Source organism: Marinobacter subterrani (assembly GCF_001045555.1).
GTDB lineage: Bacteria > Pseudomonadota > Gammaproteobacteria > Pseudomonadales > Oleiphilaceae > Marinobacter > Marinobacter subterrani.
Genome location: NZ_LFBU01000002.1, coordinates 173,015 through 402,053 on the forward strand (window position 1 = coordinate 173,015; position 229,039 = coordinate 402,053).

General features: G+C 60.4%; 209 protein-coding genes, 2 pseudogenes and 1 riboswitch (1 of these 212 only partly in view). Of the genes and pseudogenes, 123 read left to right on the forward strand and 88 right to left on the reverse strand.

Annotation, left to right across the window (positions count from 1 at the left end; genetic code table 11):
• Nucleotides 1–37: 37 nt before the first annotated feature.
• The gene (locus msub_RS16675) at nt 38–781 is read right to left on the reverse strand and encodes a spermidine synthase (RefSeq protein ID WP_048497284.1); all 744 of its coding nucleotides are present in this window, start codon (nt 779–781) and stop codon (nt 38–40) included.
• A gap of 166 nt (nt 782–947) precedes the next feature.
• Here msub_RS16675 and msub_RS16680 point away from each other — a divergent pair, with 166 nt between their 5' ends.
• Both msub_RS16680 and msub_RS16685 read left to right on the forward strand, forming a co-directional pair.
• Nucleotides 948–1,577, forward strand: a complete 630-nt coding sequence (locus tag msub_RS16680; RefSeq protein WP_048497285.1) for a YbhB/YbcL family Raf kinase inhibitor-like protein — start codon at nt 948–950, stop codon at nt 1,575–1,577.
• 327 nt (nt 1,578–1,904) lie between these two features.
• Nucleotides 1,905–3,569: an OFA family MFS transporter gene (locus msub_RS16685; protein WP_048497286.1), complete on the forward strand. Its 1,665-nt coding sequence runs from the start codon at nt 1,905–1,907 to the stop codon at nt 3,567–3,569.
• 20 nt (nt 3,570–3,589) lie between these two features.
• Here msub_RS16685 and msub_RS16690 read toward each other — a convergent pair whose 3' ends face one another.
• A complete protein-coding gene (locus tag msub_RS16690; RefSeq protein ID WP_048497287.1) occupies nt 3,590–4,666 on the reverse strand; it encodes a substrate-binding domain-containing protein in 1,077 nt (358 codons plus the stop codon).
• A 94-nt stretch (nt 4,667–4,760) separates the two neighbouring features.
• Here msub_RS16690 and msub_RS16695 point away from each other — a divergent pair, with 94 nt between their 5' ends.
• The 7 genes from msub_RS16695 to msub_RS21665 all read left to right on the forward strand — a co-directional run bounded on the left by msub_RS16695 (nt 4,761) and on the right by msub_RS21665 (nt 12,070).
• Nucleotides 4,761–5,297: a formate dehydrogenase subunit gamma gene (locus msub_RS16695; RefSeq protein ID WP_053077981.1), complete on the forward strand. Its 537-nt coding sequence runs from the start codon at nt 4,761–4,763 to the stop codon at nt 5,295–5,297.
• Between the two features lie 17 nt (nt 5,298–5,314).
• Complete coding sequence (locus msub_RS16700) at nt 5,315–6,853, forward strand: formate dehydrogenase beta subunit (RefSeq protein ID WP_048497288.1); 1,539 nt, start codon at nt 5,315–5,317, stop codon at nt 6,851–6,853.
• 24 nt (nt 6,854–6,877) lie between these two features.
• Entirely contained in the window at nt 6,878–9,778 is a 2,901-nt protein-coding gene (gene fdhF / locus msub_RS16705; protein ID WP_048497289.1) for a formate dehydrogenase subunit alpha, read from the forward strand.
• Entirely contained in the window at nt 9,759–10,643 is an 885-nt protein-coding gene (fdhD, locus tag msub_RS16710; RefSeq protein WP_082146573.1) for a formate dehydrogenase accessory sulfurtransferase FdhD, read from the forward strand. The genes fdhF and fdhD overlap by 20 nt, the downstream gene beginning before the upstream one ends.
• On the forward strand, nt 10,640–10,873 hold the full coding sequence (locus msub_RS16715; RefSeq protein WP_048497291.1) for a formate dehydrogenase subunit delta: 234 nt from the start codon (nt 10,640–10,642) through the stop codon (nt 10,871–10,873). Before fdhD ends, msub_RS16715 begins: the two co-directional genes overlap by 4 nt.
• 95 nt (nt 10,874–10,968) lie before the next feature.
• The gene (locus msub_RS16720; protein WP_048497292.1) at nt 10,969–11,820 is read left to right on the forward strand and encodes a UDP-2,3-diacylglucosamine diphosphatase; all 852 of its coding nucleotides are present in this window, start codon (nt 10,969–10,971) and stop codon (nt 11,818–11,820) included.
• A gap of 16 nt (nt 11,821–11,836) precedes the next feature.
• On the forward strand, nt 11,837–12,070 hold the full coding sequence (locus msub_RS21665) for a hypothetical protein (RefSeq protein WP_156182831.1): 234 nt from the start codon (nt 11,837–11,839) through the stop codon (nt 12,068–12,070).
• A 32-nt stretch (nt 12,071–12,102) separates the two neighbouring features.
• Here msub_RS21665 and msub_RS16725 read toward each other — a convergent pair whose 3' ends face one another.
• The 4 genes from msub_RS16725 to msub_RS22255 form a co-directional block, all read right to left on the reverse strand.
• Nucleotides 12,103–12,849: an amino acid ABC transporter ATP-binding protein gene (locus msub_RS16725; RefSeq protein ID WP_048497293.1), complete on the reverse strand. Its 747-nt coding sequence runs from the start codon at nt 12,847–12,849 to the stop codon at nt 12,103–12,105.
• Nucleotides 12,846–13,520 (reverse strand): amino acid ABC transporter permease, encoded by a 675-nt coding sequence (locus msub_RS16730; protein ID WP_048497294.1) that lies wholly within the window; start codon nt 13,518–13,520, stop codon nt 12,846–12,848. The genes msub_RS16725 and msub_RS16730 overlap by 4 nt, the downstream gene beginning before the upstream one ends.
• Before the next feature lie 25 nt (nt 13,521–13,545).
• Entirely contained in the window at nt 13,546–14,301 is a 756-nt protein-coding gene (locus msub_RS16735; protein WP_048497295.1) for an amino acid ABC transporter substrate-binding protein, read from the reverse strand.
• Nucleotides 14,302–14,400: 99 nt separating this feature from the next.
• The gene (locus msub_RS22255) at nt 14,401–14,655 is read right to left on the reverse strand and encodes a hypothetical protein (RefSeq protein WP_048497296.1); all 255 of its coding nucleotides are present in this window, start codon (nt 14,653–14,655) and stop codon (nt 14,401–14,403) included.
• On the opposite strand from msub_RS22255, the gene msub_RS22585 reads away from it, so the two are divergent.
• The 8 genes from msub_RS22585 (at nt 14,560) to msub_RS16775 (ending at nt 21,251) form a co-directional block, all read left to right on the forward strand.
• Entirely contained in the window at nt 14,560–14,802 is a 243-nt protein-coding gene (locus msub_RS22585; RefSeq protein WP_406564711.1) for a TetR/AcrR family transcriptional regulator, read from the forward strand. The two genes, msub_RS22255 and msub_RS22585, sit on opposite strands and share 96 nt — an antisense overlap.
• The gene (locus tag msub_RS16745) at nt 14,753–14,956 is read left to right on the forward strand and encodes a hypothetical protein (RefSeq protein WP_048497297.1); all 204 of its coding nucleotides are present in this window, start codon (nt 14,753–14,755) and stop codon (nt 14,954–14,956) included. Before msub_RS22585 ends, msub_RS16745 begins: the two co-directional genes overlap by 50 nt.
• Entirely contained in the window at nt 14,953–15,930 is a 978-nt protein-coding gene (locus msub_RS16750) for an HlyD family secretion protein (protein WP_048497298.1), read from the forward strand. The genes msub_RS16745 and msub_RS16750 overlap by 4 nt, the downstream gene beginning before the upstream one ends.
• Entirely contained in the window at nt 15,923–16,876 is a 954-nt protein-coding gene (locus msub_RS16755) for an ABC transporter ATP-binding protein (protein ID WP_197083898.1), read from the forward strand. The genes msub_RS16750 and msub_RS16755 overlap by 8 nt, the downstream gene beginning before the upstream one ends.
• Nucleotides 16,869–17,945: an ABC transporter permease gene (locus tag msub_RS16760; protein WP_197083899.1), complete on the forward strand. Its 1,077-nt coding sequence runs from the start codon at nt 16,869–16,871 to the stop codon at nt 17,943–17,945. Before msub_RS16755 ends, msub_RS16760 begins: the two co-directional genes overlap by 8 nt.
• Nucleotides 17,946–18,517: 572 nt before the next feature.
• A complete protein-coding gene (locus msub_RS16765; RefSeq protein ID WP_053077982.1) occupies nt 18,518–18,958 on the forward strand; it encodes a COG4315 family predicted lipoprotein in 441 nt (146 codons plus the stop codon).
• 39 nt (nt 18,959–18,997) lie between these two features.
• On the forward strand, nt 18,998–19,672 hold the full coding sequence (locus msub_RS16770; RefSeq protein ID WP_048497300.1) for an FAD-binding oxidoreductase: 675 nt from the start codon (nt 18,998–19,000) through the stop codon (nt 19,670–19,672).
• Between the two features lie 343 nt (nt 19,673–20,015).
• Entirely contained in the window at nt 20,016–21,251 is a 1,236-nt protein-coding gene (locus msub_RS16775) for an MFS transporter (protein WP_048497301.1), read from the forward strand.
• A gap of 134 nt (nt 21,252–21,385) precedes the next feature.
• Here the strand turns inward: msub_RS16775 and msub_RS16780 are convergent, their stop codons facing one another.
• A complete protein-coding gene (locus msub_RS16780) occupies nt 21,386–21,736 on the reverse strand; it encodes a DUF3147 family protein (protein ID WP_048497302.1) in 351 nt (116 codons plus the stop codon).
• 300 nt (nt 21,737–22,036) lie between these two features.
• Between msub_RS16780 and msub_RS16785 the strand changes: the two genes are divergently transcribed.
• The 8 genes from msub_RS16785 to msub_RS16820 all read left to right on the forward strand — a co-directional run bounded on the left by msub_RS16785 (nt 22,037) and on the right by msub_RS16820 (nt 32,758).
• Entirely contained in the window at nt 22,037–24,226 is a 2,190-nt protein-coding gene (locus tag msub_RS16785; RefSeq protein ID WP_048497303.1) for an FAD-dependent oxidoreductase, read from the forward strand.
• Nucleotides 24,213–25,184, forward strand: a complete 972-nt coding sequence (locus msub_RS16790; protein WP_048497993.1) for a radical SAM protein — start codon at nt 24,213–24,215, stop codon at nt 25,182–25,184. Before msub_RS16785 ends, msub_RS16790 begins: the two co-directional genes overlap by 14 nt.
• 446 nt (nt 25,185–25,630) lie before the next feature.
• The gene (locus msub_RS16795) at nt 25,631–27,034 is read left to right on the forward strand and encodes a sodium:solute symporter family transporter (RefSeq protein ID WP_048497304.1); all 1,404 of its coding nucleotides are present in this window, start codon (nt 25,631–25,633) and stop codon (nt 27,032–27,034) included.
• A 4-nt stretch (nt 27,035–27,038) separates the two neighbouring features.
• Nucleotides 27,039–27,989 carry a metallophosphoesterase family protein gene (locus msub_RS16800; RefSeq protein ID WP_048497305.1) on the forward strand — a complete coding sequence of 317 codons (951 nt, stop codon included), beginning with the start codon at nt 27,039–27,041 and terminating at the stop codon, nt 27,987–27,989.
• Nucleotides 27,990–28,137: 148 nt separating this feature from the next.
• Nucleotides 28,138–28,653 carry a diaminobutyrate acetyltransferase gene (gene ectA / locus msub_RS16805; RefSeq protein ID WP_048497306.1) on the forward strand — a complete coding sequence of 172 codons (516 nt, stop codon included), beginning with the start codon at nt 28,138–28,140 and terminating at the stop codon, nt 28,651–28,653.
• Nucleotides 28,654–28,863: 210 nt separating this feature from the next.
• A complete protein-coding gene (gene ectB / locus msub_RS16810) occupies nt 28,864–30,132 on the forward strand; it encodes a diaminobutyrate--2-oxoglutarate transaminase (RefSeq protein ID WP_048497307.1) in 1,269 nt (422 codons plus the stop codon).
• Between the two features lie 50 nt (nt 30,133–30,182).
• A complete protein-coding gene (locus tag msub_RS16815) occupies nt 30,183–31,625 on the forward strand; it encodes an aspartate kinase (RefSeq protein WP_048497994.1) in 1,443 nt (480 codons plus the stop codon).
• A gap of 134 nt (nt 31,626–31,759) precedes the next feature.
• A complete protein-coding gene (locus msub_RS16820; protein ID WP_048497308.1) occupies nt 31,760–32,758 on the forward strand; it encodes a sigma-70 family RNA polymerase sigma factor in 999 nt (332 codons plus the stop codon).
• Nucleotides 32,759–32,797: 39 nt separating this feature from the next.
• Here the strand turns inward: msub_RS16820 and msub_RS16825 are convergent, their stop codons facing one another.
• The 5 genes and pseudogenes from msub_RS16825 to pdxH all read right to left on the reverse strand — a co-directional run bounded on the left by msub_RS16825 (nt 32,798) and on the right by pdxH (nt 35,590).
• Nucleotides 32,798–33,253 (reverse strand): DUF3429 domain-containing protein, encoded by a 456-nt coding sequence (locus msub_RS16825; protein ID WP_048497309.1) that lies wholly within the window; start codon nt 33,251–33,253, stop codon nt 32,798–32,800.
• On the reverse strand, nt 33,250–33,555 hold the full coding sequence (locus msub_RS16830) for a DUF6482 family protein (RefSeq protein ID WP_048497310.1): 306 nt from the start codon (nt 33,553–33,555) through the stop codon (nt 33,250–33,252). The genes msub_RS16825 and msub_RS16830 overlap by 4 nt, the downstream gene beginning before the upstream one ends.
• Nucleotides 33,556–33,612: 57 nt before the next feature.
• Nucleotides 33,613–34,194, reverse strand: a pseudogene (locus msub_RS16835) (DNA-3-methyladenine glycosylase I).
• 36 nt (nt 34,195–34,230) lie between these two features.
• Entirely contained in the window at nt 34,231–34,986 is a 756-nt protein-coding gene (locus msub_RS16840; protein ID WP_048497311.1) for a 4'-phosphopantetheinyl transferase family protein, read from the reverse strand.
• Nucleotides 34,955–35,590 carry a pyridoxamine 5'-phosphate oxidase gene (gene pdxH, locus msub_RS16845; RefSeq protein WP_048497312.1) on the reverse strand — a complete coding sequence of 212 codons (636 nt, stop codon included), beginning with the start codon at nt 35,588–35,590 and terminating at the stop codon, nt 34,955–34,957. The genes msub_RS16840 and pdxH overlap by 32 nt, the downstream gene beginning before the upstream one ends.
• A 233-nt stretch (nt 35,591–35,823) precedes the next feature.
• Here pdxH and msub_RS16850 point away from each other — a divergent pair, with 233 nt between their 5' ends.
• Both msub_RS16850 and msub_RS16855 read left to right on the forward strand, forming a co-directional pair.
• On the forward strand, nt 35,824–37,110 hold the full coding sequence (locus tag msub_RS16850; protein ID WP_048497313.1) for an MHYT domain-containing protein: 1,287 nt from the start codon (nt 35,824–35,826) through the stop codon (nt 37,108–37,110).
• A gap of 79 nt (nt 37,111–37,189) precedes the next feature.
• Nucleotides 37,190–40,009: a DUF748 domain-containing protein gene (locus msub_RS16855; RefSeq protein ID WP_048497995.1), complete on the forward strand. Its 2,820-nt coding sequence runs from the start codon at nt 37,190–37,192 to the stop codon at nt 40,007–40,009.
• Between the two features lie 26 nt (nt 40,010–40,035).
• Here msub_RS16855 and msub_RS16860 read toward each other — a convergent pair whose 3' ends face one another.
• Entirely contained in the window at nt 40,036–40,860 is an 825-nt protein-coding gene (locus tag msub_RS16860; RefSeq protein ID WP_227506834.1) for a substrate-binding periplasmic protein, read from the reverse strand.
• Between the two features lie 106 nt (nt 40,861–40,966).
• Between msub_RS16860 and yfbR the strand changes: the two genes are divergently transcribed.
• On the forward strand, nt 40,967–41,560 hold the full coding sequence (gene yfbR, locus msub_RS16865) for a 5'-deoxynucleotidase (RefSeq protein ID WP_048497314.1): 594 nt from the start codon (nt 40,967–40,969) through the stop codon (nt 41,558–41,560).
• A gap of 16 nt (nt 41,561–41,576) precedes the next feature.
• Here yfbR and msub_RS16870 read toward each other — a convergent pair whose 3' ends face one another.
• Nucleotides 41,577–42,611 (reverse strand): SPFH domain-containing protein, encoded by a 1,035-nt coding sequence (locus tag msub_RS16870; protein ID WP_048497315.1) that lies wholly within the window; start codon nt 42,609–42,611, stop codon nt 41,577–41,579.
• Between the two features lie 2 nt (nt 42,612–42,613).
• Entirely contained in the window at nt 42,614–43,072 is a 459-nt protein-coding gene (locus msub_RS16875) for an NfeD family protein (RefSeq protein WP_048497316.1), read from the reverse strand.
• Between the two features lie 206 nt (nt 43,073–43,278).
• Here msub_RS16875 and msub_RS16880 point away from each other — a divergent pair, with 206 nt between their 5' ends.
• The 3 genes from msub_RS16880 (at nt 43,279) to msub_RS16890 (ending at nt 46,130) form a co-directional block, all read left to right on the forward strand.
• The gene (locus msub_RS16880) at nt 43,279–44,094 is read left to right on the forward strand and encodes an SDR family NAD(P)-dependent oxidoreductase (protein ID WP_048497317.1); all 816 of its coding nucleotides are present in this window, start codon (nt 43,279–43,281) and stop codon (nt 44,092–44,094) included.
• 104 nt (nt 44,095–44,198) lie between these two features.
• Nucleotides 44,199–45,299: a GGDEF domain-containing protein gene (locus msub_RS16885; protein ID WP_048497318.1), complete on the forward strand. Its 1,101-nt coding sequence runs from the start codon at nt 44,199–44,201 to the stop codon at nt 45,297–45,299.
• A gap of 45 nt (nt 45,300–45,344) precedes the next feature.
• A complete protein-coding gene (locus msub_RS16890) occupies nt 45,345–46,130 on the forward strand; it encodes a class II glutamine amidotransferase (RefSeq protein ID WP_048497319.1) in 786 nt (261 codons plus the stop codon).
• Nucleotides 46,131–46,262: 132 nt separating this feature from the next.
• Here msub_RS16890 and msub_RS16895 read toward each other — a convergent pair whose 3' ends face one another.
• A complete protein-coding gene (locus tag msub_RS16895; protein WP_048497320.1) occupies nt 46,263–47,168 on the reverse strand; it encodes a metal-dependent hydrolase in 906 nt (301 codons plus the stop codon).
• Nucleotides 47,169–47,394: 226 nt separating this feature from the next.
• On the opposite strand from msub_RS16895, the gene msub_RS16900 reads away from it, so the two are divergent.
• A complete protein-coding gene (locus msub_RS16900) occupies nt 47,395–48,501 on the forward strand; it encodes a helix-turn-helix domain-containing protein (protein ID WP_048497321.1) in 1,107 nt (368 codons plus the stop codon).
• A gap of 382 nt (nt 48,502–48,883) precedes the next feature.
• Nucleotides 48,884–49,291, forward strand: a complete 408-nt coding sequence (locus msub_RS16905) for an NINE protein (RefSeq protein WP_048497322.1) — start codon at nt 48,884–48,886, stop codon at nt 49,289–49,291.
• A gap of 29 nt (nt 49,292–49,320) precedes the next feature.
• Here msub_RS16905 and msub_RS16910 read toward each other — a convergent pair whose 3' ends face one another.
• From msub_RS16910 to msub_RS16925, 4 genes are all read right to left on the reverse strand, one after another.
• On the reverse strand, nt 49,321–50,688 hold the full coding sequence (locus msub_RS16910) for a WS/DGAT/MGAT family O-acyltransferase (RefSeq protein WP_048497323.1): 1,368 nt from the start codon (nt 50,686–50,688) through the stop codon (nt 49,321–49,323).
• 62 nt (nt 50,689–50,750) lie between these two features.
• The gene (gene nirD, locus msub_RS16915; RefSeq protein ID WP_048497324.1) at nt 50,751–51,119 is read right to left on the reverse strand and encodes a nitrite reductase small subunit NirD; all 369 of its coding nucleotides are present in this window, start codon (nt 51,117–51,119) and stop codon (nt 50,751–50,753) included.
• 225 nt (nt 51,120–51,344) lie between these two features.
• Entirely contained in the window at nt 51,345–53,852 is a 2,508-nt protein-coding gene (gene nirB / locus msub_RS16920) for a nitrite reductase large subunit NirB (protein WP_048497325.1), read from the reverse strand.
• Nucleotides 53,853–53,898: 46 nt separating this feature from the next.
• On the reverse strand, nt 53,899–55,131 hold the full coding sequence (locus msub_RS16925; protein WP_048497326.1) for an NAD(P)/FAD-dependent oxidoreductase: 1,233 nt from the start codon (nt 55,129–55,131) through the stop codon (nt 53,899–53,901).
• Between the two features lie 382 nt (nt 55,132–55,513).
• On the opposite strand from msub_RS16925, the gene msub_RS16930 reads away from it, so the two are divergent.
• Nucleotides 55,514–56,809 carry a nitrate- and nitrite sensing domain-containing protein gene (locus msub_RS16930; protein WP_048497327.1) on the forward strand — a complete coding sequence of 432 codons (1,296 nt, stop codon included), beginning with the start codon at nt 55,514–55,516 and terminating at the stop codon, nt 56,807–56,809.
• A gap of 10 nt (nt 56,810–56,819) precedes the next feature.
• On the opposite strand, the gene msub_RS16935 is transcribed toward msub_RS16930, so the two are convergent.
• The 3 genes from msub_RS16935 to msub_RS16945 form a co-directional block, all read right to left on the reverse strand.
• Nucleotides 56,820–57,650, reverse strand: coding sequence for an ABC transporter ATP-binding protein (locus msub_RS16935; RefSeq protein WP_227506881.1), 831 nt, complete (start codon nt 57,648–57,650; stop codon nt 56,820–56,822).
• Between the two features lie 189 nt (nt 57,651–57,839).
• The gene (locus msub_RS16940) at nt 57,840–58,847 is read right to left on the reverse strand and encodes an ABC transporter permease (RefSeq protein ID WP_082146575.1); all 1,008 of its coding nucleotides are present in this window, start codon (nt 58,845–58,847) and stop codon (nt 57,840–57,842) included.
• A 25-nt stretch (nt 58,848–58,872) separates the two neighbouring features.
• The gene (locus tag msub_RS16945; protein ID WP_048497329.1) at nt 58,873–60,255 is read right to left on the reverse strand and encodes a CmpA/NrtA family ABC transporter substrate-binding protein; all 1,383 of its coding nucleotides are present in this window, start codon (nt 60,253–60,255) and stop codon (nt 58,873–58,875) included.
• 496 nt (nt 60,256–60,751) lie between these two features.
• Between msub_RS16945 and msub_RS16950 the strand changes: the two genes are divergently transcribed.
• On the forward strand, nt 60,752–63,394 hold the full coding sequence (locus tag msub_RS16950; RefSeq protein ID WP_048497330.1) for a nitrate reductase: 2,643 nt from the start codon (nt 60,752–60,754) through the stop codon (nt 63,392–63,394).
• Here msub_RS16950 and msub_RS16955 read toward each other — a convergent pair.
• Nucleotides 63,378–64,043, reverse strand: coding sequence for a hypothetical protein (locus msub_RS16955; protein WP_048497998.1), 666 nt, complete (start codon nt 64,041–64,043; stop codon nt 63,378–63,380). The genes msub_RS16950 and msub_RS16955 overlap by 17 nt on opposite strands.
• Before the next feature lie 199 nt (nt 64,044–64,242).
• Between msub_RS16955 and msub_RS21670 the strand changes: the two genes are divergently transcribed.
• The 5 genes and pseudogenes from msub_RS21670 to msub_RS22405 all read left to right on the forward strand — a co-directional run bounded on the left by msub_RS21670 (nt 64,243) and on the right by msub_RS22405 (nt 69,280).
• A complete protein-coding gene (locus tag msub_RS21670; RefSeq protein ID WP_156182832.1) occupies nt 64,243–64,392 on the forward strand; it encodes a hypothetical protein in 150 nt (49 codons plus the stop codon).
• Between the two features lie 54 nt (nt 64,393–64,446).
• Nucleotides 64,447–65,067, forward strand: a complete 621-nt coding sequence (locus msub_RS16960) for a type IV toxin-antitoxin system AbiEi family antitoxin domain-containing protein (protein WP_048497331.1) — start codon at nt 64,447–64,449, stop codon at nt 65,065–65,067.
• A 48-nt stretch (nt 65,068–65,115) separates the two neighbouring features.
• A complete protein-coding gene (locus tag msub_RS16965) occupies nt 65,116–66,021 on the forward strand; it encodes a nucleotidyl transferase AbiEii/AbiGii toxin family protein (RefSeq protein WP_048497332.1) in 906 nt (301 codons plus the stop codon).
• A gap of 134 nt (nt 66,022–66,155) precedes the next feature.
• A pseudogene (locus msub_RS22400) lies at nt 66,156–68,215 on the forward strand (type I restriction endonuclease subunit R); the annotation flags it as partial.
• Entirely contained in the window at nt 68,198–69,280 is a 1,083-nt protein-coding gene (locus tag msub_RS22405; RefSeq protein WP_264750704.1) for a DUF3387 domain-containing protein, read from the forward strand. The pseudogene msub_RS22400 and the gene msub_RS22405, both read left to right, overlap by 18 nt.
• A gap of 54 nt (nt 69,281–69,334) precedes the next feature.
• Here the strand turns inward: msub_RS22405 and msub_RS16975 are convergent, their stop codons facing one another.
• The 9 genes from msub_RS16975 to msub_RS17015 form a co-directional block, all read right to left on the reverse strand.
• Nucleotides 69,335–69,781, reverse strand: coding sequence for a hypothetical protein (locus tag msub_RS16975; protein ID WP_048497333.1), 447 nt, complete (start codon nt 69,779–69,781; stop codon nt 69,335–69,337).
• A 15-nt stretch (nt 69,782–69,796) separates the two neighbouring features.
• Complete coding sequence (locus msub_RS16980; RefSeq protein ID WP_048497334.1) at nt 69,797–70,144, reverse strand: hypothetical protein; 348 nt, start codon at nt 70,142–70,144, stop codon at nt 69,797–69,799.
• Between the two features lie 85 nt (nt 70,145–70,229).
• On the reverse strand, nt 70,230–70,748 hold the full coding sequence (locus msub_RS16985) for an Hcp family type VI secretion system effector (protein ID WP_012138318.1): 519 nt from the start codon (nt 70,746–70,748) through the stop codon (nt 70,230–70,232).
• Between the two features lie 209 nt (nt 70,749–70,957).
• Nucleotides 70,958–72,697 carry a bifunctional protein-serine/threonine kinase/phosphatase gene (locus tag msub_RS16990; protein WP_048497335.1) on the reverse strand — a complete coding sequence of 580 codons (1,740 nt, stop codon included), beginning with the start codon at nt 72,695–72,697 and terminating at the stop codon, nt 70,958–70,960.
• Between the two features lie 65 nt (nt 72,698–72,762).
• On the reverse strand, nt 72,763–73,611 hold the full coding sequence (locus msub_RS16995) for a formate/nitrite transporter family protein (protein ID WP_048497336.1): 849 nt from the start codon (nt 73,609–73,611) through the stop codon (nt 72,763–72,765).
• Between the two features lie 341 nt (nt 73,612–73,952).
• Nucleotides 73,953–74,696, reverse strand: coding sequence for an energy transducer TonB (locus msub_RS17000; RefSeq protein WP_048497337.1), 744 nt, complete (start codon nt 74,694–74,696; stop codon nt 73,953–73,955).
• Entirely contained in the window at nt 74,693–75,058 is a 366-nt protein-coding gene (locus msub_RS17005; RefSeq protein WP_227506837.1) for an ExbD/TolR family protein, read from the reverse strand. Before msub_RS17005 ends, msub_RS17000 begins: the two co-directional genes overlap by 4 nt.
• Before the next feature lie 41 nt (nt 75,059–75,099).
• Nucleotides 75,100–75,495 carry an ExbD/TolR family protein gene (locus msub_RS17010; RefSeq protein WP_048497339.1) on the reverse strand — a complete coding sequence of 132 codons (396 nt, stop codon included), beginning with the start codon at nt 75,493–75,495 and terminating at the stop codon, nt 75,100–75,102.
• A complete protein-coding gene (locus tag msub_RS17015; RefSeq protein ID WP_048497340.1) occupies nt 75,482–76,225 on the reverse strand; it encodes a MotA/TolQ/ExbB proton channel family protein in 744 nt (247 codons plus the stop codon). Before msub_RS17015 ends, msub_RS17010 begins: the two co-directional genes overlap by 14 nt.
• A 185-nt stretch (nt 76,226–76,410) precedes the next feature.
• Here msub_RS17015 and msub_RS17020 point away from each other — a divergent pair, with 185 nt between their 5' ends.
• Complete coding sequence (locus tag msub_RS17020; RefSeq protein ID WP_082146604.1) at nt 76,411–78,759, forward strand: diguanylate cyclase domain-containing protein; 2,349 nt, start codon at nt 76,411–76,413, stop codon at nt 78,757–78,759.
• On the opposite strand, the gene msub_RS17025 is transcribed toward msub_RS17020, so the two are convergent.
• Complete coding sequence (locus msub_RS17025; RefSeq protein WP_048497341.1) at nt 78,742–79,521, reverse strand: sulfite exporter TauE/SafE family protein; 780 nt, start codon at nt 79,519–79,521, stop codon at nt 78,742–78,744. The two genes, msub_RS17020 and msub_RS17025, sit on opposite strands and share 18 nt — an antisense overlap.
• Nucleotides 79,512–80,636 (reverse strand): lysozyme family protein, encoded by a 1,125-nt coding sequence (locus msub_RS17030; protein ID WP_048497342.1) that lies wholly within the window; start codon nt 80,634–80,636, stop codon nt 79,512–79,514. Before msub_RS17030 ends, msub_RS17025 begins: the two co-directional genes overlap by 10 nt.
• A 52-nt stretch (nt 80,637–80,688) precedes the next feature.
• Here msub_RS17030 and msub_RS17035 point away from each other — a divergent pair, with 52 nt between their 5' ends.
• Nucleotides 80,689–82,176 (forward strand): amidase, encoded by a 1,488-nt coding sequence (locus msub_RS17035; protein WP_227506838.1) that lies wholly within the window; start codon nt 80,689–80,691, stop codon nt 82,174–82,176.
• A gap of 129 nt (nt 82,177–82,305) precedes the next feature.
• Nucleotides 82,306–82,923: a hypothetical protein gene (locus msub_RS17040; RefSeq protein WP_048497344.1), complete on the forward strand. Its 618-nt coding sequence runs from the start codon at nt 82,306–82,308 to the stop codon at nt 82,921–82,923.
• A 27-nt stretch (nt 82,924–82,950) separates the two neighbouring features.
• Here msub_RS17040 and msub_RS17045 read toward each other — a convergent pair whose 3' ends face one another.
• From msub_RS17045 to msub_RS17060, 4 genes are all read right to left on the reverse strand, one after another.
• Complete coding sequence (locus tag msub_RS17045; protein WP_048497345.1) at nt 82,951–84,081, reverse strand: HupE/UreJ family protein; 1,131 nt, start codon at nt 84,079–84,081, stop codon at nt 82,951–82,953.
• Nucleotides 84,081–85,196: a tetratricopeptide repeat protein gene (locus msub_RS17050; protein WP_048497346.1), complete on the reverse strand. Its 1,116-nt coding sequence runs from the start codon at nt 85,194–85,196 to the stop codon at nt 84,081–84,083. Before msub_RS17050 ends, msub_RS17045 begins: the two co-directional genes overlap by 1 nt.
• Nucleotides 85,197–85,281: 85 nt before the next feature.
• The gene (locus msub_RS17055; protein ID WP_048497347.1) at nt 85,282–85,518 is read right to left on the reverse strand and encodes a hypothetical protein; all 237 of its coding nucleotides are present in this window, start codon (nt 85,516–85,518) and stop codon (nt 85,282–85,284) included.
• Between the two features lie 12 nt (nt 85,519–85,530).
• Nucleotides 85,531–87,015: a DUF4331 domain-containing protein gene (locus msub_RS17060; protein WP_048497348.1), complete on the reverse strand. Its 1,485-nt coding sequence runs from the start codon at nt 87,013–87,015 to the stop codon at nt 85,531–85,533.
• A gap of 234 nt (nt 87,016–87,249) precedes the next feature.
• On the opposite strand from msub_RS17060, the gene msub_RS17065 reads away from it, so the two are divergent.
• Both msub_RS17065 and msub_RS17070 read left to right on the forward strand, forming a co-directional pair.
• Nucleotides 87,250–87,807 (forward strand): sigma-70 family RNA polymerase sigma factor, encoded by a 558-nt coding sequence (locus msub_RS17065; protein ID WP_048497349.1) that lies wholly within the window; start codon nt 87,250–87,252, stop codon nt 87,805–87,807.
• Nucleotides 87,804–88,508, forward strand: a complete 705-nt coding sequence (locus msub_RS17070; RefSeq protein ID WP_048497350.1) for an anti-sigma factor — start codon at nt 87,804–87,806, stop codon at nt 88,506–88,508. The genes msub_RS17065 and msub_RS17070 overlap by 4 nt, the downstream gene beginning before the upstream one ends.
• A gap of 8 nt (nt 88,509–88,516) precedes the next feature.
• Here msub_RS17070 and msub_RS17075 read toward each other — a convergent pair whose 3' ends face one another.
• Nucleotides 88,517–89,905, reverse strand: coding sequence for an HDOD domain-containing protein (locus msub_RS17075; RefSeq protein WP_048497351.1), 1,389 nt, complete (start codon nt 89,903–89,905; stop codon nt 88,517–88,519).
• A 246-nt stretch (nt 89,906–90,151) separates the two neighbouring features.
• Here msub_RS17075 and msub_RS17080 point away from each other — a divergent pair, with 246 nt between their 5' ends.
• The 3 genes from msub_RS17080 (at nt 90,152) to msub_RS17090 (ending at nt 92,790) form a co-directional block, all read left to right on the forward strand.
• A complete protein-coding gene (locus msub_RS17080; RefSeq protein WP_048497352.1) occupies nt 90,152–91,159 on the forward strand; it encodes a methionine ABC transporter ATP-binding protein in 1,008 nt (335 codons plus the stop codon).
• A complete protein-coding gene (locus msub_RS17085) occupies nt 91,159–91,824 on the forward strand; it encodes a methionine ABC transporter permease (RefSeq protein ID WP_048497353.1) in 666 nt (221 codons plus the stop codon). The genes msub_RS17080 and msub_RS17085 overlap by 1 nt, the downstream gene beginning before the upstream one ends.
• A gap of 183 nt (nt 91,825–92,007) precedes the next feature.
• Nucleotides 92,008–92,790 carry a MetQ/NlpA family ABC transporter substrate-binding protein gene (locus msub_RS17090; protein WP_048497354.1) on the forward strand — a complete coding sequence of 261 codons (783 nt, stop codon included), beginning with the start codon at nt 92,008–92,010 and terminating at the stop codon, nt 92,788–92,790.
• 125 nt (nt 92,791–92,915) lie between these two features.
• Here the strand turns inward: msub_RS17090 and msub_RS17095 are convergent, their stop codons facing one another.
• Complete coding sequence (locus msub_RS17095) at nt 92,916–93,569, reverse strand: peroxiredoxin (RefSeq protein WP_048497355.1); 654 nt, start codon at nt 93,567–93,569, stop codon at nt 92,916–92,918.
• A gap of 125 nt (nt 93,570–93,694) precedes the next feature.
• Nucleotides 93,695–95,053: an alanine/glycine:cation symporter family protein gene (locus tag msub_RS17100; RefSeq protein WP_048497356.1), complete on the reverse strand. Its 1,359-nt coding sequence runs from the start codon at nt 95,051–95,053 to the stop codon at nt 93,695–93,697.
• Between the two features lie 182 nt (nt 95,054–95,235).
• On the opposite strand from msub_RS17100, the gene msub_RS17105 reads away from it, so the two are divergent.
• Entirely contained in the window at nt 95,236–95,667 is a 432-nt protein-coding gene (locus msub_RS17105) for a CBS domain-containing protein (RefSeq protein ID WP_048497357.1), read from the forward strand.
• A 30-nt stretch (nt 95,668–95,697) separates the two neighbouring features.
• On the forward strand, nt 95,698–96,540 hold the full coding sequence (gene fghA / locus msub_RS17110) for an S-formylglutathione hydrolase (protein WP_048497358.1): 843 nt from the start codon (nt 95,698–95,700) through the stop codon (nt 96,538–96,540).
• A 16-nt stretch (nt 96,541–96,556) separates the two neighbouring features.
• Here fghA and msub_RS17115 read toward each other — a convergent pair whose 3' ends face one another.
• Nucleotides 96,557–97,681: an HD-GYP domain-containing protein gene (locus msub_RS17115; RefSeq protein ID WP_048497359.1), complete on the reverse strand. Its 1,125-nt coding sequence runs from the start codon at nt 97,679–97,681 to the stop codon at nt 96,557–96,559.
• Between the two features lie 277 nt (nt 97,682–97,958).
• Here msub_RS17115 and msub_RS17120 point away from each other — a divergent pair, with 277 nt between their 5' ends.
• On the forward strand, nt 97,959–98,987 hold the full coding sequence (locus tag msub_RS17120; protein ID WP_048498000.1) for a GGDEF domain-containing protein: 1,029 nt from the start codon (nt 97,959–97,961) through the stop codon (nt 98,985–98,987).
• Here the strand turns inward: msub_RS17120 and msub_RS17125 are convergent.
• A complete protein-coding gene (locus msub_RS17125) occupies nt 98,933–100,354 on the reverse strand; it encodes an MATE family efflux transporter (protein WP_048497360.1) in 1,422 nt (473 codons plus the stop codon). The two genes, msub_RS17120 and msub_RS17125, sit on opposite strands and share 55 nt — an antisense overlap.
• Nucleotides 100,355–100,504: 150 nt before the next feature.
• Here msub_RS17125 and msub_RS17130 point away from each other — a divergent pair, with 150 nt between their 5' ends.
• The 3 genes from msub_RS17130 to msub_RS17140 all read left to right on the forward strand — a co-directional run bounded on the left by msub_RS17130 (nt 100,505) and on the right by msub_RS17140 (nt 104,668).
• Nucleotides 100,505–101,377: a carboxylate/amino acid/amine transporter gene (locus msub_RS17130; protein ID WP_048497361.1), complete on the forward strand. Its 873-nt coding sequence runs from the start codon at nt 100,505–100,507 to the stop codon at nt 101,375–101,377.
• Nucleotides 101,378–101,527: 150 nt separating this feature from the next.
• Nucleotides 101,528–103,102 (forward strand): methyl-accepting chemotaxis protein, encoded by a 1,575-nt coding sequence (locus msub_RS17135; protein WP_048497362.1) that lies wholly within the window; start codon nt 101,528–101,530, stop codon nt 103,100–103,102.
• Between the two features lie 168 nt (nt 103,103–103,270).
• Nucleotides 103,271–104,668 carry a sodium-dependent transporter gene (locus tag msub_RS17140; protein WP_048497363.1) on the forward strand — a complete coding sequence of 466 codons (1,398 nt, stop codon included), beginning with the start codon at nt 103,271–103,273 and terminating at the stop codon, nt 104,666–104,668.
• Between the two features lie 54 nt (nt 104,669–104,722).
• On the opposite strand, the gene msub_RS17145 is transcribed toward msub_RS17140, so the two are convergent.
• Nucleotides 104,723–106,573 (reverse strand): HAMP domain-containing methyl-accepting chemotaxis protein, encoded by a 1,851-nt coding sequence (locus msub_RS17145; protein WP_048498001.1) that lies wholly within the window; start codon nt 106,571–106,573, stop codon nt 104,723–104,725.
• 341 nt (nt 106,574–106,914) lie between these two features.
• Nucleotides 106,915–107,319, reverse strand: coding sequence for a helix-turn-helix domain-containing protein (locus msub_RS17150; protein ID WP_082146576.1), 405 nt, complete (start codon nt 107,317–107,319; stop codon nt 106,915–106,917).
• A gap of 583 nt (nt 107,320–107,902) precedes the next feature.
• Here msub_RS17150 and istA point away from each other — a divergent pair.
• From istA to msub_RS17165, 3 genes are read left to right on the forward strand one after another with little or no spacing between them, the layout of a single operon-like run.
• The gene (gene istA / locus msub_RS17155; RefSeq protein WP_197083768.1) at nt 107,903–109,447 is read left to right on the forward strand and encodes an IS21 family transposase; all 1,545 of its coding nucleotides are present in this window, start codon (nt 107,903–107,905) and stop codon (nt 109,445–109,447) included.
• A 14-nt stretch (nt 109,448–109,461) separates the two neighbouring features.
• A complete protein-coding gene (istB, locus tag msub_RS17160; RefSeq protein ID WP_036202190.1) occupies nt 109,462–110,217 on the forward strand; it encodes an IS21-like element helper ATPase IstB in 756 nt (251 codons plus the stop codon).
• Nucleotides 110,218–110,256: 39 nt separating this feature from the next.
• The gene (locus msub_RS17165) at nt 110,257–110,868 is read left to right on the forward strand and encodes an EAL domain-containing protein (protein WP_048497364.1); all 612 of its coding nucleotides are present in this window, start codon (nt 110,257–110,259) and stop codon (nt 110,866–110,868) included.
• Here msub_RS17165 and msub_RS17170 read toward each other — a convergent pair.
• Nucleotides 110,865–113,177, reverse strand: a complete 2,313-nt coding sequence (locus msub_RS17170; RefSeq protein ID WP_197083900.1) for a bifunctional diguanylate cyclase/phosphodiesterase — start codon at nt 113,175–113,177, stop codon at nt 110,865–110,867. The genes msub_RS17165 and msub_RS17170 overlap by 4 nt on opposite strands.
• The gene (locus msub_RS17175) at nt 113,170–114,633 is read right to left on the reverse strand and encodes an ATPase domain-containing protein (protein WP_048497366.1); all 1,464 of its coding nucleotides are present in this window, start codon (nt 114,631–114,633) and stop codon (nt 113,170–113,172) included. Before msub_RS17175 ends, msub_RS17170 begins: the two co-directional genes overlap by 8 nt.
• Before the next feature lie 652 nt (nt 114,634–115,285).
• Here msub_RS17175 and msub_RS17180 point away from each other — a divergent pair.
• On the forward strand, nt 115,286–116,557 hold the full coding sequence (locus tag msub_RS17180; RefSeq protein WP_048497367.1) for a sensor domain-containing phosphodiesterase: 1,272 nt from the start codon (nt 115,286–115,288) through the stop codon (nt 116,555–116,557).
• A gap of 79 nt (nt 116,558–116,636) precedes the next feature.
• Here the strand turns inward: msub_RS17180 and msub_RS17185 are convergent, their stop codons facing one another.
• From msub_RS17185 to msub_RS17200, 4 genes are all read right to left on the reverse strand, one after another.
• A complete protein-coding gene (locus tag msub_RS17185; protein ID WP_048497368.1) occupies nt 116,637–117,947 on the reverse strand; it encodes a TRAP transporter large permease in 1,311 nt (436 codons plus the stop codon).
• The gene (locus tag msub_RS17190) at nt 117,944–118,489 is read right to left on the reverse strand and encodes a TRAP transporter small permease subunit (protein ID WP_048497369.1); all 546 of its coding nucleotides are present in this window, start codon (nt 118,487–118,489) and stop codon (nt 117,944–117,946) included. The genes msub_RS17185 and msub_RS17190 overlap by 4 nt, the downstream gene beginning before the upstream one ends.
• 81 nt (nt 118,490–118,570) lie before the next feature.
• Nucleotides 118,571–119,617 (reverse strand): TRAP transporter substrate-binding protein DctP, encoded by a 1,047-nt coding sequence (gene dctP / locus msub_RS17195; RefSeq protein ID WP_048497370.1) that lies wholly within the window; start codon nt 119,615–119,617, stop codon nt 118,571–118,573.
• A gap of 228 nt (nt 119,618–119,845) precedes the next feature.
• A complete protein-coding gene (locus tag msub_RS17200; protein ID WP_227506839.1) occupies nt 119,846–121,429 on the reverse strand; it encodes a class I adenylate-forming enzyme family protein in 1,584 nt (527 codons plus the stop codon).
• Nucleotides 121,430–121,624: 195 nt separating this feature from the next.
• On the opposite strand from msub_RS17200, the gene msub_RS17205 reads away from it, so the two are divergent.
• From msub_RS17205 to msub_RS17230, 6 genes are all read left to right on the forward strand, one after another.
• Nucleotides 121,625–122,065 carry a PaaI family thioesterase gene (locus msub_RS17205; protein ID WP_048497372.1) on the forward strand — a complete coding sequence of 147 codons (441 nt, stop codon included), beginning with the start codon at nt 121,625–121,627 and terminating at the stop codon, nt 122,063–122,065.
• Nucleotides 122,066–122,112: 47 nt separating this feature from the next.
• On the forward strand, nt 122,113–123,315 hold the full coding sequence (locus tag msub_RS17210) for an acyl-CoA dehydrogenase family protein (protein WP_048497373.1): 1,203 nt from the start codon (nt 122,113–122,115) through the stop codon (nt 123,313–123,315).
• Between the two features lie 163 nt (nt 123,316–123,478).
• Nucleotides 123,479–124,246, forward strand: a complete 768-nt coding sequence (locus msub_RS17215) for an SDR family NAD(P)-dependent oxidoreductase (RefSeq protein WP_048497374.1) — start codon at nt 123,479–123,481, stop codon at nt 124,244–124,246.
• A gap of 172 nt (nt 124,247–124,418) precedes the next feature.
• Nucleotides 124,419–125,483: a phosphotransferase gene (locus tag msub_RS17220; RefSeq protein ID WP_048497375.1), complete on the forward strand. Its 1,065-nt coding sequence runs from the start codon at nt 124,419–124,421 to the stop codon at nt 125,481–125,483.
• Complete coding sequence (gene surE, locus msub_RS17225; RefSeq protein ID WP_048497376.1) at nt 125,480–126,259, forward strand: 5'/3'-nucleotidase SurE; 780 nt, start codon at nt 125,480–125,482, stop codon at nt 126,257–126,259. Before msub_RS17220 ends, surE begins: the two co-directional genes overlap by 4 nt.
• A 22-nt stretch (nt 126,260–126,281) precedes the next feature.
• Entirely contained in the window at nt 126,282–127,949 is a 1,668-nt protein-coding gene (locus msub_RS17230) for a long-chain fatty acid--CoA ligase (RefSeq protein WP_048497377.1), read from the forward strand.
• A 6-nt stretch (nt 127,950–127,955) separates the two neighbouring features.
• Here the strand turns inward: msub_RS17230 and msub_RS17235 are convergent, their stop codons facing one another.
• From msub_RS17235 to msub_RS17260, 7 genes are all read right to left on the reverse strand, one after another.
• Nucleotides 127,956–128,384: a helix-turn-helix domain-containing protein gene (locus msub_RS17235; protein ID WP_048497378.1), complete on the reverse strand. Its 429-nt coding sequence runs from the start codon at nt 128,382–128,384 to the stop codon at nt 127,956–127,958.
• A gap of 16 nt (nt 128,385–128,400) precedes the next feature.
• Nucleotides 128,401–128,556 carry an EAL domain-containing protein gene (locus msub_RS21310; protein ID WP_082146605.1) on the reverse strand — a complete coding sequence of 52 codons (156 nt, stop codon included), beginning with the start codon at nt 128,554–128,556 and terminating at the stop codon, nt 128,401–128,403.
• A gap of 177 nt (nt 128,557–128,733) precedes the next feature.
• A complete protein-coding gene (locus tag msub_RS17240; RefSeq protein WP_227506841.1) occupies nt 128,734–130,668 on the reverse strand; it encodes a methyl-accepting chemotaxis protein in 1,935 nt (644 codons plus the stop codon).
• 483 nt (nt 130,669–131,151) lie between these two features.
• Complete coding sequence (locus msub_RS17245) at nt 131,152–131,607, reverse strand: MaoC family dehydratase (protein WP_048497380.1); 456 nt, start codon at nt 131,605–131,607, stop codon at nt 131,152–131,154.
• A 22-nt stretch (nt 131,608–131,629) separates the two neighbouring features.
• Nucleotides 131,630–132,388: a class II aldolase/adducin family protein gene (locus tag msub_RS17250; protein ID WP_048497381.1), complete on the reverse strand. Its 759-nt coding sequence runs from the start codon at nt 132,386–132,388 to the stop codon at nt 131,630–131,632.
• Nucleotides 132,389–132,427: 39 nt separating this feature from the next.
• A complete protein-coding gene (locus msub_RS17255; protein ID WP_048497382.1) occupies nt 132,428–133,564 on the reverse strand; it encodes an acyl-CoA dehydrogenase family protein in 1,137 nt (378 codons plus the stop codon).
• Nucleotides 133,565–133,574: 10 nt separating this feature from the next.
• Nucleotides 133,575–134,771, reverse strand: coding sequence for an acyl-CoA dehydrogenase family protein (locus msub_RS17260; protein ID WP_048497383.1), 1,197 nt, complete (start codon nt 134,769–134,771; stop codon nt 133,575–133,577).
• Between the two features lie 384 nt (nt 134,772–135,155).
• Between msub_RS17260 and msub_RS17265 the strand changes: the two genes are divergently transcribed.
• The 5 genes from msub_RS17265 to oadA all read left to right on the forward strand — a co-directional run bounded on the left by msub_RS17265 (nt 135,156) and on the right by oadA (nt 139,938).
• Entirely contained in the window at nt 135,156–135,482 is a 327-nt protein-coding gene (locus msub_RS17265) for a hypothetical protein (protein ID WP_048497384.1), read from the forward strand.
• A gap of 83 nt (nt 135,483–135,565) precedes the next feature.
• Nucleotides 135,566–136,165 (forward strand): CBS domain-containing protein, encoded by a 600-nt coding sequence (locus msub_RS17270; protein ID WP_048497385.1) that lies wholly within the window; start codon nt 135,566–135,568, stop codon nt 136,163–136,165.
• Nucleotides 136,166–136,306: 141 nt separating this feature from the next.
• Nucleotides 136,307–136,618, forward strand: a complete 312-nt coding sequence (locus msub_RS17275) for a hypothetical protein (protein WP_048497386.1) — start codon at nt 136,307–136,309, stop codon at nt 136,616–136,618.
• Nucleotides 136,619–136,696: 78 nt separating this feature from the next.
• Entirely contained in the window at nt 136,697–138,118 is a 1,422-nt protein-coding gene (locus tag msub_RS17280) for an acetyl-CoA carboxylase biotin carboxylase subunit (protein WP_048497387.1), read from the forward strand.
• Nucleotides 138,119–138,138: 20 nt separating this feature from the next.
• Nucleotides 138,139–139,938 carry a sodium-extruding oxaloacetate decarboxylase subunit alpha gene (gene oadA, locus msub_RS17285; RefSeq protein WP_048497388.1) on the forward strand — a complete coding sequence of 600 codons (1,800 nt, stop codon included), beginning with the start codon at nt 138,139–138,141 and terminating at the stop codon, nt 139,936–139,938.
• Between the two features lie 76 nt (nt 139,939–140,014).
• Here the strand turns inward: oadA and msub_RS17290 are convergent, their stop codons facing one another.
• Nucleotides 140,015–141,184, reverse strand: coding sequence for an acyl-CoA dehydrogenase (locus tag msub_RS17290; protein ID WP_048497389.1), 1,170 nt, complete (start codon nt 141,182–141,184; stop codon nt 140,015–140,017).
• 183 nt (nt 141,185–141,367) lie between these two features.
• Between msub_RS17290 and msub_RS17295 the strand changes: the two genes are divergently transcribed.
• Nucleotides 141,368–142,729 carry a hypothetical protein gene (locus tag msub_RS17295; protein ID WP_048497390.1) on the forward strand — a complete coding sequence of 454 codons (1,362 nt, stop codon included), beginning with the start codon at nt 141,368–141,370 and terminating at the stop codon, nt 142,727–142,729.
• A 51-nt stretch (nt 142,730–142,780) separates the two neighbouring features.
• Here msub_RS17295 and msub_RS17300 read toward each other — a convergent pair whose 3' ends face one another.
• Complete coding sequence (locus tag msub_RS17300; protein WP_048497391.1) at nt 142,781–143,710, reverse strand: 2-hydroxyacid dehydrogenase; 930 nt, start codon at nt 143,708–143,710, stop codon at nt 142,781–142,783.
• A 274-nt stretch (nt 143,711–143,984) separates the two neighbouring features.
• Here msub_RS17300 and msub_RS17305 point away from each other — a divergent pair, with 274 nt between their 5' ends.
• The 5 genes from msub_RS17305 to msub_RS17325 all read left to right on the forward strand — a co-directional run bounded on the left by msub_RS17305 (nt 143,985) and on the right by msub_RS17325 (nt 151,355).
• On the forward strand, nt 143,985–144,809 hold the full coding sequence (locus tag msub_RS17305; protein ID WP_048497392.1) for an IclR family transcriptional regulator: 825 nt from the start codon (nt 143,985–143,987) through the stop codon (nt 144,807–144,809).
• A 307-nt stretch (nt 144,810–145,116) separates the two neighbouring features.
• Complete coding sequence (locus tag msub_RS17310) at nt 145,117–147,210, forward strand: 3-hydroxyacyl-CoA dehydrogenase NAD-binding domain-containing protein (protein WP_048497393.1); 2,094 nt, start codon at nt 145,117–145,119, stop codon at nt 147,208–147,210.
• A gap of 267 nt (nt 147,211–147,477) precedes the next feature.
• The gene (locus msub_RS17315; protein ID WP_048497394.1) at nt 147,478–148,662 is read left to right on the forward strand and encodes an acetyl-CoA C-acyltransferase; all 1,185 of its coding nucleotides are present in this window, start codon (nt 147,478–147,480) and stop codon (nt 148,660–148,662) included.
• Between the two features lie 135 nt (nt 148,663–148,797).
• On the forward strand, nt 148,798–149,916 hold the full coding sequence (locus msub_RS17320; protein ID WP_048497395.1) for a zinc-binding dehydrogenase: 1,119 nt from the start codon (nt 148,798–148,800) through the stop codon (nt 149,914–149,916).
• Between the two features lie 23 nt (nt 149,917–149,939).
• Complete coding sequence (locus tag msub_RS17325; protein ID WP_048497396.1) at nt 149,940–151,355, forward strand: aldehyde dehydrogenase family protein; 1,416 nt, start codon at nt 149,940–149,942, stop codon at nt 151,353–151,355.
• A 257-nt stretch (nt 151,356–151,612) separates the two neighbouring features.
• On the opposite strand, the gene msub_RS17330 is transcribed toward msub_RS17325, so the two are convergent.
• The gene (locus msub_RS17330) at nt 151,613–152,194 is read right to left on the reverse strand and encodes a QsdR family transcriptional regulator (protein WP_048498003.1); all 582 of its coding nucleotides are present in this window, start codon (nt 152,192–152,194) and stop codon (nt 151,613–151,615) included.
• A 191-nt stretch (nt 152,195–152,385) separates the two neighbouring features.
• On the opposite strand from msub_RS17330, the gene msub_RS17335 reads away from it, so the two are divergent.
• The 3 genes from msub_RS17335 (at nt 152,386) to msrB (ending at nt 155,838) form a co-directional block, all read left to right on the forward strand.
• A complete protein-coding gene (locus tag msub_RS17335; protein WP_048497397.1) occupies nt 152,386–153,087 on the forward strand; it encodes a response regulator transcription factor in 702 nt (233 codons plus the stop codon).
• A 2-nt stretch (nt 153,088–153,089) separates the two neighbouring features.
• The gene (locus msub_RS17340; RefSeq protein ID WP_048497398.1) at nt 153,090–154,589 is read left to right on the forward strand and encodes a sensor histidine kinase; all 1,500 of its coding nucleotides are present in this window, start codon (nt 153,090–153,092) and stop codon (nt 154,587–154,589) included.
• Nucleotides 154,590–154,668: 79 nt separating this feature from the next.
• Entirely contained in the window at nt 154,669–155,838 is a 1,170-nt protein-coding gene (gene msrB, locus msub_RS17345) for a peptide-methionine (R)-S-oxide reductase MsrB (protein ID WP_048497399.1), read from the forward strand.
• A 33-nt stretch (nt 155,839–155,871) separates the two neighbouring features.
• Here the strand turns inward: msrB and msub_RS17350 are convergent, their stop codons facing one another.
• Entirely contained in the window at nt 155,872–156,600 is a 729-nt protein-coding gene (locus tag msub_RS17350; RefSeq protein WP_048497400.1) for a 3'-5' exonuclease, read from the reverse strand.
• The gene (locus msub_RS17355; protein WP_048497401.1) at nt 156,593–158,467 is read right to left on the reverse strand and encodes a putative nucleotidyltransferase substrate binding domain-containing protein; all 1,875 of its coding nucleotides are present in this window, start codon (nt 158,465–158,467) and stop codon (nt 156,593–156,595) included. The genes msub_RS17350 and msub_RS17355 overlap by 8 nt, the downstream gene beginning before the upstream one ends.
• 121 nt (nt 158,468–158,588) lie before the next feature.
• Nucleotides 158,589–158,813, forward strand: a riboswitch (cobalamin riboswitch).
• Nucleotides 158,814–158,949: 136 nt separating this feature from the next.
• Here msub_RS17355 and msub_RS17360 point away from each other — a divergent pair.
• From msub_RS17360 to msub_RS17375, 4 genes are read left to right on the forward strand one after another with little or no spacing between them, the layout of a single operon-like run.
• A complete protein-coding gene (locus msub_RS17360; RefSeq protein WP_048497402.1) occupies nt 158,950–160,791 on the forward strand; it encodes a TonB-dependent receptor plug domain-containing protein in 1,842 nt (613 codons plus the stop codon).
• Nucleotides 160,792–160,820: 29 nt separating this feature from the next.
• Nucleotides 160,821–161,705, forward strand: a complete 885-nt coding sequence (locus msub_RS17365) for a cobalamin-binding protein (protein WP_048497403.1) — start codon at nt 160,821–160,823, stop codon at nt 161,703–161,705.
• A 31-nt stretch (nt 161,706–161,736) separates the two neighbouring features.
• The gene (locus msub_RS17370; RefSeq protein ID WP_048497404.1) at nt 161,737–162,684 is read left to right on the forward strand and encodes a FecCD family ABC transporter permease; all 948 of its coding nucleotides are present in this window, start codon (nt 161,737–161,739) and stop codon (nt 162,682–162,684) included.
• On the forward strand, nt 162,684–163,448 hold the full coding sequence (locus msub_RS17375; protein ID WP_048497405.1) for an ABC transporter ATP-binding protein: 765 nt from the start codon (nt 162,684–162,686) through the stop codon (nt 163,446–163,448). Before msub_RS17370 ends, msub_RS17375 begins: the two co-directional genes overlap by 1 nt.
• Nucleotides 163,449–163,462: 14 nt before the next feature.
• Here the strand turns inward: msub_RS17375 and msub_RS22265 are convergent, their stop codons facing one another.
• Nucleotides 163,463–163,633 carry a tyrosine-type recombinase/integrase gene (locus msub_RS22265; RefSeq protein WP_082146578.1) on the reverse strand — a complete coding sequence of 57 codons (171 nt, stop codon included), beginning with the start codon at nt 163,631–163,633 and terminating at the stop codon, nt 163,463–163,465.
• 140 nt (nt 163,634–163,773) lie between these two features.
• Here msub_RS22265 and msub_RS17380 point away from each other — a divergent pair, with 140 nt between their 5' ends.
• The 11 genes from msub_RS17380 (at nt 163,774) to msub_RS21890 (ending at nt 169,184) form a co-directional block, all read left to right on the forward strand.
• Nucleotides 163,774–164,037 carry a BrnT family toxin gene (locus msub_RS17380; RefSeq protein WP_048497406.1) on the forward strand — a complete coding sequence of 88 codons (264 nt, stop codon included), beginning with the start codon at nt 163,774–163,776 and terminating at the stop codon, nt 164,035–164,037.
• Nucleotides 164,027–164,296, forward strand: a complete 270-nt coding sequence (brnA, locus tag msub_RS17385; protein WP_048497407.1) for a type II toxin-antitoxin system BrnA family antitoxin — start codon at nt 164,027–164,029, stop codon at nt 164,294–164,296. The genes msub_RS17380 and brnA overlap by 11 nt, the downstream gene beginning before the upstream one ends.
• A gap of 8 nt (nt 164,297–164,304) precedes the next feature.
• Nucleotides 164,305–164,553, forward strand: a complete 249-nt coding sequence (locus tag msub_RS17390) for a hypothetical protein (RefSeq protein ID WP_156182833.1) — start codon at nt 164,305–164,307, stop codon at nt 164,551–164,553.
• A 37-nt stretch (nt 164,554–164,590) separates the two neighbouring features.
• Entirely contained in the window at nt 164,591–164,902 is a 312-nt protein-coding gene (locus msub_RS17395) for a transcriptional regulator (protein ID WP_048497409.1), read from the forward strand.
• On the forward strand, nt 164,895–165,221 hold the full coding sequence (locus tag msub_RS17400) for a helix-turn-helix domain-containing protein (RefSeq protein ID WP_048497410.1): 327 nt from the start codon (nt 164,895–164,897) through the stop codon (nt 165,219–165,221). The genes msub_RS17395 and msub_RS17400 overlap by 8 nt, the downstream gene beginning before the upstream one ends.
• Before the next feature lie 327 nt (nt 165,222–165,548).
• The gene (locus msub_RS17405; protein WP_048497411.1) at nt 165,549–165,821 is read left to right on the forward strand and encodes a BrnT family toxin; all 273 of its coding nucleotides are present in this window, start codon (nt 165,549–165,551) and stop codon (nt 165,819–165,821) included.
• Nucleotide 165,822: 1 nt separating this feature from the next.
• Nucleotides 165,823–166,125 carry a CopG family antitoxin gene (locus msub_RS17410; RefSeq protein WP_048497412.1) on the forward strand — a complete coding sequence of 101 codons (303 nt, stop codon included), beginning with the start codon at nt 165,823–165,825 and terminating at the stop codon, nt 166,123–166,125.
• 515 nt (nt 166,126–166,640) lie between these two features.
• Nucleotides 166,641–166,943, forward strand: a complete 303-nt coding sequence (locus tag msub_RS17420; protein ID WP_048497414.1) for a type II toxin-antitoxin system HigB family toxin — start codon at nt 166,641–166,643, stop codon at nt 166,941–166,943.
• A gap of 8 nt (nt 166,944–166,951) precedes the next feature.
• Nucleotides 166,952–167,332 carry a helix-turn-helix domain-containing protein gene (locus msub_RS17425; protein ID WP_048497415.1) on the forward strand — a complete coding sequence of 127 codons (381 nt, stop codon included), beginning with the start codon at nt 166,952–166,954 and terminating at the stop codon, nt 167,330–167,332.
• Nucleotides 167,333–167,532: 200 nt separating this feature from the next.
• Nucleotides 167,533–168,663, forward strand: coding sequence for an alcohol dehydrogenase family protein (locus msub_RS17430; RefSeq protein WP_048497416.1), 1,131 nt, complete (start codon nt 167,533–167,535; stop codon nt 168,661–168,663).
• 359 nt (nt 168,664–169,022) lie between these two features.
• Nucleotides 169,023–169,184 (forward strand): hypothetical protein, encoded by a 162-nt coding sequence (locus msub_RS21890; protein WP_197083901.1) that lies wholly within the window; start codon nt 169,023–169,025, stop codon nt 169,182–169,184.
• A 33-nt stretch (nt 169,185–169,217) separates the two neighbouring features.
• Here the strand turns inward: msub_RS21890 and msub_RS17435 are convergent, their stop codons facing one another.
• Together msub_RS17435 and msub_RS17440 are read right to left on the reverse strand one after the other, a co-directional pair.
• The gene (locus tag msub_RS17435) at nt 169,218–169,742 is read right to left on the reverse strand and encodes a cytochrome b (protein WP_048497417.1); all 525 of its coding nucleotides are present in this window, start codon (nt 169,740–169,742) and stop codon (nt 169,218–169,220) included.
• Between the two features lie 63 nt (nt 169,743–169,805).
• A complete protein-coding gene (locus tag msub_RS17440; RefSeq protein ID WP_048497418.1) occupies nt 169,806–170,150 on the reverse strand; it encodes a hypothetical protein in 345 nt (114 codons plus the stop codon).
• Between the two features lie 218 nt (nt 170,151–170,368).
• Between msub_RS17440 and msub_RS17445 the strand changes: the two genes are divergently transcribed.
• Both msub_RS17445 and msub_RS17450 read left to right on the forward strand, forming a co-directional pair.
• Nucleotides 170,369–171,094 (forward strand): response regulator, encoded by a 726-nt coding sequence (locus msub_RS17445; protein ID WP_048497419.1) that lies wholly within the window; start codon nt 170,369–170,371, stop codon nt 171,092–171,094.
• Nucleotides 171,091–172,530: a sensor histidine kinase gene (locus msub_RS17450; RefSeq protein ID WP_048497420.1), complete on the forward strand. Its 1,440-nt coding sequence runs from the start codon at nt 171,091–171,093 to the stop codon at nt 172,528–172,530. The genes msub_RS17445 and msub_RS17450 overlap by 4 nt, the downstream gene beginning before the upstream one ends.
• A gap of 26 nt (nt 172,531–172,556) precedes the next feature.
• Here the strand turns inward: msub_RS17450 and msub_RS17455 are convergent, their stop codons facing one another.
• Genes msub_RS17455 through msub_RS17480 form a run of 6 tightly spaced genes read right to left on the reverse strand, consistent with a single transcriptional unit; the run spans nt 172,557 to nt 178,325 of the window.
• Nucleotides 172,557–173,249, reverse strand: coding sequence for a VIT1/CCC1 transporter family protein (locus tag msub_RS17455; RefSeq protein WP_048497421.1), 693 nt, complete (start codon nt 173,247–173,249; stop codon nt 172,557–172,559).
• A 36-nt stretch (nt 173,250–173,285) separates the two neighbouring features.
• Nucleotides 173,286–174,698, reverse strand: coding sequence for an ATP-binding protein (locus tag msub_RS17460; protein ID WP_048497422.1), 1,413 nt, complete (start codon nt 174,696–174,698; stop codon nt 173,286–173,288).
• The gene (locus msub_RS17465) at nt 174,695–175,384 is read right to left on the reverse strand and encodes a response regulator transcription factor (RefSeq protein ID WP_048497423.1); all 690 of its coding nucleotides are present in this window, start codon (nt 175,382–175,384) and stop codon (nt 174,695–174,697) included. The genes msub_RS17460 and msub_RS17465 overlap by 4 nt, the downstream gene beginning before the upstream one ends.
• A 50-nt stretch (nt 175,385–175,434) precedes the next feature.
• Nucleotides 175,435–176,949 carry an ArnT family glycosyltransferase gene (locus msub_RS17470; protein ID WP_048497424.1) on the reverse strand — a complete coding sequence of 505 codons (1,515 nt, stop codon included), beginning with the start codon at nt 176,947–176,949 and terminating at the stop codon, nt 175,435–175,437.
• The gene (locus tag msub_RS17475) at nt 176,933–177,925 is read right to left on the reverse strand and encodes a glycosyltransferase family 2 protein (protein WP_048497425.1); all 993 of its coding nucleotides are present in this window, start codon (nt 177,923–177,925) and stop codon (nt 176,933–176,935) included. The genes msub_RS17470 and msub_RS17475 overlap by 17 nt, the downstream gene beginning before the upstream one ends.
• Nucleotides 177,912–178,325 carry a GtrA family protein gene (locus msub_RS17480; protein WP_048497426.1) on the reverse strand — a complete coding sequence of 138 codons (414 nt, stop codon included), beginning with the start codon at nt 178,323–178,325 and terminating at the stop codon, nt 177,912–177,914. The genes msub_RS17475 and msub_RS17480 overlap by 14 nt, the downstream gene beginning before the upstream one ends.
• 238 nt (nt 178,326–178,563) lie before the next feature.
• On the opposite strand from msub_RS17480, the gene msub_RS17485 reads away from it, so the two are divergent.
• The 7 genes from msub_RS17485 (at nt 178,564) to msub_RS17515 (ending at nt 186,317) form a co-directional block, all read left to right on the forward strand.
• Nucleotides 178,564–179,274, forward strand: a complete 711-nt coding sequence (locus tag msub_RS17485; RefSeq protein ID WP_197083902.1) for a thermostable hemolysin — start codon at nt 178,564–178,566, stop codon at nt 179,272–179,274.
• Nucleotides 179,258–181,429: an AMP-binding protein gene (locus msub_RS17490; protein ID WP_048497427.1), complete on the forward strand. Its 2,172-nt coding sequence runs from the start codon at nt 179,258–179,260 to the stop codon at nt 181,427–181,429. The genes msub_RS17485 and msub_RS17490 overlap by 17 nt, the downstream gene beginning before the upstream one ends.
• Complete coding sequence (locus tag msub_RS17495; protein WP_048497428.1) at nt 181,416–182,198, forward strand: SDR family oxidoreductase; 783 nt, start codon at nt 181,416–181,418, stop codon at nt 182,196–182,198. The genes msub_RS17490 and msub_RS17495 overlap by 14 nt, the downstream gene beginning before the upstream one ends.
• A 5-nt stretch (nt 182,199–182,203) precedes the next feature.
• Nucleotides 182,204–182,815: a tetratricopeptide repeat protein gene (locus msub_RS17500; RefSeq protein WP_406564712.1), complete on the forward strand. Its 612-nt coding sequence runs from the start codon at nt 182,204–182,206 to the stop codon at nt 182,813–182,815.
• Nucleotides 182,816–182,967: 152 nt separating this feature from the next.
• Entirely contained in the window at nt 182,968–183,834 is an 867-nt protein-coding gene (locus msub_RS17505; protein ID WP_048497430.1) for an MBL fold metallo-hydrolase, read from the forward strand.
• A gap of 8 nt (nt 183,835–183,842) precedes the next feature.
• The gene (locus msub_RS17510; protein WP_048497431.1) at nt 183,843–185,564 is read left to right on the forward strand and encodes a SulP family inorganic anion transporter; all 1,722 of its coding nucleotides are present in this window, start codon (nt 183,843–183,845) and stop codon (nt 185,562–185,564) included.
• Nucleotides 185,565–185,657: 93 nt separating this feature from the next.
• Nucleotides 185,658–186,317, forward strand: a complete 660-nt coding sequence (locus msub_RS17515) for an energy-coupling factor ABC transporter permease (RefSeq protein WP_048497432.1) — start codon at nt 185,658–185,660, stop codon at nt 186,315–186,317.
• A gap of 11 nt (nt 186,318–186,328) precedes the next feature.
• On the opposite strand, the gene msub_RS17520 is transcribed toward msub_RS17515, so the two are convergent.
• The 3 genes from msub_RS17520 to msub_RS17530 all read right to left on the reverse strand — a co-directional run bounded on the left by msub_RS17520 (nt 186,329) and on the right by msub_RS17530 (nt 190,514).
• On the reverse strand, nt 186,329–188,461 hold the full coding sequence (locus tag msub_RS17520; RefSeq protein ID WP_048497433.1) for a putative bifunctional diguanylate cyclase/phosphodiesterase: 2,133 nt from the start codon (nt 188,459–188,461) through the stop codon (nt 186,329–186,331).
• A gap of 251 nt (nt 188,462–188,712) precedes the next feature.
• Nucleotides 188,713–189,246: a response regulator transcription factor gene (locus msub_RS17525; protein ID WP_048497434.1), complete on the reverse strand. Its 534-nt coding sequence runs from the start codon at nt 189,244–189,246 to the stop codon at nt 188,713–188,715.
• Complete coding sequence (locus tag msub_RS17530) at nt 189,243–190,514, reverse strand: sensor histidine kinase (RefSeq protein ID WP_048497435.1); 1,272 nt, start codon at nt 190,512–190,514, stop codon at nt 189,243–189,245. Before msub_RS17530 ends, msub_RS17525 begins: the two co-directional genes overlap by 4 nt.
• 147 nt (nt 190,515–190,661) lie before the next feature.
• Between msub_RS17530 and msub_RS17535 the strand changes: the two genes are divergently transcribed.
• The 16 genes from msub_RS17535 to msub_RS17610 all read left to right on the forward strand — a co-directional run bounded on the left by msub_RS17535 (nt 190,662) and on the right by msub_RS17610 (nt 208,517).
• Nucleotides 190,662–192,674 carry a TonB-dependent receptor domain-containing protein gene (locus tag msub_RS17535; protein ID WP_082146580.1) on the forward strand — a complete coding sequence of 671 codons (2,013 nt, stop codon included), beginning with the start codon at nt 190,662–190,664 and terminating at the stop codon, nt 192,672–192,674.
• A gap of 261 nt (nt 192,675–192,935) precedes the next feature.
• On the forward strand, nt 192,936–194,402 hold the full coding sequence (locus msub_RS17540) for a YfcC family protein (protein WP_048497436.1): 1,467 nt from the start codon (nt 192,936–192,938) through the stop codon (nt 194,400–194,402).
• Between the two features lie 24 nt (nt 194,403–194,426).
• Complete coding sequence (locus tag msub_RS17545; protein WP_048497437.1) at nt 194,427–195,656, forward strand: arginine deiminase; 1,230 nt, start codon at nt 194,427–194,429, stop codon at nt 195,654–195,656.
• 18 nt (nt 195,657–195,674) lie between these two features.
• Nucleotides 195,675–196,676, forward strand: a complete 1,002-nt coding sequence (locus msub_RS17550) for an ornithine carbamoyltransferase (protein ID WP_048497438.1) — start codon at nt 195,675–195,677, stop codon at nt 196,674–196,676.
• 1 nt (nt 196,677) lies between these two features.
• Entirely contained in the window at nt 196,678–197,586 is a 909-nt protein-coding gene (arcC, locus tag msub_RS17555) for a carbamate kinase (RefSeq protein WP_048497439.1), read from the forward strand.
• Between the two features lie 11 nt (nt 197,587–197,597).
• On the forward strand, nt 197,598–198,986 hold the full coding sequence (gene atpD, locus msub_RS17560; protein ID WP_048497440.1) for a F0F1 ATP synthase subunit beta: 1,389 nt from the start codon (nt 197,598–197,600) through the stop codon (nt 198,984–198,986).
• Nucleotides 198,983–199,393 carry an ATPase gene (locus msub_RS17565; protein ID WP_048497441.1) on the forward strand — a complete coding sequence of 137 codons (411 nt, stop codon included), beginning with the start codon at nt 198,983–198,985 and terminating at the stop codon, nt 199,391–199,393. Before atpD ends, msub_RS17565 begins: the two co-directional genes overlap by 4 nt.
• Nucleotides 199,390–199,698, forward strand: coding sequence for an AtpZ/AtpI family protein (locus msub_RS17570; RefSeq protein ID WP_048497442.1), 309 nt, complete (start codon nt 199,390–199,392; stop codon nt 199,696–199,698). Before msub_RS17565 ends, msub_RS17570 begins: the two co-directional genes overlap by 4 nt.
• Nucleotides 199,685–199,981 carry an ATP synthase subunit I gene (locus msub_RS17575; RefSeq protein ID WP_227506843.1) on the forward strand — a complete coding sequence of 99 codons (297 nt, stop codon included), beginning with the start codon at nt 199,685–199,687 and terminating at the stop codon, nt 199,979–199,981. The genes msub_RS17570 and msub_RS17575 overlap by 14 nt, the downstream gene beginning before the upstream one ends.
• Nucleotides 199,981–200,676: a F0F1 ATP synthase subunit A gene (locus msub_RS17580; protein WP_048497443.1), complete on the forward strand. Its 696-nt coding sequence runs from the start codon at nt 199,981–199,983 to the stop codon at nt 200,674–200,676. The genes msub_RS17575 and msub_RS17580 overlap by 1 nt, the downstream gene beginning before the upstream one ends.
• Entirely contained in the window at nt 200,673–200,960 is a 288-nt protein-coding gene (locus tag msub_RS17585) for a F0F1 ATP synthase subunit C (protein ID WP_048497444.1), read from the forward strand. The genes msub_RS17580 and msub_RS17585 overlap by 4 nt, the downstream gene beginning before the upstream one ends.
• A gap of 3 nt (nt 200,961–200,963) precedes the next feature.
• Complete coding sequence (locus tag msub_RS17590; protein WP_048497445.1) at nt 200,964–201,731, forward strand: F0F1 ATP synthase subunit B family protein; 768 nt, start codon at nt 200,964–200,966, stop codon at nt 201,729–201,731.
• The gene (locus tag msub_RS17595; protein WP_048497446.1) at nt 201,724–203,259 is read left to right on the forward strand and encodes a F0F1 ATP synthase subunit alpha; all 1,536 of its coding nucleotides are present in this window, start codon (nt 201,724–201,726) and stop codon (nt 203,257–203,259) included. Before msub_RS17590 ends, msub_RS17595 begins: the two co-directional genes overlap by 8 nt.
• Complete coding sequence (locus msub_RS17600) at nt 203,243–204,127, forward strand: F0F1 ATP synthase subunit gamma (protein WP_048497447.1); 885 nt, start codon at nt 203,243–203,245, stop codon at nt 204,125–204,127. The genes msub_RS17595 and msub_RS17600 overlap by 17 nt, the downstream gene beginning before the upstream one ends.
• Before the next feature lie 89 nt (nt 204,128–204,216).
• Nucleotides 204,217–205,290: an efflux RND transporter periplasmic adaptor subunit gene (locus msub_RS17605; RefSeq protein ID WP_048497448.1), complete on the forward strand. Its 1,074-nt coding sequence runs from the start codon at nt 204,217–204,219 to the stop codon at nt 205,288–205,290.
• On the forward strand, nt 205,287–208,517 hold the full coding sequence (locus tag msub_RS17610) for an efflux RND transporter permease subunit (RefSeq protein WP_048497449.1): 3,231 nt from the start codon (nt 205,287–205,289) through the stop codon (nt 208,515–208,517). The genes msub_RS17605 and msub_RS17610 overlap by 4 nt, the downstream gene beginning before the upstream one ends.
• Nucleotides 208,518–208,529: 12 nt before the next feature.
• On the opposite strand, the gene msub_RS17615 is transcribed toward msub_RS17610, so the two are convergent.
• Both msub_RS17615 and msub_RS17620 read right to left on the reverse strand, forming a co-directional pair.
• On the reverse strand, nt 208,530–209,585 hold the full coding sequence (locus tag msub_RS17615; RefSeq protein ID WP_048497450.1) for a GGDEF domain-containing protein: 1,056 nt from the start codon (nt 209,583–209,585) through the stop codon (nt 208,530–208,532).
• Nucleotides 209,586–209,706: 121 nt separating this feature from the next.
• Nucleotides 209,707–210,132 carry a potassium channel family protein gene (locus tag msub_RS17620; RefSeq protein ID WP_048498007.1) on the reverse strand — a complete coding sequence of 142 codons (426 nt, stop codon included), beginning with the start codon at nt 210,130–210,132 and terminating at the stop codon, nt 209,707–209,709.
• A 181-nt stretch (nt 210,133–210,313) separates the two neighbouring features.
• Here msub_RS17620 and msub_RS17625 point away from each other — a divergent pair, with 181 nt between their 5' ends.
• Genes msub_RS17625 through msub_RS17645 form a run of 5 tightly spaced genes read left to right on the forward strand, consistent with a single transcriptional unit; the run spans nt 210,314 to nt 218,778 of the window.
• Nucleotides 210,314–211,552 (forward strand): efflux RND transporter periplasmic adaptor subunit, encoded by a 1,239-nt coding sequence (locus msub_RS17625; RefSeq protein WP_048497451.1) that lies wholly within the window; start codon nt 210,314–210,316, stop codon nt 211,550–211,552.
• A complete protein-coding gene (locus msub_RS17630) occupies nt 211,549–214,716 on the forward strand; it encodes an efflux RND transporter permease subunit (RefSeq protein WP_048497452.1) in 3,168 nt (1,055 codons plus the stop codon). The genes msub_RS17625 and msub_RS17630 overlap by 4 nt, the downstream gene beginning before the upstream one ends.
• A gap of 15 nt (nt 214,717–214,731) precedes the next feature.
• Complete coding sequence (locus tag msub_RS17635; protein ID WP_048498008.1) at nt 214,732–215,415, forward strand: ABC transporter ATP-binding protein; 684 nt, start codon at nt 214,732–214,734, stop codon at nt 215,413–215,415.
• Nucleotides 215,416–215,422: 7 nt separating this feature from the next.
• Complete coding sequence (locus msub_RS17640; protein WP_048497453.1) at nt 215,423–217,702, forward strand: FtsX-like permease family protein; 2,280 nt, start codon at nt 215,423–215,425, stop codon at nt 217,700–217,702.
• Complete coding sequence (locus tag msub_RS17645; protein WP_048497454.1) at nt 217,699–218,778, forward strand: lipocalin-like domain-containing protein; 1,080 nt, start codon at nt 217,699–217,701, stop codon at nt 218,776–218,778. Before msub_RS17640 ends, msub_RS17645 begins: the two co-directional genes overlap by 4 nt.
• Here the strand turns inward: msub_RS17645 and msub_RS17650 are convergent.
• From msub_RS17650 to msub_RS17695, 10 genes are all read right to left on the reverse strand, one after another.
• Entirely contained in the window at nt 218,775–219,506 is a 732-nt protein-coding gene (locus tag msub_RS17650) for a proteasome-type protease (protein WP_048497455.1), read from the reverse strand. The genes msub_RS17645 and msub_RS17650 overlap by 4 nt on opposite strands.
• A gap of 93 nt (nt 219,507–219,599) precedes the next feature.
• Nucleotides 219,600–220,385, reverse strand: a complete 786-nt coding sequence (locus tag msub_RS17655; RefSeq protein ID WP_048497456.1) for a transglutaminase family protein — start codon at nt 220,383–220,385, stop codon at nt 219,600–219,602.
• Nucleotides 220,382–221,320: an alpha-E domain-containing protein gene (locus msub_RS17660; protein WP_048497457.1), complete on the reverse strand. Its 939-nt coding sequence runs from the start codon at nt 221,318–221,320 to the stop codon at nt 220,382–220,384. The genes msub_RS17655 and msub_RS17660 overlap by 4 nt, the downstream gene beginning before the upstream one ends.
• Nucleotides 221,314–222,747 (reverse strand): circularly permuted type 2 ATP-grasp protein, encoded by a 1,434-nt coding sequence (locus tag msub_RS17665; protein WP_048497458.1) that lies wholly within the window; start codon nt 222,745–222,747, stop codon nt 221,314–221,316. The genes msub_RS17660 and msub_RS17665 overlap by 7 nt, the downstream gene beginning before the upstream one ends.
• A gap of 85 nt (nt 222,748–222,832) precedes the next feature.
• Complete coding sequence (locus msub_RS17670; RefSeq protein ID WP_048497459.1) at nt 222,833–224,041, reverse strand: ammonium transporter; 1,209 nt, start codon at nt 224,039–224,041, stop codon at nt 222,833–222,835.
• A 226-nt stretch (nt 224,042–224,267) separates the two neighbouring features.
• Nucleotides 224,268–225,185 carry a flagellar motor protein MotB gene (locus tag msub_RS17675; RefSeq protein WP_048497460.1) on the reverse strand — a complete coding sequence of 306 codons (918 nt, stop codon included), beginning with the start codon at nt 225,183–225,185 and terminating at the stop codon, nt 224,268–224,270.
• 2 nt (nt 225,186–225,187) lie between these two features.
• Nucleotides 225,188–225,958: a MotA/TolQ/ExbB proton channel family protein gene (locus tag msub_RS17680; protein ID WP_048497461.1), complete on the reverse strand. Its 771-nt coding sequence runs from the start codon at nt 225,956–225,958 to the stop codon at nt 225,188–225,190.
• A gap of 69 nt (nt 225,959–226,027) precedes the next feature.
• Nucleotides 226,028–226,447, reverse strand: coding sequence for a YkvA family protein (locus msub_RS17685; protein ID WP_048497462.1), 420 nt, complete (start codon nt 226,445–226,447; stop codon nt 226,028–226,030).
• Between the two features lie 233 nt (nt 226,448–226,680).
• Nucleotides 226,681–227,319: an Npun_F0296 family exosortase-dependent surface protein gene (locus msub_RS17690; RefSeq protein WP_048497463.1), complete on the reverse strand. Its 639-nt coding sequence runs from the start codon at nt 227,317–227,319 to the stop codon at nt 226,681–226,683.
• A 211-nt stretch (nt 227,320–227,530) separates the two neighbouring features.
• A protein-coding gene (locus tag msub_RS17695) for a phytoene desaturase family protein (RefSeq protein ID WP_048497464.1) crosses the window boundary here: on the reverse strand, nt 227,531–229,039 show its 3' portion. It continues 153 nt past the right edge of the window; 1,509 of the gene's 1,662 nt are visible here — the last part of the coding sequence; its start codon lies off the right edge, out of view — the gene reads right to left on this strand; its stop codon occupies nt 227,531–227,533.

A 229,039-nucleotide genomic window follows, 5' to 3' on the forward strand; every position in this document is an offset into this window, starting at 1 on the left:
GTCCGGGTGACCTCGCTCAGCACTGGTAGCTTTCCGCTCACTCCAGGCGGCGGACTTTCGTCATCAGTCGCCGCCAGTCAATGGGCAACCGGGTTTCCAGCTCCGCCAGAACCGGGTCCTTCGAGTGCACCGACTGGAAGTGCTGTTTACTGGCGTAAATGACCGTGTTGTTGCTCTTGCTGCGGAACATCAGTAGCACGGCAAAGTGTTTCCTGAGCTGCCTGAAGTACGGCCCCTCGACATCTGGGGTGCGGTGGTAATTCAGTACCAACCAGCCATCGTTGCCTAATGCCCGGGCGCACTCATCCACAAAGTGCCTTTGGGCCTGGGCCGGACTCATGCGGTCCGCGTTGTAGAGGTCGGCCAGGATCATGTCGGTGCTGGCCTGCGGCATCGCCTCCAGTGCCTGCCGGGCATCGGCGATGGTGACTGTCAGTCGTTCGCTGTCTGGCAGATCGAAAAATTCCCGCGCAGTTTCCAGCACCGCCTGTCGGAGTTCCACCGCGTGGATCCGGCATTCCGGGTGCAGGTGGTGTACGGCGCTGGCCATAACACCCCCGCCCAGGCCGAGAATGGTGACATGGCAGGGGTTGGCCAACGCCGCCGGTAACAGCATGGCCCGGTTGTACTCGTGCACCGGGACATGGGGCTGGCGCCGGTCGATCTTGCTCTGTTCAAACACCGAGTTGAAGGTGAGTACCCGGTGCTTGCGGTAATCAATCACCAGGATGCTGCCAAGGGCATCCCGGGTGTGATGAATGATCTCGCCCTTGTTGAACATCCGGATTACTGGCTGGAAGGCTGTTGCGGCTGGCCGGGTTTCTGTTGGCTCATCAGGGCTCCGTGGTCAGTTCAATCGGTTTTGTGTTAAAACCGTATTATCACAGAATGCGACTGTCCCAGACACAGTCAATGAGCCAAAGGCCAAAACGACAGGAGGCAACGCCGTGAAACTACAGGTTCAAGGCATAAAAGAAGGCCAGTCGATTCCCGAGAAATTCGCGTTCGGGGTCTACAGCGAAGATGATCACATGAGTTTCGGGCCCAACCGGAATCCCGAGATTGTCTGGGAGGGGGCGCCCGAAGGTACCCGGAGCTTCGTGGTGATGATGTTTGATCCGGACGTGCCCAGCGTTGCAGACGATGTGAATCAGGAAGGCAAAACCGTCTCGAAGGACATTCCGCGGGTCGATTTTTTTCACTGGCTTCTGGTGGATGTACCGGCCGGTACCGGCCGTATCCCGGAAGGCGAGGACAGCGACGGCGTGATTCCCAAAGGCAAGGACCCTGGCCCCGGCCCCATCGGCATTCGTGGCGTCAACAATTACACCCAGTTCCTCGCCGGCAATCCGGACATGAACGGCACCTACGCCGGCTACGACGGCCCCTGCCCGCCCTGGAACGATGAAATCATGCACCACTACCACTTCGAGGTTCATGCGCTGGATGTCGACAGCCTGAACCTGGAAGGGGAGTTTGATGGTAACGATGTCCGGGAGGCGATGGCCGGCCATGTGCTGGCCAGTGCCCGGGTGACCGGCACCTACACGCTGAATCCGGATCTGCGCCAGGGCTAGTTGCCTGTCCATAGCGGTTTTCTATCCACGTTATTGCCGGAATACGGGGTAACCCGATTCCGGCATTTTCTTTTCCCGGTTGCCGTCGCTTCGCCAGCCATGGCATGGCTTTCCGGCGATTTTCCCGGCGCCTTTTCTCGCCGCTCACCCTATGCATAGGGATGCATAATACCTTCCGCTAGTTGTTACTGAATCGCCAATTGACTCCAATCATCACGCGACAAAGCTGTGTCTTGATCTATATCAAATATGACTGCAAATGCATATCTGATCAATCCGGCGCGTGCTTAAAACAAAAAAATCCATAAAAACAAAAGAGGTACAAATATGGATGGGGTGACGGGAGATCGTGTGTACGACGGAGAGGTCTCTGGCAGCAAGCCGGGGTTCTTTGACCGTGAGAACACCATTGCCGGACCGAACTTCAATCGCTGGCTGGTGCCCACCGCCGCACTGGCGATTCACTTGTGTATTGGCATGGCCTACGGGTTCTCGGTGTTCTGGCTGCCAATGGCCAATCTGATTCCTGCCTCCGAGGTTGCCGCAAGCTGCGGCGATATTGGCCTGCTGCAGGCACTGACCACCACCTCCTGTAACTGGGCGGTGAGTCACGTGACTTACACCTTTGGAATATTCATCGCGGTGCTGGGTATTTCGGCTGCTCTGTGGGGCTCCTGGCTGGAACATGCCGGGCCACGCAAGGCCGGTGCCATTGCCGCGCTGTGCTGGGGCGGCGGCATGGTGGTTGGCGGCCTCGGTGTGATGACCCACCAACTGTGGCTGCTGTACCTGGGTGCAGGCGTGCTGGGCGGCATTGGCCAGGGCCTGGGCTACATCACGCCGGTATCTACCCTGATCAAGTGGTTCCCGGACCGCCGTGGCATGGCCACCGGCTTTGCCATCATGGGTTACGGTGGTGGTGCCATGGTGGGCGCGCCGCTGGCGGTTTGGCTGATGGGCAGCTACTCGGCCGATGGCGGCAAGGGCGTTGCCGCTACCCTGATTACCATGGGCGTTATCTACTTTTTCGTGATGATGGCCGGGGCCCTTGGTTTCCGGGTTCCGCCCAATGGCTGGAAGCCGGAAGGCTGGCAGCCCTCAGGTTCGCCTTCAGCCAACTCGATGATCACCCATGGCCACGTTCATCTGAACAAAGCCTGGAAGACCAGGCAATTCTGGCTGATCTGGGGCGTGTTGTTCCTGAATGTAACCGCCGGTATTGCGGTGATATCCATGGCCAGTCCGATGCTCCAGGACGTCTTCGGCGGAGCCCTAGTGGGTCTTGAGGAGGGCGGAAGCCTTACGGCTGCCCAGAAAGCTGCCGTGGTTGCTGCCGCTGCCGGCCTGGTGGGTCTGATCAGCCTGTTCAACAGTGTCGGCCGCCTGTTCTGGGCCTCGCTGTCGGACAAGATCGGCCGCAAAAACACCTACTTCACCTTCTTTGTGCTCGGCATCATCGTTTACTGCCTGCTGCCCACCTGGGGCCATATGGGCATGGCTGGCATGTTCGTGATTTCCATCTGCGTGATCCTGAGCATGTACGGGGGTGGTTTTGCCACGGTGCCGGCTTACCTTGCCGACATCTTCGGCACCCAGATGGTCGGTGCGATTCATGGCCGCCTGTTGACCGCCTGGACGGCAGCCGGTCTGGTCGGGCCGGTCATTATTGCCCTGATCCGCGAAGCACAGCTTGATGCGGGTATTGATCCGGCGCTGGTATACGACCGCACCCTGTACATTATGGCGGGTCTGTTGTTCCTGGGCCTGATCTGCAACAGCCTGATCAAGCCGGTGGATCATTCCCTGCACATGACCGAAGAAGAGCTGGCGTACGAGCGCGCCCTGCAGCACGACACCGGTGTGGCGGTGGATGCCCAGAAAGCGGCCCGTGGTGCCTTCGGTATGACCGGTGTGCTGGCCTGGCTGGCGGTGGGTGTGCCCTTCCTCATCGGGCTGTACATTGCGATCGCCAAGGCGGCTGCCCTGTTCTGACCGGCCCCGGACGCCCCGGTTCAGTCGACTCCTGCGAGCAACTGCTCAAAGGTGGTGACGGTTCCGGGAGCGTCCGGCTCATAGCCGGGGAGATGGTGAATGCGGTCGATGAACGGCTGCGAGCGCATGAGGTTGAGCAGGTGGTTCAGGTTGCTCTGGTCCATGCGATCTTTATGGCAAAGCAGCAGGTAATGCTCACGGGCCATTTCCACGAAGTCGAGATTGAACTGGCTGGCGGCCGCTTCCACGCCGAAGCCCACGTCAGCCATGCCGGCGGCCACAAACGCGGCCACGGCAGTATGGGTAAATTCCTGTTGGGGCGACCGGTTGATGCTGTCTTCAGCCAGGCCGGCCTGGCGCAACAGCAGGTTGAACAGAACGCGGGTGCCGGAATGCCGGTCCCTGCCAATGAATCTCAGTCCGGAGCTGGCCAGTTCAGGCAGGCTGCTAACTTTAACCGGCGCATCCTTGCGCATCATCAGGCCCTCGCGGCGGGTGACGAAACGGATCAGCCGGAACTGATCGCCCACCAGTTGGTGGCGGTAATAGTGAAGAATTTCCCGGGCCCGCTCGGGACAGGTGGGAAAGTGGAAGCTGGCCAGGTCGCATTCACCCCGGTTGAGCGCGGTCAGGGCTTCCTCCGGGTTTCGGTACTGCAGGTTGATTTCAACCTGGTCAGAAAACTCCGGCAGCAGTGCCACCGCATAACCGTGGCTGGCGTGCAGGCGGAGTACCGGGTGCTGGCCGGCCAGCAGTTGCTGGATCTGGTCGTTGAACTCGGAGGCCATGCTGTCGATCTGTGGCCCCAGCCGGGCTTTTACCCGCTGGTCGGCCCAGAGCAGTTTCTCGCCGAGGGGCGACAGCTGCGTGCCGTGGCCCTTGCGCATCAGCACCATCGGCAGGCCGAAGGTGTCGGCGCCCCGGTTGAGGAGGTTCCAGGCGTGCCGGTAGGAAATGCCGGCCGCAGCGGCGGCCGATGTGAGCTTGCCGCTTTCACGGATGTTCTCGAGCAGGCGGAAGAGTACCGGTTCGAACAGGTCGCCCTCGTCAGTCCGGAAGATCCAGGCGGGGGCGATGGAGAGTTTCTTTTTATGCATGCGGATTCATATTCCGTTGGCCGTGGTGGGGTGCTAGCGTAGCGGCAATTGCGCATAAGTACTGTACCAGGAATAAAAACAGGTAGGAACAGATATGCATATGGCAGAACAGATCAACCAACCACCGGTTGCCTCCCGTGGGGCCGCGACCGGAGACTGGACCCCTGACATGATCCGGGAAGAGGTGGTCGCCCTGAAGCACAAGCCGGGTGCCTTGCTCCCGATCCTCCATGCCGTACAGAACCGGGTGGGGTATATCCCCGAGGGCGCGGTGGCCATTATCGCCGAGGCGTTGCAGCAGACCCGGGCCGAAGTGCACGGGGTGATCAGCTTCTATCACCATTTCCGCACCCACCCGGTGGGCAGCAAGGTTATCCACGTGTGCCGGGCAGAAGCCTGCCAGGCCATGGGTGGCCGGGATCTGGAAGCCCACATCAAGTCGCGCCTGGGCGTGGACTACCACGGCACCACGGCGGATAACGAATTCACCCTGGAGCCGGTGTATTGCCTGGGTAACTGTGCCTGTGCGCCGTCGATCCGCGTGAACGACAACATTCACGGCCGGATGACCCCACAGAAGTTTGACCGCCTGGCGGACAAGCTCACCACCGCCACCCTGGAAATCCGGTAATCACAGGAGCATTGATCATGGCAACGAAAATCTACGTGCCCTGCGATACCACCGCGCTTTCCATGGGCGCGGATGAGGTGGCAAGGCTGATCGAGTACCACGCCGGGCAAAAGGGTGTGGAGATAGAAATCGTCCGCAACGGCTCCCGTGGCCTGTTCTGGCTGGAGCCGTTGGTGGAAATTGAAACCGCCACCGGCCGGATCGGTTATGGCCCGGTTGAGCCGGACGAGGTTCCGGGGCTGGTGGCGGCGGGCCTGTTTGATGCCAGATCAGACCATCCGCTGTATCTCGGTTCGGTGGCGGACATTCCTTACCTCAAGCGCCAGCAGCGCCTGACCTTTGCCCGCATCGGCATCACCGACCCGCTGTCCATTGCCGATTACCGCGCCCTTGGTGGCTTCGAAGGCCTGGGCAAGGCCCTGGCGATGACACCCCAGGCGATTGTCGATGAGGTCAAGACCTCCGGCCTGCGGGGCCGTGGCGGCGCTGCTTTTCCCACCGGCATCAAGTGGCAGACCGTGTACGACGAGCCCGGGCAGCAGCAGAAATACATCGTCTGCAACGCCGATGAGGGCGATTCCGGTACCTTTGCTGACCGGCTGGCCATGGAGTGCGACCCCTACATGCTGATTGAGGGGATGGCCATTGCCGGGCTGGCAGTGGGTGCCACCCAGGGCTTCATCTACCTGCGCTCTGAATACCCGGTGGCACACTCGATTCTGGAGGAAGCGATCAGCCGGGCCGAAAGCGAGGGTTTTCTGGGTGCCAATATCCGGGGCAGCGGCCAGGCCTTCCACCTGGAAGTCCGGCTGGCGGCGGGTGCCTATATCTGTGGTGAGGAAACCTCACTGCTGGAGAGCCTGGAAGGCAAGCGGGGCCTGGTGCGGGCCAAGCCGCCCCTGCCGGCCATCAAGGGGCTGTTTGGCCAGCCCACGGTGGTGAATAACGTGCTGTCGTTTGCAGCGGTGCCGTTCATTCTCGACCAGGGTGGCCAGGCCTACGCCGACTACGGCATGGGCAAATCCCGGGGCACCCTGGCCATCCAGCTGGCGGGCAACATCCGCCAGGGCGGGCTGATCGAACTGGCGTTCGGTGTCAGCCTGAAGGAAATTCTCGAAGACTTTGGCGGCGGGACCTTCACCGGCCGACCCATGAAAGCCGTGCAGGTGGGCGGGCCCCTGATGGCCTACATGCCGCACAGCCAGTGGGACACGCCGATGGATTACGAGGCCTTCGCCAAACTCGGTGCGGGCATTGGCCACGGTGGTGTGGTGGTGTTTGACGACACTGTCGATATGGGGGCCCAGGCCCGCTTCGCCATGGAATTCTGCACCGTTGAATCCTGCGGCAAGTGCACGCCCTGCCGGATCGGTTCGGTCCGGGGTGTGGAGGTGATTGACCGCATCCGCGCCGGTGAGAACCCGGACGCCAACCTGGTTCTGCTGGAAGAGCTGTGCGAGACCATGGTGGATGGCTCGCTTTGTGCCATGGGCGGGATGACTCCGTTCCCGGTGCAGAGTGTGATGAAACATTTCCCGGAAGACCTGACGGCCTGACCGAAGCATGTGGAGGCAATAACAATGTTGCAATATTTCGATCCCGGCACGAGCGGCCTGAACCCGAACATCGACTACGGCACGCCGCCCAGCACATCCGAAACCCTGGTCAGCCTGTCCATCGACGGCACCGACATCAGTGTCCCCGAAGGCACCTCGGTGCTGCGGGCCGCCGCCCTGGCGGGCATCAATATTCCCAAGCTGTGTGCTTCGGACAACCTGGAAGCCTTCGGCTCCTGCCGGATGTGTGCGGTGGAGATCGAAGGCCGCCGGGGCTATCCCGCGTCCTGTACCACGCCGGTGACCGAGGGCATGGAAGTCACCACCCAGAACGGCAAACTGGCCAGGCTCCGCCGCAATATCATGGAGCTGTATATTTCCGACCACCCGCTGGACTGCCTCACCTGCCCGGCCAACGGCAACTGCGAGCTGCAGGATGTCGCCGGCGCGGTCGGCCTGCGGGAAGTGCGCTATGGCTTTGAGGGTGAGAACCACCTGGACGCCGAAGTCGACGACTCCAACCCCTATTTCAGCTTCGACCCCAGCAAGTGCATTGTCTGCTCCCGTTGCGTACGTGCCTGTGAGGAAGTGCAGGGCACCTTTGCGCTGACCATTGACGGCCGCGGCTTCGATTCCAAGGTCTCTGCGGGCCAGAACGATCCGTTCATGGATTCCGAGTGTGTGTCCTGCGGTGCCTGCGTGCAGGCCTGTCCCACCTCCACCCTGATGGAAAAGAGCGTGATCGACGCCGGCCAGCCGGAGCACAGTGTGGTCACCACCTGTGCCTATTGCGGCGTGGGCTGCTCCTTCAAGGCGGAAATGAAGGGGGATCAGCTGGTGCGCATGGTGCCCTACAAGGGCGGTGAAGCCAACCAGGGCCACTCCTGTGTCAAGGGCCGGTTCGCCTTCGGCTACGCCACCCACAAGGATCGCATCAAAGAGCCAATGATCCGGGAGTCGATCAACGATCCCTGGCAGGTGGTGTCCTGGGACGAGGCCATCGCGTTTTCGGCGAAAAAGCTCAAGGACACCCAGGCCAGGTACGGCCGGGAAAGTATTGGCGGCATCACGTCCTCACGCTGCACCAACGAGGAAACCTACCTGGTGCAGAAGCTGATCCGCGCCGCGTTCGGTAACAACAACACCGACACCTGCGCCCGGGTCTGCCACTCACCGACCGGGTTTGGCCTGAAAACCACCCTCGGCGAATCCGCCGGCACCCAGACTTTCGACTCGGTGATGAAGGCCGACACCATTGTGGTGATCGGGGCCAATCCCACCGATGCCCATCCGGTGTTCGGTTCCCAGATGCGCCGGCGCCTGCGCCAGGGTGCCAGGCTGATCGTGATCGATCCTCGCCGTATCGACCTGCTGAAAACCCCCAACGGCACGGAAGGCATTCACCTGCCGCTGCGCCCAGGCACCAACGTGGCCATGATCAACGCCCTGGCCCACGTTATCGTGACCGAGGGCCTGGAAGACAAGGCCTTTATCGAAAGCCGGTGCGAGCCGAAGCAGTACAATGACTGGCGGGAATTCATTGCCGAGCAACGCAATTCGCCCGAAGCCATGGAGGCCGTCACCGGCGTGTCCGCCGATCTGGTGCGCCAGGCTGCCCGGGAATACGCCAATGCCGGCAACGGTGCCATCTACTATGGCCTGGGCGTGACCGAACACAGTCAGGGTTCCACCATGGTAATGGGCATTGCCAACCTGGCCATGGCCACCGGCAACATCGGCCGTGAAGGCGTCGGAGTGAATCCGCTGCGCGGCCAGAACAATGTTCAGGGTTCCTGTGACATGGGCTCCTTCCCCCACGAGCTGCCGGGCTACCAGCATGTCGGCGACCCGGCCGTGCGGGCCAAGTTCCAGGCGGACTGGGGCGTAGCCATCGATGACGAGCCCGGCCTGCGGATTCCGAACATGTTTGACGCCGCCATCGCCGGCAGCTTCAGGGCCCTCTATGTGCAGGGCGAAGACATTGCCCAGTCCGACCCCAATACCCAGCATGTCGAGGCGGCACTCAGCGCCCTGGATTGTCTGATCGTGCAGGATATCTTCCTGAACGAGACGGCCAAGTTCGCCCACGTGTTGCTGCCGGGCTCCACCTTCCTTGAGAAGAACGGCACCTTTACCAATGCCGAGCGTCGCATCAACCGGGTGCGCAAGGTGATGGCGCCGGTGGCCGGCATGGAAGACTGGGAAGTGACCATGGCGCTCTCGAATGCCCTGGGGTATCCGATGAACTACCAGCATCCGTCTGAAATCATGGACGAGATCGCCCGGCTGACCCCCACGTTCACCGGTGTCAGCTACGACAAGCTGGAAAAGCTGGGCAGCATCCAGTGGCCCTGCAACGAGGAGCATCCGGATGGCACGCCCACCATGCACACGCTGGACTTCCCCATCGGCAAGGGCAAGTTCGCGGTAACGGAGTACATCGCCAGCGAGGAGAAATCCAACCGCCGGTTCCCGCTGCTGCTGACCACCGGCCGGATCCTGAGCCAGTACAATGTGGGCGCCCAGACCCGCCGTACCGAAAACAGCCGGTGGCATAACGAGGATGTGCTGGAGATCCATCCCAGTGATGCCGAACTGCGGGGCGTACGCGACGGCGACTGGCTGGGTATTTCCAGCCGCGTTGGCCAGACCGTTCTGCGGGCGCGGATCAGTGACCGCATGCTGCCGGGTGTGGTGTATACCACCTTCCATCATCCCGGAAGTGGCGCCAACGTGATCACCACCGACAGCTCTGACTGGGCCACCAACTGCCCGGAATACAAGGTCACGGCCGTGCAGGTGGAGAAAGTGTCCCAGCCGTCGGACTGGCAGCGCCATTTCGAGCAGTTCGACAAGCGCCAGCAGCAGTTGCTGGAACCGGCCGCGAGCCACATGGAGCAGGCCGATGCGCAGGCACTCAAATAGTCAGGGCGGCGCGGCCATGAAGGCGCCCCACCCACAAGCGCAACCACTTCCGCCGGACGGCTGTGAGGTCCCGGTGGAAGTGCGGGGCGGCATTGCGGGCGCGCCCGGCCGCGACGTTGTGGCCGAGGAGGTGCCGGTGGCCATGGTGTACAACGGCATTTCCCATGCCGTGATGATGGCCTCGCCGTCGGACCTTGCTGACTTTGCCCTGGGCTTCAGTCTCACCGAAGGTATTCTGGACCGCCCGGACCAGCTCTTTGGTCTGGAGGTTCAGGCGGTTGAGGAGGGCATTTCGATAGACATGCACATTGCCGGTGACTGCTTTGCCCGGCTGCGGGAGCAGCGCCGGAACATGACCGGGCGGACCGGTTGCGGGCTGTGCGGCACGGATTCGCTGGCCCATGCCATCCGGCCCATCCAGCGGGTTCCGGTGCAACCGGTGCCGCCGGCCGACAAGGTCCAGCGTGCCCTGGCCAGCCTCCGCAAGCACCAGCCCCTTCAGGCGCAGACCGGTGCCACCCATGGCGCTGCCTGGTGCGACGCCGATGGCCGGCTACTGCAGGCCCTGGAGGATGTCGGGCGCCATAATGCCCTGGACAAGCTGATCGGAGCCCGCATACGGCATCACGGTGTCGCAGCGTTTGATAACGGCTTCGCGCTGATTTCCAGCCGGGCCAGTTTCGAGATGGTGCAGAAATGCGCCAGCGTGGGTATCCGGTGTCTGGTGGCTGTTTCCGCACCCACGGCCCTGGCGATCCGGGAAGCCCGTGCCGCGGGCATGACCCTGATCGGCTTTGCCCGCCCGGGTCGCCACGTGATCTATGCCCGGGGCGATGACCAATTTTCTGAGGAGACGCCTGAATGAGCGACCAGCAACTCCAGAACCTGATCAAGATGATCAACCAGATCAGCATCAACAACCTGCACCACGGCGATGAAGACCAGGCCGCCGAGGTGGTGACGACGCACATCAGGAAATTCTGGGCCCGCAGCATGAAACAGCAGATCATTGCCTACGCCGAGTCTGACGGCCTCGAGCTGTCATCGGTGTCCCGGCTGGCGGTCAAGCGCCTGGCGGAGCCCCAGACCGCCTGAACCCGGTCATTAAACTGTCGCCTGCCTGTCACCTGTCCGTCACCGCGTTTTGCCAAGGTGGCATCATCCGGAATGGTTGAACGGCGGGGGACGGCATGCGGAGTTACCGGAGCGTATTCATATCCGATGTACACCTGGGCACGGCAGATTGTCAGGCGGATTATCTGCTGGACTTTCTAACCCGGGTGCGCTGCGAAACCCTCTATCTGGTGGGTGACATTATCGACCTGATCGCGATGCAGCGGCGGGTTCACTTCCCGGCCGCCCACCAGGCCGTCATCCACAAATTCATCGAGCTGGCCGCCAGCGGAACCCGCGTAGTCTATGTGCCTGGTAATCACGACGATTTCCTGCGCCGATTCTGTGGCCAGACCATTGCCGGCATCGAGCTTCACGACAAAATCGTGCACCGCACCGCCGATGGTCGCCGATTCATGGTCTGCCACGGCGACCAGTTTGATCAGGTGGTGCGCTGCAGCCCCCTCATGCTGCTGGTTGGTGACCGCGCCCATGGCCTCCTGTTGCGCCTGAACCGATGGTTCAACGCCTGGCGCCGGCTCAAGGGCAAACCCTACTGGTCGCTGGCAGCCTGGGTGAAAAGCCGCATTGGCAAGGCCAGGACATTCATCCGCCGGTTCGAACTGGCGGCGCTGACCGTCGCGGAAAAGGGTAATTACGACGGCTTTATCTGCGGCCACATCCACTCTGCCGGATTCCTGCGCAGTGAAGAAGGGCTTTACTGTAACGACGGCGACTGGGTGGAGCACTGCACCGCCCTGGTGGAGCAGGACAATGGCAAGCTGGAACTGCTGCACTGGTCCGAAACCCCGGCCGTGCTGGCGGTAGAACCAGACGCACCGCATCCGGACGTGTGCGGGGATGCCCGGCCGGTGCTCGACAGCCTGCCGACCGGATTTGTGGAGCAGGTCAACCGCCTGGCCAGTTGAGTGATCGGCTGTCCCGATGGCTGCATCTGTCTGGCAGGGTGTGAGTCTGGTCTTTGATTATCAACGTCTGTTCTCTCCGCTGTTACCTCCCGATCCTCAAGAAGCACGGGTGACGATCACCAGCCAAGCTTGTAGATGCTGGTATGAAACGAACCATGGATTCTCTTTGAAGGAGCCATTCTATGAGCAGACTGTGCGCAGTGAAGACTACTTGCTGGATCTGGAGGCATCGATTGCAGGCGCCCATTGAAAGCCAACTGGGGCTCTGCTGTTTACGCACTCTTACACCGGGTTCGTGGCCAGAATTTTCTTCAGAAAGTCTTTCGTTCGGGGATCTTTCGGGTTGTAAAAAATTTCGCCGGGCGGTCCCTGTTCCACAATTCTGCCGCCGTCGATGAAGATCACCCGGTCGGCGACATCCCGTGCGAAGGACATTTCATGGGTAACTACCATCATGGTTTGTCGCTCGGAAGCGAGCTGCTTCATTAAACCTAGCACTTCCTCCACCCATTCGGGATCAAGGGACGAGGTGGGCTCGTCGAACAGGATAACCTCGGCTCCCGTGGCCATGGCGCGACCAATACCCACACGCTGCTGCTGGCCGCCGGACATGGCCGCCGGGTAGGCATCCGCCTTATCGGCCAGGCCGATCTGCTGCAGGATCTCGCGAGCTCTCTTGTAGGCTTTTTCCTTCGGCCATTTGTCCACCACCAGCAGACGCTCGGCGATGTTCTGTAGCGCGGTCTTGTTGGCAAACAGGGCATAGTTCTGGAACACGAAGGCGGTTCGCCGCCGCATGGAAAGGATTTCTGCCCGGCTGGCGTGGTTCACATCCACGGTCAGATCGCCGACGGTCATGGTGCCGGCAGTGGGCTGTTCCAGAAAGTTGATGCAGCGCAGCAGGGTGGATTTTCCGGTGCCCGAGGGCCCGATGATTACCACGATCTCGCCTTTCTCGATGGTCAGATCGATGCCGTCGAGAACGACGGTTTTGCCGAATTGCTTGCTCAGTGAGTCCAGTCTGATCATCGGCTATAGGCCCTGTTCAGGCGGATTTCCAGGTAGCTCTGAAGCTTGGACAGCATCTCCACCACGATCCAGTAGATAACGGCGGCGACGATGAAAGCTTCGAAATACAGAAAGCTGCCGGCGGCTTCTTTCTGGGTGGCACCCATAAGTTCGGTCACGCCAAGGGTAAAGGCGAGTGACGTTGCCTTGATCATGTCGATGAAGTAGTTCATCAGGGTGGGCAGCGCCACCCGGGTGGCCTGGGGAAGCACGATCCGGCGCATCATCTGGCCGTTGGTCATGCCGATGGACAGGGCCGCTTCGGTCTGGCTGCGATCAACGCCCACGATGGCGGCCCGGATCGATTCCGCCATATAGGCGGAAAAGTGCATGGTCAGGCCCATGATGGTGGCGGTAACACCGTCGATGACGGTCAGCACGCTGAACAACTGAGGCAGACCATAGTAGAAGAGGAACAGCTGCACCAGCAGTGGCGTACCCCTGAAAAAGGAGATGAACACGATTGTCAGCTGGTTGAGTACCGGTATGCGGAGCACCCGGACCACAGCAAACAGGCAGGCAAGGATCAGTGCAAGCACCATCCCCGTTCCTGCCAGCTGAAGAGTGAGGGGTAGATAGCCGAGCAGAACGGGTACCAGCCCCACCATGTATTCGACGTTTAGCACGTCCATAGGCAGTCAGGCCTCGTTTGGGCCCTCAGGGCCGGGTGATGTCGGTGCCGAACCACTTCTCGGAGATGGCTTTCAGCTCGCCTTTTTCCCGCAGATCGGCCAGTGCCTTGTTCACCTGGTCCCGCAGCGCACGGCCCGCCTCTGTCTCCCGGAACGGGTAGGCGTTGGTGATCTGTGAGAAGGTGGGGCCGGCCAGCTCAAGGGGCAAAGGCTTTTCCTTGATAATCTGGCTGGCGCTGACCCGATCCATGACAAAGGCGTCCACGCGGCCCAGCGCGGTGTCATGCTCCAGATTACTCTCATAGGTTTTGATGTTGATCTGATCCGAGTAGGGCAGCTCCCGCAACAGGTCGGCGAAATTGGAACCCAGGTTTACTGCAACGGTTTTGCCCTTCAGATCTTCCACGCCCTGTATCTCGGTGTTGCCTTTTTTGGTCACCACCTGGGCGCCGTCATAGACGTAGGGTTCGCTGAAAATATAGGCCTTCTTGCGTTCTTCGGTGATGGTGATCTGGTTGGCCACGGTGTCGATCCGTCCCGATGCCAGCATGCCCATCAGGCCGGAGAAGTTGGCGGTTTCGAACTGGATTTCACGGCCCAATTCTTTGCCGATGGCGTTCATGACGTCCACTTCAAAGCCCTTGAGTGTGTCCTGCTCCACAAAAGTGAATGGGTAATACTGGCCGGACATGCCTACTCGCAGGGGGATCTCCTGGGCCTGCAGAGCGCTGCCTGCCAGCAAGGAAATAATCATAAGCGTCGTGGCTAAAAACGTTTTCATGAAGCCTCCTTCTCATAACACGTCGAACGTTCAGCATAGACCGGGTCGGCCCTCGGGGGAAATCACCGCCTGCCTTGCACCAATTAATTAAAGGGTTTATTAATATTGGTCATGAGCCAGCGAAAACGACAACGCCAAACCACAGGTCCGCATCAGCCGCGCAGCCCTGGCCGGCCCAGCGACGACCCCGCCATCCGCGAACGAATGATTGAAGTCGCGCTGAGTGAGTTCTCCGCGCACGGCTTTCGCGGTGTGTCGGTGACTGCCATTGCGAAGCAGTCCGGTGCCACACCGGCGATGATCCACTACTACTTCGGCAACAAGCAGGGTCTGTATGAGGCAGTGCTGCAGCATGCGTTGGGCCCGATCCTGAGCCGGTTACAGTCCGCGACAGAATACACGCCAGACGGCGAGGACCCGCTGCCGCGGTGGTCGCGGGCTGCGGGATCTCGTGAAGGGCGCCCAGAAGCTCGGCACCCTGCGCTCCGATCTCAATCCTGAGCTGACCGCGCTGTCACTGCTGAGCATGGCTGTCTTCCCCTTCATCGGCCGGCCGGTGGCCGGGCAGGTACTGGACTACAGCATCGAACCCGGACGTATCGACACACTGGCTGATCACACCCTGCAACTCTTCTACCACGGAGCCGGCACATGACTCCTTCTGTTTCCGGAACCTGTGTCCTGCTGGTGCTGATTGCGCTGACCGGGTGCAATGAGGTGGAGGAATACCCCGTGGTGGGCACGCTTGAGCGCGACCGCATCGCCCTGACCGCCGAGCGGGCCGAACCGGTCACCGCCATTCATGTGCGTGAAGGCCAGCCGGTTGCGGCTGGTACACTGCTGGTTGAGCAGGATCCCCGGCGCCTCGAAGCCGATCTGGCGCGACTGGAAGCCGCCGCCGATCGCACCCGCAGACGGCTGGATGAGCTGCTGCGCGGCCCCCGGCAGGAAGTCATCAACGAGGCCCGCGCCCGACTGATGGCCGCCGGGGCGGCCCTGGAAAAGGCCCGCAACGAGCTGCAGCGCATCGCACCTCTTCAGGCCCGCAACCTCGCCAGCGTCAGTCAGCTTGACGCCGCGCGCAATGCCCGCGATCAGGCCCGGGGTGAGGTGGAGGCCGCCAGCGCCGCATTGGCGGCGCTGCTTGAGGGTACCACCACCGAGGAACTGGATCAGGCCCGGGCCGCCGTGCGCGAAGCCGAAGCCGTTGTCGAAGGGCAGCGATTGACGCTGGACCGGCTCAACATTGTCGCCCCGCGTGCCGCCCTGGTCGAATCGTTACCTTTTGAGCAGGGTGAAACGCCCCGTCCGGGCGAAGCCCTGGCCCTGTTGCGCGCCACCGACCAGCCGCCGTATGCCCGCGTCTACGTACCTGCTGCGCTGCATCACCAGTTCCAGCCGGGCGACACCGTACAGGTGAGCATCGACGGCCACGGCCGCCGGGCAGGCCAGGTACGCTACATTGCCAGTGAAGCGGCTTATACGCCCTATTTCGCTCTGACCGAACACGACGCCGGTCGACTCAGCTATCTGGTGGAGATAGATCTTAAAAATGCGGAAGAGCTGCCCAGCGGCATTCCGGTGCGCGTGGTCGTGCCCGGACCCCCGGCAGGAGGCGGCGATGAGTGATTCCATCGCCATCGACGCCAAAGGCCTGACCAAACGCTTCGGCTCACTGACGGCGGTTCAGGATGTCAATCTGCAGATTCCCGAGGCCGCAATCTATGGTTTCCTGGGCCCTAACGGATCCGGCAAATCCACTACCATCCGCATGCTTTGCGGCCTGCTTACGCCCAGCGCCGGAGAAGTGCAGGTGCTGGGCTTCCGTGTGCCGGGGCAGGCCGAGGAAATAAAACGGCACATCGGCTACATGACCCAGAAATTCTCGCTGTATGAGGACCTTACCGTGGAGGAGAATTTGCGCTTTCTGGCCGCTGTTTATGGTTTGCCGAGGCGCGATCTGAAGCAACGCATTGATCGGGCGCTGGAGGAATACTGGCTGACCGAACAGCGCAAGCAATTTGCCGGCACCATGAGCGGCGGACAGAAGCAGCGTCTGGCCCTGGCGGGCGCTACCCTGCACCGTCCGCGCCTGCTGATCCTGGACGAACCCACGTCGGCAGTCGATCCGCAGAGCCGCCGCGACTTCTGGGACATCCTGTTCGCGCTGGTGGAACAGGGCACCACGGTGCTGGTCTCCTCCCACTACATGGATGAGGCCGAGCGCTGCCACAACCTGGCCATCCTGGACCGCGGTCGTCTGGTGGCTGAGGGCCGCCCACGTGACCTGATCCGCGACATCAATGCCGGTGTGGTGGAGATCGAGACGGCCACACCCCGGGCGGCGCGCGACTGCCTGGAAGCCACCGACGGCGTGCAGAGCGTCGCTCAGCTGGGCACCCGCCTGCACGCGCTCACCGACAAAGCGGTCGAAGATCCCGCCGGTCTTATCCGCCGGGCCCTGAAGCAGGCTGATATCGACAGTGAGGTCGAATCCGTCACCGCCAATCTGGAGGATGTCTTCGTGGCCGCCACGCGCCTGAACCGCCATGGAGGCAGCGCGGCCCATGCGTAGACTGCTCGCCATCGCCGGCAAGGAAGTTCGCCAGCTCAAGCGCGACCGGCTCACCTTCGGCATGATCGTCGGCGTGCCGCTGCTGCAGATCCTGCTGTTCGGTTACGCCATCGACCTGGACGTTCGCAATATCAGCGCGGCTGTCGCGGATCATGCCAACACCAGCCTTTCCCGACAGTTGGTAGCGTCTGCCGAGGCCAGCCAGATTGTGCGGATTACCCGCTCAGCCTCGGGCCCCGAGGAGCTGGAAGCGATGCTCGATGCCGGTGAGATTGATGTTGGCATCTACATCCCGCACGACTTCGAGCGGCGTGTGATGGACCCCACTCGCCCTGTCGGTCAACTGCTGATCAATGGTTCGGACCCGACGGTGGAAAGTATCGCCCGGCGACTCACGCAGATGCCCCTGCCGGGCCGGGCGCAGCCGCCACCCCTGTTCGAGGCCCGCACCTATTACAATCCCGAACATCGCTCGCCGGTCAACATCGTCCCCGCCCTGATCGGCGTTATCCTGCATCTGACCATGGTGTTGTTCACGTCTATCGCCATTGTGCGTGAGCGAGAGCGCGGCAATCTGGAATTGCTGATCACCACGCCGGTGAAATCGTGGGAGCTGATGCTGGGCAAGATCATCCCCTACGTCATTATCGGCCTGATTCAGGTCACCCTTATCCTCTGGGTCAGTCAGTGGCTGTTCGATGTGCCGGTACGGGGCCAAGTGCTCGATCTCTACCTGGCTTCGGTCTTTTTTATTCTGGCCGCGCTGGCACTGGGCCTGACGGTGTCGACCCTGGCGAAGACCCAGTTCCAGGCTATCCAGCTCACGGTGTTCACCTTCCTGCCCTCGATCCTGTTGTCCGGCTTCATGTTTCCGTTCGAAGGGATGCCGCGGGTTGCGCAGTGGCTCGGGGAAGTCATTCCGCTGACCCATTTTGTAAGACTGTCGCGGGGGATACTGGTGAGAGGTGCAGAGCTCTCAGAGCTGCACGCGGAAATCTGGCCGCTGCTGGCGTTCTTCGCGGCTTTCATGGTGATCGCGACTCTGCGGTTCAGTAAGCGGTTGGATTGAGATGTCTGCCGTTGCCCTGCCAGGGCCTCATCACAATGAGCCCCCGGGAGGCTTTTCAATGCGTCGGGTAATCCTTGTGTTCCTGACGTTTCCCACGTCCTGTTAACCAGTATTTCGATGTTCCGGTAGAGGGCGGGGGCATCACTGACCCGGGCCAGCCAGCTCAGTGGTATGCCCCGTTCGCCGCCCACACCATGCACAGCCGCCATTGCCGGTCCGATAATCCACGCCCGCCAGTGCAGACTCAGGCTCGCTGCGTCCGCGACCCAACCGCCAGCAAGGGCGGCGATCATTGCAGGATCTCTGTGGTCGGAGAGGTGGTCGGTCATTCGGGGCTCCTTCTTTGTCGGTGCGCCAGATCTCCTTCAGTTGACGTCCGGCCAGACCAGTTGGCCATTGTCATTCCATCGTAGGGCTTTTCCTGCACCGTCACCACCGTCCGTTCATCTTGCACAATGGGCAGCGGGCGGCAGCACGTTGACGGGCTGGCAGGCGAGCTCTACCTTTAAAAGACGAGTTTCCGTAGTAATCGTTGATCACCACGAATATCACGGATAAAGAGGAGGCATCCCATGAACATGCCAATGAACGCACTGCTCTTCGTGATGACCCTGGCAACCGGACTGCCTGCCGCCAATGCGGCGGACCCTGCCAAGATCACCGTCGCCGAACAATCCCCCTTCGGCGCCTACCTGGCCGATAGTGAAGGCCGAAGCCTCTACCTCTTTGAGGCCGACGAAGCCGGCAAAAGCACTTGTTACGATGCCTGCGCCAACGCCTGGCCACCGTTCACCACCAACGGCAAGCCCCGGGCAGGCAAGGGTATCGATGCCGACGCCCTGAGTACCCTTGAGCGCGCGGATGGCACGATGCAGGTGACCTATCACGGGTGGCCGCTTTACTACTTCATTAAGGATCAGGCGCCGGGCGATACCAAGGGGCAGGATGTCGAAGGTTTTGGCGCGGAATGGTATCTGGTCACGCCGGGTGGCGAAGAAGTGCACGCCGAGTGACGGCGTAATCCGGCCCAAACCGAAAGCATAAGGGGAACTATGAGTCATACACTGGAAATTCAGGATATTCAAAACGTCACCCACGACGTCAGGCAGATTCGGCTTGAAAAGCCCGAGGGCTTCACGTTCGCGCCCGGGCAGGCCACTGAGGTAGCCGTTGATCGCGAAGGCTGGAGGGATGAGAAACGGCCGTTCACTTTCACATCGCTCAGCACTGATCCCTATCTGGAGTTCGTCATCAAGATTTATCCGGATCACGAGGGTGTGACCGATCAGATCGGACGGCTCAGCGCGGGTGATAAGCTGATCATCGGCGACCCGTGGGGCACCATTCAATACAAGGAGGAGGGCGTGTTCCTGGCCGGCGGCGCGGGTGTGACACCCTTTATAGCCATTCTGCGCGATCTGTATCGCAAAGGCGAGATTCGCAATAACCAGTTACTTTTTTCCAACAAGACCGAGCGGGACATTATCCTGAAGGAGGAGTTCGAGACAATCCTGGGTGACCAGTTTATTAACGTGATCACCCGGGAGAAACCGACGGGTGATCATATCTTTCTGGATGGGGTTATCGACAAGGCTTTTTTGAAGTCACAAATCAGGGATTTCGGCCAGGCGTTCTACGTGTGCGGCCCCGGCCCGTTCAACAAGGGCATCATGGCGGCACTTGAGGAATTGGGCGCCAGCCCGGACGCCTTGGTCTTCGAGAAGTAGGTTATCTCGCAAAATGTCTGGATTTCAAAGTAACAGAGGTTGCGTCATTTTGTTACGAAACTGGAAGTAAATCGTGGCCTCCATCCTGCCTCACCTGCTTCGCCGGTTGTTGAACGCCACAACTCCTCGAACACGCTAGGGGCGGTCGACAGTGCTTCAGGAGTCTTTTCGGGACGGCGCACGGCTTCCCTGAGTCATTCGCCACGGCATGGGTCGCACGTTCAATCGTCGGTCTGAACCTGCCGTGCAACCTCTCTTTGCCCGCCCGATGCGCTATACTCTTGCGTCCCGTCGAAACCAATGTCAGGACCTGCTTCTAACCGTTCTTCGTTGATGCACCTCCATGCCAGTTGACTACGCGCCCGAAACAGACGACTTGCCGCCTCCGAAGGCGTTTCAGGATCTGCTGGTTGTCACCGTCGCCCTGAGCCTGGCCATGCTGGCCAACGCCATGTTGCTGCTGACGGTGCCGTTGAAGGCACTTGCTCTTGAGATCAGCCCGTCGATGATCGGGCTGGTGGTCTCCGCACCTTACATTCTGCCGCTTATCCTGGCCATTCCGGTCGGCGGGTATATCGGGCGCATTGGCGCCAGGACCGTGATCATTGGCGGCGCCGTCGGCATGGCCACCGGGCCGGTTTTCTCGCTGCTGTTTCCCACGCTTGCCGGCCTTCTGGTGACCCAGCTGATTGCCGGCATGTCCAATATGCTGTTGATCATTGCCGCCCAGGCGCTGATTTCAGGCCTGGCCAGGGGTAAAACCCTGGAGCAATACTTTGGCTGGTACACCATGGGCATGTCAGGCGGCCAGTTGCTCGGGCCTTTGCTGGCGGGCTATCTGATCGATCAGCATTCCATCAATCATGCGTTTGTCGCCATTGCGCTGGTACCGGTGTTATCGGCCCTGATGGCCCTGCTGCTGTCACCGCACGCCAGCCGCGGCACCCCTGCGCCAAAATCAGCCGCGGGCTATGGCGCGCAATGGCAGCTGTTTCGCACCAACCGGGGCCTGCAGTTGTCCATGGCCATGGCCAGCGTCTCGCTGTTTATCATGAGTGTCCACTCGGGATTCATGCCGGTTTACCTGGAAGGCCTGTCGATCAGTGCTGCGACCGTGGGTGTGCTGATCAGTCTCAGAGCCCTGACTTCCATGCTGGTGCGGCTGGTGATGTCACCCATGATCGGCTGGCTGGGCGGGCGCACCCGCAGTATCCAGATCGGCGTGCTGTGCGTCACCCTGTCGCTGATGCTTACCGGCCTGGCGGGTGATCGGGTGGTATGGCTGGCGTTACTGGCCGTTGGCATCGGGATAGCCGGCGGTCTGTCCCAGCCGCTGTCGATGGTGATTCTGTCGGAGAGTGTCAGCAAGGCGCAGCGTGGGCCGAGCCTGGCCTTACGTTTGATGGGCAACCGCCTGGCCCAGGCCATTGCCCCGCTGATGGTGGGCCTGATCGCCGACCTCTGGGGCTTTCCGGTGGCCTTCGCCGCCTCGTCCGGGGCTCTGCTTCTGCTGTTCGGGCTGTGGGCAAAATGGGCGGGGCTGGGCCGGGAGCTCCGTGCGGAGCGCTCCGATGATTAGCGTTCGCCGAAGCCAGGCCTGTTACAGACACAAGGGACGGTCACTACTATCCGGCTAGAGTCCATGCGGCGGGCACCGGTCCACCATGGCCTCTTCTGGGCGCTTACGCCGTCTCACACTCCCTCCGTCACGCACTACAGCAGGTCAATGCCAAACCGGCGAACGACCAGGGCAAAGACGCCGAAGCAGGTCATTGTGATGACCGCGCTGGATAACAGCGAGAGCCAGAATCCGAGCCTGGGAAGCAGAAAGGGGAACAGCAGAAACATCGGTAGTGTCGGAAGCACGTACCAGAAGGTATACCAGGCGTGGTTGCTGATCTTTTCCGACGGCTGATGTTCCACGTACAACCAGATCATGGCCAGGACCGTAACCGTGGGCAGTGCCGCAATAAGCGCGCCCAGTTTGTCACTGCGTTTTGCCACTTCGGAGATCAGAACGATCAGGGCTGCAGTAATGGCGTATTTGGTGATTATCCAGGTCATTAAAAGGAGTCCAGTTGAGCAGAGAAATAGGGAACTTGGTGATCGTTTGTTCATTATTCCTTTTCGGGGAGGTTTTTGCGATGGCGGTTGCCTGAGTATCCCCCGCTGGGCGTGACCAAATTGTTAGATATTCATGAGCAATCGTTGACACAATACCGGTCCGAATCACGTACAACCTTTATAAAGCGGCAAAAGCAGCAAAAACGGACGGGTACGATGTAACACTTCCGCGAATGCTGTGTCTGCTCAGTATCGGGTTAGTCTCTGCAGTACCGGGTCAAGGGTAACAAGGATTATTTCATGACATCGAAAAAATGGATTCTGCTGGCGTTGATTGTGGCGGTGGTCATCGGCTTTATCGCCAGCGGTGGCAATGACCTGCTGACCTTGCAGAATCTGCAGGATAATCAGCAGCTTCTGGAAGACTGGATCGGCCGGAACCTGGTGCTGGCGGTGCTCGGTTTTGTGGCGATCTATGTGGTGGTCACCGCGCTGTCACTGCCCGGCGCGACCATCATGACCCTCGCCGGCGGGGCTTTTTTCGGCAATCTTTATGGCCTGGCGGCGGTGTCGGTTGCCTCCACCCTCGGTGCCTCCCTGGCGTTTCTGGTGGCCCGGTTCCTGATGCGCGATACCCTGCGCCGGCGCTATGCCGGGGCGGTGGCGAAAATGGACCGGGGCATTGAAAAAGACGGCGCGTTCTACCTTGCAACCCTGCGCCTGGTGCCGATCTTTCCCTTCTTCGTGATCAACCTGGCCATGGGCCTGACGTCAATGAAGTTGCGCACCTATGCGCTGGTGAGCTGGGTGGCCATGCTGCCCGGAACTTTTGTGTACGTGAATGCGGGCACCCAGCTCGGGCAGATCCAGTCCACCGGTGACATTGTCTCTGCCGATCTGCTGCTTTCCCTCGCCTTGCTGGGCCTGTTCCCGCTTATTGCCAGGTTCGTGGTCGGTTTTATCCGTCGCCGCAAAGTGTATGCCGGCTGGCAGAAGCCGGAGCACTTTGACTACAACCTGCTGGTGATCGGCGGTGGCTCAGCCGGTCTGGTCTCGGCCTATATTGCCGCCGCCGTGAAAGCCAAGGTAGCGCTGATCGAAAAGCACAAGATGGGTGGCGATTGCCTGAACACCGGCTGCGTGCCCTCCAAGGCGCTGATCCGCAGTGCCAAAGCCGCGGATACTCTGCGCCATGCCAACCGTTACGGGCTGGAGTCGGTGCCGGTCAGAGGTTCGTTCAAAACTATCATGGATCGGGTCAGGGCTGTCATTGCGAAAGTGGAGCCCCACGATTCCCCGGAGCGTTACTGCAAACTGGGTGTGGACTGCATTGCCGGCGAAGCCAGCTTCGTTTCGCCCTGGGAACTTGAGGTCAGACATAATGATGGCCGCATCGAACGCCTCACCGCCCGCAGCATCGTTGTTGCCACCGGCGGCAAACCGGCGGTACCCCCGATTCCCGGCCTGAAAGACATGCAACCGCTGACGTCCGATAACCTGTGGGAGCTGCGGGAGCAGCCGGAGCGTCTGCTGGTGCTGGGCGGCGGCCCGATCGGTTCCGAGCTCGCCCATGCCTTCGCCCGGCTGGGCAGCAAGGTCACCCAGGTGGAAATGGGCGAGCGCCTGCTGGCCAAGGAGGATGTCGATGTCTCCGAGCTGGTACTCAAGCAGTTCCAGGCCGATGGCGTGGATGTCCGGTTGAGCCATTCTGCGGTGGAGTTCCGTATGGAGGAAGGTGAGAAGGTTGCCTACTGCGACCATCAGGGCGAACGGGCGCGTATTGCCTTCGATCAGGTCCTGGTGGCCGTCGGGCGGGTGGCAAACACCGCCGGCCTGAACCTGGAGCGGATTGGTCTGGAGACCCTGCCCAACGGTACGGTCGCGGTCAATGAGGACATGAGCCTGCGCTACCCGAACCTGTTTGCCTGTGGCGATGTGGCGGGGCCGTACCAGTTTACCCACGCGGCCTCCCATCAGGCCTGGTACGCGGCGGTAAACGGCCTGTTCGGGCAGTTCAAACGCTTCAAGGTGGATTACCGGGTAATGCCCTGGGTGACCTTCACGTCACCGGAAGTGGCCCGGGTCGGGCTCAGTGAAGCTGAAGCGAGAGAGCAGGGCGTCGCCTACGAGCTCACCCGGTATGGTCTGGATGACCTGGACCGGGCGATTGCTGACAGCGAGGACCAGGGTTTTATCAAGGTACTCACGCCGCCGGGCAAGGACAAGATCCTTGGGGCGGTTGTGGTTGGTTCGCATGCAGCGGACATCCTCGCGGAATTCACCCTGGCGATGAAGCATGGCCTGGGCCTGAACAAGATTCTGGGTACCATCCACCCGTACCCGACCTGGAACGAGTCCGCCAAATACGCTGCCGGCGAATGGAAACGCGCCCATGCCCCCCAGGGCATCCTGAAGTTGCTGGAGAAGCTGCACGGCTGGCGCCGCGGCAAAGACACGAAAACACCAAGGAGCCTCTATGCCCCTGACTGAAACCCCGACCGCCCGAAAAAAGCGCATTCCGGCCGTGGAAGTCCTGGAACCCCGGGCGTTCGACAGCTGGACCCACACCCGCAATGGTGCTCCCCGGGGTTACATCGATGCGGACAAGCTGAAAGAGCTGTGGATCCATACCGGCACCGCCTGCAACCTCGCCTGCCCCTTCTGCCTGGAAGGCTCGCACCCCGGCGATGGCCGCATTCCAGGCATGAAGCTCAGCGACGTAAAGCCGTTCCTCCACGAAGCCATCGACATGGGCGTGGAACAGTTTTCCTTCACCGGCGGCGAGCCGTTTGTGATCCGGGATTTCGTCAACATCCTGGATTACGCCAGCCAGCACCGGCCCTGTTTTGTGCTCACCAACGCCACCGAGCCGCTGCACAAGCGCCAGCATCAGGTGCTGCCGTTGCTGGACAACCCCTACCCGATCCATTTCCGGGTCAGCCTGGATTTCCCCGATCGGGCGCGGCATGACAAGGAACGCGGTGAAGGCAGCTTCGATGAGGCTTTGCAGGGCATTCGCTGGCTGATCGAACAGGGCTTCAAGGTGTCCATTGCCCGGCAGACCGATCCCGAGGAAATCCCTGCCGATGTGGAGGCGGCCTTCCGTGACATCTTCCGGGCGTGGAGCATTCCGGAGAACCTGGCGTTTACGGCTTTCCCGGATCTGGGCACACCCGGGTCGGAAGATGGCAGCCCGGAGATTACCGAGACCTGTATGGAGAAGTATCCGACCAAGGAGGCGCGTTCTCACTTTATGTGTACGTATACCCGGATGCTGGTGAAGAAGGGCGACCGGGTTCGGGTGTATGCCTGCACGCTGGTGGATGATGATCCGCAGTATGACTTGGGCGGGACGCTGGCCGAGAGTATGGATGAGCGCATTATGTTGCGGCACCATCGGTGTTTTTCCTGTTACCGGTTTGGGGCTAGTTGTTCGGCGCCTGCTTAACTTTGGTGTTGGGTCGCTCAGGACTGGTGGCTGGTCATTGGCGGCCTGGGTGGTGAGGTTATTTCCCCTTGGGAAAAACAACTCGCTTCGCTCAGACATCTTTTTCCTGGCGGGAAAATAACCTCACCACCCAGACCGCGGATGTGACTTTGCTATTCGGTTGCTGAGTGGGAAGGAAATACAGAATCAGAAAAGTGATTAAGCGAGGCAAGGGGATGGCTGATGGCTAACTCCTTCGCCGGGGAAGCCAGAACGGAAGTTGAACAAGGGGCAGGCCGGTAGGGCGTTCAAAAAATGTGGAGCGCCAAGGACGGCGCGACCAAGCCCCCCATGGATGGGTTCACGGGCGTTTTTTTGGACGCCCTACCGGCCTGCCCCGAAAAGCACTAAATCAGAAACCCCGGGAAAAGCCCCGGAATAAAGCACAAAGAACAAGGTACGAGAACATGAACTTCACAGAGGCCTCCCTGTTTTGGGGATTTCTGCTGGTCTACGGCGTGGTGATGTACGTGCTGTCGCCGAAGAGCAAGAACGCGAATTCGTTCTATAAGGGCGCGGATGATCAGGGTAACCCGGTGGGCCAGTGGTCGCTGACGGCGAGTATTTTTATCAGCTGGATCTTTGCCAAGTCGGTGACCAATGCGGCCAATCTGGGTGCCGCATATGGCGTCACCGGCGGGTTGGCTTACGCCAGTTACTGGCTGTCGATTCCTGTGGCTGGCTATATCATCTATCTGATCCGGACCCAGACTGGCGCCCGGAGTCTGCAGGATTTTCTGACCTCCCGGTTCGGGCGGTTTGCAGCGCTGGCGTTTGCGGCAGCGATTCTGATCCGGCTCTATAATGAAGTCTGGAGCAACACCGCGGTGGTCGGTGGCTATTTCGGCTTGCCGGGCCAGTGGCAGTATTACACGGCGGCGATGGTATTTACGGTGTTTACCCTGGCATACAGTCTGAAGGGCGGGTTGCGGTCATCGATTTTTACCGACGTGATTCAGGCGTTTGTGTTCGTGTTCTTCGTCGGAGCCGTGCTGTTCCTGATTATTCCGGCCAACGACTCCAGTGCGCTGCTGAGCAACGGCGAGTTCCGGCTCGATGCCGGTTTTGACCTGCTGCTGGTGGCCTTGCTGCAGATGTTCAGCTACCCGTTTCATGATCCGGTGCTGACCGACCGGGGTTTTGTGAACAAGGAAAAGACCATGCTGAAGAGTTTTGTAGTGGCCGGGCTGTTGGGCTTTGTGGCGGTGTTTATCTTCAGCCTGGTGGGGGTTCATGCCCGGCTGAACGGCATTGACGCCATGGGCAATGCCCCGGCGGCCGTGGGCCAGTCCCTGGGGCTGGCGGCCTTGTTCTTTATGAGTGTAGTGATGATGACATCGGCAGGTTCCACCCTGGATTCCACCTTTACCTCCCTGGCGAAATCCCTGGCGGTGGATCTGCCCCGGCTGGCCCGGCGTGCGTCGGACAAGCTGCCAAGCATGCGGGTGGGGGCGGTGGTGATGGTCATCTTTGCCTTTGCCGGTAACCTGCCTATGTTTGCCGGCACCGATATTCTCAAGGCCACCACCATTTCCGGCACCATGGTGATGGGGCTGGCGCCGGTGTTCCTGTTTTACGGTTTCACCAAATGGTCGCCCTGGAGTTTTCACCTGAGTTTCTGGACCGGCCTGGGGCTGGGGGTTCTGCTGGCGGTGGGGCTGATCCCGGCCAGTTGGGCCATTGGCGATGGCAAGTACGCCATGCTGCTGGGCGTGAATGCCTATGGCTTTCTTGTCTGCACGGCCGGATTCTTCGTTCCGTTGGTGCTTCGGCGCCTGAAGCGGCGTTCTCTGGCGGCGGGTGAGGCCTGAGGTCATGACCGAAGGACGCAGTTGCCCGCTGGCGTATCGATACTCCCCCGCTGTACTGTGTGAGGAGCCCCGCCAGGTCTCCGAGGATGTGCTCTATATCATCGGCGGGCTGTACGGGAACCCCTGGGCGCTGGATGAAATCGAGCAGATGGCGCTGGCGGAGGAGCGCCAGGGGCACCGGGTAAGGCTGGTGTTCAATGGCGACTTCAACTGGTTCAACGCCAGTGACAGCCTGTTCCGGAGCATCAACAACCGGGTTCTGGATCATACCGTCAGTCTGGGCAATGTGGATTTCGAGTTGGCCAACCCAAGCCCGGGTGCCGGTTGTGGTTGCGCCTATCCGGACTTCGTGGATCACGGTGTGGTGGCGCGTTCCAATCGCATCATGGAGCGGCTGCAGGCCATTGCCGGCGACCACCCGGATATCCAGAAGCGGTTGTCCCTGCTGCCGAGGTATCGCTGCCTTATGTTTGGAGGCCTAAAGGTTTTGGTGCTGCATGGCGATCCGGAGTCCCTGGCTGGCTGGGGCCTGGCCTACGAATCGTTCAGCGGGGGCAACGACGACAGGCTCTCGGAATGGTTCCTGGCGTCCGGTGCCGATGTGATCGCCTCGACCCATACCTGCCTGCCAGTGCTCTGGTCGGGGCTGGTGGATGGAAAACGCCGGGTGGTGGCCAATAACGGATCGGCCGGCATGGCGAACCTGCAATCCGATCCCCGGGGCCTGATCACCCGGATCGCGCTTTCCAGCCCGGTGGCTGAGCCGGTTGCCGGCCTTGAGCGCCAGGGCCTGCATGTGTCCCTGCTGCCGGTGGACTACTCACTGGAGGCCTGGTTGCCCGAGTTTGACCGGCTCTGGCCGGCGGGCTCGCCGGCGGCAGTGTCCTACCGGCACCGGATGCTACACGGCACGTCTCTTCGGGCCGAAGACGTGATTTTCCCTCCCGCATCTTAACCAATTTGTCACTGGCGAATGATTCGATCCGGTCTATTCTGAAAGGGTAAGCCGGAGCCGGGCATCGGACAGTTTTTGACCCGCGCTTGAAATATATTTTGTGGTCTATATAATTCAACACTAACTTTTGCGACGAATTGATCACGTTATGACCTCAGAAGGATCGAATACTACCGCCATCACGCTTCGCACACCGGTGAAGGATGATGGCTTCAGGCTCCACCAGCTGGTGGCTGAATGCCCGCCACTGGACCCCAACTCGATCTACTGCAACCTGTTGCAGTGCAGCCACTTTGCCGAAACCGGTGTGGCCGCGGAGAAGGAAGGCGATCTGGTCGGCTTTATCTCCGGATACATCCCTCCCCAACAGCCCGAGACCGTGTTTGTCTGGCAGGTGGCGGTTCACGAGAAAGGTCGTGGCCAGGGCCTTGCCAAGCGGATGCTGAAAGAAATCGTTGGCCGTGATGCATGCAGTAAGGTCACCCACATGGAGACCACCATCACGGAAGACAACGAAGCTTCCTGGGCACTGTTCCGTTCCTTCGCCCGTGATATGGGAGCCGAGCTCACCTACCACGAGCACTTCGAGAAAGAGACCCACTTTGGCGGGCAGCACGATTCCGAGTTTCTGCTGCGCATCGGGCCCTTCACGAAGCCAGCCTGAGCGTCCCGTTTCATGATCGGCCCTGTCACGGGCCAATGGAGCTGGGAACGACTGTAAAGCTGTGATCTGGATTAGCCGGTGGACCACTGAGGTAGGTCCGCCATCAGGCTTTAACCAACGCACGGCGGGCCTATCGCAACGACACCTGCATCCGTTTGATAAAGCCCCCCGCGCATCTACCTCGAACCTGACATGCTAAGAGGCAAGACGATGGAAATTTTCAAGTCGACTGAATCCGAAGTACGTGTATACAGCCGTGCGTTTCCGGTCATCTTCAACCGCGCCAAGAACGCGCACCTGTACACCGAAGATGGTAAGGAATACCTGGATTTCCTGGCGGGTGCCGGTTCCCTGAATTACGGCCACAACAACGACATCCTGAAAGAAGCTCTGCTTGAGTACATTCAGGCCGATGGCGTAAGCCAGGGCCTGGATATGTTTACCACGGCCAAGCACGACTTTATGGAGTCCTACAAGAAGTACATCCTCGACCCGCGTGGTCTGGACTACAAAATGCAGTTTACCGGCCCCACCGGCACTAACTGCGTGGAAGCGGCCCTGAAGCTGGCCCGCAAGGTGAAAGGCCGCAGCGGCATCATCTCGTTCACCAACGGTTTCCACGGCGTTACCATGGGTGCGGTTGCCACCACCGGTAACAAGCACCACCGGGGCGGTGTCGGAACGCCGCTGGGCAATGTCGACTTCATGTTCTACGACGGCTACCTGGGTGACGATGTAGACAGCCTGGCCATCATGGACAAGCTGCTCAGCGATGGTTCTTCCGGCTTTGAACTGCCGGCGGCGGTGATCGTGGAGGCGGTCCAGGGCGAAGGCGGCCTGAATGCCTGCCGCGCGGAATGGCTAAAGGGGTTGTCCGAGCTGTGCAAAAAACACGATATCCTGCTGATCCTGGACGATATCCAGGCCGGTAACGGTCGCACCGGTGAGTTCTTCAGCTTCGAATTTGCCGGCATCAAGCCGGACATCGTGACTGTTTCCAAGTCCCTCAGTGGCTACGGCCTGCCCATGGCCCTGGTGCTGTTCAGGCCGGAGCTGGATGTCTGGGATCCGGGCGAGCACAACGGGACTTTCCGTGGTAACAACATGGCGTTTATCACCGCCCGCACCGCCGTGGAGACCTACTGGAAAGATGACGCGTTCGCCAACGACGTGAAGGCCAAGACCAAGGTCCTGGGCGATGCCCTGCAGGCGATTTGCGACAAGTACCCCGGTGAGTTCAAAATGAAGGGGCGCGGTTTGATGCGTGGAATCGAAGCAACCCACGCGGATGTGACAGGCCCGATTACCAAGCGTGCTTTCGAGCACGGCCTGATCATCGAGACCAGTGGTCCGAATGATGAAGTCATCAAGTGCCTGATGCCGCTGACCACCAGCGAGGACGACCTGAAGAAAGGGGCAGCCCTGCTGGCGAAGAGTGTGGACGAAATCATGCAGGAAGGGCTCAGCGAGGCGTCGTAAGGCGCCCGCACCTCCGGACATTCATGCTGCAGGATAGCGAAGGCAAAATTATGACCAGCCAACTACATACCGTTGAAAAGATCGGCGGTACGTCAATGAGTAACTACGAGGCCGTCCGCGATAACATTATTATCGGGAATCGTAGCAAGGACGAGCTGTACCAGCGCATTTACGTGGTGTCTGCCTATGGCGGCGTGACCAACGAGCTGCTGGAACACAAGAAAACCGGCGAGCCGGGTGTCTACGCCCTGTTCGCGGATTCCGAATCGGACTGGGCCTGGGGTGACGATCTCACCAAGCTGGTGAAGTTTCTGACCGACATCAACGGCGAGTTGTTCGAGGATCCGATGCTCAAGCAGCAGGCGGACCAGTTCATCACCGACCGTGTGGAAGGCGTTCGGGGCTGCCTGATCGACCTGCAGCGTCTGTGCTCGTACGGCCAGTTCCAGTTGGAAGAGCATCTGCTCACGGTGCGGGAAATGCTGGCCGGCATTGGTGAGGCCCACAGTGCGTTCAATACCGCCCTGAAGCTTCAGCAGGAAGGCATCAACGCCCGCTTCGTGGACTTGACCGGCTGGCGTGATCACGAGCTGCTGCCGCTGGATGAGAAGCTCAAGCAGGCCTTCGATGCCGTGGATCTGAGCCGTGAACTACCGATCGTGACCGGTTACGCCCAGTGCAAGGAAGGCCTGATGCGCACCTTCGACCGCGGCTACAGCGAGATGACCTTCAGCCGGGTGGCGGTGATCACCGAGGCGCGGGAAGCGATCATTCATAAGGAATATCACTTGAGCTCCGCCGATCCCAACATTGTGGGCGCGGAAAAGGTGGTCCCCCTGGGCCGCACCAATTACGACGTGGCCGATCAGTTGGCCAACCTGGGCATGGAGGCGATCCACCCCCGTGCCGGCAAGGGCCTGCGCCAGAACGAAATCCCGCTGCGGGTGATGAACACCTTCGAGCCGGAGCACACCGGTACCCTGATTACCGGCGACTATGTCAGCGAGAAGCCTCAGGTTGAGATCATTGCCGGTGCCAAGGGCGTCTTTGCCATTGAAGTGTTCGATCAGGACATGCAGGGCGAGCCGGGGTCGGACCGTCGGATACTGGACGTACTGAGCCGGTTCAAGGTGCGTTTCATGTCCAAGGACACCAACGCCAACACCATCACCCATTACGTGGGCAGCACGCTGAAGCACGTCAAGCGGGTGGTCAAGGCACTGAAGGACGAATTCCCCAACGCCGAGATCAACACCCGCAAGGTCGCGGTGGTGTCGGCCATTGGCAGCGACATGAAAGTGCCGGGCATTCTGGCCCGTTCGGTGAAGTCGCTGGCCGATGAGGAAATCAGCGTTCTGGCCCTGCACCAGTGCATGCGCCAGGTGGACATCCAGTTTGTGGTGGATGAGGACGATTACGAGAAGGCCATCGTGGCCCTGCACGGTGTTCTGATCGAGCCCCATAACCACGAGTACGCCATTGTTGCCGCCTGACCGGCGATAGCCAAGGCTGCAGTCCCCACGGGCGAGACGGTTGCGTCGCCTGTGGGTTTCCCCTACCTGTCCCCGGTGAATCCATCGGCTTTCCGATGTCGTATTCTCTTTAAATTCTGACCGGTACCCGAGCCATGCGTAAAACCGACAGGCTGGGACCGTCTCCGACAACGCCCAACGATGGTGAAAGGGATTCCCTGGTCGGGCTGTACTTCAGGGATGCGTCCCGGTATGAACTTCTGACGGACGGGGCGGAACGCCGCCTCTCCCGTAAACTGGCACTGTGCTACCGAATCATCAGTACCGAGCTGGCATTGCCGGGGGCGACTCCGCAAACCTTCCGGGAAGTGATCGGCAGCCTGGGGGATGCCTGTGCCTTTTCTTCCCGGTGTCGACGGGCGTTCCACCTGGCCACGGCGTGTCGCCGCAAGCTGATCCAGAGCAATCTCCGGCTGGCAGTGCACATTGCGCGCCGGTACGGCCAGCATGGCATTGCCATGTCCGATCTCATCCAGGATGCCAACGTCGGCCTGATCAAGGCCGCGGAGCGGTTTGATCCGACCAAAGGCTTTCGGTTTTCAACCTACGCCTACTGGTGGATCAGTGAGGAAGTGAAACGCTGTCTGCAACGCGGGACTCGCCTGGTGCACACACCAGAGAATGTGGTGGACGAAATCCGCCAGCTTCACAAGGTGTCTTTGAGGATGCATCAGAATCTGGGGCGAACCCCCTCTCAATCCGAACTGGCCCGTGAGATGGAAGCCAGTCCGTCGAGGATCGGCGAGCTCAGGGCTATGGCGGCAAGAGAGCTGTCTACCGATGTGCCTCTGGTAGAGGACGGTTCGATAACCCTTGGAGACAGCCTTGGGGCGGCGAACCAGATGGAGCCGGACCATCCGATGTTCGACCGGGACCGTGTCCGGGCCTTGAAATCCATGCTCGGTGAGCTGACCGACCGGGAAAAGGACATACTGTCCCGGCGCTACGGTCTCGGGCTTCCGGAGCCGGAAACCCTGCAGGTGATTTCCGACGATCTGGGCATCAGCCGGGAGCGAGTGCGGCAGATTGAGAAGACAGCGTTGCGGAAATTGCAGACCCGGTTCGAGACCCGGGAGGACGCCTTCGGAGCCTGATCGTTGATCAGGCCCTGGCCGGCCGGCGTACGCCGGTTGTCAAGGCGCCGGGAGAAGGAAGAACCAGGCCGCCGCCGACAGCTGGCACACCAGCACCACCGAGGTCAGCAGCAACCGCAGCCGCAGATACCACACCGGCCAGTACACCCGCATCCACCGTGCATCCACCAGGTACAGTGCCAGATAAGCCAGGGTATAGAGCAGGATCTGCCCGGACGTCGGCAGCAACAGGCCGATTCCGGCAGCCACGAAGAACACCTGGCTCAGCAGCATGGTGATCAGCGGGGATACCGGGTAGCAGCAGTTATCCAGTTGCATGGCAATGGGCCAGTACACCCCTGCCATGAACGCCAGGATGCCGGCGCTGTAGAGATAGAAGTAACTGATCAGCGCAACGCTGTGCTGTGGCATGACAAACAGCCCGGTGATCAGCGCGATAAAGGGGATGAGGCCGGCAACGCCAACCAGTATGGCCAGTCGTGCAACCGCAATCACGTTTTCTGCCTCTGAACCCGGATCCGCAAAGGCTCGATCTGTGCCGGCGCCATGCCCACCATTTCGTGATAGGCCGAGGCGTGCACCACCTGGGTTTCCCGGATGGCAAAGGCAGCAAGGGTGTCCTGAATCTGCCAGGCGCTGCGGAACAGGCTGGTGCTTCCGCTCTTGTCGGACAGCAGAAACAATTGGCCATCGATGCTCAGGCGGGCCATGTAGTGCTGGCCTTCAAGGGACAGGATCTCAAGCAGATCAATGACAGCATCCTGCGTGCGTCTGAGTTCGTCGAGGGTGATTCTCACGGTGAAGCTCCGGGGTTTGAAACACCCCAGAACTTACGACCTCTCAGGCTATTAAGATCATTGGCTCAGTAAATAGCACTGCCGGTGCTGGGGGCACTGCACCAGGTGGTCATTCACCATGCCGGTGGCCTGCATGAAGGCGTAGACAATGGTCGGGCCGACAAAAGTAAAGCCGGAACGCTTCAGGGCCCGGGACATGGCCTCGGATTCCGGCGTGGCGGTGGGCACCTCCGCCAGGGCGCGCCAGCGATTCTGCTTCGGCTGGTTTTCGACAAAAGATCAGAGAAAATCGCTGAAGCCGATGCCTTTATCCTGCAACTCCAGGTAAGCGCGGGCATTCTTGATAATGGACCGCACCTTCAGGCGGTTGCGGATAATACCCGGGTCTGCCAGCAATTGTTTCACCCGGGCGTCATCGTAGTGCACGATCTTTTCCGGATCGAAGTGATCGTAGGCCGCCCGGTAACTCTCCTGCTTGCGCAGGATGGTGATCCAGCTCAGCCCGGCCTGCTGGCCGTCCAGGCAGAGCTTTTCGAACAGGGCGAGGGTGTCGTATTCGGGGCGGCCCCACACGGTGTCGTGATAGTGCACATAGAGCGGGTCGTTGCCGCACCAGGGGCAGCGTTCGGGGGTTTCCATGGTAGTGGCCTTTCCTGCTTTCCCGTGTTCGAAGTATCAGGCTTTCGGGCGAATGGTACGCTGGAACAGTGGCTCCCAGGAAGCCTCCATCGACACCGCATCCACCAGGGTGAAATCCCCGGGCGGTGGCTCCAGCAGGGTAATTTCCGGCCACTGCGGCCGGCTTCCGCGAAACACCACCGTTACCAGGTAGCCTTCGATGTAGCAGCAGGCCGCCTGCCAGTCGGCTTCGGGCCGGTCACCGTAGATTTCGAAATTCTTGCGCACTTCCAGAGTCTGCAGGTTGCCGGCAATGCCCCGACCGGTGGCTTTCAGCCAGGCTTCTTTCAGGGTCCAGACCTTCAGGAAGGTGTTGGTGTCGCCTTCCCGGAACAGCCATTCCTGTTCCACGGGAGAGAACCATCGGCGGGCCACTTTTTCCCACTGCGGATGCCGCTGGCAGGGCTCCAGATCCAGGCCAAGGGGGGAGCCGGCCCGGGTGCCGCAGGCGGACAGGCCGTGGCTGTGGCTGAGCGACAGCATGAAGCCGTCGGGGTGATGGGACGCGACCGGGCGGCCATTCACCGGGCGGCACTGATCCGGCGGCAGGCCGGAGGATTTGCCAATAGCCTGGCGAATCAGCCAGCGGCTGGCCAGGTATTCCCGCTCACGGGGGCCACTGAATTTGCCGACGGTCTGCCGCTCGTAGTCCGTCAGCCAGCCGGGCGGCGTTACCTCGGGGCCAACAGTCTGGTGGCACAGCCAGACTTCCGGTCGAGGGTCAGGGTTGGAGCCGTTGGATGTGCCAGCCATCGCCTTCCCTTACATATTCGAAGCGGTCGTGAAGCCGGCTTGGCCGGCCCTGCCAGAATTCAATGCGCTCGGGAACCACCCGGTAGCCGCCCCAGAAGCTGGGCAGGGGCACGTCACCATCGCTGAACTTGCGCTTGATCTCGGCTACTTTCTGTTCGAGCAGGCCCCGGGAGGTGATGGCCTTGCTCTGTTCGGACACCCAGGCGCCAATCTGGCTGCCCCTGGGCCGGGACGCGAAGTAGCGCAGCGACTCCGCCTTGCTGACCTTTTCCACCGTACCCTGGATCCTGACCTGGCGGTTCAGGCCGAGCCAGGGAAACAGCAGGGCGGCCCTGGGGTTTTCTTCCATCTCCCGGGCCTTTCGGCTGCCGTAGTTGGTATAGAACACGAAGCCATGCTGATCGAAATACTTCAGCAACACCGTCCGCAGGTCGGGCATGCCATCGCGGCCGGTTGTCGCCAGGGACATGGCGTTGGGCTCCAGAATGCCGGCCTCCCGGGCATCCTCGAACCAGGTCTGGAACTGCCTGACCGGGTTGTCATCCAGTGCATCGCGATCGAGGCCTTCGCTCTCGAAATCACGACGCATATCACCGATGTCCATAAACCATCCTCTCGCTCGCGCATTGATGCCACGGGATAAATACGACTGCTGAGCATATCGGGTTCAGGGGCGGCTGTCAGCGCTCTTTGTGTCGTACCCGTTTACATAAATCCAACAATAAACTGAGACCCGGTTCACAGCCGGCTCGTATCAACTTCTGCTTTACCAATGGGCAGCCGTTCGAAGGTTGCCTGGCTTGCTGTTTCACCCCCACAAAAAAAGAGTTGAGTAAGATGATGACCGAATACGATCTGCCCCTCGTGATTGCGTCGTTTCTCGTTGCCGTTCTGGCTGCCTACGCTGCTCTGTACTTCGGAGCCCGGCTGACCAGCACCGCGGGCGCTGAGCGACAGCGCTGGCTGGTGGCTGGTGGCCTGCTGATGGGAACCGGTGTCTGGACCATGCACTTCGTGGGTATGCGGGCCATGCCCATGGCTGTACCCATGACCTTCGACACCCTGATGACGGCGGCGTCCTGGCTTGCCGCCGTTACCGCCTCGGGCCTGGCGCTGCACATCATTGGCCGGCCGCAGCTCGGCAAGGGCCTTTTCGTCAGCGCGACGCTCGCGATGGCCGGCGGCATCGTAGTGATGCACTATCTGGGCATGTACGCCATGCGGATGTCCGCGCCGCCGGAATTCAACCTCGGGCTGCTGGCACTTTCGGTCGGCATTGCCGTGGCTGCCTCCGGCTCGGCTCTGGCGCTGTGCCGGAAGCTTCAGAAAATGGAAGGCGCCAGCGCCCTGGCCGTCCAGTTTGTCGCGGCGATGGCCATGGCCGCCGCGATCTGTGGCATGCACTACACCGGGATGTTGGCAATGACCTTCCCCGAGAGCGCGGTGCCCGCGGCGGACAACGGTCTGCGTGGTGAGTGGATGGGCATTCCGCTGGCGGTGTTCTGTATTGCCTTGCTTGCCGTTGCCCTGGTGGTGACTGTGCTGGATATCGGGCACAGGCGCGAGCTGGCGGAGCGCCGGACTCAGGAAGACCGGCGCGTTGCCGAGCTGGCGTTCGTGGATGCTGTAACCGGCCTGCCCAACCGCTCTGCCCTCGAGCAGCGACTGCTGGAGGTACTGGCCCGCGAGGGTGCCCGCCAGCACCCGTTTGCGCTGATCTACCTGGACGTCGCCAATTTCCGGGAGCTCTCAACCAGCATGGGCACCGAGTCGCTCAATGCTGTCGTCAACGAGATCAGCCAGTCGCTCAGGGACCATCTGTCCGAGGGCGTTTTTCTGTCCCGCTACTCAGCCAGTGGTTTCTTTGCCCTGGTGCCGGACCATAAGGATGCGCGCCACGCCTTCATGTACAAACGCCTGCGCCAGATCGACCAACGAATCGGTACCGAGGCCATGCCGGTAACCTGGCGTGCCGGCCAGTCCGCTTTCCCGGTGTCGGGGAACTCGACGCGCAAGCTGATTCGGGCGGCCATGGTGCCTGCGGACCTCAATGAGATAGGCCGGTTCGCTGGTATGACGGTGAGTCCGGAGCTGGTATTGCCCGGCCAGACCCTCGGGAGCTGACAAACCGGCCCCGGGCCGACTATCCTTGTCAGCAGGCAGGTGGGCAAGATTGCCCCTGGATTCCGCCGCTTATGAGGAGATGTCCGTGGCCCAGAGCCGTCAACGCAGTCGTATTTCCAGGAATCTGCTGGTCGGATTCCTGGTTCTTCTGGTTCTCTACGCCCTTGCAGGTTTTCTGCTCTTGCCCTGGTGGCTGGAGCGTGAGGTGCCGGAACAGCTGAAGCAGCGCCTGGGCTGGCAGGCACAGGTAACGGACATCAGTGCCAACCCATTCGCCCTGAGCATCGAGGCCCTCGGGCTCTCAGCCGAGGACAGCAGCGGTGAGCCTGTTGTCGGTTTCGATCGCCTGCTGGTAAATATGAATTTCTTCCAGCTGATCCGGGGCATTGCCGGTTTTGAAACCATTCGGCTGGAAGACCCCTTTATCCGGGTTGATCTGCTGGAGAATTACAGCGTCAATTTCGCCCGGGACTGGCAGAAGGCCAACCCCGCGCCGGCCCAGCCAGAGGCGGCGACCTCCGAAAACAACGCGGAACTGCCCCGGCTCTATTTCGGCCAGATCGCGGTCACCGGCGGCGAGTTGCTGTTCCGGGACTTCAGCACACCGGAGATGGCGGAGTTCCGGTTTACGCCGCTGAACCTGACCCTGAATGATCTCGCCACCTGGCGCCGGGAAGGCCAGAACAGTGACTACGTCCTCAGTGCCTCCCTGGGCGGCGAGGCCAGCATTGAGTGGCAGGGCGACCTGAGCGTGACGCCGTTCTATTCCAATGGTTCGCTGAAAATTTCCTCGGTGGGCTATGAAACCCTCGGCCATTTCCTGGCGCCCTACTTCCCCTACGACCTGCGCGGCGGCAGCATCACGGTCAGTTCGGATTACGAAATGCAGGCCGGCGAGGCCTTCTATCTGGAAACCCGCAATGGCGAGGTGGTTCTGCAAGACCTCGCCGTTGCCCTGGACCAGCAGAGTGAGCAGGCCCGGTTGACGAGTGGCACCCTGTCCGTTGATGCGATCGGGTTCGACCTGAATACGCGGGAAATCCGTGTGGGCCAGGTCTCGCTGGCGAATCTGGATCTGGCCCTGGCGCGCAGTGAAACCGGGCAGATTGACTGGCTGGCACCGTTCGCCGCCGACCCGGGGAAGAAGGAGCCCGATTCTGGGTCGGCAGGCTCCGGTCAGCCGTTCCGTTGGTCGGTGGCCGGTGTGACTCTGACCGACGGTCGGGTGCTCTGGCAGGATCGGCAGCCGGAGACCGCAGTGGAAATTGCCCTCGAACAGTTGTCGGTCTCAACAGGCAGGCTCAGTCACCAGTTGGATGAGCCGGTCAGCTACGAAATCTCCGGTACCCTGGCCAGCGGCGGCACCCTGTCCCTGACCGGCCAGGCAACGCCGGCACCGTTTACACTGGAGGCGGCCATTTCCGGTTCCGGGGTGAAGCTGGCGGCCTTTGAGCCCTACCTGCAGGAGGGTGCCAACCTTGCCATCACCGGCGGCAGCCTCGGTGTCGACGGCAATCTTGATCTGGATGGGCAGAAGGAACCGCTGACCGGCACCTTTAGCGGCACGGCGGAAGTGGCCGGGCTTGATGTCGGGCTGCCGGGCAGTTCTGAACCGCTGGTTTCCTGGCAAACGCTGCGTCTGGCCCCCATCGAATACAACGTCTACCCGGCCCGCCTGGAGATTGGCACGGTGACGCTTACCGATCCGATGGTCAACGTGATTCGCTATGCCAACAGTGTCCACAACCTGGAGCGGATTGTCCGGGACTCGGCTGGTGGCCAGGCTTCGGCGGACAACGCCTCGCAGCAGGGCGGTGATGCCGCTCCCGAGTTTATTTTCAGGATCGGCCAGTTGATCATTGAGGATGGCAAGCTGGCTTACACCGACAGAACCATGGAACCGGCCTTCACCACCTCGGTCGACCGGCTCAGGGGCAGCGTCACCGGCCTCAGCAATATTTCGCCCCAGGAAGGCAAGGTTGCCCTTCAGGGTCGGGTAGACGGCGTGGCTGACATGGATTTTGAGGGCACCATCGGCGCCCTCGGCACCGAGGATGTCAGTAATCTTCGGCTGATGATGGAAGGGCTTTCCCTGCCGGCGCTGTCGCCCTATTTCGGGCGGTACCTGGGGTATGGCGTGGACAGCGGCAAGCTGAGGCTGAATCTCGACTACAAAATTGCCGGCACCCGCATCGATGCCTCCAACCGGGTGGTGATGGACCGGCTGGAACTGGGATCGGCCGTGCCAAGTGATCAGGCGGTTAATGCACCGGTCAAGCTTGGGCTGGCCCTGCTGCGGGACCGGGGCGGTGTTATTGAGGTCAATCTGCCGATCAGTGGCAACCTGGCCAACCCGGATTTCAGTGTCGGTCAGGTTGTGATGCGGGCATTCGTGAACCTCTTGGTCAAAGCGGCCGCATCGCCGTTCACCATGCTGGGGTCCATTGCGGAGCTGGCCGGCCTCAGTGGTGAGGAGCTGGGCAAAGTGAGCTTTGTGCCCGGCAGTGTAAAGCTGGCCCAGGGCGAAGCTGAAAAACTCGCGGCACTGGCGGACGGGCTGCGGGAGCGTCCCAATCTGCTGCTGAACATTCGGGGCAGTGTCGATCCTCAGACCGACGGCCTGGCGCTGCTGCGGGACGAAATGACCGCGGGAGGCCAGAAGACGCTGTCGGAAGACGCCTGGCAGGAAGCCCGGAAAGCGTACCTTTCCGGTGAGCGCAAGCTGGCCCCTGAAGCGCTGGGCAACCTGGCGGCGGCACGGGGGGTGGCCATCCGCAATCTGTTGCAATCCACCCATAAGGTGCCCGAGGATCAGTTATTCCTGCTGGACCCCGCCCGTAATGCGCAAGTCAGCGGCGAGGGCAATGTGGTGACGGCCTTTACCCTGGATGTGCGGTAGCGCCCGCCTGATGCGCCGGCGGGATGCTAGGGGATGTCGAAGTGAGTCAGAAAACCGGGAGGCAGGCGCAGCCCCCACTTTTCAACGAGCAGTCGGTAGCGGCCGTTTTCAACCAGCGGCGCCAGCAACTGCATCATCGCTTTGGCGCTAATGGCGTCATCCTGCCGGCCAATGATGCTGAGCTGGTAGCGCTGGTCCGGTTTGTCTGAGATCAACAGCTTGTTCCAGTCTTCCGGGTGCGTGGCCAGGTGCATCTGCAGGTAGGAATGGCTGACGATCGCCACTTCGGCAACCGACGGCCGGTCGGCCTTGATCAGTTCCAGATTGCGGCTGTGGCTGTCGGAAAACTCGATGTCGAATTTTTTCTGCAAGGTCTCGTTGTCGGTTTCATACCCGGCAAAACCGTAATGGTAGCCGGACATGGCAATGATCGAGCGCTTTTGGATATCGTCGAAGAACGAGAGATCCCGGCCCGGCTTGTTGAGCGCCACGTAAAGATCTTCATCGGCAAGAATGGGGCGGCTGATACTGACGTCCTTGTTTTCCCAGCCCCACTTCGGGCTCTCGAAGAAAATAACATCGTACAGGCCGGCATCGAAATCCAGGTACCGGCGTTTGGGCGAGGTGTGGAATACCGGGAATGACACGCCTTCGTGAGTCTGTTCCAGTTCCGCCAGCAGATCGCCGAGAAGACCGGTGGCTTTGCCGTCGGGGCCGACACCGGCGATGGGAGGAAAGTTGTAGACGCCCACTGTGATTTCCCTTTCGGCGGCATGGACCTGCGCCAACGCGAACACGGTGGCGGCAACGATAATGACCACAAGGTTTCGGAACGGCGCTTGAACGGGCACGGTGCTCCCCGGCTATGTAACAATTGAATACTCGTTCAGAATAGCACTGTTGATCCGGCGCCTGAAGAAAAAGATCATTAACTTATGCAAAATGGATCTATAACTAATGAGTGCAATAATCAGCCATTTCTTTGCTTATGTTTCCCGCCTGCGCTGGATCAAACGCTGGGGGCTGATGCGCAACGCCATCGAGGAAAACGTCGCGACCCATTCCTGGGAGGTGGCCACCCTGGCCCATGCCCTGGCCATTATCCGCAACCGGCATTTCGGTGGTGGCGTGAACGCCGACCGGATTGCCGCCGCAGCGCTTTACCATGACGCAACGGAAGTGATTACCGGTGATATGCCCACGCCGGTGAAGTATCACTCCCGGGTTATGCGGGAAGCTTTCGGGGATATCGAGCACAAGGCCGAGGCGGAATTGCTGGCGCTGCTGCCGGAGGACCTGCGGGAGGACTTCTCGCCCTATATCCGGGAATCCCGGCTGCCGGCGGAGGATAAAGAACTGATCAAGGCGGCCGACCGGCTGTCGGCATGGCTCAAGTGCCGGGCTGAGATCCGGGCCGGCAATAAGGAGTTTGAGCCAGCCGCCCGCCAGATTCGCCAGCGGCTGGATGAGGACGGGCTGCCAGAGGTTGCCTATTTCCTGAAGGTGTTTGCCCCCAGTTATGAGCAACCTCTGGATAACCTCTTGGGCTGAGTGCCCGCCGGGCCGGTCAGCTGTTACCGGCGGAGCCGACCAGCCCACCGCGCAAACCGTCGCGCTGGAGATGCTGGCGAACCGTTTCTTCGGGGCTGCCCGCGAGCTCACGGAACATGCCCATGGAGCCCAGCAGGGCTGAGGATTCATAGGGCACGAACACCCGCTCCCCGTCCTTCGCCATGTTGGGCAGCACCTTGATGTAGCTCTGACCCAGCAGGTATCCGATTACGGTCTGTTTGTTGTCTTCGGAATCGCCGATGGCGTTGAGTACCAGCTTGATAGACTCCTGCTCGCCCTGGGCACGGAGGATGGCGGATTCCTTGTCGCCCTGGGCATTGAGGATCGCCGATTCGCGCTGGCCCTGGGCCTTGGCAATGGCCGCTGATTTTTCACCTTCGGCTTCGGTGACCGTGGCCCGGCGCTTGCGTTCTGCCGCCATCTGCAGGCGCATGGCCTCTTCCACTTCCTCCGGCATGCTGATGTCCTGCACTTCCACCCGGGTGAGCTTTACGCCCCACTTCGAGGCCGCCTCTTCCATTTCGGCCTGGATGGCGTTGTTAACCTCACTGCGGGATTCAAACAGCTTGTCCAGCTCCATCTTGCCCACCACCGACCGCAGGGTGGTCTTGGCGAGGACTTCCACCGCCTGGCTCATGTTGGCGACTTCGTAAACAGCCCGGCGAGGATCAATGATCTGGTAATAGAGCGCCCCATTGATCTTGACGGTGACGTTGTCTGTGGTCACCACCGGCTGGCCGGGGAAGTCCATGACGGTTTCCCGCCGGTCGATACGGGTCTCATCGCTCATCACCGGATGATAGTCCTCTCCCATACGCACGTATCGAAGCATGCTGATGGGTCGGGGCCGCTCAATGAAAGGAATAATGATGTTAACGCCGCTCTCGAGGATACGGTTAAACGAACCGAGGCGCTCAATGACCATCACCTCGGACTGGCGCACGATTACCAGGCCTTTGGCGATGATGAAAATACCGATAACAACAACAATCAGGCTGATGATCAGACTGGGTGAAAGAAACGATTCCATGCTTACTGCTCCTTGTGTGTGATCGTTTGAACGACGGCCGTGGTGCCGTCGAACTGTCTGAAAATGACCTCGGTTCCCTCCGGGAGGTCGGTGGCTCCTGTGTCGCTGACACGCAAACGGTAAAAATCACCATTCACCTTGATGCCGGAGGCTCCGTCGAAATCCCGCTTCAGGGTCCGGTAGTGGCGATCCTGCTCCACGCCGGTTCCGGTGGTGCCGTAGGCCACGCCCCGGGGCGAGAAACGTGGGCGGATCCAGCGAATGGCAACCGGCACCAGAATGCCAGAGAAAATGCCCATGCCGGCGAGCTGCCACTCGAACGGCACGCCCAGGAATGCCAGCAGTGCGGTCAGCGCCGCCGCGATACCCAGGGCAAGAAGCAGCAGAACGCCGGATGCCAGCTCGGCCAGGCTTAACACCAGAGCCAGGATCAGCCAGAAATGCGTAAGACTCCATTCCATACAGAAAATCCACAGATTCGGGGAAAGGTGGGCGGGTTGATGCCATGCACCAACCAACGGCACTGGATTGTACCGGAAACCGGGTGCCGCGTCAGAGGGTGGCCGGAACGCCTTGTGGCCTGGTTCACTAAAGCCATAGCCCTCAGGTAATCAATTGTTAGAGTATCTGCTTTAATTTATGAGCCTACAACAAGAGGTCTGTGACCATGAAAAATCTGAAGAACAAAGTTGCCGTTGTTACCGGTGCCGGCTCGGGTATCGGGCGCGCGCTCGCCAAATCGCTGGCGGATCGGGGCTGCCGGCTGGCGTTGTCGGACGTCAATGAGGCAGGCCTCGCGGAAACCGCGGAAGCGCTGAAAAGCGCGGATGTGAAGACCTACAGGCTGGATGTGTCGGACCGCGATGCCATCTTCGACCACGCTGAGGAGGTTGTGAAAGACTTCGGCCAGGTCAATCTGGTGATCAATAATGCTGGTGTTGCGCTCTCTGCCTCGGTGCGGGAGATGAGCGATGAAGACTTCAAATGGGTCATGGATATTGATTTCTGGGGCGTTGCCCACGGAACCCGCGCGTTTCTGCCACACCTGATTGCCTCCGGAGACGGCCATGTCGTGAACATCTCAAGCGTGTTTGGTCTGATTGGCGTGCCCAAGCAAAGTGCCTACAACGCTGCCAAATTTGCCGTGCGCGGTTTTACCGAAGCCCTGCGCCAGGAAATGAAACTGGAAAAGCAGCCGGTGGCGGTCAGTTGTGTGCATCCCGGAGGCATAAAAACCAACATTGCCAACTCCGCCCGGATGGGTAGATCGGAAAACGCCGCGGCCCAGCGCCAGGGCTTCGACAAGCTGGCCATGACCACGCCGGAGAAGGCCGCCGAGACGATTGTCAAAGGCATACTGAAGAACGAATCCCGTATTCTTGTGGGCCCGGACGCCTGGGGCATCGAGGCCATCAACCGGCTGCTTGGTGCGGCCTATCAGCCGCTGGTGGAGCGTTTCTCGCGCAAGAACCTCTATATATGATGAACGGGTGAGCGGCCAGTGGGCGCGATAAATCGGGCTCACTGTACATTTTACAAACAGGTTTTCAGGGCTATACTCGAAGGCTGATCCAAGGAAGAGTCAGCATGAATACGCCCCATCACCCGGACCTGGGAGCCACTCTGGAACAGAGTCGCTCCGGTCTTCGTGACAACCATCGCCGCTCACTGATGCGGCTGCTTTTTCTCATCACCGGCTCGGCGCTGGTGGTTTTTGCGTGCCTGCAGTTCCTCAATGGCTACTCGTGGGTGGGTGTTGGTGAGCTTTGTGCCAGCGCTTTGCTGTATTTCGGAGTCTGGCGATTGAACTCGACGCCCTATTTGCAGCAGTGGGTTTACGCTTATCTGGTGCCCCTGTTCGCGTTCTTTCTGGTGATCATGCTGTTACCGGAAGCATCAGTGGCCGCTTTCGTGTGGGTGCTGATGATGCCGGTTCTTGCCTACCTTTTGCTGGGCAAAAAAGAGGGCATGATCCTCAGTGCGCCCTTCATGATCGTTGGCGGGGCCATCTACTACATTTATCTGGGGCAGGTCGGGACCCCCCACGCGATGATCGATCTGCTCAACATGGTGTTGTGCGGTGCACTGATGCTGGCGTTCATTCACCTGTATGAGGGGCGCCGCGAAGAAGCCGAGCAGCGCCTCGTGGCCATGGCCCAGACCGATGCACTGACCCGCCTGGCCAATCGCAGCAATTTCCAGGAAACACTGAATCGCACCATTGCCGAATGCGAGCGCAGCGGGGCGGGTTTTGCCCTGGTGTTAATGGATATCGACCACTTCAAGGTTGTCAACGACACTCTCGGCCACGATGCCGGTGACCTCGTTCTGAGGAACATCGGCCGGTGCCTGCTTGAACGACTGCGAAGTACCGATTTTGTGGGTCGCCTGGGCGGAGAAGAGTTTGGCCTCATTCTGCGGGACGTGAAACCGGCAGATGCCTTTGAGCTGATGGACGAGCTGCGCCAACGCATAGCCGAGCGGGAACTGCCCTATGGTGAAGCCCGCATTCGGGTAACCGCCTCCTTTGGCATTGCTCAATGGCCCGACCACGGCCGCCAGGCCGAAAGCCTGTTCCGGGTGGCGGACCGCTGCCTGTACAGTGGCAAACGGGCGGGGCGAAACCGGGTTGCCGGTGCCGGCTACAATCCCCGTCAACTGGAGATTCTGTCTGGCGAAGCCAGTTAATTCCGGTATTCTTGGGAGATGACCTCAACGGAATGATGTAGCCCCATGTGCGAATTGCTGGCCATGAGTGCCAATACGCCCACCGACCTCTGTTTCAGCTTCACCGGCCTGACCCGCCGGGGCGGTGACACAGGGCCTCACAAGGACGGTTGGGGTGTCGCATTCTATGAAGGCAAAGGCGTCCGAGCTTTCCACGATGCCGAATCCAGCGCCAATTCCCGAATCGCCGAAGTGGTCCAGACCCACCCGATCAAAAGCGAAGTGGCCATCTGCCACATCCGCCAGGCCAATGTCGGCGAGATCTGCCTGGCCAACACCCACCCCTTCATGCGCGAACTCTGGGGCCGTTACTGGGTGTTCGCCCACAATGGCCAGCTCTCTGCGTTCCAGTCGTCGCCAGGGTTCTATGAGCCCGTCGGCACCACGGACAGCGAAGCCCTGTTCTGCGATATCCTCAACCATCTACGAACGCACTGTGACCGCAATACCGGAACCGACGATGTCGTCGACCGCCTGGTCCGGCTTTCCAGCGCCTACGCCAGTCAGGGTGTCTTCAATCTCCTGCTGAGCAATGGCGATTGGCTGTTCACCTATTGCACCACCAAAATGGCCAGCATTACCAGAAGGGCGCCGTTTGGTCCCGCTCGTCTCAAAGACGCGGATGTCGCCGTGGATTTCGAATCGGAAACCACTCCTGACGACATTGTCAGCGTGATTGTCACGGAACCGCTGACCACTGATGAAAAGTGGGATGTTTATCATCCAGGTGAATGGCGGCTTTGGCGCAAGGGGGAGGTCGTTCGCTCTGGTGTTGCTGAGCCTAATGCCTGACCTGGGAGTGGGGAATCGGGTGGGGAGGTCTTTCTTCCGGGAAAAGGCAACTCGCTGCGCTCAGACATCATTTTCCCTGCACAAAGACCTCCCCACCCGCTTCCCTTCAGGGCTGGGAGTTGCTTCCGTGATTTACTGAAGCGTCCTGCGATTCCCTTTCTGGTACTGCGGCGCAATATGCGCCTGGATTTCCTCTTTGAAACGGGCAATCAGGTCGCTGTTGTCGTGATCCCAGGGGTGGAAACCGGGTTTGAAGTACTCCAGCCAGGTGGGAATGAGGCTTGAGAAGGTGCCGTTCACACCCCAAAGGCGCCATAGACTGGTGGCGGTGTCTTTCAAAGAGAAATTCCTGCGGTCATTGAGCATCATCCGGGTGGTGAAATAGGTGCTCATGACACCCAGGGCCGCTGTGCTGAACGCCAGATAAAAGGTTCTTTCGGCGTAGGTGCCGCCCGCCGCCTGGAACACATCGTAGGCAACCGCCTTGTGCTCGGTTTCTTCAATCGCGTGCCAGACCCAAAGCGGACGCATGGATTCATCCATGTCCTGGCGCACATCGTCACGGGCCAACAGCATGTCGGCCATCATGGCGGTGAGGTGCTCCAGGGCACAGGTGATGGCCAGCTGGTGGCGTTTGGGCAGTTTTTTGGTAATGCCAAGAACCACTTCCAGGTGTTTCTCGAGCTCTTCCACCGGCATGCCCTGGTCACGAACGTGCTGGTTCATGGCAATGTGCTCCAGGGAGTGCATGGCCTCCTGGCCAATGAATCCCCGTATCTCTTCTTTCAGTTTGGGATCGGAGATCTGGTCCCGGAACGCTCTTACCGAATCCACGAAGAACTGCTCGCCCTGCGGAAACAGTACCGAGAGCGCGTTCATGATGTGGCTGATGGTGTAACTGTTGTCGACCCAGTAACGGGGCACCTGCTCACCGAACTCGAAACCCATGCGCTGGGCTGTGATGGTGACGTTGTCGGGTGTGTTGGAGGCTCTGTTGACCGGAGCCATCTTCTTTTCGGCGGTTTTGCTGCTCAGCATCTGTGTACTCCTCACTCTGGCTGATGTCATGTCGTTCAGTGTGGGGCTGTCAACGTCAGGCAGGAATGCGCAAAGGGGACGGCGGTCGATCAGGATGGGACAGTGAGCGGAAATTGATTGGCTAAGTTGACGGCAAGCAGGGTGTGCCTGGCCCCACTGTCGCGGCGGAAGGCATCTGATAGAGTCAGCTGAAGTGCTTCAGCCAACCCAACCATAAGGAATGCCAATGAGCGCAACCGGTCCGGACAAAGAACGGCAGATGCTGGGATTGTTCCTGGTGCCGGGCGCTTACCTGCGGGTTCTGGCCGAGACGGTCCGCCAACTGGGCTATAACGACCGGTTACTCTATGAAGGCCTGGACTTCAGCCCGGACGATCTCAAGTCCAACGACAGCCGGGTGTTTGTCACCGATGCCATCATCATGGCCAAGCGGGCTGTGAGCATGGCCGGCAACGACGGTCTAAGCTTCATGCTGGCCCGGGAGTTGCGGCTGACGATTCACGGTACCCTGGGCTTCGCGGCCCTCACCAGCCCCACCTTCGCCGATGCCCTGGATTCCGTGCGCCGATATCTGCATCTGAGGGTGCCGTTCCTCAGTATGAACCAGTCCGAAGCGGACGATCAGGTGCTGGTAAAGCTCTGCGCCGAATTCGAAGTGCCCGGCCTCTATCCTTTTCTGGCGGAGACCGTGAGCGCCACCCTGATCCTGCTGACCGAACAGCTATTGGATCGCGAAGACGCCGTCAAACGCGGCTTCGCCCTGGAAGACGGCAAATTAACGGGTGTCACGGTTCGCCTGAGCGCGCCGGAGCCATCCTGGTACCGGCAGTTTGCCGACCAGTTGCCGGTACGATTCGAATATGGCCAGCCAGACGAGATGATGGTGTTCCCCCGGGAGCTTCTCAATGTGCGTATGCGCCTGGCCGACGCCGAAGCCTCCCGAATGGCCCGTGACCAGTGCGAGTTCGAGCTGCAGAAGGCCCTGAAGGAACAGGGCGACATCGTCCTGGCGATCCGGAACATGCTCCGGATGATGCCGGGACCGTTGCCGTCACTGGAAGCCATGGCCGAACGCTTCTGCGTCTCGTCCCGAACCCTTAAGCGCCGGCTGGCGGACCGGGATACCAACTACCGCGAAATCGTCGAATCGGTGCTGAAAGACCGGGCAATCCAGTTGCTCCGTTACACCAACCAGTCGGTCAGCGAGATTGCCTATGAGTTGGGGTACGCCGATCTCTCGAACTTCAGCCGCGCGTTCCGGAAATGGACCGGCAAGTCGGCCAGCGAGTTTCGCGAAGGGGGGCCGGATCCGGCGCCTGAGGTTGGTCCATGAGGTTTGGCTTGCGTGGTTAGGTCGCTCGGGCCGCTTGGTTTGGAGCGTGGTCGCAGGGTGGGGCATTATTTTTTCGGGTAAAAAGCAACTCGCTGCGCTCAGACATCTTTTTCCCCGAAAAAATAATGCCCCACCCCACGCCCTTTGGGCAAAGGTGAGGGCCGTCCGGGAAATTCATTGAAGTGTTTTAATTTGTTTTTATTTCCTATGCCACAATGGTTTAACGGACGGGGGGAAGGAATATTTTCCCGCCAGGAAAAAGATGTCTGAGCGAAGCGAGTTGCTTTTTCCCAAGGGAAAATATTCCTTCCCCCCGGCCAGCCCCCAAACTGGTCAGGCTGGGGACCAAGGCCGAATAGACCCAAAACAGGACCCGGACACCATGACAGATCGCCCAAACACCCATAGTAAGCTGATCGGCTACCTGCTCTGGATCTTCGGATTCCTGGGCTCGCACCGTTTCTACTATGGCAAGCCCATCACCGGAACCATCTGGTTCTTCACCCTGGGGCTGTTTTTTATTGGCTGGATTATCGATCTCTTCCTGATTCCGGCCATGGACCGGGAGGCAGACCGGCGTTTCCGCAGTGGCGAAGTCGATTACAGCATCGGCTGGCTGCTGCTGACCTTTCTTGGCGTGTTCGGGCTCCACCGGATGTACATGGGCAAGTGGATCACCGGCATCATCTACCTGCTCACCGGCGGGCTGTTCCTGATCGGTGTGCTTTATGACTTCTGGACGTTGAACGACCAGATCTCTGAGCGTAACCGGGAGCACCGTTTCGGCTGACCGATCGCTGAGACCAGCGACCGGCCTGCTCAAAGGCCGGCTGCGGATTCCAGTTCGGCCAGCGCATCCTCCAGATAGTCGAGCATGCGCTGCAGGCTTGGCAGGGTGCGGCGGCAGCCGATCAGGCCGAATTCCACCTGGTCGCCGTAGCTGGTCAGGGTCATGTTCAGAGCCAGGCGGTCCATGGCGATGGACACCGGGTACATGCCATCGAGCCTCGCGCCGTTCCAGTAACAGGTTTCCCGCGGGCCGGGGATGTTGGAAATCACCACGTTGAAGGTCTGCCAGTTGGGGGCCATGCCGGTGAGCAGGTGGAAGGCCGCGGGCGCCAGGGTCAGCGCGGTGTAGTTGACGATCTCCTCTGCGGACATGTGGGCGTAGCGATCCTTGGCGGCTTTTACATCCTGGTGGATCTGAATCAGCCGGGTTGCCGGGCTGCTCACATCGGTGTGCAATGAGGCCAGGATTACCCCCACCTGGTTGCCGCCGGAGCTGTCATCCTTGCGCAGGGACACCGGCACCATGGCAACCAGGGGCTTCGCAGGCAGGGCATCCTGATTCATCAGGTAGGTGCGCAGGGCGCCGGCGCACATGGCCATGACCACGTCATTGACCGTGGTTCCGTAGGCCTTGCACACGCCCTTGATGCGATCCAGGTTGTAGGACTCCGCCGCAAAACGTCGTGAGCCGGTGATCTTCTGGTTCAGGATGCTGCGAGGGGCGTGGAAGATGGACGAGTAGGCCGGGTCCTTCCGGGCGTCGTTGATCGTTTTGAGCAGTTCCCTGGCCACCGTCGGCACCGTGCCCAGCTGTTTGCCGGATTCTCCCAGCAGATGGCCAACGCTCCGCCACAGGGAAGGCCCACTACCATCCGCCTCCCGCGCCGGGCGGGGCGCCATGGCCCAGATCGGCGGCATCTCCCTTTGCCCGGTCTCCTGGCACAACATCCGCTGCGCCATGCGCATGGCAGACACACCGTCCATCAGGGCATGATGCACCTTGATGTAAACCGCGAACTGCCGTTCGCCTAACCCCTCAATCAGGTGAAACTCCCACAGCGGCCGTTCCCGATCCATCAGGTGGGAATGCTCCGCCGAGACAAACGACAGCAGCTCCCTTACCCGTCCCGGAGTCGGCAGCGCCTCGAACCGGAAGTGATGCTCCAGATCCAGATGCTCGTCCTCCACCCAGACCGGCTGGCCGAACCGATAGTCCAGGCGCTGGTTGAATGGCGGGGTAACCCGGGTATGCTGCCGCAGGCGATCAGCCAGCTGGGCCACATAGTCGTCAGGTGCCCCCTCGGGAAAGGAAAACAACTGCAAACCACCCACATGCATCGGCTGTTGCCGTTTTTCCAGCCAGAGGAACAGTTGGTCAGTTGGGCTGAGGGGTTTCACGGAAGCGTCCTTGTTATCAGTGTTTCCGCTGATCTTACCTCAGCTTTGCCGGTAAGTTCAGATTATGCGGCGATGGATTCCCGTTGTGTGACCGGTACCTCCAGACGGATCTGCTCGCCGTCCAGCAGAACCGGATAGGTTTTCACCCGCACCGAGTCATCCTCCAGGCAAAAACCGGTACGCAAACTGAAATGCTGCTTGTACAACGGCGACGCCACCACAGGCTCCCCCTTCAGATCCCCGGTTATCCCCCGGGCCAACACATTGGCGCCGCTGAACGGGTCTGTGTGACTGATGGCAAACAGCGCCGGCAGCCGATGCGGCAGATAAAACACCGCCACCGGCCCGTCCTCGGTCCATACTGCGACGCCGGATTCCGGCACCAGGTCGTCTACTGTGCAAACTGCTTCCCAACGAGTGCGTGGTTTCATGTGTTCCTCCAATGTCGCTATTGCAATCAATCGAATCGTTTTTAGCTGTTCACGCCGATTCGTCTTAAAAAATTCTGGTCTGTTGTCCCTAAGCGTTAACTGTTGGCCCGGTGAGCGTGGGGGTAGGTATCTTTACCCGACAGGAAAAAGGTGTCTGAGCGCAGCGAGTTCTTTTTCCCAAGGGGAAAGATACCTACCCCCACGCTCCGCCCCTCAACCAACAGGCTAAGCAGACTCCAGAACAGGCCGCCGCTGCCCCCGCTCAACCGTCCACTCCTGAACCGGATCGTTCTGCGAAGGCGCATTAACAAACTCCCGGAAGCGCTTCCGCTTTTCCGGATCCTCAACAGCTGTCTTCCACTCGCACTGGTATGTACTCACAATGCCCTCCATGTGCTCCTCCAGCTCTGCGCCTATCCCCAGGCTGTCCTCCAGCACCACCTGCTTCAGGTACTCCAGACCACCCTCCAGGTTCTCCATCCAGACACTGGTGCGCTGCAGCCGGTCAGCCGTGCGCACATAGAACATCACCACCCGGTCAATGGTGCGGATCAGCTCCTCATCGGACAAATCGGTGGCAAACAGGTCGCCGTGGCGGGGCCGCATGCCGCCGTTGCCGCAGACATACAGGTTCCAGCCCTTCTCCGTGGCAATCACGCCAAAGTCCTTGCTCTGGGCCTCTGCGCACTCCCGGGTGCAGCCCGACACGGCCATTTTCACCTTGTGGGGCGCCCGCAGGCCCTTGTAGCGGTCCTCCAGGCGAATCGCCATGCCCACGCTGTCCTGCACGCCGTAGCGACACCAGGTATTGCCAACGCAGGACTTCACGGTACGCAGTGACTTGCCATAGGCATGGCCAGTCTCGAACCCGGCGGCAATCAGCTTTTCCCAGATCTCCGGCAACTGGCTCAGGGTAGCGCCGAACAGATCCACCCGCTGGCCACCGGTGATCTTGGTGTACAGGTCGTATTCCTTGGCCACCTGGCCCAGCACAATCAGCTTGTCCGGTGTGATCTCCCCGCCCGGGATGCGCGGCACGATGGAATAGGTGCCGTTTTTCTGCATATTGGCCATGAAGGTGTCGTTGGTGTCCTGCAGCGGTACATGGTCGGTGGCCAGGATGTGCTCGTTCCAGCAGGTGGCCAGGATGGAGGCCACCGCCGGTTTGCAGATATCGCAGCCATGGCCCCTGCCATGCTGGCTGATCAGGGTGCGGAAGGTGCGGATGCCGTTCACCTTCACCAGGTGGAACAGCTCCTGGCGGCTGTACGGGAAGTGCTCGCACAAGTCCTTGCTGACTTCCACGCCGCGCTTCTCCAGCTCATTGTCGACCACGTTCTTGAGCAGGGCGGTGCAGCCGCCGCAGCCTGTGCTGGCTTTGGTTTCGGCCTTGACGCTGCCAAGGTCCGAGCAGCCGGCATCAATGGCGCCGCAGATATCACCCTTGGTCACGTTGTGGCAGGAGCAGATGGAGGCGGTTTCCGGCAGGGAATCGGGGCCCAGGGCCGGTGCGCCGCCCTGGCTTTCCGGCAGGATCAGGGTTTCCGGATTCTCCGGCAGGGTGATGCCATTGAGGGCGTATTGCAGCAGGGTATCGTAGTGGCTGTTGTCGCCCACAAGAATGGCCCCCAGCAGAATCTTGCCGTCTTCACTGATCACCATGCGCCGGTAGTGGCCGGCCTGTTCATCGTTAAAACGGATATTGCGCGCGCCCGGGGTCTGGGCGTGGGCATCGCCGATGGAGCCTACATCCACCCCCAGCAGCTTCAGCTTGGTGCTCATGTCAGCACCGGTAAAGGCGGCTTCCTGGTCGCTGTTGAGGGCGGCGGAGAGGGTCCGGGCCATGGTGTAGCCGGGCGCCACCAGGCCGAAGATTTTTTGTTCCCAAAGCGCGCACTCGCCAATGGCGTGCACATGCGGGTCCGAGGTGGTGCAGTGGTTGTTGATCACAATGCCGCCGCGCTCGCCGATGTCCAGGCCGCTGGCCCGGGCCAGGGCATCCTGGGGGCGAATGCCGGCGGAGAATACAATCAGGTCCGTCTCCAGGAAGGAGTCATCGCTGAAGTTCATACGCAGCCGGGCGTCCTGGCCTTCGGTGATGGCCTTGGTTGCCTTTTCGGTGTGCACCTGAACACCCAGCTCCTCAATCTTGTGGCGTAACAGGGCGCCACCGTCGGCGTCGAGCTGCACCGGCATCAGCCGGGGGGCAAACTCCACCACATGGGCTGCCAGCCCAAGGCTCTTGAGGGCATTGGCCGCTTCAAGACCCAGCAGGCCACCGCCAACCACCACGCCCGTGCGGGCGCCTTCCGAGCTGGCGCGAATGGCATCCAGGTCATCCAGGGTTCGGTATACCAGGCAGTGCGGCCGGTCGTTGCCCTCAATCGGCGGAACGAACGGGTAGGAGCCGGTGGCCAGCACCAGTTCGTCGTACCGGTAACTGCCCCGGGGCGTTTCCAGGGTGCGGTTCTCCCGGTCGATGCCGGTCACCTGTTCATTCAGATGCAGTTGAATGCCCTGCTCGGTGTACCACTCCAGGGTACCCATGGCCAGATCGGCGTGGGTCGAGCCACCGAAATACTCCGACAGGTGAACCCGGTCGTAGGCCAGTTGCTTCTCCTCGCCGAACACGATGATCTCGAACCCGGCAGCGGCCGGGCTGGCGCAGAATTGTTCCAGGAAGTGGTGGCCGACCATGCCGTTGCCGACGACTATCAGGGTTTTCTTGCTCATGGGTCTGTCCTCTTTCCGGGCGACTGGCTTTCAATGAACCAAGGGCTCAAGCCGCCGCCTCGCAGTAGTTCTTGCCGAATGCAATGTGGTCCCGGTACCGGGAAATGTCGTCCTGTTGCCGGATGCGCTGGCTGTACCAGGGGCCGTCCCGGGTATCGCCGAGCAATACCGCGCCGGTCAGGCGCTGGTTGCGGATCAGCAGCCGGCAGTAATGGTTGTGTTCGTGGTCCTGCCAGACCACGGATTCTGTGTCCGGGCCGGGGCTGACCTGGCCACAGGAAAAAATCGGGATACCGCTGATTTTCAGCCGGGTCGGTGTCTCCATCGGCCGGTATTCCACCTTCGGTGCGCCGCCAACGAGCACGTTCGCAAGCACCTCGGCCTGCTGGTACCCCGGTTCTACCAGGCCGAAGGTGGTGTCGCCGAGCTGACAGCATTCGCCCAGGGCGGAGATTGCCGGGTCACTGGTGCGCAGTTGACTGTTCACCAGAATGCCCCGGCCGCAATCCAGGCCTGCCTTCCGGGCAAGCCGGGTGACCGGCGTGATGCCGGTGGCGAACACCACCAGATCGGTGCTGATCAGGGTCTCGTCGTCGAGCTGCACGGCCCGGAGCAGAGAGCGGCCCAGGAGGGCTGTCGGAGACGTGCCGGTGCGAACCTTCACACCCCGGTGTTCCATGTGTTGTTGCAGGAGCTGACCGCCGACCGTATCCAGTTGCCGATTCAGCAGGTGCGCACTGCGGTGCAGCAGGGTGACCGCCATACCGCGTTGCGAGAGGCCATCGGCGGCCTCCAGGCCGAGAAAGCCGCCGCCGACCACCACTGCGCGGCGGTGGCGCCGGGTGGTTTCGATCAGGGTCCGGGTATCGTCCAGATCACGGAACGTCATGACGCCCGGAAGATCCTCGCCCGGCACTCCCGGTTTTGCCGGCCGTGAACCGATGGCCAGAACAAGATGCGTGTAGGACTGCAGGCGCCCGGTGGCGGTGGTGACCGTCCGGTCCTGCCGGTTGATGGCGACAACCGCTTCGCCGTTAAACACCTCAATGCCGTTGTCCCGGAACCAGTCGCCGGGCTGCAATGCCAGGGATGACTCGGCGGTGTCGCCGGCCAGCAGCGCCGAGAGCTGCATCCGGTTATAGGCAGGCGCGGTTTCACCATTGAACACAACAATGCGGGTAAACGGTTTGCAGCGATTCCGGCAAAGTGCCTCCAGCAGGCGCTGGGCCACCATCCCGTGCCCACAGATCACCAGTGTCGATTCGCTCTGTACCTTCATCGTGTTCAATCCCGTACTTTTTTGGTCAACAAAAAAAGCCGGAGCATCTATTCCCGAGGGAAGTCGATGGTCCGGCGCCAATGCCAACAACAATGATCTGATGGTCCGGCCTGATCCTTGGCCGGGACGTTCGTCCTTGGAATAGACAAAGCGATCTTCGTGCCAGTTTTTAAAATCCTTTTGATTCAATAGTCTGGAGTTTTTGCTTCGGCTTGGGCAGGGATTCGGCGCGGAATCCTGCCCCGTGGCGGGGCGGTTTGCACGGGTTTGGGGCCCGGCAGGGTGGCGCAGTAATTGCTCCCTGAACAGCGAGGGCGCCCTCCAGGAGCGACGCCCCGTTACTGTTCGATGTATTTGAAGCGATCGCTTCCGGAGTTGTGCCATGAATGCAAAACGTGCCCCCGCCCCCAAAATACCCAGCTCGGGCGATTACCTGATTGCCTCAAAAAGCTGTGAGTTGATGAACCTCCAGTATTTCCTGCAGATGGGCAAACTGGTCCAGTGCATCAGCAACCTGGTGCACGCGCTGCAGTGCGAGCGGGGGGCATCCAATGTCTTCCTGGGGTCCTCCGGTGAGAAATTCGCCCGTGAGCGCCAAGCCATGGTCGAGGCATCCGATCGGCTGCGGGGTGACTTTGATCAGGCCCTGGCCGAGATTCACCAGGAACTGACGGCACACCCGGTCAGTAGCCGCCTGCTGAATCAGCTGGCCAGCGCGCTTCATGGCCTGGAGGGGCTGCCGGAACTGCGGCGCTGTGTCGCCAGCCGGACAATAACGGCGGCCTCGGCGACCGAAGATTACAGCGGCCTGATTCACAGCCTGATTGCCGTGGTCTTCGAGGCCGCCGACACCGCCGTGGATCCCACCATCGCCGGCTTGCTGGTGGCCATGGTGCACCTGATGAACGGCAAGGAGTTCTGCGGCCAGGAGCGAGCGGTAGGGTCCGCCGGCTTTTCCAGCGGCCAGTTTGATCGCGCACTGTCTCAGCGCATGATGCACCTGATTGAGGCGCAGGAACGCTGCTTCGAGGTGTTTACCAGCTTTGCGGATGAACAGTCGCTGGTCCTTTGGCAAACGCTTCGAAGTCATGCCCGGGAGGCGGAAATCGAAAAGCTGCGACAGTTGGGCGCCTCCATCGGGCGATACAAGCCCCTGGACCCATCGCTGGCGGATAGCTGGTTTGGTCTGATGTCCGAGCGCATGGACGAACTGAAAAACATCGAGGATTCGGTGGAGGGCTGTTTTCACGCCCGCTGCATCGAACGGTTCGCGGACGCCCGCAATTCCCTGGCCCACCAGGAAACCCTGATCGCCTCCCTGGATGGTCCCGAGCCCTCATCCCAGTCGATGCTGGTTCTCTGTGAATCGGCGAACGAGACCAGGGCGGGGGAAACCTGGGCCAGTGAGGGCGTGGGCCAGCAGTTCGGCCGTTCCATTTTTGACCTGGTGCAGGAACAGGCCCGGCGCCTGCAGCAGATGACCGATGAGCTGCAGAGTGCCCGGGAAGCCCTGGAAGACCGAAAAACCCAGGAAAAAGCGGTGTTGCTGCTGATGGATCACCGCAAGATCAGCAACGACGAAGCCCACCGAGTGTTACGGAAACTGGCCATGGACCAGGGCCGGAAATTGCCAGAAGTGGCCCGGGCCCTGGTATCCATGGCCGATGTCCTGAAGTGACCGGGCCGGCTCAGGCCCGGGCCACCCTGGAGGTCGATTGCTCGGCCCCGGAAGCCTCGGATTTTCCGGAACGACGGTTTGAGATGTGCTCCAGCTTGCGCTGTTTCTCATACAGGAACCTCAACACCTCCTGCCGGTAATGCACATACTCCGGATTATCCGCCAGGGTCACCCGGTTCCGGGGCCGCGGCAGATCAATAGCCAGGTCCTCACCCACGGTTGCGGCCGGCCCGTTGGTCATCATGATGATCCGGTCTGACAACAACACCGCCTCGTCCACATCGTGGGTAATCATGATCACGGTATTATTCAGTTCCTGCTGAATCTCCATCAGCGAATCCTGCAGATGTGCCCGGGTCAGCGCATCCAGAGCGCCGAAGGGTTCGTCCATCAGCAACACACTGGGCTTCATGGCCAGGGCCCGGGCAATCCCCACCCGCTGGGCCATGCCCCCGGATACCTCGCCCGGTCGCTTGTCGGCGGCATGGGCCATATTCACCAGCTCCAGATTGTGATGAATCCAGTCGCGCCGCTCCTGCTTGCTCATGGCGCGGCGAAACACCTGCTGCACCGCCAGTTCCACGTTCTCGTACACCGTCAGCCAGGGCATCAGCGCATGGTTCTGAAACACCACCGCCCGCTCCGGCCCCGGAGAATTCACCTCATGGCCATCGAGCACACAGCCGCCCCTGGTAGCCTGAAGCAGACCCGCCACGATGTTCAGAACCGTGGACTTGCCGCACCCGGAGTGCCCGATAAGCGAAACAAACTCGCCCTTGCGGATTTTCAGGTTGATGTTGTCCAGGGCCACGAAAGGCCCTTTTGCTGTCTCGAACGCCATCTCGACGCCGGTTAATTCAAGATGTGACTTGGTCATGGAAAGCACCTCTTTGGTAAGCGGAGCGCCGGGTGGGTCACGCCTCCCGAAACCCTCAAAAACATGGATGTTTTTGCGGAGCGTACAGGGATGTACTCGCCGCGTGTTTCGGGAGGCGTGACCCACCCGGTGCGGCATGCTCAAGAAGATGGCTCATTCGTTCCAGGCAACCCGGCGCTGAATCAACAGCATCACCCGGTCCAGAACAAACCCGATGAACCCGATGGCCAGCACCGCCACCATGATCCGGCTCAGGGACTCACTGCTGCCGTTCTGGAATTCATCCCAAACGAACTTGCCCAGCCCCGGGCTCTGGGCCAGCATCTCGGCTGCGATCAGCACCATCCAGGCAATCCCCAGCGATACCCGCAACCCGGTGAAAATCATCGGCACCGAGGACGGCAAAACCACCTTGCGGACATGGGTCCAGAACGACAGCCGCAACACCCGGGAGACATTGACCAGATCGGGGTGAACCGCCTTCACACCCACGCTGGTGTTGATCAGCGTCGGCCAGAGGCTGCACAAGGTGACCGTGATCATCGAGGTCAGGAACGACTTCTCGAACATCGGATCGTCGCTCACGTAGGTGGCGGACACTACCATGGTGACCAGAGGCAGCCAGGCCAGCGGCGATACCGGCTTGAAGATCTGGATGAGCGGATTCACCGCCGCCTGGAAGTGCTGGTTCAGGCCCACCACAATGCCCAACGGCACCGCGATCACCGTCGCCAGCACAAAGCCGGCGACCACGGTGAGCAGGCTGGTCAGCACCTGGTCGGGAAAGGTCGGCGCACCGGGATAGTCCCGGATCTTCACCTCGGCATCCGGGTTTTCCGACAGAATGCGGACATTGCGCTCCTCCTGCATGGCAACGAACTTGTCCGCCCGCTCCCGCTGGTTAACATGTTCCTGCCAGAGCTGGCCGGATTGCTCCCAGACCTGGGCCGGGCCGGGAAAGGTGCCCAGGGACGTATCTACCCGGGGCGCCGCCAGGTGCCAGAAACCGACAAACACCAGAATGCCCAGTACTGGCAGTAGCAGTTGCCGGGCCGCGGCCGCCAATTGGTCGGGTGCCAGAGCACCGCCCAAGGCGCTAATCTGCCTCGCCAGCCAGCGCGCTGGCGGAGGATTGCGGTTGGTTGAAGTAATCGTTGTCATCAAAAAAACCTCCCTGCGTCCCCGGTTACGGGGTCTGCGTGCCTTTCAGGCCGATGTCGAAGCTGTCGATATAGGCATTGGGTGTCCGGGGCGTGAAGGCGATGCCGTCGATCAGCTCACCCTGGTGTGGGCGCTGGAAATTCTCGGCGTCAAAATCCGGAAAGTCCGAGGCTTTCAGGGTGCCGTCCGCGATCAGCGATCTTGCCGCCTGCTCATAGATATCCGCGCGGTAGACCCGGGCCGCGGTCTTCATATACCAGTCGTCCGGTTTGGCCTCGGGAATCTGGCCCCAGCGACGCATCTGGGTGAGGTACCAGATGGCATCGGACGGGTACGGGTAGGTGGCGTGGTAGCGGAAGAAGACATTGAAATCCGGCACCTGACGGACATCGCCTTTCTCGTACTCGAAGGTGTCGGTCATGGAGTTGGCGATCACCGCCTCGTCGGCTCCCACGTAGTTGGGCCGTGCCAGGAGCGTGACGGCTTCCTCACGGTTGGCGTTGTTGTTTTCATCCAGCCAGTGGGCCGCCCGGATCAGCGCACGCAGCAGGTGAAGGTGGGTGTTGGGGTAGTCTTCCGCCCATTGACGCGTTACCCCGAACACCTTCTCCGGGTTGTTGGGCCAGATCTCATAGTCGGTGATCACCGGCACGCCGATGCCCATGAACACCGCCTGCTGGTTCCAGGGCTCACCGACGCAGTAGCCCTGGATGGTGCCGGCTTCCATGGTGGCCGGCATCTGCGGTGGCGGGGTGACTGAAAGATGCACGTCGGCCGTCAGGGTGCCGCTGGTGTCGCCGCGCTGTGGGGCATAGTAGCCGGGGTTCAGGCCGCCAGCCGCCAGCCAGTACCGCAGCTCGTAGTTGTGGGTGGAGACAGGGAACACCATGCCCATGCGGAACCGCTCGCCCCGGGCCCGGGAGGCTTCCACCACCGGTTTCAGGGCGCTGGCGCTGATCGGATGGACCGGCTTGCCATCGGCGTTGTCCGGAATATGCTGGCTCATGGTCTCCCAGATATCGTTGGAGACGGTAATGCCGTTGCCGTTCAGGTCCATGCTGAAGGCGGTAATGATGTCGGCCCGGGTGCCATAGCCGATGGAGGCGCCCAGGGGCTGGCCTGCCAGCATGTGGGCGCCGTCCAGTTCACCGGTAATCACCCGGTCCAGCAGCACCTTCCAGTTGGCTTGTGCCTCCAGTTCCACGAACAGGCCTTCATCCATGAAGAAGCCCTGTTCCCAGGCAACGGCCAGGGGAGCCATATCGGTCAGTTTGATAAAGCCGAGTTTGAGGTCCGGCTTTTCGGCGGGGCCTATGTCGGCCTGAGTCAGTGTACTGGTGGCCCAGAAGGTCGCCAGTATCACCAGCCGGGTGAGCCATCGGGTGGTGTGTTTGGTCAGCGTTTGCATTGGAGTACCTCATCCTGTTTGGCCCAGACAAAAAAACGCCTGCTTCCCGTTGCCGGAAAGCAGGCGCCTGTGCCTGAGGGTCGGTTTTCTGTGGAGTCGTAAACGCGCGTTTCTCTGGTCTGACCACCTGCACACTGCATGCCAGTTGTTTAATTCCTGCTAAAACAGATGCTTAGTTTCCATGTTTGCAATCGTGACCGAAAAGACTGGCGCGCCGGCGGGAGGTTTTAGTGCGCCCTTGTGTGGTTTTGCACCAATTTGATACTCACATCGCCGCTGCGGGCAGTATCGCTGTTTGGCTGACCAGCTCGCGGATGCCGTGCCTGGGTATGTCCGGCACGCCGGGTGGTATCGCCACCAGAGTGGCCCTGTTATTGCAGCGGATACCCTACCTGTTTTCGACAGATCACATTCCCCAGGCAATGAAGCCCGTCCCGGATCGCCCAAGCGGTATCCGGCTGGCGGGTTTTTTGTTTCTGACGCAAGAGGACGCACTGTGACCGGTGACAACAACCCAACGGTTCTGACTACCTGCCCATACTGCGGCGTCGGCTGTGGCGTGGCAGCCACCGCCTGCGACACCCGTGGCGACCAGGCCCACCCTGCCAATCTCGGGCGCCTGTGCGTCAAGGGTGCTGCCCTGCATGAGACACTGGGCGCCGAAGGCCGGCTGCTGGCGCCCTTCGTGAACGGCCAGGAAGCGAGTTGGCCGCAGGCGGTCACGGCGGTGGCGCGGGCCATCCGGGAATCGGTGGCACGTCACGGGCCCGGGTCGGTGGCCTTCTATCTCTCCGGCCAGTTGCTGACCGAGGATTACTATGTGGCCAACAAGCTGGCCAAGGGGTTTATCCGCACGCCGCACGTCGATACCAACTCCCGGCTGTGCATGTCCTCTGCTGTTGCGGCTCACAAGCGGGCGTTCGGTGGGGATCTGGTGCCCGGCTGTTACGAGGATCTTGAGCTGGCAAATCTGTTGGTTCTGGCCGGCAGCAATGCTGCCTGGGCCCACCCGGTGCTTTACCAGAGAATGCAGGCGTCGGCCCGGCCCGGCCGCCGGGTGGTGGTGATTGATCCAAGAAAGACCGCCACCAGTGACCTGGCCGATCTGCACCTGGCGTTACGGCCGGGCACCGACACACTGCTGTTTAATGGCTTGCTGTGCTGGCTGGTTGATAACGACGCTGTTGACCTGGACTACCTGGCCGACCACTGCCAGGGCTTTGACCAGTCCCTGGCTGCGGCGCGGGCCGAGGCGGCGGATCTTGCCTCGGTGGCCCGGGGCTGTGATCTTCCGGTTGACGATGTGGCCACCTTCTATCAATGGTTTGCGCAGGAGCCGCGCGCGGTGACCGCCTTCTCCCAGGGAATCAACCAGTCCTCCGCCGGCACTGACAAGGGCAATGCGATCATCAACTGCCACCTGGCCACCGGCCGGGTCGGCAAACCCGGCGCCAGTCCTTTCTCCCTGACCGGTCAGCCCAATGCCATGGGTGGCCGGGAAGTGGGCGGTCTTGCCAACACCCTGGCGGCGCATATGGATTATGACAGCCCGGGTGCCCGGGAGCGGGTGGCCAGGTTCTGGGGCACCGACGCCGTGGCATCGGGGCCGGGAATGAAAGCGGTTGACCTGTTTGACGCGGTCGGGCGGGGCGAAATCAAGGTCCTGTGGATCATGGCCACCAACCCGGCGGTCAGCCTGCCGGAAACCGGGCGCATCCGCGAGGCCCTGGCCCGGTGCCCGACCGTGATCGTCTCCGACTGTATCCGCCATACCGATACCGCCCGCTACGCCGACATTCTGTTGCCGGCCGCCGGCTGGGGTGAGAAGGACGGCACGGTCACCAACTCCGAACGCTGCATTTCCCGCCAGCGCCGCTTCCTGCCGCTGGCCGGTGAGGCCCGGCCTGACTGGTGGATTATCAGCCAGGTGGCCAGGGCCCTGGGGCATGACGCCGGCTTTGATTATCCGGGGCCGGCGGACATTTTCCGGGAACATGCCCGGCTGTCAGGGTTCGAGAATGCCGGTGAACGCTTCTTTGATATTTCCGGGCTAGCCGGGCTCAGCGAAGAGCAGTATGACGCGTTCGAGCCCCGGCAGTGGCCAATAACCCGGGTGTTGGCAAGGGATTCCCGCCGACTGTTCACCGATGGCCGTTTCGCCACCGCCGATGGCCGTGGTCGGCTGGTTCCGGTGGTTTCCCGGTTGCCCGCGAGGGCGCTGAGCGGGGATTTCCCGTTGATCGTGAATACCGGGCGCATCCGCGACCAGTGGCACACCATGACCCGCACTGCCCGCTCCAGCCGCTTGCTGGCGCATCGGCCAGAGCCATTTATCGAGGCGCATCCCGAGGATATCCGGACGCGTTCCCTGGTGCCCGGCGCGTTGGCGACGTTGACCAGTGCCCACGGACGTTTTGTCGGCCGGGTTCGGGCAACACCGGATCAGCGGCCTGGTGAGGTGTTCGTGCCCATTCACTGGAACGATGAGTTTACCGGCCAGGGCCTGGCCACCGCACTGACCGACAGCCTGGTGGACCCGTTGTCCGGGCAGCCGGACGCCAAGCAGGGTCACGCCACCCTGACCCATTGGCCTGCCGCCTGGCATGGTCGCATGCTGGTGCGGCGGGATCGTCCGAAGCGCTGGACGGCAGACTACTGGGCCCGCCAGACCCTGGCGGATTGCGATAGCTGGATTGTGGCGGGACGGTCACCGGCAGATTGGCGAACGGCAGTGACCGACTGGTTGGGTGGGCCGCCCCAGCTTGTCATGGAAGATGTCCGCGCGGGCCGTTTCCGGGCGGCCCGGCTACGTAATGGCCAACTGGAGGCGGTGCTGATGGTAGACCCTGAGCCAGACGCGCTGCCCTCCATGGACTGGCTGGCCAGTTGCTTCAGCCACCCGGAGCTGGACGACAACACCCGTCGTGGCCTGTTGGCGGCAAAAGCAGTGGACGGGGACGATGCCGGCAATCTGATCTGCAGTTGTTTCCAGGTCGGTGACCGGCAGATACAAAAGGCCATTGGGCGGGGTGCCGACAGTGTGGCGGCTCTGGGCCGGGAACTGCAGTGTGGCACCAACTGCGGCTCGTGTGTGCCCGAGATCCGGAATCTGCTGCTGGCGGCTACCGAGGCGGTGTAAGCGGGCTCAGCATCTGCACCGGCACCCGGTAACGCACCCCTTTCGAGGGACCGATGCCGTCGACGGTGCAGGTCTTGCGGTTGACCCGGATAATTTGGCCGTGAAGCTCCCGGCGGCCGGTACCGAAGCGAACTGTATCGCCCACCTGCCACTGGGCCAGCTGCCGGCGGGTGTCCACGGGGGCAAAGGTCGTGTCCGGTAGCGGCAGACCACGCTTTCCGGCCAGCTCCGCCAGGGCTCCCCGGGTAGACTGGGCTGCGCCGGTGTCGTGCAGCTCATCCAGGATGCGATAAAAATGCCGGTTGTGCACCGAGCCCCGGTACCGCTGCCCCGCGCTCTGCTGCAGCAGATGGGCAAACTCATGGCAGCAGGTATGGGCCAGCAGGTTGAGGGTGCTCAGCTCACCGCCAAAGTAGCCCCGTTTCCGGATCTCCCGGGCGGACAGCCAGCCACTGGCCGTCTCCGGCTGGTGCTTGGCGGCAATCATGCGAATTCCATAGGTAATCAGATGCTGCCGATCCCGGGGATCGTAACGATGGTAGGTGGCCTGCCCTGAACCCACCCGGCAATGCAGGACGCTGCCCGGGGTGCGCGCCCGCACCCATTGCTCGGCCGGTTGCCAGAGGCAGTCGTGGGTAACGGCGCACATGAGCTCGCCCAGGCTGATGACGGTCTGGGCTGTTAGGGGCGTTTTCTGCAAGCTTGGGTACCTGGTCACGTTCACGGGTGCTTCGGACCAGACAAGCTTAACGTTCGAATTCTCGGTTTGCTATGGTCTGGTTTCCCAATGTTGTTTAGAGTCTCTCCACATTTTGTGTAGTGGTAGTTTCAGGAGACGCCTTTCCATCATGAATGCCGAACAGCTCAAACAGCTTGAAGACGACCTCTGGTCTGCCGCTGATAACCTGCGGGCCAACTCCGTGGAAAACCTGGATATCCAGTTCCCGCTCTCCATGCAGAGGTGTCGGTCAGACAGCACCGGCGAAGTCGCCGCTTGAACCCTCAATGGTAATCAGACAAACTGTCACCAGATATGAATAAGTGGTGATGGTTTGTCTGATTCCGACTCTGCCCGATCTTCCCGGGAACAACTTCAAACCCTGTTTCGACAGCACGGTGGCCAGCTCCGCCTGAGCGAGGCGCTGGCCCGGGGCTATAGTCGGTATCAGTTCTATCAGCTTCGGGACGAAGGGGTGATTGAGCCGGTCAGCCGCGGCCTGTACCGGCTGGCGGATCTGCCGCCCATCGAAAACCCGGACCTGGTGGCAGCCGCTACTCGGTTCCCTAGTGCGGTGCTTTGCCTGATTTCCGCGCTGGACTGGCACGGCATAACCACACAGATTCCCCACCAGGTGCATCTGGCGGTGGATCGGGATGCCCGCCTGCCAGTGCTGGACTATCCGCCGGTGGCCGGGTATCGGTTCTCCGGGAAGGCCTTTAGCGAAGGCATTGAGCAGGTGGATGTGGATGGCATTACCCTGAGCGTCTATAGCCCGGAGAAAACCCTGGCGGACTGCTTCAAGTTCCGCAACCGCATCGGTATGGACGTGGTGCTGGAGGCGCTGGAGCTTTATCGCACCCGTAAAACCTTTCTGCCCGGAAAGCTGATGGAATACGCCAGAGTCTGCCGGGTCGCCAATGTGATGGCGCCTTACGTGGAAGCCAAACTCTGAGTGAATAGCACCCAGTCTGTGGAATAACCGACGTGAAAGGAGATCACGATGGCCAAAAACACCGCCGCATCTGTTCGCCAGAAACTGCTGAACAAAGCCCGGGAAGAAAAACGCCCCTTTCAGGAGCTGTTGCAGTATTACGCTATGGAGCGGTTTCTTTACCGCCTCAGTCAATCGCCCCACAGCGGCTGCTTTACGCTCAAGGGTGCGCTGATGCTCTGGGCCATGCAGGGGCCGACCAGCCGACCGACCCGGGATATCGATATGCTGGGCCAGACCAGCAATGAACCTGAGGCGATCCTGGACCAGGTACAAGATATCATTGCCGCTGAAGTGATGGATGACGGGTTGCATTTCGAACCGGATACCCTGAAGGCAGAAACCATCACCGAAGATGCTGGCTACCAGGGGCTGAGGGTGACCTTCACTGGTTTTCTCGACAACGCCAGAATTTCGATGCAACTGGATATTGGCTTTGGCGATCCCGTATTTCCGTTTCCCTCTTGGCTGGAGTTTCCAACCCTACTGGATTTTCCCGCTGCACGGATCAAGTGTTACACCCCGGAATCGTCCATTGCCGAGAAGTTCCAGGCGATGGTAAACCTTGGCGAATTGAATAGCCGGATGAAGGATTTCTACGATATCTGGCTGCTCTCGCGCCAGCACGAATTCCGGTTGGAAAACCTGAAGGGTGCTGTTGACGGCACCTTCCAGAAACGCGGAACCGAAATCCCTGAAACAAATCCCTTTTCTGCCGCTTTTATGGACAGCAACCAGCCACAATGGCAGGCTTTCCGTAAACGCCTTGGCCAGGGTCATGTGCCAGAGGCATTTTCGGAAGTTGTAGAGGCGATGGTTGAGTTCCTCAGTCCTGTGATGGCGCGCAGCGCCGAGGATGCCCCAAGGGAAATCTGGCACCCGCCCGGTCCATGGAGTCGGCAGGCTGATGGCTAGTTTTATTTCGGAAAACAATATCGAGCAGGCGCTGTTGCAGCGGCTCCAGCATATTCATGGTTTCAATGTGCTGGACTGCTATACCGCAAAGCCGGAAGAACTGAACGATGGCTCTCACCGTGCCGATAAACGCGATGTTGTTTTTCCGGTTGAGAAAAAAAGCCTGCTCCGATCTGAATCCAGACATCCCCGAAAGTAAGATCGATGAAGCCATTGAGCGGATCATGGAACGGCGAGCGGCCATGTCTCCGATTGCCGCGAACCGCGAACTGTATGACCTGATCCGGGATGGCGTGCCCGTACAGTTTGATGATGAGCGGGGCATCAAACAGCACGAGAAAGTCCGGCTGGTCCATTTTGATGACCCGAAAAAAACCGCTGGCTGGCGGTCTCCCAGCTTTGGATCAAGTCGGTGGGCCAGGCTCCCAAAGCTGCCTACCGTCGCCCGGATGTCATCCTGTACCTTAACGGGCTGCCTCTGGTCTTCATCGAACTGAAAAACTCCAACGTGCGGCTGCGCAATGCCTTCGAGGATAACCTTCGCAGTTACCGGCACGACATTCCTCAATTGTTCCATTGCAATGCCTTCTGTGTGCTGTCCAACGCGCTGGAAACCCGGGTGGGCAGCTTCACGGCTGGCTGGGAACACTTCTTTAACTGGTTCCGGGTGGAGAGCGAGAAGGAGGCGGTAAACCGCAAGGAAATTACCGAGCAGGCCACCAGCCTGGAACATGCTGCCGATGGCCTGTGCGAAAAGTCCCGCCTGCTGGACTACGTCGAGAACTTCATCCTCTTCCATAAGGGCGAAACCAAGATCATTGCCCAGAATCACCAGTTCCTGGGGGTGAACAACGCCTATAAGCGTTTCCTGAATCGTCGGGAACACGATGGCAAACTGGGAGTGTTCTGGCACACCCAGGGATCGGGCAAGAGCTTTTCAATGATTTTCTACGCCCGCAAGATTTTCCGGAAAGCCACGGGCAACTTCAGTTTTGTGGTGGTGACTGATCGTCAGGATCTGGACGGTCAGATCTACCGGAATTTCCTCAATATGGAAACGGTTCTTAAAGAGGATGCTGCCCAGCCGGCCAACGCCGAGGAAATGCGCAAGTTCCTGGGTCAGAACAAGAAGGTGGTGTTCACCCTGATCCAGAAGTTCCGGTACGACAAGGGGCGCAAGTACCCGCGCCTGTTTGACCCGGACAAGGAAAACCGGGAAATCATCGTCATGGTGGATGAGGCTCACCGCACCCAGTACAAGAACCTTGCCGAGAACATGCGGGCAGGCCTGGAAGGTGCCCACTTCCTCGCTTTCACCGGTACGCCGCTGCTGGGTCGTGATCGCAAGACCAACAGCTGGTTTGGCGATTACGTGTCCGAGTACAACTTCCAGCAGGCGATGGAAGATAACGCCACCGTGCCGCTGTTTTATGAGAAACGGGTGCCAAAGGTATTGATCCAGAACGACGATCTGGGGGATGAGTTCTACGAACTGCTGGAAGACGAAAATCTGGACGAAGCCCAGCAGGAAAAGCTGGAGAAAAAGTACGCCCGTGAACTGGAAGTGATCAAGCGGGACGACCGCCTGGATACCATTGCTCGCGACATCGTGTACCACTTTCCCCGCCGCGGTTACTTGGGCAAGGGCATGGTCATCACGCTGGACAAGTTCACCGCTGTGCGCATGTACGACAAGGTGCAGCAGCACTGGAAGGATGAACAGAAGCGCCTGCTGAAGCTGATCAAAGAGTCGAGCAACGACGTTGAAAAGGCCCGCTTCAAAAAGATCCGGGATTACATGAAAACGGTCGAGATGGCCGTGGTCATCAGTGATCCGAAGGCTGATGAGGAAAAGTTCGAGAAGCAGGGCCTGGATATCAAGCCCCATATCAAGCGCCTGGAGCAGCTTGATGAGCGCATGCACGACGTGGAGTACAACTTCAAAGATCCGGAGCACCCTCTGCAACTGGTGTTTGTGTGCGCCATGTGGCTAACCGGGTTTGATGCGCCCACCGTATCAACGCTTTACCTGGACAAGCCCATGAAGGGCCACACCCTGATGCAGACCATTGCCCGTGCCAACCGGGTAGCTTCATACCGAATCAAGGGGCACAGCGGTGATTTGGTAGAGAAGAAGAACGGCGAAATCGTCGATTACTACAATGTGTTCCGCAATATGCGCAAAGCACTGAAAGACTATGCGCAGGGCGCGGATGGTGAGGAGCAGCCCGTTCAGGAGAAGTCTGAGCTTTTTGAATTACTCGATGATGCTATTGCCCAAACACTCGAGTTTTGCCGGGAGCGGGATATCGAGATGAATACGGTGTTTGAGAAGCAGGATACCTTCAAGAATATCGGCTTCTTTAACCAGGCAGCCGATACCCTCCTGAGCAACGATGACTGGCGCAAGCAGTTTAACGGGTATGAGAACACGGTGACGGCGCTGTATGAGGCCTGTAAGCCGGAGATCTTCCGGCAACATGACAATCAGCGGATTGCGGCGATCCAGTACCTCCGAGGCGTAGTGGATGCACTGGTGGAGCAAGCTGATATTGATGAAGTCAGTCAGAAGATTTCGGAGCTGCTGGACGAGAGCGTGGTGGTCGATAACGCCGAGGCTTTTAACATCAAGGAGCACCGGGCGGAATATGAGATTGTCCAGAAAGGCCAAGGCTGGGATCTGAGCAAGATCAACTACGACAAGCTCCGGGAAGATTTCAAAAAAGCCGAGTACAAACACATTGAAATCGCAGAGCTTCGTGCCTTTATCGAAGACAAACTGCAACAGCTTCTGGAACAGAACCACACCCGCACCGACTTTGCTCAACGGTTGCAGGAGATCATCGACAAGTACAATTCCGGAAGCTCCTCTGCAGATGCGTACTATGAAGATCTGGTTCAGTACGTTGGCAACATTCGTGAAGAATCAGAACGGCATATTCGTGAGGGGCTCAGCGAGGATGAGCTGGAAATCTTTGACCTGTTGAAAAGGGACAAACTCACCAAGGCCGAGGAGCAGCGAGTAAAGCTGGCGGCAAAGGACTTGATCATTCGGTTGTTGGAAGGCCATCCCAAAGTGTTGGTTCAGGATTGGTGGAAGGATGGTCAGACTCAGCGTGCGGTGAAGGCTGCCATTGAGGAAGTTCTGGATAAAGACCTGCCGGAGAGCTACGACCGTGTGGCATTCAAGGAGAAGTGCGACAACGTTTTCGAACTGGTCGTGGAGTTCGCGGCTAGTGGTCGGAAGTGGGTTGCGTAAGTTTTAGATCACTTTTGGCATCCCGAATGCCGAAATCGGCTGTCTTCGCTGCCTCTAGTTGACCGTTAAAGTGGATAAAACGTCGTCAAAAATGTTCTCATCAGTACTGATAGTGATCCATGCAGACGGGTGTGTCGATGTGGCGATAAATGCAGTGGTGTAGCTGTTTATAGTCGCGGAAAACCCATAGACTCCTTCGCCCAAATCCAGTTCCCTCACGACACCAGAGGATTTCTGCGCTTCCCGATAGCCCTGTCGAACCTCTCCCATTGCTGTTGAGAACTCTGGGTTGGTTTCTACCGTTATTACAGAGCCAACCAATTTTGATTCTCGCCACAGCTGTGTCTCAAGAGGTTGGATATCGACTGTGTCAAACTGTCTGCTGTTGAGTTTGAAAATTATGCCATTGGAAGTGCGAAACTCGGTGGGTTGTTGATAAAGAGCAGCACAACCTGAGATCAGGCTGATCAAAAAAATCCCGCACGCCATGAGCGCTTTCATGAAACACATCCCTGTTTAATTTAAAGAGTCGATTATAGCTGGTTTGAATTGCGCAGCGCGGAACCGCTTGCACATTATGTTAATGCGCACGTTGCCGGTGAGAAAGGGCTCTCCGGACTTTCTGATGATTCGCAGACCCCACTTTCTTAGTTTATTGGCGGGCATAAGCAAATCCTGCGGGCTGGGAACTGCGTCAATCCAAGTGCTGCAGTCTTCCGTTTCTGCCAATAACTCTACTACTTTGACAATAGTTTCATCTGTAATCGTGGATGATGTAAACAGACGGGCATTGCCTTGCCCATAGAATGACCGGATGATTGCTTGAATGATATCAACATCATTCTCAGTAATTGAGTCGCTCATGCTCTTCGTTCCTTGAAGCTCTGAAGCTGATGCTCCGAAGACCCTTTGGTCTCCGGAGCGTCTATTCCGCTCACTGCGGATCGACTTACGCCTCGATCGGCGAACGCCAGTCGTCGGCACCGGAGGTACCGGCAACGGCGTGCTCCCAGGTCACCTTGCGGTAAGACAGGGAAGCCGTGACCAGTTGGGTGAAGTCGGCGCTGGCTGCGTCCTGGCAGTGCGGCATGTTGCACTGGATGTCGATGATGGTGGCATCTTCGAGGATGGTGGAGAAGAAGTGCTCCTGTTTGCCCTCAACGGAGGTGCGGTACCACTTCAGTTCCACCTTCGGCAGCATTTCGCCGGACGCCAGGGCGTTGTACATCAGTGGCGTGGCCTTGTTCAGGGCGGAAGTGAACTTGAACGGCTTGTGGACACGCTGTCCGGAAGGCTGCCCGGACTGGGGGTCGGTGGGTACGGTAACAACGTGGCTGAATTCCTGGACCAGCACTTCGTCTTCGTGACCTTCAACGTAGATGTTGCCTACGGAATCGGATGTGAACGCGCCGGCAGTGATGTTGCCCTGGGTCTGGCCTTCGATGCTGATATAACAAGGAGTTGGCATAGTCTGCTCCATGACTTGTGAATGAATGATGTCCCCGGGGTGTTCCCTGGACGGCTGTGATGGTTACAAAGCCCGTGCCAGGTTAAAGAACTTGAGTGAAAACAGAGGGTTGATTCTTTTTCGGCGGTCGCCGCACTGCCGGCAGGCAATTCCGGGCCCGGGCACCGGGCGAAGGATTGCTGGTGGAGCAAGAAATTGCCCGAGTGGTCTCAATTCCAGGTGAAGGCGAGCGAGGCCAGCAGGGCCAGTAACAGCAGGCCGGACAGGCCCTGCCAGAAGGCGAGTGGGTGGCGCTCGATCAGTGGCGGCCGGCTGCGAAGGTGCCAGTCTTTACCGGGATGGCGTAGGTCGTACAGATACTCTGAAAGGGCCGGGTAGCGTTTGTGAGCCAGGGGATGAACCGCTTTCTCGATGGCGTCATCAACCCAGCCGGGCACGTCTTCACGAAACAGCCTGACGGATTGATAGGCAAGACGTCGAAGCTGGCCCGGACCATGCAACTTCGGAACCTCCGCGCCATAGGGCAGGCGACCGGTCAGCAACTGATAGGTGATCACCCCGAGCGAGAACTGGTCGGATTCGGGCCTGCCGGGCTCCCCCAGGAACGTCTCCGGAGCGCTGTACAGAGCAGCGCCCCTTGGCCCTGGTTGGTCATCCGCGATGTCGGATTCCTGGAGGCCGGCCACCCGGGTGGCGCCAAAATCGATCAGGGTAACCGTGCCGTGGGCATCCACCAGCACGTTCTCGGGTTTCAGGTCCTGATGCACCATTTCGAGCCGGTGGAAGGCCCGCAGTCCCCTGGCAATCTGTTCCACCAGTTTGCGCACGGTCTCGAGTTCCGGGGCCGGATTGTCCAGCATCCATTGCCGCAGCGTGCAGCCATCGGCGAATTCCGTGGCCAGATACAGAAACCCGGGTTTCCGGCCCGGCGCAAAGGGGCGCACCACATGGGGATTGTTGAGCCGCCGGGCAATCCACTGCTCGGTGAAAAACTGCTCCAGGTAGACCGGGTCATGCCGCTGCTCCATGGAGGGCAGCTTCAGGACCACGGCCTGCCCGCTGGCTTCATCCTCGGCCAGGTAAACGTGGCTGCGGCTGCTGGCGTGTATCTGTCGCAGAATCCGGTAGCCGTCCAGACTCTGCCCGGCTTGAAGCTCCGGTGCGAACGGAAGTCCGGCGAGATGCTGGAACAACTCATTGCTTTCAGGCTCCTCGGCCACCGAGTCAATACGGATTACCTGGGCGGTCAGGTTGTCACTGCTGCCCTGTGCCAGTGCGGTGGCGGACAAACGGCGGGCCGCGGCGTCCAGATCATTGCCGGCTTCCCGGATGATCGCGGCCATGGTGCGGTCGTCAAGGTGTTCATGAATACCGTCCGTCGTCAGCAGGAAGGTATCACCCGGCTGGATTGGCAGAGTCTGGTAGTCAATGTCCAACCGGTCCCCGAGCCCCATGGCACGGGTCAGGCAGCTGTCTTCCGGAGAAAATGACAGCCGGTGATCGTTGGTCAGGAGCTCCAGTTGCCTGGAATGAACCCGGTAGATGCGGGCATCACCGACGTGAAAAATGTGAGCGGTTGCGGATTTCAGCACCATCACACTCAGGGTGCACACGTAACCCCGGTCCCGGTCGTAGCGATACTGGCTTTGCCGGGTCTGGGCATAGAGCCAGGCGTTGGTTGCGCGTAACACACGCTGGACAGACTGTTTGACGGACCAACTGTCGGGCGTGGAAAAGTAATCGCTGAGGAAACCGGCAACGGCGGATTCACTGGCAATCTGGCTGACATTGCTGGAGCTCACGCCATCGGCGATGGCCACCGCGATGCCCTTGGTCAACAGTTGATGGTTATCCGGTATCAGCAGGCCGTGAAAGTCCTGGTTCACCGGTTTTTTACCGGCTGCTGAATGCTGGCCGGCTGAGATGGAAAGCGCGTTTGCCGTTGTCACACGGGGTGTCCGTCCGGAAGAAAAAGGCACCGCCGGCGGGTGCCGGAGGTGCCGAACTGCCTGGCTCAGTTGGAGCGGGCCAGGGCTGCATCGTTGAAGCCGCCCGGAACCTTGCGCTTCGGCGCAGTCCGCACGTGGGTGGTGTACAGGGTCAGACCGGTGAACGCAATGCCGCCGACCAGGTTGCCAAGCACCGTCGGAATCTCATTCCACCAGAGGTAGTCCATCACCGAGAACTCACCGCCCATGATGATCGCGGAGGGGAACAGGAACATGTTGACGATGGAGTGCTCAAAGCCCATGAAAAAGAACAGCATGATCGGCATCCACATCGCCAGAATCTTACCGGTGACGTTGGTGGAGATCATGGCGCCAACCACGCCCATGGACACCATCCAGTTACAGAGCATGCCGCGGATGAAAATGGTGGCCCAGCCGGCCGCACCGTATTCGGCGTAACCCAGGGTACGGGCTTCACCAATGCTGGCGATCTTGGCGCCAACTGCGCCCGGGTCGGTGCTGAATCCGTAGGTGAAGATAAACGCCATCATCAGGGCAACGGTCAGCGCGCCACCAAGGTTGCCAAGAAACACCCAGCCCCAGTTGCGGAGGATCGCGGCGGGTGTCACGCCCGGACGCTTGTCCAGCAGTGCCAGGGGCGTGAGCATGAAGACGCCCGTCAGCAGATCAAATCCCATCAGGTACAGCATGCAGAACCCGATGGGGAAGAGCACGGCGCCGATCAGGAATACGCCGGTCTGGACGGCGACCGTGATGGCAAAAGCCGCTGCCAGGGCCAGGATCGCCCCGGCCATGAAAGCCCGGATAAGCGTGTCCCGGGTAGACATGTAGATTTTAGATTCGCCTGCGTCAACCATTTTGGTGACGAACTCTGAAGGCACAATGTAAGACATAGTGTGTTCCTCTGACCTAAGCCTGATAACCAACCCGGTGGACTGGCCACAAAAAAACGGCGCTGCCTGCACCCTGCAATCTGCAGGTGCAACCAGACGCCGTCGTCTGAATGAATCGTTTGCTGTGAACAGAACCGACATTGGTCCCGTTGATTCTGGTAATAGCAGAGACCGTGCCAGGGTCGTTTTTATTCCGAAAAGGGTCGTAAATTCAATAAGTTTAAAAAACCGTCGGGGCTGTCGACGCTGCCGGAATCGTACAGCTGGAAGCGCCTGCGCACCTGATCAGTGCGTACCGGGCAGGCCGTGCTGCTCCTTGGCGCAGTGCTGCTTCGGCGTTGTCAGCGCAGGCTGAAGCGGACGGGAAGAACATACCGGAAGCGCGTTCCGGTCATCTCCCGGGGCACCTCGGGCAGGGGCGCCGCCTGTCGAAGCATGGCCAGCGCGGCTTCGTCGAGCAGTTCATGGCCCGAACCGATTTTCAGGCGGTCGGCGACCAGGGTGCCGTCACGCCGGAACTCAAAGGCGATGACCGGAGTGCCTTCCTGACCCAGCCGTCTGGCCCGGTGCGGGTACTGATAGAAGCGCGCAAGGTGGCGGCTGAGCCGGCTCAGGTAGCTATCGACCCCGGAGCGCTGGCCGGCGTTCTGCAGTGCTACGGTGGCCTGGGGCTCGGCTGGGGCGAGGTCCGTTTCCGCAACTGTCGGCGTGGCCGCTTTCGGCTCTGTGGCAGGCTGGCGGGTTTCCTGCGGCGAGGGGGGTGGCGTCGGCTCGGGTGTTGCCGCCACGCTTTCTGGCTCTGGCTCTGGCTCTGGCTCTGGCTCTGGCTCTGGCTCTGGCTCTGGCCTGAGCTCTTGCCGGGGTTCGGGCGTGGTTTTCGCAACGGGCTTTGCTGCGCGCGGTGGCCCGGCTGCCGTTGTGCCGGCGAGCCGGATGCGGATGGCCGGTTGGGTGTTGATGGCGGCGTCTCCAGGCGTATTGAGCGTCACCGTCCTGTCGGGTGCCGCCAGCACAAGGCTTCCCAGCGTGAGCACGCTGGCCAGAACTAACAGGGCTGATTTGGAAATCCGGTGGCCTGTAATCATTCGCCAGGCTCCGTCAGCAGCAAGACCTCTGAGTAGCCGCCCTGCTCCAGCACTTTCATCAGAACTTCCAGCTCTGCCATGGCGATGCCCCGGTCAACGGCGATTTTCAGTGGTTTCTGCGTCTGCGGTGGGGGTAGCCGATCAAGCAGGCCAGCTTTGCCTAGCGCTGCTCCTGCAACCAGCCAGTTGCCCCTGGCGTCCACCACCAGGTCTGCCTGAGGCGCCTGCCGTTCCGGAGCTCTGGTGGTCGCCGGCAACTCGGGTAGCGGCTCGTCCGCCAGTTCTCCGGCAACAATAAAGAACATCAGCAGCAGGAACACCAGGTTGATCAGTGGCAGAAGGGCGTCTTCAACCCGCGCCATCAGCGATTTTCCCGAGGTGAAAGGTGGAGGAGCCAGATGGTTCATGGTGACGTGCCGGCCGGTCGTTGCCAGTGGACTTCAATGCCGCTTTCCGTCAGGGCACTGAGCGTTCGCGTGAAGGCACCGAGGGTCGCGTTCGGCACTGTCGCAAGGTTGGCCTCGGTAATGCCGGACCCGGCCAGTTCTGACGTCAGTTGGTGCACCGTCAGCGCCTTGCCCTGCCACTGTATCCGGCCGTCGGCTGTCACTGTGAGCAGAGGCAGGGGGTTGCCGGCCACCTGGCGGCTTGCCGACGTGTTGTTGGCCAGCTCCAGATAGTCCACCGGCAGCAACCGGCTGGTGAGCATGAAGAACACCAACAGGATAAACACCACATCGATCAGTGGCGTTATCCGAATCGGAATCGGCCGCTGGGGCCGGGGCTCAACCAGTTGCATGGGCAAACCGGGGGCGACTGGCATGGTTGGTTGAGTGCTGGGTGTCGGCCTCGGCGGCGGTCTGCCGCTCGGCTGCCACGCTGAAAATCGAAACCAGCGTGCTGTTGATGGTCTGGTGGATGCGGCGCAGTCGGAATTCCACCCAGGCCGCCAGGGCGGCGAAGGGGATGGCAACAACCAGGCCGGCGGCGGTAGTGGCCAGAGCCTCATAGATACCGCCGCTGAGCTGGCTTGCGTTAGCGCGTCCTTCGGCGGCGGCCATGGCGCTGAAGGCCTCCATCATGCCCAGTACGGTTCCCAGCAGGCCCAGCAAGGGTGCCAGGGCGGCGATCACTTCAATGACTTTCAGCGGTGCCTCGAAGGGTTCAAGGGCCTGCTGGGCATCCCGGGTGGCGGTTTCGCGAATCTTGCCGGAGTCCTGTCGGGCCCTGAGCGCCGTCATGGTGTTGCTGACCAGGTGCAGCAACGGATTCAGCCGGCCCCAGCGGCCCGCCCGCTCAATCATGGCGGCCGGGGACACCGCCTCGGGGTCCTGTTGCCAGCGGATTACGATTTTTTTAAGTGTGCCGTTCAGCCGGGGTGCGTAGAGTGTCCCCAGAAGCATCAGGTATACAAAGGCGATGAGCCCGAACAGCGCAATCACCAGAAGCACCACCATGACCGGGCCACCCATTTCCATGAGTTGTGCCAGTAAGGCGTTGTTTGTCAGGTTGGGCGCAATGTCGGTCATGGCATGCTCTTGATTGGGAGTTTGTTGGATCTAAATAATAACGATTCGCATTGGAATTTCAAGTGGGTAACCTGACATCACCACAGGCTTTGTTAGAATTAAGTCAGTTTTAAGAAGTGAAACGGCATACTGCAGGAGGGGGAAGTCATCACGGGTTATCGGGCTCAGCCGGGGGTGTGGTTGTTGTGCTGATCAAGCGCTGGTTTCGCAGCCTGGTTAACCGGGCGGTTGCCCTGGTGGTCGGCGGAATCATTATTTCCGCACTGCTCGTAACAGTTGCCGGTTCCCAGCTCAGCCGTTCGGAGCTTGAGCAGCAGGCCCGCAATCAGGTGGAGACCATCGCCGACCTGGTGGCCGGCGAGCTTGATAGCAAGCTGGCCCTGCGCCTTGAGACCCTCAATCACGTTGCCGGCAGTTTCACCATGTCGGCCCAGGCTCTGGATTCCCGCGCCCGGTTGTTGGTTCGCCGGCAAATCGCCTTGCGACACATGTTTGACGGTGTTTACCTGATGGACGAGAAAGGCCGGGTCCTGGCGGAGTCTCCGGAAGCCTTTCACCAAACCGGCCTGGATATCAGTGGCCGGGAGTACTTCAAGCAGGTTTCCTCGACACTGGCGCCGGTCATCAGTGAACCCTACAGATCAAACTATCAGGACAAACCCGCCATCATGCTGGCGGCACCGGTGTTCGACCATCACCAGCACTTTATCGGAATGATCGGCGGCGCCATCCTGCTGGATGGCGATAACTTCATGGCGGAATTCATCAATCTGAAGATCGGTAAGACCGGTAACCTGAGGCTGATTACCCGGACCGGGGTCACGGTGGCCCACGGTGGCCGCGGTGAGGTCATGACCCCGGTTCGGGTGGCCAATCCGGTTCTGCTGGACGCCATGCAGGGTTTCGAAGGCACCGTGCAAACCAGCAACCGAGCCGGCGAACCGGTGATCATGTCAGTGCAGCAACTGAGCCAGGCCCCCTGGTTCGTGGCAGCGGCCTGGCCGGCGCGGGAAGCCTATGCCCCGATCACCCGAACCATTGATGCGTTCATCTGGATGCTCCTTGCGGTTATCCTGCTGATCGGCCCGCTCGCCTTCTGGCGCTTCCGGCGACTGATGGCACCGCTTAGGGTGCTGGGCGACCAGATTCGTGAGCGTCACCTCGGAATGCGCTCGGAGCCGGTCGATGTGTCCGGCGGAACCGAGATCCGCCAGGTGGCGGAAATCTTCAATACCGTCATGGATGAACGGGAGGAAGTACTTATCTCGCTGGCTGAGCGGGAAGCCTTCTTCCGCTCGCTGACCCAGAGTGCACCCATAGGGATTGTCCAGACCGACGTTCTCGGACGGATCGAGTTTGCCAATCCGGCCTTTGAGGCCATTATCGGAATCCCCTCCGAGGAACTCACCCAGACCTATCTGGCCAGCCGGGTGCAGGAGGCAGACCGGGAGACGGCGGTGGCCGGATGGAAAGAGGCCATTCGGAAGGAAAGTATCTTCCGGAGCAGGATACGGCTGGCGACCCGGGATTCCGGGCGACTGGTCTGGGCCGATGTGATGACCGCGGCGATCCAGACGCCGGAAAAAGCCCTGGGTACCATTACTGTTGTCCGGGACATCTCGCACGAGCTGGAAGTGGAAGAGGCCCTGCGGGATGAGCAGCAGCGGGCGGATACCATTCTTGGCGTGCTCCAGGAGGGGGTCCTGATGGTCGATACCAGTGGCGTCATCCGGTATGCCAATGACGCCGCCGGCCGGTTCCTCGGCACCGAAGGCGAATGCATACTGCGCAACTTTTTCCAGCTGATCACCATTGAGACCAAAGACGGTGCGTTGACCCGGGAGCATTTTCTCGCCGGCGAGGATCTGGACAACCTTTATGTCACGCTCCGGAATCATGGTGGGGAATGCTTCGATATCGATCTGACCATGCTGCACATTCGCAGGGGGCGCGAGGATGAGCGGCTGGTCTTTGTCCTGCGGGATGATAGCGACCGGCGCCGGGAAGAAGAGCGGCTGTCCTGGGAAGCCACCCACGACAGCCTGACCCAGCTTCTCAACCGCCGTGCGTTCAATGCCTCCCTGATTCAGTGCCTGGGGGATTCCGCACGCCAGACGGTAAGCTCTGTGCTGATGTTGATTGATCTGGACCACTTCAAGCCGGTCAACGATGCCGGCGGGCATCTGCTGGGCGACGACCTGTTGCGCCGGCTCGCGGAGCTGTTCAGGGACTCGGTTCGCCAGTCCGATACCGTTGCCAGGCTCGGGGGTGATGAGTTTGGCATCATCCTGCCCGCTTGCGGGCTTGCGCGCGCAGAATCGCTTGCGGAGAAAATCCGGGCTGCGGTCGAGGCATTGAGAATAGAGCAGGATGGCCGGTCGTTCGGTGTCACTACCTGCATCGGCCTGACTGAGCTGTCGCCGGAAGACAAGGGGCCCCGGGAGGCCATGGCCCGGGCAGACGAGGGCTGCTACATCGCCAAGTCCCAGGGCCGCAACGCCGTTGTCGTGGTACCGTCACCACCAGCCCGCTGAGACGCTGGCCTGCCACAGCAGGCGAATGGCCAGGGCAGTGAGCACCAGGTTGAAGGTCAGGCTGAACCAGCGGTTACTCAGCGACTTCAGCACATGCAGACCGAGCAAGGTGCCGACAAATCCGCAGGCAATCATGGCGAGTATGAACGGCAACCATTCCAGGAAGACAAACCCGGCCAGGCCGAACACCAGTGCCTTGGGGGCATGCTGCAGCGTCATGGCGGTGGCAAAGGTTGCCACGGTTCGGAATCGATCCACATGAATCTGTTTGATAAAGGCCGCCACCAGGGGCCCGGTGGCACCGACGAACAGGCTCACAAAGCTGGTCAGTGCCGAGGCCAGAAACACGCCGGGCGGGCCGAAGGCGCCTTTGGGCAGCGCCGGCCCCCAGCAGAGATAGAGCACGAACAGGGCGATGGTCAGTTGCCAGACGTGCGCCGGGAGGTTAACCAGCAGCCAGGCGCCGAGGGCGGCGCCGACAATAACCCCGGGCAGAAATGCCGCGATCACCCGCCAGTCCACGTGCCGCCAGGTCAGCGCGGCGCGACCGACGTTGGAGCCCAACTGGATCATTCCGTGAACCGGAATGATCGCGGCCGGTGGCATCCATGTCGCCATCAGCACCAGTAACAATACCCCGCCGCCGGCACCTAGGCTGGCTGTAATCAGGGAGGTGATTGTAGAGCTGGCCAGCAGGAAAAGTGCAACAGAAAGGCTCAGGCTTTCCGGGATCAGGTGGCTCGGAGCCAGGGCTATTTCCATTCACAGAAGTCCGTTGATTCAAGGCGTGCGATGTTGCAGAGCTTTTCGGCGGCCAACTGCACATCGGCCACGTAGTACAGTGAGGCAAGCCCCAGCCTGTCACGCCCCAGGTTGTGGAAGATCAGGCCGAAGGCAATATCGCCGGCGGTAAATCGTTCGTGGTTCTCGGCGAAGTACTGTGCCGGCTCCGACAGAATCGGGTCTTCCAGCAGCGCCTGAACCCGTCCGACGCCGCCATGATACGCCTGAATCAGCAACAGGGTGAATAGCCGGTTCCGTTTGTCCTCAGGCAGGTGGCCGAAACGCTGGTCAAATGCCGGCTCAAGATTGCGGGCGTTCTGGTCCATCAGGCGCAGGGCGCAGTCGATCTGCACCAGTCGGTGCCAGAAATTGTCCGGCGCGATCTGGCAGTCGCCCAGGGCCGCCGGCGACAGCTGCAATATGCCCCGGGCGTTTGCGGTGGAGTGAGCCCTGGCCTGGGCGCCGCTTTCGATCAGGATCTGGCCGGCCAGATACCGGGGCAGCCCCTCGGGCAAGGACAAACGGTTCTGATTGTTGCGGTGGCGGACGACATACAGCAGTGCCTCGTGGAGCGCCCCCGGCTGTTCCGGGGTGGCGAACGACAGGTCATCCCAGGCGCCCCAGATCCGGTCGGCAGGCCGGGTGCCCAGATAGCGGGCCACTGCTTCATCGAGGTTGACGTGGGGTTGATCACAGGACAGGGCAAACGGGTAGCCGGTTTCGCCGGCCTCGCCAGCCAGCCAGGTGTCCACCTTGCCCTTTTTATGCAGTGCTTGCCGGGTTTCATTGAGCAGGCGCTGTGTGGCCTCCCGGTCATCACCATCACTGATCCAGGCCAGAAACCGGCCGCGCATGTCGAACAGGATGTGCCGGTCCGGAGTGCTGCAGTAGCCGGATTCGTTCAGCACCCAGCGCCGGATGGTCAGAATGTTCTGGAATACGCCCTGGCTGACCCAGTAGGGCGACGCCCGCACAATGCCGGTCCAGTCGCGGGCCGCCGGCGCGTTAGCAGAGTCCTGGGCCACCACGGTTGCCGGTACTGTCAGGATGAAAAGACAGGCCAGCTGGCGTAAGCTCTTGAGAATTCTGACCATAAGCGTTATATCCGTGAATTGTCCGAGCACACAATAACAAATGGAACCCGCCATGAAGCAATCCGAGTATCTCCGTTACGACGCCACTGCGCTCGCTGATCTTGTCCGACGGGGCGAGGTAAGCGCAAGGGAAGTATGCGAGGCAGCCGTGGAACGGGCAACCCGCGTGAACGGAAAGCTCAATGCCATCTGTTACCCGCAGTTTTCCGAAGCCCTTGGTCAAAGTTTTCCCGGGCAGTCGGTGTTTGCCGGCGTGCCTCTGCTGCTCAAGGATCTTGCTCAGGAGCAGGCGGGCCATCCGTGTACCTATGGCAGCCGGGGGCTGAAAAAGAACGTAGCGCCCGTGGATTCCGAGTTTGTTCGCCGGGCCAGGCAGGGCGGGCTGGTTATTCTGGGGCGAACCGCAACCCCCGAGTTCGGTCTGAAAGCGATCACAGAATCCGAGCTCTGGGGAGCAACCCGCAACCCCTGGAACACCGGGCTCACCCCCGGAGGCTCAAGTGGCGGCTCCGGCGCAGCGGTGGCAGCTGGCATCGTACCCATGGCCGGTGCCAACGATGGTGGCGGCTCGATCCGGATTCCGGCGGCCTACAATGGCCTGTTTGGTTTGAAGCCTTCCCGGGGGCGTATCTCCTCCGGACCCTTTATGGGCGAAGCCTGGACCGGCGCATCAACCGATCACGTGGTCAGCCGCACCGTGAGAGACAGCGCCGCCATGCTGGATGTGCTCAGCGGCCCGGCTGCTGGCGACCCGTTCCGGATTTCGGCGCCGGAAGCGGCCTATGCCGATCTGATGCAGAAGTCACCGGGCAGTTTGCGCATCGGCGTTTTCACGGCCTCGCCCTATAACACCGAAGTGGCGCCCGAGTGTGTGGCGGCAGTGGAGGAAACCGCCCGGGTGCTGGAGAACCTGGGCCACAAGGTGGAGTATGCGGCCCCGGAGCTTGACGGCATGGCCCTGGCCCGCTGCTACCTGGGTCTGTACTTCGGTGAGGTGTCGGCGTTGATGGCCAAAGCCAGGGAACAGTTTGGCGCCACCGACAGTGATTTCGAGCTGGATACCCGGTTGATCGGCATGCTGGGAGAGTCCATGCCGCTCTCGGACTACGTCCGTCGGCGCCAGCAGTGGAACGAGTTTGCCCGTGCCCTGGGGAACTTTTTCGGGCGCTTTGATCTCTACCTGAGCCCGACCACCGCGCAGTTGCCGGCCGCCATCGGGGCGCTGGAGACGCCACCCCATCTGAAACTCGCCGCCCGGTTGATGCTCAGGCTTAGCGCCGGCAAGCTGGTGCATCGTTCAGGCCAGGTGGACCAGATGGCCATGGAAAGCCTGGCCCGCACGCCCTTTACCCAACTGGCCAACCTCACCGGAACCCCGGCGATGTCGATGCCCACGCACTGGTCCGACAGCGGTTTGCCTGTCGGTGTACAGTTCGGTGCCCCCCATGGTGGCGAAGCCGTATTGCTCCAGTTGGCGGCGCAACTGGAAGAGGCCAGCCCCTGGTTCAGCAACTACGAACGGCTTGAGGAAGCATTCTGAATTGCCGGGGTTGTGATCTGAGCTGGCAAACTCCACGTTTATCTTTGTAGGCGGAACAGGCTATGCTGTCAGACAGGAAGACCCTTTCTTCCTGAAAGACCCTGATGGCATCGAGGAGGCGAGCGTATTATGAACCAACCGATGGCAATCGACGAACTGGTATCAGTAGCACAGGCCGAGGCCATGGGGGAGCTTGATGCCCCGATGATGGCCATTGTCCTGTCCAGCGAACAAAGCTACGACTTGCCCATCAATTCCCTTGAAACCGATGCCGACAAGGCCCGCTGGGGTTTGATCCTCCGCGCTGCCCGCGAGCATGTGGAAGCGGATGCCGTGGCCGTGCTCTATCCCGCCTGGACCACCATTCGCCACAAGAAACCCCAGCCGGACGTCGAGGCAGCCCCTGAAGCCGCCCTGGACGAATCCGACAGCGCTGACGACTCCGACGGCCCGATCGACACCCTGTTTGTGCAGTTGCACACCCGGGATCATGTCTATTGGCGGGGGTTTGAACAGATTCGCGATCCCAAGCACCAGCGCATCATCGGCTTCCGCCGCATCAAGGCGCTGTCCACCGACTACAAGCGTGATGAAGCGCCTTCGGTTACCTCATGGTTGAGCACACTGTTTGAGCCGCTGCCGGAAGAAGGCGCGGAAACCGATGTGGATCTCGAGCTGGCAGACCTGCTGGAAGAGCCGGAAGTGAGCGCTGCACTCTATCCCCGGCAACTGCGCGCGTTGCACTGAGCGGAACTGGGTTGAACCAGCAGGCGCTCAGAGCACGGGCGCCCGCTGGATTACCCAGTAAAGACTGACAGCGGCCACTACAACTAAAGCCAGCGGGACCAGACCCCGCTGGTAGAGTGGGTACTGCCCCAACAGATACAGAACCGGAAATCCGAGGACCAGCAGCCCCAATTGGCCAAGCTCCACACCGATGTTGAAACCGGCCAGTGCCACGGCCAGGCCGGACACCCCACCCGTCAGGTCGCCCAGAACACTGGCAAACCCGACCCCGTGCACCAGCCCGAATCCGAACGCCAGCTTCCAGGTCTTCCGACCCAGCACCGGCCAGACGACATTTACGGCTGCCACGGCAACCGACAACGCAATCGCAGTTTCCACCCAGGCGATGGGTAGACTTATCATCTCCAGTGCCGCCAGCGCCAGGGTAATCGAGTGGGCCAGAGTGAAAGCAGTGACAATGCCCGCAAGCTCCAGCAACCTGGCCCGAAACGGTTGGTCTGTCTGCCCTCCGGCTTGACCAACGCGCGCAGGGAGAGTGGCGGGAATAACCAGTACCAGCAGGAACAGGAGGTGATCGAGCCCCATCAGCAAATGCGCGATACCTTCTTGGATGAAGTCCATGAACACGCTGAAACTGCCCGGTCCATCGGCCAGCGACAGATCGAGCCGCCGTGAGTCCGGGCCCAAAACTGCCAGCCTGGCCTGTTCGCCGGTACCGATGCGGACCAGGCCCCGATGGAGAGCGTCGCGGTCAAACAACAGGGTGTACTCCAGTGTCGCCGGTGGCTTGCCATCCGCACACTCGATGCGGTAGCGGGCGGCGGCATAGGTGCCATCGCTGTGGCTGCTGATGCCCCAGCGCTCACCTGTCAGTGTGCAGTGACCACTGGTATTGGCCAGTACAAGGGCGGACTCGACGACGCGGGTGATGGCCGGCCGTGCCTGGCGCAGTTCGTGCCCGGAAACCTTGCGATCTTCGTTGCGGTCCAGTGGCACCAGCAGTGCCAGGTCCCGGAGAGCCACATCAAGCCGCAGCTCGGTAGGCCCGTTGTCCAGGTACAGAAAACTGTCGCTGGCCTTGTGCGCCATGGCAACGCTGGAAACCAGGGCCAGGGCAACTGTCACGAGAGCATGGCCAAGCATCTTTAAACCTGCCATTACCTGATCTCCGGATAACGGGCGTCCACCTGGCCATGTCGAGTGAGCCAGTCCAGCACCTGTGTCAGTTTCCGGGTATTGTTCGCTGCAAGAGCGGCTCTGAGCACCAGACGGGTGTCCAGGGGTTCTCGCTGGCTTTGCCAGTTCTCCAGGGCAATATCCAGGGCCACTTTGGGCCGGCGTTCAACATCCAACTGGAACCGCGCGAAATCCCGTTTGTGCAGCATTGCTCCGCGCCACCGGGCTTCCGCGAATCTCTGTCGCAGACGCCGGTTCAGCTCATCGGCCTCGGTATGGCCCAGTTCCGTCATGGCAATCGCCTGGATTACCGCCAGGCTATCAACAGCCTCGTAGCCCCGGGTGAGCACCAACACCGCATCAAAATCACCCTGGCCCAGGTACCAGTCCGCGAGTTGGGCACGGATATACAGGTCATCCGGGTTGATAGAAAGGACGGCTTGCCAATGCCTCGGAGCGCTCCGCAGGCCTGCCTGGGCGGCCATATCGCCCAGAGTACCTTCGGCCCAGAGTCGGCTTGTCCGGTCGGCGGCGCCGGTGTTGGTTGCCGCGTGTACCTGCCGCTTCAGGGTCAGGTAGGCCTGTTCCGCGCTGCCGGTTCTGGCGGCTACCTGGGCGAGGCAGCTCTGCGCGATCAGCCCGGGATACACGGCCCGCAATGCCTGGCATTGTTGCCGGGCTTCCGGGTAACGGCCCTGAACCAGCTCCAGGTTGGCGAGGGTGAGACGGGCCTGAATACGCTGACGGATGTCGGTAGCGCGAGACAGAACCCGGGCAAGATCCGCCCGGGCGGCGGCAAACTGGTGGAGACTCTGCCTCAGCGTTGCCCTTAACACCAGGAGCTGGTCAGTCAGTTGCTGGTCGGGCCACCGACCGATGAGCGTCTCGGCGTAACCGAGGTATCGGGGGTCACCCGTGCTTCGGGCCTTTGAAATCAGTGTCTTCAGTGTCTCGGCAGCTTGCTGTGCGGTTGCCCGCCCGGTTATCACCGGAGGTACGGACGCCGGCAGTTCCGCGAGCACGCGATCGTCGAGGAAATCGGTCTGGATGGGCTCCGGGGCGGCGCTGAGCGGAACCGGCACAACCAGTACCAGCATGGCACTGAACCAAAAAGCCCTGCCACGGAGGGCAGGGGTGGAAGACGCCGGCCCTGGACAACGGCAGGGCCGGCTTTCACGCCTCTTACTGAAGCAGGTCATCGAACGCCTGCGGGTTGTTCTGGTCATTGAAGCTCAGGTCCACGTTGTTGACGCTGGCCGGCTCGGCGGTGGCGCTGGTCCGTGCGAACTGGGCTTTCACGAAGGCGGTAAAATCGACCGCGGGATCCGGGCTGTTGCCCGAATTGTCCGAGTCGTTAAAACAGCCCGTGAGAAGCAATGCAGCAGCACCCAGCATTGCGATTTTTGCGGTGGCGGACATGGCCGTTTCCTCTTAGTCGTTGGGTGAGCCGGGAATGGGTGTGGCCAGGTACGGAAACGCCTCGTAATCCGCCGGCAAGGTAGCTGGATCAGCGGCTAGCTGAACCCCGTCGGTGTAGGCCAGGCTGCCATCGGGTGCGTCTGCAGGATCTGCCAATACGCCCATGGCAACCCGCAGGGCGATATCGACGGTGTCGTCATAGGGACGGCGGCCGTTGGGGAAGCCCGCATTGTCGCCGCCGAGTACACCTAGGTCCGACTGGTTGTCGAGCGGGGTTGGCGCAACGGCCGGGGTCAGGCGCAGCATTTCGGCCTCAGTCACCTCTTCGGGCATGTTGACGCCGGGGATGCCTGTCAGGAAGGCAGTGACCAGGTCATTACGCGGGAAGTTGTTGGGCGCAGTCACGCCAAACAGCACTTCGAGCAGTTCCGGCAGTGTCGGGTGGGTGACATAGGTGGCAAACTGACCGTCGTCCTTCGGCTCGCTGGCATTGAACCGGTCTTTGTCCTTCAGGCCAATCACCACCTCGTTCACCAGAGGCATGCCCAGGCGGGATACTTGCGTGAAGGCTCCGCCTTCGACGGTGGCGCCTTTGCCATTGGCGCTGGGCGCGGGATTGATGATTCTTGCCTGGCGGACACTGGCAGTGGTCCAGGCGCCGATAACCGGCTGGCCATTGGAGTTCATGGCGGTGCCGGTCAGGCATCCGGTGGGCACTTCCAGGGCAAAGGAGGTCACGTTCTTATCGGCCAGGTCTCCCGGCCCTTCGGCATTGCGGGCGCCCAGCGGATTGGTGTTCACCAGGTCAAAAATCTCGCCAAGGTTCACCGCGAAGGCTTCCTTGCGTTGGCCCACAAACACCCGGCCGTTGGTACCACAGCCCGGAATCGCAATTTCAAACACGTGCTGGCTGGCGTAGCTGGCATAGTCGGTGAACGACTTGCTACCGATGTTGTCCAGGGGCTTTTCGAAGGTCTCGGTGCCTGTCGTCGCGTTGGTGGCAATCTGGACGGTGCCGTCTCGGCGATCACCCCGAATTACTTCAACGGTATAAGTCTGCTGCAACTGCACGTTGCCATCGACGGTGGCGTCGCCGATATTCTTCAGGGGAACCGACACCATTTGCTTGTTGCCATCGGGGCCGACGGGCAACTGGATGTCGTTGAGCCTGTCCTCGAACTGGAACCGAAAGGTCAGGTCTTCCAATGCATCGCCGGTATTGTCTACGTGAATCTCGTAGACGGCGTCGTCATCCAGGTCGAAGTAGTTGGGTCCGCCATAGGCGTCCTGCAGTGGCAGATAGTTGGCAATCAGCGTGGTGAAACCGCCACGGCCCGTTTCATAACTGCGGAACATGTAGAAATCGGTGCCGTCGACTTTCGGCATTTTGGTGATAAAAGGCGCTTCCCGGTGACTCGAGGCATGGCCCAGGCCGGCGGAGAGGCAGACACTGGCGACCGCAACTGCGAGGCCGGAGCGTTTCAGGATGGTATTCATTCCGTTTTCCTCTTCTTGTGTGGGTGTTACCAAGGAGGTAACGCGCCGTTCGTGGGAAAAGATGCAGTTGGGCGAAAAATTCCCATACCACCGACCGTGACAGGCCAACTCCACCTTCCGGAAACGACTGGCAGCCTGAGCGCAAATCCGGAGACAACCGCCGTAGTTGCATCTTTGGCGGTCAATGCTTCGTACAACTGTGGGTAAGAGATGAACACAACAACGGGAAGCGCTATGACGTCCAGCGATGTGAACCAGGATCAATTGATGCGCCTTCTGGTGTCAGTTGCCCGGCAGGACCGGCAGGCATTTCAGGAGCTGTACGGGCAGATTGCTGCACGCATGTTTGGCTTGTGCCTGAAGCTGGCGGGCCAGCGGGAACTGGCGGAGGAGGCGTTGCAGGAAGCCTTCATTCAGATCTGGCATAACGCCGGTGAATACCACCGTGACCGGGGCACACCCCTGGGCTGGATGATGACCATAGCCCGCTATCGCACGCTGGATCTTATGCGCGCCAGAAAGGCCCGGCAAACGGCCGGCGATGATTGTCTGGAGCACTTGGAGGATCAGCGTGCGGGCCCCCTCGACCAATCCTTGCGCCATGCCGGCTCAGCGCAATTGACGGGGTGCCTGGAGGAGTTAAGTGATGCGCAACGGGATAGCATCCTGCTTTCCTATTACCGGGGGTTTACCCATGACGAACTGGCGGAGGCCTTGAGCTCACCGATCGGTACGGTGAAAAGCTGGGTGCGCCGGGGCCTGATGGCATTGAAGCGGTGCCTTGAACGATGAAAAAGACATCTGAGCGAGTGGAAGTACTGGCCGCGGAGTACGTCCTGGGTTCCCTGAAAGGACCGGCCCGGCGTCGTTTTGAACGTTGGATGATGGAGTCAGGCCGGGTTCGGCAGGAAGTCTGGTACTGGGAGGAAAGGCTCGGCCAGCTGTCGGAAGAAGTGCCGCCTGAAACCCCGCCGATGTCGGCCTGGTCTGCGATTGAACGTCGCCTTTGGCCGGTGCCGCCACGACCGGAAGCCGTCGCCGGGAAGAATGGGCTCCGCTGGCTCTGGCCTGGCTGGAGCCTGGCGGCAACGGGCGCTGCCATCCTGTTTGCCGTCCTGCTGGTTCAGCAGCCGGCTTCCCGACTGGAGGAAGCTCAGCTATCGGGAGCCATCGTGCAGGCTAATGTCGACGACCCGCTCTGGCTGGTCAGCGAGTCCGGTAGCCACAACCTGCTGAAACTTCGTTCTGTTGCCGCGGATGCCGCGGCAACGGGTAAGGATTATGAGCTTTGGATCGTGCCCGAGAGTGGACCGCCCCTGTCATTAGGCGTGATCCCGGCAGGGGGCGTGCATCAGGTGACCCTCTCGGATGCAGCCCGGGCCGCGCTGGCCCGCAGTCGCACTCTGGCGATCAGCCTGGAGCCCCGTGGCGGCTCACCCACCGGCGCACCCACTGGCCCGATTCTGCACGTCGCCCGGCTCTACGAGTTGTAGCGCCAGCCTCAGTGGGTGGCAATCAGGGTCAGGCACAGTTGGGCATTCTGGATAAAGTGCCCGAACGCCCGAAGTTGCTGCTCAGACGGCACATAGGCACCGGCTGCGTTATCCGCATAGAACAGCCCGACCAGACGACCGTTCGCCTTGAGGGGGCCGATCAGGGCTGGTACCCGACCGAGCCAGCGGTCAAAGTCAACGCCGTCCCCGGTGGTGCCGGGACGGTAGATAGCACAACTGCTGTGGGGTAGCAGGGAGCCAAGGGGGCCGGTGCCATCTTTGCGGATGACGAAATGATTTCGCCACTCCTCCGTGCCCCGGCCGCCGAGTTTGCGCGGTATCAGGGTCTGGCCGGTGCGGTCGCTCATCAGCAAGGCTACGCGCTGCATGCCGATCGCCCTGTGGATGCCTTCGATCACCAGCTGACAGACTTCATTGATGTCGGGCTTCTCGGCCAGGCACTGGCTCAGCTCACGCAGAATTTCCAGTTGCAGTTCCGCGTCCATGGCCGGAGCTTTGGCGGCCATGTCACCGGAATTACGCTCGGCGCCGGGCATCATCGCGGTGACCTGCGGGATGCCGAGGGAAACGGCAACGCGCGTGGCCTCGGATGCGTTCACCTTGAGCTGGTCGCGGATTACCGCCGGGCTTTCGCCAATGTCCTTGCCGAGCTGCTCAAGCACCGCGTCCATCTCGGGACCGCTCCAGCCCTGCTCGGACAGCCTTGCCATCTCTACGGAGTGGCGCACCAGGCTGGAAGCCATGGAGTTGGCCTGGCCGGGTGAAACCACATCCCGTATAAACGGCCCCAGCGACCAGGCCTCCACCAGGCCCCGGGTGATTTCGGTAAAGGTCGTGTGCAAGACCGCCTTCTGCGCCTCGGTCGGGGGCTCCTCCAGCCGAAGCCGCTGCTCCAGTTCTGTGGCCTGCTCGGTCTCGCAGGACCAGAACGCCAGCTCACCGATGTTCATCAGCAGCGCCCCGATAAAGACTTCCTCAAGGGCTGTTTCATTGCGTTTGGGCATCAGGCACCGGGCCTGGACGGCTGCATGGATCGCCCGGGCGAGACAGCGCAGCAGGTGTGGGCGGTCGTTGCGCTGCAGGAGGGTGTCCACGATCAGTGAGGAAATGGCCATGGATTTCACGGCGTCAAAACCGATCAGGGTGATGGCCCGGCTGACGGTGCTCACCTGGGTCCGGGTCTGGTTGTAGAACACGGTGTTGGACAGGCGCAGAACCTGGGAGGTGAGCTGGGCGTCGTTGAGGATGACGTTGGCCAGTTCATTGACGGTGCTGTTGCGGCTGTCCGCCAGTTCGTCGATGCGGCGCAGGGTATTTGCCAGGACCGGAAGTTCCACTTTGCTGAGATAGGTGACCCAGGCCTGGGTTGAGTTCATGCGGGATGGTACTTCGGAGTTTTTGGTCACTATCGATGGTCTCTCGGGAATTTCTGGCCAGATCGTATGGGGGCGCGCCGATAACGTTCTTTTGAGATTCAAGTTTAGTTCACCGGCATGGCCAGTGTCAGGTAACCGTTTGTGTAGGGATATCTACACACAGTGAGAATCATTCCGGAATTCGGGTTTGCTCCCGGTTTGGGCTATAATCGCCGGTTTTAACGCTGCACCCACAAGGCGCTGACCGTGATTCTATTTGACCAGGTACAGAAATCGTATCAGGTAGGCGGCCGGGCGATCCCCGCGCTACACCCCACCGATATGACCATAGAAACCGGCGAGGTATTCGGCATCGTTGGCCACTCCGGCGCCGGCAAATCGACGCTGGTACGTCTGATCAACCTGCTGGAGCCACCGACCGGCGGCCGCATCCTGATCGACGATGAGAACATCACCGACTATAACGCGGCTGAACTGAGAGCCTTCCGGCGCAAGGTCGGTATGATCTTCCAGCATTTCAACCTGCTGTCCTCGAAAACCGTGGCCGACAACATCGCCTTCCCCATGAAGCTCGCGGGTATCTACTCGAAAACCGAGATCCGGGATCGGGTGCAGGAGTTGCTGGCGCGGGTGAGCCTGGCCGACCAGGCCAACAAATACCCGTCACAGTTGTCCGGTGGCCAGAAACAGCGGGTGGGTATTGCCCGGGCACTGGCCTGCCGCCCCACCATCCTGCTCTGCGACGAGGCCACCAGCGCGCTGGATCCCCAGACCACCCAGTCGGTCCTGAAGCTGCTGGCGGATATCAACCGGGAATTGGGCCTGACCATTGTGCTGATCACCCATGAAATGGACGTGGTACGCCGGGTCTGTGACCGGGTGGCCGTGATGGACGCAGGCCGGGTGGTGGAAATGGGGCCGGTCAGTGACGTATTTCTGCACCCGAAACATCCGACCACCCGGGATTTCGTATTCGAGAGCGAGAGTATCGACAGCCGGGAGTTGCAGGAAGACCTGCAGAAAGCCAATGGCCGGATACTGCGCCTCACCTTCAAGGGTGATTCCACCTACAAGCCCCTGTTGGGCGGTGTGGCCCGGGAATCCGGCGTCGATTTCAGCATCCTCTCCGGGCGCATCGACCACATCAAGGATACGCCCTACGGCCAGCTGACCCTGTCCCTGGTGGGCGGCAACCTGGATATTGCCATGCAGGCCTTCGAGGCGGCCGATGTTCATGTGGAGGTGGTACGCTGATGGAAGCCCTGTTAAGCAATGTAGACTGGAGCGAGATCGGCTGGGCAAGCTGGGATACCCTGGTAATGGTGGGTCTGTCCCTGCTGTTCAGCGTGCTGATCGGCCTGCCCGTGGGCGTGCTGCTGTTCCTGTTTGGCAAGCGCCAGCTGCTGGAACAGCCAGTGGCTTACGCGGTGCTGTCGTTTGTGGTGAACGTACTGCGTTCCGTGCCCTTTATCATCCTGCTGATCGTGATGATCCCGTTCACCGTCATGCTGATCGGCACCTCCCTCGGTGTCGCCGGTGCCATCCCGCCGCTGGTGGCCGGTGGTGCCCCGTTCTTTGCCCGCCTGGTGGAAACCTCCCTGCGTGAGGTGGACCGGGGCATCATCGAAGCCACCCAGGCCATGGGTGCCAGTGTGAGGCAGATCATCCTGGGTGCCTTGTTACCCGAGGCACTTCCCGGCATCATCGCCGGCATCACGGTGACCGCCATTACGCTGGTGTCCTATGCGGCCATGTCCGGCGTTATCGGTGGCGGGGGTCTCGGTGACCTGGCCATCCGCTTCGGTTATCAACGATTCCAGACCGATGTAATGGTCATTACAGTCGCGTTACTGGTCATTTTCGTGCAGGTATTGCAGATGGTCGGCGACCGTCTTGTTCTGTATTTCAGCCGCAAATAGGCTTGCCTTGGTGCAAGCCCCTGGCGGGAAAGCCCTTCCGAAAAACGCCCGTAAATACGTCCATGTAGGGCTCGGTCGCGCCATCCCTGGCGCTCCACGTTTTCGGAAGGGCTTTCCCGCCAGCGGCCCAGATCTTTCAGGTAAGCCTTCATGCTTATTAACTGCAAACAGGAGAATCGATTTATGAATCTGAAAAAAACATTCGCAGCCTTGGCTGCTGCAGCCACTTTCTCGGGTGCCGTCGCCGCTGAAGAGCTGTCCGTTGCTGCTACGCCCGTGCCCCACGCGGAGATCCTGGAATTCGTGAAGCCACAGCTGGCGGAACAGGGCGTGGAACTGGACGTTAAGGTATTCACCGACTACATCCAGCCCAACATTCAGGTTGCCCAGAAGCGGATGGATGCCAACTTCTTCCAGCACAAGCCGTACCTGGAGTCGTTCAACGAAGGTCGTGGAACCAACCTGGTGCCGGTTACCGGTGTGCACGTTGAGCCGTTTGGCGCTTACTCCACGCGGATCGATTCCCTGGATGAGCTGGAAGACGGAGCCGTGGTCGCTATTCCGAACGACCCCACCAACGGCGGCCGCGCGCTTCTGCTGCTCCAGAAGCATGGCCTGATCAAGCTTGAAGACCCGAGCAAGATCACCTCCACCGCCAGTGACATCGTGGAAAACCCTAAGAACCTGGAGTTCAAGGAGCTGGAAGCAGCAACCCTGCCGCGCATTCTGAACCAGGTGGATCTGGCGCTGATCAATACCAACTACGCGCTCGAAGCGGGCCTGAACCCGACCGAAGATGCACTGGTCATCGAGGGCTCTGATTCACCCTATGTGAACATCCTGGTTGCGCGCCCGGACAACAAGGACAGCGAAGCCATGCAGAAGCTGGCCGATGCGCTGACTTCCGAGGAGGTGAGGAAGTTCATTCTGGAAAACTATGAAGGTGCCGTGGTTCCGGCATTCTGAGAGCAAATCGGGGCCAGATGAACGCTTCTGCCCCCGTACATCTGGGGTCAGATGAAAGCTTTCATCTGACCCCGTCTTCACAAAAAAAGGCCGGGCAGCCAAAGCTGCCCGGCCTTTTTTCACTCTTAGTTGCCACTCCAGTTCGCTTTCGGGTCCGGCGTCATCCTCAGGTAGGATTTCACCGCCTTATAGCCTTGCGGGAAGCGTTGCTTGATCTCGTCTTCATCCTGCAGTGACGGAACGATTACCACATCGCCGCCCTGCTCCCAGTTGCCGGGCGTTGCAACCTTGTGCTCGTCGGTCAGCTGTAGCGAGTCGATCACCCGAAGCACTTCGTTGAAGTTACGGCCGGTGCTGGCCGGGTAGGTGATGATCAGCCGTACCTTCTTGTTCGGGTCAATCACGAACAGGGAGCGAACGGTCAGGCTGCTGTCGGCATTGGGGTGGATCATGTCATACAGCTCGGACACCTTGCGGTCCTGGTCGGCGATGATGGGGAAGTTCACCGCGCAGCCCTGGGTTTCGTTGATGTCCTTGATCCACTCGTGATGGGAATCCACCGGATCCACGCTCAGGGCGATCGCCTTGACGTTGCGCTTGGCGAATTGGTCCTTGAGTTTGGCCGTCAGGCCCAGCTCGGTGGTGCAGACCGGCGTGAAGTCAGCGGGATGCGAGAACAGAACCCCCCAGCTGTCGCCCAGCCAGTCGTGAAACGAAATCTTTCCTTCACTGGAATCCTGCTCGAAATCGGGTGCGGTATCTCCAAGACGTAAACTCATGGGTGCTCTCCTCTGATCATGGTTTTGGCAGTTACGTGGGCGAATCCGGCCCTAAATTTGTCGGGTCTGAAACCTGAGTGTATACGACAGAACCTTGTGCCGGATGAGGCAATTGCAAGGGGGGCTCAGACCCCCAGCTTGCGCTCCTTGTCAAAGTACTCCCGGGTCAGTCTGAACACCACCGGGCTGAGCAACAACAGGGCGATCAGGTTGGGCAGCGCCATCATGGCATTCAGGGTATCTGCCACCAACCAGATGAACCCCAGTTTCACGGTGGCGCCCACCGGAATCGCCAGAATCCACAGTACCCGATAGGGCACGATGGCCTTCACGCCGAACAGGAACTCAATGCAACGCTCGCCATAGAACGACCAGCCAATAATGGTAGTAAAGGCGAAGATTGCCAGGGCGATGGCCACCAGATAGTTCCCGAAGCCCGGCAGGCCCTGTTCAAACGCCAGAGACGTGAGCGCCGCGCCGGTTTCACCGGAGGTCCAGACCCCGGAGGTGATAATCACCAGGCCGGTGATGCTGCACACGATGATTGTGTCGATAAAGGTGCCGAGCATGGCCACCATGCCCTGCTTGACCGGTACCTTGGTCTGGGCGGCGGCGTGGGCGATGGGCGCAGAGCCCAGGCCGGCCTCGTTGGAGAAGATGCCCCGGGCGACGCCGAAACGGATGGCGGCCCAGACTGCCGCACCGGCGAAACCACCCTGGGCGGCGATTGGGCTGAAGGCATGGGTGAAAATCACACGGAATGCTTCCGGGATGGCACTGGCATTAATGGCCAGCACGACCAGGCCCACGAGCACGTAAGACACCGCCATCAGCGGTACCAGGGCACTGGCAACATGGCCGATGCGGCGGATGCCACCAATCAGCACCAGGCCAACGAGCACCATCAGGATGACGCCGGTTACCCAGTGGGGCAGGCCGAAGTTGGCTTCCAGTACATCCGCAACGGAGTTTGCCTGCACGGTATTGCCGATGCCGAAGGCCGCAACAGAGGCGAATATCGCAAACAGGATGCCGAGCCAGGCCCACTTGCTGCCGAGCCCGTTACGGATGTAGTACATGGGGCCGCCGACGTGGTCACCGCGTTCGTCCACCTCGCGGAAACGTACCGCCAGTACCGCCTCGGAATACTTGGTGGCCATGCCGACCAGGGCGGTGAGCCACATCCAGAACAGGGCACCGGGGCCGCCCAGGAATACTGCGGTGGCCACGCCGGCGATATTGCCGGTACCAACGGTTGCCGAGAGCGCGGTCATCAAAGCCTGGAACGGAGGGATCTCGCCGTCGGAGTCATCGCCCCGGGCCCGGCCGCTCCACATCAGGCGAAAGCCGGCGCCAAGTTTCAGGATCGGCATCAGCTTCAGGCCGATGCTCAGGAACAGGCCCACGCCCAGGATCATCACCAGCATGGGCGGGCCCCATACCAGCCCGTTTATCTGTCCGATGAAGTCAGAAATAGCTTCCATGGGATCTCCTTTTTTGTGCCATGGATTGGTTTCAATAGTTGACCCTTGAAGGGTATAACCGATTGAGTTTAGTCAGTTATTTTTCCTTGTAAACTCGCGGGCCGGTAAAAGTGGTCGATTCGGGTGTGATTGCCTATGCTCATAGCAAAGGCGTCCACCCACCAACGAGAGGGACTGAGCTCATGCGCTCGCTTAAAGTGTCAGATGTCATGTGGAACCACATCGAGCCGATCCGGTGTGGAGCGCCGCTCACCCATGTAGTGAAAACCCTGCTGCACAACCACGTGACCGGTCTTCCGGTGGTTGATGAGCACCGCCATGTTCTCGGCTTCATTTCCGAGCAGGACTGCATTCATGCGCTGTTGGTGAGCAGCTATCACGGCGAAGGCGACCCGACCGTGGACGATGTGATGTTTCGCAAGCCGTTGACGATTTCGCCGGAGATGTCGGTGGTGGATCTTGCCCAGAACCTCGGCGCGGGCAAGCCGAAGGTGTACCCTGTTGTGGATCACGACAAACTGATTGGCATTGTCACGCGTACAGCCATTCTGGCTGAATTGGCGCGCACCGGTTACGGGCTTGAGCTGCCCAGGTACGCCAATGTCGAAGACTGATCCACTTCCCTGTAAAAAATTGAGGCCACTATGGAACTCCTGTCCACGAACGTCAGTTTCGAAGGCGAGCATCGTCGTTACCGGCACACCTCGGCGACCCTGGAATGCGATATGGAATTCGCGGTGTACCTGCCGCCGGCGGCCATTGGTGCAACTCCGAAAAAGGTCCCGGTGCTCTACTGGCTCTCGGGGCTGACCTGTACCGACCAGAACTTCATGCAGAAGGCCGGTGCCCAGAAACGGGCCGCGAAGCTGGGCATGGCCATCGTCTGCCCGGACACCAGCCCCCGCGGCGTGAACCTGCCCGGCGAAGATGACAGCTACGATTTCGGCTCCGGGGCGGGTTTTTATATCAACGCCACCCAGCAGCCCTGGGCGCCGCACTACCGGATGTACGATTACGTGGTGAAGGAATTGCCCCAACTGATCGAGAACGAGTTGCCGGTTACCGACAAGCGCGCCATCAGTGGCCATTCCATGGGCGGCCACGGCGCTTTGATCGCTGCCCTGAAAAACCCCGGCCGCTATGCCTCGGTATCGGCGTTTGCACCCATCGCCAACCCCACCGAGTGCCCCTGGGGCCAGAAAGCGTTTAAAGGTTACCTCGGTGACGATGAGCGGAGCTGGGAGGAGTGGGATGCGACACTGCTGATACCCACGGCCCGGGAGCGCCTGCCGTTACTGGTGGATCAGGGTACCGCGGATGAGTTTCTCGACAGCCAGTTGAACCCGGATGCACTGGCCGATGCCTGTGAGAAGTTCCATCACCGCGTCAACCTGCGCATGCACCGGGGCTACGACCACAGCTATTTCTTCATTGCCTCGTTTATTGATGACCATCTGGACCATCATGCCGAGGCTATGGGCTTGTGAGCGGGTTGTGAGAGGCCTATGAACGGAAGCCCCAGACCAGGCTGAAGTCCATGGAGGGCATGATTTCGGGCTCTTCCAGGGCCCGGATGTTGAATTCCAGCAAGCTGGTGTCGCGCTCGAAGGTGCCGCTGTAGCGATTGCCCCGGGGGCCGAAAATGGCCTTCACAAACGGCCCGCGGGCCCTGACCGGGCGCCGGGTAACCACGCCGACTTCGTTGTTCTGCAGGCGTACCAGAATGCCCGGCGGGTAGTCGCCCAGAACCTGCAATAACGCCCTGGGTATGGCCGGGCGGAAGTTGCCATCGGCCAGGTTGCCGATCAGTTTGCGGGCATCGGTAATGTTCATGCGCTTGCGGTAGGCCCGCTTGGTGATCATCGCCACGTAGCGCTCGGCCAGCGCCAGAATCTCCGCTTCCGGCCGGATTTCGGTACCACTGAGGCCCTTCGGGTAGCCGCTGCCGTTGGCTTGTTCGTGGTGCTGGGCAATGATGGTCAGCAGCAGTTTATTGTTGACGCCGGCAGCCCGGAGTGCCTGAATGCTGCGCTCGGGATGCTTGCGAATCACCTCCCGCTGTTCGTCGTTCAGAATGGTATTCGAGGCGTTCAGCTTGTCGGCAATCGGCACCAGTGCCAGGTTTGCCGTGAGCGCGGCGGCGGTGAGTACCGCAATCCGTTTTTCCTCCAGGCCAAATTGCCGGGCGATGAACTGGCAGAGGATGGCGTAGAACAGGATCTGTTCGTGGATCACTGGCCCGACGGAGTAGAGGTGAACCAGCGCCAGGCTCGCCTCGGGTGCTTCCGTGCAGGTGCGCTCCATCATCCGGGCGAGGCCGAGCAGGCGCTTCTGGGCGGACGGATCGGCTTCGGTGACCGCCTTTAACGTGGCTTCGAGGGTGTGAATCAGATCCGGGTAATCGGCAAACGGATTGCGTTCCCGGTTATCCTCGAACACTTCCTCCTGGGGCCGCTCAATCTTCCGGGGCTTGAACCGGCCTCGCTCGAACAGCTGCTCCAGCTGGGAGTTGGTCTGAATTACATAGCCCTGGCGCAGGAGCACATTGCCGTCGGAATCATAGACATTCCAGGGCAGGGGCCGGCCAATGGTCAGCGCGCCGGGGGCGATTCGGACGAGTTCGGTCAAATCAGGTGTCTCGGGTATAAGCCAATGTTCCGGCAAGTGTAACCTCGAAAGCCCGCTTGCCTCCACTGGACCGGCATAGTTGTGAACGTTTAATGTATTTCTTTTACCGGATTTTACAGGTTAAGGCTTTCTTGATTTCAAAACTTGAGTGATCATTCACACTCTGTTCAGCGGAACCGGGAAAACTGTTAAGAAACGTTGCATTCTGGCGACCTGTCGGATTGCTTCAGTTATTCTGAAGCTGGCTATCATTCGTTTACACAGCGAACCACATTCCATGTTCCATCGCCTCAAGACCGATTTCCGGTTATCGATCATTGCGCTGTTGGCTGCTTGCGCCGTTCTTGGCATCACGCCGTTTGCGGTCATGCGTTACCTCCAGGGTAACCTGCCGGCGGGACTGGTCGACACGTCAATCCTTCTGGGGATCTGTTCAGCGTTGGTGTATGCCTGGGTAACCGGTGATACCCGCAGAAGCGGCCTGGCGGTGGCGGTCATTATCTGCAGTGGCGCGGTGGTGGTGGGAGTCGTGGTTGGCGAGCCCGGGCTGTTCTGGTTGTATCCGTGCCTGGTAACCACCTTCTTCCTCACCAACGCCCGCATTGCGGTTGTCTTGAATATCGCTTCCGTGGTGGCCCTGATGGTTCACGGTGGGGCCTTCCGGTCTGACATCCAGATGTGGTCCTTCTCCGCCACGGCGCTGGTCGTCAGTGCCTGCGCCTATGTGTTTGCCCACAGGAACCATGACCAGCGGGAGCGCCTGGAGCATCTGGCTACCATTGATCCGCTGACCGGCATCAAGAATCGCCGCTCGATGGATCAGGAGCTGGATCTGGCAGCGGCCAATGCCGAGCGAACGGGGCTGCCCTATGCTCTGGTGTTGCTGGATATCGATCATTTCAAGAAGATCAACGACGAGCATGGCCATGGAGTCGGTGACGACGTGCTCATTGAGATGGTTGAACTGCTGCGGCAGAACACGCGCAAGTCAGACCAGTTATTCCGCTTCGGCGGCGAGGAATTCGTGCTGCTGTTGCCGGGGGTTGACGGTATCGGCCTGAAGGCGGTGATGAACAATCTCCAGCAGGTGCTGCGCAAGTACATGAAGCATCCCGGTGGCTCGGTTACGGCCTCGTTTGGCGTTGCCCTGCTCAAGCACGGCGAGAGCGTTGCAAGCTGGCTGGACCGGGCGGATGCCGCGCTTTACGAGGCCAAGGAAACCGGCCGTGACCGGATCGTGTTCGCGGACGCTCAGCGCACGATGGACCGGGCAGGGGGTTCCGCCGAACCCCTGTCCGGGGCATAAAGAAACAGCCGCCAGCCAAGCAGAATGCTGGCCGATACCAGCCCGCCCGTGAGCCCCACCCAGAAGCCTGCCGCGCCCATGGGGGGCACCAGCCAGTCCGTAAAAGTCAGCGCATAGCCCAGGGGCAGGCCCACGCCCCAGAATGAAAACAGCATGATGAACATCGGGATGCGGGTGTCCTTGTAGCCCCGCAAGGCGCTGATGCAGGTGACCTGGATAACATCGGCAATCTGGAAGATTGCCGCGAACATCAATAGGCGCACGGTAACGGCTTGTACCTCGGTGTCGCTGGTATAAAGTGCGGCAATTTCACGGGAAAATACCAGTAGCAGAACCGCGAACACGAGGGCCGTGGCGGCTGCCAGGATCAGTGAGCTGCGGGCAATCAGCCGTGCGGTATCCGGTGCCCGGGCGCCCATCAGGAAGCTGACCCGCAGGGTCAGGGCCATGCCGATACTCAACGGCAGCATGAACAGCAGCGATACCACATTCAGGGCAATCTGATGGCCCGCCACCACCACCGGGCCCAGCGGTGCCAGGAACAGGGCAATAACCGAAAACAGGCTGGCCTCGACAAAAATGGTGAAGCCAATGGGCACGCCAATGCCGAGAATGTAACGGATGCCTGCCATGTCCGGTTTGACCCAGTCGGCCACCAGGTGGAACTGCCAGTACACCCGGCTGCGGTTCAGGTAAACCAGCAGGGCAATGGCAGCAACACCATTGGAAATCGAGGTGGCCCAGCCACAGCCGATGCCACCCATGGCCGGAAGGCCCAGCTTGCCGTAGATGAAGATGTAGTTCATCGGCAGGTTGATCAGGGTGCTGAGCACGGAAAAGGCCATGATCACCCGAGTATGGCCCAGGCCATCGGTGAGCCCCCGAAGCGCCGTGATCAGAAGCAATGCCGGCACGCCCCAGGCAAAGGCATCCAGATAGCCCTGGGTGATGCGCGCCGTATTGGTTTCCAGGTTCAGCAGCGCCAGCACCGGGTGCACATGGGTGAGCAGCAGAATCATGATCACCGCCCCCAGCCCGGCCAGATACAGGCCCTGCCAGGTGGCCGGCATGATTTTCTCCACTGCCCGGGCGCCGTTGTAGCCGGAAATTATCGGCTGCAGTGCGCCCAGCATGCCCATGAAAAACAGGAACAGCGGCATCCACAGGCTGCTGCCAATACCAACGCCCGCCAGGTCCTCGGCACTGGCGTGGCCGGCCATAACGGTATCAATCACGCCGTTAGCCATTTGGGCCACCTGGGCGATCAGGATCGGGCCGCCGAGAATGGCCAGGGTGCGCCATTCGGTCAGCGTTCGGGTGACCAGAGGCTGGCGGGCTTCCGGTAATGGCTGGTGGATTTCATCCATGGGGTGACGAGTCTCTGTTTCGACGCAGGCCGGGCATGGTAACCGATTGGTCGAGGTAGGGGCATCTGGGTTTGCCCTGCTTTCCGGCGCTGCATGTTTCTCCCAAAACCGTTAAAGTACGCGCTTTCTTCACAACAGATGGCAGTGGCAATGAGACTTCTGGTTTTTGTTACGGTTCTGTGGGCGTTTTCCTTCAGTCTGATCGGTGAATTTCTGGCTGGGCAGGTTGACAGCGACTTTGCGGTGCTCACCCGGGTTCTGCTCGGTGCCCTGGTGTTTCTGCCGTTTACCCGCTGGCGAGGCGTGCCTTCGGGACTCAAGCTCGGCATTCTGGCCACCGGCATGTTGCAGTTCGGTATCACGTATCTTTGCCTTTACCGTTCCTTCAGCTACCTCACCGTCCCGGAAGTATTGCTGTTCACCATCTTCACGCCGCTTTACGTGACCCTGCTTGATGACGCCCTGTTCCGACGTTTTTCTCCGGTCGCCCTGCTGGCGGCGGCCATTGCCACTGTGGGTGCGGGCATCATCCGTTATGACCGACTGAGTGAGGACTTCATCACCGGCTTCCTGCTGCTTCAGGTGGCCAACTTCACCTTTGCTGCCGGCCAGGTTGGCTACAAGCATGTCATGCAGCACTTCCCTGTAGCCATGCCGGCCTATCGCACCTTTGGTTATTTCTTTATCGGCGCCCTGATCATTGCCTTGCCGTCCTTCCTGATTTTCGGCAACGCCGACAAACTGCCAACGACACCGGTGCAGTGGGGCATTCTGACCTGGCTCGGACTGGCTGCTTCCGGCCTGGGCCTGTTCTTGTGGAACCGCGGTGCCTGTGTGGTTGATGCCGGCACCCTCGCCATCATGAACAATGCGCTGGTTCCTGCGGGCCTGATCGTGAATCTGCTGATCTGGAACCGTGATGCGGATCTGCTGCGCCTTGCCCTGGGCGGTGGTGTTATTGCGTTCTCGCTCTGGGTCAACGCCCGGTTCCATTCCCGGGCCCGGCTGGCGGTTTCCGCATAAGTACCTGCACGGACTAAGGTTTCGCGAAGCTCTGCCGTTACACTTCCACACGCAGGGTAACCTTTGATGAATATCAATGATGTTCGTCAGGGGCTACCATTGCGCGCCTGTTTGTATTCCCGTGGTCAGCTCCAAGTCAGAAGGTCCGTTATGCGCAAGAATCTCCCGGTAACCCAGCGTGAAGTCAAAATGCGTAAAGGCGGGCGGTTGATCAGTACTACGGATCTCAAAGGGGTGATTACCTACTGCAACGACGAGTTTGTCGAGATCAGCGGCTTTGCCCGGGAGGAGCTGATTGGCCAGGCCCACAACATCATCCGCCACCCGGACATGCCCCAGGCGGTGTACAAGGATATGTGGGACTACCTCAAGGCCGGCAAGGCCTGGATGGGCGTGGTCAAGAACCGGTCAAAGAACGGCGATCATTACTGGGTCAGCGCCTATGTGACTCCGATCCGCGAGAACAGCCAGATGGTGGGTTATGAGTCGGTACGGGTTGAGCCGACACGGGATCAGGTTGCCCGAGCCGAACGGCTGTATGGCAAGATCTCTGCCGGCAAGCTGACTTCATCCTTCAGCAACCGCGCCTTGTCGATGCTCCGTTCTGGCTGGCCGTTCCTGGTGTCATTGCTGTTCAGTCTTGGTGCCCTTCAGCTCAACCAGCCCTGGTTGGCGGCCGGCCTGATTGTGGTGGGTCACGCTCTGGGTTTTGGTCTGGTGTTCAGTTCACTCGCCGCGCGTTTGCGTAACCTGCTGGCCCTCCGTCCGGACGCCTTCAGCGATCCGATTGTTGCCCGCACCTACAGCGACGAGCGAGGGCTGTTCTCTCAGCTGTCTCTGCTGTTGGTCAGCGAGGAGGCCCGTATCCGGACCGCTCTGGCCCGTATCGACGATCAGGCCGAGCTGCTTTATGCGCAGGCCCGCGCCTCTCATGGCTATATCAGCGACGGCGCCTCGGCCATTGCCCGGCAGCGGGCGGAAACCGACCAGACGGCGTCTGCGATCAATGAAATGACCGCGTCGATTCAGGAGGTTGTTGAAACCGTCACCAGCAATGCCCGGGAAGCCGAGGAAGCCAACCGGCTGGCCGGTGTCGGCAGTGATCGCAGTGCCGAGGCGCTGGTGGCCATTGAGGAACTGGTGTCCCGGGTGAACGGCATCGGTAGCACCATCGGCAAGCTGGGCGAGTCCACCAGGAGCATTGGCGAAGCCGCCAACCTGATTTCCGAGATCGCCGACCAGACTAACCTGCTGGCCCTGAACGCCGCCATTGAGGCGGCCCGTGCCGGTGAGCAGGGCCGTGGCTTTGCCGTGGTCGCGGATGAAGTGCGCTCCCTCGCCCGTCGGACCCGGGAATCAACGGTTCACATCCAGGACGTGATCGATGACTTCCGGCAGCAGGTGGATTCTGCGGTTCAGGCCACCCGCGATGGTGAGGCCGTGGCCGGCCGCGGCCTGGCAAAGGTCAGCGAAGCCGAGAGATCCCTGCGCGATATCGTCACCTCGATCCAGACCATTTCCGACAGCTTTATCAGCATGTCTGCGGCTTTCGAGGAACAGAGCCAGGTGTCGGACGAGATCAACCGGCAGGTCACCAACATCGCTGAACTGGCCGATCACAGCGATGCCCAGGCCGACTTCGCCAAGCAAAGCAGTGACCGGCTCAGCATCATGTCTCGAGGCCTGAAAGACCTGGTTGGCCGGTTTATCAGCAAAACCGGCTAGTTAGCACCCTCCTGCCCGGGCCGGGTACGCCTGAGACCTGCCAGGCCCGGGCGCCAGCACTGGCATCGTAAAGCCAGTGCTGGCAGAATCCCGCCCCAACTGCCCCGGTGGCTCGTTCCCGGGGCTTGATCGTCCTTGATTCCTTAGCCAAAAGCACAGGAAACCAACATGTCTCAATCCAACTCCGAGTCGGGTAATGGCGACACCGCCGCCCGTGGTCTCTGGTCGTCCCGCCTTGCGTTCATTCTCGCGGTTACCGGCTCCTCCGTCGGTCTGGGTAATATCTGGAAGTTTCCCTATGTGACCGGTGAAAACGGTGGGGGCGCCTTCGTTCTTGTTTACCTCGCCTGCATCGCGGTAATTGGTATCCCCATCCTGATGGCCGAAGTGTTTATCGGGCGCAATGGCCGCCATAACCCGATCACCAGTATGCGCCTGGTGGCGCAGCGCAACCTGTCGTCTCCCCTGTGGCGAATTTCCGCCATTATCGGGATGCTTGCGGCGTTCATCATTCTTTCCTTCTATTCGATGATCGGTGGCTGGGCAGCCGCCTATGTCGGCCACGGTGCCACCGGCGATTTTGCCGGTGGCGATCCCGAGGTCATCAACGGTATGTTCTCCCGGTTGCTCGCCAGCCCGTCAGAACTGCTGTTCTGGCACACCCTGTTCATGATGCTGGTAGTGCTGGTGGTGTCCCGGGGGCTGAAGGGCGGCCTGGAGCGCTCGGTCACCATTCTCATGCCGGCGTTGTTCGTTCTTCTGCTTATTGCCGTGGGCTATGCCACCACCACCGGGCATTTTGGCCAGGCTGTGAGCTTCCTGTTCCAGCCGGATTTCAGCAAGCTGTCGATCAATGGCGTGCTCATTGCCCTGGGACATGCCTTCTTTACGCTCAGTCTGGGGATGGCCATCATGATGGCTTACGGTTCATACCTGGGCCGCGATGTGTCCATCGGGCGCACCGCAATCATTGTCGGCATTACCGATACGGCGGTGGCTCTGCTGGCCGGCCTTGCGATCTTCCCGGTGGTGTTTGCCAATGGCCTTGAGCCCGGAGCCGGCCCCGGCCTGATTTTCCAGACCCTCCCACTGGCCTTTGGCCAGATGCCACTGGGCAGCTTGTTCGGCACGCTGTTCTTTATTTTGCTGGTGTTCGCGGCCTGGACCTCGGCCATCTCGCTGCTGGAGCCGGTGGTTGAGTGGGTCGAGGAGAAAACAACACTGCAACGGACGGCGAGCACCGTTCTGGTGGGAGTACTTTGCTGGGCACTGGGAATTGTCTCAATCCTGTCCCTGAATGTGTGGTCTGATGTCATGCCACTGGCAATGTTCGAGCGGTTCGAGACCAAGACCATCTTCGATCTGCTGGATTATTTTACCGCCAATGTGATGCTTCCGCTCTCGGGACTGCTGACCGCGCTGTTTGTCGGCTGGTTTGTTGCCAGGGAGTCGCTGCAGAAGGATCTGTCGCTCGAAGGCGGCGCCTTCAGCCTGTGGTATAACCTGATCCGGTTTGCCACGCCCATCGCGGTTGCCGTTGTGTTTGTTTACAACCTGACGGCGTGAAGACTCTGAGCCGGTTTGCTGACCGTCGGGCTTTTTTGTCTTCGCCGCTCTTAATCAGACTTTGAATCGGGCTATCTGAGTGCTGAGGCCCTCGGCCAGCCGGGCCAGCTCCTCACTGGCAGCGGACACCTGCTCGGTGGAGCTTGCGCTCTGGTCGCTGACATCCCGGATCACCGTGATATTGCGGTTGATGTCCTCGGCCACAGACGTTTGCTGTTCTGCCGCCGTGGCAATCTGCTGGTTGATCTGCACGATGTCGTCCACCGCCCGGGTAATCAGTTGAATCGCTTCGCCTGTGTCCCGGGCGGTCGCCAGGGTGTCGTTGGCCAGGCTGGCCCCGGTATCCATGACGGTTACGGTCTCTTCGGCACTGTTCACGAGATTCGAGATCAGGCTCTCGATCTCTGCAGCGGAGCTTTGTGTGCGCTGGGCCAGCGAGCGCACCTCATCGGCGACAACCGCAAAACCACGCCCCTGTTCCCCGGCCCTGGCGGCTTCAATCGCGGCATTGAGTGCCAGCAGGTTGGTCTGTTCCGCCACCGATTTGATGACATCGAGCACGGTTCCGATGTTCCGGGTATCGGCCTGCAAGGTGTTCAGGCGTTGCTGAACCGTGGCCAGTTGCTGGTTCAGTTCGGTGACCCGGCCCAGGGTGTGTTTGACAGTCTGTTCGCCGGCGAGCGCCTTGTTGCTGGCGTCCGAGGCGGCAGAGGAGGCCTGTTCGGCATTGCGGGCCACCTCGCCGACGGTGGCCACCATTTCATTCATGGCCGTGGCTACCTGGTCGGTCTGGTCTTTCTGTTCCATTACGCCCTGCTGATTCTGGCTGGTGATGCCGGAGAGCTGCGACGACGAGGCAGCAATATGGCTGGCATTGTCATTAATGGCGGCCACCAGTGACCGCAGGCCGGAGGTCATCTTGCCCAAGGCGTTCAGCAGCTGGCCCAGTTCGTCGCGCCGTGCAGAGCTGACGTCGGAGCGAAGATCCCCCGAGGCGACGGCATTGGCAACATCCAGCGCCTGCTTCAGGGGGCGAATGGTGTCCCGGGCCAGGGCCCAGGCGATCAGGCTGCCAAGCACCAGGGCGGCCAGAATGGCGATGGTGATCAGGACCACCGCCTGCTGCCGATCCTGTTGCATCTTTTCCAGTTGCGCGTTTTGCAGGGTCTTGGCCGCGGCAATGATGTTACGCACCGTCTCCACCATCCGGGTTTCGGTGTCGGCCAGTTGCTGAACCTTGCCGGATGCGGTTTTGAAGGTGTCTGAATAGATCGTGAGCAGGCCGGTTACCTCCTCCTTGGTACCCTCACTGGCAAAGGAGGCGCCGATGGATTCGATGGCGCGCCGGCTTTCCTGTTCGAAGCGGGCAATGGCCTCGGCCTCTTTCTGGATCAGGAAGTTACGCTCGTAACCCCGCATTTTCTTCAGAGCGCCTTCGGCAACGTACAATTGGGCTTCGGTGCTGAGCCGGCTGGCGGCAATCCGGGCGCTTTCCTCAAGCTGTGCGATGCTGGTGTCCAGGCTGGTGCGCAGGTTGGCAAGCCGGCTGAGCAGTTCGGCGTACTGGTCTTCGCCGCTCTGAATGGTGGCCAGCAGCGCCAGGTCCTCCGGTGCCGCCAGTTGCGAGTTCAGTGACCCGGCGATCTCACTGGCAGAGGCGCTGAATCTGGCAGCCTCTTCCAGTTCCTCGCGGTTGCCGGTCATGGTGAAGTTCTTTTCACTGACCCTGGCTTCCAGCAACAGGGATTCCATCTCACTGGCCTGGTTCACCACATTAACCCGCTTGCCATAGGTATCGAGCTGGATCAGGGCGACTGCGCCGACCAGGCCGGCGAGCAGAATGATCAGGCTGAATCCAAGGGTCAGTTTGCGCCCAATGGACATAGAGGAAAGCGAGTTCAGCATGGCGAAGGGTACCCCGCAGGCAGACAAAGATGGCGAATCCGGGCAGTCGTCAGCGGACAGGCCAATCTGCCGACAAAGTTGGGCAATAGTTAGTCACAGGGCGTGGGCGTAATCAAGGGGCTTATTGTAAGCGGTGGTAACGGGGAAGCTGTTGAATTTGAAGGGTAATTTCAGGAAAAAATGGGTATGCACTGACCCGTTTTCCGGTTTTTTGGGTGAGCGCCTACCCATTTTCCGGTGGCAATTCGATCAGTAGAACTGATCCGGCAGCCAGGTGGCGATTTCCGGAGGGATTACCGCAAGTCTTTTGAAGTTAATGCCGAATTGGCGGCGTTGGATAATCAGGACGTTGCCTTGTGATCAGCGTTATTTTCTGGTTTTTCGCTGTCTGCGGGCAGAGCGTGAGTGTCAACGTTGACAGATTCAAGGGGGTGGGATGCCCGCTTGGCAAGCAGTTCAGCAAATTCCAGTAACAGTTGCTGGTCCTCTTCAAGGAGCGAAATAAACACTGCATTGAGAGCGACTTGCCTGGAGCTTAACTGTTGGTTCTCAGCAACGGAGAAAATATCCGTTATCGAGAACCCCAGTGCTTCCGCCAGACGATACAGGAGATCAAGACTCGGCCTTGCCATGCCTCTTTCAATTCGGGAAAGGTTGCCGACGTGGGAGTGGGTTTTTTCCGCCATTTCGGCGAGAGTCAGCCCTTTCTTTTTTCGTAACTGCTTTAATGCCTGACCTAGACTCATGACATATCTCTTCATCCAAGACCATGATATTACAGGCAAAATGTCAGATACACAAAGTTGCAAATATTACATAATAAAACATTTATTAAGCTTTAATGGCATAAAATTTCGTCAAGTCCTGACGTAAGGTATAGTTGTATGACAATCTCGAACAAGCTCCACGGAGAGGATTCAACTTTTGAACGACCCGGCCGACGAGTACGCAAAGGGAGAGTCTGATATAGCGCTTCGGCCTATTGTTTCTTCCAGAGAGGGAGTCACCCCCCGCTTTGAAGTGCTGGCCTTGTCTGACCAACCCGTGGTCGACCATATCCCCGGCATACTGGCTTTCCTCGATGATAGTCTACCTATTGCGTATTCCGCGCCATCGTGACCACCCATTCCGTTTGAACGTGACCGCCTGTTCCGGGCGATCGTGACCGCTCATTCCGTTTTATCGTGACCGATTTCGGGTTGTTTTCCGGAATCGCCGGTCACGATGCCGGAATCATCGGTCACGTTCCCCCGGAACCACTGCCAAAGCGCTGGAATTCTTCAACTTAATCCGGCATACCCCCTTCCTTTTTATCACGAGGAAGAGCGGATGCCGGTTGCGAGGATTTCCATGCGACAGATTATCGAGGTCTTGCGCCTCAAGTACGAAGCAGGCCTGAGCCATGAGCGCATTGCCCGCGCCTGCGGTCTCTCCAAAGGTGTGGTTGGCAAGTACGTCAATCTTGCCCAGGCCCATGATGTGACCTGGCCGTTGCCAGAGGATGTTGATGAGGTACGACTGGAAGCGCTGCTGTTCCCGGCTAAGACCCCACCTGCACGCTTTGCCGAACCTGATTACTTCCAGGTCCACCAGGAACTGAAGACCAAGGGCGTGACCCTGCAACTGCTCTGGGCCGAGTACGTAGAACGCCACAGCGACAAGGCCTATCGCTACAGCCAGTTCTGCCACCATTACCGGCTCTGGCGTGGCCGGCAGCGGCGCAGCATGCGCCAGGTCCATCGAGCCGGTGAGAAGATCTTTATCGATTACTGTGGCCCCACTGTGCCAGTGGTGGATCGTTCCACCGGTGAAATGCGTAAGGCTCAGGTCTTTGTCGCCGTGCTTGGAGCGTCCAGCTATACCTTCGCCGAGGCTACCTGGAGCCAGTCCCTGCCGGACTGGATTGCCTCCCACCAACGGATGCTGGCGTTCTACGGCGGTGTAGCTGAATTGCTGGTTCCTGACAACCTCAAGGCAGCGGTCACCAAGGCCGATCGATATACCCCGAAGATCAACGAGACCTACGCCGAACTGGCCGCCCACTACCAGACTGCCGTATTACCGGCACGCCCCTACAAACCCAAGGACAAGGCGAAAGCTGAAGCCGCCGTACTGCTGGTCGAGCGCTGGATACTGGCCCGGTTACGGCACCGGATGTTCTTCTCCCTGGCCGAACTGAACTCGGCCATTGCCCAGTTGTTGCCGGCGCTGAACCAGCGCCCGTTCCAGGGGCGCTCCGAGAGCCGCCAGAGCTTGTTCGAGTCACTGGATCGCCCAGCTCTGAGACCTCTGCCCGCAACACCCTATGTCTATGCCGAGTGGTGCAAAGCGCGACCGGGCATTGACTACCACATCGAGATCGACAAACGGCTGTACAGCGTGCCTCACGCCCTGGTGGGTGTGAAGCTGGATGTTCGGGTGACCGATACGTCCGTTGAGGTCATGCACAAGGGACAACGGGTAGCCTTGCATTCTCGCCACGGCAAGAGCCGCTTCGTGACCCTGACCGAACACATGCCCAAGTCGCATCAGGCCCATCAGAACTGGTCACCGGGACGCTTCCTGAACTGGGCCAAGGACATCGGCCCCGCCACGTTGGATGTGGTGCAGGGACAGCTCAAGGATCGGCCGCATCCGGAACATGGTTACCGGGCCTGCCTGGGTCTGCTGAACCTCAGTCGTCGCTACAGCCGTGACCGCCTTGAGCAGGCTTGTGACCGGGCGTTGGCTATCAACTCGGCCAGTTACCAGAGCATCACCTCGATCCTAAAGCAGGGGCTGGATCAACTCCCGCTGCCCCTAGCTGAGGAAGAGCCGGAACTGACCGATCTGCCTGTTCACACCAACGTTCGTGGCCCCCACTACTACCACTGATCCCGGAGAGACTGATGCTGACTCAAAACACCCTCGACATCCTGCGCCAACTCAAACTGACGGGCATGTGCGATGCGCTGGAACAACAACGATCCCAACCTGAGACCCACGACCTGGCGTTCGAGGAACGACTGGCCCTGTTGGTGGATCGTGAAGTGCTGCACCGCGAAAGCCGGCGACTGGAGCGGCTGCTCAGGGCCGCCCGTCTACGTGTGCCGGCCTGCATCGAAGACATCGATTACCGCCACCCACGAGGGCTGGAGCGTTCTCGCATGGCGGGTCTGGCCAGCTGCGACTGGATCCGCCAATCCCTGAACCTGTGCATCACCGGCCCGACAGGTTGTGGCAAGACCTGGCTGGCGTGTGCCCTGGGTAACCAGGCCTGCCGGCAGGGCCTCTCGGTTCGTTACCTGCGGGTACCGCGCCTGTTCGAACAACTGCGCATCGCCCATGGCGATGGCAGCTATGCCCGACTAATGAATCAGTTGCTTAAAACCGATCTGCTGATCCTGGACGACTGGGGCATGCAAAAGGTGACCGCGCAACAACGACAGGATCTGATGGAAGTGATTGAGGACCGCCATGGCCGGGGCTCGACCCTCATTGCCAGCCAGTTACCGACTGAACACTGGCACGATTACATCGGCTCCGCCACGCTGGCAGACGCCATCCTGGATCGGCTTCTGCACGGCGCTCACCGACTCAATCTAAAGGGGGAATCATTGCGAAAAGCGAAAGCACAAAAACCGGAATCGGTTGACCCATCGTGACCGCTCAGAGTACAAAACCCACTCCAGTGTGATGGCCGTGTGAAAATCGGTCACGATCCCCGGAATGACCGGTCACGTTCGCCGGAATACGCACCTATCGCCTACCGGGGTAAAACCCGCGTCTCTGTCAGTCTCGACGACGGAGAGGTATTCGACAAGGCATTCCCTGAATATTTCCTGAGAAAAATCCGGTCGCAGGCCATTGAGCCAACAAGAATCGCGCTGGAAGTTTGTGAGAGTGCTGTGCTGAGCGAAGCCGCCTGGCAACGGGTTATCCCGGAGTTGGCTCGCTGCGGTTTCAGAGTGATGGTAAAACGCTATATTGCCGATAATGCCGGCTTTGATGTTCTTGCCAGCCCTCACATTGCTGCGATCAAGGTTGCCCCGCAGGTGATTGCTGAATTACCAGGCTCCATCCTGGCTCGTCGTTTCCTGAGAGGCTTGCAGGCGTTAGCCAACGCCATCAACAAACAGCTGATTGTTGATGGCGTGGAAACGCTTGGTCAGGCGCTTTGGCTGGAAGCACTGGGTTGCAAAACGTTTCAGGGGACCTTTTACGGACTTGCTATGGACGCCCGGAACGTTCGGCATTTTGTACTCGAAGGACGACAACATGCCTCCCCGATCGTTTTCAAACCCGTTACCAGTTAAATCTCAGCACTGAGCCTTTCCAGAAGGGCGGTTTCCGCCATCGGTTTTGCAAAATAGAAGCCTTGTCCCAGCGGACAGCCGAGGGCTTGAAGCATTCGCCATTGCTCTTCCGTTTCAATGCCCTCGGCGAGCGCCTGAATGCCCAGGCTTTCGGCCATCTGCCGTATGGTATTAACCATCTTGACCGCGCTCTGGTTATCGGGCGTGCCAAAAAGAAAGCTTCGGTCGATTTTCAGGGTGGTTATCGGCAGCGACCGCAGTCGTGCCAGCGACGAGTAGCCCGTGCCAAAGTCATCAATGGCGACTTCGATTTCTGCCCGACGGAATTCCTGCACAATCCCCTCCATACGCTGGACGTCGCTCATCAGGGAGCCTTCCGTCAACTCGACCTTGAGCGCCGATGGCGGTATGTCGAGTTGCTTCAGAAAATCGACGATGTCCTGAACCAGCCCTGGCTGCCACAGCTGGCCAATGGCCAGATTGACCGCCATTTGCAGATGAGTGAAGCCCTGCAGGTGCAATCGTTGGAGTGCTTTCAGGGCTTCTTTCATCACCCAGGTGCCAATGCGAATGATGAGGCTCGTTTCCTCGGCAATGGGTATGAATTCGCCCGGAGAAATGTAGCTTCCGTCTGCCTGCGGCCAGCGTATCAAGGCTTCAACCCCGACTGTCCGGGTTGTAGTCAGGTCAATCAGCGGCTGGAATGCCAGCTGGAATTCACCCATATCCACGGCGGTGCGGAGTCTGTTTTCGATATCAAGCCGGTGCTGCTGTTTTTTGGACAGGTCACAAGAGAAAAATTGGAAGCTGTTACCACCGACGTTTTTTGCCTGATACATAGCACTGTCTGCGCTGGTCAGAAGCGTCGAGGCATCGCAGGAGTGGACTGGGCAAAGGCTGATGCCGATGCTGGCGCCGAGATAGTACTCTCGACCCCTGACCACAAAGGGCTGCTCAATGGTCTCCAGTACGCGTTGGGCGACGGCCGACATCACACTCATCAGTTCGGGTAAATCGACAGTCGATAAGCAGTCCTGGGCCTCATAGGGGGCGAGAATAATGAATTCGTCACCACCCTGCCGGGCAACCAGGTCAGACTCACGAACGGCATGTGTCAGGCGCTGTGCAACCTGTATCAAAACCTCGTCACCGGCATCATGGCCCAGCGCGTCATTGATCAGTTTGAAACCATCGAGATCCAGATATAGTAATCCGGCAGCCGGTGGAAAAGGGCCAGCCAGCCTGAGATGCCGATCAAGTGCCTCCAGCGCCGCAGTTCGGTTGGCCAGGCCCGTAAGGGCATCCCGATAGGCCATATCGTGGGCTTTTTTTTCGCTTCTCCGCCGTCGGGATTGCTCACGCAAAGCGCGTATGCCGTGAACGATGTTGTCTACCATACGCTGCAGCAACCTGACTTCCGCTCCGTCGAAGCGGTCCGCTTCCACGGAGTAAATGGCGAGGCAGGCTTCTGGCTGCTTGTCGCGGATTGTCAGCGGGAATGCGATAACAGACTGCAAATGGTGTGATTTTTCCGACTTTTCCGGGATAGCGGCCTCGCCGGGTGATGCCGGAACAATGGACTGGTGTCGTATACCGGTCTGCAGCGCCAGGGCGATGGGGTCCTGGCCAGCGGTGCTTGTACGAGGGCTGTTTTCAATTTTATTAATATAGTCGCTGGCCCCACCGGCTATTGCCAGAGGCTTGATGCGCCCGCCTCCGTAGGCTTTCGCCTGGCCAACCCACGCCAGGGCATAGCCACCGTCTTTCGCAAGGCTGTCACAGATGCCGTACAGCATTTCTTTTTCGCTGCGGGCGTGAATGACACGCTCATTGCAGGCACTGAACGCCCGAAGGGCCCGGGTTGCGCCTTTTAATGCCGTTTGTGTGTTTTCAGTTTCCAGTTTCTGGAATTCCGAGGTCCTCCCTAATCGCAGGAGGTTGTGGACTCTCGCCGTGAGCTCAACGCGACGAATCGGCGTTCGGATAACATCTTCCGCAAGGTCACCCAGATAACCGTTTGCTTTTTTCAGCTCGGATTCCGAGGCAGCCAGTAAAACGGGTTTCAGAGCGGGGGCAGCCCGGGATCGGATCTTGCGTATGTCGGCTTCACAATGAAGGAGTGTGTTCAAATCAATGATGCACAGGTCAAAGCCGGTCTGGTCAATGGTGCCGGGGTGTGGCGCAATACATGGGTAGCCAACAGAACGGGTGAGGACCCGGTAGTCGGCGGCCTTGCTTAACATAACCGCAACAACTGGCTGCGCTGTCTGCCACTCAGGCCCTGGAATCAGGAGGGGTGGGTTATTCACGGGCATCCCCAATCTTAGTATCAGGTTCGGGTTCGCCACGAAGAATGCCCCTGAGCCCCTTCAACTCCTCACCAACCTTGATGCCATGCGGCGTAATATCAAGCTCGCGCAGACTTTTTTCGAAATCACCGGTGCGCTTTTTCAGTACACCAATGGTTTTATGGATCTCACCGGCCCTCTCCATGTACCGAAGCAGGATTATGGTGTCCGCAAGATAGCTGACGCCCATTTCGGTCGTTTTCACGTCCCCACCGGTGATAGTCTCTACCTCGTTCAGCAGAATTACCGTCACGCCCATATTGACCAGATAGCGGCACAAAGCATGCAGCCTTCGGGTAACGCTATCGCCGCCGATGGAGAGTTTATAGCCAGCCAGGCTGTCAATCATGATGAGACGGGTGCCGCGTTGCTCGACTTCTTCCCGGACCATGGCAGCGAATTCGTCGGCGGAATAGTGCAAAGGTTCAATGGCCTCGATGGCAAAGGTCCCTGACTCCATGAGTTTCGACAGCGGCATATTGATACCTTCCACTCGGGAAATCAGGGTGCTGGTCAGTTCCTCGAAGGTATAAACCACCGTTCGCTTACCCTCTTCACAGGCGGTTTTCATAAACTGGATGCCAAGGGACGTTTTACCCACCCCCGTGGGGCCCGAAAGAATGGTGACGGTGCCACGACTAAGCCCACCCTTGAGCTGCCTGTCCAGCTCGGGAATGCCCGATGGCATGTCCTCCTGGTCAAACCTGGTGCCATGGTCGCCCGGTTCCAGGCGTGGAAAACAGTCCATGCCGCCAGACCCGAGGCGGATGCTGTGTTGGCCCGAAGCGAAGTCGGAGCCCCGGAACTTTGTTACTTCGAGTGAGCGCCGGCTGTCTTTATGCTCCAGTTCGATCACACCATCCGCGAGAAAGCCCAGTTCTTCGCTGTCTTTGCCTGAATTGGCATCTTCGGCGGCGCAAATTACCGTTGCGCCCTGGCCAGTCAGGTAGCGCAACAGTGTGATCACCTGTTTTCGGTACTGATAAGCGTCCGGTGAAAAATAATGCAGGTATGTGAGCGAATCGATAAAGATCCGCTGCGGGCGGATGGCCTCGAAGGCCTTGCGAATTTTCTTGGGCAGCCCGGGGTCCTCAACGTCCGCTGGCGACATGATGCTGTAGGGTTCTGCATCATCAATGCCCACGTCTGAGGGAGATAAATCTACGATGCTGACTGTATCGAGCTTGAAACCCTGCCGGCTGGCATCAACCCGTAGCTGCTGCTCATCTTCGCCCATGCTGACAAACAGGCTCCGGGTGTCGGGGTCTGCGGTCAGAAAGTGCAGCCCAAGGGTTGTTTTCCCGGATCCGGGGCCCCCGCGCACGATATAACTGCGCTGTTTCAGAAGGCCGCCATCCAGGACCCGGTCGAGGCCAGCAATCCCAGTGGTAAGCCTGTCGTTCTTTAGGTTGGTCATATGACTGACTTCCGTTAGCGGTGCCTGAACTTTTCGAAAGTGCGTTGAAGATCACCACCCAGGCGCCCTATCAGGACAAGGCCAAAGGTCGAGACAAGCTTTTTCCTCGCAGGCATATTGAGTAATGAGTTTTTTAATATAAGCATAATGACTTCCTTTGCTTATTTGTTCCTTCAAGAGCGCACGATTTAGTCCGGATGTCAGCTTTATTGGATCGTTGAAGCTGAAAATACCAAGGTCGTAAACGTATAAATAAACCATTAAGGTTATAGATTCGGGAAATTTATGTCCAATGTTGGGGTGGATTTGGAATTAAATGTGCTATTAAAGAAAAATAAGTGTTTATATATGTTTTGAGTGCTTTTTATAGTTAAACCTTCAAATGTAGGTATTGTAAATACACGGGTATAGATGACTTTCGCCGGTATTGGGTTGGACCAGCAATACTAAGACAGACTTCATGGGGTTTGCGTTTTTTTGCAGAGTTTTCAGGGGCGTTCAAACTGAAAAGTCAGCTAAATGTGAAATTGTACGTATTAAATATAAAAGACAAATATCCGCTAACCTGAAAACTCACAACTCACAACTCACAACTCACAACTCACAACTCACAACTCACAACTCATCGGCTTGACGACAGGAATTTTGGGATATGTCATCGAAAAGCGAGGAGCTCCAAAATCACAACGGCCAGAAAGCAGCTTCTATCGGACAAGCTATCCTTTCCACGGCGACTATTAATTCGGGTACGACCAGACTGTTGCTGACACGTCTGCTTGAAGCTGTTCGCATCCATATGGGAATGGAGGTTGGTTTCATTTCCAGGTTTTCTAGTGGCCGCCGAGAGTTTCTGTATGTCAGCAGTGATGGACGGCAACAGGCACCAGCCACGGGCGCCAGCGCTCCCCTTGAAGAGTCTGCCTGTATCCGGGTTGTGACGAACCAGGCACCCAATCTTGTTCGGGATGCCCAAGTGCATCCCTCTTTAAGGGATCTGCCTGCTATCGAAGCGCTGGGGGTCAGATCTCATGCGAGCGTTCCTATCCCTGGCGAAAACGATGATACTTTCGGGACCCTGTGCTGCTATTCGTGTGATTACAAAGAGCAGCTGGACGAACGCGATATCGGCTTTATGTCTGCTATGGCTGACTTGATAGGTACGGCACTACAAGAAGAACAACGAGCTCTTGATGACATCTCTTGCCGCCGTAAATATATCCGTGACGTCCTCAAGTCCGGCGGGCTCCAGATGGCCTGGCAACCTGTCGTGGATTCGACCACAGGCGACCTTGTCGCAGTCGAGTCACTCGCCCGATTTCAGACCGATCCATATCGGCCACCCAACGAGTGGTTCGACGAGGGGGTTGAACTTGGAATTGCAACTGAGTTGGAAAAAAGTGCCTTTGCCAAGGGCATGGCTATCAGGGAACATCTACCCCCGGATGTTTATGTGGGCTGCAACCTTTCCGGCACCACCTTTCTCGAACCGGCGTTTCAGGATTTCCTGAGACAACAGGCACTTGAACAAATCGTGCTGGAGATCACGGAGCACGATGCCATCGCGGATTACGGAGAATTGGCTTCCGCCCTGTCAGAGTTTCGTAATCGGGGTTTGCAGTTGGCCATCGACGATTTTGGAGCCGGCTATGCCAGTTTTCGGCATATTGTGGAGCTGAACCCCGACATTATTAAGCTGGACATATCGCTGGTGCGTAACATCGACCGAAGCCCTACTATTCAATCAGTAGTGAGGGCATTGGTCGGGTTTGCCAACGAGCGGGGAGCCAGCCTCCTGGCCGAGGGCGTCGAGACCCGGGCCGAGCTCGATATGCTCAGAGCTCTCGGCATCAGGCGGGTACAGGGCTATCTTTTTTACAAACCAATGCCCCAAGCGCAGCTTTTGGATCTCTTTCGTTCCACGTGAGTTCGCTTTCAGCAGAGCGCTATGGTGGCATCTCATCGAAAGCCGGACTCAATGTCCGCAACCGGACATGGCAACCCGATCAGAAGAACTGATCCGGCAGCCAGGTGGCGATTTCCGGGAAAATCATGATGATGGCGATGGCCAGGATCTCGATCAGCACGAACGGAATCACCGAAGTGTAGATGTCCTTCATGGTAATGCCCGGCGGCACCACACCCTTGAGGTAGAACAGGTTGAAGCCGAAGGGCGGGGTCTTGTAGCCGATCTCCATGTTGATCACGAACAGGATACCGAACCAGATCGGGTCGAACCCCAGTTTCTCGACGATCGGCATGAACACAGGCAGGGTGATCAGCATGATGCCCACCGGGTCCAGCACCATGGCCAGGAAGAATATGATCACCATCATGGCAATGATGATGCCCCAGGGCCCACCGGGAATGTGCTGCATCATTCCCTCGATCAGCTCCTGGGCACCCATGCTTTGGTAGGCAGCGCTGAAGGCGTGGGCGGCAAACAGGATCCACATGATCATGCCGGTGATCTTGAAGGTGCGGATGGCAGCTTCCTGCATCACCGACCACTTGAATTCACCGTAGACGGCGGCCGATATCAGCGCGCCCAGCACGCCCATGGCAGCCGCTTCGGTGGGCGTGGTAATGCCGCCGATGATCGATCCCAGCACCATCACCACTACCCCGATGGGCAGCAACACCGCCCGCAGGGCACGCAGTTTTTCCGGCCAGGTGCCCCGGTCTTCCTTTGGCAGTGCCGGAGCCAGGTGCGGCTGGAGTGTGGCGCGAACGATGATGTAGATAAAGGTAAGCACCATCAGTAGCACACCCGGCAAGATGCCGGCGGCGAACATCTGGCCCACGGATACACCGGTAATCAGGGCATAGAGAATCATCAGGATGCTGGGCGGGATCAGGATGCCCCAGCCGCCCCCGGTGTTGATCACGCCAAGGGCCATCTTGCGGTCGTAGCCTCGCTCCAGCATGGACGGCAGGGCGATGGTGCCCATGGCTACCACGGCGGCACCGCTGATACCCACCATGGCGGCAAATACCGCGCAGATGGCGAGCGTACCCAGGGCCAGGCCGCCCCGGACGCCACCAAACCACAGGTGCATCATGCGATAGAGATCCTTGGCGACGCCGGTTCGCTCCAGAATCATGGCCATGAACACGAACAGGGGGATGGCCACCAGGGTAAAGCTGCCCATGGTGCCCCAGATCTGCGAGACCACCATGAAAAAGGAACCGAAGCCCCAGGTGAAGTACAGGAAGACCACCGACACGCCCCCGAGTACAAAAGCCAGGGGCAGGCCAAGGAGCAGGAAAAACAGCAGTGAGCCGAAGAACAGCAGGGTCAGTATCTCAATGCTCACAGGTGCGCTCCTTCAGACTCTTCCTGTTCTGGCTGGTAATAATCCAGGTTGAAAGCGATGGCGATGTCTTCCAGCAGTTTCACCAGGCCCTGTAACACCAGCAGGCCGGTACCGATCGGAATGGCCAGTTTGACGGGCCAGATTGGCGGATTCCAGGCGGAATAGGAGGTTTCCCAACCGGCAATGGATTCGCTGGCCACATCAATGCCGAACCAGAGCAGTGCCAGGGTAAAGATGAAAAAAATCACCGAAGTGGCGATGTCGAGGGCGGCACGTTTTCTGGGCGCCAGGTGGGCGTGCAGCAGATCGACGTTCACATGCCCACGATGGGCAAGAATGTAGCCGCCGGACATAACGGCATAGATGCCAAAAAGCATCTGGGAGAGTTCGTTGGTCCAGACAGTGGGTGACTCAAACAGATACCGCAGGCCAACCTCCAGCAGCAGGAAGCCGAACATGGCAAACACCAGCAGCGCAATCCCGCGCCCGATAAAATCATTGAGACGGGTGACCCCTCTCATGAATGCTGCAAGCACACTCATGACACGCTCCGGCAAATCGTTGGTTTTCAGAGGAGAAAAAGCCGGGGCGTGCCCCGGCTCGGTTTCAGCACTTCAGGGTTATTACAGGTAGCCCAGGTCGGCCAGGAAACCTTTCAGCATTTCCAGTGCCTTTTCGGCCTTTTCACTGCGCTTGCCCTCTTCATCCCACAACTGCTGGGCAACCTGGGCAAGCTTCTGCTGAACGTCCTGGGGCAGGGTGTTCACCTGGACGCCATATTCGGCCTGGGCCTTTGCCAGGGCAATCTGTTCCTTGTACTGGTACTCGTTGGTGCGCACCCAGAACTGCTCGTCCAGGGCGTCCTTGACGATCTTCTGCATGTCTTTCGGCAGTTTATCAAGCGCCTTCTGGCTGACGATGATCACGTCGGTTCCTGCGATGTTGAGCGCAGGTTTGACGTGGTACTTGGCCACTTCATAAAGACCCATGCTGAATGCGCCCTGGGACGCGCCCCAGTGGGCACCGTCGACAATGCCGGAGTCCAGTGCCGAGTACAGCTCACTGCCCGGGATGTAGGACGCAGCCGCGCCGGCTTCGGTCAGGAAGGTCTGCAGGGCGCCGGAGGAACGGATCTTCAGACTGGTGAAGTCTTCCCAGCTGTTGATCGGCTTCTTGACCACCATTTCGGTGGGATAGACCTTGTCGGTCGCCCAGTACACACCGTATTCGGCCGCCTCTTCCCGGAGCATTTCTTCAAAGCCCATGTTCTTGTGGAAATAGGCCGCTTCCCAGACATTCCGAAAGGCGAACGGCAGTCCGGAAGCGATACCGGCCAGGGAAATCTTGTCCTGGGCATAGGAGGGCGAAATCGTACCCATTTCCAGAATGCCGCGGCTGACGGCATCAAAGGTATCCTTGGCCTTGAACAGGGCGCCGGCCTCAAACAGCTGAAGCTTCAGGCGGCCATCGGTGCGCTCTTCCAGCACCCGCTTAAGACGGCCGAGGCTGTCAGTGTAGGAGCTGCTGGAGCCGGGCCAGTGGGACTGGACCTTCCAGGTGAAGGTTTCCTGGGCGGCAGCAGGTGCGGCGACCAGGGTGGCCGATAGGCCAAGAGTCAGTGCCGAGGCAAAGACGGTCAGTTTTCTTCGGGCGTTGGTAAGCAGAGTCATGATCTGGCCTCATTCGTTGTTATATTTGTGCATTAATGACTTTTTGTTTATGACCAATGGGTCTTTTTGAGTTTCACTCTGCAGAACTATTGACTGCATGGTGAATTAAAGTTCTCTGAATCTAACACAAGTCTCGGCTTTTGCAATAGGATGTTGGGCTCTGATTTATTACAGAATGTTTGGAAGGATAGTTCACTCCTGCCGGTTCAGCCGACTCATAGCCGGCCCTCAGTTTCCGGCCCAGTACGGCGCCCGTAACTCCCGCTTCAATACCTTGCCGATTGCGGAACGGGGCAGGGAAGCCCGGAACTCGATGGCTGCCAGACGCTGGGTTTTGCCCAGCTGGCGGTTGGCCCATTCCAGTATGGCGGTTTCACTGGCCGCCTGGCCGGGCCTGACAACCACCAGTCCCAGCGGCGTTTCCCCCCACTGGTCACTGGGAATGCCGATTACCGTGGCGTCGGCCAGTGCCGGGTGCGCCAGCAGTACTTTTTCCAGGTCCACCGGGTAGATGTTAAAACCGCCCGAGATGATCATGTCCTTGCGGCGATCGAGGATGTAAATAAAGCCGTCCTCATCGATCCGCCCCATATCTCCGCTGCGGTAGAACACCTCGCCTTCCGGGCTGGTCCAGAGCATTTCCCGGGTCTGTTCCGGGCGGTTCACATAGCCCCGCATCATGGAAATGGCGCGTCCGACAATCTCACCGGTGGCGCCCCGGGGTAGCTCGCCGCCATCCTCGCCAATCACCCGTACCTCGGCCCCCTGGGTGGGCACACCAACCGAGTCCCACTTGTCCGGGTGGGCCGCGCAGTCGAGGCTGGTGGAGATGCCACCTTCGGTGAGGCCGTAGACTTCCCGGAGATTGCCGGGCCAGCGCGCCATGGCATCGGCAATGACCGCGGAGCGCAACGGGGCACTGGTGCAGAGCTTGAGCTTGAAGCTGGAGAGGTCAAACCGGTCAAAATCCGGCTGTGCCAGAATCCGCTGGTATTGCACGGGAACGAGCATGGCGTGGGTCACCCTATGGGCTTCAGCCAGTTCGAGAAACCGGTGGGCATCGAATTTCGCCATCAGTACCAGGGTGCCGCCGTGGTAGAGCGTGGGCAGTACCGAAACCAGAGTGGTGTTCGAGTACAGCGGCGTTGATACCAGGTTGATGGCATCGCCGTCCAGCCCGTAGCGACTCATCCTCAGCATCTGCCGCTGGCGGAACCGGTAGTCGTGCAGGATGCCCTTGGGCGTGCCTGTGGTGCCGGAGCTGTAAATGATATTGAACGGGTCATCCAGGGTGACCGGCTCGGACCGGACGGTGGCAGTGGTCTGAGCCAGCCAGTCAATCAGGGCGTAGCCGGCTCCGTCCAGGGCGCCAGCCAGACTGATAATTCGCTCGGCCGGCAGGTCGGTCAGCCGGGCCCGTAAGGCCCCGAACAGCTCCCGCTGCTGGCCGGACACAAACAGAAAGCGAGCCTGGCAATCTGCCGCCATCATGGCCAGAGCCTCGGTGCTGGCCATACCGGACAATGGCACCATGCAGCCCCCGGCCATCAGGGTGCCAAGGTACAAGGCAACATCGTCCCGGCTGTTACCGGACAAGACAGCTACAGACTCACCCGGCCGCAATCCCGCTTCCCGCAACCGGTTGGCAAAGCGGTTCACCTGATCGACAAGGCTGCGCCAGTCCAGGGTGCCCTGCTCATCAATCAGGGCCGGATGGCCGCCACGGCTCCGGGCGTATTGCTGGATGTGATGACCGATCGCATCCATGGATTCACTGGGATCGATTGGCGCATAGACCGGCATATCACGCATACCGCTTTCCATTTTTTGCCTCTCAAATGTTATTGTGTTTTATCTAGTGAAATTAACTTCCGATTATGTTGACTCAAAACCGGCAGGCGTGACAAATTATCTGAACAGATAGACCCCAGCACTCTCAATAATAGCGAGACAGTCCCCGGGCGGCGGTGCAACCGGAGCCCTGAATCTGCCAGGAATGAAACGGTAATGAGTGAGCAAGAGCCCCTGTTTATCGATGGAAAAGACCTGCCCGGCTTTCACAGCCTGCTGGGTTACCGTCAGGTTTCCTGGGAGGAGAACGAAGCAGTGCTTGAGCTGGAGCTACAGCCCCGGCACCTGAACCTGGGCGGAGTGATCCACGGCGGCGTACTCACGTCGCTGCTGGACATTGTGCTGGCCCAGGCGGGCACCTATTGCCCCTATCCGGGGCGGATGCGCAAGGCCATTACCCTGTCCCTGACCACCACCTTCACCGGGCAGTGTTCCGGAGGAACCATAAAGGTCACCGGCCGCAAGCGCGCCGGAGGCACCCGCATTTTCAACAGCACCGGCGAGGTTCATGACGACAGGGGCAACCTGCTGGCCATCGCCGAAGGCACTTTCCGGATCCGCTCCGGCAGCGACAAACCAGAGGGCGTTCCGATCTGACGGAACGGTTACCGACTCAATGCCAACACCACCACGAGGAAGCGGACATGTTTGAACTGTCTGACCAAGCGAAAAAGCTGCAGGCGCAGCTGAACGAGTTCATGGACGCCCATATCTACCCGAATGAGCACAGGTACCATGAGCAGATCGAGCAGGCAGAGAACCGCTGGGCGCCGGTACCAATCATCGAGGAACTGAAGGTCAAGGCGAAAGCCGAGGGCCTGTGGAACCTGTTCCTGCCGGAAAGCGAGTTCGGCGCCGGGCTGACCAACTACGAATACGCCCATCTGTGCGAAGTCATGGGCCGCTCGGCCATGGCACCGGAGGTGTTCAACTGCTCCGCGCCGGATACCGGCAACATGGAAACCATCGCCCGCTATGGTAATAAAGAGCAGCAGGAGCAATGGCTGAAGCCCCTGCTGGCGGGCGAGATTCGCTCCTGCTTTTCCATGACCGAGCCGGATGTGGCCTCGTCGGATGCCACCAACATCGCCTGTGAAATCCGTCGTGAGGGCGACCAATATGTAATCAACGGCAAGAAGTGGTGGTCCTCCGGCGCCATGACCACCACCTCGAAAATCGCCATCGTGATGGGCAAGACCGATCCGCAGGCCGAGAAGCACAAGCAGCAGTCGATGATACTGGTACCGCTGGATGCGCCGGGCGTGAAGATGATTCGTCCATTGACAGTGTTTGGCTATGACCATGCGCCCCATGGCCACGCGGAGATTCACTATGAGAACGTGCGGGTGCCGGTGAGCAATATTCTGCTGGGTGAAGGCCGGGGATTCGAGATTGCCCAGGGCCGCCTCGGGCCAGGTCGTATCCACCACTGCATGCGCACCATCGGGGTCGCCGAGCGGGCCCTGGAGCTGATGTGCAAGCGTGCCAATGCCCGTGAGGCATTCGGCAAGCCGCTGTCCAGTTTCGATTCCATCCGCAAGGATATCGCCCGCAGCCGCATCGAGATCGAGCAGGCGCGGCTGCTCACGTTGAAAGCGGCGCACATGATGGACACCGTGGGTAACAAGGTGGCCCGCCAGGAGATTGCGATGATCAAGGTGATCGCACCGAGCATGGCACTGAAGGTGCTGGACCGGGCGATTCAGGTGCACGGCGGCGCCGGTGTGTCCCAGGACACCTTCCTGGCGGAAGCCTGGGCCAAGGTGCGGACACTGAGACTGGCGGACGGGCCGGATGAGGTGCATCTGGATTCCGTGGCCAAGATTGAGCTTCGCCAATACCGCTAACCCGATAACCTCTGAATCAGGGGGAGAGCGGCCGGGGTGATGTCCTTCCGGGACACGCCGTGAATACGTCCATGTAGGCTTGAGCAAAACATCCCTGTTTTGCACAGTCCCGGAAGGACATCACCCCGGCCACTCCCGTGCTTCAGTGCATGAGGATCGAAGAATGAATAATCCACTGTTTGATATGACCGGCAAGGTCGCCCTGATTACCGGTTCCACCAAAGGCATCGGCCGTGCCATCGCCGAAGAGATGGCCCGCCTGGGCGCCAAAGTCGTGATTTCCAGCCGCAAGGCCGACGCCTGTGAACAGGTGGCCGATGAGTTGAAAGCGCAAGGCTACGAGGCGATTGCCATTCCCTGCCATGTGGGCAGGAAAGAAGACCTGCAGAACCTGGTGAACAAGACCAACGAAGCCTGGGGCACCATCGATGTGCTGGTCTGCAACGCGGCCACCAACCCGGTGTACGGCACCACCGCCGAAATGACCGATGACGCCTGGGACAAGATCATGGATACCAACGTCAGGGGTACTTTCTGGCTCACCAACATGGTGCTTCCACAGATGGCGGAGAAAGGTGAAGGCGCCGTGGTGCTGCTGTCGAGCATCGCGGGTATCCGGGGTAACACCACCATTGGCACCTACGGCGTTTCCAAAGCTGCCGAAGCGGCGCTAGCCCGTAACCTGGCGGTGGAATGGGGCCCGAAGGGCATCCGGGTGAACAGCATCGCCCCTGGGCTGATCAAAACCGACTTCGCCAAAGCCCTGTGGGAAGACCCCGTGCGCGTTAAACGTGCCGAAGATAAAACGCCGCTGCGCAGAATTGGCGACCCGGTCGACATCGCTGGCCTGGCCGTATTCCTGTCCACCAAAGCCAGTGCGTACATCACCGGCCAGGTGATTGTTGCCGATGGCGGCGAAACCATCTGCTGAACTGTGGGTTAAAACGTTGCAGTGAGGCCGGCAGGTGGGGGTGCCTTTCTTCCGGGAAAAAGAACTCGCTGCGCTCAGACATCATTTTCCCTGCACAAAGGCACCCCCACCCACCGGCCGCAGAGCGTTTGCGGGCCAGATACAAAAAACATGGAAAAGGTTTGTACGAGTAATGAGTATGACGCCGGAATTGGTAGAGGTTCTGCCAGCTCACAAATTTGACGAAAAACGTCTGCTTGATTGGCTGAAAGCTGAATTGCCAGAGGTTGGCCACCGTATGGAGGTCAAACAGTTCCAGGGCGGGCAATCGAATCCCACTTTCCTGTTGGATACTGATGGCGGCCGTTATGTCCTGCGGAAGAAACCGCCCGGGAAAACCTTGCCGTCCGCCCATATGGTAGAGCGGGAGTTCCACGTGATGGGGGCACTTTACGACCATACGGCTGTTCCCGTACCGCGCGTGCGTGTGCTTTGCGAGAACACCGCCGTCATTGGTACGCCATTTTATGTCATGGATTTTCTGGAAGGCCGGATCATCAGCCATTCGGCGCTGCGGGCGCTGGATCGGCAGGATCGGCTGCCGGCGCACCATTCCGCGATTGATACGCTGGCAGCCCTGCATTCGGTGGATGTGAACGCCATCGGATTGGGCGACTACGGTCGGCCCGAGGGTTATGTGGCCCGTCAGGTGGCGCGCTGGAGCAAGCAGTATCTGGCGTCGAAGACCGATGAGCTGCCGGCCATGGACAACCTCATGGCCTGGCTGCCGGAAAACCTGCCGGCGAAGGATGAGACCTCGATTGCCCATGGTGACTATCGGTTCGGGAACCTGATGTTGGCACCGGACCGGCCGGAAGTGATTGCGATCCTCGACTGGGAGCTTTCGACGCTGGGCCATCCATTGGCGGATCTGGCCTATTACTGTCTGCCTTATTACCTGCCATCGGATCTGGAAGGTATGCGAGGGCTGTTAGGCGAGGATCTGGATGCACTGGGTATTCCGGATGAGCAGGAAACTATTGCCCGCTACTGCCGCCAGACCGGCCGGGACGGCATTGCCGACTGGCACGTGTTCCTGGCGTTTTCCCTGTTCCGGCTGGCGTCTATTCTGCAGGGTGTCTACAAGCGGGCGCTGGATGGCAATGCCGCCAATGCCAATGCCCTGGACGTGGGTAAGCGCGCGAGTCTGCTGGCCGACGTCGGCTGGCGTATTGCCAGTGAGGGAGCGTCGTCATGAACGAACCCATGGTCAAACGTATCCTGATCACCAACGACGACGGCATCAACGCGCCGGGGCTGAAAGTGCTTGAGCAGATCGCCCGCAACCTGGCAGAGGAAGTCTGGGTAGTGGCGCCGGAGCATGACCGCAGCGGTGCCGGCCAGAGCATTTCCATTCACGACCCCTTGCGGGTGTACGAACAGGGCGACAAGCGCTTTGCGGTTTCCGGCACGCCGGCGGATTGTGTGTTGTATTCGCTGGCCCAGTGGTTTGGGGACAGTCCGCCGGATCTGGTGCTGTCCGGGGTCAACTGTGGCGCTAACATCAGTGACTCGGTGCAGTATTCCGGCACTGTGGGCGCGGTGCTCAGCGCCGAGCATATGGGTATACCCGCCATCGCACTGAGCCAGGCGTTTCTGAGCCGGGAAGGTGTGGACTGGTCTCCGGTTGCCAGCTTTGGCGAAGCCGTTATCCGCCAGTTGTGGCAGCCGGGGCAGAACCGTGCCTGGAATGTGAACTTTCCCGCCTGTGAGGCGGCGGCCATCACTCAGGCCCGGTGGTGCCGGCAGTCCAACGGCTCGATCCAGCGCCCGCGCCTGCTGGCCGGTCAGGACGCCCGGAGCCTGCCGTACTGGTGGCTGGGGTTTGATCGCAGTTCCCGGCACATTGTCGCACCCGATGAAGACGCCAGCGTATTGCGGGACAAAGCCATCGCCATTACGCCATTGCGCCACCAGGATCGCCTGCCTGGCGGCGCCGACGCTTTTGATCTGGCCGCGCCAGCGGCTCACTGAACCTAACAAGGGGATCACAACAATGACCTTTACCCGCCATTACGCCGTCTGGCCGAGAGAACTGCCCAAAAGCCTGGCGCTGCCCCGGACCAGCGTGTTTGCCAACCTGGAAATTTCCGCGCGGCGTTATCCCGACCGTAACGCCATCATTTTTTACGATGCGTCGATGACCTATAGCCGGCTGTTCCGGGAAGTAGAGACGATGGCGGGCTACCTGCAGGCCCAGGGTGTGGCGAAAGGCGATCGGGTGTTGCTGTACATGCAGAACTCGCCCCAGTACGTGGTTGCCTATTACGCCATTCTCCGCGCCGATGCCGTGGTGATTCCCGTTAACCCGATGAACCGGGCAGCGGAACTGGAGCACTTCGTGGCGGATACCGGTGCCCGTGTTTGCCTGGCGGGCCAGGAACTGGCCGGCTTTATCGCCCCGTTGCTGGAAACCACCGATCTGGAGCAGATTGTGGTGGCCTCCTACAGTACCTATGCCGCCCCGGACACCGATCTGGCCTTGCCGGCGGAAGTGGCCGCCCCGGCCTGGTCGCAGGCCCAGGCCGGCATGGTTAGTTGGGAGCAGGCGCTGGCAGCCGGTCATATGCCATCGGCGCACACCGCCGGCCCGGACGATCTCGCGGTGATTCCCTACAGCTCCGGCACCACCGGCGCGCCCAAGGGCTGCATGCACACGCACCGCAGCGTGATGGCCACGGCCGTGCACCGGTCGTTCTGGAACGTGAGTACCGTCAACACGATGCAACTGGCCACCTTGCCGTTCTTCCACGTGACCGGCATGACCGGCTCCATGAACAGCCCCATCTTCAGCGGCTCATGCACGGTGATCATGACCCGCTGGGATCGCACCACTGCAGCGCGGCTGATTGAGCGTTACAAGGTCACCGGCTGGGCCAATATCGTCACCATGGCGGTGGATTTTCTCTCCAACCCCGAGATTGGCCAGTATGATCTGTCCAGCCTCACCACCATCGGCGGTGGCGGCGCCGCCATGCCCGAGGCTGTGGCGGTAAAACTCAAGACCATCACCGGCCTGGACTACATCGAGGGTTACGGCCTGTCAGAAACCATGGCGGCGACCCACATCAACCCCACGAATCGCCCGAAACCCCAGTGCCTGGGTATTCCCGTGTTTGATGTCGACAGCCGGATCATTGATGTCGATACCTTGCAGGAAAAAGGCCCCGGCGAGACCGGCGAAATCGTCTCCAATGGGCCGCAGGTCACCATCGGTTACTGGAACCGGCCCTCGGAAACCGAAGCGGCATTTGTCGAGATTGATGGCAAGCGGTTTTTCCGCACCGGCGATCTGGGTTACTACGATGAGGAGGGCTATTTCTTCATGGTGGACCGGGTCAAGCGGATGATTAACGCATCCGGCTTCAAGGTCTGGCCATCGGAAGTCGAGGGCCTGATGTATCGACACCCCGCGATTCACGAAGTCTGCATCATCTCCTCGCCGGATCCCAAACGCGGTGAGACCGTGAAGGCCTGTATCGTGCTGACGCCCGAGGCGGAGGGCAAAACCACGGCAGGGGACATCACCAGCTGGTGCAAGGAACAGATGGCGGCCTACAAGATTCCCACCCTGATCGAGTTTGTCAGCGAATTGCCCAAGTCGCCCACTGGCAAGCTGATGTGGCGTGCGCTGCAGGAGGAGGAGTGGCAGGGGAAGGCCTGAAAGTGATTATCTTGATCGGCGGCGGGGATGCCCTTGGCGCCCCGCCGAAGGAGGGGGGTCGGATAAACCGGGTTTTTCAGCAGGTAATGCGTCCTTGCCCACACTGACAGAGTCCATTGGACGGATTGATCGCTTCTGCAGGAGCTCTGCGAATTCAAGCAGAAGTTGGCGGTCTGCCTCCAGAAGTGAAATGAAGGCCGCATTGAGCGCGACTTGCTGAGAGTCGAGCTGCTGTTTCTCGGCGACTGAGAAGATATCCGTCAAGGATAGATCCAGAGCCTCTGCCAGCCGGTACAGAAGTTCCAGACTTGGCCTTGCCAGAGATCTCTCGATCCGTGAAAGGTTGCCTACATGGGAGTCACAGCGGTCGGCAAGCTCAGCCAGGGTCATGCCCTGCTGCTTCCTCAAGCGCCTGATTGCCTGCCCTAGGTTCATGAGATGCACCTGTGGTTCAAGAGTCCGATATTACAGGCAAGGGTCCCGGCGCACAAAGGTGCAGAAAGCACATAAGTGCGAAAAAATAGAAGCCTTGTCCCAGAGGACACCCCAGTTGCTCGAGGATTTGCCGCTGAGCCTCGGTCTCAATACCCTCGGCGATCGACTCGATGCCCGGGCTATGTCTTTTGGTTTGAGTGCCGACTCCTTGATTTGGAGGTTGCGAAGACGCAAGAGACTCTGGATGCGGACCCGAAGTTCAACTCCGGAAGCGAGCACATTGCTTTTTGAGATAACATTCATCGCAAGGTCTCGTGGTTATCGGGAGACAGCTTGATAATGACGTTTGTTATACCTTGAAGCGCTCGGCGACCCGCTTGAGATCACTTCCGAGTTGAGCCAGATCATTGGAGGAAATCGCAATCTGATCGTTGGCGGTGGCGTTCTGGTCGGTCACCTCGCGAATGCTCACCACATTTTCACTGATCTCCTCGGCGACGGACGTCTGTTCCTCAACGGCCGTCGCAATCTGATGGTTCATCGACTGGATGGTCGATACCGATTCAGCAATGCTGGATAACGCCTCGCCCGCTGTGCGTGAAACCTGAACCGAGGATTCTGCGCTCTTGATGTTATTGTGCATGCTTTCGACGGCGTCTTTTGCGCCTTGCTGGAGGGCATTGACCAGGTTTTCGATTTCACCTGTTGACTGGTGGGTCCGTTGCGCCAGTCCACGGACTTCGTCGGCAACGACCGCAAATCCCCGGCCTTGTTCTCCCGCCCTGGCTGCTTCAATGGCGGCATTCAGCGCCAGCAAATTGGTCTGTTCGGCGATGTCACGGATCACATCCAGGATGGTGCCGATATTGGCACTGTCGTCCCGAAGTTTGGAGATTAACTCTGCACTCTGGTTGATTTCTGTGGAAAGCGTTTCGATCCCGTGTATCGCTGTCGTGACAACGTTATGCCCGTCATTGGCCTTGGTATCGGATTCAGACGCAGCACTGGCGGCCGCTTCGGCGTTTTTTGCCACCTCCTGAATGGTCGCTGTCATCTCGTTCATGGCAGTAGCCACCTGGTCGGTCTGGTCGCGCTGCTGCGCCGCCCCGGCACTGGTCTGCTCGGTTACGGAAGACAACTCTTCTGCCGAACTGGCAATCTGTGCAATACCATCGGAGACCTCCTTCACCATATGACGAAGGTTTTCAGTCATCACCTGCATGGCCATCATCAATCTTCCGAGGTCGTCCTTACGGTCGGTGTGGATGTTATTGCTAAGGTCGCCATCAGCGACTTTCCCCGCATGGTCAACGAGTTGCTCGAGTGGGCGCACAATGGATCGGGTAATCAACAGTGCCGATCCAGTGCCAAACACCAGTGCCACCAGAGTCGCCCCAAACAGGATGAGCAAGGCATCATCTCTGGTTTTGCTCATTCGTTCCTGTTCAAACCCGAGGGCAGATTTAGCCTTTTCCTGGGCCTCTCGGGCAAGTTCAACGACCCGGGCCTCATTCTGATTCATAGTCGCCACGTTTTCGGTTAAAGCGCTGAACAGCCCTTCATAGGAACCGAGGGCTTTGTCAAGTTCGCCGATCCTGGCTTTGGCTGCGTCTGTGTCGGCAAGGCGCGCGAGCTCCGAGGCGCCTTCCTTGATGGCTTCTATTCGCTGAATCAGAGCCGTGGCATCGGCAGGGTCCTCCGCGATTACGTAGTTTTTTTCAATCCGGCGGGCATCCAGCATCTGGCGGGCCAGCTCGCCGGAACGACGAACCAGACGCAGGCTTTCCCGGGCGTCTGCTTCCCGGCCTGCTCGGAACTGCTCCTGCGCGCGGGCCTGAAAAAACTGCTCCAGTTGGATGAAGCTTTCGACCGCCTGTCGTGCACTGGCTTCCATCGACTTCTCGGCGGCTGCTTTTTGCGCCCGTTGTTCAACTATTCGCTGGAACGCTGCCCGATATTCGCCAAGATCTTTGCGGATGACGGCCATGGCATCTTTTTGTTCAGGATTTTGCAGGATTTTTTGTTCCTGCTCGGCAAGGGCACTGGCCGATTCGATCGCGGCTATGGCGCCTTCGACATAACGAGGCTCATTGCGAAGGAAGAAATTCTTTTCATTGAATCGAGCCGCGTCGACCAGGCTGTTGATTTCGGAAACGGCCTTGATGTTTTTGTTGCCTTCGAAGAGGTCGTTAAAAGCAGAGTAAGAGGAGAGCGCTGTACCGGCTATGAGTAAAAGTGTAAATCCGAATGCTGCCAGGAGTTTAACTTTTACAGACGAATTCAATAAAAAGTTTCTCATGTTAGCTGCCTGTTTCGAGAACGGAGGTGACTTTATATTGCGAGCACATGCTGTTGGTTAAGAAACTAGAGTTTCCTCAAAATGTTCTGTTGGATTTACGGATCGAAAAGATTACCAAATCGTAGGTATTTGAGGATGGAATGTCGAATTAGCCATTAATTTCAATTGGTTGTTTTTTTTAATATATAAAATAAAAAATAATGGAATGTGCTCTAAGAGCATACCTGCGTGTTCGATGACGGCGCCTTCATTCTCTATTTTTAATTTTTTATATAAAAATAATGATGGGATATATATTGAAAGCATTTTTTTAGCGAATTTCTGAGCAATGTCATTGTTTTGTTAAATAGTGTTAATAGTTTTATAAATGATCAGGTCCGGCGGGGGAGCTCAGCATTTTTTCAGGTCGTCAAAACAGCAACCTGATCGGCCGACGGTTAACTCGATGAAGTAAACGGCACTGCGGAGTCAGCGGATATACATGGCCAGATTTTCCACCACACACGCGGGCTTGTCTTCGCCCCGTATTTCCACCGTGGTGCGATAGGTGGCCAGCGTTCGTTGATCATCTATCCTCGACACGTCCAGCAGTTCCATCTTGCTGCGGATCTGGCCGCCCGATTTCACGGCGGCGGGGAAGCGTAGCTTGTTCAGGCCGTAATTGATGCTGGCGCTCTTGCCCTGCACGTCAATGACCTGCTGGTTCAGCAGTGGAATCAGGGAGGCGGTCAGATAGCCGTGGGCCACGGTGCTCTTCCACGGTGACTCACGCTCCGCCCGCTCCACATCCAGATGAATCCACTGGTGGTCACCGGTGGCATCGGCGAAGGCCTGTATCATCTCCTGGGTGATGGTTTTCCAGGGACTGTAGCCAATTACCGAGTCCTTGTGGTGGTCGAGCTCGTCCAGTTCCACTGTCAGCATGTCTACGCTCCTGGCAGGTTAGTCAGACCGCGTAGCCGGGGCTTTTACTGTCCAGAAGCCGAACCAGCGCCGGCCAGGTGAGGGCGGCGGCACTGCCGAGCGCCTGAGACTGGTCTGCCGTGGTCTCGATGGCCTGTTCCGATGGCATCCAGGTGGGGCCGCAGCTCTGGGCCTTGACCTGGATCTCACAGGCTTTCATCAAGAAATACAGGTAGGTAAAGGTCTCTGGCACATCCTTGCCAGCGGTCAGTACGCCATGATTACGCAGGATCATCATGGACTTGTCGCCCAGATCCCTGATCAGCCGTTCCCGTTCGTCCAGGTTGAGGGCCACGCCCTCGTAATCGTGGTAGCTCAGATGATTGAGGCACAGCATGGCGGTCTGGCTCAGGGGCAGCAGGCCGTCCCGGTGGGCGGAGACCGCGACACCATCGGGCGCGTGCAGGTGCATCACCGCGCCGGCGTCTTCCCGGCCCATGTGCACCGCGCTGTGGATGGTGAAGCCAGCCGGATTGACCCGGCGAAGGCCGCCGGCCTCCACCACCTGGCTATCCCGGTCCACCTTCACCAGTGACGAGGCGGTGATTTCGTGGAACAGCAGCCCGTAAGGGTTGATCAGAAAGTGATGATCCGGTCCGGGCACCCGGGCGGACAGGTGGGTGAAGATCAGATCGTCCCAGCCAAACAGGGCGACCAGCCGGTAGGCGGCGGCCAGTTCGGTCCGGACCTTCCATTCGGCTTTTCTCAGATCCTGTTCAGTCGACTGTTCGCTTGTTGTCATTGTTATGTCCCCATTCCCTGAATAACGGTGGTTTGCTGTTCACTGTAGCAGGGCAGCGTAACGCTCCAGGTGGAAGTCGTCATCGCCAAGCTGATGGTTGATCATCACCAGCCGCTTGGCGTAGTGCGCGAAGTTGTATTCCCAGGTCATGCCGATACCGCCATGGGACTGGATCCCCTGCTCGGAAATGAACTGGCCACTGCGGCCGATGACGTTCTTGGCCGCCGCCAGGGTCCGCCGCCGCTCGTTACTCTGGGGCTCGTCGGCCATGCTGGCCGCCAGGATGGCCATGGAGCGGGCCTGTTCCAGCTCCGACATCATGTCCACCATCCGGTGCTGAAGCACCTGGAACTTGCCGATGGGCACGCCGAACTGCTTGCGCTGTTTCAGGTAGTCCAGAGTCAGGTCGCAGGCCACTTCCATGACGCCCACGGCTTCGCCGCACAGAGCTGAAATGGCGCGCCCGGCCTGATACTCAATCACCTCGGAGGCCTTGCCTTCCTCGCCCAGCAGGGCGTCAGGGCTCAATTTGACGTTGTTCAGGCGCAGGTCGCAGCCCTTGCCGCCGTCAATGGTCGGGTAGGTGCGGCGCTCAAGGCCTTCGGCATCCGGGCTGACCAGGAACAGGCTGATACCCTCGGCATCCCGACTGTTGCCGGAAGTGCGGGCAGAAACCACCAGCACATCGGCACAGTGACCGCTGATGACCACGGCCTTGCGACCATTCAGCACATAGCCGTCACCGGATTTATCCGCCCGGGTTTCCACATCGTTCAGATTATAAAAGCTCTGGGGCTCCTGCAGGCCCACGGCCGCGCGCATTTCGCCACTGGCGATGCCGCCGAGCCATTGCTCGTGCTGCTGGTCGTTGCCGGCCTGGCTGATCAGCCCGCCACCAAGGACGATCGATTGCAGGTAGGGCTCAATGCACAGGCCGCGCCCCAGTTCGGTCATTACGCTCTGCACTTCAACACCGGTGCCGCCAAAACCACCCAGCTCTTCCGGGAAGGGCACGGCAGTCAGGCCCAGCTCACCCAGCTGTTTCCAGAAATCGGCGCTGAAGCCCAGCTCCGATTCGCTGTATTCCAGGCGCTTTTCAAAACTGTATTCACCGCGCACCAGGCGGGCCACGGTGTCCTGCAGCATCTGCTGCTCTTCGTTCAATCGGAAATCCATGGTCGCCTCCTTAAAGCCCGAGAATCATTTTCGACACGATGTTCTTCTGGATCTCGTTGGATCCGCCGAAAATCGACAGCTTGCGGTTGTTGAAGTACTGGGCAGCCAGCGGTGCGGCGTTCTCGTCGGAGAGGAAGTCGCCGTCGTAGTCCAGGTCCAGTTCCTCTTCCACAAACGGAATGGCATAGGGGCCAATGGCCCGGCGGGCCAGGTCGTTGATGGTCTGGCGGATCTCGGTACCACGGACCTTGAGCATGGAGCTCTCCGCGCCGGGCATGCCGCCGCCTTCCACCGACGCAATAATGCGCAGGTTGCTGATGCCGGCCGCCATCAGGTCAATTTCCACCCTGGCAATACGCTGGCTGAAGGCGGCATCCTCAATCAGCGGTTTGCCGTTTTTCAGACGGCGGGCGGCCAGTTGCTTGAGGTGCGACAGGGCCGCCTTGGACAGGCCGATGCCGGCGAGACCGGTGCGTTCGTAGGTCAGCAGATACTTGGCGTAGGTCCAGCCCTTGTCTTCTTCGCCCACCAGGTTCTCCATGGGGACTTTGACGTCCTCGAAGAACACCTCGTTCACTTCATGCTCGCCATCAAGGGTGATGATCGGGCGCACGGTGATGCCCGGGGTGTTCATGTCGATCAGCAGGAAGGAAATGCCTTCCTGGGCTTTCACCTCGGTGTTGGTGCGTACCAGGCAGAAAATCATGTTGGCGTGCTGGCCCAGGGTGGTCCAGGTCTTCTGGCCGTTGACGACGTAATGGTCACCCTCGCGCACGGCGCGGGTTTTCAGGGAGGCGAGATCCGAGCCGGCGCCTGGTTCGGAGTAGCCCTGGCACCACCAGTCTTCCCCGCTCAGGATCCGGGGCAGGTATTTCTGCTTCTGCTCCTCGTTACCGAACTTGATGATGACCGGTGCCACCATGTTCACCCCGAAAGGAACGGACCGCGGCACGCCATACCGGCAGGACTCTTCGTCCCAGATGTGCTTCTGGACCGGCGTCCAGTTCACGCCGCCGTATTGTTCTGGCCAGTGGGTGGCGTACCAGCCCTGCGCACCGAGGATCTTTTGCCAGCGCTGATGGTCGGCCTTGGACAGGCGACGGAACCCTTTTACCTTGGCGGCAAGGTCCGCCGGCAGTTTGTCATCCAGGAACGCGCGGACTTCGTCACGGAAGGCGAGTTCCTCGGCGGTGTAGTTCAAGTTCATTGGGTAACCTCTCTTGCTCTATAGCGAAAACGTATACCGCATAGCAGAATTCCCTAATGATCGAAGATTGGACCGGTGTATGTCAATAAAAATGGAACAAGCGAGGAGTTAAGCAGAAAAAATGTCATTCCAGATGTTTGTTGAGCGGAGTATGCAGGGAAAGATTTGCTTAATTGCAAACATTGGTACCGCTCTGCAAAACTGTAGACATGAAAGAATATATCGGTAACGGGTTGCGGTGGCATCTCCGGCCCGGACGCTTTCCGCGGGCAGAGCAACCGGCTCCATTGCACACTTTTAAGATTATTCAGCCTTGCATCGGGCTCAAAAGACTATATGTTGGTAATAGACGAGCCGTTCAAATAACGATAGCCGATACTTTCTATGCCGAGTTGTACCATCAACAGAAGTAACCTGAAGCTCAGCCTGCTGGCGTTGCTGGTTACCGGCCTGCTGGTGCTGTTTGTAAATGGCTCGTCCCACCCGGCACTCGACCCCCAGATTGATGACCACCTAACCCCGACACTGGTTTCGATTGACGGGTCGGGGGACTCCTCTTCGCCGGACGCCTCTGTCGCCCTGACATCACTGCTTCTGTTTCCGGGCGGGGATTTCCGGGCGGTATTTTCTGTCGGTCTTGATTTCATCCAGCCACCAACAAGGTTGCTGAGTTACCCGGTTCTGCCCCAAGCGCCTCCACACCTCGCCTGATTCTGACAACCGTCTGACATTAACGGGATTGCTCATGCCTGAGCTGGGCATTCCAACCTGAATTCAGATTCACGAGGTTTACCATGAACAATGTATTCAACGCCTTGCCCGTGCGGGACCTGGCACGCACCGGCACCTTGCCGACCGCCAAACCGCTGTCGCATATTACTAGTGAAGATTCTGCCGTCCACCTGCTCACCGATTTTGCCGATCGAAAGCTGTCGATGCTGAATTCCGACATGTCTGTCTCTGAGGCGAGACTCTGGATGAAGCTTGGTGACACCCCCTTCAAGGTTGTGGAGAACCAGGCAGGCGACTGCCTGGGGATACTGGCCATCGAGGACGTGAACGGTGAGAAAGCCATGAGTATGGCCCATCGTCAGGGCGTGACCCTGAAAGACTTGCGGGTGCGGGACATTTTCCGGCCCGTCAGCGAGTTGCCGGCCATTCATTACCGTGACCTGCGGGCGGCGACCGTGGGAGATCTGGTGAGCACGTTCCGTGAGGTTCATGAGGAATATCTGCTGGTGCTGGATGATAACCGGCACGAGCCGGGCCACGCCTATCTCAGGGGCCTTGTGTGTGCCCGGGAGTTGGTGCAACGGCTGGATATGACGATCGATCTGGATCACCGTGCAACCAAGTTCTACGAAATTGTGAATGTGGTGCAGGGGGGCTTTTAAGGAAGGATTGGCTTCGATAACAGGGAGTGTCGAAGCCAAATTCATCGGAAAAGACGATGCATAGGATCGAATAAACGGTATTGAACTAAAGTTGTAATGCCGTGACACTACGGCCGACTTTTGTCATTCCGAAGGACGCCCATGCAGGACGCCCACCAACACATCAGTCTTCTGGTGCTCCGCGTTGTCATTATGCTGGCACTTGGGCTGACTCCCTTGTTTTCCCCGGCCGCTGACAATAATCTCATGCCCATGGCCTGCGAAGGTGCTTCGTGCGTTCCGCCCACCGATACCCAGGGCGACACCGGTCAGGACGGAGAGGCCCCGGGGGCGACCCGGCCATATGAAGATGAACGGTACCCCAGCCTTGATCCCTCCGGCATCCCTGGCTTCACCGGATTTGTGCACTGCGCCAGTTTTCCGGTTTTACCCCAGGCGCCGCCCGTGAGCTGAGGGCCATTTATCAGAGCGGCGTGGCAGCCGTTCAACACGTTTTGATTCAAATGACTTCCACCACCTGGAGGAATTTCAATGGCTATACGGAAGCTGCTGATCGCCAATCGCGGAGAGATTGCGGTCAGGATTGCCCGGGCCTGTAGCGAGCTGGGTATCCGCTCAGTCGCCATCCACTCGGAGGCTGACGACTACTCCCTGCACGTCAAGAAGGCCGATGAGGCCTATCAGATCAGCAAGGATCCGCTTTCGGGCTATCTGAATCCGCACCACATCGTCAATATGGCGGTGGAAACGGGTTGTGATGCGCTGCATCCCGGTTATGGTTTTCTTTCAGAGAACGCGGAGCTTGCTGCCATCTGTGAGCAGCGGGGCATTACCTTCGTTGGGCCCTCTGCTGATGCCATCGCATCCATGGGCGACAAGACCCAGGCCAGGCAGACCGCCCTGGCGGCCGGTGTGCCGGTAACCCCGGGTTCGGAAGGCAACCTCCAGGACGTGGAAGACGCGGTGAAGCAGGCCGCCGACATTGGCTACCCGGTGATGCTGAAAGCCACCTCCGGTGGTGGCGGGCGCGGCATTCGCCGCTGCGATAACGAAAAGGAACTGCGCCAGAACTATGAGCGGGTGATTTCCGAGGCCACCAAGGCCTTCGGCAGCGCCGAGGTGTTCCTGGAGAAGTGCATCATCGAGCCCCGGCACATCGAGGTTCAGATTCTTGCCGATACCTACGGCAACGTCGTGCATCTTTATGAGCGTGACTGTTCCATCCAGCGTCGTAACCAGAAACTGATCGAGCTGGCGCCGTCGCCGCAACTGGAAGAAAGCCAGCGTGAATACATTGGTGATCTTGCCAAGCGAGTCGCCAGGCAGTGTGGCTACGTCAATGCAGGCACCGTGGAATTCCTGCTGGATCACGATGGCAGCTTCTACTTCATGGAGATGAATACCCGGGTGCAGGTGGAACACACCATCACCGAGGAAATCACCGGGGTCGATATCATCAAGGCCCAGATTCGTATTGCGGCCGGCGAGCCCCTTGGGCTGAAGCAGGAGGACATCTCCTATCGGGGCTTTGCCGCCCAGTTCCGGATCAACGCCGAGGACCCGAAGAACGGCTTCCTGCCCAGTTTTGGCCGGATCAGCCGTTATTATTCGGCCGGCGGCCCGGGTGTCCGTACCGACGCCAACATGTACACCGGCTATGAGATTCCGCCGTACTACGACTCCATGTGCGCCAAGCTGATTGTCTGGGCCATGGACTGGCCAGAGCTGATCGCCCGTTCCCGCCGTGCCCTGAGGGACATGGGTATTTATGGTGTGCAGACCACCATTCCCTATTACAAACAGATTCTGGAGCATCCGGATTTTCAGTCGGCGAATTTCAACACCGGCTTTGTTGAACGGAATCCCCAGTTGCTGGAATACAGCAGCAAGACCCGCCCTGAATCCATAGCCACTGCCATAGCTGCCGCCATCGCGGCCCAGGCGGGCCTGTAAAAGCATATCGGAGAGATCCCATGACCAAGCGCAAGATTCATGTTACCGACGTTATCCTGCGGGACGCCCATCAGTCCCTGATTGCCACACGCATGCGCACCGAAGATATGTTGCCGGCCTGTGAGTGGCTGGACCAGGCTGGTTACTGGTCCCTGGAATGCTGGGGCGGCGCCACCTTCGATGCCTGTGTGCGGTTTCTGAAGGAAGATCCCTGGGAGCGCCTGCGCACCCTGCGCCAGGCATTGCCCAATACCCGCCTGCAGATGCTGTTGCGGGGTCAGAATTTGTTGGGTTACCGGCATTACGGGGATGATGTGGTTGAAGCCTTCGTCGCCAAGGCCGCGGAAAATGGCATGGACGTGTTCCGCATCTTCGATGCCCTGAACGATGTCCGTAATCTGGAAACCAGCATCAAGGCCGTAAAGAAGGCCGGCAAGCACGCCCAGGGCACCATCTGCTACACCGTGAGCCCGGTACACAACACCGAGGCCTACCTCGATCAGGCCCGTGCCATGGCGGATATGGGCGTCGACAGCATTGCTATCAAGGACATGGCCGGCCTGCTGACTCCGGCGGTGACGGCAGATCTGGTGGGTAAACTGAAGAAGAACTTCAATCTGCCCGTGTTCCTGCACTCCCACGCCACCTCCGGCATGGCGCCGATGTGCCAGTGGGCCGCCATGGAAGCCGGTGTCGACCATATTGATACCGCGCTGTCTGCCTTTGCCGGTGGCACCAGCCATCCGCCCACAGAGTCCCTGGTGGCGGCGCTGCACGATGCCGGGTACGACACCGGTCTGAATCTTGAGCTGCTGGACCAGGCCACCAGGTACTTCCGCGAAGTGCGCAAGAAGTATCATCAGTTCGAGAGTGCCTACAACGGCGTCGATACCTCGGTACTGCTGTCACAGGTGCCGGGCGGCATGATGTCCAACCTCGCCAACCAGTTGAAGGAGCAGGGTGCGCTTGACCGCATTCAGGATGTGTTCGAGGAGATCCCGAGGGTACGCAAGGACCTGGGCTACCCGCCGCTGGTGACTCCCACCTCCCAGATCGTCGGCACCCAGGCGGTGATCAACGTGCTTGGCGGCAAGCGCTACGATTCCATCACCAACGAGGTGAAAAAGTATCTGCAGGGTTGGTATGGCAAGGCGCCTGCCGAGGTGGATAAGGAACTCCAGCGCCGCGCGGTGGGTAAGGAAGATCTGGTGGATGAACGCCCGGCCAACCTGATCCCCCGTGAACTCGACGAACTGCGCAAACAGGTAGGCGACCTGGCCACGAGTGAAGAAGATGTGCTCACCTACGCCATGTTCCCGGATCAGGCCCGCGCCTATCTGGAGCAGCGCCGCGATGGTACCCTGCAGCCGGAGCCGCTGGAGCCGGTTCCTGCGAAAGGCAGTGGCGGGCCGGTGGCCACCCGGTTCAAGATAACCGTCCATGGCGAGAGTTATGATATTCATGTAACCGGCGCCAACCCGGTCAGCGAAAACGAGCGGCGCTTTTTCATGACCGTGGACGGGGTGCCCGAGGAAATCCACCTGGCCTCGGAAGGTGATGACAGCCAGTCTGGCGGCAAGAGCGGCGGCCGCGCCAGCGCCAGCAAGGAAGGCCACGTCACCACCAGTATGCCGGGTAACATCGTCGATGTGCTGGTCAAGGAAGGCGACAAGGTTGAGGCCGGCGACCCGGTGCTGATCATCGAGGCCATGAAGATGGAAACCGAGGTGAAGGCGACCATCGGCGGGTCGGTGAAAGGCGTGTTTATTGCCAAGGGTGACCGGGTGGTACCCGGCGAGGTGCTGATGGAAATTGAATAACCGCGCCAGCGTCTGAACTGAAACAGCCCCTCACGATGAGGGGCTGTTTCGTTGTCGGGCAGTGATTTCCCGGGGATCAGCTAAAGGCAGCGATTCCGGTCTGGCCACGGCCCAGGATCAGGGCGTGAACATCGTGGGTGCCTTCGTAGGTGTTCACCGCTTCCAGGTTCATCACGTGACGGATCACATGGTACTCGTCGGCAATGCCGTTGCCGCCGTGCATGTCGCGGGCCACCCGCGCAATGTCCAGGGCCTTGCCGCAGTTGTTGCGCTTGAGCAGGGAAATGGCATCCGGCGTGGCGGTGCCGGCGTCCAACATGCGGCCCAGTTGCAGAACCGCTTGCAGGCCAATGGTGATCTCGGTCTGCATGTCCACCAGTTTTTTCTGGATCAACTGGTTCGCCGCCAACGGCTTGCCGAACTGCATGCGCTCCAGGGTGTAGTTGCGGGCCGCGTGCCAGCAGAACTCTGCAGCACCCAGGGAACCCCAGCTGATGCCGAAGCGGGCCTTGTTCAGGCAACTGAACGGGCCTTTCAGGCCCTCGACGTCAAGCCTGTTCTCATCCGGTACGAACACCTCGTCCATGAAGATGGAGCCGGTTTCCGAGGCGCGCAGGGAGAACTTGCCGGGAATCTTCGGGGTGTCCAGGCCTTTGGCGCCGGCGCGTTCGATGACAAAGCCGTTCACCTTGCCGTCCAGCTTGGCCCAGACCACGCAGACATCGGCAATGGGGGCGTTGGTGATCCAGGTCTTGGAGCCGCTGAGCAGGTATCCGCCGTCGACCTTTTTGGCCCGGGTTTCCATGCCGGCCGGGTCGGAACCGTGGTTGGGTTCGGTCAGGCCAAAACAGCCCACCAGTTCACCGGAAGCCAGCTTCGGCAGCAGGCGCTGTTTCAGGGCTTCCTGCCCGAAGGCGTGAATCGGGTGCATTACCAGAGAGGACTGCACGCTCAGGGCTGAGCGGTAGGCGGAATCCACTCGCTCCACTTCCCGGGCAATCAGGCCATAGCAGACATGGTTCAGGCCGGGGCCGCCATATTCTTCCGGCAGGGTGGCACCCAGCATGCCCAGTTCGCCCATCTCATTGAAGATGTTGCGGTCGAACTTTTCGTGCCGGTTGGCTTCGACGATGCCGGGCATCAAGCGATCGTCGCAAAAGCTGCGGATGCTGTCGCGAACCTGACGCTCGGTTTCGTCCAGCTGAGTGTCGAGACCCAGAAGGTCGTTCCAGGGTGCTGAAGCCATTTTTAATCTCCTGAAAGCGATTATCGGGCGTCTCCGTCATGGGGAATCCCGGATAAATTGTGCTAACTTTGTGTTAACATGGTTTCATTAAGCGAAACACAGTTTTGTAATTGCGCCTTGAAAGACTAATCCGGGTATAGTGGAAATGCAAGCAGTGTTCAAACCTGATCGGCCGGGCCACTCATGAACGGTACTCTGCAATGGCTTGTCTCCCTGGCCGTGGTAACAGAGCTGGTGGCCATCTGCCTGGCGCTTCGGGAGCTCAGTGCGCTCGCCGGGGTTATGTTCATCTGCGCCTTCCTGGCCGGCGCCGGGCGTTTGCAGGGCTACGCCCGGATGCTGTTGGTGATTGCCCTGGTGGTGCTGGTCCTCCTTGCCGCCCGCGGTGCGCTGGATAGCGCGCAGATTGTGAAGGCGGCTTCGGATGCGGCCTTCTATTCAGCCTTCCTGGGCAGCCTGGGAATGATGCAGTGTCTGGTGCGTCGTTTCGAGGTGCTGCGCCGGATTCACGATGTGCTGCTGGGCGGAAAACCTTTCCTGCTTTACCCCAAGTACGCGCTGGTCAGTTGCGGGATGGCGTCGGTGCTGAGTTTCGGCATGATGAGCCTGCTCTGCGGCACCCTCGCGGAGACCCTGCGGGAGCGTGGTATTACCGGCGACTCCCGGCTGCAGTGGCTGCGCAGCGTTCTGATCAGTGCCCTTCGGGGCTTTGCCCTGGTGCCACTGGTGGCACCCACCAGTGTGGCGGTGGCCATTCTCACCCGGGAGCTGCCCCAGCTGAGCTGGTCCCGGCTGTTGCCCTATGGTCTGGTGGCCGCCCTGCTGATGGTGTTGATTGGCTGGGTGCTGGAGCAGCGCAGGTTTCGCAGGGTGAGCAGTGAACGCCTGGTTGTCGAGGGCTGGCTGCCTGGCACCGAGCGCCTGTTGGGCCTGATTCTGGTGGTGTTCGCGGTGATGGCGGCCCTGGTGGCAGCAACCGGATTCAAAGTATCGGTGGCGGCCATGCTGGCGGTCCCGAGCGTGACCCTGCTGTACATGTTCTGGCAGGAACGCAGGCTGATACCGGTGCTGCGGGAAGGTGCGCGGCAGGTGTGGAGCATGCAGAATGAAATGGCCATCTTTGCCGCCTCCGCCATCCTCGGGGTGGCCCTGGCCGCCGTGATCCCTGCCGATGCGCTGGCCGGCCTGGCAGCAACCGGCAGTGGCGTTTTCCTGATGGCGGTCCTGGGCATGCTGATGATGCCCATGTTCTCCATGATCGGGATCATTCCCATCACGGTCCTGAGTGTTCAGGCCGGCCTGTTGCCCCAATTGGTGGCCGGGGGAATGGACCTTCTGCCGGTCGCCGTGGCCCTGGTGATCGGCTTCTCCCTGGCCATGATGCTCTCGCCGTTCGGGCCCTCGGTGATGTTGCTGGCCCGATTCGGGCAGGTCTCCCGATGGGTGGTTGCGTTCCGCTGGAACGGTCTGTTCGTGCTGATCGCCCTGCCTCTGCTGCTGGTGCTGACAGCGATGGTGGCGTGGCTGGCGCCGACCCTGAACTGATCGGTGCCAGCCTGTGTCTGGTAGCACTTTGCCTCTGCCAGGCTACCGGAATCAGTAACCCCGGCTGGTATCGACAATCCCGCTGACGGGCAGTCCCTGGGCATGGTCCCGGATCTTGCCGGTGATCTGCTCCAGGGTGGCATCCCGCAGGGTGCGGGCGGAGATGTGCGGGGTGATGGTGATTTCCCGGCGCTGCCAGAACGGATGACCTGCGGGCAGCGGCTCCTTGCGGAACACATCCAGTGACGCCCTCAAAAGCCTGCCCTCGTCCAGGGCCCGGAGCAGGTCGTTTTCCACCAGATGCTCGCCACGGCCAACGTTGATCAGCACGGCGCCGGGTTGCAGCCTGCTCAGCAGGTCATAGTCAATAATGTCCCGGGTCGCGTCGGTCAGGGGCAGGGTGTTGACCAGCACCCGGGTGCTGTTGAGAAACTCGCCGAGCTGATCCGGCCCGGCATAGGTGGTCACATTCTCCAGGCTATGCTGCCCCCGCGCCCAGCCACTTACCCGATAATCCAGGTCCGCCAGGGTGCGGGCCACCCGCTTGCCGATGTGCCCCAGGCCCATGACCCCGATGGGCCATTCGCTGCGCTTGATGGGGCGATGGATCTTCCAGACGCCCTGGCGCTGCTGCTCCCGGTAGGTCTCCATCTCACGGCTGGCTTCCAGTAGCTGGTGCAGCACGTACTCGGCCATCTGTGCCGACATGCCAGCATCTTCAAGCCTTACCACCGTCAGATCCTTCGGCAGGTTGGGCACCTTCAGCAACCCGTCGATGCCGGCTCCGAGGTTGAACACCGCCTTCAGGTTCTTCTCGCGTTCGAACAGGGCCTCAGGGGGTTGCCAGACGATGGCGTAATCGGCATTAACGGCGGGGCCTTCCGGATCCCAGACATAAACCTCCGCATCCGGCACCAGCTCCCGGATGGGAACCGTCCAGCGTTCCGGTTTTGGGTCGCCTGCCACAAAAAGAATCTTCATTTCGCCTCCGGGGTCGCCACGGGATTGGTTGGCTGCTAATTTGTTCTGCAATGCAGAATAAATTATCGAATAAATCGGGTAAAGACGGTATCAGATACCGCTCTGCGAGTTTTATTTTGATGCATAACCCGTGAGTGTTTCATATTTGGTACGGTTTTTGAAAAGACTTTCTGGTACTTGATTTCTGCAGCGATTAAAATAGCGCATCTTTGGTTATTCATCAGATTAATACCCCGGCACCGGAGCAGGCGACGCGGTTGGAGGACGTCCCATTATGGCAAGAGCAAAACAGAGTTCACCGGAACTGAAAGTGGCATCCACTGACGGTGAGCCCGTAAAGCCGGAGAAAGACCGCAAGTTTGTCGAGGCGCTGTCCCGCGGCCTGGATGTGCTCCGGGCGTTCAGCCAGGGCTCGGTCATCCTGGGCAACCAGGACATCGCTCGCATCACCGGGTTGCCCAAGCCGACGGTGTCGCGGATGACCTACACTCTCACCAAACTGGGTTACCTGAGCTACAACACTCAACTGGAGAAATACCAGCTCAGCTCCGGGGTGCTGGCACTGGGCTATGCCTATGTCTCCAACCTCAAGGTGCGCCAGCTCGCCAAGCCCTACATGGACGAGTTCGCCCGCCAGACCAATATGTCGGTCGGCCTCACCTGCCGGGACCGCTTGCACATGATCTACGTGGAAAACCGCTTGCCGCCGGAAGCCTCCCTGCTGCGCATGGATATCGGCCTGAAACTGCCCATGGCGACCACCTCCGCCGGCCGCGCCTATTACTGCGCGATCAGCGACAAGGCCCGTCTCGTTATTGATGATGCCATGTCCGCGAAATACGGCGATGCCTGGCATGAGAAGAAGGAAGGCCTTGAGCAGGCCATGAAGGACTATAAGGAGCACGGCTTCTGCCTGTCCATCGGCGAATGGGACCGGAACATCAACTCCGCCGGCGTGCCCATCCACCTGCAGGACGGCACCATCATGGCTTTGACCTGCGCCGCGCCGTCTTACCTGGTGCCGGCTGAAAAGCTTCGGGGTTCCATTGCCCACCAGTTGGCGATGCTGGCTGGCGATATTGAATCATTGGGAGTCTGATTTTCGCAACTTGAGTAAGAGCCGTCGGGCAGGTCATTCCGAAACACGCTGTGAATACGTCCCTGTACGCTCTGCTCCGCCATCCCTGGCTCCGCAAGGTTTCGGAATGACCTGCCCGACGGCTCCAATAGGTTAGCGGGAGCCTCATACAGACGAGCCCTCAATCAGAAAAACCGCAGAAGAACCACTGCGGTTTTTTTATACCTGTAGTTTAATGGGTGGTTGAAACTGTCACGGAACTTGTATTAAATCGTACGCATGTTTCGCTAGTTAAAACCATATTCCAGAAATAATGCGAGGAGAAATTATGTCTGAGGTCGTCAGCTATAACAGGGAAGGCAACATCGGCGTGATTACCGTGAATTACCCGCCGGTGAACGCCCTCGGCCAGGCTGTTCGCTCTGGCCTGCTCGCAGCCCTGGAACAGGGTCAGAAGGATGCCGGTGCCAAGGTGCTGCTGCTGGTCTGTGAAGGGCGCACTTTTATTGCGGGTGCCGACATCCGGGAATTTGGCAAGCCGATGCAGGAGCCGACTCTGCCGAACCTGGTGAATACCTTTGAGAACAGCGACAAGCCGCTGGTTGCGGCGATTCATGGCACCGCCCTCGGTGGCGGCCTGGAAACGGCACTGAGCTGCCATTACCGCGTCGCGGTGAGCAGTGCCAAGGTGGGGCTGCCAGAAGTGAAGCTGGGCCTGCTGCCCGGTGCAGGTGGTACCCAGCGGCTGCCGCGCCTGACCGGCGCCCGGAAGGCGCTGGAAATGATCACCACCGGTGAGTTTGTCGGTGCGAAGGATGCGCTGGCCCTCGGCATTCTCGATGCCGTGGAAGACGGCGACGATATCCACGCAGTGGGCATGGTCTATGCGCAGAAAGTGATCGACGAAGGCAAGCCGGTGCGTCGGGTTCGAGATATCACTGACAAAATCGAGGCAGACAAGGGCAGCGACGTCTTTGACCAGTTCCGCGAAGAGCTGAAGAAGCGGGCCCGGGGCCTGTTTTCCCCGTTCAAGTGTGTCGATGCCGTGGAAGCGGCCTTCAACCTGCCATTTGACGAAGGCATGAAGCGCGAGCGGGAACTGTTCATGGAATGCATGGAATCACCCCAGCGCGCCGGCCTGATCCATTCGTTCTTTGGCGAGCGAGAGGTCTCCAAGGTCAAGGGGCTGCCGAAGGATACGCCCGTTCGTGATGTGAAAAGTGTGGGCATCATTGGCGCCGGCACCATGGGTGGTGGTATTGCCATGAACTTCGTCAACGTGGGTATTCCGGTCACCATCGTCGAGGTAAAACAGGATGCGCTGGACAAGGGCCTGGCGATCATTCGCCGCAACTACGAGAACTCCGCGAAGAAAGGCAAGCTGACCCAGGAACAGGTCGAGCAGCGGATGGCGCTGATTACTCCGAGCCTGACCTACGACGATTTCCGGGACGTTGATCTGGTGATCGAGGCGGTGTTCGAGAACATGGCCATCAAGAAGGAAATCTTTGCCAAGCTGGATGAGGTCTGCAAGCCGGGGGCGATTCTGGCGTCCAATACCTCCACCCTGGATATCGACGAGATCGCCTCCGCCACCAGGCGTCCGGAAGACGTGGTCGGCATGCACTTCTTCAGCCCGGCCAACGTGATGAAGCTGCTGGAAAACGTGCGCGGCAGCAAGACCTCCGATGAGGTGAAAGCCAGCGTGATGGCGGTTGCCAAGAAGATCAAGAAAGTCGGTGTCATGGTGGGCAACTGCTATGGTTTCGTTGGTAACCGGATGCTGCACAAGCGCGGTACCGAAGCCATGTCGCTGGTGGACGAGGGTGCGACTCCGCAGCAGGTCGACAAGGTGCTGACCGATCTTGGCTTCCCCATGGGCCAGTTTGCCATGTCTGACCTGGCCGGTATCGACGTGGGCTATCGCATCCGCGAAGAACGCCGCAAGGCCGGCCAGGACATTCCGGCGAGCTGGCTGGACAAGCTCGCAGAGCAGGGTCGCCTTGGCCAGAAGACCCAGGCGGGTGTCTACAAGTATGAGGAGGGCAGCCGTAAGCCGGTTCCGGATCCGGAAGTGGAGCAGTTGATTGAGCAGTTCCGCAAGGAGCAGGGCATTACGCCGCGGGAGATTACCGACCAGGAAATCCTCGAGCGCTGTGTGTATGTGATGATCAACGAGGGTGCCAAGATCCTGGAGGAGGGCATCGCCGATCGCCCGCTGGATATCGACATCGTCTGGATCTATGGCTACGGCTTCCCGGCCTATCGCGGTGGCCCCATGTTCTGGGCCGATCAGGAAGGTCTGGATACCATTCTTGCAGCGGTGAAGAAGTATCACAGCACCGTTGGTGGTGAGCAGTGGGAGCCGGCGGCTTTGCTTGAGAGGCTGGTTGGTGAAGGCAAGACATTCGGCGACCTTTAACTTATAGCCTGGGGCTGGTCGCGGGGCGGGTGTCTTTTCCTCTGGGAAAAGCAACTCGCTTCGCTCAGACACCTTTTCCCGGCGGAAAAGACACCCGGCCCCACGACCGGTTCAGTTAGTACTTTGGACCTGTAGGTCGGATTAGGCGAAGCCGTAATCCGACATCGAGTTGACCGTTAACCTATCGAGTTGACCGTTAACCTCAGGTTGTCGGATTACGGCTTCGCCTAATCCGACCTACATCTTTCGAAAATTGAGGGCATTGTTATGTCTGATGCAGTCATCGTTTCCACCGCACGCACCGGCCTGGGTAAGTCCTACCGGGGCTCTTTGAATAACACCCACAGTGTCGATCTGGCGGGGCACGTGATCAAGCATGCCGTCGAGCGGGCCGGTATTGATCCGGCCATTGTTGAAGATGTTATCATGGGTGCGGCCTTCCAGGAGGGCGCCCAGGGCCGGAATATTGCCCGTCTGGCGGCCATCCGCGCGGGCCTTCCGGTAACCACCGCCGGATTTTCCATCAACCGGTTCTGCAGCTCGGGTCTGCAGTCCATTGCCCTGGCGGCCCAGCGGGTTGTGTCCGAGAAGGTACCGGCCATGGTGGCCGGGGGCGTTGAGTCCATTTCCCTGGTGCAGAACGAGAAGATCAACAGCTTCCATGCCACCAACGAGTGGCTGATGAAGCACAAGCCCGAGCTGTACCTTTCGATGATCGAGACGGCGGACATCGTGGCCCAGCGCTACAAGGTCAGCCGTGAAGCCCAGGATGAGTATTCCCTGATTTCCCAACAGCGCACGGCAGCGGCACAGCAGGCGGGCAGGTTCGATGATGAGATCGTGCCTTTCGACGCCACCATGCTGGTCAAGGACAAGGAAACCGGTGAGGTCAGTGAAAAGCAGGTAACCCTGACCAGCGACGAGTGCAACCGCCCGAACACCACCCTCGATGGGCTGGCTGGCCTGGAACCGGTGCGTGGGCCGAACCAGTTCATCACCGCCGGCAATGCCAGCCAGCTGTCGGATGGTGCTTCCGTGTGCACGGTGATGAACAGCACCTACGCCGAGAAGCACAATATCGAGCCCATGGGGATTTTCCGTGGCTTTGCCGTAGCCGGTTGTGAGCCGGACGAAATGGGCATCGGCCCTGTTTTCGCCGTTCCCCGGCTGCTTGAGCGAGCCGGCCTGACCATGGACGACATTGATCTGTGGGAGCTCAACGAAGCCTTTGCCTCCCAGGTGATTTACTGCCGTGATCGTCTCGGTATCCCCATGGAGAAGCTGAACGTAAACGGTGGCTCCATTTCCATCGGCCACCCCTTCGGTGTGACCGGCTCTCGCCAGACAGGCCATGCCCTGATCGAAGGCAAGCGTCGTGGTGCGAAATACGTGGTGGTAACCATGTGCATCGGTGGTGGCCAGGGTGCGGCAGGCCTGTTTGAAGTAGTATGAAATCGGGGTCAGTAAAATTGGGGTCAGAAGAAAGCGTTCTTCTGACCCCTGCTTGACGTGTGAGCCCGGAGTCATGAAGTCGGGGTCAGATGAAGGCCTTCATCTGACCCCTTGTTCACCAAATAGGGGATCAACATGGACAGACAAGCCAAAGCCGTCGTCTGCCGGGAATGGGGGCAGCCCGTTCAGGTGGAAACCATCACAGTGGAAGGCCCCAAACGGGATGAAATCACCATCAAGATCGCGGCCTGCGGCGTGTGCCACAGCGATCTGTCTGCCACCACGGGCAAGATTCCCTATCCGCCACCCCTTGTATTAGGCCATGAGGCCGCCGGGGTTGTCGTCGAGGTGGGCGAAGGGGTAACGGACTTCAAGGAAGGCGACCACGTGGTCAGCTCCTTCATCTCCATGTGCGGCAAGTGCCGCCAGTGTGTCCGTGGCCGGCCGGTGCTGTGCGAGAACGCCCGCAAGGCCATGTTCAACCTGCCCGATGGCACCGTCAGAACCAAGGGTGCCGACGGCGAGCCCCTGAACGTCTTTGGCGCCTGTGGCGTGATGGCCGAGTTTGCCACCCTGCATGTGGACAATTGCGTCAAGGTGGATGACACCGTACCCATGCAGAACGCGGCGCTGGTAAGCTGCGCGGTGATGACCGGTGTGGGCGCCGTGTTCAATACCGCCAGGCTTGAACCCGGCTCCCGCGCCGCCGTGTTTGGCATCGGCGGCGTTGGCCTCAACGCCATCCAGGGCTGTGTCACCGCCGGCGCCGAGATGATCGTGGCGGTGGATAACAATCCCAGGAAGCTGGAGATGGCGAAAGAATTCGGCGCCACCCACACCGTGAATATCAACGAGGTGGAAGACGCAGCCAAAGCCGTGAAGAAACTTACCGGCGGTGTCGACTACGCCTTTGAATGTGTGGGTGCCGGGCCGGTGGTTGAGCAGGCCTACAAGAGCCTGGGGCGCGGGGGTACCGCGGTCGTTGTAGGTGTGGCCGATCCGAAGGACAAGACCTCGCTGACCACCCTCTCGTTACCCGCCGATGAGCGCACCCTGAAAGGCAGCTGGCTGGGCTCGGCCCGGCCGCAGCACGATTTCCCCAGAATCCTGGGTCTTTACAAGGCTGGTAAACTCAAGCTGGACGAACTGGTTACCCGGACCTACCCCATAGAAGAAGCCGCGCAGGCTTTCGATGATATGGTGGCAGGCAAGAACGCCCGTGGCGTTATCGTATTTGAAACGCCCGTGGCGTGATCAGATGTAAATAAGGGGGAAGCATGAACGAGCTGAACAGGAACTACATCAACGGCCAATGGGTTAGCTGGGCCGGTGACATGATTGACGTTCACGAAGCTGGCACCGGTGACGTGATTGCCCGGGTGCCCGCCTCCGGCCGGGAGGAAATGGAGCAGGCCATCGAGGCCGCGGATGCCGCCTTTGAAAGCTGGTCTGAAAGCACCCTTGAGCAGCGTCTGAAAGTCCTGGAACAACTACACGCGGGTCTGAAAGAACGGGGTTCGGAAATCGCCGAGACGGTTAGCCGGGAAGTGGGCATGCCGATCAAACTGGCCACGCCAATCCAGGCGGGTATGCCGGCGGCGGTGACCAAGAGCTACCTGAAACTGCTGCCGGACTTCCCGTTCACCGAACAGTCCGGCAACTCGGAGGTGCAATACGCGCCAGTGGGCGTGGTGGGCTGTATTACGCCCTGGAACTACCCGTTGCACCAGGTGATCCTGAAGATCGTTCCGGCCATCGCGGCCGGTTGCACCGTGGTGCTCAAACCTTCGGAAATCGCGCCCCAGACGGCGTTTATTCTCGCCGAGATTCTCGACGGTACCGACCTGCCCAAAGGCGTGTTCAACATGGTGTGCGGCTACGGCCAGACCGTGGGCGATACCCTGATCAAGCATCCGGATGTGCGCATGGTGTCCTTCACCGGCTCCACCCGCACCGGCAACCTGATCGCCCACGCCGCGGCGGACGACTTCAAGCGGTTTGCCCTGGAAATGGGTGGCAAATCCGCCTCCGTCATCCTCCCGGATGCCGACCTGGCGGCCGCCGTGAAAGGCACCGTGAACAACTGCCTGCTGAACTCAGGCCAGACCTGCACCGCACTCACCCGCATGCTGGTGCCGGCCGACAAGCACGATGAGGCCTGCGAACTGGCCGCCGCTGCCGTAGCCAAGATGACGCCGGGTAACCCGCTGGAAGAAACCACCCGCCTGGGCCCGCTGTCCTCTGCCCAGCAGCGTGACAAGGTGATCGATTACATCAAGCTGGGTATCGAGGAAGGCGCCACCCTGATTACCGGCGGGCCGGAAGCACCCGAAGGCTGCGACAAGGGTTACTTCGTGAAAGCCACCGTGTTCGGCAACGTGAAGCCGGATAGCCGAATCGCCCAGGAAGAAATCTTCGGGCCGGTGCTGTGCGTGATCCCCTACAACGACGAAGCCGAGGCGGTGAAAATCGCCAATGGTACCCAGTATGGCCTTTCCGGTGCTGTCTGGTCGGCAGACGACGCCAGGGCGAAGAAAATCGCCGGCAAGCTGCGTACCGGCCAGGTGTTCGTCAATGGCGGCGCGTTCAACCCCATGGCCCCGTTTGGTGGTTTCGGTCACTCCGGTATCGGCCGGGAGTTTGGTAAGTGGGGGCTGGAGGAGTTTCTGGAAGTGCGGTCGCTGCAGCTGTAGTGCCTGAACATGGGGTCAGATGAAGACCTTCATCTGACCCCGGAGTTTCTGTGTCGGGTTACGGCTTCGCCTAACCCGACCTACGCCAAGGTTCAGTATGTAGGTCGGATTAGGCGAAGCCGTAATCCGACAGATGCTCGAAAGTACGATCGGTCTCGGGGTGGGGTGTCTTTTCTTCTGGGGAAAAAATGTCTGAGCGAAGCGAGTTGTTTTTCCCAGAAGAAAAGACACCCCACCCCGGGACCAGCCACCCAGTCTCAGGCTTTCCCTCCAAGCAGAATCCGAACCGCCGTACAGGCATCCTCCAATTCAGCTTCTCTTGGCTCGCGCCCGGCGATAATGTCGCTGTACAGGCAGGATTCTGCCAGTCGAATCATGAAGTAAGACAGGCTGAAGATATTCATGGGTGGCTTGATGTGACCGGCCGCTACCTGGTCTTTCAGCATCCGTGTGTTGGTCTCCACCGTTCGAGTGTGAAGAATTGATTGCGACGAGGTGAGGATCTTCAGGGCGTATTCCGGATCCTGGTTGATGAATCGCCGAAGCGGCTCGAAGTGCAGGATGGTGGAGTTGGTACGCCGGTAGACACCGACGATATAGTCCACGCCCGTACCGGGGGTTTCTGCCATCGCCTGTCGCCAGAGCGGCTCATAGAGGGACCAGAGAATCTCCCCGATCAGCAGGTCCTTGTTGCCCACCCAGCGAAACAGAGTGGCCCGGCCAATTCCGAGTTCATCAGCCAGCGGCGCCAGGTGAATGCGCTCGCCCTTGAGCCACATGCGACGGGCCCGCTTGAACGCGTCAGCCGGTGTTGCCCTGGTTATGGTTTTGTCGGCCACTGAAACCTCAGTCTCGGAATTTGAATGCATTCTAACGACTAATTCTCGCAGCCGCTATGCAGGCCAGGTGCTGCCCGTGATGGTTTTGTGAACATTTCGGCCTACACTCGGTCATGACGGTGAGAGGGCCCGAGCCTCCAGCCAACGAGGACTCTCCCGAAGCCCGCAACACATGCAGGAGCCCGCGACCCATGACCAGAACGGTACTGATTATCGAGGACAATCCCGGCATCGGTGAGCTGGTACGTATGCAGGTGTCAGATCTTGGTATGAAGGCCGTTCTGATGGATCGGGGTGATACCGGTCTGGGACGGTTCCGCGAGGGCGGCATCGATCTGGTGATTCTGGATCTGATGCTGCCCGGGCTCGATGGCCTGTCGGTTTGCCGGGAGATACGATCATCTCCGGGCTATGTTCCTGTTTTAATGCTGACGGCAAAAAGCACAGAGCTGGATCGGGTTCTGGGCCTGGAAATGGGGGCGGACGATTACCTCACCAAGCCCTTCAGCGTGGCGGAGCTGTCGGCCCGCATCAAGGCCCTGTTTCGGCGCGTGGACGCGCTTTCCGCCCGGGGGGCTGGCGGCGATGAAGCCGGGGAAATCGAAGTGGACGGGTTGCGCATCGATCCTGTCCGCAGGCGGGTCTTCGTGCAGTCGGAGGAAGTAGAACTGACCGCCCGGGAATTCGACCTGCTCTGGCACTTTGCCAGTCACCGGGGCCGCGTGTTCAGCCGGGCGCAACTGCTGGATGCGGTCTGGGGCTACAACCACGAAGGCTATGAACATACCGTGAATACCCACATCAACCGCCTGCGCAACAAGATCGAAACCGACCCCGCCGACCCCCATTATGTGCAGACGGTCTGGGGCGTTGGCTACCGGTTTATGGATTAACCATGGCTCTGTCTGTGTTCCGAACCCTCTATGCCCGGCTGGCCATAGGCCTGTTTCTTCTGCTGCTGGTGGTGGGTGGCCTGTTTACCTTCCTGAGCCTGGCCTCGGTGCGGGAATACTCCGCCGCTGTGAGCCAGCAGCTCAACCGGGATCTCGCCCGCAACCTGGTGTCGGACCGGAACCTGGTGACCGATGGCAAGCTCAACCGCGATGCCCTCAAGCACCTGTTCGAGCTTTACATGAACATCAATCCCAGCATCGAAATCTATCTGCTGGATCGGGACGGGCGCATCCTGTCGTATTCCGCAGACCCGGACAAAATCAAGCGCAACCGGGTGTCCCTGGCGCCGATCCGGGCCCTGCTGGAAAACCCGGAGGCCTACCCGCTGCCCGGTGACGACCCCCGCAGCCACGACCGGCGCAAGGTCTTTTCCGTGACGCCGGTGCCCTCGGCCGACAACCCCACCGGCTACCTGTATGTGGTGCTTCGGGGCGAGGAATACGATCTGGCGGAAAACCTGGTGCACAGCGACCGGCTACTGCAGATGGGGGCCGGCGCCCTGGCGGTGAGCCTGTGTGTCGGGCTGCTGGCCGGACTGGTGTTTTTCCGGCTGCTGACTCGTCGGTTATCCCGCCTGACCGAGCGGGTGGATGCCTTTGACAGCGGCATGTCGCCGGGGCAGTCGCCGGTGCTGGTCGGCAAAGGCGACGATATTGATTACCTAACTGCCCGTTTCGACCAGATGGCCGGGCGGATTGCCGCGCAGCTTGACCTGCTGAAAGACAAGGACGCCCAGCGCCGCCAGCTGGTCGCCCAGGTGTCCCACGATCTTCGCACGCCCCTGGCGTCGATCCAGGGCTATCTCGAGGCGTTGCGCCTGAAACACGACAGCCTCAGTGACGATGAACGGGCACGGTTCCTGGGAGTCGCCCTGGCGGAAACGCACCGGCTCGGGCGGCTGGTGGAGGAGTTGTTCGAACTGGCGGCCCTCGATGCCCGGGAAAAACAGCCCACTGCCGAGCCGTTCGTGGTTGCCGAGCTGCTGCACGACGTGGTGCAGAAACACCGTCCGGAAGCCGAGCGGGCCGGTGTGTCGCTGGCCATTGTGGACGTCTCGCCGGTGCGGGTGGTGGCGGACATCGCCATGACAGAACGGGTTCTGGACAACCTGATCAGCAATGCCATCGACCATTCGCCCGGAGGCAGCGAAGTAACACTCAGGGTAGCTGGCCGAGACGAGGGCGCGGAAATCACCGTGGCGGATGCCGGGCCGGGCATTGCGGCGGCCGATATGAACCATCTGTTCGAACCCTTCTACCAGGCTCCCGGCGCCTCGCGTCCCGGCCACGCCGGGCTTGGTCTGGCCATTGCCCAGCGGATGGTCTCCCTGCAGAGTGGCCGGCTATCGGTACGCAATGACCAGGGCGCGGTGTTTTCTGTCTGGCTTCCGGGGGCATCGGAAGCGGCCGGCGGCGCCGGTAATGAATCCACCGCGTTATAGATTCGTAATCACTACCGAATGGTTTCGTGAATCCCGGACGGTACGCTGTCAGCATGGAACCACGCAGAGGAGAGTTTTTATGAAACGCACGATGACAGGTTTGGTCGCCGCCCTGGCAGTTTTATTTGCCGGTGGCCTGTATACCGCCTACGCCACCGCCGACAAGCACGACAGCAAAGACACGGAATTCGCGCCGGATGACCCCGGGCTGGCCGTGGCCACCTTTGCCGGCGGCTGCTTCTGGTGTGTTGAGGCCGGTTACGAAAAGATCCCCGGCGTGGTAGAGGCGGTGTCCGGTTATGCCGGCGGCGATGAGCCGAACCCCACCTACCAGCAGGTCTCATCCGGCCGCACCGGCTACACTGAGGCGGTCCAGGTGTATTACGACCCGAAAAAAATGACCTATGAGGGGTTGCTTGCCGGCCTGTGGCGGATGATGAACCCCACCGATATCAAGGGCCAGTTCGTGGACCGGGGCACGCAGTACCGTCCGGCGATTTTCTACCACAACGCCGAGCAGAAGCGGCTGGCCGAGGCGGCCAAGCAGGAGCTGGAAGCCTCCGGCGTGTACGAGCACCCGGTGCTGATCGAAATTGTACCGCTGAAAAACTTCTATCCGGCGGAGCAGTACCACCAGGACTATTACCTGAAAAATCCGGTGCGCTACAAGATCTACACGTTCAATTCCGGCCGCTACCAGTTTATCGAGAAGGTGTATGGCGAAGACTACGAGCTGGACTTTTCCCGGTTCCGGCCGGCGGTGGAAAACACCGGCGAGGCCGATGCGGGTTTTGACCCCCAGAGTTTCGTGAAGCCGGATAAGCAGACACTGAAAAAGCGGCTGAACGACATCCAGTACGAAGTCACCCAGCAGGACGGGACCGAGCCGGCGTTCGATAACCCGTACTGGGACAACAAGCGTGCTGGCCTGTATGTGGATATTGTCTCCGGAGAGCCGCTGTTTTCTTCCCGGGACAAATTCAAGTCCGGTACCGGCTGGCCAAGCTTTACCCGGCCTATCACCCCGGATGCGGTGGTCGAGCGGGAAGACAGTTCGTTCTTCATGACCCGGACGGAAATTCGCAGCCGCTACGCGGACTCCCACCTGGGCCACGTGTTCAATGACGGCCCGGAGCCCACGGGGCTGCGCTACTGCATGAACTCGGCCGCCCTGAAATTCATTCCCCTGGAGGACATGAAGGCGGCAGGCTATGGCGAGTGGCTCGACGAAGTCCGGGCATCTGAGTAGGTCGGATTAGCGCAGCGTAATCCGACAACCAGACTACAACCACAGATCCCCAACCGCCGTTTGCGGGCCGAAGTGATGCCACACTTGGGCCTGCAGCAACTCCGCCGTGGCAATGGCATCAATCAGCGCGTTATGGGCGGCATAGTGGGGCAGCCCGTAGCGCAAGCGGCTGTCTGCCAGGCGGATGGATACCGGCTTCTTGCCCATGAGCTTCTGCCAGCGCGAGGGGTGGCGATCCGGATGCAGGTGGGCCTCGATGGCCATGGTATCGAGCACCGGAAACCGGATGCCCTCACCCAGGCGCCACTTCAGGGCCACATCCAGAAACGGGCGTTCAATGTCCCGGTAGTGCACTACCGGGATGCGGCCCTTCAGGCAGGCAAACAGGTCGCCAAGTATCTCTTCCAGATCCGGTGCCTTGTCGATGTCGCTGTGGGTGATGCCGTGGATGGTGATGGAGGTCTGGTGCAGGGGCAGCTTGGGGCGCACGATCCAGTGCTTTGCCTGGGAAAGCTGTATGCCCTCCAGGGTGAAGGGCACCAGGCCAATGCTGACAATGGAGTGCTGGTTGGCATCCAGGCCGGTAGTCTCAAAGTCCACCGCCACCATCGGAACCTCCGACAGCGGCGTATCCGGCGCTACGCAACCGCTCTGGTAGAACGCTTTAAGCAGCGGTGATTTGCTCTGCCCGGCCAGGGCCTGGTATTGCTCGGGCCAGGGCAGGCGGGTGACGGAGTGCTCGCCGTTTGCGCCATCAGACATTGCGGGTTGCCTGGGTGTTGTAGCGGAATCTGAGGAATTTCTGGGCATTGCTGACCACCTGGAAGGCATCCTTCAGATGGCTGCGTTCAAAGGGCGACAGGTCTTCCGGGCGGACATTGTTGTCCGGCTCCCGCCCGGCTTCGATCGCCAGGGCCTGGTGCCGGATCCGGACGATGGAAATGAACTCCAGCGCATCCCGGAGGTTGCCCAGGTCATCGTCCAGCAGCAGCTTGGTGTTGCCGATGGCTTTCAGCCGCTCAAAGGAGTTCTGGGCCCGGGAGCCGCAGGCCAGGGCATGAACCCGGATCAGGTCAGACAGGGGCGCCGTGCCCCGGCGCTTGAGGTTGAAGGTTTTCTGGTGCTTGCCGTCCTCCTCCAGCACGAAGGTGCGGAAGAACCCGATCGGCGGTGTGCGGTTGAGAGCATTGCGGGCAAGCATGGCCAGGAACCTCGGGCTGTTGCTGGCCTTGTTGGCAACCAGGGTTTTCAGTTGCTCGGCAAACCCGGTCTCGCCATGGATACCGTCCAGATCGAAGAAAATGTTGCTGTTGAGCAAGGCCTGGGCCTTGGGGTTATCAATCCAGTCGGCGAAATAGTCCTTCCAGACCCGCAGCGGCTGGCGCCATTTCTGATTGGTGGCCATGATATCCCCGGTACAGTAGGTGTAGCCGCACTGGGCCAGACCATCGCTGACATATTTCGCCAGCGCCAGGAAATAGCCATCGTGCTCTTCGGGAACAAAACAGTCGTCCAGGATCATGGCGTTGTCCTGGTCCGTGACCACCAGTTGCTCATCACGGGCCATGGAGCCGAGCGCCATGAAGCAGTAGGGAACCGGCGGTGGCCCGAGATGCTCCTCGCCCAGTTCCAGCAGCCTCTGGGTAAAGCTGCGCCCGATGCCCGCCATGGCGCTGCCGATCATGTGGGAATTGGCGTCTTCGTTCACCATCCGCACGAAACTGTCACGGACATCCAGGCTGACCTTTTTCAGCCCTTTGAGGTTCTGCTGGTGGTAGATGTTGCTGACCAGGTAAAGACTGCTCTGGCTCTCGTACTTCACGATGTCGGAAAGGGCGATGACGCCCCGGACGTCGTCCCGGTCCATTACCGGAAGGTGGTGTACGTTGTTGTGCAGCATGGTCAGCATGGTCTCGAAAATGAACATGCTGGAGGGAATGGTGATCAGGTCTTTAGACATGATGTCGCTGATCGGCGTTTCCGAGGGCAAGGCCTCGGTGAGGGCCCGGGTGCGCAGGTCCCGGTCGGTAATGATGCCGCGCAGCAGGGGCCGTTCGCCCTCTTCATCCATCAGCAGTAAAGCGGAAACGCCGTTGTCGGTCATGATCCGGGCGGCTTCCTGGAGCCTCACGGTGGAGGGTGCCGATACCGGTGGCCGGGAAATCAGCCGGGTGACCTTGGCGGTCATCAGTTCGTTGGACTTTTCCCGGCGGGAAAGCGCAGAGCGCAAACGGCTGCGGTCCTCGATTTCCACAAAGTCGGCGAAGTTATCGTCGCTTTCCCACAGGAACTGGAAGGTCTCACCGGGGATCTTGTAGAGCAGCGTGTCTTCCAGGGCTTTTGCCGGAAACCGCACGCGCTTGTTCATCAGCAGGCCGAACTGGCCGAACATCTCGCCCTCGCCGATCCGGTTGTACAGCTCGCCGGACCGGCGATAGATCTCCACGGCCCCGGTGCGCACATAGTAGAGCCAGTTGTTCTGGTCACCGACCCCGAGGATCTGGGTGCCGGCCTTGAAGTACACCACCTCGATGCCGCCCACCACCTTGTCGAGCAGCGCCTCGTCCATCTCGTCAAACGGCGGGTACTGTGCCATGTGATTGCGGATGTCGATAAGCTCGGCCTGCATAAAACTCCCTGTTTTCGCGGGGGAAACTGGTTCTCAGACTGGCAATATAGCAGCGGGAGGGGGCAGCGGCCATGTCGACCTTTGATGGATCTCATTGACCGCTTTGCCCGGTATTGCTAGCCTTGCCACACTTTTTTCAGGTGTCCGTCGCAAAGCGCGACGGGTGAAACGGGAAATCGGTGAGTCTGGCCCCCAGCCAGTACAAGTCCGATGCTGCCCCCGCAACGGTAAGCAGGATAACGGCAATCTGATGCGCCACTGTGTCGCCAAGACATGGGAAGGTGATTGCCCGGGAACCTTGGTTCCGCCTGCCAGCCCGGAGACCGGCCTGGAAAAACACCCGAAGTTGCGGTGGGCGACCTGGGTGGGTGTAATCCGGTTCCGCGTTCCTGCCACCTGATGCCCACCTGCCCTTTCTGTCCGTTCCGTAGCATAAAACCTGACCCCCGTGCGGGCGAGCGCGGATTGCGGAGCGAAAAAGAATGCCTTTGAAACCCTCCTTACCTGTTGTAGTGGCGGCAACGTCAGTTTTGATCCTGCCTGGTCTGGCGTTCGGCCAGAGTGATACGAATGAGGAAGCCCTTGATCCGATTGTTGTCACGGCGACCCTGGGGCCGAAAACCGTGGGGGAAAGTCTTTCATCGGTAACCGTCATTGAACAAGATGACATCCGGCGTCAGCAGCCGGCCGAATTCACGGACCTGTTGCATGCCCAGCCAGGTGTCAACGTGGTGTCCGATGGCAGTTACGGTAAAACCACCAGTGTCTTCCTGCGCGGTGCGGGCAGTTCCGGCACTGTTCTGCTGTTGGACGGTATCCGCCTGCGCTCCGCCACTGCCGGCATCCCGCCCTGGCAGTTTCTGCCGCCGGAGCTGATGGAACGGGTGGAACTGGTGCGCGGCGCGAAAAGCTCGCTGTACGGGGCCGATGCGGTGGGCGGTGTCATCCAGGTTTTCTCCCTTGAGCCGGAGGCGGGCCGCCAGGGCTGGACCGAACTGTCGGGCGGCTCCCACGAGACACTGGAAACCACGGCAGGTGTGGCCGGGCGGGAAGGGCGCAACGCCTTTCTGGTCGGCGGTGTCTATTCCGATACCGAGGGCACCAACCTGCGCGCCGGGGGCGAAGACAAGGGGTTCCGCAACGCCGGCGGCCTGGCCAAAGTCAGTCACCAGTTTGATCAGGGGGGCGGCGCCGGCGTTACAGTGTTCCAGTCCGAAGGCAATACCGAGTTTGAGGGTGGCGACACCGACTTCCAGATCCGTGCCATGGGGCTTTATCTGGAAGCCGTGGCCAGTGACTACTGGCGCACCCGCATCCAGTTCTCCGAATCCCGGGACGAACAGGAGACGTTCGGTTCCTACCCCAGTGTGTTCAATACGCTGCATCGGTCGGCCCGCTGGGAAAACACCCTGACTGCGGGGGTCCATGAATTTGTGATCGGCTCGGAAGTCATGGTGGACGAGGTGGCGGGCACCAGCGAATTCACCGAAGACAGCCGGACCAACACGGCGGTCTTTGGCCAGGCCCGACTCAATTTCGGTGCCACGGATCTTATGGCCAGTGCCCGCCTCGACGACAACGAAGCCTACGGCAAGGAAGAAACCGGCGGTATCGCCCTGGGGCACGAGCTCGACCGGGTCCACCGTGTGCGGGTGAGTTACGCCACCTCGTTCCGGGCACCTACCTTCAACGACCTGTACCTGACCGTGCCCTACTACACCGGCAACCCGAACCTCGAGCCGGAAGAGGGTAAAATGATGGAGGCCGGAATAACCGGTCGCTACGACACCTGGTTCTGGGATGTCGCGGTTTATCAGAACGACGTTGAAGACCTGATCACCTACGTGTCTGACCCGGTCACGTTCGAGGGCACAGTCGAGAACGTCCAATCCGCCCGTATTCGTGGCATAGAGTTGTCCTCCGGTTTTAAAACCACTAACTGGGACCTGAACGCGGCGCTGACCTGGGCCGACAGTGAGAACCTCGATTCCGGCGCACGCCTGCCCCGGCGGGCGGAAAAGAACCTTCGCCTGGATGTTGATCGTCTGTTTGACAAATGGTCGGTGGGCGCCAGCTTTATCGCCGAAAGTGATCGGTATAACGATGCCGCCAACAACAGCCTGTTACCTGGCTACGGTACGGTTGATATAAGGGCGGCCTGGAATTTCCTGCCGGGCTGGTCGGCCAGCTTCAAGGTGGATAATGTGCTGGATCGCCGCTATGCCACCAGTCTGGGCAACGACAGCGTGACTTTCGAACCCTTTGACTATCTGGCTGCGGGTCGGACCTATATGGCCTCGGTGCGTTATGATTTTCGACAGTAGGCTCAGTTTCTGGCCGGTGACGTAATCCCATGATCCAACGCAGGCTTGTTCTGATATTGGTGCTGTTCGCCCTGATGCCCGCAGCGGCATTGGCAGATCCGCCCTGCGTGAAGGACGCCCTGAGTCGTGAGATGTGTCTTCAGGCACCGGCGAAGCGGATTGTTTCTCTCTCCCCCGGTGCCACCGAACTGCTCTTCTCGGCCGGCGCCGGAGACAGTGTGGTGGCTGTCAGTGCCTGGAGTGATTTTCCAGCCGAAGCGGCGGCGTTGCCACAGGTGGGCGATAGCAACCGGCTGGATCTGGAGGCGATCGTTTCGCTGGCACCGGATCTGGTGGTGGCCTGGGTGGATGGCAACTCCCGCAGCCAGCTGGAACGGGTCGCGGCGCTTGGTATCCCGGTATTCTGGCTGGCCCCGCGCACGTTCGCGGATATTGCCCGGGCGGTTGAGGATCTTGCACAGCTAACGGGGCATTCCACTGTGGGGCAGGCACGAGCGGAATCTTTCCGCCAGGAAATCGCCAGCCTGGAGGCCGAGTATGCCAGTGCGCAGCAGCTCCGGGTGTTCTATCAGATCTGGGACCAGCCACTGATGACCGTGAACCGGGAGGAGCTGATCAGCAAGGCCATCGAGCTGTGTGGCGGCGTCAACGTATTCGGCCAGTTGCCGAGGCTGGTGCCCCGGATCAGCCGGGAAGCGGTGCTGGCTGCCAATCCGGGGGTAATTGTTACCGCCGGAGAAGCGCGCAATAACCAGTGGTTGGAGGGCTGGCAGCAGTTCCCTGGCCTTACCGCAGTGTCGGCCGGTAACCTGTTCCTGGAACCGCCGGATCTGCTGGCCCGGCCCACGCTGCGTATCGTGAAAGGCGCCAGACATCTATGCCAGACCCTGGAGCAGGCCCGTGCCAATCTCTAACCCCGCTGCAATCTCCAGCCCCTTGAAGCCCATGCTGATCCTGGTGCTGGCGAGCCTGGTGGCTGGCTTGTTGTCGGTCAGCATCGGCAGTAGCGGTGCCGGGATCAACGACACCCTGAGGGTGCTGGCCGGCAGCGGCACTGACCTTCAGCAAGCGGTGATCCTCGAACTGAGGCTGCCACGCACCTTGAGCGCCTTCGCCACCGGCGGCCTGCTGGCAGTGGCGGGTGCGCTGATGCAGGTGCTGCTGCGTAACCCGCTTGCAGACCCCTATGTCCTTGGTTTATCCGGCGGCGCGGCGGTTGGCGCCTTGTTGGCCATGCTGGCCGGCGTTGCCGGTTTTCTGGTATCCGGTTCCGCCTTTGCCGGCGCCATGCTGGCGACTCTGCTGGTGTTTGGCCTTGCCCATGGCAGTGGAAGCTGGACCCCCTCCCGCCTGCTACTCACCGGGGTAGTGGTGGCCGCTGGCTGGGGAGCAGTGATCACGCTTATCCTTTCGATGACTCCGGCCCGCCGGCTCCCGGGCATGTTGTACTGGCTGATGGGAGACCTGTCCCATGCCGGCTCACCCTGGCCCGGGCTGATCATTCTGGCCCTGGTCTGCCTGTTGGTATTCCCCCTGGGGCGGGTTTTGAATGTGCTGGCCCGGGGCTCCCTGCAGGCCGCGGCGTTGGGCGTCTCGGTGCGCCCCCTGGAGTGGCTGATCTACCTGATCGCCAGCCTGCTTACGGCGACCGCAGTGACCATGGCCGGCGCTGTCGGCTTTGTCGGCCTGGTGGTGCCGCACATGCTGCGGCTGGTGTTGGGCAATGATCAGCGGCTGATTCTGCCCGCCTGTGCGCTGGCAGGCGGAACCCTGCTGGTACTGGCCGATACGCTGGCCCGGGTAGTGATTGCGCCGGAACAGCTACCGGTGGGTGTGATCACCGCGCTGATCGGCGTACCTGTGTTCCTGTATCTGCTTTACCGGAGTCAATAATGGCCATACTGACTGCCGAAGAGCTGATTATCGACATTCCCGGGCGTGACGCCGGCGTGCCACTGAGCCTGTCCCTGCAGCCGGGCCAGGTTTGGGGCGTTCTCGGCCCCAACGGCGTGGGCAAGACCACACTGCTGCATACGCTGGCCGGCCTTCGCGAGCCTTGCAGTGGCCAGCTTCTGCTGGACGGAAATCCGTTGGCGAAAATCCGCCGCAAGCTCGTCTCGCAACAGATGGGCCTGGTGTTCCAGGACCGGCAGGATGGTTTCCCGGCAACCGTGCTGGAAACTGCCCTGATCGGGCGCCACCCCTGGTTGTCACCCTGGCAGATGGAAACGGCTGAAGACCTGGTGATTGCCGAGCGGGCACTGGTAGTACTTGATGTGATGCACCTGAGGGACCGGCTGGTTAACACGCTGTCCGGAGGCGAGCGGCAGAGGGTGGCCATTGCCACACTGATGACTCAGGCACCGGGCATCTGGCTACTGGATGAACCCACCAACCATCTCGACCTGCAACACCAGACCTCCGTGATGAAACTGCTGCGCAGCCAGGCCGCATCCGGCCAGGCGGTATTCATGTGCCTGCACGACCTGAACCTGGCCGCCCGCTGGTGTGACCAGATCCTGCTGATGTTCCCCGACGGCCAGGCCTGCTGGGGCCCCGCCCGGGACATGCTGGTTACCCCGGCGCTTGAGAGACTGTTCGGCCAGCGCCTGCTTTCTACCGAGCTTGATGGGTTTCCCGTCTTTGTGCCTGGTTAGCCAGGAAGCCATTTTCAAACATCCAGCGGGCTGCTGATGCCTCGCTGGTGAGTTCCGATGACATGGGTATAAATCTGTGTTGTAGAGATATCATTGTGGCCCAGCAACTCCTGAGTACTGCGGATGTCGGTGCCGACGAACTCCTGAGCGCGGATCAACAGACAGCCGCTGTGCTGGAAATACATACTGCCAGGCCGGACTACGTGCCGCAGGCACTGGGGCAAAATTTCCGCCGTGCTCCAATTTTGCCCGTGCTGCGGGCGTTAGCAGCTACAGCGTCCTTCCAGACCTTGTGAGTTGAGTAAAAATGGAATAATTTATACTCATGGATGAATTTGAATTCGACGAAGCCAAAAGCCAGGCCAATCTGGATAAGCACGGTATCGATTTCGTTGCTGCCCAAATGTTGTGGAAAGATCCATACCTGCTGGAGATCCGGGCGAAATCCGAGGATGAGCAGAGGTTTTTGCTGATAGGCAAGATTGGTGAAAAGCACTGGTCGGCTGTCGTCACATACAGGGATGCTCGTATTCGTCTGATTTCAGTCAGGCGTTCCCGCAAGAAGGAGGTTGAGCTCTATGAAAGCTAAAGACTTCGACAAGAAATTTGAGGAAGGTCAGGAGGATATTGTCGATGACCTGGACATGTCCTCTGCTCGCCGCGTTAATCAGGAACAAAAGCGAATCAACGTTGATTTCCCGGCTTGGGTTGTGGAGTCGCTGGATCGCGAGGCTGCGCGCATTGGCGTTACCCGCCAATCGATCATCAAGGTGTGGCTGGTGGAGCGTCTTCAGGCAGAATCTGCTAACAAGCCGCTCAAGGGTGACGCCGCAGGCGGCGCACATTAGCGGAGCGTGTGCCGGGCAGGGCACGTGACCGCTCCCGCCCTCTGGGTATCCCGACGGTGCTGGATCGCTTCATCCAGCAGGCGATTGCCCAGGTTATCCAGGAAGCGGGGTGTCTCGGTCCGATTGGCCTGGAACACCGCCAAATCGGCCCACGGCCCGTGGCGGCTGAGTCATTCACCGGCACTGCAGCACGCCTTACCGGCCCCGTTGTTCCGGAGCTATGGACTGCCGGAATTGGCAGTACGGTAAAGGGTTGAATCAAGTCACTGATCCGGCCTTGACGCATGTACGGCAATGTTATTCATCGAAACTTCAACGTTCACCAAGCTATTGCCGAACTACCTCACGGATGAGGAATGCCGTGGGCTTCAAACCTACCGTTTGCAGAAACCGGATGCCGGGGATCTGATCAAAGGCTCGGGTGGCGCTCGTAAAGTTCGATGGGCACCAGCGGGTTCGGGAAAGACCGGTGGTATCAGAGCCATTTACTACTGGAAGAAATCTGACCACGAGATATGGATGCTCACGCTGTACAGTAAATCAGAGCGCGCCAGCATTCCTGGCCATACGCTCAAGCAGATAGCGGAGGCAATCAAAAATGGGTGACAGGAACCTAGGGGCAGAGATTCTTGACGGTATCAATGAAATCAAGCAGTTCAAGAAGGGCAAATTGGCTCTACGAACGCATGAGCTGTCAGAGCCCTCACCGCCCAAAGAGATCAGGCTGAAACTGCACATGTCGCAGTCAGCGTTTGCTGGTCTTATGGGCGTGAGTGTGCGAACCCTTCAGGATTGGGAACAGGGTCGGCGCGAGCCGCAGGGGCCTGCGGTTGCGCTTCTGCGCATTGCTGAGCAACACCCGGAAGTTTTCAATCAGCTTCACCAGAGCACGGCGTATCGATTAGGCTGGATAAGAATCATGTAGGGCGTGAAAATTTCGTATGGTGCCTGTTTGTAGAAAGGCAAGCGACGGAAGATGATTTAGAGGAGAACCATCATCTTGACGAGATTGGTGAGACGATTTGGACTACGGTTGTTGAGGTTGGGTTCTGCCCGTATTGCGGGCAAGAGCTTGCCGTCGCTCCAGGCAGTAACGATCCAGCTGATTTCGGTCGCTTCGCCCACATCGACTGCTCAGCCTGGACGAGCCGACGGTGCTGACCCCAATAAAACAATGCAATTCACGCGACAAGGGCGTGATTGCGGGCGTTAGCATGATGCCAATAGGCACACACTCTGCTAGACTCGTCTGATGAAGCAAATTAACTGGAATGCTGAAAAGAACCAGCAGTTGATGAGCGAGCGCGGAGCTTCCTTCGAAGACGTCCTGTTTGCTCTTCAGTCTGGTGGTTTACTTGATGATGGACCTCACCCCAACAGGGAAAAGTATCCGAATCAGCGTCTGTTTGTGGTACGGATTGATGATTACGCCTGGCTGGTACCGTACGTCGAGAATGATAAAGAAATCTTTCTCAAGACGATTATTCCCAGCCGCAAGGCCACCAAGAAATTTCTAGGGGGATAGCATGGCCAAGACCAAATTAGATCCTGAAGAGCAAGAGTTGCTTGAGGCATACGAGTCGGGGGAATTCGAATCGGATCTGGATGCCGATCGTCGGGAGTACCTCACTAAGGCAGCGGAAGAAACGTTCAAGAAAGACAGGCGAATCAACATCCGTATCTCCAGCCGGGATCTGGAGGCGCTGCAGCGTCGGGCTTTGGAAGAGGGGCTGCCGTACCAGTCTCTGGTTTCGAGTGTTCTGCACAAGTATGTCTCGGGCGGGCTCAAGGATATCTCTGCTAACAAGTCAGGCCAGCGGACGCGCTAACGCGCGCCGCTGCCTTCTGCGTGTGCCGGGCATGGCACAGAACTGGGGAGCGGAGCGCCGCCCGGAAGTAAGCCCAATCCAAAGCGGCGGGGCGACGAACAGGAACCCGATATGAGGTGTGGTACATCCGGGGCGGGCGGGCACGTGACCGCTCCCGCCCTCTGGGTATCCCGACGGTGCTGATTCGCTTCATCCAACAGGCGATTGCCCAGGTTATCCAGCAGAATTGGGAACACCGCCAAATCGGCCCACGGCCCGTGGCGGCTGAGTCATTCGCCGGCACTGCGGCGCGCCTTACCGGCCCCGTTGTTCCGGAGCTATGGACTGCCGGAATTGGCAGTACGGTAAAGGGTTGAATCAAGTCACTGAATCGCCGTGGTACGTGATCCGTATGCCCGGTGATGTGGGAGGAGGGGCATCGTGAGGTGCCTCCCTATCCCGATTAGGCACCAAATACCAAACGAATGAAACTCGGCGCCGTTGCGCAAGTCCCAAACTGGGACTAAACTAGGCTTATGCGTATTATTGCTCTGTCCACGTTGAAGACGTTCTGGTCAAGTTCGCCAGCTTACTCGGATTCCGTCGAGCCGGGGTTGGCTTGGTACCGGGAGCCGCTGAAGGCTGACTGGGCCAGCCCAAATGAGGTGAAGGCACAATTCTCGAACGCGAGTATTCTGAAGGATGGTCGCGTGGTCTTTAACATTGCCGGCAACAAGTACCGGTTGGTGGTCTGGATCAATTATGCCTATCGCGTCGTGTACATTCGATTCATAGGAACACACAAGCAATACGACGCGATTGATGCACATACAATATGAGGTGCTCTATGGACATTCGTCCCATCAAAACCGAAGCTGACTATCAGACAACGATGAAAGAGATTGAAGGTCTTATGTCAGCTGAAACCGGGTCAGCCGAGGGAGATCGACTGGATATTCTCGTAACCTTGGTCGAGGCCTATGAGCGGAATCATTATCCCATCGACTTCCCGGATCCGGTTGAGGCTATCAAATTTCGAATGGAGCAGCAGGGTCTCACCGTAGACGACCTCGTCCCGGTCATTGGCCGGAAGAACCGAGTGTACGAGATATTGGCTCGAAAGCGTCCTCTGACGCTTCGGATGATTGAGGGGCTTCATGAGGCATTCTCGATTCCAGCGGAAAGCTTGATTAAACACAATTCAAACCATGGCAACCATGCTGCATAACTCTGGAGAGTCAGTGCCTAACCAGGCCACGCACCGGATGCCAAACCCTCCACTTCGCTGCGGTTCTGTCACTGGTGATGGCGGGCGTTAGGGCGCCGCCTATTGGTGATAGGCCGGCTCATCACTGTGGCTGAATGTTTCAGACTGGTTGTGACGACGCTGCTACGGTCACGAGCTTTTCACATTACTTTGGAAGACGCATGCCTGATCTAACTTACCTGCGACCATTCGATCCCGAGCGTTTCAAGGTTCGCGGTCACCAACCGACGATGAAAGCGGTGGTGACCACTGGCAACGGCGGTTATGAGAAGCTCGACTACTGCGATGTCCCAATTCCTGTGCCGGGGCCGGGCGAGGTTTTGCTAAGGGTCTTAGCGGCCGGGGTCAATAACACGGAAATCAATACACGGCTTGGCTGGTATTCCTCATCGGTTCAAGGTGGCACTGAGCAATTATCTGAAAGGAACGATGAGCCAGAGATTGAGGACGGTGGCTGGAACGAATCAACACCGTTTCCATTGATTCAGGGGACAGACTGTTGTGGTGAAGTCGTTGCCTGGGGGCAGGGTACGAAAGGGCCGGATATTGGGAAGCGGGTTCTTGTCAGGGCCTGTATGCGTCTTAACGGGTTTGATTCTCTGGATAATCTCTGGATGGCATCGGATTTTGACGGAGCATTCGCTCAGTACGTGACCGTACCGGCCAGCGAGGTATTTGAAATCCAAAGCGACTGGAGCGATGTGGAACTCGCGACAATCCCCTGTGCTTATGGAACGGCTGAAAACATGTTGCATCGAGCAGGCGTTAACAGCGCTGACCGTGTGCTGGTTACCGGGGCGTCGGGCGGAGTCGGATCAGCGGTTGTCCAACTGGCCAAGCGCCGTGGTGCCTATGTTATCGCCGTAGCCGGCGAAAGTAAGCTGGATTCGGTCAGGGGCCTGGGGACCGACCAGGAGATTGCCCGGGGCCTGGACCTGTCGACTGAAATCGAGAACTCCTCAGTGGATGTTGTTATCGACAATGTCGCCGGTAAGCAGGTCGGCAAGCTGTTGAAGCTGATGGCTCGTGGTGGCCGGTATGCGTCGTCTGGCGCAATTGCCGGGCCTATCACCACCATCGATATGCGCGATTTTTATCTCAAGGACTTGACGCTGATTGGTTGCACAGCCTGGGACGAACCGATCTTTCCAAACCTCATCGGCTACATTGAAAAGGATGAGATACGTCCTCTGGTTGCAAAAACGTTCGCGCTGAAAGACATAGCGACTGCCCAACAGGAATTTCTCAAGAAGACGCATTTTGGAAACTTTGTACTGGTGCCGCCACTGTGAAAGCTTCTCCAAGAAGAAAGGGACATTGCTTTCGAGGATGTGGTTTTGCACATCTCGATTGGGGGCATCCTGGATACGCCCGATTGGATGGCAACTTCACCTTATGCCAAGGCCACGAAGTGATCAGCCGGCCTTCTTTGATGAAGCCCACCTGCTTTTTGACGATGCGCCGTCGTTAATCTCCGGTCACCGTGAGGTAGCACGGCTATACAGTCTGATCACGCCAACAAACTGCACGTGCAGCTTAACCAGGGCTGTTGCCGGGCTCGCAATTAATCCATGCAACAAAATTTTGCTGTTTCAGGCATTATGGTTCCTGGAGGTTGGCAAACTGGCCAACACTCAATCTGGAGAGCGCCATGAGCAAGAAACCTGAAAAAGCCACAATTACTACCGCCACGATCGAGGAGCAGACGGCTGCTTTTTTGAAGGCGGGTGGAGCCATTGAGTATGTCGGCAAGGGTAAAAGTGGGCAAATTGCCCCCGCAGGATCGAAACAGATAAGCCTGAAAGCCCGCTGATGGGTTCGGCACCTGGTGCCGAACCTCATCCACTCACGCCATGCGCTTCAAGGTCCGGTCTCCGAGCATGTACTGGTGCGCCAGTGCGGCGGCGACGTGCACGCCGATAGCCAGCCAGAGTACGTTTGCCAGGATTTCATGTAACTCCCCAATATTTTCTTCCAGCCATTCCACTTCCGGGCCGGCGGCAAAGACCGTCCATCCGAAGAACGATACCCGGTCTCCGTCGCCCAGTGCTGTCGCCAGCCCTGACAGGGGCATCAGGATCATCAGTGCATACAGAACAAGATGCCCCAGCTTGGCCATGGTGGCCCAGCGCTCAGGCGGTGCAAGACGCGACCAGTTGAGCCATCGCCACACGCCACGGAAAACCACCAGCCCGAATAACGCCAGCCCTACGCTCTGGTGCCAGGCCATCAGAGTGGCTTCGGAGAGGGTGTCCTCCAGGGCCTCGAACCACACCTCGCTGCCCAGCATGGCTAGCAGGAAAACTGCCATAACCCAGTGCAGGGAGCGGGAAACGCTACCGTAGCGACCTTCGGCGTCCATAAGTGTCATTGTCAATCTCCTTCAGAATCTCGGCGGCAGCCCTTTCCGGGCGCTCACTCAGGTGGTGTGGTGTCAGTACTGTTGAGTACCCCGAACCGGCGCGGCGTACTGGTCAAACTCCTGCTCCCGGATCAGGTTGCCCTCGGCATCCCGCAACTGCACCAGATAGCTGCCGTCTTTCGTTTCGTTGACAGAAACCTTCACCCCCGGACCAAGCCGGCGCAGGGCCTGGCCATAAGCCATGATTCGCATTTCATCGGTGCTGTACTGCTTGAGATCCGCGTTCATCTGCATGCCGTCACGGCGATGGTCGTAACGGTTGTTGTCACGGTCATCGTCATCGGCAGAGGCCCAAACGGGCACTGAACTGAGCAGAGCGGCGGCGGACAGGGCGGCAAACCTGGTGGTTTTTTTCATGACAGAACTCCTTGTTGAACGAAACCCATGATCAGAGGTCATTGCTGGTTGCGACCTATTTCATCAGGCAAACGTCGCACAATTGTCTCGGTTAGCGGCCAAATTTGTCGCAAATTGTCTCAAGCGTCTGAATAGGGATGATTTCTGACAACCACGTGCCCAAGTGGCCCGGCGAGTCCCCTATAATTGGGGCAGGAATGGCACAGACGGAGTGATGAGTGAGCACCCTTCCCATGATACTGGTGGTCGACGACCATCGAGAGATTCGCGACCTGGTCGGCCGCTATCTTCAGGGACACGGATTGCGCGTGCTCCTGGCCGATGGCGGCAATACCATGAAACGCCAGCTGAAAGACCACCCGGTAGACCTGGTGGTGCTGGATATCATGATGCCGGGAGACGATGGCCTGACGCTGTGCCGTTATCTGCGGGAACACACCGAGCTGCCCGTTATTCTTCTGACCGCCATGAGCGAGGAGACCGACCGCATTGTCGGCCTGGAAATGGGCGCCGACGATTACCTGACCAAACCGTTCAACCCGAGGGAGCTGCTGGCCCGCATCAAGGCGGTACTGCGCCGAACCGTCGCGCTACCGCCCCGGCGCAGCCCGATGGCGGGGCAATGCCTGTCTTTCGAGGGTTGGGCCCTGAACGTCGACCGTCATCAACTGGTTGATCCGGAGGGCGTCGAGGTGTCCCTGAGTACCGCCGAATACAGGCTGCTACTGGCATTTCTGGAGCACGCCGGCCGGGTGCTGTCGCGGGACCAGCTTATGGACCTGACCCTGGGCCGGGAAGCAGACGCCTTCGACCGCAGTATCGATAACCATGTCAGCCGGCTGCGCCGGAAAATCGATCCGGACGCCCGCAACCCCAGGCTGATCAAGACCATCTGGGGAGGCGGGTACCAATGGATTGCCAGCGTGGGAGGCACGGCGCAATGAGGTTGTGGCCCCGGCGTGCCGGAGGACAGCTGGCCCTGTTGCTGGTCCTGGTGCTGCTGGTGGCACAGATCATCACCATTGCGATTCTGGCCGGAGAGCGCCAGGGGGCCCTGCGCAGTGCCAGCCTTGAACATGTGCTGCAACGGGTCATGGATGCCTATACCCTGCTCGACACCACAGACCCGGAGCGGCAGGAGCGGATATTACGGGCGCTTTCAAGCCCCTCGCTCCAGCTTTCCATCGACCCCGTCTCTCTCCTGGCCAGCGACCGGTCGCCAAGGATGACGGAGCCGCTGGCCCGGGAGTTGGGCCTGCCGCTGGAGCAGGTGCGAACCGCCATGAAAGCCGGAGAAGAGGAAGAGTGTTTGCCGTGGCCTGCCGCAAACCTTAATACCGATGGTGAGCGCACGAAACACGACGAAGACGACGAGCATCAGGAAGAGGAGCGCCGGGAACACAGCCACGACAGCGCGGAGCAATGGCAGGAGTGCCCGCCCATCCTCAGCGTCTCCCTGGCATTGCCCTCCGGGCAGTGGGTCAATGCCCTTGCCCGGCCGCCTGCGCCGTCCTGGCTCTGGCTCAAGGCAACCCTAACCAGCGTTGGTATTACCGCGATATTGCTGGTGCTTACGCTGCTGTTGGCGATTCGCCATATTATGCGGCCGGTTAAGGAACTGAGTTTTGCGGCCCACGCCTTCGGGCGTGGAGAAAAGATCGTGATACCGGAGCGTGGCCCAGAAGATATTCGCGAGGTAACCCGTGCCTTCAACCAGATGCAGCAACAGGTTGGCCGGGCGCAGGAAGACCGGGGGCGACTGCTGGCTGCCCTTGCCCACGATCTGCGCACCCCCATTACTTCCATGCGGCTGCGGGTAGAAATGCTGCCGGGCGGTGACGACCGGGACCGCCTGCTTGAGAGTCTGAAGGAGATGCAGCACCTGGCCGAGGCCACTCTTGATTTCATCCGCGGCAGCACCACCGAGCCACACCGGCGTTACGATCTGGCGACCCTGTTGGACAGCCTGTGCGGTGACCTGCAGGACATGGGGCTGGCGGTGGCGTGTGAGGACAGCCCGAGGTGCGTGCTCCAGGGCCAGCCGGAGGCGGTCAAACGGGCGCTGCGAAACCTGATTGAGAACGCCGTGAATTACGGCCAGCGGGCCGAGGTGAAGCTGGACGCCGGAGTGAATGAGGCGGTCATCACCATCACCGACCAGGGGCCGGGTATTCCGGCAGCCGAGCGCGACCGGGTGTTCGAACCCTTTTACCGCCTGGAGCAATCCCGCAACCGGGATACCGGCGGCGCGGGTCTTGGTCTGGCCATCGCGCGTACCCTGATTCGGGGCATGGGGGGAGAGATCCGGCTGGAGGCCGGTCCGGAAGGCCGGGGTTTGCAGGTGTCGGTAACGCTGCCCAAACTGCCGGCCTCAGACTGATCGCGGCCGCCGGGCCGCGGCGAATGTTAGCCCGCCACCACCCCGAAGAGCGCGCCAACCCCCGCGGTCAGCGCCATGGCCAGGGCCCCCCAGAAGGTCACCCGCCCAGCGCCGGAGAGCACCGGTGCACCGCCGGCCCTGGCTGAAAGGCCACCGAGCAGCGCAAGGAACACAAGCGAACTGCCCGAAACCGTCCACATGACCAGGGCAATCGGAAACAGCACAACGGTCAGCAACGGTAACGCGGCGCCCACGGCGAAGGTGCCGGCCGAGGCAAAGGCCGCCTGTACCGGGCGTGCCGCCAGGGCTTCGGAAATGCCCAGTTCGTCTCGCGCATGGGCTCCTAGCGCATCGTGCTCCATCAGGCGAGTGGCAACGGTGGAGGCCAGTTCCGCATCCAGCCCGCGTTCGACGTAGATCGCCGTCAGTTCGGCGTGCTCAAACACCGGGTTGTCTTCCAGTTCCTGGCTTTCCCGGCGTAAATCGGCCCGCTCGGTATCGGCCTGGGAGCTGACGGAGACATACTCTCCGGCTGCCATCGACATGGCACCGGCAACCAGCCCTGCCACTCCCGCCACCAGGATACTCTCGGTGCTGGCCCCGGTAGCGGCAACCCCGAGAACCAGGCTCGCGGTAGAAACAATGCCGTCATTGGCACCGAGTACGGCGGCCCGAAGCCAGCCTGTTCGGTGGGTTTTATGGTGTTCCGTGTGTTTCATGGCAGCTTCCCTTCGTTCACTGGTTCTGTAATGGTCTCAGGCCGGGCGCAATTGAGACGAAGACTGGGCGGGAAGCCAGATGCTGACGCACAGCCCCGGCTGGCCATCCTTTCGGTCGGCGAGTGTTAACTGGCCGCCGTGCAGCTCGGCAATGCGTCGGGCGATGGCAAGCCCGAGCCCGGCGCCGGCCCCTTGGCGCTGGTCAAGGCGGGTGAAGCGGCTCAAGGCCCGTTCCCGGTCTTCCGGGGGGATGCCCGGGCCCTGGTCACAGATGTTGACGGTGAAGCCGCCCGCTTCTTCATACATGGTGGTCGCTATCCGGGTACCCGGCGCGCTGTACTGGATGGCGTTGGCCAGCAGGGAGCGCATCATGGTGTTGATCAGCGCGCTGTGACAACGAACCATGGCGAGCACGCACTGGTTATCCAGTTCTGGTTCGATCTGTTTTTTCAGGGCCAGTGGGGCGACATCGGCAATACTCTGTTCCACCAGCTCCGCCAGGTTCCGCGGCTCAGGGCGGAAATCGACGCCGGCATCGACCCGGTTTAACAGCAGTAGTTGCTCGACCAGGTGCACCATGCGGTCCACAGCGGCGGTTAGGTTTTCGAATTCGCCGGGATGGAGTTCAGCCTGCCGCTCCAGGTTCAAGCGCAGGGCGGTCAGCGGAGTCCGAAGTTCGTGCGCGGCATCGGCCGAGAACCGTCGCTCCCGCTCCAGTGCCTGGTGCAGTCGGCGCAGCAGGCCGTTCACTGCATGAACCAGCCCGGCGACCTCCCGGGGTGCCTGGCGATCATCCAGCGGGTGGATATTCTCAGGCGCCATGTTGCGAACCGGCTTTTCCAGTTTGCGCAGCGGCCGAAAACCCAACTGGATGGAACCCACCACGGCAAGCGCCAGCAGGGGAAGCGCAATCAGAAAGGGCAACACATTGCCCAGCGCGATTTCCTGGCTGAGTTCTTCCCGGACATCCTCCCGCTGGGCAGCTCTTATCCAGAAGCCGGTCAGCGGATCTTTCAGAGTGAAGGTACGCCACCGATAACCGGTTACTTCCTGCCACGCAAAGCCCGGCTCAAGCCCCCCGGTTTCGCTGGCTCGGAGGGTGTCCAGTATGGGCTGGTTGTCAGGGGACCACACCTCGAAGGCCAGCTTGCGCTCATACTTGTGGCCCGCGCCGCCAGGGAGAATCTCGTCTTCTTCTTCATCACCCCGGTAGGCGCTCTCGGGTATCTGAAGCGTTCGGGAGAGCGTTCTGGATAGCTGCTCGATCGACTGGGTTCCGGACAGGTGCTGGATCAGACCCTGGACGATTCGTGTGCTCTGGGCCAGTTCGGCATCAAACAGTTCTTCCATCTGATGGCCGCTGACGTAATACCCCCAGCCGGCCGCAATCACAGTGATGAAGAAGACGGTGCTGGTGACCAGAAGGGTGAGCTTGCGTGTCAGGCTCATTCCGGCGGCGCTCCCTGGCCCGCTGCCTCACTGTCCAGAAGGTAACCCACGCCTCGGAGGGTGCGGATGGCGGTCTTGCCAATCCGCCGCCGCAGATGATGAATATGCACCTCCAAAGCGTTGCTTTCGGCGCCCGGCTCCCAGCCATACAGCTGTTCCTCGAGGCGGCGGCGGGTAGCCACCTGGTCGGGGTGTTGCATCAGATAATGCAGGATCTGGAACTCGCTCCGGGGCAGGGCAATGCTGGTGCCATCAATGGTCAGGTGCCCCGTTTCCTGGTTGAGAGTGAGGCGACCAACCGTGAGCCCTGTTGAGGAGCTCTCCGCCCGACCTCGGCGGGTGACCGCCCGGATTCGTGCCTTCAGCTCCGCCATGGCGAACGGCTTGGTCAGGTAGTCGTCGGCCCCGGCATCCAGCCCCTGCAGCTTCTCATCCAGATCGGCCCGTGCGGTGAGGATGATCATCGGCGTCTGGTTGCCTTTTTGCCGGGTGCGACGGACGATATCGAGGCCGTCGACTCTCGGCAGGGTCAGATCCAGGATGGCCAGATCAAAGTGTTCTTCTGCGAGGGCATTCAGCGCTTGCTGGCCATCGTCCAACCAGTCCACGGTATTCTGGCCCTCCCGCAGCATGTCCAGCATGGTTCGGGCCAGCAGGTGGTCGTCTTCTACCAGGAGTATGCGCATCGAACGGAATCCGTCTCTGGATAGTTATTCAGTGGCAAGCGCAAAGGATCTCAGCCACTTTGCCGCTCTTTCTGCATGGTATCCGATCCCGCCGTGCGGGAGGCTTCGTCAGTCAGCCGGAACACAGTATAGCGCTTGCTGGCATCGATGGCTTGGCCCCGGGCTTGCAGCTTTCGGATGATCTCCTTGTTACTGGTGTTTACCGCAAGCAGCACCGGCTGGCCCTCCGACCCCTGGGCCAGGCGACGGTCGAGCGCCTCCTGTGAGATGGAGCGAACATCGCCATGGCTGTAAAAGCGGGCCGAAAAGGGCGCTTCTCCCAGATAGAACAGGTTTTCACGAGTAACGCCGGGTAGCGCGTCCAGCCGGGCGATCAGCTCCCGCTCGGTCTTGAGCTGGCCCGGGTTGAAGGCGTACCAGGTGCCGGCGGTTGCACCCACGACCGGAATGAACAGCGCCACGGCCAGGGCGTATTTGGGCAGGATTCGCCCTCCGGTGCCGGTCATCAGGCCGGCGGCCAGCACTGCCAGGAACGGCAGGCCCGGCAGGACGTAGGTCCACAGGATGTTGCCGGACAAGGTGAAGAACACTGCCGGGCTCAGGGTTGCGGCCAGAACCAGGCCCAGAACGCCAGGGCGCTGCGGTTGCCATTTTTCATCAGCCTGGATGCCACGCCAGCGGTTCAGCCCCCAGTCACCCAGCGCGATCAGGCCCCAGGGGAAGCTGGCCAGCACCAGATAGAGCCAGATGGTGCCGCGGGTGAAGTCGTGGGCATTGCCGTACAGGTCGCCCTGCCAGTCACTGATCAGGAAGCGTTTGAGGTGCTCCCCCACGATGAAGTAATCAAGGAAACCGGGTGTTTTCAGTTCCGCCAGGATGTACCAGGGCAGAACCAGGACGAGCATAACCAGGGTACCGCGAACCCAGGGCAGGCAGCGCCAGAGTGTCTGCCATTGCCGGGTCAGGGCAACCCAGATGAACACGGGCAGGCCGGTCAGTACCAGAGTCAGCGGGCCTTTCGCCAATAGCCCGATGGCAAGCCCGATAAAGAAAGCCCAGCCCCAGAGTATCGAGCCCCCCTGCAAGCGGATCACCAGGCTGGCGATCACCAGCGTGGTGGCCAGGGCCAGAAAAGAATCGGTCATTACGGTGCCGGCGCTGATGAACCCCAGAGCCGTGGTGCTGTAGATGATCGCCGCCCAGAGGGCGCAGACACGGGCGCCCTCGGTGTCGGGTCTGGCGTGCAGTGACCTGGTGGTCGCGTAGACCAGGTAAACGATGCCGGCATTGGCCAGCCAGGAAGGCAGCCGACCGGCGAACTCGGTAACGCCGAACAGATTGAAAGACAACGCCTGGGTCCAGAAGGACAGGGGTGGTTTGCCCCAGAACGGAACGCCGTAATCGAACCAGGGGGTAATCCAGTCGCCGGTTTCGGCCATGATCCGGGCGATTTCCGCATACCGTGGTTCGGTGGTATCCGCAAACGGAAGCATGGCGGTGAGTCCCAGCCGGATTGCCAGTACCGAGCACAGCAGCCACAGCAGCGTATTAATGGTTCTTGTCATTGCCGGCTACCCGCAAGGTCGGTTGATATTCCTGAATATGCTCGTCGCTGTCCTCCGCGAGGATGAAGACGGGTCTTTGTTTGGTTTCCATGTAGATCCGGCCCACGTATTCACCAAGCAGCCCCACGCACAACAACTGCACGCCGGAGAGGAAGGTGATCATGGCGATCATCGAGGCATAGCCGGGGGTGGACACACCCATCAACAGTGCCTTCAGCACTTCCCAGGTGCCGAACAGGCCGCCGGCGCCCGCGGCCAGCAGGCCGAGGATCAGGGCTATCCGCAACGGGCGGGTGGAGAACGAGGTAATACCCTCCATGGCCAGATGCGCCAGTTTCAGATAGTTCCATTTGGTTTTGCCGGCCAGCCGGGGGTCGCGGTCGAACTCCAGGGTGACGGTCGGCATGCCAACCCAGGCAAACATGCCCTTGAGGTAGCGATTGCGTTCCGGAAGCTGGTTCAGGGCGTCCACGGTGCGCCGGCTCATCAGCCGGAAATCACCGGTGTCCACCGGGATGGGGGCATCACTGATGTGGTTGATCAACCGGTAGAACAGCGAGGCTGTCGCTCGCTTGAGCCAGCTTTCGCCGGCCCGGGTACGACGCTTCATGAGCACCACATCGGCCCCGTTGCGCCATTGCGCCACCATATCGGGGATCAGCTCCGGCGGGTCCTGCAGGTCGGCGTCCATCAGTATCACGGCATCGCCTTTGGCATGGGTCAGGCCGGCGCTCACCGCGGCTTCCTTGCCAAAGTTCCGGGACAGCTGCAGTACCCGGATATCCGGGTAGCGTCGGCGCGCCTGCAGCAGCAACGCGACCGAGTTGTCGCGACTGCCGTCGTCGACGAACAGCAGCTCGGTAGCGGTTCCGAGCTGGCGGCAGACGAGCACCAGCCGGTTCAACAGCGTGGCGATCACGTCGGCCTCATTGTGAACCGGTATGACGATGCTGAGCAGTGGGTCAGTGGGTGTCATTGGTTTGTTCCTCTTGGAATACAAACTTTTCGGCCAGGAGATAGTTGGCGAGCGTTGCCGCGGCGGTTGCCGCAGCCTGTGAAGCCATGGCCATGCCGGTGGCGGTATAGATGGCGGAAAAAGCAATCAGATTCAGGCTCCAGCCCAGCGCGGCGGAGGTCAGGTAACGTGGAAAAGCGACACGATGAGCGAGGCCCGACCGGAAGGTATAGCGGTGCTGGGCCAGATAATTCACTGCCAGCCCGACAGAGGCGCCGGTCGCAGTGGCAACTATGGCATCTGTGCCGGCCTGGATGAGCGCAAACATCACCAGCCAGTGCACCAGTGTTGCAACGCCTCCTCCGGTCAGAAACCGGAGCAGTCTCGTCCATCGGTTGACCTGGCTTGTGGCTGATCTCATACAACACGTCTTTTGAGGTCGGTTATCCGGAAACTGTTAGGGCACTCTGGACAGGCACTCTACGCGGGCATTCTTAAGCGAGCCTTAACCGGAAAGCGGGTAAAACCTTAAGGCCGGCTTAAGAAATCTCCGGGCGGGGCTTAAGACTCAATTAAGCGTTGCTGTCTAGTCTGGCAGTTATCACCAAAGGGCGTCGCACCCGAATGCTGCGGCCCGACTGCTGTTGGAGAGAACGTTGATGAATGACCCGCTGACGATGTCCACCTGTTGTCCGCCCGATGCGGCGGGGGTGGTTCCGGTCTTCCGGTGTGCCGGTCGATGGTTCAGCCATATTGCGTCGCAGACGGCCATGGCCGATACCGTGGCGGGCTTTATTCGCCGGCGGTTTCTTCAGGCCTATGGCGCCGATCCGGCCTTGCGGATTCCCCAACTGCTGGCGCTGACGACCGCCCAGGGCTCCTTGCTGGCGGCCGTCGGGGTGAGGAATGCCGGCCAGGAGAAGCTGTTTCTGGAGGATTATCTGGCGGTCCCGGTGGAAACCGTGATGCCGGTTCCCGGCGTTGAGCGTCTCAGGATTGCCGAGATTGCGCACCTGGCTGGCGTGGAAGCCGGAGTCAGCCGGTATCTGTTTGCGTCCCTGTCGGTCTGGTTGGACGGGGCTGGTTACGACTGGGTGGTGTGCACCGGAACCGACCAGTTACGGAACAGTTTCCATCGTCTGGGAATTGCCACGCAGGTGCTCGCCGAAGCAGACCCGGCAAGGCTTCCCGATGCGGGTGCTGGCTGGGGCCGGTACTACGATCATCATCCGGTGGTGATGGCGATCCGGGTGGCAGACGGGCTCTCCGCCCTTCGTGAGGCGGGAATACTGGGACTGATCCGGCCGGTCGCTTCGCTGGCCGATGGCGGAGCCGCAATCCAGGAGGATACTTATGGCCGCCTTGCCTGAACTGCTGGCCTGTGAGGCGCAGGCTCATCCTTCCCGCATTGCGCTTCAGGGGCCCGATTCGGCCTTCAGTTATGGCCAGATGATGCAGGCCGCCGAAGCGCTGGCCGAGCAGTTGCGGCTGCTGGGCGTCAAACGCGCCGGCCTGTGTGGCGACAACTCCCTGGCCTGGATCCTGGCGGACCTTGCCTGCCTGATGACGGGAGTGGTTTGCGTTCCGGTGCCGGTTTTCTTTTCCAGCTCCCAGACCTCGCATCTGATCGAGCGGGCAAGTCTCGACTGCCTGCTGTCTGGGGAGCAGGGCACCGGCAGCGAGCATCTCGGCCATGGGGTCTGGCTCCGGCATCTGCCGGTGACCGGCGCCGGGGCCTGGATGCCGGAAGCCACCAGCAAGATTACTTTCACGTCCGGCAGTACCGGTACGCCGAAGGGTGTGTGCTTGTCCTCGGCGCAGATGACAGCAACCACGCTGGCCCTGAAAGAGCGGCTCGACGGAGTGGCGCTGCAAAGGCACCTGTGCATCCTGCCACTGGCAACGTTGCTGGAAAACATTGCCGGGGTTTACCTGCCCCTGCTGATGGGCGCCACCGTGATTGTGGCGCCTTTGCAGAGCCTGGGGATGACCGGCAGCAGTGGTCTGGATCTGGGCAGCCTGGTGTCTGGCATCAACCAGCACCGGCCGCATTCACTGATTCTGGTACCCGAGCTGGCCATGGCGCTGGTGGCGGCCGCCGAACAGCGGCAACTGGACAGCCGGCCGTTCCGGTTCCTCGCCGTTGGCGGTGGCCGGGTCTCGCCGGAGTTGCTGGCCCGTGGCCGGGCTGCCGGGCTGCCTCTGTTCGAGGGCTATGGGCTGTCCGAATGCAGCTCTGTGGTCGCACTCAACGTGCCTGGCGCGCAGTGTGAAGGATCCGTTGGCAAGCCGCTTTCCCACGTCGAGCTGATGGTGGATACGGACCGCCATATCATTGTTCGCGGCAACACCCACCTGGGCTATCTCGGCGATGAGCCGGAAGCCGATGACTGGCTGGATACCGGGGATCTGGGCGCAATGACGCCAGACGGATTCCTGCTGGTGAATGGCCGTGCCAAGAATGTCCTGATTACCAGTTTTGGCCGCAACATCAGCCCAGAGTGGCTGGAGAGCGAGCTGATCCAGGCCCTGGGCGCCCAGCAGGCCGTGGTGTTCGGGGACGGTGAGCCAAACCCGAGCGCACTGGTGGTTATCCGGGATGGTCGTTCACCGGAGCAGTTGCGTGGCGACCTGGCCGCGCTCAATGCCAGTCTGCCTGACTATGCCCGGCTCCAGGCGCTCTATATCCGTCGCGACCCCCTGACGCAGGCCGCCGGCCACCTGACCACAAACGGCAGGCCGGTGCGCCACAGAATCCAGTCCGACCTGCCCACCCTGCTGGCAGCGGCTTTTCCACTATTTTCATCAACCTTATCCGTGAACCAGTCAGGAGACTCTCACATGGCATTTTTCGACAGATTGCAGCAGGAAACCGCCGAAGCCCGGGCCCACGTAACCGGTGCGCCGGTTGTCAGCGCGATTGCCGAGGGGCGTTTCAGCCTTGAGGCCTATACCTGGTTTCTTACCCAGGCCTACCACCACGTCAAGCATACCGTACCACTGATGATGGCCTGTGGTGGCCGGTTGCCAGAGCGTATGGAGTTCGTACGCAAGGCGCTGGTTGAGTACATCGAAGAGGAGTATGGCCACCACGAGTGGATTCTCAACGATCTGGAGGCCTGCGGGGCCGACAAGGAACAGATTCGCAACGGCAAGCCGGACCTGTCGATCGAGCTTATGGTCTCCTACCTGTATGACCAGATTAACCGGTGCAATCCGGCGGCCTTCTTCGGGATGGTCCAGGTTCTGGAAGGCACCTCCATTGAGCTGGCGACACCGCTGGGCGAGCAGATCCAGAAGCTGCTGGGTCTCCCCAACCAGGCGTTCAGCTACCTGTATTCCCATGGCGCCCTGGACCAGGAACATTTCGAGTTCTTCCGCAACCTGATGAACGACATCACCGATCCGGACGACCAGCAGGCCATCATTGATGCCGCCCGCGTGGTCTATCGACTCTACGGCGACATGTTGCACAGCATACCGCTGCCGGCGGACCGCAAGGAGCAGGCACATGCGGCTGCATGATCGGGTGTTCCTGCTGCTGGGGGGCACCGGCGGTATCGGGAAGTCGTTGGTGGAGCCGCTGGTGCTCGCCGGCGCCAAGGTGATTGTCGCCTCACGGCATCCGGAAAAACTGGCCCATCGGCAAGGTGTCGCGTTGGTACCGCTGGATCTGGCAGCCGCCGATCTTGACCAGCAGTTGTTGCGCCTGAGCGAAGCCTATCCGGATATCGACGGTGTGATCCACTGCGCCGGCCAGAACCGTTTCGCCGGGCTTGCGGCCATGTCGGTCAGCGAACTGGATGCCCAGATTGCGGTCAACCTGCGCTCCGCCATGCTGGTGGCTCGGCATTTTGCGCCCCGGTTTGAGCGGGCCGGTTACGGCGCCCTGGTCTTTGTCGGCTCCACTTTTGGCAGCATTGGTTTTCCCGGCTATACCGCGTACTGCGCCACCAAGTTCGGTCTTCGGGGGTTCACTGAGGCCTTGCGCCGGGAGCTGGCGGACACGCCGGTTCAGGTCGTCTATGTGGCGCCCCGAGCGACGGCCACCGATATGAACCCGGAAGCGGTGAACGAACTGAATCGGGCCCTGGGTAACAGCGTTGATACGCCCGACTCGGTCGCCTCGCAGATTCTTGCGGCCATGAAGAATGATGACCGTCGCCGGTTCCTCGGCTGGCCGGAGAAACTGTTCGTGGTGATCAATGGCGTGCTCCCGCGCATCGTTGACAAGGCCATGCTCAAACAACTGCCGGTGATCCGGCGATTTCTCAAACCGGGAGTCACGTCATGAAATGGATGGTTCTGATCATGGCCTGGGTGGCTGCTACGCCACTCTGGGCCGGCGACCTTGAAACCGACCTGGCGTCTATTCAGCAGCGCTGGGCGGAAATCCAGTATCAGTTGCCGGATGATAAAAAGGAAAAAGCCTTTGAAACGCTGGCCGGCGACGCCGAGAAATTTGTGGCGGATTATCCCGGCCGGGCGGAGCCGCTGATCTGGCAGGGTATTGTGCTGAGCACCTATGCCGGCGCCAAGGGTGGCCTGGGCGCACTGGGGCTGGTAAAGGATGCCCGCAAATCACTGGAAGCGGCCCTGGCGATCGATGAGAATGCGCTGGACGGCTCCGTCTATACCTCGCTTGGAAGCCTCTACTACCAGGTGCCCGGCTGGCCGTTGGGCTTCGGTGACGATGACAAGGCCCGGAAGTACCTGCAAAAGGCACTGGCCATCAATCCCGACGGCATAGACGCCAATTACTTCTTTGGTGATTTCCTGCTGGACCAGGGCGAACCGGAGCGGGCCAGAACCTATCTCCAGAACGCTCTTCAGGCCCCTGACCGGCCTGGCCGGAGTGTCGCGGATGCCGGCCGCCGGAAGGAAGCCAAAGCGCTCCTGGAAACACTGTGACGGGCAGTCCCGGCGGGGTCTGTCTCGCCGGGACTGCCACATTGATGCATCAGGGACATCACGCATATAAGAAAAGATCACTTCACCTCATATTCCATATTAATCTATCCTTAGATTAAAATTCACAGTGGAACCATTTCGAGGTGACAGCCATGCGCAACCCGATCGTTCAACATTTCTTTGATGAGCCCACCAACACCTTCAGTTACGTGGTTCGGGACCCGGGCAGCCAGGCCTGTGCCATTCTCGACTCGGTGCTGGATTTCGACTACGCCGCTGGCCGAACCGATGTGCGCTCTGCCGACGAAATCATCGAGTACGTTCGCAGCAATGACCTGACGGTTGAGTGGATTCTTGAAACTCACGTTCACGCCGATCACCTGTCGGCGGCACCCTACCTCCACGACAAGCTGGGAGGCAAAACCGGGATCGGCGCACATATCCGTGATGTGCAGGAGATTTTCGGCAAGGCGTTCAACGCCGGCAGCGAGTTTCAGCGCGACGGCAGCCAGTTCGATCGGCTGTTCCGCGAAGGGGATAGCTTCCCGATCGGTAGCCTTGAAGGTCGGGTGCTCCATACCCCGGGCCATACCCCCGCCTGCCTGACCTACGTCATCGGCGATGCCGCCTTTGTCGGTGATACGCTGTTTATGCCGGACTATGGCACGGCACGCTGCGACTTCCCCGGGGGCGATGCCCGTACCCTGTACCGGTCGATCCAGAAGGTGCTGTCACTGCCGACAGAAACCCGGATTTTCCTGTGCCACGATTACAAGGCACCGGGCCGGGAGGTATACCAGCACATGACATCGGTGGCCGAGCAGCGCCGCGCCAACGTGCATGTCCATGAAGGGGTGTCCGAGGAAGAGTTTGTGAAAATGCGAACCGAACGCGACGCCACGCTGGACATGCCCCGGCTGATTCTGCCGTCGGTACAGGTCAATATGCGTGCCGGGCACCTGCCACCTGCCGAAGACAACGGGCAGGTGTATCTGAAAGTTCCGGTTAACCTGTTCTGAGGCTGCCGATGAACCTCAAACGCTATCTGCCCATCCTTGAGTGGGCACCTCGGTACGGCCGTGGCCAGGCCACCAGTGATCTGGTGGCTGCGGTCATTGTAACCGTGATGCTGATTCCCCAGTCCCTGGCCTACGCCCTGCTGGCCGGCCTGCCGGCCCAGGTTGGCCTGTACGCCAGTATTCTGCCCCTGGCGCTCTATGCGGTGTTCGGCACCAGCCGGACCCTGTCGGTGGGGCCGGTGGCGGTGGCATCCCTGATGACAGCAGCGGCGCTTGCCCCCCTGGCTGAAGCCGGTACGCCGGAATACGTGGCCGGTGCGGTTCTGCTGGCGGTCATGTCCGGCCTCATGCTGGCGCTGATGGGCATTTTACGGCTCGGGTTTCTGGCGAACTTTCTCAGCCACCCGGTGATTTCCGGGTTTATCACCGCCTCCGGCATTGTCATTGCCGCAAGCCAGCTCAAGCATATTTTCGGGGTTCAGGCCTCGGGCCATAACCTGCTTGAAATCGCCCGGTCGCTGTTGCTGTCGATTGGCCAGACCAATCCGGCCACCCTGGCGGTTGGCGCAGGGTCGCTGCTGTTCCTGATGCTGGCCCGAAAACGGTTGAAGCCGCTGCTGGTTACCCTGGGGCTGGCGCCGAGAATGGCGGATATCCTGACCAAAACCGCGCCCATTCTTGCGGTGTTGCTGACCACCCTGGTGGCCTGGCAGTTCCAGCTGGATGAGCGCGGTGTGCGCCTGGTGGGGGAGGTGCCGCGAGGGTTGCCGGCGCTTGCCCTGCCCAGCCTGGACATGGGGCTGTGGCAGCAGCTTGCGGTCAGCGCCTTGTTGATCAGCGTGGTGGGCTTTGTCGAATCGGTGTCTGTGGGGCAGACCCTGGCCGCCAAGCGCCGCCAGCGAATCGATCCGGACCAGGAGCTCGTTGGCCTGGGGGCCGCCAACCTGGGCGCCGGTTTTTCCGGCGGCATGCCGGTTACCGGCGGCTTCTCCCGCTCGGTGGTCAACTTCGATGCCGGTGCTGAGACGCCGGCGGCGGGCGCCTATGCGGCGGGGGGCATTGCCCTGGCGACCCTGTTCCTCACGCCGGCCATTGCCTACCTGCCCAAGGCGACCCTGGCAGCAACCATCATTGTGGCGGTGGCCACCCTGATCGACCTGCCGGCCCTGGGCCGCACCTGGCGCTACTCCCGTACTGATTTCGGCGCCATGCTCGCCACCATCATTCTGACCCTGGTGCACAGTGTCGAGGCGGGCATTATCGCCGGGGTGGCGCTCTCCATCGGGCTGTTCCTGTACCGTACCAGCCGCCCCCATTACGCCGTGGTCGGCCGGGTGCCCGGCACCGAGCATTTCCGCAATGTGCTGCGCCACAAGGTGGAGGTTTGCCCGACAGTAACCTTCCTGAGAGTGGACGAAAGCCTTTACTTCGCCAACGCCCGTTTCCTGGAGGAAACAGTGATGGACCTGATGATCCGGGAACCGGAGCTGAAAGACCTGGTGCTGGTGTGCCCGGCGGTGAATCTGGTGGATGCCTCCGCCCTGGAGAGTCTGGAGACGATCAACGAGCGTATGAAAGACGCGGGTATCCGGCTGCACCTGTCCGAGGTGAAAGGCCCGGTGATGGATAGGCTCAAGGGCACGCAGCTGCTTGCTCATCTCGGTGGCGAGGTCTTTCTGAGCACTTTTGAGGCCTGGCAGCGCCTCACCGGCCGTGGCCGGCTCGAATAACAGGCCGTGTGACAGGCCAGGGTTTGCTTGCGCCGGGGGTGGGGCTGAGCTTTATGATGTCAGTTCCGATCCGGTTTCCGCGGTTTTTTCATTATGGGTATGACTGAGAACCTGCTGTCGACCAGCCAGTGGCTTACCACCCTGCTGTTGTTCCTGGTGATTCTGGCCCGGGCACTGCGTTCCATCGACTGGCAGGCGTTGCGCAAGGATAACGCGCTCCAGCATTCGTTTTTCGGTGCGGCGGTGGTACTGGGCTTTGTCTGGCAGTTGCGGGCCGGGATCTCTCCCGGCCTGGCGATCCATGTGTTCGGTATCACCGTCATCACGTTGATGCTGGGGTGGGCGCTCGCAGTCCTGGCGGGCCTGCTGGCCCTGGTAATCACCGTGATTACTGGCCGTGAGCCATTGCTGATGTTTGCGGCCAATGGCCTGGTAACGGTGATGGTGCCAGCGCTCGTCAGCCACTGGGTCATGCTGTGGGAGCGCCGGAAGAACTTCCGGAACTTTTTCGCCTACATCTTTTTCTGCGGCTTCTTCGGCGCTGGCATTTCGGTGGCTGTCGCCGGTGTCGTCATGTGCCTGATGCTCTGGAGCAGTGGTGTTTACACCTTTGATGAACTGGTGCACGAGTACCTGCGTTATCTGCCCCTGTTCATGATCCCGGAAGGGTTTGTGAACGGCACCTTCGTGACCGGTCTGATGGTTTTTCACCCGGACCGGCTGACCACCCTCGATCAGCGGCGTTACCGATAGCGCTGTTTCGCTCAGATCCCTTCGCCGGACGCCAAAACCGGGCTGAGCACATCCCCGTGTTTACCGGACTCCAGTCGTTCCTGCCACTGACGCGCCCAGTCCAGAACCTCACTGGCGGGCATCGGGCGGGCGATGCCGTAGCCCTGGGCAAAGTTGCACCCCATTCGCCGCAGCGCCCGGGCATGTTCCATGGTTTCGACCCCCTCCGCCAGAACCGGGTGAGCAAAGCGCTGGGCCAGGAAGATCACGCTCTCCACAATGGCGTGGTCGCTGGCGTCGTCAAGCATGTTGCGCACAAAACTCTGGTCGATCTTGATGAGATCCACCGGCAGCGTACGCAGATAGGTGAGCGATGAGAATCCGGTGCCGAAGTCATCCAGGGCCACCTGCAGGCCCAGGGTCCGGCATCGGGCCAGCACGTTGCTGGCATGCTTGGTATCTTCAAGAGCGGTCGATTCCAGCACTTCCAGGGTGATCCGCCCCGGGTTGACCTCCGGGTGGCTGTGCAGGTAGCTCTCGAGGTAATCCGCAAAACTCCGGTCCATCAGGTGCGGCGCACTGATATTGATGCTGACCGAGAGATCAGCGCCCGCGCTCTTCCACAGGTTCATCTGGTGAATCGCTTCCTTGAGCACCCACTGGCCCAGGGGCACCTCCAGGTGGCTGTTTTCGACGATGGGCAGGAAATCCCCCGGTGCTACCAGGCCCTTCTCAGGGTGATTCCAACGGATCAGGGCCTCAAACCCCAGTAACTGGCCATCGGTGATGCGGATCTGGGGCTGGAAATACAGCTCGAACTCCTCGTGTTCCAGGGCCCTGGTGATTTCCACCAGCTGATCGCGGCGATGCCGGCGATGCTCATCAAGACCGGGGTCGAAGAAGTGGTATTGGTTGCGGCCCTTCTCTTTCGCCGAATACATGGCCTGGTGGGCATGGCGGATCAGGCCTTCCGCCTCCGCGTTGTCTTCCGGATAGCGGGTGATGCCCAGACTTGCAGTGAGTGTGATGGTCTGGTCGCCCACGGCCACCGGAGCGCCGACGGTGGCCAGAATGCGCTGGTAAACCGCTTCGTGGTTGTCATCGCCCTGCAACAGGAGGACAAACTCGTCGCCGCCAATCCGGGCCACGGTATCGCCGCTGCGCAACGCCCGGGTCAGCCGCTCGGACAGGGTGCGCAGGGTCTGATCCCCGGCGGAGCGACCCAGCCGGTCGTTGATGGCCTTGAAACCGTCCAGGTCGAGATAGCATACGGAGACGCTGCGATGTTGCCGGTCGGCGTGGCGGCGGGCCGTGCGCAGCCGTTCTTCCAGCAGTTGCCGGTTTGGCAGCCCGGTCAGGTCATCGTAGTTGGCGGCCCGATCCAGCTCTCTGGCATGATTCTTCAGGGCCGTAATATCCGAAAATGCGGCCACATGGTAATACTGGCCTGGCTCCTCCAGGTGAACCCGGCTGATGGAAAGCAGTTCCACGTATTCTTCACCGCTCTTGCGGCGGTTCCAGATTTCGCCGCGCCAGTGGTCGGTCTTTTCGATCGACCGCCACATCGACTGGTAGTAATCGCCGGAATGCCGACCGGAGCTGAGAATGGCGGGATTCAGCCCCAGGACCTCTTTCCGGCTGTAGCCGGTGATCCGGGAGAACGCCGGATTGACATCGAGAATCCGGTTGGACTGATCAGAGATCAGGATGGCCTCGTGGCTGCGGTCAAACACGCTGGCGGCGATGCGCAGGCCCCGCTCACTGTGCTTGCGGTCGGAAATGTTGTTCTGGATGGCAATGAAACCGGGCGCAACGCCCTGTGCGGTGCCAATAGGAACGCAATAGGTATGGACCCAGTAGGGCATTCCTGAACGGGTGTAGTGAAGGATGTCCTCTTCGATAACCTCGGCCCGGTGCAGCTTCTGATTAATGCGCGTGATGGTACCCGGGTCGGTCTCGGGGCCGTACAGCACATCTCTCGGGAGTCGCCCCCGGATTTCTTCAAGCCGGTAGCCCGTCTGTTCTTCGAAACTGGGGTTCACCCATTCGATGCGCCCGGCGTCATCCAGCATCACGAGGAAATTGGGTGTTGCCGCCGCAATCAGGGCAAGGCGATTGGGGTCGATATCTGCGGGTGGCTGAAGCGTTTTCGGGGATCTGGGCATGAGAGTCGGTGTCTGCTTTCCGGCCGGTAAATGTATGAACTCTCCTCCCTGTGAGACCTTTGGCACGTATAGTGGCTGAGCTGGTATTGAGCCTCCGAAATTCGGGTAACGGGATGGGGCCCGTCAGCTTTTGTCCGGATCATGTCGCGGATTTCGAAGGTAGGGAATGCTACCGGAATGGCGCAGTAAAACCATGGCCAAATGGTTGAAGCGTCTTGATGGATGTCAGTTTTTTTTCAGATAGTCGGTGTTCACTGCCGCCAGCGGGAATGCTTCTGTAATTTCCGTTGCAGCGTACGGCGGTGCATATTCAGGGCCCGGGCGGTAGCTGAGATATTGCCCTCGTTTCCATTGAGGACCCGCTGGATGTGTTCCCACTCCATTTCTTCCACTGAGGGTGGTGCATTCCGGAGGTCCGGTGGTCCGTCAAGTGGCTCGAACCCGGCCATCAGCTGGTTGACGGTTACCGGCTTGCAGAGGTAATTGATGGCACCCCGTCGCATCGCCTCCACCGCCGTGGCGATGCTGCCGTAACCTGTGAGTACGAGGATTTCCAGATCCGGGCGCATATCCAGAAGCTCCGGAAGCAATTGCAAGCCACTTTCGCCGGCCAGATTCAGGTCGAGGACACATCGGTCAAACTGTTCGCCCGCCAATGTTGCTTTCGCCTCCTGATGGCTGTGGGCCAGGCTGGCTTGAATGCCCTGACGACTGAGGGAACGCTGAAGCACCTGCAGAAAGGCGTCATCGTCATCAATAAGCAGCCAGACCTGCGGTTCGCTCACACTTGTTCTCCCGCCACGCTGTTTCTGTCTGCCGCGACCGGCAGATCGATAATGATGGTTGTGCCCTCAGAACCCACCCGGGCTTTCAGCGTGCCGCCGAGACGCTGGATGGTGGCGTTGGACAGGAATAATCCGACCCCAAGACCGTTTTCCGAATTGACCACCTGGTCACCAAGCGTGCCTTCAGGGGTTGATTCAAGCCCAACGCCATGGTCTTCAACAACCAATTCCAGCCGGTCGTCGGCGGCTTTGCGGGCCGCAACGGCAACCCAGGACGGACTGGCGGTGACGGCATTGGCCAGCACATTCAGCACCGCCTGGTCGAGCGTGGCATCCACAGCAACAGCGCAGTCCGGTGCCGGTTGCCGCCATTCAATGGCTGCTCCCGGCCAGAGCAGGGTGGCTGATTCCCTCAGCCGCGCGACCCAGTCCCGGGCGGCCAGGGTCTCCAGCTGCGCGGTTCTGGCCTGCATGGCCGCCGTGGACAGCTGTTGAAGATGGCCGCTGCACAGGGCCAGTTGCTGTTCCATCAGTGCAAGATCATCGGCATCCGGCTTGCCGCCGGGGGTTGCGGATTTCATTTCCTCCACCAGCAGCGTCATGGTATTCAGCGGTGTGCCCAGACGATGGGCCACAGCCGCTGCGGAGAGCCCAAGGGCAATGATTTGCTCATCCCGCAACCGGGTTTCCCGTATCTGCGCAAGCTGGGCCTGTTGTTGGCGCAGTCGACGGGCCAGCGCACCGACAACCAGGAGCAGGATGGCGGCGGTTGTGGCAAAGGTGACCCACATGCCAACCAGGTGCAACTGGGCCAGGTTGGCGCTGTGATGTTCATGGGTTACCGGGGTGTTCCAGATCACCAGGGAGGTGTAGACCGCCACCCCGGCAACGGTTACGGCAATACTCTGGCCCAGCGGCACCAGCACGATGGCAACGGCAATGGGCAGCAGCAACAGCGAAACCAGAGGGTTGGTATAGCCGCCGGTGAGGTAAAGCCAGACTCCGGTCATCAGCAAATCGACGATCAGCACCAGACTGACCGCCTGCGTCGAACGCGGCGGGCGCCGGGTAAACCAGAGCCAGGCCAGGGTTGCCAGAACGCCGTAGGCCAGGGGCAGAATCACCGCTTCCGCGCGGTGTGCCAGGGCCACCATGGTTTCCGCCACGGCGATCGAAATCAGCTGCAGCGCAACAATCGTCAAACGCATGCCCAGCAGATAGCGGGCAGCCTGTTGAAATCCGGTCTGTGAGTGGGTCAGCCATTCCATGCGCGGAATTCTATCCCTGCGTTCTCGCCGGGGATACCCCCTTGGGGGTGCGGCATTGTGTCCCAAGCCCGCCGCCGGGTTTGTCTTTATCATTACCGGCAGTTAACCCGACGTTGCAGCTCCCCTGATGGTAAGGAACCTCCAGGCATGACCGAAAAAACCCTGGCACGCATTATCGGCCTGATTCTGGCTGGATGTGTCACTTCACCCGCATTTTCCCAGGTACAGGACGATGATCAGTTGCTGATCCGTGTCACCGAAGGCCAGTCCGCCGAGGCGGCCCGGTTGTCGGAAGCGGCCCTGGCGCCGGAGCCGGTGTCCCGGCTGGATTCGGCGCCTTCAGTATCGCTGTCCCGACTGGGCGGGCGTGGTCTGGACCCGGTGATCCGTGGCCAGGGCCAGGAACGGGTCGATGTGCTGCTCGACGGCATGCGGGTGGAAGGTGCCTGCCCGAACCGGATGGATCCGCCCACCAGTCGGCTCAGCTCCGCGCTGCCCCAGGTACTGGAAGTCCGTACCAGCAACCAAACCCTGCGCTGGGGCCCCATTGCCGGCGGCCAGATAGTCGCCACGACGGCAGCGCCAACCTTTGCCGATGGCAATCGCACCACCGGGCACCTCACCCTCGGCGGGTCGGATAATGGCGAGGGCAGGCTGGTCAACGGCAGTGCGGCTGTGGGTGATCGTGACAATTACGTTCGGCTGTCTGCCGGTTACGAGGAAGCCGAGGATTACGAGGACGGCGATGGCAATGAGGTCCGGAGCGCCTTTGAGAACACTGAGGGCCGCCTGGACGGCGCCTGGACAGCGGACAATGGCTTTTATGTGAAGGGCATGGTCAGCCGCCAGGAAGAACGGGATGTGAAATACGCCTCCGGCATGGATGCCCCGAAGACCGACACCGACATGTACCGCCTGGAGCTGGGTGCGCCGGTAGCCAGCGGTGGCTGGAAGCTGATGGCCTGGCAGGCGGATGTGGATCACGTGATGGACAATTTCAGTCTGCGTGAGCCGCCGATGAAAATGGGCATGCCCATGAAAATGCAGACACTTTCGGAAACCCGGACCCGGGGCGCCCGGCTGGTGCTGGACCAGACCATCGACTACACCAAGAACATTGCTGTCGGTGTCGATGTCGAGAGCAACACCTGGGATGCCACCCTGTACAACGGCACGGATCTGACCAACCAGGCCTCCTTCCTCTGGCCAGATGTGGAGCGTGACCGGGTCGGGGTGTTTGCCGAAGCCTTCCACCGTATCCGGGTCAACATGCGCCTCGGCGCGGGCATCCGTTATGACCGGGTGGTAATGGACGCCAATCGTGCCGATGAAACGTTCACCATGAAGCCGGATGCCATGCCCATGTCGCCGGCATCCATCTACGAGAACGTCTATGGCGTAACCGATACCAAAGCCACCGATGACAACATCAGTGGTTTCATGACCGGTGAATGGCGGGTCTCGCCGATGAACACTCTGGAGCTGACCGCCTCTCACAGCGTTCGCTTCCCCGGGGTCAATGAGCGCTATGTTGCCAAAGGGACCGCCTGGGTCGGCAATCCGGACCTCGAGACCGAGAAACATCACAAGCTGGAGCTGAGCCTGGCCGGGCAGAATGACGGCTGGCACTGGCGCCCGGCGGTGTGGATCGACGAAGTGGACGATTTCGTCTTGCGTTACGAGCCGGCCCCGGACGTTATTCGCTACCGGAACATCGATGCCCGCCTGTTGGGTGTTGAAGGCGAGCTGGGCTGGAGCAACGGCACGTGGAGCGCCACCGGCAAACTGGCCAGTGTCCGGGGGACCAATAACGACAGCGACCAGCCGTTGCCACGGATTCCGCCGGTGCAGTACATCCAGACTCTGGGCTGGCACCACATGGGCCATACCGTCCAGGCCGAATGGATGCTGGCACGGCGGCAGGACCGCATTGATGAAGAATCCGGCCTCGATCCGGGCCCTTCCCCGGGGTATGGCGTATTCAGTCTCAATGGCAGCCACCCGCTGATGGACTATCTGACCGTGAGCTGGGCGGTGGATAACGTCTTCGACAAGACCTGGGCACCCCACGTCAGTCGCGAGGACCTGTTTACCGGCGAAGCCTACCGGGTCAACGAGCCGGGCCGGACCTTCCGGGTGGCACTGACCGCACGCTGGTAAGCCAAATTATGGCGGTTACCCGCTTGTCATAGCCGGCGGGTGCCATTCTCGCCCCGGGTGGAACCAACTCCTCCATCCGGGGCTTTTTTGTGGCCGATTAAAAATTGCGCTATCTCAACTTCGGATCTCACTTCATGAACTATGCTGTAGCCATGCAGATCTGAGTCCGTGGCGCCCGGCGCCGAAGGATGTGCTCAGCCCTCCCCGAGGCTCCTGGAAGGAGCCTGTCTGCGCTATGCGATTAAGGACAGGAGACGCATCGTGACTGAAGATGACAAGCCACCCGCAAGCCTTGAAAGCCCTGAAAACCCGGAAAACGATCTTGCCTCGCGGTTTCCTACGGCCTACACCATACTGTTCTGCCTGATTGCCTTGGTCGCGGCATTGACCTGGGTTATTCCGGCAGGGCAATACGAACGGGTGATGAATGAAGAAGTCGGCCGGGAAGTCGCCGTGCCGGGCACCTATGAAATTGTTGACCCCAACCCGCAGGGCTTTGTCGATGTCATGCTGGCCCCCACGGCCGGGTTCTACGACCCGGACAGTTACGCCGCCAATGCCATTGATGTGGCCCTGTTTGTGCTGTTCCTCGGGGGTTTTCTCGGGGTGATGAATGCCACCGGGGCCATTGATACCGGCATTCGCAGCGCCATGCGCCACCTCAAGGGCCATGAAATCTGGATGATTCCTATCCTGATGACCCTGTTTGCCCTGGGGGGCACCACCTACGGCATGGCCGAGGAAACCCTGGCGTTCTATGCCATCCTGGTGCCCGTGATCCTCGCCGCCGGCTACGACGCGGTGACCGGTGTTGCCATCATTCTGATCGGCGCCGGCATCGGCGTGCTGGGGTCCACCATCAATCCCTTTGCCACCGTGATTGCGGCCAACGCGGCGGGTATACCGTTTACCGACGGCATCGTATTGCGCTTTATTTTGCTGGTTGGCGGCCTGCTGATCTGTATTGCCTATGTCATGCGCTATGCCCATAGGGTCAAGGCCGACCCCTCTCGCTCGGTGGTGTCAAAGCAGTGGGCGGCGCACCGCAAGCTGTTCCTGCAGGGGCATGACGAAGAGATTCACAGCGCCAGCCTCACCGGTACCCAGATCGTCTGCCTGATTGTCTTCGGGCTGACCTTCGCCGTGATGATCTGGGGTGTGTCGTCCCAGGGCTGGTGGATGGCGCGGATGGGCGCGCTGTTCTTCGGTGCAGCGATTGTGATCGGCCTTATTGCCCGTCTGGGCGAGAAGAAACTGACCGGCAGCTTTGTGGATGGTGCCCGGGACCTGCTCGGTGTTGCCCTGGTGGTTGGCCTTGCCCGGGGCATCGTGGTGATCATGGAGCAGGGCATGATTGCCGACACCATCCTGCACAGCGCGGAAACCTCCCTGGGTGGCCTGCCGGAGCTGGCCTTCATCAACCTGATGTTCTGGATTGAGGTGGGCATGAGTTTCTTTGTGCCTTCGTCCTCCGGACTGGCTGTTCTGTCCATGCCGATCCTGGCACCGCTGGCGGACTTTGCAGATGTCGGGCGAGATCTGGTGGTGACCGCATACCAGTCTGCCAACGGCCTGGTGAACCTGATCAACCCCACCTTTGCGGTGGTGGTTGGCGGGCTTGCCATAGCGCGGGTGGCCTACGATCGCTGGCTGGCTTTTATCTGGCCGTTGCTGCTCATTCTGACGGTGTTTATCAGTGTGATCATCAGCATTGGCACCATGCTGTAACCCCTGGGCAAAAGGAGTTTTGCCATGTCTGAATCAAGTCTTGGAGTGCACTCGGAAACCGGAACCCTGCGCCAGGTCATCGTCTGCCGGCCGGGCCTTGCCCACCGGCGGCTGACCCCATCCAACTGCGACGCCCTGCTGTTTGACGATGTGTTCTGGGTCAAGCAGGCCCAGAAGGATCATGATGTGTTCGCCGCTGTCATGCGGGGCCGGGGGGTCGAGGTGCTGGACGTTAACGAGCTGCTGGCGGAAACCCTGGCGATTCCGGAGGGGCGCGCCTGGATTCTGGACCAGCGGATTACCTGGAACCACATCGGTGTGGGCATGGTCTCGGATCTGCGGGCCTGGATGGACGAACTGCCTGAACAGGCTCTGGCCGCCTTCCTGATTGGTGGTCTGGAGGTGGCGGATCTGCCGTTCGATCCGGCCGGGCTGTTTGGCAACCACCTCGGGCATTTCGGCTTCGTGCTGCCTCCGCTGCCCAACTTCCTGTTCACTCGGGACAACAGCGCCTGGGTGTATGGCGGCGTCACCCTGAACCCCATGTACTGGGCTGCCCGCAAGCCGGAAACCCTGCTGATGACCGCGATTTACAGATTTCACCCGAAATTTGCCGGCAAGGTCACGGTGCACTGGGGCGATCCACTGGTCGATCATGGCCTGGCCACCCTGGAGGGCGGCGACATCATGCCCCTGGGCAATCGCACGGTGTTGGTGGGCATGGGCGAACGCTCCTCGCCCCAAGCCATTGGCCAGCTGGCAAAAGCCCTGTTCGATGGCGGTATGGTGGACCGGGTGATTGCCTGCCAGTTGCCCAGGTCGCGCTCGGCGATGCACCTGGATACCGTCTTTACCTTCTGTGGCGGCAACGTGGTGACTGCGTTCAAGGAGGTGGCGGATGCCGTGGTCTGCTATGACCTGCGCCCCGGTGAAGGCGCAAAAACACTTACCTTTAACCAGGACCCCCGGCACCTGTTTGAGGTGGTTGCCGAGATTCTCGGGTATCCGGCCCTTGAGGTGGTGGCCACGGGTGGCGACAGCCCGGAAGAGCGGGAGAGGGAGCAGTGGAACGACGGCAACAATGTGCTGGCCCTGAGCCCTGGCGTGGTTGTCGGCTATGACCGCAACGACGATACCAACGCAGCACTGGCGGCGGCCGGCATCGAGGTGCTCGCCATACCCGGTGCCGAGCTGGGCCGGGGCCGGGGCGGTGGTCGCTGCATGAGCTGCCCGACCATCCGGGATGCTGTTTAACGGCAAAGGAGACGTTCCATGGCTTTTAACCTTAAGAACCGGCATTTTCTGACCCTGAGGGATTTCACACCGAAGGAAATCAGCTTCCTGCTGAAGCTGTCCGCAGACCTGAAAACCGCCAAGTACGCCGGCACGGAGGTGCCGCGGCTGCAGGGCAAGGACATCGCGCTTATCTTCGAGAAAAACTCCACCCGAACCCGGGTCGGGTTCGAAGTCGCCGCGTTCGACCAGGGCGCACGGGTGACTTACCTCGGGCCGACCGGCACTCACATCGGGCACAAGGAATCGGTGAAAGACACCGCGCGGGTGCTTGGCCGGGTCTACGACGCCATCGAGTACCGGGGCTTCGGGCAGTCGATTGTCGAGGAGCTGGCGCAGTATGCCGGGGTGCCGGTTTACAACGGGCTGACCAACGAATTCCATCCGACCCAGATACTGGCGGATTTCCTGACCATGCAGGAGCATGTGGAAAAGCCGCTGCGGGAGGTGGCCTACGTGTTCATCGGCGATGCCGCCAACAACATGGGCGACAGCCTGCTGATCGGCGGTGCCAAGATGGGTATGGACGTGCGCTTGTGCGCGCCGCAGGCCTGCTGGCCGACTCAGGCGGTGCAGGATGAAGCAACAACACTGGCGGCAGAAACCGGTGCCCGCATCACCATCACTGAGGATATTGATACCGCGGTTGTCGGCGTGGACTTCGTCTATACCGATGTCTGGGTCTCTATGGGTGAGCCCAAGGAGAAGTGGGCCGAACGGATCAAGCTGTTGATGCCTTACCAGGTGAATGCGGCCCTGATGGCGAAAACCGGTAATCCCAGGGCGAGATTCATGCACTGCCTGCCGGCCTTCCACAACACCGAAACCGTGGTAGGCAAAGAAATCCAGGAAACCTATGGCATCGACGCCATGGAGGTGACTGACGAGGTGTTCGAAAGCCCGGCTTCGATTGTTTTCGATCAGGCCGAGAACCGGATGCACACCATCAAGGCCGTCCTCGTGGCGACCCTGGGAGGCTGACATGCTGGTGGTTGCAGCGTTGGGCGGCAATGCCCTTCTGAAACGCGGGGAGCCGCTGACCGCGGCGGTCCAGCGCAAGAATGTGCAGGTTGCGGCCCGGTCACTGGCGGCGATTGTCCGGGCCGGCCATGACCTTGTGGTCACCCATGGCAATGGCCCACAGGTAGGGCTGCTGGCCTTGCAGGGCGCTTCCTACAAGCCTGATGAAGCTTACCCTCTGGATGTCCTGGGTGCCGAAACCGAGGGCATGATTGGCTACATGATCGAACAGGAACTTGAGAATGCCCTGGAGCATGACCGGCCGGTGGCAACCCTGCTGACCCAGGTGGTGGTGGACCCCGAAGACCCGGCTTTCGGAAAGCCGACGAAGTTTGTCGGGCCGGTCTATGAACGCGAAGAGGCCGAGCGCAAGGCAGAGGGAGCAGGCTGGACCATCGCCCAGGACGGTGACAAATGGCGCCGGGTGGTGCCCTCTCCCAAGCCCCTGGAAATTCCCGATTTGCGGGTGCTGCAGCTATTGCTGGCGCAGGGTGTGGTGGTGGTCTGCACCGGAGGCGGCGGCATACCGGTGCTGCGCCGGGAGGACGGCAGCATGGTGGGCATTGAAGCAGTCATCGACAAGGATGCCGCCAGCGCCCTGCTGGCCCGGCAGTTGGGGGCGGATGCATTGCTCCTGCTGACCGATGTGACTGCCGTCTACCGCGATTTCGGTACCGATCAGGCCGCGCCGGTGCCCGAACTGACGGTGAGCCAGGCGCAGGCCCTGGACATGCCCGCCGGTTCCATGGGCCCCAAGCTCCAGGCCGCCTGTGAGTTTGCCGGGGCCGGCGGGCTCAGCGGCATTGGCCGGCTGCAGGATGCGGTGGCTATTCTTGACGGATCGGCAGGCACCCGTGTGTCTGCCGGGTAGCGGCTGCAATCATGAATCAGACTGAGCGGGTTGATTCGGGGGACTACGGCACTGGCACCATTGTTGCCATCCGGGGCGGCGTGGTGAGTGTCCGGTTTTCCGGGCCGGCACCGCGCATCCGCGAGCTGTTGTATGCCGGCAACATGGCGCTGGAGGTGGCTGTGCTGGAAGACGATGGTGTGGTCCGCTGCATGGCGCTGGCCCCGGTGAAGGGGCTGGGGCTGGGAATGCCGGTGCGGGCGGCGGGATCGACCATTAGTGTGCCGGTGGGTGATGCGGTACTTGGCCGCATGCTCAACGTCTTTGGTGCGCCGATGGATAACAAGCCGCCGCCGGCCACCGACGAACGCCGGGCCATTCATCAGCTCCCGCCCCTGCTGGAGGATCGCGTTGTCCGCAGCCAGGTACTGGAGACCGGTATCAAGGCGATTGACCTGCTGGCCCCCATCGAGCGGGGTGGCAAAACCGGGCTGTTCGGCGGGGCCGGGGTTGGCAAGACGGTGCTGATTACCGAGCTGATCAACAACATGGCCCGGCAGCACAAGGGCGTCAGCCTGTTCTGCGGCATTGGCGAGCGTTCCCGGGAGGCGGAGGAGCTGTACCGGGAAATGGCCGCGACCGGTGTTCTTGAAAGCACGGTGATGCTGTTTGGCCAGATGAACGAGGCCCCGGGTGTCCGGTTTCTGATCGGCAAGACCGCGCTGACCATGGCGGAATATTTCCGCGATGAACAGCATCGGGACGTGCTGCTGCTGATCGACAATATTTTCCGCTTTGTCCAGGCCGGCTCGGAAGTGTCCGGGCTGTTGGGGCGCATGCCGTCCAGGGTTGGCTATCAGCCCACCCTGGCGACCGAACTGGCCGAGCTGGAGGAGCGCATCACCTCAACCCGCAATGCCTCGATCACCTCGGTTCAGGCCGTTTACGTGCCCGCCGACGATTTCACCGATCCGGCCGCCGCCCATATTTTCTCCCACCTGTCGGGTTCCGTGGTGCTTTCCCGCAAGCGAGCCAGTGAAGGCCTGTACCCGGCGATCGACCCGCTTGCGTCATCCTCGGTGATGCTTACGCCCTCGGTGGTTGGCCAGCGGCATTACGACATCGCCCGGGCGGTGCGCCGCACCCTCGCCGAGTACGAGGAGCTGCGGGATATCATCGCCATGCTGGGGATTGAGGAACTGTCGGCGGCTGACCGGTCGACCGTTGCCCGGGCTCGCCGGCTGGAAAGGTTTCTCACCCAGCCGTTTTTCACCACCGCGGCCTTTACCGGCACGGAAGGCAAGCGTGTGACCATCGAAGAGACGCTCAGTGGCTGTGAAACCCTGCTGGAACAGACCGACTTCGACCAGAATGAAAGTGAGTACTACATGATCGGCGCCCTGCCCGAGGTGGTGGCATGACACTGGCAACGGAGATGGATGTCTGCCTGCGGCTGCCGACCCGGGTGCTGTATCAGGGCATGGCCCGCAAGCTGTTTGCCGTCGCCGAGAACGGCGCCTTCGGCATGCTGCCCAATCACATTGATTTTGTTACCTCGCTGGTGCCGTCGGTTTTGATCCTGACCCTGGCGGACGGCAGTGAGGCAATTTTCGGCATAGATGAAGGCATTCTGGTGAAAAAAGGCCATCAGGTTGAGGTTGCAACCCGCCGCGGTGTGGCGGGTGAGAATCTGGACTCACTGCAGGAGAGCGTCCGGAAAACCTTTATCGAAGTGGATGAAGACGAACGTGTTGCGCGCTCGGCACTGTCCAGGCTCGAGGCCGGCATGGTGCGCCGTTTTGCCAGCCTCCAGAAGCGCGGAACATGAGCCGGCGGCGGGAGTCTCCGGAAGAGGGCATCGGCCGTCGGGCCCGGCGCCTGAAGCAGGCCCGGGACAACCCCGGGGTGAGCCCGCTGCGGGGCCTGGGCGCCTTCGGCATGATCGGGTGGTCGATTGCGGTTCCAACCGTTGGCGGGGCCTTTCTCGGGCTCTGGCTGGATCGCCACATGCCCCAGGATTTCTCCTGGGTGATTGCCCTGATTCTGGGCGGCGTCGTGGTGGGTGGTTTCATTGCCTGGGCCTGGATCAGCCGGGAAAGCAGGGAAGAGGAGGATAACCATGATGATCATTGACTGGCCGGCCGCGCTGACGGGCTTTGGAGTCGGCGTGCTGGTGAGTAGCCTGTATTTTGCCGGCCTGGCCCTGACGGTGCGCCTGGCGCTGGCCTCATCCCGGCCCCATGCGCTGCTGCTGCCCAGCGCCCTGGTGCGGATCGGGTTGCTGCTGGCGGCAGGCTGGCTGGTGACGGCCGGCGCCACCCTGCTCTGGAGCCTTGCCGGCTACGGCCTGGCCTTTTTCGTGGTGCGCCTGATCGCTATTGCCATGGCCAACGCGCCCCGCCCGGAGGATGCCTGATGCAACTGACGCCCGATGAAACCATCCTGTTCACCCTCGGCGGCATCGGTATTAACGAGACCATCGTTAATACCTGGCTGGTGATGATCGTCCTGACTGTTGCCTCGATTATCATTACCCGCCATTTGCGGCCGGATGTCCCACCCAATCGTTGGCGCACCACCCTGGAAGTCATCGTTACTGCTATCCAGAGCCAGATCGAGGAGATCTCACCCCGCGCGTCCCGCCATGTATTGTACTTTTCCGGCACGCTGTTCCTGTTTATCGCCCTGTCGAACCTGCTGCTGGTGGTGCCGGGCTTCGAACCGCCGACCGCCTCGCTGTCCACCACCGCCGCGCTGGCGCTTTCTGTGCTCATTGCCGTGCCGCTGTTCGGCATTACCCGCCAGGGCATCCGGGGCTACCTGAAAACCTATATCGAGCCCTCCGTCGTGATGCTCCCGTTCAATATCATCAGCGAGTTCTCGCGCGGGCTGTCCCTGGCCATCCGCCTGTATGGCAACGTCATGAGCGGTGCCGTTATCGCCGGCATCCTGCTGGGGGTTGCGCCGTTCTTTTTCCCCGTGGTGATGGACGTGCTCGGATTGCTGACGGGTTTGATCCAGGCCTACATTTTCGCCGTCCTGGCGACGGTTTACATCTCATCCGCCACCGCTACTCACGGGAAACCCCCGGAAAAGGAGAAAGACCAATGACCGATCTTGCCCTTATTGCCGCAGTCTCCATTCTGACTGCAGGTCTGACAGTCTCTTTCGGGGCGCTGGGCCCGGCGCTTGGTGAAGGCCGGGCGGCCGCCGCCGCACTTGCGGCCATTGCCCAGCAGCCGGATTCGGCATCGACCCTGTCTCGAACCCTGTTTGTCAGCCTGGCGATGATCGAGTCCACCGCCATCTACTGCTTTGTGGTGGCCATGATCGTCCTGTTTGCCAACCCGTTCTGGGATCAGGCGCTGCAGGCTGCCCAGTCGGCGGCGGGGTGAACCATGTCTGTTGACTGGGTCACAGTCATTGCCCAGGTTGGCAACTTTCTGGTGCTGGTCTGGCTGCTCAAGCGCTTCCTGTACAAGCCCATCCTGAACGGTATCGACGCCCGGGAGGCGGAAATCGCCACACGCATGGGTGAGGCGGCAGTGGCCCGGGAAAAGGCCGCCGCCGCCGAAGCGGCCTTTCTGGAGCAGAAGCAGAAACTGCTGGCGGAGGATTCCGTCCACGCCAGGCAGATTCGCGAACAGGCCGAGCAGCAGAGAGACGCCATGGTGGCAGCCGCCCGCAAACAGCTGGAACAGGAAAAGCAGGACTGGCAGGCCCATCTGGAGGCCGAGCGGGCCAGATTTATCAGGGAGTTGCACATGGCCAGTGCGGATGCCCTGTATCAGCTGGTACGCCGGGCACTGCATGACCTGGCGGATGCCGATATGGAGGAGCGCATGGCCCTGACCGTGATGGCGCGGCTGGAGCCGCTATCCGGGGAACTGGCCGCTGGTGACGTCAATGCCGGCCAGGCGACGGCGACAACCCATTCGCCGCTGCCCCAAGCGGTTCAGGAAACCATGCGGACTTCGCTGGAACGCCTGGTGCCGGGGCTGACCCTGAGCTTTGCCACGGATGCCGGGCAGTCACCCGGTCTGATCCTGCGCATTGGCAGTGTTCAGGTGGCCTGGACGGTCGACAGCTATACCGATGATCTGGCTGGCCTGCTGACCGACCGGCTGGCGGCAGGCGACTCCGGCCGGGTGAATCATCATGGCTGAAACACCGGAGTGGGCCGATGCCAGCCAGTTTGTCGGGACCCTGCTGGAGGGCCCGACTCCGGCACTGGCGTTGACGGAAGTAGGCCGGGTGGCAGAGGTTGGGGATGGTATTGCCGTGGTTTCCGGCCTGGCCCGTGCCCTGGCGGATGAATTGCTGGTGTTTGCCTCCGGTGTCCGGGGCGTGGTGCTTGATCTGGAACCGGACCGGCTGGGGGTTATCCTGCTGGGGCCTTCCGATCGGGTGACCTCAGGTGAGGATGTCTGGCGGACTCACAAGGTATTCAGCGTACCGGTCGGGCCGGGTCTGGTTGGCCGGGTTCTCGACGCCACCGGGGAGCCCCGGGATGGCAAAGGCAGCGTTGCCGCGAGCGCCCGGAAGCCGGTGGAGGTCAACGCCCCGGGCATTCTGAGCCGTGCGGCGGTCAGCCGTCCGCTGGCCACCGGCATCAAGGCCATTGATGGCGCGGTGCCGGTGGGGCTCGGCCAGCGCGAATTGATTATCGGTGACCGGCAGACCGGAAAAACGTCGCTGGCGGTCGACACCATTCTCAACCAGGCCCGCTCGGAGGTGCTCAGTATCTACTGTGCCATCGGGCAACGCGGGGACGCGGTGGCCCGGGTGGTAGAGACCCTGCGCCAGAGCGGTCAGCTTGAGAACACCATTGTGGTGTCCGCCGGCGATGAGGATGCCCCTGGCCTGGCCTACATGGCGCCTTATGCGGCCATGACCATGGCGGAGTACTTCTCGAATCAGGGGCGGGATGTACTGGTTGTTCTCGATGACCTGACCCACCACGCCCGATCCTATCGGGAACTCTCGCTATTGCTGCGTCGGCCGCCGGGCCGGGAAGCCTTCCCCGGGGACATCTTCTATGTGCACGCACGGCTGCTCGAACGGGCCGGCCAGTTCACACCGGAAGCCGGTGGTGGCTCCATTACCGCGTTACCCGTGGTGGAGACCCAGGCTGAGAACCTGTCTGCCTACATTCCCACCAACCTGATATCGATTACCGACGGCCAGATCTATCTGTCGCCGCGGCTGGTGCGCAAAAACCAGTTCCCGGCGGTGGATATCGGGTTATCGGTGTCGCGGGTAGGCGGCAAGGCCCAGCACCGGGCCTTCCGGGATGTCGCCGGCAACCTGCGAGTTACCTTGTCCCAGTTTGAAGAACTTGAAGATTTTGCCCGTTTTGGCACCCGACTGGATGACAACACCCGGGCCCGCCTGAGCCGCGGAGCGGCCGTGCGTGCTGCGTTGCGCCAGCCCGAGCGCGACCCGGTGCCGGCGGTGGAACAGTTGCTGGTGCTGACGGCCGCGATGGAAGGGCTGTTTGACGGTCTGTCGGAAGGCGCCGTTGCCGATGCCATGGTCCGCATGAGAGAGGGCGTTGGCGACAGACTGGACGCCATCGCCGAAAGCATCAGTCAGAATCGTCCTCTGGACAAGGACGAAAAAGCCACCATCCTGCGGGTGGCCCGCAGCAGTCTGGCGTTGCCGGAGGACGGTGCCGATGACCCAGACGCTTGAAGCCCTGTCCCGCCGGACCGAAACGCTTACCAGTATTCGCGGCATTGTGCACACCATGAAAACCATGTCTGCCATCAATGCCGTGCCCTATGAGCGGGCGGCAGAATCCGTGGCGGCCTACCACCAGACCGTGCTGAACGGCCTTCGTGCCTTTATGGCCAAGACCGGGCCTATTGCCATGCCGGTGGCCGCGCAGGCCGAGCGGATTCTGGTGGTGTTCGGCTCTGATCACGGCCTGTGTGGCAATTACAACGAAGCGCTTGCCAGCCATGCCCGGGCTGCAACGGAGGCCACCGACAACACCCGGGTTCTGTGCGTCGGGGCCCGCATGAAAGACGCGCTCACGGATCAGGGGCTCACCCCGGATACCAGCTTCCTGCCGCCGGCCTCGGCGGACGGCATTGGCCGTCTGGCCGGCGACATCGTCACCCGGCTGGATGAGGTTGGTGGCGGTGACCTGCATAACCGGGTGGCTGTCACCCTGGCGTTCACCCGGCGGGCCGGGCGCGGACAGCGGGAACCGGTCATGGCCCCGCTGTTGCCACTGGCGCCCTCGTTGCTGTCAGCCCCGGGCCACACCGGCTGGCAATCCCGGTCCCTGCCCGACTACACCATGTCGGCCACGCCGCTGTTTGCCGCACTGCTGCGGAACCACATCTTTGCCACCGTCTTCCAGGCCTCGGCAGAAGCGCTGGTCACCGAGAATGCGGCCCGGCTGGCCCTGATGCAGCAGGCGGAACAGGCCGTTGAAGATCGTCTCGAGGAGGTCGGGGGGCAGTTCAGGCTGGTGCGCCAGGACGAGATTACCAGCGAGCTGATGGACATCATCATCGGTTTTGAAGCACTGAAGAAGAAACCATCGGTGTAACGCGCTTCCTTAACATGTTTTCCGTGGGGAATTGCTGATAACCTTTAATTATTAACTAATAACCAAAAATGCATCCGAGGGGGAGTGTAATGAGACGAACAGCAGCGGCCGGTCTGATCGTTACCCTTGGGCTTCTGGCTTCTGCCGCCCAGGGTCAGGGTAGCGACTCACAGCTGACGACGGCGGTCACCGAGCGCAGCGAGCTTCAGGAGACCGTCCGGCTGGATGGCGTGATTGAAGCCGTTCAGCAGAGCACCGTCTCAGCCCAGACCAGCGGCACAGTTCAGAAACTGCCGTTTGACGTCGACGACTCGGTGGCGGCCGGTGATCTGATTGTTCAGCTTGAAGACAGCGAACAGCAGGCGCGATTGAACCAGGCCCAGGCCGGGCTCGAAGAGGCGGAGGCCGCTTTGGCCGACGCGAGCCAGCGTTTTGCCCGAATTGAGGAAGTCCACCAGCGCGGACTGGTATCCCGCCAGGAGTTTGACCAGGCCCGGAATAACCTGGCGGCAGCCCGGGCCAGGGTTGAACGGTCCCGGGCCGCCGTTGCCGAGGCAAAGGAGCAACTGAGCTACACCCGGGTTCTTGCGCCGTATGGCGGTATTCTGACCGAACGGCACGTAGAGCTGGGCGAAGCAGTGAGCCCGGGGCAGCCCCTGCTCAGTGGTTTGTCGCTGGAGCAGCTCCGGGTCGTGGTTGATCTGCCCCAGCAGTACGCGGATCTGGCGCGCAACAAACGCCAGGCCCGGGTCACCCTTGCAGACGGCCGGGTGCTGGAAACCGGTGACATGACGTTTTACCCCTACGCAGACCCCGAGACACACACGTTCCGGTTGCGGATGCGCCTGAATGAACCGAACGGTTCGCTTTTTCCGGGCATGCTGGTGAAAGTGAGCGTACCGGTTGCCAGCCGGGAGGCCCTCTGGGTTCCGGCCAGCAGTCTGATCCACCGCAGCGAACTCCGGGCGGTGTATGTCCTGGGCAGTGACCAGCGCCCCCGGTTGCGCCAGGTGCGTATTGGCGTTCGCGATGGCGAACGGCTGGAAATTCTGGCGGGGCTCAGCGAGGGCGAACGGGTAGTGACCAATCCGTCGGCGCTGGTGGGCAGTGACCGCCTGACTCTGCCCGGGGCCGCCGAGCCAGGTGGGGAGGAAAACCGGTGAGCGAGCAACTGCCGGGCGTCGGGCCTTCCGGCGCCATTGCCCGGGTTTTCCAGGACAACAAACTTACGCCGCTGCTGGCGGTGCTTGCGGTGGTGCTCGGTGTCCTGGCGGTGATCATCACACCCAAGGAGGAGGAGCCGCAGATCGACGTCACCATGGCGGACATCATGGTGGGCTTTCCGGGCGCCAGCGCCCGGGAGGTGGAAAGTGCCATCGCCATTCCGGCGGAGCAGGTGATGAGCGAGATCAAGGGTATTGAGCATGTCTACTCGGTATCCCGGCAGGGCCAGGCGTTGATCACCGTACAGTTCGAGGTGGGTGTGCCCAGGCAGGATGCCTTGGTGCGCCTGTACAACAAGGTCTATTCCAATCAGGACTGGCTGCCCGCGAACCTTGGTGTCACCCAGCCGTTGATCAAGCCCAGGGGCATCGAAGACGTGCCGGTGATGACCCTGACCCTGTACGACCCGGCCAACGGCCATACCGCTGAGGAGCTCACCCGTCTGGCCCACATGCTGGAGGTGGCCCTGAAACGGGTGCCGGGTACCCGGGATGTCTACACCGTGGGCGGGATTCCCGATCGTGTCGATGTGGTGTTTGATCCGGCCCTGCTGGCCGGTTTCCAACTGACGGTCAGTGACATCCAGAACGCCCTTCAGGCCGCCAATGCCAGCAGCCAGGAATCCCGGATAACCCGCAACAACCTGTCGATACCGGTGCAGGTGGGTACCTTGCTGGAGACCGTGGAGGATGTGCGCAACCTGGTGGTGGGCATGCACAAGGGGGCCGCCGTGTACCTGGAGGATGTGGCCCGGGTTCGCCGGGGCGGCACGGTTCCGGACCAGAGCGTGATGACCGGCTTTGGCCCGGGCGAGCAGACCGGTGCCGCCGGCAAGCCCGGCGAGGTTTACCCGGCGGTCACCCTGGCGATCGCCAAGAAACCGGGCGAGAACGCCATCGAAATCACCACGGCCATCAAGAAACGGCTGGAACTGTTGCGCAACCGGGCACTGCCGGCGGGCGTGGAAGTTCTGGTGACCCGGGATTACGGTGAGACGGCCTCCCAGAAGGCCCGGAAGCTGATTTCAGACCTGATCTCCGCCACCCTCGCGGTCATGATTCTGGTGTTGGCTGCCATGGGCTGGCGCCAGGCTCTGATCGTCGGTGTCGCGGTGCTGATCACCCTGTTGCTGACGCTGGTGTTCTCCTGGGCCTGGGGCTTTACCCTGAACCGGGTCTCCCTGTTTGCCCTGATTTTTTCCATTGGCATCCTGGTGGATGACGGCATCGTTATTACCGAGAACATCAACCGCCGTATCCAGAACTCCCGCCGCGCGGTGAAAGAGATCATTCCGGTGGCGGTAGACGAAGTGGGCACCCCCACCATCATGGCCAGCCTGACTATCATGGCGGCGCTGATTCCCATGGCCTTTGTCAGTGGCTTGATGGGCCCCTACATGAGCCCGATCCCGATCAATGCCTCCGCCGGAATGGTGATTTCCCAGATTGTCGCCTTTGTGGTGGCACCCTGGCTGGCCCTTCGGCTGTTGCGGCACAAGAAGGGACAGGCGGCCGAAGAGGCGGCGGAAGCCTCGAATTCCGCCGATGGCGTCAGCGCCATCTCGCTCCGCGTCTTCCGGACCCTGTTGTCGCCATTTCTTGGAGATCATGCCTGGCGGCGTCGGTTGCTGGCGCTGGGGGTGGTATTGCTGACGGTTGCGGCGGCTTCGTTGCCGGTGTTCCAGGCGGTGATCCTGAAAATGCTGCCGTTCGACAACAAATCCGAACTGCAGATCGTGGTGGACATGCCAGAGCGCACGCCCATGGCGCAGACCCATCGGGCGCTGCTGGAAATGGGGCATTACCTGGAGACTGTCGATGAGGTGGCCAACTGGCAGACCTACGCAGGCACGTCCTCGCCCATCAACTTCAACGGCCTGGTGCGGCAGTATTACCTGCGCAGCGAACCCTATCAGGGCGATATCCAGGTAAACCTGGTCGGCGAGGAGAGCCGGGCGCGGCAGTCCCACGCCATCGCTCAGGCTCTGAGAGGCCCGCTGACCGACATCGGCGACCGGTACAGCGCCGAGGTGAAGGTGGTTGAAGTGCCTCCGGGGCCGCCGGTTCTGGCGCCGGTGGTGGCGGAAATCTACGCCGTGGATAACGAACGCCGTGCCGAGCTGGCCACCCGGGTGGCCGAGGGTATGAGCAAGGTGGACGGGCTGGTACAGATCGATACTTCCCTGGAGGCGCCCACCCGGCAGTGGGAGGTCGTCGTGGACCGGTCCCGTGCGGCCCGGCTCGGGATTTCCCAGGCCCAGGTGGTGCTGGCCCTGCAGACGGTCCTGGGTGGCCGGGGCGTCAGCTTCCTGCACGATGAACATGCCAAATACCCGGTGCCGATCCGGATCATTCTTGCCGAGGGCGATAAGGCCCAGCCTTCGGCCCTGCTGTCTGTAAAGGTGCGCAGCCGAAGCGGGCAGCTGGTGTCGCTGGCCAGCATTGCCGACATCCGGGATGCGGACTGGATGGGTGCCATCTACCACAAGGACCTGCTGCCGGTGACCTACGTAACAGCTGCCATGGCGGGCGAGATCGATTCACCCCTTTACGGGATGTTCGACATGGTCGATCGTCTGGAACAGGATCCCGGCGCGCCAGAGCAGTATTTCATCAGCCAGCCGGTGTTGCCTGAAAACGGCGCCCTCAAATGGGATGGTGAGTGGCAGATTACCTACAAAACCTTCCGGGACATGGGTATTGCCTACAGTGTGGGGATATTCCTGATCTTCGTGCTGCTGGTGGCCCAGTTCCGTTCCTACCTTCTGCCACTGGTGATCATGGCGCCGATTCCACTGACCCTGATCGGCATCATGCCCGGCCATGCCCTGCTGGGAAGGGAGTTCACCGCCACCAGCATGATCGGGATGATTGCCCTGGCCGGGATCATTGTTCGTAATTCGATCCTGCTGGTGGTGTTTATCCGGCAACTGATTGATGAGGGCGTGGATCTGGGCGAGGCGGTCGTTCTGGCCGGTGCCGTCCGGATCAAGCCCATTGCCCTGACGGCAATCTCGGCCATGGTGGGTGCTTACTTTATCCTGAACGATCCGATATTCAATGGTCTGGCGATTTCGCTGATTTTCGGGCTGGCCATGTCCACGGTATTCACGATTATTGTGGTGCCACTGCTGTACTACACACTCGCGCGCTGCAAATGGGTGTGACGGCGGGCGGTATCAGCCAGGGCAGTGTGCCGGTGCTGTACCGGCAACAAGAATCCGGTTCCGGCCGTCATCCTTGGCCTGGTAAAGGCTCTGGTCAGCCCGGCTGATCAGGCTGCGCAGGTCATGGCCGTCGGTGCCGAACTGGGCGATGCCGCCGCTGACGGTCAGCAGGATCGGCTGGTCCTGGTACAGAGCCGGCGAAGCTTCGATGGCCAGTCGCAGTTTATCCGCCACCTGAAGCGCCTTGTCCGCCGCGGTATCGGTGAGCAGAACGACAAACTCTTCGCCGCCCAGGCGGGTCGGAAGATCCGTTGCTCTGAGGGTCTGCCGCAGGATCTTCGACACCTGCTTCAGTGCCAGATCCCCGGCTTCATGACCAAATCGGTCGTTGACCTGCTTGAAGTGATCCAGGTCCAGCAAAAGAACCGACATGGGGGTTCCGTGGCGGAGACAGCGTGCCCGTTCCTGTTCGAAAACGGCGTTCAGGCGCACCCGGTTGGCCAGCCCGGTAAGGCTGTCGGTCTGGGCGATTTTCAGCAGCCGCGTTTCGCTCTGCTCCCGGGTAATCTCGTAGATATGCGAAAAGGCCAGAACGGTCAGTGACATAACACTGATGTTGGCGATGGGCAGGGGCTGCATCATCTCGGCGGAATGTCGGTATTTGAAATAGAAAATCAGTGCCGCACAGGCCATGTAAAAGGCCGAGATGATCAGCCCGAGCCGGCGGCCCATCAGCAGGTGGGCAAGAATGGGAATCGACAGTACCCAGGCGAACACGGACGCGGTTGCATGGGGCGACACCAGGGAGAACATCATGGTCGTGAAAAACGGCAGGGTATAGGCAAGAATCCAGCGTTCGAGGTGTTGTGTGTTCCTGACGGCCCGGTAAACAGCCATGGCATACATGGCCATGACCAGTTCGGCAAAGGCCAGGGGGTAGTTCTGTTTGTTGATATTCAGCGTGAAAAACAGCAAGCCGCCGACAAACGTCAGGCCCAGCAGCGCTTTGAGCACGGCTTTGCGATAGGGGCGGGCCAGATGCTTCTGTGACTCCGGGTAATCTTCCATGTACCTGGTCTGTTGTGCTGGCAAACGTTATCTTTACATGTACACAGAAGGTGCACATGCCGTTGTGGTGAGCTATTAGAGCAGACTTCGGGAGCAGCCGTCCCCGGTCTTCGACTAATGTCTACCGGGCCGGCCAGTAACGCTGCATCTCTACGAACAGGAAGGACGCACTCCAGGTGATCAGCACAAACCCGGTAAGGCCTTCAATACCGGTCAGATAGCGGAGGTCACCTATGGGCTGTATATCACCGTAGCCAAGCGTGGTGAAGGTGGTGAAGGAGAAGTAAACGGCGTCCAGAAAGCTGCCGCTGAAATTCCCCGAGAGCTCACCCCAGCCAGGCGCGTGGTGCATGAAGAAATAGGCAATGGCGAAGGTCCAGACCTCAATGGTGTGCGCCAGGAGTATGCCGAAAACCGCGACAATCAGGCGGAATCGGTGGCGGAAGCGCATTTTGGCCAGCATGCCACCAAGGCGCATCAGGGCCTCGTGGTGAATAAGCACCACCAACACGACAAGCAGCGCGTTCAGTATGAAAACGTTGAGCAGGCTGACATGCGCTTGCACAGACAAGTGTCATTGACTCCATCGCTGCCGGTTGGCCCCGGTTGGGTGCGAAACTTTGCCGCTCCAGATTCCGGAACGCGAACCCTGAATTTACTGGTGATTGTATAGTAGATTAGCACCGATAAGCGGATGCTCCCCATTTAACCTGGCTGGCCGAGAACTGATGTCCAAACGACTTTTTCCCCTGTTGATCCTGGCGTTGGGTATCGCCGGTTTCCTGTTTCTGAAAATGACCCGCCCGGAACCGGCAGAAGTCACCGCTACGGAGCGGAGCTGGCGGGTTAATGTCCAGCCCCTGCAGCCGGGCAGCCATGTGCCGGTGTTGCCGCTGTATGGCGAGATCGTGGCCCCGGAGCAGGTGACGATCACCGCGACCCTGGCGGGCCGGATCGGGCAGCGGCCGGTTGCCGAAGGCCAGCGGGTTCAGGCCGGCGATTTGCTGGTTGCACTTGATGACGCCGACATCCGGCCCGTACTGGCTGAGGCCGAGGCGCGGGTGGCCGACCTGCAGGCCCAGATCCGGTCCGAACAGGTACGTTACCGCAACGATCAGGCGGCGGTTGAGAGTGAACAGTCGATTGAAGCCAACGCCCGGCGTCAGTTGGAGCGTACCCGGGCACTGGTGAAACGCAACCTGGCGTCACAGGAGGACCTGGAGGCAGCGACTGATGCGCTGGCCCGGGCGGAACTCACCCTTAGCAACAGGCAGCGGGCCATTGATGACCACCCGGCCCGACTGCAAAGTATCGAGGCCAGGCTGGCCCAGGCGCAAGCCAGCCTGGACGCTACCCGGCGGGACGCCGAGCGGGCTACCGTGCGGGCACCCTTCGATGGCGTGGTAACCGGGATTCAGGTAGCGCCGGGAGACCAGGTGTCCCGCAACGAGCCCCTGCTGTCGCTCTACCCGGCCAATGGCCTGGAACTCCGGGCCCGAGTGCCGGAGATGTACCGTGAAGAGCTGCTGAATGCACTCGGCGAGGGTAAATCCCTGTCCGCCTTCAGCGAGGGGCGGCAACACGCGTTCGAACTGGAGCGTTTTGCGGGCACGGCGGACCCGGCCGGCACCGAGGCGATCCTGGCGCTGCAGGGCTCACCGCAGGCCCTGAGGCCGGGCGGATTGCTGCCGGTGATGCTGGAGCGGCCAGCGCGGGCGCAGACCGTCTCGATTCCGTTCAGTGCGCTCTATGGCGCAAACGCTGTGTACCTGATGAACGAGGACAGCCGCATGCAGCGTGTCGAGGTGGAACGTATTGGCGAAGCCCGCGGCAGTAACGGCGAGCGCCGCCTTCTGGTGTCCGGTAAGGCCCTGGTTCCCGGCGCACGCCTGATCACCACGCACCTGCCGAACGCGGTTACCGGCCTCAGAGTGGATGTGGCCGATGCCGGAGCGTCGGAGCAATGAGGCGCAGAAAAGGCGTGATCGGGTTTTTCGTACATCACCGGGTGGCCGCCAACCTGGTGATGCTGGTGATGCTGCTGGGCGGTGTGCTGGCCCTGACCCGGATGAATATCCAGTTCTTCCCCACCTTTGCGCTGGATATTGTCAGCGTTCGCGTGGTGTGGAGTGGCGCCTCCGCCGAGGATGTCGAGCAGGGCATCACCAACCCCCTGGAGCAGCGCCTGCGCAGTGTCGATGGCCTGAAAAAGATGACGTCCACCTCGGCCCAGGGCGTGTCCTCCATTACCCTGGAATTCGAGGAGGGCACCGATCCGATTCTGGCGCTGGACGACGTTCGACAGCAGGTGGACGAATTCACCAACTTTCCGGCCGAAGCAGAGGAACCCCAGGTAACCCGGGTGGAAAGGTACGAGCCGGTGGCCCGGTTACTGGTATCCGGGGATGTGGCCCGTGGCGAATTGCGCCAACTGGCGTACCGGTTTGAGGATGAGTTGCTGCAGCGGGGCATCGACCGGGTCTCCATTCGTGGCCTGCCTGAGCAGCAGATCAGTATTAATGTACCGGTTGAACGGCTTCAAACCCTGGGCCTGTCACTGGGGCAGATTGCCGAGCGGGTTGCCGCCATATCCCGGGACCTGCCGGCCGGAATGATGGCGCAACAGGACGCCACCCGGGAGCTGCGGGCGGTGGAGCAGCGCCGGAGCCCCCAGGAGTTCGAGAATATCCCGGTGCTCAGCGGCGAGCGTATCCAGCTGAAGCTGGGCGATATCGCCATCATCCGGCAGGAAGCCCGGGAGAACCAGATAACTCTGGAGAAGGACGGCAAGCCCGCTGTTGAGCTGCAGCTCCAGCGGTCGGAAAACGGAAATTCACTGGTGGCTGCGAAGGTGCTGGAAACCTGGCTGGCGGATACCCGGCCGGTGTTGCCGCCGACCATCGAGCTGGAGGTTTACGACGAAACCTGGCAGCTACTGGACGATCGTATTTCCCTGCTGGTGAATAACGGCCTGGGCGGTCTGGTGCTGGTGGTTTGCCTGCTTTACCTGTTCCTGCCGGGCCGTGTGGCTCTGTGGGTGGCCGTGGGTATTCCAACGGCGTTCCTCGCCGCCATGGCGGTGCTCTGGCTGATCGGCGGGTCGATCAACATGATTTCCCTGTTTGCCCTGATCATGGCGCTGGGGGTGATTGTCGACGATGCCATTGTGGTGGGTGAGGACGCCGATGCCCATGCCCGCATGGGGGAGGAATCCATCTACGCCTCCGAGGGCGCGGCCAAACGGATGCTGTGGCCGGTGCTGGCATCGTCGCTGACCACGGTTGCGGCCTTCATGCCCCTGCTGGTGGTCGGTGGCGTGATTGGCAACATTCTCGGCGACATTCCCCTGGTGATGATCTGTGTGCTGGCGGCCTCCCTGCTGGAGTGCTTCATCGTTCTGCCGGCTCACCTGCGCCACGCGTTTGTGATCCGTGGCCGGCAAAAGACCGGGCAGGATGCGCCCGCCCCGAAACAACCCGGGCCGCTGGGCCGCTTCCGGCGCGGATTTGAACGGGGGTTTGACCGGTTCCGGGAAGGGCGGTTTCGCCGGTTTTCCCGCTACAGCCTGGAGCATCGCGGCGCCACGGTAGCGGCAGCCGCGGCCCTGGCGATTGTGACCATCGGCCTGTTGGCCGGCGGGCGACTCGGCTTCAACTTTTTCCCGACCCCGGAACCCTCGGTGCTCTACGCCAATGCCAGTTTCGTGGCGGGCACCGATCGCGGTACGGTGGAGAATTTCCTCGCGCAGATGCAAGCAACGCTCAATGAGACCGAGCAGGCCCTGGGCGGCGATCTGATCCTGCACGCGGTGACCACTCAGGGCGCGACCCTGGGGGCTGAAGGCAGCTCCCGTAGCGGTGACGAACTGGGGTCGATGATGATCGAGCTGGTGCCTTCGGACCGCCGTTCAGTCCGAAATCCGGAATTCATCAACGAGTGGCGCAGCCGTCTGAAGATTCCCGCAGGGCTGGACAACCTGTCCATTTCCGAGCGCCAGGCCGGGCCGCCGGGCCGGGATGTCAATGTGCGCCTGACCGGTGAGAATGCCGAAAACCTGAAGCAGGCGGCGGAGGAGCTGAGCCAGGCCCTCGCCACCCTGCCGGGGGTACTGGATGTGGAAGACGACATGCCCTGGGGCAGGGAGCAACTGATTTACCAGGTCAGCCCCTACGGCGAGGCCCTGGGCCTGACCACCACGGATCTTGGCAGGCAGCTGCGGGCTGCGTTCGATGGCCGCATTGCCCAGATATACCAGGACGGCCGGGACGAGGTGGAGGTTCGCGTGCAGCTGCCCCGGGACCAGCGGGAACGGCTGTCGACCCTGTCCCGGATGACCGTGCGGGTTCCGGACGGGCGCTTCGTGCCACTGAGCCAGGTGATGAACCTCGACCACCGCCAGGGCTTCCAGGCCCTGCGCCATGCCGGGGGCAAACTGGCCGTTGAGGTGACCTCCGGCCTGAATACCCGGGTCAGCACCACCGACCAGATTCTGGCCAGCCTGCAGGCCGAAGCGCTGCCGGACATCGCCAATCGCCACAACGTACGCTACAGCTTTGAGGGCCGGGCGGCCGACCAGCGGGAAACCATGGCGGACATGAAAACCGGCCTGATCATCGGGCTCGGGCTGATGTACGTGGTGCTGGCGTGGGTGTTTGCCTCCTGGAGCCTGCCGCTGATTGTCATGGCCATTATCCCGTTTGCCCTGGTGGGTGCCTTGCTGGGGCACTGGCTGATGGGGCTGCAACTGACCATTCTGTCCCTGTTCGGGCTGTTTGGCCTGTCCGGCATTGTGGTCAATAACGCCATTATCCTCGTAGCTTTCTATAACCAGCAGCGGCAAAAGGGCCTGGCCATTAATGACGCGCTCAACGAAGCCGTCGTGCAACGGGTACGGGCGGTACTGCTGACCTCACTGACAACCATCGGTGGCCTTCTGCCCCTGCTGTTCGAAACGTCCCTGCAGGCGCAGTTCCTGATTCCCATGGCCACCTCCATTGCCTTCGGGCTGGGGCTGTCGACGCTGCTGGTGCTGGTGGTGATCCCGGCACTGCTGTCCTGGCTGGAACAGTTCCGGGAATGGCGTGCCTGCCGGCGGGGAACCGTTGTCGAGCCCCTGGGGGCCCCTGAATAACCAGAGTGGAGAATGATGGCAGAGCCCTTGCTCGCGGCCCGAGGCCTGAACAAACAATTCCGCAGCGGCAATCAGCCGGTGTCGGTGCTGAGCGATCTTGCCCTGCAACTGGGCCGCGGCGAATCACTGGCGCTGACCGGCCGTTCCGGATCGGGCAAGAGTACCCTGCTCAACATCCTGTGTGGTCTGGAGCAGCCTGACTCCGGCAGGATCCGGGTACTGGACGAGATTTTTGACAGCGGAAAGCCGGCAGGCAGCAGCCAGGTGGAGGCCCGCTGGGCACAGCTTCGGCGGCAACAGGTTGGCGTGGTCTTCCAGGAAGCGAACCTGATGCCGGCTTTGTCGCTGTTGGACAATGTCCGTCTGCGGGCCCGGCTCGCCGGGCGGAGTGAGGACCCGTGCCGGGACTGGCTGGAACGCCTGGGTATCGGCGAGCTTGCCGGCCGCTATCCGGACCAGGTGTCCGGCGGCCAGCGCCAGCGGGCGGCCCTTGCCATGGTGTTTGCCATGAACCCGGCCCTGATCCTGGCGGACGAGCCCACCGGCAGCCTGGACCGCCACACCGCCGAAGCCGTGACCCGGCAACTGTTCGAGCTTCAGGCCCGCCATTGCTGCGCGCTGATTCTCGCCACTCACGATGCCGAACTGGCCACCCGATGCACGCACCACCTGGATCTCGGGCACCAGCCCGAAGCCTGAGCGCGCCATGACCCTGTTGGCCGCCCTGTTCAGCCACTACCGCCGCCACCCCCTGCAACTGCTGGCGCTGGCCACCATGATTGTGCTGGCGACCATGCTCTGGACCGGCGTTTACCACCTCACCAGTCAGGCCCGGGCCAGCCTGGATCAGAGTGAGTCTGCGGTGGCCGAGCGCCAGCAGGTGGTCCGCGCCGATGGTGAGCCAGTGTCGGTGCAGGACTTTGTCACGCTCAGGCGGGCAGGCCTCTGCGTCATGCCCTGGCTGGAAGTGACATCGCCGGGGCGCGGACGCGTCGTGGGTATCGATCCCCTGGCGGCAGCCTGTTTCGGGTCGGCGCATCCGGACCGTGAGCCGTGGCGTGGTGAACTCGATGGCGCGCCGTTTGTGGATATCCGCAAGGCGGCGGAGCTGGCAGAGGATCAGAACGCACAGCAGCGCACCCTGTCGCTGCTGATCTCCGGCGCAGGTGCCGATGTGTCGCTGCCACCGGGTTACCGGCTCGCCGCTTTCACTCTGGGGCCGGATACCGGCGAGCTGGGCGAGAGCTTCCTGCTGAATCTGGACGCGCTGGGCATTCTCGTTCTGCTGATCACGGCCTTGCTGCTGCGCAGCGTCTACCTGCTGGGGCTGGCCCAGCGCCGTGACAGTTTTGCCCTGCTGCACCGCTTTGGTGTGCCGCAGAGCCGGATCCACCGGCTTCTGATCCTTGAGATCATGGTGCTGGCGCTGGTGTGCATTGTCCCGGGCGTCTGGTTCGGCCGCTGGCTGGCGACGGGCCTGGGCAGCGGCTTCGGGCGTGCCCTGGACGGGTTGTTTGATGTGCCGCTGTATGCCGGGCAGGACGGTGGCTGGCTGGTGCCGGTGGCCACCATGCTGGCGGTCGTTTTTGTTGCCTGCCTGGCGGATGTTCTCCGGCCATGGGCCCAACGCTTGTCCGGGGCGGGGCGTGGGCAGGGGGTGTCGCTGGTTGTGTTGCTGCTCGCGGGTATTGCCCTGTCGATCGGCGCATCCACGCTGGTGTGGCTGTTCGTCGCCGTGTCCCTGGTCTTCGTGGCGGCCGGTATCCTTGCGCCCCGTACCATCGCCAGGCTGGCAGACTGGCGTGCCGGGCACGCGGCCGATCCACTCGCCCGCTGGCGCTACCGGGAAGTCTCGGTACTGGCCCGGCGGCTGGCCTTGCCCCTGGTGGCCCTGCAGTTTGCCATGGCCATGGTGCTGGCGGTCCAGGCCCTGGTCACTACCTTCGAAAGCACCTTCGACCGGTGGCTGGCCCAACGGCTGGCGGCAGACTATTACATTGAAGTTCCTGAAGGTGCGGCAGCCGGTCCGGCCCTGGACTGGCTGGCCGGGCAGCCGGAGCTGGCGGCATCCGGGCTCTGGCATCGGGTGGTCCGGGGCCGGGCGACAATGGTTACCCCTGCCGGCGAGCCGGGCCCGGCGGTGGATGTCTTCGCGCTGGGCCCGATCGGCCCTCTGGTGACCGGCTGGCAACTGTTTGAATCGGTGAATGCGCCCTGGCAGAAGCTGGCAGAGGAACAGGGCCTGATGGTGAACGAGCAACTGGCCCGCCGGCAGGGGGTGGCGGTTGGCGATACGCTCTCGTTGCGGCTGGGCAGTGAGGTTGCCCGTTTCCCGGTACTGGCGGTCTACCCGGATTATGGCCGGCCCGCCGGCGAGATCCTGATTCCTGCGTCGGTGCTGCCGCCGGATTTCCGGGCCAGCTTTCAGAGCCTGTCGGTGTCACCGGGGGCATTGTCGATAGCGACCGTCAGTCGCAAGCTGGAGCAGATCTGGCGCGTGGAGCAGGTGAGCGTCCGGGACAACCGGGCGGTCGAGGCCCTGGCCTCCGCCATCTTTGATCAGACCTTCCTGCTGACCCGGGCCATGACGATGCTGACCCTGATACTGGCCGCCATTGCCCTGTTGATGATGGGCTGGGTGTTTTTCTCCACCCGGGCCTGGTATTTCCGGTTGCTGGTGGTCTGGGGGTTGCCGCGCCGGCAGGCGGCGATGCAGCTCACCCGGCTGTCGCTGTCCCTGACCAGCGCCATTGCCCTGCTGGCGTTGCCCCTGGGTGTCTGGCTGACCTGGGTTCTGGTGCACCGGATCAACCCCCTGGCCTTCGGCTGGTCCCTGCCGATGGCGGTCTATCCCCGGTTCTGGCTGGAGCTTGGCGTGCTCAGCCTGGTGGTCGGGCTCAGCATTGCCCTGCTGATGCGCCGGCAGCTGAACAGCCCGGCCGCGGCGCCGGAAAGTGCCAGTGCGCTGTCCGGAGGTGAGCGATGAAGTGGTTGTTCTGGCTCGTGCTGGTGCCGGTTCTGGCGGGCTGTTCGGAGCAAACGGAACAGGCCGGCTTTGCTGGCCTGGCCGGGATTGCGGATTCGCAGGCAGAGGTGCCCTTTTTACAGCCTGGCCCCGATGACCGGCTGAACTTTCCTGAGGACTTTGGCCCCCACCCCCAGCACCGGATTGAATGGTGGTACCTGACCGCCAATCTGGAAACCACCGAAGGCGCCCCTCTGGGCCTGCAGTGGACCCAGTTCCGGCAGGCAATCAAACCCAGGCCGGCAGATGCGCCACCGCCTGAGGCCGGCGACTGGCCCCTGGAAGCCGCCTGGATGGCCCATGCCGCCGTGAGCTTTGACGGCCAGCACTATTTTGCTGAAAAGCTGGCCCGAGGCGATGTCGGCCATGCCGGCGCCAGGGCCGAGCCCCTGGCGGTCTGGCTCGACGACTGGCAACTTACTGAGTCGCCGGGAGGCGGGGTGTGGCGGTTGCAGGTATCGGCAGACAACTGGTCCTACGATCTGCGGCTGAGCATCAACGGTGATCCGGTGGCGCACGGGGACCAGGGATTCAGCGCCAAATCCGCCAGCGGTGCCGGCTCCATGTACTTCAGCCTGGTGGACATACAGATTGAGGGCACGGTTACCCTCGGTGGCAGGATTCTGGAGGTCTCCGGCCAAGGCTGGTTTGACCGGGAGTGGAGCAGCCAGTTTCTCAAGACCGGCCAGCAGGGCTGGGACTGGTTCGCCCTGCACCTGGCGTCGGGTGACAAGCTGATGGCGTTCCAGCTAAGGGAAGATGAAGGCACTTTCCGGTCCGGGACCTGGATTCCGGCGCAGGGCCAACCGGTGGCCCTTGCGCCCGGCCAGCTCCGGATGACGCCGGTTTCCGGGCAGGGTGATTACCCGCGCCAGTGGCGGTTGGCGGTGCCGGATTACGGCGTCAGCCTAAGGGTGACGGCCCCGGCCGGTGACTATCGCAACACCGGGCTTTACCCATACTGGGAGAGCCCGGTTTCTGTCTCCGGCAGTCATTCCGGTGTGGGCTATATGGAGCTGACCGGCTACGGCAATTAACGGGGCGCAAGCTCTGGTGGTTCCAGCTGGTTGAACAGCACCTGGATGCCTTCGTGCCATTGCTGGCGGAGCTCATGGAAGTAAATGCTGTTTTCCTCAACCCGCTCGGTAAAGCAGGGTTTGAGGGCATCCCGCTGGTAGATCGCGACATCGATGGGCATGCCCACTGAAAGGTTGCTCTTCATGGTGGAATCGAAGGAGATCAGGGCGCACTGGTAGGCTCGGTTCAGGGGTGTCCGGTAGTTGATCACCCGGTCTAGAATCGGCTTGCCGTACTTGGATTCCCCGACCTGGAAGAACGGGGTTTCTTCCGTGGCCTCGATGAAATTGCCTTCCGGGTAGATATTGAACAGCCTGGGTTCCTCGCCGCGAATCTGGCCGCCGAGGATCAGGGAACAGCTGAAATCCACATGGCCCAGCTTGCCGTCCGGATTGTCCCGGCGGATCACTTCGCGCATGGTCTGGCCGACAATTTCCGCCGTCTCGAACATGGAGCCTGTGCTCAGAACATTGTGCACGTCGGTGCCGGCCCGGCGCTCCAGGAGGCTGATCACGCTCTGGCTGGTGGCCAGGTTGCCGGCGGACAGCAGCACCAGTTCGCGCTCGCCCGGTTTTTCAAACACGTGCATCTTGCGAAAGGTGGAAATCTGGTCAAAGCCGGCGTTGGTCCGGGAGTCGGATGCGAACACCAGCCCGTCGGCCAGCCGCATCGCTACGCAATAGGTCATGAAGCCCTCCTGAAAGGCCTGTTCTCTGCGCGTAGTCTAATCAACTCCCTCGCCAAGTGTGAGCGCTTTATTGTTCCAATTGCCGGCTTTTTGTTACTGGCTGGCTGCCGGGTTGGTGACCCAGGCCCGGGTTTCCATGTGTTCCATGCCACCACCGGCGCGGACACCGCGAACCGGCGCGGCATCGCGGTAATCCAGACCGACCGCCAGCTTGATGTGGCTTTCGGCCACGTTCAGGGTGTTCACCACATCGAAGGTCTGCCAGTTCCGGCCAATCCAGGCTTCGGCCCAGGCGTGGGTGGCCACGTGGGCGTCGTTCGAGGAGTGTATGTAACCACTCACATAACGGGCGGGCACGCCGATGTTCCGGCAGCAGGCCAGGAACATGTGGGTGTGGTCCTGGCACACGCCCGCCTTCTGTTTGAATGCCTCGCTGGCGGTGTGGGTCACGGTGGTGGAGCCGGGCATGAACGCCACGTGCGCGCGCAGGTGCTTCATCAGCCGGATCAGGCCCTGCTTGTTGGGGGGATACTGGGCGGCCAGGGTTTTCAGGGCTTCGTCCGCTTCAGTGAGCGGGGTCTGGCGCAGGAAGACCTCCGGCGGGAAGGGCGAATCGTCCCGGGTCAGCGGTTTGCCGGTCAGGTCGACAATGCCCTCGGCGGTCAGCAGGATCTCGTTGACGGCCTTATCGAGGGTCATCACCGTGACCAGGTTGCCGAAGCCGTCCACCATCTGGCTGGTTTCTCCCGGGGTTTCCAGGTGCCAGTCGTGGATGCGTTGCTGGGGCGTATTGCGGGGTGTCAGCCGGATATACTGGATGCTGTCACTCACCGGTGCTTCGTAGGTGTAACGCGTTTCGTGCCGGATATGAAGTCTCATCCCTGCCACCCCATGTAGTCTCGCTGGATCTGAGCGGAGATCCCCTGAATCCTGTCCAGAAAATCCACCAGGTATTCGTGCAGGCCCCGTTCGGCAATATAGCCCCGGTCGCCATAGCGGATATTGGCGTACAGGCTGGAGGCCAGTCGCCGCGATCCGCGGGCATCGCCGTTCTCCACCTGCTCAAGCAGGCTGGCGATTTCCTGCAGGCAGCCATGGAGTGAGCGGGGCACATCCGGTTCCAGGATCAGCAGCTCGGCAACGCTCATGGCGTCAAGGTTGTGGCCATAGGTGTTCTGGTAAGCCTCGAAGGCCGCGAGGGAATGCAGTACTGCCGTCCACTCGAAAAATGCCTGGGTGGTGTGGTCTTCCATGGCTTTCATCGCCATCACATGGCGGATATCGAGCACCCGGGCGGTGGTATCAGCCCGTTCGATGAAGGTGCCCAGCCGCAGGAAGTGGAAGGAATCGTTGCGCAGCAGGGTGCCGTAGGCGGCGCCCCGGAACATGTGCGAGCGTTCCCGAACCCAGTCGAACACCGTGCTGGCGTTGGACTCGGTTACCCCTCGGCGCTGCAGTTCCTTCATCTCGAGCCAGGCCTGGTTGATGCTCTCCCAGACGTCCGATGACAGGTTGCCCCGCACGTGCAGGGCGTTGTCCCGGGCGCTGCGTATGGTGTTGAACACACTGGCGGGGTGCCGGCTGTCGAGCAGCAGGAAGTCGATCAGGTTCTGGGGCGTAATTTCTTCATGGTAATCGAAGAAGATTTCCCGGGTTCCGGAGACCAGCAGGGGTACGGACAACTGTTCCGTGCGGTCTTCCGGCACATCAATCAGGGCCATGGTCAGGCTGACATCGAGAAGTCGGGCCTGGCTTTCCGCCCGCTCCAGGTAACGGGCCATCCAGAACAGGCTTGCGGCGGCGCGGCTCAGCATGGGTCGTCCTCCAGTACCCAGGTGTCTTTGGTGCCACCACCCTGGGATGAATTAACCACCAGCGACCCTTCCTTCAGGGCCACCCGTGTGAGCCCGCCCGGCACCATCTGGATCTTCTTGCCGGACAGCACGAAGGGGCGCAGATCCAGGTGCCGGGGCGCCACGCCTTCATTGACAAAGGTCGGGCAGGTGGAGAGGCTCAGCGTCGGCTGGGCGATGTAGTCCTGGGGCCGGGCCTTGAGCAGGCTGCGGAAGGTGGCCAGTTCCTTCTTGCTCGCCTTCGGCCCGATCAGCATGCCGTAACCGCCGGCACCCTGGGCTTCCTTGACCACCAGTTCCGGCAGGTGATCCAGCACATACTGGAGGTCGGTCGGCTTTCGGCATTGCCAGGTCGGAACATTTTTCAGGATGGGTTCCTCATCCAGGTAAAACCGGATCATGTCGGGCACATAGGGGTAGATGGACTTGTCATCGGCCACCCCGGTGCCCATGGCGTTGGTCAGTACCACGTTGCCGGTGCGGTAGGCCGCGTAGAGCCCTGCCACACCGAGCATGGAATCCGGGTTGCCGGCCAGCGGGTCCAGGAAGTCATCATCGACCCGCCGGTAGATCACATCCACCTGTTGCGGGCCGACGGTGGTTTTCATGTAAACCCTGTTGTGGGCGACGAACAGGTCGGCCCCCTCCACCAGCTCCACCCCCATTTGCCGTGCCAGAAAGGCGTGTTCAAAGTAGGCGCTGTTGAACCGGCCGGGTGTCAGCACAACCACTGTAGGGTCGGGTTTGAGGGAGGCCGCCCGCAGCGTTTCGCCCAACAGGTTCGGGTAGTGCTCCACCGGTGCCACGGAAGAATGGGCAAACAGCTCCGGGAACAGCCGCATCATCATCCGGCGGTTCTCCAGCATGTAGGACACGCCGCTGGGGCAACGCAGGTTGTCCTCAAGCACGTAGAAATCGCCGTCGTTATGACGGATCAGGTCGATGCCGGCGATGTGGCAATACAGGTTCCGGGGCAGCTTCAGGTTCTGCATGCCTGGCTGGTACTGGGGGTTGGCAAACACCTGCTCGGCACTGATCACGCCGGCCTTGACGATCTCGTAGTCGTGATAGATGTCGTGCAGGAAGCGGTTCAGGGCCTGGACCCTTTGCCGGAGACCGGTTTGCAGTATGTGCCAGTCGGTGGCGGAGATGACGCGTGGAATCAGGTCAAACGGAATCAGCCGGTCCGCCCCCTGGTCCTCACCATACACGTTGAAGGTGATGCCAAGACGCTGGAACAGCACATCCGCCTCGCGGCGTTTCTCGGCGATCAGGTCCTCATCGGAGTTGACCAGCCAGTGTTCCAGCATCCGGCAATGGCTCCGTACCCGGTTGTCTTCGTCAAAGAGTTCGTCGTACAGGCCTTCGGCCGGCGTCTGGATCAGCATGGCTCGGTCTATCTCCCTGAATCGCGCCGTTGGTTACGGCGCCGAATAAGATAACCGGCTGCAAAAGACGGGCCACCACGCCTGTTTACTCGACGGCGTTGGCGCCGATGCGGTGGATGCTCAGATCCGCACCGTTGAACTCTTCCTCTTCGGTCAACCGCAGGCCGGAGATTGCGTTTATTACACTATAGACCACCAGGCCGCCGACGAAGGCAACGAGGATTCCTGCCACGGAACCGATCAGCTGTGACATCAGGCTCACGCCCCCCAGGCCACCCAGGGCCTGCTGGCCGAAGATGCCGCAGGCGATGGCCCCCCAGGCACCGCACACACCGTGCAGGGGCCAGACACCCAGCACATCGTCCAGACGCTCGATTTTCGCCTGGGCCCACTCAAACAGGTACACGAAGATGGCGCCGGCCACCGCTCCGGTAACCAGTGCACCGACCGGGTGCATCAGGTCGGAACCGGCACAGACGGCGACCAGTCCGGCCAGGGGACCGTTGTGAATAAAGCCCGGGTCTTTGCGGCCCAGAAACATGGACACCAGAATGCCGCCAACCATGGCCATCAGGCTGTTCACGGCCACCAGGCCGCTGATGCCATCCAGGGTCTGGGCAGACATGACATTGAAGCCGAACCAGCCCACGGTGAGAATCCAGGCGCCCAACGCCAGGAACGGAATGTTGGAGGGGGCAAAGGCGACCACCCTGCCGTTACGGTACCGGCCCTTGCGGGCGCCCAGTACCAGGACAGCGGCCAGGGCAATCCAGCCACCAACCGCATGCACCACAACGGAGCCGGCGAAGTCGTGGAAGGATGCACCAAACCGGGTCTGCAGCCAGCTCTGAAAACCATAATTGCCGTTCCAGATCAGGCCCTCGAAGAACGGATACACAAAGGCCACGATCAGGCTTGAGGCAATCAGCATGGGGTAGAACTTCGCCCGCTCGGCAATGCCGCCGGAGACGATGGCAGGAATGGCGGCGGCAAAGGTCATCAGGAAGAAAAACTTCACCAGTTCGTAGCCGTTGGCGGCGGTGAGCTCAGCGGCGCCGGTCATGAAATGACTGCCGTACGCGACGTAATAGCCGATAAAGAAGTAGGCTACGGTGGAGACGCCAAAGTCAGTCATGATCTTGACCAGGGCGTTCACCTGGTTCTTGTGGCGCACGGTGCCAACTTCCAGGAAGGCAAAGCCGGCGTGCATGGCCAGCACCATGATGGCACCGATAAGAATGAACAGCGTGTTGGCGCTTTCGGTCAGGGTTTGTACTGCACTCGTGATTTCCACGGGTTTTCGCTCCTGATGGTGTGTGTCTGGCCTCTGTCGGGCCTTTTTGACGTGTGTTGTTGTGCATTGATCAGGTGCAGCCTTAGCAAGAGCTGTTCCAAAACGATGCATTGCAAGAGCGGAAAGGGGGTTGCGGCAACCGTGAGCGTGGTTGGCAGGTGCCAAACAGGATTTTTTGCACTAAAGGTGTGCGTTTTTCAGGGTGACGCACCAATCTGGCGTGTTTTTACCAGCTGATTTCGCCAGGCGTTGCGCTGTGGGATTCGATCCCGAGGGGCGACTTCTGGTTCTCGGATTCCGATTGAATGAGCTCCCTGAGGCGAACTTCCTGTTCCTGCAACGGGCCGGAGAGATCGATGATGATTTCCACTCTGCGGTTCTGCGCACGGTTTTCCGCAGAGGTGTTCGGCACCCTGGGTTCGGTATCGGCCAGCCCGGTGACGGACAGACGGCTGGGCTCGACCTGGTCCCGGGCCACGAGCACATTGGCAACAGCGGCAGCGCGTGCGGCAGAGAGATCCCAGTTACTGTAGAAGCGATCGGTGCGGATGGGGAGGTTGTCGGTATGCCCCTCGATGGTCAGTTTGCCGGGAATGCCTGAGAGCACCTTCGCCATATCCAGCAACAGGCCTTCAAATTCCCAGGTCAGCTGCGCCGAGCCGGACGGAAACGAGCCTTTTTCTTCCACCCGAATCACAATGCGCCGCTGATCCTGGCTGACATTGATACGCCCGTCGGCAATAGCAGGCTCCAGGACCTTCAGGATCTCATCCATGGTTTCCTGCATCTGTTCCTCCATGGCGGCTTCGACGGCCATGTCGGTTGGACTCTTCAGGGTCTGGAGCTGAGGGGCTTCCTCGGTGGTGGTCTGTTTGACTTCGTTGACCACCGTTGGCTCGGGTGGCGCCGGCGAAAACTTGTCGAAGATGGGGCTGGTGCCCTCCGGTATTTCAAGTACCGGCACTTCCCGCTGAACACCGAAGGCCTGGGAGAGTTCGCCGGCGATCTGCTTGAATTTCTGGGCGTCGATCTCCGAAAACGACAGCAGCAACACGAAGAAGCACATCAACAGGGACATCAGGTCGGCAAAAGTGACGACCCAGGCGGGAATCCCCGGTTTTTCCTCCTCCGGTAACTCGTCCATGGCTAGGTAACCTCAGCCTCTGCGAGTTTTTCACGCTCCTTGCGCGGCAGGTAGCTGGAGAGCATCTGTTCAATAATCCGCGGGTTGGTGCCTTCCTGGATGGCAACGAGGGCGTCGATGTACAGCGACTGCATACGCGCCTCTTCGGTCATTCGCAGCGACAGCTTGTCGGCAATGGGCGTGGCGATCATGGTGGCGATCATGGCCCCATAGAGCGTGGTCAGCAGGGCGACCGCCATGGCCGGACCAATGGATTTCGGGTCTTCCATGTTCGAGAGCATCTGCACCAGGCCGACCAGTGTGCCGATCATACCCATGGCGGGGGCAACGTCGGCCATGGCGGTAAATACCTTGGCGCCGGACCGGTTGTGGTCGAGCGTCATCAGGCGCTCCTTGCCAAGAAGCTGCTTGATGGTATTGCCATTCTGGCCATCCACCAGCATCTGGATACCCTGGGCCAGAAAGGGGCTGCCGACTTCCCGGCCCTCCAGGCCAAGAACCCCTTCCTTACGGGCAACGTTGGCGATGTCCACCAGTTCTTCAATACTGGCCTGGGTTTCCGGCAATTTGAACTTGAAAGCCCTTGCCGCGGCTTTGAAGGCGCCAAAAAACTGGGCAAAGCTGAACTTGGCAAGCACCACCAGCAGGGTACCGCCAACCACGATCAACAGCGAGGGAGCGTTGATAAAAACCGAAGGTGAGGTGCCGAGAATCACGGCAGAGGCGATAATAAGTATCGCGCCAGCAAGGCCGACCAGTGTGGCAAAATCCACGGTAACTCCAGAGTTGTTTGAAAGGTCCTGCAAGAAGGGCTGAGAGATTACCCCCGGTACAGATTTTAATCAATTCGTCCCGGGCACACTTTCCATATCTTCCTGGTGCTCTTTCCAGGCGGCGTAGCGGTGCAGATCCGATTCAACCAGTTTCAGGCACAGGGCCACCACGCCGGCATCGTCAATGAAGCCGAAACCAAGAATCAGGTCCGGTATGACGTCCAGCGGGTTCATCACATACACCAGCGCCCCTGCGATTGCGGCGATGGTTTTCCAGGGTACGCTCCGGTAGTTGCCGTACCAGTAGTCCCGGATCATGGAAAACATCAGCTTGATGTCGGCGCTGAAACGCGCCAGCTTGCCGCTGCCTTTCACTTTTTCTTCAATGGCGCGCTGCCGGTCCAGCAACGCCTCCAGGTCTGCCCGGTGAACCTTGCTGGCCTCGGCATCCAGCTGTTTGCGGGCGTTTTTCTGGCTGAAAAGAGCCATTGGGAGGGTTCCTTGCTTGATACCTGTATGCCTATGATCGCGCAGCCTTGCCTGCAATGCCAATGGCGCGGTGCCTATCGGTGCTTGTACTGGGTCGGGCAGTAGCCCCTACTCACGCCCTCTGGTCGCAATTGGCAGTGGAAGAGTGATTACGAGCGGACGGTCGAATGGATCGTCTTTTCAAAAAAAGGGCGCCCAAAGGCGCCCCGGTCAAAACAGTGGACTGCTGAGAATCAGGCTTGTTTGCGGCGACGTGCGAGCAGAAGTCCGGTGAGGCCAAGGGCCAGCAGGGCCAAGGTGCCCGGCTCTGGAACGGTCGCGAACGCGTGGTTATCGGTTTCGAAAGCATACCCGTTGCTGGTCAGCTTAACCTCGTCGAACAGCTGGCTGCCGAAGAAGAAGTTGAAGTAGCGGTTGCTGGAGTAAGAGGCCTGGTCTCCATTTGCAGTGCCCGGGATGAAGGTGGCGATTTGAGTGCCGGTGAAGCTGGCGACTTCGTTGCCTTGGAACAGGAAAGCCAGGGTGTTGTAGCTATCAATTGAGCCCCAGTAGAGGCCAAAGTAGTTAGCATTGGTGCCTAGCGTCAGAAAGGCTGTTCCGGACTGATCAGGGTTGGGTACGGACAGATAGGCGCTATCGATGCCCGGTGGTTGAGCGCTCTGACCACTGGAGCTGGTGAAAATGGTGAAGTCGCCTGTGCAGCTGGCATAGGTGGCGCAACTGCCGCTGTTAAAGGTTTCAATGTTGGCCCCGGAAACGCTGGTGGTCGTAACACCGCCAGCTTCGGCAGTGATCAGAAGTGCGTGAGCGCTGCCAGCGAATAACAAGACCATAGCGGTAGCGATGAACTTGGATGCAAAATTAAACTTCATGGTTGTTACCTCAGTGTTACTACTTTTTCGGTGTCTGAGGTCCAACAGCAGTTGTGGTGCCAGTCTTGAAAAATACTATCATTTTCAATGAGGAAAAGGGTTTTTTGTCAATGAGCGAACGAATTGAGTGTAAACAGAATCGACAGATTCTTCTGCAGGCACCTTAAAATCGTAAATAAAGCTGACACGGTCGTCCTCGGCCAGCATTGGTTTAACCCACAAATATCCGCTTCGCCAGCCCAGCGCCGCGCCAGCCCTGGATCGCCAGGGTGCTGACCAGGCCGCCAATCATGGCGCCCACCACGCCACAGGTGAGGATGTCCTGGCCGGTGAGGTAGAGCCCGGGAATGTCGGTTTTCGGTTTCAGCCAGCCCTGCTCGAAGCGTTCGGGGTTGTGGTCCAGCCCGTACAGCTCGCCCCGGCCGTAACGGCAGAACCAGGCGGTGGAGAGCGGCGTGGAGGTTTCCACGTAATCTACCTTGCCCCGAAGTTGGGGTAGCTTCTCGTACATCGCTTCCAGCAACTGGTCGGTGATTTTCTGCTTCAGCGCCTCGTAGTCGTCGCCGCGCTTGCCCCAGGTGGTGTCCTGCCAGGGCTCGAACATTTCCCAGGTGGTGGGCGCCACGATCTCGATGGTGGAGGTGCCGGGCCAGCGGTTCTGGTAATCCGGATCCTTGGCCGCCGGGAAGGAGATATACACCACCGGGAAATCCGTGTGCTCCGGGTCGTCCAGGAACTGTTGAACGTTGCCGTCGTGGTCGGCACTGGGGTAAATCCAGAAGTTGGTGCGGGGCAGCCCGAGCTGGTCCGGTGTGCCCTTCAGGCCAATATAGAGGCCGATGTGGGGCATGGACGGAATAATGTGCCGGCGCTTGCTCTGATACCCGACCTTTTTGGCCGCATCGGGCGGCAGCAGCTTTTCGAAGGTGTTGATGACCCCGGCATTGCTGATCACCAGAGGTGCCCGGATTTCCTCGCCATCGGCCATGCGTACGCCAGTCGCCTTGCCTTTCTCGACCAGGATGTTGGTCACGTCGGCGTAGGTGAAGACCTCACCGCCCGGTTCCTGAATCACCGGAATAATCGTCTTGGCAATCTCCGAGGCACCGCCGACCGGGTAAAACCCGCCATACAGGTAATGCTTGGCGATCAGGGCATGGACCATGAAGCTGGACTGTTTCGGCGTGACCCCGCAGTCGCCCCACTGGCCGGTGATGGCGCCGATCAGCTCCTGGTTATTGGTCAGCTCGCTCAGTACGTCCCAGGTGGTCTTGTTGAAACAGTCTGGCAGCGCTACGTCCAGGCCTTTGTGAACAATCGGGCTCAGGATGCCGGGCGTCAGCTTGGAGAGGGTATACCACTGCATGCCGTCAGCGACCTTGCCCAGCAGCTTCAGGTACTGGTCGATGGCGCCCTGTTCCTCCGGGAAGGCGCTGAGCAGCGAGTGGCGCAAGCCTTCATTGCCGGCGCGCAGGTTGACCACCTTGTCGCCCAGGAAGAACCGGTCGTAGTTCTCGTCCATGGGCGCCCAGGTCAGCTTGCCGTCGGTGATGTAGTCGAACAGCCGGCGGCCCAGGGTGTGGGGCGAGCCCATGTCGCCAATGTAGTGCACACCCACATCCCACTCGTAGCCGTTGCGGGCGTAGCTGTGGGTGTAGCCGCCGGCGGTGTAGTGTTGCTCAAGGACCAGGATCTTCTTGCCGGCTTTGGCCAGGCAGGC

What these genes read in the sequence shown, in the direction of transcription:
- msub_RS16850 (WP_048497313.1), top strand. Translation starts at nt 35,824, where the DNA reads ATGATGACCGAATACGATCTGCCCCTCGTGATTGCGTCGTTTCTCGTT.
- msub_RS17090 (WP_048497354.1), top strand. Translation starts at nt 92,008, where the DNA reads ATGAATCTGAAAAAAACATTCGCAGCCTTGGCTGCTGCAGCCACTTTC.
- msub_RS17690 (WP_048497463.1), bottom strand. Translation starts at nt 227,319, where the DNA reads ATGAAGTTTAATTTTGCATCCAAGTTCATCGCTACCGCTATGGTCTTG.
- fdhD (WP_082146573.1), top strand. Translation starts at nt 9,759, where the DNA reads ATGCGCAGGCACTCAAATAGTCAGGGCGGCGCGGCCATGAAGGCGCCC.
- msub_RS17050 (WP_048497346.1), bottom strand. Translation starts at nt 85,196, where the DNA reads ATGCTGGTACTGGTTGTGCCGGTTCCGCTCAGCGCCGCCCCGGAGCCC.
- msub_RS17295 (WP_048497390.1), top strand. Translation starts at nt 141,368, where the DNA reads ATGAACGGTACTCTGCAATGGCTTGTCTCCCTGGCCGTGGTAACAGAG.
- msub_RS16760 (WP_197083899.1), top strand. Translation starts at nt 16,869, where the DNA reads ATGCGTAGACTGCTCGCCATCGCCGGCAAGGAAGTTCGCCAGCTCAAG.
- msub_RS17450 (WP_048497420.1), top strand. Translation starts at nt 171,091, where the DNA reads ATGAGGTTGTGGCCCCGGCGTGCCGGAGGACAGCTGGCCCTGTTGCTG.
- msub_RS17535 (WP_082146580.1), top strand. Translation starts at nt 190,662, where the DNA reads ATGACCGAAAAAACCCTGGCACGCATTATCGGCCTGATTCTGGCTGGA.
- msub_RS17435 (WP_048497417.1), bottom strand. Translation starts at nt 169,742, where the DNA reads ATGACACTTATGGACGCCGAAGGTCGCTACGGTAGCGTTTCCCGCTCC.
- msub_RS17095 (WP_048497355.1), bottom strand. Translation starts at nt 93,569, where the DNA reads ATGAGTTTACGTCTTGGAGATACCGCACCCGATTTCGAGCAGGATTCC.
- fdhF (WP_048497289.1), top strand. Translation starts at nt 6,878, where the DNA reads ATGTTGCAATATTTCGATCCCGGCACGAGCGGCCTGAACCCGAACATC.
- yfbR (WP_048497314.1), top strand. Translation starts at nt 40,967, where the DNA reads ATGAGTGCAATAATCAGCCATTTCTTTGCTTATGTTTCCCGCCTGCGC.
- msub_RS17580 (WP_048497443.1), top strand. Translation starts at nt 199,981, where the DNA reads ATGCAACTGACGCCCGATGAAACCATCCTGTTCACCCTCGGCGGCATC.
- msub_RS17605 (WP_048497448.1), top strand. Translation starts at nt 204,217, where the DNA reads ATGAGACGAACAGCAGCGGCCGGTCTGATCGTTACCCTTGGGCTTCTG.
- msub_RS17400 (WP_048497410.1), top strand. Translation starts at nt 164,895, where the DNA reads ATGGGTGACAGGAACCTAGGGGCAGAGATTCTTGACGGTATCAATGAA.
- msub_RS17200 (WP_227506839.1), bottom strand. Translation starts at nt 121,429, where the DNA reads ATGCGTGATATGCCGGTCTATGCGCCAATCGATCCCAGTGAATCCATG.
- msub_RS17210 (WP_048497373.1), top strand. Translation starts at nt 122,113, where the DNA reads ATGTTTGAACTGTCTGACCAAGCGAAAAAGCTGCAGGCGCAGCTGAAC.
- msub_RS17175 (WP_048497366.1), bottom strand. Translation starts at nt 114,633, where the DNA reads ATGACCAACCTAAAGAACGACAGGCTTACCACTGGGATTGCTGGCCTC.
- msub_RS17230 (WP_048497377.1), top strand. Translation starts at nt 126,282, where the DNA reads ATGACCTTTACCCGCCATTACGCCGTCTGGCCGAGAGAACTGCCCAAA.
- fghA (WP_048497358.1), top strand. Translation starts at nt 95,698, where the DNA reads ATGGAACTCCTGTCCACGAACGTCAGTTTCGAAGGCGAGCATCGTCGT.
- msub_RS16775 (WP_048497301.1), top strand. Translation starts at nt 20,016, where the DNA reads ATGCCAGTTGACTACGCGCCCGAAACAGACGACTTGCCGCCTCCGAAG.
- msub_RS16870 (WP_048497315.1), bottom strand. Translation starts at nt 42,611, where the DNA reads ATGGAATCGTTTCTTTCACCCAGTCTGATCATCAGCCTGATTGTTGTT.
- msub_RS17625 (WP_048497451.1), top strand. Translation starts at nt 210,314, where the DNA reads ATGTCCAAACGACTTTTTCCCCTGTTGATCCTGGCGTTGGGTATCGCC.
- msub_RS16755 (WP_197083898.1), top strand. Translation starts at nt 15,923, where the DNA reads ATGAGTGATTCCATCGCCATCGACGCCAAAGGCCTGACCAAACGCTTC.
- arcC (WP_048497439.1), top strand. Translation starts at nt 196,678, where the DNA reads ATGCTGGTGGTTGCAGCGTTGGGCGGCAATGCCCTTCTGAAACGCGGG.
- msub_RS17550 (WP_048497438.1), top strand. Translation starts at nt 195,675, where the DNA reads ATGGCTTTTAACCTTAAGAACCGGCATTTTCTGACCCTGAGGGATTTC.
- nirB (WP_048497325.1), bottom strand. Translation starts at nt 53,852, where the DNA reads ATGAGCAAGAAAACCCTGATAGTCGTCGGCAACGGCATGGTCGGCCAC.
- msub_RS17360 (WP_048497402.1), top strand. Translation starts at nt 158,950, where the DNA reads ATGCCTTTGAAACCCTCCTTACCTGTTGTAGTGGCGGCAACGTCAGTT.
- oadA (WP_048497388.1), top strand. Translation starts at nt 138,139, where the DNA reads ATGACCAAGCGCAAGATTCATGTTACCGACGTTATCCTGCGGGACGCC.
- msub_RS17430 (WP_048497416.1), top strand. Translation starts at nt 167,533, where the DNA reads ATGCCTGATCTAACTTACCTGCGACCATTCGATCCCGAGCGTTTCAAG.
- msub_RS16780 (WP_048497302.1), bottom strand. Translation starts at nt 21,736, where the DNA reads ATGACCTGGATAATCACCAAATACGCCATTACTGCAGCCCTGATCGTT.
- msrB (WP_048497399.1), top strand. Translation starts at nt 154,669, where the DNA reads ATGAAACGCACGATGACAGGTTTGGTCGCCGCCCTGGCAGTTTTATTT.
- msub_RS17460 (WP_048497422.1), bottom strand. Translation starts at nt 174,698, where the DNA reads ATGAGCCTGACACGCAAGCTCACCCTTCTGGTCACCAGCACCGTCTTC.
- msub_RS16720 (WP_048497292.1), top strand. Translation starts at nt 10,969, where the DNA reads ATGCGGAGTTACCGGAGCGTATTCATATCCGATGTACACCTGGGCACG.
- msub_RS17635 (WP_048498008.1), top strand. Translation starts at nt 214,732, where the DNA reads ATGGCAGAGCCCTTGCTCGCGGCCCGAGGCCTGAACAAACAATTCCGC.
- dctP (WP_048497370.1), bottom strand. Translation starts at nt 119,617, where the DNA reads ATGACTCTGCTTACCAACGCCCGAAGAAAACTGACCGTCTTTGCCTCG.
- msub_RS17325 (WP_048497396.1), top strand. Translation starts at nt 149,940, where the DNA reads ATGAACGAGCTGAACAGGAACTACATCAACGGCCAATGGGTTAGCTGG.
- msub_RS16930 (WP_048497327.1), top strand. Translation starts at nt 55,514, where the DNA reads ATGAATGCAAAACGTGCCCCCGCCCCCAAAATACCCAGCTCGGGCGAT.
- msub_RS21890 (WP_197083901.1), top strand. Translation starts at nt 169,023, where the DNA reads ATGAGCAAGAAACCTGAAAAAGCCACAATTACTACCGCCACGATCGAG.
- msub_RS17075 (WP_048497351.1), bottom strand. Translation starts at nt 89,905, where the DNA reads ATGAACTCAACCCAGGCCTGGGTCACCTATCTCAGCAAAGTGGAACTT.
- msub_RS17275 (WP_048497386.1), top strand. Translation starts at nt 136,307, where the DNA reads ATGCAGGACGCCCACCAACACATCAGTCTTCTGGTGCTCCGCGTTGTC.
- msub_RS16785 (WP_048497303.1), top strand. Translation starts at nt 22,037, where the DNA reads ATGACATCGAAAAAATGGATTCTGCTGGCGTTGATTGTGGCGGTGGTC.
- msub_RS17370 (WP_048497404.1), top strand. Translation starts at nt 161,737, where the DNA reads ATGCTGATCCTGGTGCTGGCGAGCCTGGTGGCTGGCTTGTTGTCGGTC.
- msub_RS17150 (WP_082146576.1), bottom strand. Translation starts at nt 107,319, where the DNA reads ATGAGTCTAGGTCAGGCATTAAAGCAGTTACGAAAAAAGAAAGGGCTG.
- msub_RS17280 (WP_048497387.1), top strand. Translation starts at nt 136,697, where the DNA reads ATGGCTATACGGAAGCTGCTGATCGCCAATCGCGGAGAGATTGCGGTC.
- msub_RS16790 (WP_048497993.1), top strand. Translation starts at nt 24,213, where the DNA reads ATGCCCCTGACTGAAACCCCGACCGCCCGAAAAAAGCGCATTCCGGCC.
- msub_RS17300 (WP_048497391.1), bottom strand. Translation starts at nt 143,710, where the DNA reads ATGAAGATTCTTTTTGTGGCAGGCGACCCAAAACCGGAACGCTGGACG.
- msub_RS17520 (WP_048497433.1), bottom strand. Translation starts at nt 188,461, where the DNA reads ATGCCCAGATCCCCGAAAACGCTTCAGCCACCCGCAGATATCGACCCC.
- msub_RS17590 (WP_048497445.1), top strand. Translation starts at nt 200,964, where the DNA reads ATGTCTGTTGACTGGGTCACAGTCATTGCCCAGGTTGGCAACTTTCTG.
- ectB (WP_048497307.1), top strand. Translation starts at nt 28,864, where the DNA reads ATGGAAATTTTCAAGTCGACTGAATCCGAAGTACGTGTATACAGCCGT.
- msub_RS17135 (WP_048497362.1), top strand. Translation starts at nt 101,528, where the DNA reads ATGCGCAAGAATCTCCCGGTAACCCAGCGTGAAGTCAAAATGCGTAAA.
- msub_RS22255 (WP_048497296.1), bottom strand. Translation starts at nt 14,655, where the DNA reads ATGCTGCAGCACTGCCTCATACAGACCCTGCTTGTTGCCGAAGTAGTA.
- msub_RS17505 (WP_048497430.1), top strand. Translation starts at nt 182,968, where the DNA reads ATGCGCAACCCGATCGTTCAACATTTCTTTGATGAGCCCACCAACACC.
- msub_RS17645 (WP_048497454.1), top strand. Translation starts at nt 217,699, where the DNA reads ATGAAGTGGTTGTTCTGGCTCGTGCTGGTGCCGGTTCTGGCGGGCTGT.
- msub_RS17235 (WP_048497378.1), bottom strand. Translation starts at nt 128,384, where the DNA reads ATGAACCTAGGGCAGGCAATCAGGCGCTTGAGGAAGCAGCAGGGCATG.
- msub_RS17065 (WP_048497349.1), top strand. Translation starts at nt 87,250, where the DNA reads ATGACGTCCAGCGATGTGAACCAGGATCAATTGATGCGCCTTCTGGTG.
- surE (WP_048497376.1), top strand. Translation starts at nt 125,480, where the DNA reads ATGAACGAACCCATGGTCAAACGTATCCTGATCACCAACGACGACGGC.
- msub_RS17045 (WP_048497345.1), bottom strand. Translation starts at nt 84,081, where the DNA reads ATGGCAGGTTTAAAGATGCTTGGCCATGCTCTCGTGACAGTTGCCCTG.
- msub_RS17120 (WP_048498000.1), top strand. Translation starts at nt 97,959, where the DNA reads ATGTTCCATCGCCTCAAGACCGATTTCCGGTTATCGATCATTGCGCTG.
- msub_RS16940 (WP_082146575.1), bottom strand. Translation starts at nt 58,847, where the DNA reads ATGACAACGATTACTTCAACCAACCGCAATCCTCCGCCAGCGCGCTGG.
- msub_RS17685 (WP_048497462.1), bottom strand. Translation starts at nt 226,447, where the DNA reads ATGGCTCTTTTCAGCCAGAAAAACGCCCGCAAACAGCTGGATGCCGAG.
- istA (WP_197083768.1), top strand. Translation starts at nt 107,903, where the DNA reads ATGCCGGTTGCGAGGATTTCCATGCGACAGATTATCGAGGTCTTGCGC.
- msub_RS17660 (WP_048497457.1), bottom strand. Translation starts at nt 221,320, where the DNA reads ATGCTGAGCCGCGCCGCCGCAAGCCTGTTCTGGATGGCCCGTTACCTG.
- msub_RS16900 (WP_048497321.1), top strand. Translation starts at nt 47,395, where the DNA reads ATGAGCGCAACCGGTCCGGACAAAGAACGGCAGATGCTGGGATTGTTC.
- msub_RS17335 (WP_048497397.1), top strand. Translation starts at nt 152,386, where the DNA reads ATGACCAGAACGGTACTGATTATCGAGGACAATCCCGGCATCGGTGAG.
- msub_RS17410 (WP_048497412.1), top strand. Translation starts at nt 165,823, where the DNA reads ATGGCCAAGACCAAATTAGATCCTGAAGAGCAAGAGTTGCTTGAGGCA.
- msub_RS17260 (WP_048497383.1), bottom strand. Translation starts at nt 134,771, where the DNA reads ATGAACTTGAACTACACCGCCGAGGAACTCGCCTTCCGTGACGAAGTC.
- msub_RS17030 (WP_048497342.1), bottom strand. Translation starts at nt 80,636, where the DNA reads ATGGTCAGAATTCTCAAGAGCTTACGCCAGCTGGCCTGTCTTTTCATC.
- msub_RS17395 (WP_048497409.1), top strand. Translation starts at nt 164,591, where the DNA reads ATGTTATTCATCGAAACTTCAACGTTCACCAAGCTATTGCCGAACTAC.
- msub_RS17480 (WP_048497426.1), bottom strand. Translation starts at nt 178,325, where the DNA reads ATGAGATCAGCCACAAGCCAGGTCAACCGATGGACGAGACTGCTCCGG.
- msub_RS17000 (WP_048497337.1), bottom strand. Translation starts at nt 74,696, where the DNA reads ATGATTACAGGCCACCGGATTTCCAAATCAGCCCTGTTAGTTCTGGCC.
- msub_RS17270 (WP_048497385.1), top strand. Translation starts at nt 135,566, where the DNA reads ATGAACAATGTATTCAACGCCTTGCCCGTGCGGGACCTGGCACGCACC.
- msub_RS16765 (WP_053077982.1), top strand. Translation starts at nt 18,518, where the DNA reads ATGAACATGCCAATGAACGCACTGCTCTTCGTGATGACCCTGGCAACC.
- msub_RS17470 (WP_048497424.1), bottom strand. Translation starts at nt 176,949, where the DNA reads ATGACAAGAACCATTAATACGCTGCTGTGGCTGCTGTGCTCGGTACTG.
- msub_RS16975 (WP_048497333.1), bottom strand. Translation starts at nt 69,781, where the DNA reads ATGAAAGCGCTCATGGCGTGCGGGATTTTTTTGATCAGCCTGATCTCA.
- msub_RS17495 (WP_048497428.1), top strand. Translation starts at nt 181,416, where the DNA reads ATGCGGCTGCATGATCGGGTGTTCCTGCTGCTGGGGGGCACCGGCGGT.
- msub_RS17375 (WP_048497405.1), top strand. Translation starts at nt 162,684, where the DNA reads ATGGCCATACTGACTGCCGAAGAGCTGATTATCGACATTCCCGGGCGT.
- msub_RS17025 (WP_048497341.1), bottom strand. Translation starts at nt 79,521, where the DNA reads ATGGAAATAGCCCTGGCTCCGAGCCACCTGATCCCGGAAAGCCTGAGC.
- msub_RS16715 (WP_048497291.1), top strand. Translation starts at nt 10,640, where the DNA reads ATGAGCGACCAGCAACTCCAGAACCTGATCAAGATGATCAACCAGATC.
- msub_RS16735 (WP_048497295.1), bottom strand. Translation starts at nt 14,301, where the DNA reads ATGAAAACGTTTTTAGCCACGACGCTTATGATTATTTCCTTGCTGGCA.
- msub_RS17650 (WP_048497455.1), bottom strand. Translation starts at nt 219,506, where the DNA reads ATGACCTATTGCGTAGCGATGCGGCTGGCCGACGGGCTGGTGTTCGCA.
- msub_RS16965 (WP_048497332.1), top strand. Translation starts at nt 65,116, where the DNA reads ATGGCCAAAAACACCGCCGCATCTGTTCGCCAGAAACTGCTGAACAAA.
- msub_RS16695 (WP_053077981.1), top strand. Translation starts at nt 4,761, where the DNA reads ATGCATATGGCAGAACAGATCAACCAACCACCGGTTGCCTCCCGTGGG.
- msub_RS16725 (WP_048497293.1), bottom strand. Translation starts at nt 12,849, where the DNA reads ATGATCAGACTGGACTCACTGAGCAAGCAATTCGGCAAAACCGTCGTT.
- msub_RS17510 (WP_048497431.1), top strand. Translation starts at nt 183,843, where the DNA reads ATGAACCTCAAACGCTATCTGCCCATCCTTGAGTGGGCACCTCGGTAC.
- msub_RS16890 (WP_048497319.1), top strand. Translation starts at nt 45,345, where the DNA reads ATGTGCGAATTGCTGGCCATGAGTGCCAATACGCCCACCGACCTCTGT.
- msub_RS17220 (WP_048497375.1), top strand. Translation starts at nt 124,419, where the DNA reads ATGAGTATGACGCCGGAATTGGTAGAGGTTCTGCCAGCTCACAAATTT.
- msub_RS17215 (WP_048497374.1), top strand. Translation starts at nt 123,479, where the DNA reads ATGAATAATCCACTGTTTGATATGACCGGCAAGGTCGCCCTGATTACC.
- msub_RS22265 (WP_082146578.1), bottom strand. Translation starts at nt 163,633, where the DNA reads ATGTATTTCCAGCACAGCGGCTGTCTGTTGATCCGCGCTCAGGAGTTC.
- msub_RS17010 (WP_048497339.1), bottom strand. Translation starts at nt 75,495, where the DNA reads ATGCAACTGGTTGAGCCCCGGCCCCAGCGGCCGATTCCGATTCGGATA.
- msub_RS17615 (WP_048497450.1), bottom strand. Translation starts at nt 209,585, where the DNA reads ATGGAAGATTACCCGGAGTCACAGAAGCATCTGGCCCGCCCCTATCGC.
- msub_RS17640 (WP_048497453.1), top strand. Translation starts at nt 215,423, where the DNA reads ATGACCCTGTTGGCCGCCCTGTTCAGCCACTACCGCCGCCACCCCCTG.
- msub_RS16945 (WP_048497329.1), bottom strand. Translation starts at nt 60,255, where the DNA reads ATGCAAACGCTGACCAAACACACCACCCGATGGCTCACCCGGCTGGTG.
- msub_RS17530 (WP_048497435.1), bottom strand. Translation starts at nt 190,514, where the DNA reads ATGGAATGGCTGACCCACTCACAGACCGGATTTCAACAGGCTGCCCGC.
- msub_RS17265 (WP_048497384.1), top strand. Translation starts at nt 135,156, where the DNA reads ATGCCGAGTTGTACCATCAACAGAAGTAACCTGAAGCTCAGCCTGCTG.
- msub_RS17140 (WP_048497363.1), top strand. Translation starts at nt 103,271, where the DNA reads ATGTCTCAATCCAACTCCGAGTCGGGTAATGGCGACACCGCCGCCCGT.
- pdxH (WP_048497312.1), bottom strand. Translation starts at nt 35,590, where the DNA reads ATGGACATCGGTGATATGCGTCGTGATTTCGAGAGCGAAGGCCTCGAT.
- msub_RS17130 (WP_048497361.1), top strand. Translation starts at nt 100,505, where the DNA reads ATGAGACTTCTGGTTTTTGTTACGGTTCTGTGGGCGTTTTCCTTCAGT.
- msub_RS17465 (WP_048497423.1), bottom strand. Translation starts at nt 175,384, where the DNA reads ATGCGCATACTCCTGGTAGAAGACGACCACCTGCTGGCCCGAACCATG.
- msub_RS17440 (WP_048497418.1), bottom strand. Translation starts at nt 170,150, where the DNA reads ATGAAAAAAACCACCAGGTTTGCCGCCCTGTCCGCCGCCGCTCTGCTC.
- msub_RS17665 (WP_048497458.1), bottom strand. Translation starts at nt 222,747, where the DNA reads ATGCTGATCCAGACGCCGGCCGAAGGCCTGTACGACGAACTCTTTGAC.
- msub_RS16675 (WP_048497284.1), bottom strand. Translation starts at nt 781, where the DNA reads ATGTTCAACAAGGGCGAGATCATTCATCACACCCGGGATGCCCTTGGC.
- msub_RS16925 (WP_048497326.1), bottom strand. Translation starts at nt 55,131, where the DNA reads ATGAAGGTACAGAGCGAATCGACACTGGTGATCTGTGGGCACGGGATG.
- msub_RS17350 (WP_048497400.1), bottom strand. Translation starts at nt 156,600, where the DNA reads ATGTCTGATGGCGCAAACGGCGAGCACTCCGTCACCCGCCTGCCCTGG.
- msub_RS17340 (WP_048497398.1), top strand. Translation starts at nt 153,090, where the DNA reads ATGGCTCTGTCTGTGTTCCGAACCCTCTATGCCCGGCTGGCCATAGGC.
- atpD (WP_048497440.1), top strand. Translation starts at nt 197,598, where the DNA reads ATGAATCAGACTGAGCGGGTTGATTCGGGGGACTACGGCACTGGCACC.
- msub_RS17015 (WP_048497340.1), bottom strand. Translation starts at nt 76,225, where the DNA reads ATGACCGACATTGCGCCCAACCTGACAAACAACGCCTTACTGGCACAA.
- msub_RS17575 (WP_227506843.1), top strand. Translation starts at nt 199,685, where the DNA reads ATGATGATCATTGACTGGCCGGCCGCGCTGACGGGCTTTGGAGTCGGC.
- msub_RS17060 (WP_048497348.1), bottom strand. Translation starts at nt 87,015, where the DNA reads ATGAATACCATCCTGAAACGCTCCGGCCTCGCAGTTGCGGTCGCCAGT.
- msub_RS17585 (WP_048497444.1), top strand. Translation starts at nt 200,673, where the DNA reads ATGACCGATCTTGCCCTTATTGCCGCAGTCTCCATTCTGACTGCAGGT.
- msub_RS17105 (WP_048497357.1), top strand. Translation starts at nt 95,236, where the DNA reads ATGCGCTCGCTTAAAGTGTCAGATGTCATGTGGAACCACATCGAGCCG.
- msub_RS17545 (WP_048497437.1), top strand. Translation starts at nt 194,427, where the DNA reads ATGTCTGAATCAAGTCTTGGAGTGCACTCGGAAACCGGAACCCTGCGC.
- msub_RS17245 (WP_048497380.1), bottom strand. Translation starts at nt 131,607, where the DNA reads ATGCTGACAGTGGAACTGGACGAGCTCGACCACCACAAGGACTCGGTA.
- msub_RS16730 (WP_048497294.1), bottom strand. Translation starts at nt 13,520, where the DNA reads ATGGACGTGCTAAACGTCGAATACATGGTGGGGCTGGTACCCGTTCTG.
- msub_RS17290 (WP_048497389.1), bottom strand. Translation starts at nt 141,184, where the DNA reads ATGGCTTCAGCACCCTGGAACGACCTTCTGGGTCTCGACACTCAGCTG.
- msub_RS16815 (WP_048497994.1), top strand. Translation starts at nt 30,183, where the DNA reads ATGACCAGCCAACTACATACCGTTGAAAAGATCGGCGGTACGTCAATG.
- msub_RS21670 (WP_156182832.1), top strand. Translation starts at nt 64,243, where the DNA reads ATGAATGCCGAACAGCTCAAACAGCTTGAAGACGACCTCTGGTCTGCC.
- msub_RS16880 (WP_048497317.1), top strand. Translation starts at nt 43,279, where the DNA reads ATGAAAAATCTGAAGAACAAAGTTGCCGTTGTTACCGGTGCCGGCTCG.
- msub_RS17595 (WP_048497446.1), top strand. Translation starts at nt 201,724, where the DNA reads ATGGCTGAAACACCGGAGTGGGCCGATGCCAGCCAGTTTGTCGGGACC.
- nirD (WP_048497324.1), bottom strand. Translation starts at nt 51,119, where the DNA reads ATGAAACCACGCACTCGTTGGGAAGCAGTTTGCACAGTAGACGACCTG.
- msub_RS17255 (WP_048497382.1), bottom strand. Translation starts at nt 133,564, where the DNA reads ATGGATTTCCGATTGAACGAAGAGCAGCAGATGCTGCAGGACACCGTG.
- msub_RS16855 (WP_048497995.1), top strand. Translation starts at nt 37,190, where the DNA reads ATGTCCGTGGCCCAGAGCCGTCAACGCAGTCGTATTTCCAGGAATCTG.
- msub_RS16980 (WP_048497334.1), bottom strand. Translation starts at nt 70,144, where the DNA reads ATGAGCGACTCAATTACTGAGAATGATGTTGATATCATTCAAGCAATC.
- msub_RS17565 (WP_048497441.1), top strand. Translation starts at nt 198,983, where the DNA reads ATGACACTGGCAACGGAGATGGATGTCTGCCTGCGGCTGCCGACCCGG.
- msub_RS21665 (WP_156182831.1), top strand. Translation starts at nt 11,837, where the DNA reads ATGGCTGCATCTGTCTGGCAGGGTGTGAGTCTGGTCTTTGATTATCAA.
- msub_RS17490 (WP_048497427.1), top strand. Translation starts at nt 179,258, where the DNA reads ATGGCCGCCTTGCCTGAACTGCTGGCCTGTGAGGCGCAGGCTCATCCT.
- msub_RS17180 (WP_048497367.1), top strand. Translation starts at nt 115,286, where the DNA reads ATGTCATCGAAAAGCGAGGAGCTCCAAAATCACAACGGCCAGAAAGCA.
- msub_RS16700 (WP_048497288.1), top strand. Translation starts at nt 5,315, where the DNA reads ATGGCAACGAAAATCTACGTGCCCTGCGATACCACCGCGCTTTCCATG.
- msub_RS17035 (WP_227506838.1), top strand. Translation starts at nt 80,689, where the DNA reads ATGAAGCAATCCGAGTATCTCCGTTACGACGCCACTGCGCTCGCTGAT.
- msub_RS16770 (WP_048497300.1), top strand. Translation starts at nt 18,998, where the DNA reads ATGAGTCATACACTGGAAATTCAGGATATTCAAAACGTCACCCACGAC.
- msub_RS17320 (WP_048497395.1), top strand. Translation starts at nt 148,798, where the DNA reads ATGGACAGACAAGCCAAAGCCGTCGTCTGCCGGGAATGGGGGCAGCCC.
- msub_RS17570 (WP_048497442.1), top strand. Translation starts at nt 199,390, where the DNA reads ATGAGCCGGCGGCGGGAGTCTCCGGAAGAGGGCATCGGCCGTCGGGCC.
- istB (WP_036202190.1), top strand. Translation starts at nt 109,462, where the DNA reads ATGCTGACTCAAAACACCCTCGACATCCTGCGCCAACTCAAACTGACG.
- msub_RS16895 (WP_048497320.1), bottom strand. Translation starts at nt 47,168, where the DNA reads ATGCTGAGCAGCAAAACCGCCGAAAAGAAGATGGCTCCGGTCAACAGA.
- msub_RS16985 (WP_012138318.1), bottom strand. Translation starts at nt 70,748, where the DNA reads ATGCCAACTCCTTGTTATATCAGCATCGAAGGCCAGACCCAGGGCAAC.
- msub_RS17190 (WP_048497369.1), bottom strand. Translation starts at nt 118,489, where the DNA reads ATGAGTGTGCTTGCAGCATTCATGAGAGGGGTCACCCGTCTCAATGAT.
- msub_RS17380 (WP_048497406.1), top strand. Translation starts at nt 163,774, where the DNA reads ATGGATGAATTTGAATTCGACGAAGCCAAAAGCCAGGCCAATCTGGAT.
- msub_RS17405 (WP_048497411.1), top strand. Translation starts at nt 165,549, where the DNA reads ATGAAGCAAATTAACTGGAATGCTGAAAAGAACCAGCAGTTGATGAGC.
- msub_RS16885 (WP_048497318.1), top strand. Translation starts at nt 44,199, where the DNA reads ATGAATACGCCCCATCACCCGGACCTGGGAGCCACTCTGGAACAGAGT.
- msub_RS17310 (WP_048497393.1), top strand. Translation starts at nt 145,117, where the DNA reads ATGTCTGAGGTCGTCAGCTATAACAGGGAAGGCAACATCGGCGTGATT.
- brnA (WP_048497407.1), top strand. Translation starts at nt 164,027, where the DNA reads ATGAAAGCTAAAGACTTCGACAAGAAATTTGAGGAAGGTCAGGAGGAT.
- msub_RS16955 (WP_048497998.1), bottom strand. Translation starts at nt 64,043, where the DNA reads ATGTGCGCCGTTACCCACGACTGCCTCTGGCAACCGGCCGAGCAATGG.
- msub_RS17475 (WP_048497425.1), bottom strand. Translation starts at nt 177,925, where the DNA reads ATGACACCCACTGACCCACTGCTCAGCATCGTCATACCGGTTCACAAT.
- msub_RS17600 (WP_048497447.1), top strand. Translation starts at nt 203,243, where the DNA reads ATGACCCAGACGCTTGAAGCCCTGTCCCGCCGGACCGAAACGCTTACC.
- msub_RS17040 (WP_048497344.1), top strand. Translation starts at nt 82,306, where the DNA reads ATGAACCAACCGATGGCAATCGACGAACTGGTATCAGTAGCACAGGCC.
- msub_RS17425 (WP_048497415.1), top strand. Translation starts at nt 166,952, where the DNA reads ATGGACATTCGTCCCATCAAAACCGAAGCTGACTATCAGACAACGATG.
- msub_RS16995 (WP_048497336.1), bottom strand. Translation starts at nt 73,611, where the DNA reads ATGTCTTACATTGTGCCTTCAGAGTTCGTCACCAAAATGGTTGACGCA.
- msub_RS22405 (WP_264750704.1), top strand. Translation starts at nt 68,198, where the DNA reads ATGCGCAAAGCACTGAAAGACTATGCGCAGGGCGCGGATGGTGAGGAG.
- msub_RS17055 (WP_048497347.1), bottom strand. Translation starts at nt 85,518, where the DNA reads ATGTCCGCCACCGCAAAAATCGCAATGCTGGGTGCTGCTGCATTGCTT.
- msub_RS17675 (WP_048497460.1), bottom strand. Translation starts at nt 225,185, where the DNA reads ATGGACGAGTTACCGGAGGAGGAAAAACCGGGGATTCCCGCCTGGGTC.
- msub_RS17355 (WP_048497401.1), bottom strand. Translation starts at nt 158,467, where the DNA reads ATGCAGGCCGAGCTTATCGACATCCGCAATCACATGGCACAGTACCCG.
- msub_RS16905 (WP_048497322.1), top strand. Translation starts at nt 48,884, where the DNA reads ATGACAGATCGCCCAAACACCCATAGTAAGCTGATCGGCTACCTGCTC.
- msub_RS16690 (WP_048497287.1), bottom strand. Translation starts at nt 4,666, where the DNA reads ATGCATAAAAAGAAACTCTCCATCGCCCCCGCCTGGATCTTCCGGACT.
- msub_RS16685 (WP_048497286.1), top strand. Translation starts at nt 1,905, where the DNA reads ATGGATGGGGTGACGGGAGATCGTGTGTACGACGGAGAGGTCTCTGGC.
- msub_RS16935 (WP_227506881.1), bottom strand. Translation starts at nt 57,650, where the DNA reads ATGGCGTTCGAGACAGCAAAAGGGCCTTTCGTGGCCCTGGACAACATC.
- msub_RS17145 (WP_048498001.1), bottom strand. Translation starts at nt 106,573, where the DNA reads ATGCTGAACTCGCTTTCCTCTATGTCCATTGGGCGCAAACTGACCCTT.
- msub_RS17365 (WP_048497403.1), top strand. Translation starts at nt 160,821, where the DNA reads ATGATCCAACGCAGGCTTGTTCTGATATTGGTGCTGTTCGCCCTGATG.
- msub_RS16750 (WP_048497298.1), top strand. Translation starts at nt 14,953, where the DNA reads ATGACTCCTTCTGTTTCCGGAACCTGTGTCCTGCTGGTGCTGATTGCG.
- msub_RS17125 (WP_048497360.1), bottom strand. Translation starts at nt 100,354, where the DNA reads ATGGATGAAATCCACCAGCCATTACCGGAAGCCCGCCAGCCTCTGGTC.
- msub_RS17305 (WP_048497392.1), top strand. Translation starts at nt 143,985, where the DNA reads ATGGCAAGAGCAAAACAGAGTTCACCGGAACTGAAAGTGGCATCCACT.
- msub_RS17485 (WP_197083902.1), top strand. Translation starts at nt 178,564, where the DNA reads ATGAATGACCCGCTGACGATGTCCACCTGTTGTCCGCCCGATGCGGCG.
- msub_RS17005 (WP_227506837.1), bottom strand. Translation starts at nt 75,058, where the DNA reads ATGGCGCGGGTTGAAGACGCCCTTCTGCCACTGATCAACCTGGTGTTC.
- msub_RS17070 (WP_048497350.1), top strand. Translation starts at nt 87,804, where the DNA reads ATGAAAAAGACATCTGAGCGAGTGGAAGTACTGGCCGCGGAGTACGTC.
- msub_RS17205 (WP_048497372.1), top strand. Translation starts at nt 121,625, where the DNA reads ATGAGTGAGCAAGAGCCCCTGTTTATCGATGGAAAAGACCTGCCCGGC.
- msub_RS16795 (WP_048497304.1), top strand. Translation starts at nt 25,631, where the DNA reads ATGAACTTCACAGAGGCCTCCCTGTTTTGGGGATTTCTGCTGGTCTAC.
- msub_RS17100 (WP_048497356.1), bottom strand. Translation starts at nt 95,053, where the DNA reads ATGGAAGCTATTTCTGACTTCATCGGACAGATAAACGGGCTGGTATGG.
- msub_RS17455 (WP_048497421.1), bottom strand. Translation starts at nt 173,249, where the DNA reads ATGAAACACACGGAACACCATAAAACCCACCGAACAGGCTGGCTTCGG.
- msub_RS17315 (WP_048497394.1), top strand. Translation starts at nt 147,478, where the DNA reads ATGTCTGATGCAGTCATCGTTTCCACCGCACGCACCGGCCTGGGTAAG.
- msub_RS16840 (WP_048497311.1), bottom strand. Translation starts at nt 34,986, where the DNA reads ATGGCTGGCACATCCAACGGCTCCAACCCTGACCCTCGACCGGAAGTC.
- msub_RS17250 (WP_048497381.1), bottom strand. Translation starts at nt 132,388, where the DNA reads ATGACAACAAGCGAACAGTCGACTGAACAGGATCTGAGAAAAGCCGAA.
- msub_RS17630 (WP_048497452.1), top strand. Translation starts at nt 211,549, where the DNA reads ATGAGGCGCAGAAAAGGCGTGATCGGGTTTTTCGTACATCACCGGGTG.
- msub_RS17655 (WP_048497456.1), bottom strand. Translation starts at nt 220,385, where the DNA reads ATGAGACTTCATATCCGGCACGAAACGCGTTACACCTACGAAGCACCG.
- msub_RS17500 (WP_406564712.1), top strand. Translation starts at nt 182,204, where the DNA reads ATGGTTCTGATCATGGCCTGGGTGGCTGCTACGCCACTCTGGGCCGGC.
- ectA (WP_048497306.1), top strand. Translation starts at nt 28,138, where the DNA reads ATGACCTCAGAAGGATCGAATACTACCGCCATCACGCTTCGCACACCG.
- msub_RS17085 (WP_048497353.1), top strand. Translation starts at nt 91,159, where the DNA reads ATGGAAGCCCTGTTAAGCAATGTAGACTGGAGCGAGATCGGCTGGGCA.
- msub_RS17515 (WP_048497432.1), top strand. Translation starts at nt 185,658, where the DNA reads ATGGGTATGACTGAGAACCTGCTGTCGACCAGCCAGTGGCTTACCACC.
- msub_RS16800 (WP_048497305.1), top strand. Translation starts at nt 27,039, where the DNA reads ATGACCGAAGGACGCAGTTGCCCGCTGGCGTATCGATACTCCCCCGCT.
- msub_RS16875 (WP_048497316.1), bottom strand. Translation starts at nt 43,072, where the DNA reads ATGGAATGGAGTCTTACGCATTTCTGGCTGATCCTGGCTCTGGTGTTA.
- msub_RS17420 (WP_048497414.1), top strand. Translation starts at nt 166,641, where the DNA reads ATGCGTATTATTGCTCTGTCCACGTTGAAGACGTTCTGGTCAAGTTCG.
- msub_RS16820 (WP_048497308.1), top strand. Translation starts at nt 31,760, where the DNA reads ATGCGTAAAACCGACAGGCTGGGACCGTCTCCGACAACGCCCAACGAT.